Annotated in this window: 185 protein-coding genes and 5 tRNA genes (1 of these 190 running past the window's edge); 95 read left to right on the top strand and 95 right to left on the bottom strand. The window is 68.3% G+C overall.

The features are described from left to right. Positions 1–303 precede the first annotated feature (303 nt). From glgB to AC5RUP_RS07410, 3 genes are read right to left on the bottom strand one after another with little or no spacing between them, the layout of a single operon-like run. Complete coding sequence (glgB, locus tag AC5RUP_RS07420; RefSeq protein ID WP_494158413.1) at positions 304–4,239, bottom strand: 1,4-alpha-glucan branching protein GlgB; 3,936 nt, start codon at positions 4,237–4,239, stop codon at positions 304–306. Then, entirely contained in the window at positions 4,232–6,031 is a 1,800-nt protein-coding gene (gene treS, locus AC5RUP_RS07415) for a maltose alpha-D-glucosyltransferase (protein ID WP_494154804.1), read from the bottom strand. Before treS (AC5RUP_RS07415) ends, glgB begins: the two co-directional genes overlap by 8 nt. Then, complete coding sequence (locus AC5RUP_RS07410) at positions 6,031–8,079, bottom strand: alpha-1,4-glucan--maltose-1-phosphate maltosyltransferase (protein ID WP_494158417.1); 2,049 nt, start codon at positions 8,077–8,079, stop codon at positions 6,031–6,033. The genes treS (AC5RUP_RS07415) and AC5RUP_RS07410 overlap by 1 nt, the downstream gene beginning before the upstream one ends. A gap of 146 nt (positions 8,080–8,225) precedes the next feature. Between AC5RUP_RS07410 and glgP the strand changes: the two genes are divergently transcribed. The 5 genes from glgP (at position 8,226) to AC5RUP_RS07385 (ending at position 14,098) form a co-directional block, all read left to right on the top strand. Beyond that, positions 8,226–10,859 (top strand): alpha-glucan family phosphorylase, encoded by a 2,634-nt coding sequence (glgP, locus tag AC5RUP_RS07405; protein ID WP_494154332.1) that lies wholly within the window; start codon positions 8,226–8,228, stop codon positions 10,857–10,859. Positions 10,860–11,112: 253 nt separating this feature from the next. Beyond that, the gene (locus AC5RUP_RS07400; RefSeq protein ID WP_494068589.1) at positions 11,113–12,177 is read left to right on the top strand and encodes a YihY/virulence factor BrkB family protein; all 1,065 of its coding nucleotides are present in this window, start codon (positions 11,113–11,115) and stop codon (positions 12,175–12,177) included. 48 nt (positions 12,178–12,225) lie between these two features. After that, positions 12,226–13,050: a hypothetical protein gene (locus tag AC5RUP_RS07395; RefSeq protein ID WP_494068588.1), complete on the top strand. Its 825-nt coding sequence runs from the start codon at positions 12,226–12,228 to the stop codon at positions 13,048–13,050. A gap of 11 nt (positions 13,051–13,061) precedes the next feature. Beyond that, positions 13,062–13,514, top strand: coding sequence for a phage holin family protein (locus AC5RUP_RS07390; RefSeq protein ID WP_494068609.1), 453 nt, complete (start codon positions 13,062–13,064; stop codon positions 13,512–13,514). Then, positions 13,511–14,098, top strand: coding sequence for a DUF3618 domain-containing protein (locus AC5RUP_RS07385; RefSeq protein WP_494068587.1), 588 nt, complete (start codon positions 13,511–13,513; stop codon positions 14,096–14,098). The genes AC5RUP_RS07390 and AC5RUP_RS07385 overlap by 4 nt, the downstream gene beginning before the upstream one ends. Before the next feature lie 80 nt (positions 14,099–14,178). On the opposite strand, the gene glgX is transcribed toward AC5RUP_RS07385, so the two are convergent. The 6 genes from glgX to AC5RUP_RS07355 form a co-directional block, all read right to left on the bottom strand. Next, entirely contained in the window at positions 14,179–16,173 is a 1,995-nt protein-coding gene (gene glgX / locus AC5RUP_RS07380) for a glycogen debranching protein GlgX (RefSeq protein WP_494158416.1), read from the bottom strand. Between the two features lie 115 nt (positions 16,174–16,288). Next, positions 16,289–17,269: a 23S rRNA (guanosine(2251)-2'-O)-methyltransferase RlmB gene (gene rlmB, locus AC5RUP_RS07375; protein WP_494158412.1), complete on the bottom strand. Its 981-nt coding sequence runs from the start codon at positions 17,267–17,269 to the stop codon at positions 16,289–16,291. A gap of 120 nt (positions 17,270–17,389) precedes the next feature. Beyond that, the gene (gene cysS / locus AC5RUP_RS07370; protein WP_494155021.1) at positions 17,390–18,850 is read right to left on the bottom strand and encodes a cysteine--tRNA ligase; all 1,461 of its coding nucleotides are present in this window, start codon (positions 18,848–18,850) and stop codon (positions 17,390–17,392) included. 195 nt (positions 18,851–19,045) lie between these two features. Further along, positions 19,046–19,546 (bottom strand): 2-C-methyl-D-erythritol 2,4-cyclodiphosphate synthase, encoded by a 501-nt coding sequence (gene ispF / locus AC5RUP_RS07365; RefSeq protein WP_494158411.1) that lies wholly within the window; start codon positions 19,544–19,546, stop codon positions 19,046–19,048. 2 nt (positions 19,547–19,548) lie between these two features. Continuing rightward, positions 19,549–20,319 carry a 2-C-methyl-D-erythritol 4-phosphate cytidylyltransferase gene (gene ispD, locus AC5RUP_RS07360; RefSeq protein ID WP_494158410.1) on the bottom strand — a complete coding sequence of 257 codons (771 nt, stop codon included), beginning with the start codon at positions 20,317–20,319 and terminating at the stop codon, positions 19,549–19,551. Between the two features lie 89 nt (positions 20,320–20,408). Beyond that, entirely contained in the window at positions 20,409–20,891 is a 483-nt protein-coding gene (locus tag AC5RUP_RS07355; protein ID WP_127513280.1) for a CarD family transcriptional regulator, read from the bottom strand. A 256-nt stretch (positions 20,892–21,147) separates the two neighbouring features. On the opposite strand from AC5RUP_RS07355, the gene AC5RUP_RS07350 reads away from it, so the two are divergent. Beyond that, positions 21,148–21,720, top strand: coding sequence for a hypothetical protein (locus AC5RUP_RS07350; RefSeq protein ID WP_494068582.1), 573 nt, complete (start codon positions 21,148–21,150; stop codon positions 21,718–21,720). Positions 21,721–21,802: 82 nt separating this feature from the next. Here the strand turns inward: AC5RUP_RS07350 and AC5RUP_RS07345 are convergent, their stop codons facing one another. Further along, positions 21,803–22,483 (bottom strand): winged helix-turn-helix domain-containing protein, encoded by a 681-nt coding sequence (locus tag AC5RUP_RS07345; RefSeq protein WP_494150515.1) that lies wholly within the window; start codon positions 22,481–22,483, stop codon positions 21,803–21,805. Beyond that, positions 22,480–23,682, bottom strand: a complete 1,203-nt coding sequence (locus AC5RUP_RS07340; RefSeq protein ID WP_494154788.1) for a sensor histidine kinase — start codon at positions 23,680–23,682, stop codon at positions 22,480–22,482. Before AC5RUP_RS07340 ends, AC5RUP_RS07345 begins: the two co-directional genes overlap by 4 nt. Before the next feature lie 175 nt (positions 23,683–23,857). On the opposite strand from AC5RUP_RS07340, the gene phoU reads away from it, so the two are divergent. Then, positions 23,858–24,517 (top strand): phosphate signaling complex protein PhoU, encoded by a 660-nt coding sequence (phoU, locus tag AC5RUP_RS07335; protein WP_494002321.1) that lies wholly within the window; start codon positions 23,858–23,860, stop codon positions 24,515–24,517. A gap of 83 nt (positions 24,518–24,600) precedes the next feature. On the opposite strand, the gene AC5RUP_RS07330 is transcribed toward phoU, so the two are convergent. The 3 genes from AC5RUP_RS07330 to AC5RUP_RS07320 form a co-directional block, all read right to left on the bottom strand. Beyond that, positions 24,601–25,359, bottom strand: a complete 759-nt coding sequence (locus AC5RUP_RS07330; RefSeq protein ID WP_494024318.1) for a phosphoglyceromutase — start codon at positions 25,357–25,359, stop codon at positions 24,601–24,603. 201 nt (positions 25,360–25,560) lie between these two features. Then, the gene (locus AC5RUP_RS07325; protein ID WP_494068580.1) at positions 25,561–25,884 is read right to left on the bottom strand and encodes a DUF2516 family protein; all 324 of its coding nucleotides are present in this window, start codon (positions 25,882–25,884) and stop codon (positions 25,561–25,563) included. A 38-nt stretch (positions 25,885–25,922) separates the two neighbouring features. Further along, positions 25,923–27,089, bottom strand: a complete 1,167-nt coding sequence (locus tag AC5RUP_RS07320; RefSeq protein WP_494158409.1) for a trans-sulfuration enzyme family protein — start codon at positions 27,087–27,089, stop codon at positions 25,923–25,925. Positions 27,090–27,171: 82 nt separating this feature from the next. Here AC5RUP_RS07320 and tmk point away from each other — a divergent pair, with 82 nt between their 5' ends. From tmk to AC5RUP_RS07290, 6 genes are all read left to right on the top strand, one after another. Further along, on the top strand, positions 27,172–27,822 hold the full coding sequence (gene tmk, locus AC5RUP_RS07315) for a dTMP kinase (protein WP_494155161.1): 651 nt from the start codon (positions 27,172–27,174) through the stop codon (positions 27,820–27,822). Beyond that, positions 27,819–28,958: a DNA polymerase III subunit delta' gene (locus AC5RUP_RS07310; protein WP_494158408.1), complete on the top strand. Its 1,140-nt coding sequence runs from the start codon at positions 27,819–27,821 to the stop codon at positions 28,956–28,958. Before tmk ends, AC5RUP_RS07310 begins: the two co-directional genes overlap by 4 nt. Positions 28,959–29,002: 44 nt before the next feature. Continuing rightward, complete coding sequence (locus AC5RUP_RS07305; protein ID WP_494154227.1) at positions 29,003–30,559, top strand: alpha/beta hydrolase; 1,557 nt, start codon at positions 29,003–29,005, stop codon at positions 30,557–30,559. Positions 30,560–30,649: 90 nt separating this feature from the next. Beyond that, positions 30,650–30,725 (top strand) — tRNA-Thr (locus AC5RUP_RS07300). Positions 30,726–31,053: 328 nt separating this feature from the next. Beyond that, a complete protein-coding gene (locus AC5RUP_RS07295) occupies positions 31,054–31,563 on the top strand; it encodes a TetR/AcrR family transcriptional regulator (protein ID WP_494154226.1) in 510 nt (169 codons plus the stop codon). Beyond that, positions 31,560–32,222, top strand: a complete 663-nt coding sequence (locus tag AC5RUP_RS07290) for a GAP family protein (RefSeq protein WP_494154225.1) — start codon at positions 31,560–31,562, stop codon at positions 32,220–32,222. The genes AC5RUP_RS07295 and AC5RUP_RS07290 overlap by 4 nt, the downstream gene beginning before the upstream one ends. Before the next feature lie 72 nt (positions 32,223–32,294). Here the strand turns inward: AC5RUP_RS07290 and AC5RUP_RS07285 are convergent, their stop codons facing one another. The 5 genes from AC5RUP_RS07285 to AC5RUP_RS07265 form a co-directional block, all read right to left on the bottom strand. Beyond that, positions 32,295–32,750, bottom strand: coding sequence for a hypothetical protein (locus tag AC5RUP_RS07285; protein WP_494154224.1), 456 nt, complete (start codon positions 32,748–32,750; stop codon positions 32,295–32,297). 5 nt (positions 32,751–32,755) lie between these two features. Then, a complete protein-coding gene (locus AC5RUP_RS07280) occupies positions 32,756–33,394 on the bottom strand; it encodes a bacterial proteasome activator family protein (RefSeq protein ID WP_494150522.1) in 639 nt (212 codons plus the stop codon). Between the two features lie 53 nt (positions 33,395–33,447). Then, positions 33,448–33,654 carry a YbdD/YjiX family protein gene (locus AC5RUP_RS07275; protein ID WP_494154223.1) on the bottom strand — a complete coding sequence of 69 codons (207 nt, stop codon included), beginning with the start codon at positions 33,652–33,654 and terminating at the stop codon, positions 33,448–33,450. After that, positions 33,654–35,951: a carbon starvation CstA family protein gene (locus tag AC5RUP_RS07270; RefSeq protein ID WP_494154222.1), complete on the bottom strand. Its 2,298-nt coding sequence runs from the start codon at positions 35,949–35,951 to the stop codon at positions 33,654–33,656. The genes AC5RUP_RS07275 and AC5RUP_RS07270 overlap by 1 nt, the downstream gene beginning before the upstream one ends. 82 nt (positions 35,952–36,033) lie before the next feature. Next, a complete protein-coding gene (locus AC5RUP_RS07265; RefSeq protein ID WP_494091282.1) occupies positions 36,034–37,014 on the bottom strand; it encodes an NAD(P)H-quinone oxidoreductase in 981 nt (326 codons plus the stop codon). A gap of 89 nt (positions 37,015–37,103) precedes the next feature. On the opposite strand from AC5RUP_RS07265, the gene AC5RUP_RS07260 reads away from it, so the two are divergent. The 3 genes from AC5RUP_RS07260 to AC5RUP_RS07250 all read left to right on the top strand — a co-directional run bounded on the left by AC5RUP_RS07260 (position 37,104) and on the right by AC5RUP_RS07250 (position 42,627). After that, positions 37,104–37,191 (top strand) — tRNA-Ser (locus AC5RUP_RS07260). Positions 37,192–37,399: 208 nt separating this feature from the next. After that, the gene (locus tag AC5RUP_RS07255) at positions 37,400–37,900 is read left to right on the top strand and encodes a septum formation family protein (protein ID WP_494153768.1); all 501 of its coding nucleotides are present in this window, start codon (positions 37,400–37,402) and stop codon (positions 37,898–37,900) included. 293 nt (positions 37,901–38,193) lie between these two features. Then, positions 38,194–42,627 carry an ExeM/NucH family extracellular endonuclease gene (locus AC5RUP_RS07250; RefSeq protein WP_494153767.1) on the top strand — a complete coding sequence of 1,478 codons (4,434 nt, stop codon included), beginning with the start codon at positions 38,194–38,196 and terminating at the stop codon, positions 42,625–42,627. Here the strand turns inward: AC5RUP_RS07250 and AC5RUP_RS07245 are convergent. After that, the gene (locus tag AC5RUP_RS07245; protein ID WP_494153766.1) at positions 42,624–44,693 is read right to left on the bottom strand and encodes an FAD/NAD(P)-binding protein; all 2,070 of its coding nucleotides are present in this window, start codon (positions 44,691–44,693) and stop codon (positions 42,624–42,626) included. The genes AC5RUP_RS07250 and AC5RUP_RS07245 overlap by 4 nt on opposite strands. A gap of 58 nt (positions 44,694–44,751) precedes the next feature. Here AC5RUP_RS07245 and AC5RUP_RS07240 point away from each other — a divergent pair, with 58 nt between their 5' ends. Together AC5RUP_RS07240 and AC5RUP_RS07235 are read left to right on the top strand one after the other, a co-directional pair. Beyond that, positions 44,752–46,818: a prolyl oligopeptidase family serine peptidase gene (locus AC5RUP_RS07240; protein ID WP_494153765.1), complete on the top strand. Its 2,067-nt coding sequence runs from the start codon at positions 44,752–44,754 to the stop codon at positions 46,816–46,818. 65 nt (positions 46,819–46,883) lie between these two features. Continuing rightward, positions 46,884–46,972, top strand: a tRNA-Ser gene (locus AC5RUP_RS07235). Positions 46,973–47,065: 93 nt separating this feature from the next. Here the strand turns inward: AC5RUP_RS07235 and AC5RUP_RS07230 are convergent. The 4 genes from AC5RUP_RS07230 to AC5RUP_RS07215 form a co-directional block, all read right to left on the bottom strand. Further along, positions 47,066–48,523 carry an FAD-dependent monooxygenase gene (locus AC5RUP_RS07230; RefSeq protein WP_494153770.1) on the bottom strand — a complete coding sequence of 486 codons (1,458 nt, stop codon included), beginning with the start codon at positions 48,521–48,523 and terminating at the stop codon, positions 47,066–47,068. Positions 48,524–48,777: 254 nt separating this feature from the next. Further along, positions 48,778–50,121: a permease prefix domain 1-containing protein gene (locus tag AC5RUP_RS07225; protein ID WP_494153764.1), complete on the bottom strand. Its 1,344-nt coding sequence runs from the start codon at positions 50,119–50,121 to the stop codon at positions 48,778–48,780. Further along, positions 50,121–50,483 carry a PadR family transcriptional regulator gene (locus tag AC5RUP_RS07220; RefSeq protein ID WP_494153763.1) on the bottom strand — a complete coding sequence of 121 codons (363 nt, stop codon included), beginning with the start codon at positions 50,481–50,483 and terminating at the stop codon, positions 50,121–50,123. The genes AC5RUP_RS07225 and AC5RUP_RS07220 overlap by 1 nt, the downstream gene beginning before the upstream one ends. 90 nt (positions 50,484–50,573) lie before the next feature. Next, positions 50,574–52,763, bottom strand: a complete 2,190-nt coding sequence (locus AC5RUP_RS07215; RefSeq protein ID WP_494158407.1) for a RecQ family ATP-dependent DNA helicase — start codon at positions 52,761–52,763, stop codon at positions 50,574–50,576. Positions 52,764–52,833: 70 nt separating this feature from the next. On the opposite strand from AC5RUP_RS07215, the gene AC5RUP_RS07210 reads away from it, so the two are divergent. The 3 genes from AC5RUP_RS07210 to AC5RUP_RS07200 all read left to right on the top strand — a co-directional run bounded on the left by AC5RUP_RS07210 (position 52,834) and on the right by AC5RUP_RS07200 (position 55,309). Beyond that, positions 52,834–54,312 (top strand): phosphohexomutase domain-containing protein, encoded by a 1,479-nt coding sequence (locus AC5RUP_RS07210; RefSeq protein WP_494158406.1) that lies wholly within the window; start codon positions 52,834–52,836, stop codon positions 54,310–54,312. Next, on the top strand, positions 54,309–54,797 hold the full coding sequence (locus tag AC5RUP_RS07205) for a hypothetical protein (protein WP_494002292.1): 489 nt from the start codon (positions 54,309–54,311) through the stop codon (positions 54,795–54,797). The genes AC5RUP_RS07210 and AC5RUP_RS07205 overlap by 4 nt, the downstream gene beginning before the upstream one ends. A gap of 62 nt (positions 54,798–54,859) precedes the next feature. Continuing rightward, a complete protein-coding gene (locus AC5RUP_RS07200) occupies positions 54,860–55,309 on the top strand; it encodes an RrF2 family transcriptional regulator (protein WP_494154190.1) in 450 nt (149 codons plus the stop codon). Between the two features lie 25 nt (positions 55,310–55,334). Here the strand turns inward: AC5RUP_RS07200 and AC5RUP_RS07195 are convergent, their stop codons facing one another. Further along, positions 55,335–55,898, bottom strand: coding sequence for a hemerythrin domain-containing protein (locus AC5RUP_RS07195; protein WP_494154189.1), 564 nt, complete (start codon positions 55,896–55,898; stop codon positions 55,335–55,337). A gap of 251 nt (positions 55,899–56,149) precedes the next feature. Then, positions 56,150–57,988, bottom strand: a complete 1,839-nt coding sequence (locus AC5RUP_RS07190) for a phosphoenolpyruvate carboxykinase (GTP) (RefSeq protein ID WP_494068556.1) — start codon at positions 57,986–57,988, stop codon at positions 56,150–56,152. A 403-nt stretch (positions 57,989–58,391) separates the two neighbouring features. Here AC5RUP_RS07190 and AC5RUP_RS07185 point away from each other — a divergent pair. The 4 genes from AC5RUP_RS07185 to AC5RUP_RS07170 all read left to right on the top strand — a co-directional run bounded on the left by AC5RUP_RS07185 (position 58,392) and on the right by AC5RUP_RS07170 (position 61,266). Further along, positions 58,392–58,468: transfer RNA gene (locus AC5RUP_RS07185), tRNA-Arg, on the top strand. A 170-nt stretch (positions 58,469–58,638) separates the two neighbouring features. Continuing rightward, positions 58,639–59,187 (top strand): carboxymuconolactone decarboxylase family protein, encoded by a 549-nt coding sequence (locus AC5RUP_RS07180; RefSeq protein ID WP_494154188.1) that lies wholly within the window; start codon positions 58,639–58,641, stop codon positions 59,185–59,187. A gap of 1 nt (position 59,188) precedes the next feature. Then, positions 59,189–60,079 (top strand): RNA polymerase sigma factor SigJ, encoded by an 891-nt coding sequence (sigJ, locus tag AC5RUP_RS07175; protein ID WP_494154187.1) that lies wholly within the window; start codon positions 59,189–59,191, stop codon positions 60,077–60,079. Between the two features lie 98 nt (positions 60,080–60,177). Further along, positions 60,178–61,266 (top strand): NAD(P)-dependent alcohol dehydrogenase, encoded by a 1,089-nt coding sequence (locus AC5RUP_RS07170; protein ID WP_494154186.1) that lies wholly within the window; start codon positions 60,178–60,180, stop codon positions 61,264–61,266. Between the two features lie 89 nt (positions 61,267–61,355). Here AC5RUP_RS07170 and AC5RUP_RS07165 read toward each other — a convergent pair whose 3' ends face one another. Continuing rightward, on the bottom strand, positions 61,356–61,877 hold the full coding sequence (locus AC5RUP_RS07165; RefSeq protein WP_493976930.1) for a SixA phosphatase family protein: 522 nt from the start codon (positions 61,875–61,877) through the stop codon (positions 61,356–61,358). Positions 61,878–61,932: 55 nt separating this feature from the next. On the opposite strand from AC5RUP_RS07165, the gene AC5RUP_RS07160 reads away from it, so the two are divergent. Further along, a complete protein-coding gene (locus AC5RUP_RS07160; protein WP_494158405.1) occupies positions 61,933–63,387 on the top strand; it encodes a dihydrolipoyl dehydrogenase family protein in 1,455 nt (484 codons plus the stop codon). A gap of 24 nt (positions 63,388–63,411) precedes the next feature. Here AC5RUP_RS07160 and AC5RUP_RS07155 read toward each other — a convergent pair whose 3' ends face one another. Together AC5RUP_RS07155 and upp are read right to left on the bottom strand one after the other, a co-directional pair. Next, the gene (locus AC5RUP_RS07155) at positions 63,412–64,275 is read right to left on the bottom strand and encodes a winged helix-turn-helix domain-containing protein (protein ID WP_494091699.1); all 864 of its coding nucleotides are present in this window, start codon (positions 64,273–64,275) and stop codon (positions 63,412–63,414) included. 527 nt (positions 64,276–64,802) lie between these two features. After that, on the bottom strand, positions 64,803–65,438 hold the full coding sequence (gene upp, locus AC5RUP_RS07150; RefSeq protein ID WP_493976933.1) for a uracil phosphoribosyltransferase: 636 nt from the start codon (positions 65,436–65,438) through the stop codon (positions 64,803–64,805). Positions 65,439–65,499: 61 nt separating this feature from the next. On the opposite strand from upp, the gene AC5RUP_RS07145 reads away from it, so the two are divergent. Together AC5RUP_RS07145 and AC5RUP_RS07140 are read left to right on the top strand one after the other, a co-directional pair. After that, on the top strand, positions 65,500–65,982 hold the full coding sequence (locus tag AC5RUP_RS07145; protein ID WP_494153434.1) for a nucleoside deaminase: 483 nt from the start codon (positions 65,500–65,502) through the stop codon (positions 65,980–65,982). A gap of 177 nt (positions 65,983–66,159) precedes the next feature. After that, a tRNA-Ser gene (locus tag AC5RUP_RS07140) sits at positions 66,160–66,247 on the top strand. Between the two features lie 379 nt (positions 66,248–66,626). Here AC5RUP_RS07140 and AC5RUP_RS07135 read toward each other — a convergent pair. The 6 genes from AC5RUP_RS07135 to AC5RUP_RS07110 form a co-directional block, all read right to left on the bottom strand. Beyond that, positions 66,627–66,923, bottom strand: a complete 297-nt coding sequence (locus AC5RUP_RS07135; protein WP_494158404.1) for a hypothetical protein — start codon at positions 66,921–66,923, stop codon at positions 66,627–66,629. Positions 66,924–66,973: 50 nt separating this feature from the next. Continuing rightward, positions 66,974–67,249: a hypothetical protein gene (locus AC5RUP_RS07130; protein ID WP_494153432.1), complete on the bottom strand. Its 276-nt coding sequence runs from the start codon at positions 67,247–67,249 to the stop codon at positions 66,974–66,976. 425 nt (positions 67,250–67,674) lie between these two features. Further along, the gene (locus AC5RUP_RS07125) at positions 67,675–68,718 is read right to left on the bottom strand and encodes an ATP-dependent DNA ligase (RefSeq protein ID WP_494158403.1); all 1,044 of its coding nucleotides are present in this window, start codon (positions 68,716–68,718) and stop codon (positions 67,675–67,677) included. A gap of 62 nt (positions 68,719–68,780) precedes the next feature. After that, on the bottom strand, positions 68,781–68,978 hold the full coding sequence (locus AC5RUP_RS07120) for a hypothetical protein (RefSeq protein WP_494068532.1): 198 nt from the start codon (positions 68,976–68,978) through the stop codon (positions 68,781–68,783). A 175-nt stretch (positions 68,979–69,153) separates the two neighbouring features. Beyond that, complete coding sequence (locus AC5RUP_RS07115) at positions 69,154–70,461, bottom strand: Glu/Leu/Phe/Val family dehydrogenase (RefSeq protein WP_494068531.1); 1,308 nt, start codon at positions 70,459–70,461, stop codon at positions 69,154–69,156. 220 nt (positions 70,462–70,681) lie between these two features. Beyond that, positions 70,682–72,043, bottom strand: coding sequence for an alpha/beta fold hydrolase (locus tag AC5RUP_RS07110; protein ID WP_494158402.1), 1,362 nt, complete (start codon positions 72,041–72,043; stop codon positions 70,682–70,684). A gap of 102 nt (positions 72,044–72,145) precedes the next feature. Between AC5RUP_RS07110 and AC5RUP_RS07105 the strand changes: the two genes are divergently transcribed. Next, positions 72,146–73,099, top strand: coding sequence for a GlxA family transcriptional regulator (locus AC5RUP_RS07105; RefSeq protein ID WP_494158401.1), 954 nt, complete (start codon positions 72,146–72,148; stop codon positions 73,097–73,099). A 154-nt stretch (positions 73,100–73,253) separates the two neighbouring features. Here AC5RUP_RS07105 and AC5RUP_RS07100 read toward each other — a convergent pair whose 3' ends face one another. The 3 genes from AC5RUP_RS07100 to AC5RUP_RS07090 form a co-directional block, all read right to left on the bottom strand. After that, complete coding sequence (locus AC5RUP_RS07100; RefSeq protein ID WP_494068606.1) at positions 73,254–73,433, bottom strand: zinc-ribbon domain-containing protein; 180 nt, start codon at positions 73,431–73,433, stop codon at positions 73,254–73,256. Positions 73,434–73,744: 311 nt separating this feature from the next. After that, positions 73,745–73,948 (bottom strand): cold-shock protein, encoded by a 204-nt coding sequence (locus tag AC5RUP_RS07095; protein WP_494002279.1) that lies wholly within the window; start codon positions 73,946–73,948, stop codon positions 73,745–73,747. A gap of 153 nt (positions 73,949–74,101) precedes the next feature. Beyond that, complete coding sequence (locus tag AC5RUP_RS07090; protein ID WP_494068528.1) at positions 74,102–74,290, bottom strand: hypothetical protein; 189 nt, start codon at positions 74,288–74,290, stop codon at positions 74,102–74,104. Between the two features lie 188 nt (positions 74,291–74,478). Between AC5RUP_RS07090 and AC5RUP_RS07085 the strand changes: the two genes are divergently transcribed. The 11 genes from AC5RUP_RS07085 to AC5RUP_RS07035 all read left to right on the top strand — a co-directional run bounded on the left by AC5RUP_RS07085 (position 74,479) and on the right by AC5RUP_RS07035 (position 91,095). Beyond that, positions 74,479–74,688, top strand: coding sequence for a hypothetical protein (locus AC5RUP_RS07085; RefSeq protein WP_494068527.1), 210 nt, complete (start codon positions 74,479–74,481; stop codon positions 74,686–74,688). Between the two features lie 460 nt (positions 74,689–75,148). After that, positions 75,149–77,434 (top strand): transglycosylase domain-containing protein, encoded by a 2,286-nt coding sequence (locus tag AC5RUP_RS07080; protein WP_494153428.1) that lies wholly within the window; start codon positions 75,149–75,151, stop codon positions 77,432–77,434. A 9-nt stretch (positions 77,435–77,443) separates the two neighbouring features. Continuing rightward, a complete protein-coding gene (locus AC5RUP_RS07075; RefSeq protein ID WP_494153427.1) occupies positions 77,444–79,090 on the top strand; it encodes a hypothetical protein in 1,647 nt (548 codons plus the stop codon). Positions 79,091–79,213: 123 nt separating this feature from the next. Beyond that, on the top strand, positions 79,214–80,074 hold the full coding sequence (locus AC5RUP_RS07070) for a thioesterase family protein (RefSeq protein ID WP_494153426.1): 861 nt from the start codon (positions 79,214–79,216) through the stop codon (positions 80,072–80,074). Next, on the top strand, positions 80,071–80,538 hold the full coding sequence (rlmH, locus tag AC5RUP_RS07065; protein ID WP_494106708.1) for a 23S rRNA (pseudouridine(1915)-N(3))-methyltransferase RlmH: 468 nt from the start codon (positions 80,071–80,073) through the stop codon (positions 80,536–80,538). The genes AC5RUP_RS07070 and rlmH overlap by 4 nt, the downstream gene beginning before the upstream one ends. Before the next feature lie 97 nt (positions 80,539–80,635). Next, positions 80,636–81,352 carry a YcnI family copper-binding membrane protein gene (locus tag AC5RUP_RS07060; RefSeq protein WP_494153425.1) on the top strand — a complete coding sequence of 239 codons (717 nt, stop codon included), beginning with the start codon at positions 80,636–80,638 and terminating at the stop codon, positions 81,350–81,352. 85 nt (positions 81,353–81,437) lie between these two features. Continuing rightward, positions 81,438–82,085 carry a DUF4232 domain-containing protein gene (locus tag AC5RUP_RS07055; protein ID WP_494158400.1) on the top strand — a complete coding sequence of 216 codons (648 nt, stop codon included), beginning with the start codon at positions 81,438–81,440 and terminating at the stop codon, positions 82,083–82,085. Between the two features lie 76 nt (positions 82,086–82,161). Further along, on the top strand, positions 82,162–87,150 hold the full coding sequence (locus AC5RUP_RS07050) for an Lhr family helicase (protein WP_494158399.1): 4,989 nt from the start codon (positions 82,162–82,164) through the stop codon (positions 87,148–87,150). Beyond that, positions 87,143–87,931 carry an Fpg/Nei family DNA glycosylase gene (locus AC5RUP_RS07045; protein WP_494158398.1) on the top strand — a complete coding sequence of 263 codons (789 nt, stop codon included), beginning with the start codon at positions 87,143–87,145 and terminating at the stop codon, positions 87,929–87,931. Before AC5RUP_RS07050 ends, AC5RUP_RS07045 begins: the two co-directional genes overlap by 8 nt. Positions 87,932–88,114: 183 nt before the next feature. Then, on the top strand, positions 88,115–90,067 hold the full coding sequence (locus tag AC5RUP_RS07040; RefSeq protein WP_494154018.1) for a DUF6541 family protein: 1,953 nt from the start codon (positions 88,115–88,117) through the stop codon (positions 90,065–90,067). Between the two features lie 50 nt (positions 90,068–90,117). After that, on the top strand, positions 90,118–91,095 hold the full coding sequence (locus AC5RUP_RS07035) for an RluA family pseudouridine synthase (RefSeq protein WP_494154017.1): 978 nt from the start codon (positions 90,118–90,120) through the stop codon (positions 91,093–91,095). Positions 91,096–91,117: 22 nt separating this feature from the next. On the opposite strand, the gene AC5RUP_RS07030 is transcribed toward AC5RUP_RS07035, so the two are convergent. Continuing rightward, on the bottom strand, positions 91,118–91,597 hold the full coding sequence (locus tag AC5RUP_RS07030; RefSeq protein ID WP_494154016.1) for a DUF4383 domain-containing protein: 480 nt from the start codon (positions 91,595–91,597) through the stop codon (positions 91,118–91,120). 328 nt (positions 91,598–91,925) lie between these two features. Here AC5RUP_RS07030 and AC5RUP_RS07025 point away from each other — a divergent pair, with 328 nt between their 5' ends. Next, on the top strand, positions 91,926–92,969 hold the full coding sequence (locus AC5RUP_RS07025; protein WP_494154015.1) for an SDR family NAD(P)-dependent oxidoreductase: 1,044 nt from the start codon (positions 91,926–91,928) through the stop codon (positions 92,967–92,969). On the opposite strand, the gene AC5RUP_RS07020 is transcribed toward AC5RUP_RS07025, so the two are convergent. Beyond that, the gene (locus AC5RUP_RS07020; RefSeq protein ID WP_494154014.1) at positions 92,966–93,319 is read right to left on the bottom strand and encodes a hypothetical protein; all 354 of its coding nucleotides are present in this window, start codon (positions 93,317–93,319) and stop codon (positions 92,966–92,968) included. The two genes, AC5RUP_RS07025 and AC5RUP_RS07020, sit on opposite strands and share 4 nt — an antisense overlap. A 274-nt stretch (positions 93,320–93,593) precedes the next feature. Here AC5RUP_RS07020 and AC5RUP_RS07015 point away from each other — a divergent pair, with 274 nt between their 5' ends. From AC5RUP_RS07015 to AC5RUP_RS07005, 3 genes are all read left to right on the top strand, one after another. Beyond that, positions 93,594–94,475, top strand: coding sequence for a manganese catalase (locus AC5RUP_RS07015; protein ID WP_494154013.1), 882 nt, complete (start codon positions 93,594–93,596; stop codon positions 94,473–94,475). 61 nt (positions 94,476–94,536) lie between these two features. Then, positions 94,537–95,280, top strand: a complete 744-nt coding sequence (locus AC5RUP_RS07010; protein WP_494154012.1) for an MBL fold metallo-hydrolase — start codon at positions 94,537–94,539, stop codon at positions 95,278–95,280. Further along, positions 95,280–96,161: an FRG domain-containing protein gene (locus AC5RUP_RS07005; RefSeq protein WP_494154011.1), complete on the top strand. Its 882-nt coding sequence runs from the start codon at positions 95,280–95,282 to the stop codon at positions 96,159–96,161. The genes AC5RUP_RS07010 and AC5RUP_RS07005 overlap by 1 nt, the downstream gene beginning before the upstream one ends. Here AC5RUP_RS07005 and AC5RUP_RS07000 read toward each other — a convergent pair. Then, positions 96,158–96,679 carry an O-acetyl-ADP-ribose deacetylase gene (locus AC5RUP_RS07000; RefSeq protein ID WP_494154010.1) on the bottom strand — a complete coding sequence of 174 codons (522 nt, stop codon included), beginning with the start codon at positions 96,677–96,679 and terminating at the stop codon, positions 96,158–96,160. The genes AC5RUP_RS07005 and AC5RUP_RS07000 overlap by 4 nt on opposite strands. 46 nt (positions 96,680–96,725) lie before the next feature. Here AC5RUP_RS07000 and AC5RUP_RS06995 point away from each other — a divergent pair, with 46 nt between their 5' ends. Together AC5RUP_RS06995 and AC5RUP_RS06990 are read left to right on the top strand one after the other, a co-directional pair. Beyond that, complete coding sequence (locus AC5RUP_RS06995) at positions 96,726–97,385, top strand: DedA family protein (protein ID WP_494092136.1); 660 nt, start codon at positions 96,726–96,728, stop codon at positions 97,383–97,385. 26 nt (positions 97,386–97,411) lie between these two features. Beyond that, positions 97,412–98,266, top strand: coding sequence for a TspO-related membrane protein (locus AC5RUP_RS06990; RefSeq protein ID WP_494158397.1), 855 nt, complete (start codon positions 97,412–97,414; stop codon positions 98,264–98,266). Positions 98,267–98,291: 25 nt separating this feature from the next. On the opposite strand, the gene AC5RUP_RS06985 is transcribed toward AC5RUP_RS06990, so the two are convergent. The 3 genes from AC5RUP_RS06985 to AC5RUP_RS06975 form a co-directional block, all read right to left on the bottom strand. Next, a complete protein-coding gene (locus tag AC5RUP_RS06985; protein WP_494154446.1) occupies positions 98,292–98,600 on the bottom strand; it encodes a hypothetical protein in 309 nt (102 codons plus the stop codon). Positions 98,601–98,675: 75 nt separating this feature from the next. Further along, complete coding sequence (locus AC5RUP_RS06980) at positions 98,676–98,993, bottom strand: DMT family transporter (protein ID WP_494154445.1); 318 nt, start codon at positions 98,991–98,993, stop codon at positions 98,676–98,678. After that, on the bottom strand, positions 98,993–99,346 hold the full coding sequence (locus AC5RUP_RS06975; RefSeq protein ID WP_494154444.1) for a DMT family transporter: 354 nt from the start codon (positions 99,344–99,346) through the stop codon (positions 98,993–98,995). Before AC5RUP_RS06975 ends, AC5RUP_RS06980 begins: the two co-directional genes overlap by 1 nt. Positions 99,347–99,717: 371 nt before the next feature. Between AC5RUP_RS06975 and AC5RUP_RS06970 the strand changes: the two genes are divergently transcribed. After that, complete coding sequence (locus AC5RUP_RS06970; protein WP_494154447.1) at positions 99,718–101,865, top strand: amylo-alpha-1,6-glucosidase; 2,148 nt, start codon at positions 99,718–99,720, stop codon at positions 101,863–101,865. A gap of 160 nt (positions 101,866–102,025) precedes the next feature. Beyond that, complete coding sequence (locus AC5RUP_RS06965) at positions 102,026–103,045, top strand: glycosyltransferase family 4 protein (RefSeq protein ID WP_494154443.1); 1,020 nt, start codon at positions 102,026–102,028, stop codon at positions 103,043–103,045. A 36-nt stretch (positions 103,046–103,081) separates the two neighbouring features. Here the strand turns inward: AC5RUP_RS06965 and AC5RUP_RS06960 are convergent, their stop codons facing one another. From AC5RUP_RS06960 to AC5RUP_RS06905, 12 genes are all read right to left on the bottom strand, one after another. Beyond that, a complete protein-coding gene (locus AC5RUP_RS06960) occupies positions 103,082–104,626 on the bottom strand; it encodes an aldehyde dehydrogenase family protein (protein WP_494158396.1) in 1,545 nt (514 codons plus the stop codon). Continuing rightward, positions 104,623–105,393 (bottom strand): HD domain-containing protein, encoded by a 771-nt coding sequence (locus tag AC5RUP_RS06955; RefSeq protein WP_494158395.1) that lies wholly within the window; start codon positions 105,391–105,393, stop codon positions 104,623–104,625. The genes AC5RUP_RS06960 and AC5RUP_RS06955 overlap by 4 nt, the downstream gene beginning before the upstream one ends. Before the next feature lie 39 nt (positions 105,394–105,432). Then, positions 105,433–106,743 carry an NAD(P)/FAD-dependent oxidoreductase gene (locus AC5RUP_RS06950; RefSeq protein WP_494155011.1) on the bottom strand — a complete coding sequence of 437 codons (1,311 nt, stop codon included), beginning with the start codon at positions 106,741–106,743 and terminating at the stop codon, positions 105,433–105,435. A gap of 2 nt (positions 106,744–106,745) precedes the next feature. Further along, positions 106,746–107,066 (bottom strand): 2Fe-2S iron-sulfur cluster-binding protein, encoded by a 321-nt coding sequence (locus AC5RUP_RS06945; RefSeq protein ID WP_494002250.1) that lies wholly within the window; start codon positions 107,064–107,066, stop codon positions 106,746–106,748. A 23-nt stretch (positions 107,067–107,089) separates the two neighbouring features. Next, positions 107,090–107,893: an SDR family NAD(P)-dependent oxidoreductase gene (locus AC5RUP_RS06940; RefSeq protein WP_494158415.1), complete on the bottom strand. Its 804-nt coding sequence runs from the start codon at positions 107,891–107,893 to the stop codon at positions 107,090–107,092. A gap of 106 nt (positions 107,894–107,999) precedes the next feature. After that, positions 108,000–109,865 (bottom strand): PEP-utilizing enzyme, encoded by a 1,866-nt coding sequence (locus AC5RUP_RS06935; RefSeq protein ID WP_494150592.1) that lies wholly within the window; start codon positions 109,863–109,865, stop codon positions 108,000–108,002. Positions 109,866–110,036: 171 nt separating this feature from the next. Then, complete coding sequence (locus AC5RUP_RS06930; RefSeq protein WP_494154440.1) at positions 110,037–111,227, bottom strand: PEP/pyruvate-binding domain-containing protein; 1,191 nt, start codon at positions 111,225–111,227, stop codon at positions 110,037–110,039. Positions 111,228–111,231: 4 nt separating this feature from the next. After that, positions 111,232–112,506, bottom strand: a complete 1,275-nt coding sequence (locus tag AC5RUP_RS06925) for a cytochrome P450 (RefSeq protein WP_494132771.1) — start codon at positions 112,504–112,506, stop codon at positions 111,232–111,234. A 215-nt stretch (positions 112,507–112,721) separates the two neighbouring features. Beyond that, positions 112,722–113,516 (bottom strand): IclR family transcriptional regulator, encoded by a 795-nt coding sequence (locus AC5RUP_RS06920; protein WP_494068500.1) that lies wholly within the window; start codon positions 113,514–113,516, stop codon positions 112,722–112,724. Between the two features lie 185 nt (positions 113,517–113,701). After that, entirely contained in the window at positions 113,702–114,388 is a 687-nt protein-coding gene (locus AC5RUP_RS06915; protein ID WP_494154441.1) for an HD domain-containing protein, read from the bottom strand. A 453-nt stretch (positions 114,389–114,841) separates the two neighbouring features. Further along, positions 114,842–117,838: a phosphoenolpyruvate carboxylase gene (locus AC5RUP_RS06910; RefSeq protein WP_494132773.1), complete on the bottom strand. Its 2,997-nt coding sequence runs from the start codon at positions 117,836–117,838 to the stop codon at positions 114,842–114,844. A 298-nt stretch (positions 117,839–118,136) separates the two neighbouring features. Beyond that, positions 118,137–118,913, bottom strand: coding sequence for an SDR family NAD(P)-dependent oxidoreductase (locus tag AC5RUP_RS06905; RefSeq protein ID WP_494132774.1), 777 nt, complete (start codon positions 118,911–118,913; stop codon positions 118,137–118,139). Positions 118,914–119,080: 167 nt separating this feature from the next. Between AC5RUP_RS06905 and AC5RUP_RS06900 the strand changes: the two genes are divergently transcribed. Next, positions 119,081–120,316: a glycoside hydrolase family 76 protein gene (locus AC5RUP_RS06900; RefSeq protein ID WP_494158394.1), complete on the top strand. Its 1,236-nt coding sequence runs from the start codon at positions 119,081–119,083 to the stop codon at positions 120,314–120,316. Positions 120,317–120,444: 128 nt separating this feature from the next. Here the strand turns inward: AC5RUP_RS06900 and AC5RUP_RS06895 are convergent, their stop codons facing one another. Next, entirely contained in the window at positions 120,445–121,038 is a 594-nt protein-coding gene (locus AC5RUP_RS06895) for a YdeI/OmpD-associated family protein (protein WP_494155231.1), read from the bottom strand. Between the two features lie 80 nt (positions 121,039–121,118). Here AC5RUP_RS06895 and AC5RUP_RS06890 point away from each other — a divergent pair, with 80 nt between their 5' ends. Together AC5RUP_RS06890 and AC5RUP_RS06885 are read left to right on the top strand one after the other, a co-directional pair. Beyond that, the gene (locus AC5RUP_RS06890) at positions 121,119–121,874 is read left to right on the top strand and encodes a VOC family protein (protein ID WP_494158393.1); all 756 of its coding nucleotides are present in this window, start codon (positions 121,119–121,121) and stop codon (positions 121,872–121,874) included. Between the two features lie 118 nt (positions 121,875–121,992). Further along, positions 121,993–122,532 (top strand): NUDIX hydrolase family protein, encoded by a 540-nt coding sequence (locus tag AC5RUP_RS06885; protein WP_493976990.1) that lies wholly within the window; start codon positions 121,993–121,995, stop codon positions 122,530–122,532. Between the two features lie 135 nt (positions 122,533–122,667). Here AC5RUP_RS06885 and AC5RUP_RS06880 read toward each other — a convergent pair whose 3' ends face one another. After that, positions 122,668–122,919, bottom strand: a complete 252-nt coding sequence (locus AC5RUP_RS06880) for a hypothetical protein (RefSeq protein WP_494068493.1) — start codon at positions 122,917–122,919, stop codon at positions 122,668–122,670. 361 nt (positions 122,920–123,280) lie between these two features. Between AC5RUP_RS06880 and AC5RUP_RS06875 the strand changes: the two genes are divergently transcribed. Both AC5RUP_RS06875 and AC5RUP_RS06870 read left to right on the top strand, forming a co-directional pair. Beyond that, positions 123,281–124,189: a DUF6707 family protein gene (locus AC5RUP_RS06875; protein WP_494093138.1), complete on the top strand. Its 909-nt coding sequence runs from the start codon at positions 123,281–123,283 to the stop codon at positions 124,187–124,189. A gap of 56 nt (positions 124,190–124,245) precedes the next feature. Next, positions 124,246–125,022 carry an SRPBCC family protein gene (locus AC5RUP_RS06870; protein WP_494132778.1) on the top strand — a complete coding sequence of 259 codons (777 nt, stop codon included), beginning with the start codon at positions 124,246–124,248 and terminating at the stop codon, positions 125,020–125,022. Between the two features lie 40 nt (positions 125,023–125,062). Here AC5RUP_RS06870 and AC5RUP_RS06865 read toward each other — a convergent pair whose 3' ends face one another. Further along, entirely contained in the window at positions 125,063–126,121 is a 1,059-nt protein-coding gene (locus AC5RUP_RS06865; RefSeq protein ID WP_494153498.1) for an FUSC family protein, read from the bottom strand. A 175-nt stretch (positions 126,122–126,296) separates the two neighbouring features. Here AC5RUP_RS06865 and tgt point away from each other — a divergent pair, with 175 nt between their 5' ends. Beyond that, complete coding sequence (gene tgt / locus AC5RUP_RS06860; RefSeq protein WP_494132780.1) at positions 126,297–127,616, top strand: tRNA guanosine(34) transglycosylase Tgt; 1,320 nt, start codon at positions 126,297–126,299, stop codon at positions 127,614–127,616. 127 nt (positions 127,617–127,743) lie between these two features. Here the strand turns inward: tgt and AC5RUP_RS06855 are convergent, their stop codons facing one another. The 3 genes from AC5RUP_RS06855 to AC5RUP_RS06845 all read right to left on the bottom strand — a co-directional run bounded on the left by AC5RUP_RS06855 (position 127,744) and on the right by AC5RUP_RS06845 (position 129,527). Beyond that, the gene (locus AC5RUP_RS06855; RefSeq protein ID WP_494068488.1) at positions 127,744–128,061 is read right to left on the bottom strand and encodes a hypothetical protein; all 318 of its coding nucleotides are present in this window, start codon (positions 128,059–128,061) and stop codon (positions 127,744–127,746) included. Further along, positions 128,058–128,489 carry a GNAT family N-acetyltransferase gene (locus AC5RUP_RS06850; RefSeq protein ID WP_494092755.1) on the bottom strand — a complete coding sequence of 144 codons (432 nt, stop codon included), beginning with the start codon at positions 128,487–128,489 and terminating at the stop codon, positions 128,058–128,060. Before AC5RUP_RS06850 ends, AC5RUP_RS06855 begins: the two co-directional genes overlap by 4 nt. 324 nt (positions 128,490–128,813) lie before the next feature. Further along, positions 128,814–129,527 carry a TetR/AcrR family transcriptional regulator gene (locus AC5RUP_RS06845; RefSeq protein WP_494068486.1) on the bottom strand — a complete coding sequence of 238 codons (714 nt, stop codon included), beginning with the start codon at positions 129,525–129,527 and terminating at the stop codon, positions 128,814–128,816. Between the two features lie 320 nt (positions 129,528–129,847). Between AC5RUP_RS06845 and AC5RUP_RS06840 the strand changes: the two genes are divergently transcribed. Then, the gene (locus tag AC5RUP_RS06840; protein WP_494068485.1) at positions 129,848–130,084 is read left to right on the top strand and encodes a hypothetical protein; all 237 of its coding nucleotides are present in this window, start codon (positions 129,848–129,850) and stop codon (positions 130,082–130,084) included. On the opposite strand, the gene AC5RUP_RS06835 is transcribed toward AC5RUP_RS06840, so the two are convergent. After that, positions 130,051–130,758 carry a queuosine precursor transporter gene (locus tag AC5RUP_RS06835; protein ID WP_494068602.1) on the bottom strand — a complete coding sequence of 236 codons (708 nt, stop codon included), beginning with the start codon at positions 130,756–130,758 and terminating at the stop codon, positions 130,051–130,053. The genes AC5RUP_RS06840 and AC5RUP_RS06835 overlap by 34 nt on opposite strands. A gap of 199 nt (positions 130,759–130,957) precedes the next feature. Here AC5RUP_RS06835 and AC5RUP_RS06830 point away from each other — a divergent pair, with 199 nt between their 5' ends. Then, on the top strand, positions 130,958–131,410 hold the full coding sequence (locus AC5RUP_RS06830) for a hypothetical protein (RefSeq protein WP_494068484.1): 453 nt from the start codon (positions 130,958–130,960) through the stop codon (positions 131,408–131,410). A gap of 72 nt (positions 131,411–131,482) precedes the next feature. Further along, positions 131,483–132,316, top strand: coding sequence for a bifunctional hydroxymethylpyrimidine kinase/phosphomethylpyrimidine kinase (gene thiD, locus AC5RUP_RS06825; RefSeq protein WP_494153499.1), 834 nt, complete (start codon positions 131,483–131,485; stop codon positions 132,314–132,316). 177 nt (positions 132,317–132,493) lie between these two features. On the opposite strand, the gene AC5RUP_RS06820 is transcribed toward thiD, so the two are convergent. Further along, positions 132,494–133,120, bottom strand: a complete 627-nt coding sequence (locus AC5RUP_RS06820) for a malonic semialdehyde reductase (protein ID WP_493977002.1) — start codon at positions 133,118–133,120, stop codon at positions 132,494–132,496. Between the two features lie 300 nt (positions 133,121–133,420). On the opposite strand from AC5RUP_RS06820, the gene AC5RUP_RS06815 reads away from it, so the two are divergent. Both AC5RUP_RS06815 and AC5RUP_RS06810 read left to right on the top strand, forming a co-directional pair. Continuing rightward, on the top strand, positions 133,421–134,356 hold the full coding sequence (locus tag AC5RUP_RS06815) for an NADP-dependent oxidoreductase (protein ID WP_494133180.1): 936 nt from the start codon (positions 133,421–133,423) through the stop codon (positions 134,354–134,356). A 31-nt stretch (positions 134,357–134,387) separates the two neighbouring features. Beyond that, a complete protein-coding gene (locus AC5RUP_RS06810; protein ID WP_494153500.1) occupies positions 134,388–134,756 on the top strand; it encodes an iron chaperone in 369 nt (122 codons plus the stop codon). Positions 134,757–134,845: 89 nt separating this feature from the next. Here AC5RUP_RS06810 and AC5RUP_RS06805 read toward each other — a convergent pair whose 3' ends face one another. After that, positions 134,846–135,325, bottom strand: a complete 480-nt coding sequence (locus AC5RUP_RS06805) for a TetR family transcriptional regulator (protein WP_494132783.1) — start codon at positions 135,323–135,325, stop codon at positions 134,846–134,848. A 225-nt stretch (positions 135,326–135,550) separates the two neighbouring features. Between AC5RUP_RS06805 and AC5RUP_RS06800 the strand changes: the two genes are divergently transcribed. From AC5RUP_RS06800 to AC5RUP_RS06775, 6 genes are all read left to right on the top strand, one after another. Continuing rightward, positions 135,551–136,777: an MFS transporter gene (locus AC5RUP_RS06800; RefSeq protein ID WP_494153501.1), complete on the top strand. Its 1,227-nt coding sequence runs from the start codon at positions 135,551–135,553 to the stop codon at positions 136,775–136,777. Between the two features lie 332 nt (positions 136,778–137,109). Then, positions 137,110–138,759 carry a catalase gene (locus tag AC5RUP_RS06795; protein WP_494132785.1) on the top strand — a complete coding sequence of 550 codons (1,650 nt, stop codon included), beginning with the start codon at positions 137,110–137,112 and terminating at the stop codon, positions 138,757–138,759. A 141-nt stretch (positions 138,760–138,900) separates the two neighbouring features. Then, entirely contained in the window at positions 138,901–139,971 is a 1,071-nt protein-coding gene (locus tag AC5RUP_RS06790; RefSeq protein WP_494153502.1) for an NAD-dependent epimerase/dehydratase family protein, read from the top strand. An 82-nt stretch (positions 139,972–140,053) separates the two neighbouring features. Continuing rightward, a complete protein-coding gene (locus tag AC5RUP_RS06785) occupies positions 140,054–140,272 on the top strand; it encodes a hypothetical protein (protein WP_494068477.1) in 219 nt (72 codons plus the stop codon). A 66-nt stretch (positions 140,273–140,338) separates the two neighbouring features. After that, positions 140,339–140,770 carry a hypothetical protein gene (locus AC5RUP_RS06780; RefSeq protein WP_494153503.1) on the top strand — a complete coding sequence of 144 codons (432 nt, stop codon included), beginning with the start codon at positions 140,339–140,341 and terminating at the stop codon, positions 140,768–140,770. Between the two features lie 72 nt (positions 140,771–140,842). Then, entirely contained in the window at positions 140,843–141,058 is a 216-nt protein-coding gene (locus AC5RUP_RS06775; protein ID WP_494068475.1) for a hypothetical protein, read from the top strand. Between the two features lie 90 nt (positions 141,059–141,148). Here the strand turns inward: AC5RUP_RS06775 and AC5RUP_RS06770 are convergent, their stop codons facing one another. Continuing rightward, positions 141,149–142,441, bottom strand: coding sequence for a Y-family DNA polymerase (locus AC5RUP_RS06770; protein ID WP_494153504.1), 1,293 nt, complete (start codon positions 142,439–142,441; stop codon positions 141,149–141,151). Then, positions 142,434–142,844, bottom strand: coding sequence for a LexA family protein (locus tag AC5RUP_RS06765; RefSeq protein ID WP_494132789.1), 411 nt, complete (start codon positions 142,842–142,844; stop codon positions 142,434–142,436). Before AC5RUP_RS06765 ends, AC5RUP_RS06770 begins: the two co-directional genes overlap by 8 nt. A 175-nt stretch (positions 142,845–143,019) precedes the next feature. Here AC5RUP_RS06765 and AC5RUP_RS06760 point away from each other — a divergent pair, with 175 nt between their 5' ends. Beyond that, the gene (locus AC5RUP_RS06760; RefSeq protein ID WP_494158392.1) at positions 143,020–145,614 is read left to right on the top strand and encodes an ATP-dependent Clp protease ATP-binding subunit; all 2,595 of its coding nucleotides are present in this window, start codon (positions 143,020–143,022) and stop codon (positions 145,612–145,614) included. A gap of 138 nt (positions 145,615–145,752) precedes the next feature. Here AC5RUP_RS06760 and AC5RUP_RS06755 read toward each other — a convergent pair whose 3' ends face one another. After that, on the bottom strand, positions 145,753–146,544 hold the full coding sequence (locus AC5RUP_RS06755) for a ZIP family metal transporter (protein WP_494154796.1): 792 nt from the start codon (positions 146,542–146,544) through the stop codon (positions 145,753–145,755). 120 nt (positions 146,545–146,664) lie between these two features. Further along, a complete protein-coding gene (locus AC5RUP_RS06750; protein WP_494154797.1) occupies positions 146,665–147,387 on the bottom strand; it encodes a TetR/AcrR family transcriptional regulator C-terminal domain-containing protein in 723 nt (240 codons plus the stop codon). A gap of 102 nt (positions 147,388–147,489) precedes the next feature. On the opposite strand from AC5RUP_RS06750, the gene AC5RUP_RS06745 reads away from it, so the two are divergent. Both AC5RUP_RS06745 and AC5RUP_RS06740 read left to right on the top strand, forming a co-directional pair. After that, positions 147,490–148,542 (top strand): NAD(P)-dependent alcohol dehydrogenase, encoded by a 1,053-nt coding sequence (locus AC5RUP_RS06745; RefSeq protein WP_494154798.1) that lies wholly within the window; start codon positions 147,490–147,492, stop codon positions 148,540–148,542. A 99-nt stretch (positions 148,543–148,641) separates the two neighbouring features. Then, positions 148,642–149,325, top strand: coding sequence for a pullulanase X25 domain-containing protein (locus AC5RUP_RS06740; RefSeq protein WP_494154799.1), 684 nt, complete (start codon positions 148,642–148,644; stop codon positions 149,323–149,325). A gap of 92 nt (positions 149,326–149,417) precedes the next feature. On the opposite strand, the gene AC5RUP_RS06735 is transcribed toward AC5RUP_RS06740, so the two are convergent. Continuing rightward, the gene (locus AC5RUP_RS06735) at positions 149,418–149,939 is read right to left on the bottom strand and encodes a CarD family transcriptional regulator (protein WP_494153942.1); all 522 of its coding nucleotides are present in this window, start codon (positions 149,937–149,939) and stop codon (positions 149,418–149,420) included. 429 nt (positions 149,940–150,368) lie between these two features. Between AC5RUP_RS06735 and AC5RUP_RS06730 the strand changes: the two genes are divergently transcribed. Continuing rightward, positions 150,369–151,592 carry a glycine cleavage T C-terminal barrel domain-containing protein gene (locus tag AC5RUP_RS06730; RefSeq protein ID WP_494153943.1) on the top strand — a complete coding sequence of 408 codons (1,224 nt, stop codon included), beginning with the start codon at positions 150,369–150,371 and terminating at the stop codon, positions 151,590–151,592. A 102-nt stretch (positions 151,593–151,694) separates the two neighbouring features. Here the strand turns inward: AC5RUP_RS06730 and AC5RUP_RS06725 are convergent, their stop codons facing one another. The 4 genes from AC5RUP_RS06725 to AC5RUP_RS06710 form a co-directional block, all read right to left on the bottom strand. Beyond that, the gene (locus AC5RUP_RS06725) at positions 151,695–152,327 is read right to left on the bottom strand and encodes a cyclase family protein (RefSeq protein ID WP_494158391.1); all 633 of its coding nucleotides are present in this window, start codon (positions 152,325–152,327) and stop codon (positions 151,695–151,697) included. Between the two features lie 16 nt (positions 152,328–152,343). Next, complete coding sequence (locus AC5RUP_RS06720) at positions 152,344–153,753, bottom strand: purine-cytosine permease family protein (RefSeq protein WP_494153945.1); 1,410 nt, start codon at positions 153,751–153,753, stop codon at positions 152,344–152,346. A gap of 23 nt (positions 153,754–153,776) precedes the next feature. Further along, the gene (locus tag AC5RUP_RS06715) at positions 153,777–154,211 is read right to left on the bottom strand and encodes a nuclear transport factor 2 family protein (RefSeq protein WP_494132799.1); all 435 of its coding nucleotides are present in this window, start codon (positions 154,209–154,211) and stop codon (positions 153,777–153,779) included. A gap of 120 nt (positions 154,212–154,331) precedes the next feature. Then, positions 154,332–156,062: a sensor histidine kinase gene (locus AC5RUP_RS06710; protein ID WP_494153946.1), complete on the bottom strand. Its 1,731-nt coding sequence runs from the start codon at positions 156,060–156,062 to the stop codon at positions 154,332–154,334. A gap of 84 nt (positions 156,063–156,146) precedes the next feature. Here AC5RUP_RS06710 and AC5RUP_RS06705 point away from each other — a divergent pair, with 84 nt between their 5' ends. Genes AC5RUP_RS06705 through AC5RUP_RS06690 form a run of 4 tightly spaced genes read left to right on the top strand, consistent with a single transcriptional unit; the run spans position 156,147 to position 159,951 of the window. Next, complete coding sequence (locus AC5RUP_RS06705; protein ID WP_494132801.1) at positions 156,147–157,259, top strand: response regulator; 1,113 nt, start codon at positions 156,147–156,149, stop codon at positions 157,257–157,259. Beyond that, positions 157,256–159,211: a glycosyltransferase family 2 protein gene (locus tag AC5RUP_RS06700; RefSeq protein ID WP_494153949.1), complete on the top strand. Its 1,956-nt coding sequence runs from the start codon at positions 157,256–157,258 to the stop codon at positions 159,209–159,211. Before AC5RUP_RS06705 ends, AC5RUP_RS06700 begins: the two co-directional genes overlap by 4 nt. Continuing rightward, positions 159,195–159,527 (top strand): STAS domain-containing protein, encoded by a 333-nt coding sequence (locus tag AC5RUP_RS06695; RefSeq protein ID WP_493977025.1) that lies wholly within the window; start codon positions 159,195–159,197, stop codon positions 159,525–159,527. The genes AC5RUP_RS06700 and AC5RUP_RS06695 overlap by 17 nt, the downstream gene beginning before the upstream one ends. Next, entirely contained in the window at positions 159,520–159,951 is a 432-nt protein-coding gene (locus tag AC5RUP_RS06690) for an ATP-binding protein (RefSeq protein ID WP_494153947.1), read from the top strand. Before AC5RUP_RS06695 ends, AC5RUP_RS06690 begins: the two co-directional genes overlap by 8 nt. 10 nt (positions 159,952–159,961) lie before the next feature. Here the strand turns inward: AC5RUP_RS06690 and AC5RUP_RS06685 are convergent, their stop codons facing one another. Continuing rightward, on the bottom strand, positions 159,962–161,215 hold the full coding sequence (locus AC5RUP_RS06685; RefSeq protein ID WP_494158390.1) for a M20 family metallo-hydrolase: 1,254 nt from the start codon (positions 161,213–161,215) through the stop codon (positions 159,962–159,964). Beyond that, positions 161,212–162,906 carry an amidohydrolase gene (locus AC5RUP_RS06680; protein ID WP_494154170.1) on the bottom strand — a complete coding sequence of 565 codons (1,695 nt, stop codon included), beginning with the start codon at positions 162,904–162,906 and terminating at the stop codon, positions 161,212–161,214. The genes AC5RUP_RS06685 and AC5RUP_RS06680 overlap by 4 nt, the downstream gene beginning before the upstream one ends. A gap of 162 nt (positions 162,907–163,068) precedes the next feature. On the opposite strand from AC5RUP_RS06680, the gene AC5RUP_RS06675 reads away from it, so the two are divergent. From AC5RUP_RS06675 to AC5RUP_RS06665, 3 genes are all read left to right on the top strand, one after another. Continuing rightward, positions 163,069–164,265: a helix-turn-helix domain-containing protein gene (locus AC5RUP_RS06675; protein WP_494091105.1), complete on the top strand. Its 1,197-nt coding sequence runs from the start codon at positions 163,069–163,071 to the stop codon at positions 164,263–164,265. A 185-nt stretch (positions 164,266–164,450) separates the two neighbouring features. Further along, positions 164,451–165,779: an MFS transporter gene (locus AC5RUP_RS06670; RefSeq protein ID WP_494091106.1), complete on the top strand. Its 1,329-nt coding sequence runs from the start codon at positions 164,451–164,453 to the stop codon at positions 165,777–165,779. Between the two features lie 136 nt (positions 165,780–165,915). After that, positions 165,916–167,190 (top strand): ArgE/DapE family deacylase, encoded by a 1,275-nt coding sequence (locus AC5RUP_RS06665; protein WP_494154169.1) that lies wholly within the window; start codon positions 165,916–165,918, stop codon positions 167,188–167,190. Between the two features lie 45 nt (positions 167,191–167,235). Here AC5RUP_RS06665 and AC5RUP_RS06660 read toward each other — a convergent pair whose 3' ends face one another. After that, complete coding sequence (locus AC5RUP_RS06660) at positions 167,236–167,859, bottom strand: DedA family protein (RefSeq protein ID WP_494154168.1); 624 nt, start codon at positions 167,857–167,859, stop codon at positions 167,236–167,238. A gap of 84 nt (positions 167,860–167,943) precedes the next feature. On the opposite strand from AC5RUP_RS06660, the gene AC5RUP_RS06655 reads away from it, so the two are divergent. The 3 genes from AC5RUP_RS06655 (at position 167,944) to AC5RUP_RS06645 (ending at position 170,340) form a co-directional block, all read left to right on the top strand. After that, positions 167,944–168,957, top strand: coding sequence for a pirin family protein (locus AC5RUP_RS06655; protein ID WP_494154167.1), 1,014 nt, complete (start codon positions 167,944–167,946; stop codon positions 168,955–168,957). A gap of 34 nt (positions 168,958–168,991) precedes the next feature. Continuing rightward, positions 168,992–169,339: a GNAT family N-acetyltransferase gene (locus tag AC5RUP_RS06650; protein WP_494132810.1), complete on the top strand. Its 348-nt coding sequence runs from the start codon at positions 168,992–168,994 to the stop codon at positions 169,337–169,339. Between the two features lie 101 nt (positions 169,340–169,440). Beyond that, entirely contained in the window at positions 169,441–170,340 is a 900-nt protein-coding gene (locus AC5RUP_RS06645; RefSeq protein WP_494158414.1) for a hypothetical protein, read from the top strand. Between the two features lie 4 nt (positions 170,341–170,344). Here the strand turns inward: AC5RUP_RS06645 and treS (AC5RUP_RS06640) are convergent, their stop codons facing one another. The 5 genes from treS (AC5RUP_RS06640) to AC5RUP_RS06620 all read right to left on the bottom strand — a co-directional run bounded on the left by treS (AC5RUP_RS06640) (position 170,345) and on the right by AC5RUP_RS06620 (position 176,985). Continuing rightward, the gene (gene treS / locus AC5RUP_RS06640; RefSeq protein ID WP_494154926.1) at positions 170,345–172,717 is read right to left on the bottom strand and encodes a maltose alpha-D-glucosyltransferase; all 2,373 of its coding nucleotides are present in this window, start codon (positions 172,715–172,717) and stop codon (positions 170,345–170,347) included. A 99-nt stretch (positions 172,718–172,816) separates the two neighbouring features. Further along, positions 172,817–174,058, bottom strand: coding sequence for an RNA polymerase sigma factor (locus AC5RUP_RS06635; protein ID WP_494158389.1), 1,242 nt, complete (start codon positions 174,056–174,058; stop codon positions 172,817–172,819). A 3-nt stretch (positions 174,059–174,061) separates the two neighbouring features. Next, positions 174,062–174,418, bottom strand: coding sequence for a YciI family protein (locus tag AC5RUP_RS06630; protein WP_494093252.1), 357 nt, complete (start codon positions 174,416–174,418; stop codon positions 174,062–174,064). 155 nt (positions 174,419–174,573) lie between these two features. After that, positions 174,574–175,275, bottom strand: a complete 702-nt coding sequence (locus AC5RUP_RS06625; RefSeq protein ID WP_494154957.1) for an endonuclease/exonuclease/phosphatase family protein — start codon at positions 175,273–175,275, stop codon at positions 174,574–174,576. 246 nt (positions 175,276–175,521) lie between these two features. After that, on the bottom strand, positions 175,522–176,985 hold the full coding sequence (locus AC5RUP_RS06620; protein WP_494158388.1) for a protein adenylyltransferase SelO: 1,464 nt from the start codon (positions 176,983–176,985) through the stop codon (positions 175,522–175,524). A 79-nt stretch (positions 176,986–177,064) separates the two neighbouring features. Between AC5RUP_RS06620 and AC5RUP_RS06615 the strand changes: the two genes are divergently transcribed. Both AC5RUP_RS06615 and AC5RUP_RS06610 read left to right on the top strand, forming a co-directional pair. Beyond that, a complete protein-coding gene (locus AC5RUP_RS06615; RefSeq protein WP_493977043.1) occupies positions 177,065–177,247 on the top strand; it encodes a hypothetical protein in 183 nt (60 codons plus the stop codon). Between the two features lie 207 nt (positions 177,248–177,454). Continuing rightward, positions 177,455–178,960 (top strand): aldehyde dehydrogenase family protein, encoded by a 1,506-nt coding sequence (locus AC5RUP_RS06610; protein ID WP_494155029.1) that lies wholly within the window; start codon positions 177,455–177,457, stop codon positions 178,958–178,960. A gap of 116 nt (positions 178,961–179,076) precedes the next feature. On the opposite strand, the gene ligM is transcribed toward AC5RUP_RS06610, so the two are convergent. From ligM to AC5RUP_RS06580, 6 genes are all read right to left on the bottom strand, one after another. Next, positions 179,077–180,483 carry a vanillate/3-O-methylgallate O-demethylase gene (gene ligM, locus AC5RUP_RS06605; protein ID WP_494154627.1) on the bottom strand — a complete coding sequence of 469 codons (1,407 nt, stop codon included), beginning with the start codon at positions 180,481–180,483 and terminating at the stop codon, positions 179,077–179,079. A gap of 99 nt (positions 180,484–180,582) precedes the next feature. Further along, complete coding sequence (locus AC5RUP_RS06600) at positions 180,583–181,257, bottom strand: GntR family transcriptional regulator (protein ID WP_494154626.1); 675 nt, start codon at positions 181,255–181,257, stop codon at positions 180,583–180,585. 67 nt (positions 181,258–181,324) lie between these two features. After that, on the bottom strand, positions 181,325–182,287 hold the full coding sequence (locus AC5RUP_RS06595) for a VOC family protein (RefSeq protein ID WP_494154625.1): 963 nt from the start codon (positions 182,285–182,287) through the stop codon (positions 181,325–181,327). Continuing rightward, a complete protein-coding gene (locus AC5RUP_RS06590; RefSeq protein ID WP_494154624.1) occupies positions 182,284–183,453 on the bottom strand; it encodes a 4-oxalomesaconate tautomerase in 1,170 nt (389 codons plus the stop codon). The genes AC5RUP_RS06595 and AC5RUP_RS06590 overlap by 4 nt, the downstream gene beginning before the upstream one ends. After that, on the bottom strand, positions 183,443–184,138 hold the full coding sequence (locus AC5RUP_RS06585) for a 4-carboxy-4-hydroxy-2-oxoadipate aldolase/oxaloacetate decarboxylase (RefSeq protein ID WP_494158387.1): 696 nt from the start codon (positions 184,136–184,138) through the stop codon (positions 183,443–183,445). The genes AC5RUP_RS06590 and AC5RUP_RS06585 overlap by 11 nt, the downstream gene beginning before the upstream one ends. Next, a complete protein-coding gene (locus AC5RUP_RS06580) occupies positions 184,135–184,869 on the bottom strand; it encodes a PIG-L deacetylase family protein (protein ID WP_494153928.1) in 735 nt (244 codons plus the stop codon). The genes AC5RUP_RS06585 and AC5RUP_RS06580 overlap by 4 nt, the downstream gene beginning before the upstream one ends. A 189-nt stretch (positions 184,870–185,058) precedes the next feature. Here AC5RUP_RS06580 and purU point away from each other — a divergent pair, with 189 nt between their 5' ends. Continuing rightward, complete coding sequence (gene purU / locus AC5RUP_RS06575; protein ID WP_494153927.1) at positions 185,059–185,955, top strand: formyltetrahydrofolate deformylase; 897 nt, start codon at positions 185,059–185,061, stop codon at positions 185,953–185,955. An 83-nt stretch (positions 185,956–186,038) separates the two neighbouring features. Here purU and AC5RUP_RS06570 read toward each other — a convergent pair whose 3' ends face one another. Both AC5RUP_RS06570 and AC5RUP_RS06565 read right to left on the bottom strand, forming a co-directional pair. Then, positions 186,039–187,391, bottom strand: a complete 1,353-nt coding sequence (locus AC5RUP_RS06570; RefSeq protein ID WP_494153926.1) for an aminomethyl transferase family protein — start codon at positions 187,389–187,391, stop codon at positions 186,039–186,041. 78 nt (positions 187,392–187,469) lie between these two features. Further along, complete coding sequence (locus AC5RUP_RS06565) at positions 187,470–189,140, bottom strand: CocE/NonD family hydrolase (RefSeq protein WP_494153925.1); 1,671 nt, start codon at positions 189,138–189,140, stop codon at positions 187,470–187,472. A gap of 233 nt (positions 189,141–189,373) precedes the next feature. On the opposite strand from AC5RUP_RS06565, the gene AC5RUP_RS06560 reads away from it, so the two are divergent. The 7 genes from AC5RUP_RS06560 to AC5RUP_RS06530 all read left to right on the top strand — a co-directional run bounded on the left by AC5RUP_RS06560 (position 189,374) and on the right by AC5RUP_RS06530 (position 196,019). Beyond that, the gene (locus tag AC5RUP_RS06560; RefSeq protein ID WP_494153924.1) at positions 189,374–190,144 is read left to right on the top strand and encodes an ABC transporter ATP-binding protein; all 771 of its coding nucleotides are present in this window, start codon (positions 189,374–189,376) and stop codon (positions 190,142–190,144) included. Continuing rightward, positions 190,141–190,854, top strand: a complete 714-nt coding sequence (locus AC5RUP_RS06555) for an ABC transporter ATP-binding protein (protein WP_494153923.1) — start codon at positions 190,141–190,143, stop codon at positions 190,852–190,854. Before AC5RUP_RS06560 ends, AC5RUP_RS06555 begins: the two co-directional genes overlap by 4 nt. 3 nt (positions 190,855–190,857) lie before the next feature. Further along, the gene (locus tag AC5RUP_RS06550) at positions 190,858–191,742 is read left to right on the top strand and encodes a branched-chain amino acid ABC transporter permease (RefSeq protein WP_494153922.1); all 885 of its coding nucleotides are present in this window, start codon (positions 190,858–190,860) and stop codon (positions 191,740–191,742) included. Next, positions 191,739–192,770, top strand: coding sequence for a branched-chain amino acid ABC transporter permease (locus tag AC5RUP_RS06545; protein ID WP_494153921.1), 1,032 nt, complete (start codon positions 191,739–191,741; stop codon positions 192,768–192,770). The genes AC5RUP_RS06550 and AC5RUP_RS06545 overlap by 4 nt, the downstream gene beginning before the upstream one ends. 59 nt (positions 192,771–192,829) lie before the next feature. Further along, on the top strand, positions 192,830–194,104 hold the full coding sequence (locus tag AC5RUP_RS06540; protein WP_494153920.1) for an ABC transporter substrate-binding protein: 1,275 nt from the start codon (positions 192,830–192,832) through the stop codon (positions 194,102–194,104). A 738-nt stretch (positions 194,105–194,842) separates the two neighbouring features. Next, the gene (locus tag AC5RUP_RS06535) at positions 194,843–195,157 is read left to right on the top strand and encodes a hypothetical protein (RefSeq protein ID WP_494153918.1); all 315 of its coding nucleotides are present in this window, start codon (positions 194,843–194,845) and stop codon (positions 195,155–195,157) included. An 85-nt stretch (positions 195,158–195,242) separates the two neighbouring features. Then, positions 195,243–196,019, top strand: a complete 777-nt coding sequence (locus AC5RUP_RS06530) for a VOC family protein (protein WP_494158386.1) — start codon at positions 195,243–195,245, stop codon at positions 196,017–196,019. Between the two features lie 56 nt (positions 196,020–196,075). Here AC5RUP_RS06530 and AC5RUP_RS06525 read toward each other — a convergent pair whose 3' ends face one another. Both AC5RUP_RS06525 and AC5RUP_RS06520 read right to left on the bottom strand, forming a co-directional pair. Next, positions 196,076–197,794 (bottom strand): amidase, encoded by a 1,719-nt coding sequence (locus tag AC5RUP_RS06525; protein WP_494158385.1) that lies wholly within the window; start codon positions 197,792–197,794, stop codon positions 196,076–196,078. Further along, positions 197,791–198,837, bottom strand: a complete 1,047-nt coding sequence (locus AC5RUP_RS06520) for an agmatine deiminase family protein (RefSeq protein ID WP_494154920.1) — start codon at positions 198,835–198,837, stop codon at positions 197,791–197,793. The genes AC5RUP_RS06525 and AC5RUP_RS06520 overlap by 4 nt, the downstream gene beginning before the upstream one ends. Before the next feature lie 98 nt (positions 198,838–198,935). Here AC5RUP_RS06520 and AC5RUP_RS06515 point away from each other — a divergent pair, with 98 nt between their 5' ends. Then, positions 198,936–199,580 carry a TetR/AcrR family transcriptional regulator gene (locus tag AC5RUP_RS06515; protein WP_494158384.1) on the top strand — a complete coding sequence of 215 codons (645 nt, stop codon included), beginning with the start codon at positions 198,936–198,938 and terminating at the stop codon, positions 199,578–199,580. Between the two features lie 80 nt (positions 199,581–199,660). On the opposite strand, the gene AC5RUP_RS06510 is transcribed toward AC5RUP_RS06515, so the two are convergent. Further along, the gene (locus AC5RUP_RS06510; RefSeq protein ID WP_494154412.1) at positions 199,661–200,065 is read right to left on the bottom strand and encodes a VOC family protein; all 405 of its coding nucleotides are present in this window, start codon (positions 200,063–200,065) and stop codon (positions 199,661–199,663) included. Between the two features lie 9 nt (positions 200,066–200,074). After that, on the bottom strand, positions 200,075–200,515 hold the full coding sequence (locus tag AC5RUP_RS06505; RefSeq protein ID WP_494154413.1) for a helix-turn-helix transcriptional regulator: 441 nt from the start codon (positions 200,513–200,515) through the stop codon (positions 200,075–200,077). Positions 200,516–200,810: 295 nt separating this feature from the next. Here AC5RUP_RS06505 and AC5RUP_RS06500 point away from each other — a divergent pair, with 295 nt between their 5' ends. Both AC5RUP_RS06500 and AC5RUP_RS06495 read left to right on the top strand, forming a co-directional pair. Then, complete coding sequence (locus AC5RUP_RS06500) at positions 200,811–202,004, top strand: M14 family zinc carboxypeptidase (RefSeq protein ID WP_494154414.1); 1,194 nt, start codon at positions 200,811–200,813, stop codon at positions 202,002–202,004. A 157-nt stretch (positions 202,005–202,161) separates the two neighbouring features. Further along, positions 202,162–202,911: a TMEM175 family protein gene (locus tag AC5RUP_RS06495; RefSeq protein WP_494154415.1), complete on the top strand. Its 750-nt coding sequence runs from the start codon at positions 202,162–202,164 to the stop codon at positions 202,909–202,911. A gap of 148 nt (positions 202,912–203,059) precedes the next feature. Here the strand turns inward: AC5RUP_RS06495 and AC5RUP_RS06490 are convergent, their stop codons facing one another. Beyond that, on the bottom strand, positions 203,060–204,733 hold the full coding sequence (locus AC5RUP_RS06490) for a ribonuclease J (RefSeq protein WP_493969597.1): 1,674 nt from the start codon (positions 204,731–204,733) through the stop codon (positions 203,060–203,062). Positions 204,734–205,083: 350 nt separating this feature from the next. On the opposite strand from AC5RUP_RS06490, the gene AC5RUP_RS06485 reads away from it, so the two are divergent. The 3 genes from AC5RUP_RS06485 to AC5RUP_RS06475 all read left to right on the top strand — a co-directional run. Next, positions 205,084–206,307, top strand: a complete 1,224-nt coding sequence (locus AC5RUP_RS06485) for an MFS transporter (RefSeq protein WP_494158383.1) — start codon at positions 205,084–205,086, stop codon at positions 206,305–206,307. Positions 206,308–206,643: 336 nt separating this feature from the next. Further along, complete coding sequence (locus tag AC5RUP_RS06480) at positions 206,644–207,459, top strand: matrixin family metalloprotease (protein ID WP_494153845.1); 816 nt, start codon at positions 206,644–206,646, stop codon at positions 207,457–207,459. A gap of 84 nt (positions 207,460–207,543) precedes the next feature. After that, positions 207,544–207,996: the start of an MFS transporter gene (locus tag AC5RUP_RS06475; RefSeq protein WP_494153844.1), read on the top strand. Its footprint extends 765 nt past the window's final position; the window shows 453 of its 1,218 coding nt (coding positions 1–453); it begins with the start codon at positions 207,544–207,546; the stop codon falls past the right edge of the window.

Genomic DNA, 207,996 nt, shown 5'->3' with positions numbered 1-207,996 from the left:
ACACACCACAGGGGCGGCACGCCACGGCACTTTCAACCAATAAATAATTGGTATCAACAAACTTGGCACACTATTGAGTTCTCAAACAACAGGAGCACCCGGCACCAGGACGACCCTCTCAGGCCCTCCATCGCTCCGGAGCAACTTTTCTAACTTACCCGCGCCGGCAGTCCTTGTCAAACTGCCCGGTCCCGCTCCACCCGTTGGCTACTGCCTTCGGGCGGTTCCGGCGAGGCGGCCTCACCGCCCTGCGCGGCTTTAAACTCTAGCACCGGTCGGCGCGGATGTAAATTCCGCTGCCGTTCATCTTTCCTCCACCCGGGCCGGGCCACCGGCAGGCTTCAGGTACACCACGCCCAGCGGCGGCACCCGGAGCGTCGCGGAAGCGGGGCTGCCCTTCCAGCCGCCTTCCACGGCGGTGACCGCACCCGAGTTGACGACGCCGGATCCGCCGTATTCTGCGGCATCGGTATTCAGCGCCTCGTCCCATTCGCCCGCCCACGGCATCCCCAGCCGGAACCCTTCGTGCGGGGAACCCGAGAAGTTGGCCACGCAGACCAGCGGGTTTCCCTGCTGGTCCCAGCGGATGAAGGACAGCGTGTTGTGCGCGCCGTCGTGCTCGTCGATCCACTGGAAGCCGGCCGGCTCATTGTCCCGCTCGTACAGAGCCGGCGTGGAACGGTAAATCCCGTTGAGGTTGCGGACCAGGTGCTGTAGCCCCTTGTGCGGAACATTCTCGGAGAGCCACCAGTCCAGCCCGTGCTGCTCCGACCATTCCGATTCCTGGCCGAATTCGGTACCCATGAAGATCAGCTGCTTGCCCGGATGCGCCCACTGGAAGGCCAGGTAGGCGCGCAGGTTGGCCAGCTGCTGCCAACGGTCGCCGGGCATCTTGCGCAGCATCGACCCCTTGCCGTGGACCACCTCGTCATGGCTGATCGGCAGCAGGAAGTTCTCCGTGTAGGCATAGACCATCGAGAAGGTGGCCTTGCCGTGGTGGTACATCCGGTTGACCGGGTCCTCGGCGATGTATTCCAAGGTGTCGTGCATCCAGCCCATGTTCCACTTCAGGCCGAAGCCGAGGCCCCCCGCGCTGGTTGGGCGGGTCACGCCGTCGAACGCGGTGGACTCTTCCGCGATCATGACGATGCCCGGCACCCGCTTGTACGCGGTGGCGTTGACTTCCTGCAGGAAGGAGATGGCCTCGAGGTTTTCCCGGCCGCCATGGATGTTGGGGACCCACTCCCCGTCATTGCGCGAGTAGTCGAGGTACAGCATGGAGGCCACCGCATCCACCCGGAGTCCGTCGATGTGGAACTCCTCCAGCCAGTACAGCGCGTTGGCGACCAGGAAGTTGCGCACCTCGCGGCGGCCGAAGTCGAAGATCAGCGTGCCCCAGTCCGGGTGTTCGCCCAGCCGGGGGTCGCCGTGTTCATACAACGACTGGCCGTCGAACCGGGCCAGCGCCCACTCGTCCTTGGGGAAGTGCGCCGGAACCCAGTCCAGGATGACGCCGATGCCGGCCTGATGCAGCCTGTCCACGAGGTACTTGAAGTCGTCCGGGTGCCCGAAGCGCGAGGTCGGCGCGTAATAGGAGGTGACCTGATAGCCCCACGATCCGCCGAACGGGTGCTCGGCCACCGGCATGAACTCCACGTGCGTGAAGCCCTGCCAGCTGACGTATTCGGCTAGCTGGTCGGCCAGCTGCCGGTAGTCCAGCCCCAGCCGCCACGACCCCAGGTGCACCTCGTACACGCTCATCGGCCCGTTGTGCGCGTCCCGGGCGGCACGCCGCTCCATCCATTCCTGGTCGCCGAAGCGGTAGTGCGATTCGACCACGCGGGACCCGGTCAACGGCGGGACCTCGGTCCAGCGGGCCATCGGGTCGGCCTTCTCCCGCCACTGGCCGTCCTGGCCCAGCAACTCGTACTTGTAGACGGCACCCGCCTCGACGCCGGGGATGAACAGTTCCCACACGCCGGATCCGCCCATCGAGCGCATCGCGTGCCGGGCGCCGTCCCAGTGGTTGAAGTCGCCCTTGACGCGGACCGCCCGGGCATTCGGCGCCCAGACGGCGAAGCTTGCCCCGGACGTGTCGCCCAGCGCGGAGTTGTAGCGGCGCACGTGGGAACCGAGCGCGGTCCACAGGGTTTCGTGCCGGCCCTCGCCGATCAGGTGCAGGTCGATTTCGCCCAGGCTGGGCAGGTAGTGGTACGGATCGTCGCTGATGGCGGGAGCACCGCCGTCGTACGCCACCTCGAGGCGGTAATCCGCGACGCGCCCCGGATCGTCGGCCGGAAAGACCGCCACCCAGATGCCCTCGTGCTCGTGTTCCATCGGCACGCGCAGTGACGGCGTGATCACCGTGACCGAATCGGCCAGCGGGCGCCGGGTGCGGACGGTGACGTGTCCGTGGTCGTCCAGGTGGGCACCGAGCACGGCGTGCGGCTGGTGGTAGGACCCGTGCGCGACGGCGGAGAGCACCTCCGGCTCGACACGCACCGGGGTGCCGGAGCGGCTGCCCGACGGCGATCCCGGTCCGGGGGTGCCGGCCGCGCCGGAAGTATTGGCCGAGCGGGAAGTGCCGGCCGCACCGGAAGTATTGGCCGCGCCGGACGTTCCGGCCGGGCGGGAAGTGCCGGCCGCGGGCGCACCCGCGGCGGCGGGAGCTACGGGCGCCGCCGCTCCGACTGCGGCAGAAGTCCGGCCGCTACCGGGCCTGGTGCCGGTGCCCGCCAGCGGCGCCAGCGCCTCGCGTACGCCGCGGACCGGCACCTGTACCCAGCGCGGGCGGTTGCGCTGTTCGTACACCACTTCATAGAGGGCCTTGTCCAGGAGCAGCGCCCGGAAGAGCGTGGAGGAGGTGTCCACCGGCTCGCCCGTCCCCTCCCGGTAGCCGTCCAGGAAGGCGGAGCTGGCCTGAGCCGCCCAGTTGTCGGCGGCGGCACCGGCGGCGTCGTCGGGCTCCGCGAGCCGGGCAACGCCGGCGGCGTAATCGAACGAGCGGAGCATGCCCACCACATCGCGCAGCGGCACGTCGTCGGTGCCGCGATCGCCCATGGGCCGCAGCGGTTCGCCCTCGAAATCGAGCACTACCCAGCCCCGTTGTGCCGAGAACAACACCTGGCCCAGGTGGTAGTCGCCGTGGATCCGCTGCAACTCCGGAAGCTCGGTCACCTCGTCCAGCCGGTCCAGCAGCTCCTGCACCGCGTCGTCCAGGGGCCCCACGGACGCCCCGGCCTGGGCCCAGCCCCAGCGGATCCGTTCCGCCAGCGCGGCCTTGAACGCCTCGACGGCCTTGGCATCCGCCGGGGAGGCGCCGGCCGCGTCGCGCAGGCTGCGGTGGATCCGTCCGGTGACGGCGCCGAGCTCGCGGGCCTGGGAGCTGAAGTCCGTGCCGTCCAGGGCGGAGCCCGACGCGGTGCGCCACGCATCCTGGCTGTCCGGAATGAATTCCCGCAGCACGCTCAGGTGTCCGGTGTCCCAAAGGCGGTCGCCGCCGTCGCTGTCCTGTCCGGGAGCCAGCCAGCCGCCGGTCACCCAGCCGTACGTGACCGGGACTTCACGGCACCCGGCCTCCGTGAGCAGCACACCGACCTCGACGTCCGGATTGGTGCCGGCTTCCAGCACCCGGAAGAACTTCACGATCAGCGGACCCTGGTCGGACTCGACCACCACCGAGGTGTTCGACTGCTCACCCAGCAGTACGGAGGCCTGCAGCCCGGTGGCGAACTGCGGCCAGGAATCGAACCCGGCCCCGGCATGGCCGCGGGTATGCCCGTCGCCGGTCACCAGCTGCCGCCGCATCAGTTCCAGCCAGGCGGCCACGAACACCGGGTCGTGGGCGCCGTCGTAAATCCAGCGCTCTCCGGTACCGCCCGCGGCACCGGCCGCGCCCGCGGCGCCGCCCGCCCGCTCGTCCGACCCGACGGTCTCGCCCTCTTCGCGGGTTGCCGCCCACGCGTCCTCGGTGCCCTGCTGCACGCGCCCGAGCAGGGCCGCCTCCCCGCCGGCCAGGGGCTCCCGGCGGTAGCTCAGCGGCACGTTGACCACGTGGACGGCGTCGGCCGTGTGCACGGCCACGATGTGCACTTCCAGTCCCACCGCCCCGGCCGGGTCCTGCAAGCGGATGCCGCCCAGCCGGCGCAGGACCGACTCTTGGCCCTTGGCGGGGAACCAACGCTGGGCGGGGAGCCACTGGTGCAGCAGTTCGGGCAGGCTCGGCGTGAAATCAGGCATGTGTTGCCACCTCTGTTCCTTCAGTCGCGGGTCTGATGACTGGGAGTGTCTCGGTCTGTGGAGATGCGGGATTGGACGCGGCCGAACGCAGCCGCAACCAGAAAAAGTCGTGGCTGCCCAGCGTCAGGGTGAGCTGGCCGGCGTCGTCAAAGGCCGGGAACGGGACGCCGCCAAACGTGTCGCGCAGCCCCCGGCCGGCAAATTCGGGCAGGCGCAGCGGTGCCGCCACGGGGTGCTGGGACAGGTTGAATACGCACAGCAGCACCTCTTTCTCCAGGCCTTCCGGATTGTCCTCCGGCAATTCGCGCAGGAAAGCCAGCACCGATTCGGAGTCCACCGGCACGTTCCGGTAGGTGCCCAGGCCGAAGGCGGGATGGGCCTTGCGCACGGCCAGCATCTGCCGCACCCAGTGCAGCAGCGAACTGTTGTGCGCCAGCTGCGCCTCGACGTTGACGTAGTTGTAGTGATAGACCAGCGACTGCACCACCGGCAGGTACAGCTTGCCGGGGTCCGCGGTGGAGAACCCGGCGTTGCGGTCGGGGTTCCACTGCATCGGCGTGCGGGAGGCATCGCGGTCTTCGAGCCAGATGTTGTCGCCCATGCCGATCTCGTCCCCGTAATACAGGAACGGGCTGCCCGGCAGCGACAGCAGCAGCGCGTGAATCAGTTCGATCTCGGCGCGCGAGTTGTCCAGCAGCGGGGCCAGCCGGCGGCGGATCCCGATGTTGGACCGCATCCGGGAATCCGGCGCGTACCAGCCGAACATCGCCTCACGTTCTTCGCGGGTGACCATTTCCAGCGTCAGTTCGTCGTGGTTGCGCAGGAACGTTCCCCACTGGGCCCCGGCCGGGATCGCCGGCGTCTGCTCCATCGTGGCGATGATCGGGGCGGCCTTTTGGTCCCGGAGCGCGTAATACAGCCGCGGCATGATCGGGAAGTGGAAGGCCATGTGGCATTCGGGGCGCAGCCCGCCGTCGCCGTCCGGCTGGCCGAAGTATTCCACCACCTCGTGCGGCAGCTGGTTGGCCTCGGCGATGATCACGCGGCCGGGGTATTCCGTGTCCACCAGTGCGCGCAGGTCCTGCAGGAAGGCGTGCGTGGCGGGCAGGTTCTCGCAGTTGGTCCCGTCTTCCTCGAACAGGTACGGGATGGCGTCAGCACGGAAACCGTCGATCCCCTGGTCCAGCCAGAACCGCACGACGTCGAACAGTGCCTCGATCACCTTGGGGTTTTCGAAGTTCAGGTCCGGCTGGTGGCTGAAGAACCGGTGCCAGTAGAACTGCCGGCGGATCGGGTCGAACGCCCAGTTGGAATCCTCGCTGTCCACGAAGATGATCCGCGCGTCCTGGTATTTCTCGTCGGTGTCGGACCAGACATAGAAGTCTCCGTACGGCCCCTCCGGGTCCCGTCGGGACTGCTCGAACCAGTCGTGCTTGTCCGACGTGTGGTTGATCGGGAGGTCGATGATCACGCGGACGCCGCGGGCGTGTGCCTCGGCGACCAGGCGTTTGAAGTCGCCGATGGTGCCGAACTCGTCCAGCACGTCGAAGTAGTCCGCGACGTCGTACCCGCCGTCCCGCAACGGGGACTTAAAGAACGGCGGGATCCACAGGCAGTCGACGCCGAGCCACTGCAGGTAGTCGAGCTTGTCGATCAGCCCGGAGAAGTCGCCCGATCCGTCCCCGTTGGAGTCCGCGAAGCCCCGCAACAGCACCTCATAGAACACTGCCTTGCGGTACCAGTGGGGGTCATGCGTGAGCCCCGGAGCGTGCAGCTGGAAGGGGCCGGCCATCAGCGGTTCCTTCGGACGTGCAGGATGTGGGCGGGTTCCACGTGTGCGTCCAGCCGCACGTAGTTGTGTTCGCTCCAGCGCCAGCTCTGCCCGCTGAGCAGGTCGTCCACCCAGAACGTGCCGTCGTCGTTAAGGTCCTCCTCCCGCAGCCCCAGCGCCGCCAGGTCCAGCGAGACCGTCGATTCGCGCGCGCTGTGCGGGTCCACGTTGACGACGACGATGATCGTGTCCCGCCCGCCGCCGTGGCTTTCGGGCAGGTGCGCCTTGTGCTTGGAGTACACCACCGTGGCCGGGTCGGTGCTGCGGTGCACGGTGAGGTTGCCCAGGTCGCCCAGCGCCGGGTGGGCCCGCCGGATGGAATTGAGCCGGGTCAGGTACGGGGCGAGCGAGCGCCCTTCGGCCTCCGCGGCGGCGAAGTCGCGGGCCTTGTATTCGTACTTTTCGTTGTCGATGTATTCCTCGGCGCCCGGCCGGGCCACGTGCTCGTAGAGTTCGTAGCCGGCGTAGACGCCCCAGAGCGGGCTGGCCGTGGCCGCCAGCACGGCCCGCACCTTGAACGCGGCGGGGCCGCCGTACTGCAGGTACTCGGTAAGGATGTCGGGGGTGTTGACGAAGAAGTTCGGCCGGAAGAACGGCGCCGTCTCGTGGCTGATCTCGGTGAAGTACTCCTCGATCTCTTCCTTGGTGTTGCGCCAGGTGAAATAGCTGTAGGACTGCTGGAAGCCGGCGCGGCCCAGCGCGTGCATCATGGCCGGGCGGGTGAAGGCCTCGGCCAGGAACACCACCTCCGGGTGCTCGCGGTTCACCGTTCCGATCAGCCATTCCCAGAACCACAGGGGCTTGGTGTGCGGGTTGTCCACCCGGAAGATCTTCACGCCGTGGGAAATCCACAGCTTCACGATCCGCAGGACCTCTTCGGACAGGCCGCGCGGGTCGTTATCGAAGTTCAGCGGATAGATGTCCTGGTACTTCTTCGGCGGGTTCTCGGCGTAGGCAATCGTGCCGTCGGCCCGCGTGGTAAACCACTCGGGGTGCTCGGTGGCCCACGGGTGGTCCGGGGCGGCCTGCAGCGCCAGGTCCAGGGCCACCTCCATGCCGAGCGCCTCGGCGGCGGCCACGAAGGCGTCGAACTGGTCAAATCCGCCCAGGTCGGGGTGGATGGCGTCATGCCCGCCGTCCTTGGATCCGATGGCCCAGGGCGATCCGGGGTCGCCGGGCCCGGCGGTCAGCGTGTTGTTCGGCCCCTTGCGGTTGACCTCGCCGATCGGGTGGATCGGCGGCAGGTACACCACGTCGAAGCCCATGGCCGCGACGGCCGGAAGCCGCTCGGCCGCCGTGGTGAAGTCGCCGGAGGTCCAGCTCCCGTTCGCCGGGTCGTAATGCGCGCCCTCCGAGCGCGGGAAGAATTCGTACCAGGCGCCACGGCCGGCCCGTTCACGCTCCACCAGGATGGGGTACCGCTTCGAGGGGCTGACCAGGCTGCGGATCGGATGGCTGTTCACGGCGTCCAGCACGGCGTCCGAAGTTCCCGCGGCCAAACGTTCATGCACGGTGAGCGATCCGTCGGCGAGCGCGGCGGCGGCATCGCGCAGCACCTGCGCGTTGCCCTCCGGCCGCCCGCCCTGGCCCGCGGCCTGCTCCAGCAGCAGCCGGCCCTCGGCCAGCATGAGGTCCACGTCCACGCCGGCGGCAATCTTCACCTCGGCGTTGTGCCGCCAGGTGGCGTAATTGTCTCCCCAGCCTTCAACGTGGAAGGTCCAGAGGCCGGTGCCGGTGGGCCGGAGGGTGCCGTGCCAGCGGTCGGTGCCGGGCGCGCCGGGCGTCAGCCTCGCCCGCTGGACGGGCCGGCCGTCCGGGTCGAACAGCACCGCGGTCGCGCCGATCTTGTCGTGCCCCTCCCGGAAGACGGTGGCGGCTACCTCCAGGTCCTCGCCCGGAATCGCCTTGGCCGGAAACTCGCCGCCGCCGACCACGGGCCAGACGTCGACCACCGGGATCCGGCCAAACTTCAGGCGGGGGGCTGGCTGAGTCGTACTCTGCTCCTGCATCGAAGTCGTCACAAGACAGACGTTAGCGAGATTCCTTCCCGATTGCGAAGGATCCCCACGCCATGCGACCGGGTTGACGGCCAGTTCGACGCGCCTTCACCCGGCGGCCACCACCGGTACAGGGGATCTGCGCTAGCGTAGGCCGGGTGAAGGCAATCCGCAGATTTACTGTCCGAACTGTCCTCCCCGAGAGCATTGCTCCCTTGGCCCGCTTGGCCGGCAACCTCCGCTGGTCCTGGCACCGGCCCACCCAGCAACTCTTTGAACAGCTGGATCCGCAGGCCTGGTCCGAGGTGCGCCACGATCCCGTCGCCCTGCTCGGCTCGTTCACCCGCGAACGGCTGCGGACGCTGGCCGACGACCGGGACGTCGTGGCGCGGGTGCGGGAGCTGGACGCCGACCTGGAGCAGTACCTGACCGAGGACCGCTGGTACCAAACGCTGGGAGCGGACGCACCGGCGTCGATCGCTTACTTCTCCCCCGAGTACGGCATCTCCCATGTGCTCCCGCAGTACTCCGGCGGCCTGGGCATCCTGGCCGGCGACCACCTCAAGGCCGCGTCCGACCTGGGCGTGCCGCTGGTGGGCGTGGGCCTGCTCTACGCCGCCGGTTACTTCAAGCAGTCGCTGAGCCGCGATGCCTGGCAGCAGGAGACGTACCCCGTGCTGGACCCGGACGGCCTGCCGCTGACGCTGCTGCGCGAGCCGGACGGGCAGCCGGCCCAGATCACGCTGCCGCTGCCGAACGGCCGCAGGCTCGGCGCCTACATCTGGCGCGCCGACGTGGGCCGAGTGCCGCTGCTGCTGCTGGACTCCAACATCCCGGGCAACGACGAGGCCGCCCGCGGCATCACCGACCGGCTCTACGGCGGGGGCGGCGACCACCGCCTGCAGCAGGAGCTGCTGCTGGGCATGGGCGGGGTGAAGGCGCTGCGCATCCACCAGCGGCTCACGGGCGCCCCGGCGCCGGAGGTTTTCCATACGAACGAAGGGCACGCCGGCTTCCTCGGCATCGAACGCATCCAGGAGTTGGTGGCCGCCGGGTTGACGTGGGACGAGGCCTTGGCCGCCGGCCGCGCCAACACCGTGTTCACCACGCACACGCCGGTGCCGGCGGGCATCGACCGGTTCGACAAGGCCCAGATCCAGCATTTCTTCAGCGCGGGCCTCGCCCCGGACGTGCCCACCGCGAAGATCCTGGAACTCGGCGACGAGAATTACGACGGCGGAGATCCATCCAAGTTCAACATGGCCGTGATGGGCCTGCGGCTGGCGCAGCGGGCCAACGGTGTGGCCAAGCTGCACGGTGTGGTCTCCCGCGGCATGTTCTCCGGGCTCTGGCCGGGCTTCGACCAGGAGGAAGTGCCGATCACCTCGGTGACCAACGGCGTGCACGTGCCGACCTGGGTGGACCCGCGGATCGCGGAGTACGCGCGGTCGGCGTTCGGCGACGAGCCGGTGATCGCCCGCCAGTGGGACCGGGTCTACGACGTGTCCGACGAGGACATCTGGGCGCTGCGCCGGAGCCTGCGGACGGCCCTGATCGAGGATGTCCGCCGCCGGCTGCGTGCCGCCTGGAAGAAGCGGGGGGCCGCGGACGCGGAACTGGCGTGGACCGACGCCGTGCTGGACCCGGACGTGCTGACCATCGGCTTTGCCCGCCGGGTGCCGACCTACAAGCGGCTGACCCTGATGCTACGCGACCCGGCCCGGCTCAAGGCGCTGCTCCTGCACCCGGAACGGCCGGTCCAGCTGGTCATCGCCGGCAAGTCCCACCCCGCCGATGAACAGGGCAAGCGGATGATCCAGGATCTGGTCCGCTTCACCGACGACCCCGAGGTCCGGCACCGCATCGTGTTCCTGCCCAACTACGACATCGCCATGGCCCGCACGCTGTTCCCGGGCTGCGACGTGTGGCTGAACAACCCCCTGCGCCCGCTGGAAGCCTGCGGGACGTCCGGCATGAAGGCCGCCATCAACGGCGGGCTGAATCTCTCCGTGTTGGACGGCTGGTGGGACGAGATGTACGACGGCGACAACGGCTGGGCGATCCCGACGGCGAACCCGTCCACCGAGGCAGGGACGGCGGACCTGTTCAGCCCGGACGAACGGGACGACATCGAAGCCGCCGCGCTGTACGACCTGATCGAGCACCACGTGGCGCCCCGCTTCTATGCCGCCGAGGTTTCCGAGGGCGCGGGTGCGGCTGGCCCGTCCCAGCCGGTGGCCGACGATGCCGTGCCGCACCAGTGGATCGCCATGATCAAGCACACGCTGGCCAATCTGGGTCCGGCGGTTTCCGCCGAACGGATGCTCCATGACTATGTGGAGCACCTGTACCGTCCCGCCTGGGCGTCCGGCCGGACGGCCCGGGCCGACGATTATGCGGCGGCGAAGGAACTCGCGGCGTGGACCAGCAGGGTGCACGCGGCCTGGGCCGACGTCTCGGTGGAGCACGTGGACTCGCTCGGCATCACGGACGAGCCGCAGATCGGCGAATCGCTGACCGTCAACGCCTACGTCCGGCTCGGCTCGCTGGCCCCGGACAGCGTCACCGTCCAGGTGGTGCACGGCCAGGTCACCGAAAACGACGACCTCGCGCAGACCTCCAGCGACGAACTTGCCCTGGCCGAACAGCTGGGCGATGGCCGGTACCTCTTCACCGGCCCGGTCACCATCGACCGATCCGGGTCGTTCGGGTACAGCGTGCGGGTGCTGCCCAAACACCCGGCGCTGGCAAACCATGCCGAACTCGGCCTGGTTTCCAACGCCACCGGCTGAGCCACGCAACGTCGCCCCGACGCCGCTCGCGACCGCCGTGGACGCGAGCGGCGGACGGCGAGGGCCGCGGAACGGCTGAAACGTCACTATCCGGCAGTTTGTTTAATTCCTTTGCGACCGCCTGTTTCATGCCGATTTCGAGCGGAAATAAGCGCCTTCGTACGTCCTTCTGTGTGCCTCACCCCTTTATTATCAGCATGCTGACTAATAGCATGAGGGTGTTCCGTCCGAACGGACTACGAAGGAGGCGAACATGGGCACGAGCACCGACCGGGAGGCACCACCGCCGGACCACGAGGACAAGCCGCAGCAGCCGCAGCAGGTAAAAAAGGCTTCGTGGAAGTACATCCTCCGCAAGACGATGCGGGAATTTTCCGACGACAACTGCACTGATCTTGCGGCGGGACTGACGTACTACGCAGTGCTGTCCCTGTTCCCCGGCCTGCTGGCGTTGGTTTCCATCCTGGGACTGGTTGGACAGGCGGAACAGACCACCAACGCCATGATGAACATGCTCGGGCAAGTAGCACCGGGCCAGGCAGTGGAGGTCATCCGCGGGCCGATCGAACAGTTGGCCGGCTCCCAGGGGGCCGGGTTCGCGTTCGTCGTCGGCCTCGTGGGCGCCATCTGGTCCGCCTCCGGCTACGTCAACGCCTTCGGCCGGGCGATGAACCGGATTTATGAGGTCGAGGAAGGCCGGCCGTTCTGGGTACTTCGCCCGGTGATGCTGCTGATCACCGTCGTGGTGCTCCTGCTGGCCGTCCTGACGCTGCTGATGTTGGTGGTGTCCGGCCCGATTGCGGAGGCGATCGGATCCGTGATCGGACTCGGCGAGGCGGCAGTGACCGTCTGGAACATCGCCAAATGGCCGGTCGTCGTCATCTTCGCCGTGGTGATCGTGGCCGTGTTGTACTACGCGACGCCCAACGTGAAGCAGCCGAAGTTCCGCTGGATGAGCCTCGGCGCCCTCCTCGCGCTGATAGTGCTGGCCCTGGCGACCCTTGGTTTCGCCTTCTACGTAGCCAACTTCGGCAACTACAACGCGACCTACGGAGCCATTGGCGGCGTCATCGTCCTGCTGCTGTGGTTCTGGCTCGCCAACCTTGCCCTGCTGTTCGGTGCTGAGTTCGATGCCGAGACGGAGCGCGGCCGCGAACTGCAGGCCGGCATGGCCGCCGAAGAAAACATTCAGCTTCCGGTCCGCGATAGCCGCAAGATCGACAAGAAGGCTGAGAAGGAAGAGGAGGACATCACACGGGGGCGCGATCTGCGCCGCAAGTTCGGACGCTCCGAGGAGGAATCCCGTGACCGTAGTTGATCAAGATCAGGACTGACAGGAAGAACCCGACAAGGAAAAGGAATTGCCATGACCACGAATCCACATTCCGGCAGTTACGACGAGGGCGCTCCCGTTTACCCGACAGGGGGCACGGCCGTCCCGCCACCCTCGAATCCCCCGTCCACCGGCCAGTCCAAGAGCGAGACAGCCAAGACGGAGGCGAGGGAAGTAGGACGCGAAGGAGCCGAAGCCGGCCAGCAGGTTGCCCAGACGGCCAAGGGCGAGGCCAAGCAGGTGGCGCACGAGGCCAAGGAAAAGGCCCGCAACCTGATGTCCGAGCTGGGCGATGGCATCCACAGCCAGGCCAACACCCAGCAGCAGCGCGTGGCTTCGGGGCTGCGGGCGATCGGGGAGGAGCTCAACTCCATGACCCGAAACTCCGAGCAGTCCGGACCGGCGACCCAGATGGTCAGCCAAGTGGCCGGCCGAGCCGACTCCGTCGCGGGGTGGCTGGAGAACCGCGATCCGGGATCGCTGCTCGACGAGGTCAAGCGTTTTGCCCGGCGTCGTCCCGGTGCCTTCCTGGCGATCGCGGCAGGAGCCGGCGTCCTGGCCGGGCGGCTCACCAAGGGGCTGACCGCCGACAGCGGATCAGACAGCGACTCCATGACGGGCAGGCGAGTGGGCACGCACCGTGCCACCACCGGATCGGTCTATGGCACGGCAGGAGCCGGCAGCTATGAAGCCCAAAGCGCCGAAGGTTTCGCGGCGCCCGGGGCGCAGACAGGTTCCGCCCTCGGCGGCGCACCGGCACAGCCTGAAACCACCTACCCTGTGGGCGAACCGCCCGTCGGTGGCCGTGGCACAGGGATCCCGGAGCGGAACCCCTATGAGGACGGAGGGACTCGATGAGTCACCAGCAAATGCCGGGTCCGAGCAACCAACGGGTGCCCGGCCAGGATGGAGCCGAGCCAACACGGGCGGAAATCAAGGCCGAAAACGAATCCCTGGGCGACCTGCTCAGCCAGGTGAGCACGGACATCTCCGTCCTGATGCGCCAGGAACTGGAGCTGGCGAAGGCCGAACTCAAGGAGACCGGCACCAAGGCCGGCAAGGGGGCAGGCTTGTTGGGCGGCGCCGGCGTGGCCGGCCACTTCGTCCTCCTGTTCCTGTCCCTGGCCCTGTGGGCGCTCATCGCCGACGGGATCGGATGGGCCTGGTCCGGCCTGATTGTGGCAGTCATTTGGGCCATCATCGCTGCCATTCTCTATTCGCTCGGCCGCAAGCAGCTGAAGACGGTCGAAGGGATGCCCCAGACCACCGAGTCAGTAAAGCAGATTCCGGAAACATTGAAGCCAAGTGAGGAAGCGCTATGAGCCAGTCACCCGAAGAAATCCGAGCCGACATCGAACGCACCCGCGCCCGGCTGGGCACGGACGTCGACGCCGTGGCGGAGAAAGCGTCGCCGTCGAACATCGTCCACCGGCAGACGGACAAAGTGAAGGATTCCGTGGGCCGCGTCAAGGATAAGATCATGGGCGCCGCTGACGACGCCACCGGTGGCACCCGCTCCATGATGCACGACGCCGGCGAAATGGCCAGCGACGCCCCGCACCAGCTCGCCCGCAAGACCGAGGGCAACCCGGTGGCGGCCGGCCTGATCGCCTTCGGCGCCGGCTGGTTGCTGTCCTCGCTGTTCCCGGCCAGCCGCATAGAGCAGCAGGCAGCCGACAAGGTCAAGGAACAGGCCGAACCGGTGGTGCAGGAAGTCAAGGACTCCGCCCGGCAGGTGGCCCAGGACATGAAGGAGCCGGCCCGCGAGGCAGCCGAAGACCTGAAGTCCTCGGCCCAAGACTCGGCGGGCCGGGTCAAGGCCGAAGGCGCGTCCGCCGCCGAGGACGTGAAGCAGCGGGCCCAGGAGGCCCGCGGCAACGTCCAGGAGGAGCCCCGGCAGATCTAGGCCCTTCGCCCACGCTGCGTGACGGCAGCATGCCGGCGCCGGGAGAGCCTTTGAGGCACTCCCGGCGCCGGTGCGTTTGCTTAAGAGCGGTAAATGGAGATGGTGCTCGCGCCCACCACGTCCATGTCGCCGCTGCGGATCTTGGCGCCGCGCCGGTGCTCGCCGTCGTGGGACGTGGTGTAGAGCAGTTCGAAGAGGTGCTTCCCGCCACGGTGCTTGCCGAAGTCCTGCAGCGACTGCGGGGTCGGCATCACGATTTTCTGCGGCTGGCCTCCGCCGTTGATCACCACCAGCCCGTCGATCATGCCCTGGGGCGACCCCATCAGCAGCTGGACCAGGCGGCAGTCCGGGTTGTTCCAGTCGTCCGGCGTCATCGGTTCGCCGTCGGCGTTGAACCAGAGCAGGTAGGAACTCTCCGCCCGCGCGGGGTAGTTGTACGGCTGGTGCGCCAGGAAGGACCTGCGGATCCGGATGAGCCGGCGGGTGGCGTCGAACATCCGGTGTTCGCGCTCGTCCAGCTGCCAGTTGGTCCAGGCCAGCTCGTTGTCCTGGCAGTATGCGTTGTTGTTTCCCTGCTGGCTGCGGCCGATCTCGTCGCCGGCGCAGATCATCGGCACGCCGAGCGACAACAGCAGGGTGGCCATCAGGTTCCTGGCACTGCGGTCCCGGGCGTCGAGGACCTGGCCGTCCCCCGTGTGGCCTTCGATGCCGTGGTTGTAGCTGCGGTTATGGTCGTGGCCGTCGCGGTTTTCTTCGCCGTTGCCTTCGTTGTGCTTGCGGTTGTACGCCGTCAGGTCGGCCAGGGTGAAGCCGTCGTGGGCGGTGACGAAATTCAGCGAGGCCAGCGCGGTGCGGCCGGAACCGGCGAACAGCTCGGTGGAGCCGGCCAGGCAACCCGCCAGCCGCGCCACCGTCCCGGCCTGCCCGCCGCCCGCCAACGCGGCCTGGTCCGCCAACCAGAAATCACGGACGGTATCGCGGAAGCGGTCGTTCCAGTCGGCCCAGCCCGGCGGGAAGTGCCCCGTCTGCCAGCCGCCGTCGCCCACGTCCCACGGTTCCGAGATGAGCTTTGCCCCGGACAGCACCGAGTCGGCGCCCACGGCCACCAGGAACGGATGGCGGGGATTGTAATGGTTGTTTCCGTCGCGGGCCAAGGACACCGCCAGGTCGAAGCGGAACCCGTCGATGTGGAACTCTTCCACCCAGTAGCGGAGCGAATCGAGGGCCAGCTGGATGACGCGCGGCTCGTTGAAGTTCATCGTGTTGCCGCAGCCGGTGGTGTCCAGGTAATTCCCGTGGCTATCGTGCCGGTAGTACACGTGGTCCGCCAGCCCGCGGAAGGAATACGTGTCCTGGTCCTTACCGCCCTCGGCCGTGTGGTTGTAGACCACGTCCAGGACCACCTCAAGGCCGGCGGCGTGCAGTTGCTTGACCATGGTGCGGAACTCGTCCTGCACCGCCCGCGGTCCGGCGGCCTGCGCTGCCGCGGTGGCGTAGCCCGGCCAGAGGGCGAAGAAGCCGAGCGTGTTGTAGCCCCAGTAGTTGGCCAGTCCCAGGTTTTGCAGGTGCGGTTCGTCCAAGTGATAGTGCACCGGCAGCAGCTCCACCGTGGTGATTCCCAGCTCCAGCAGGTACTCGACCATCACCGGGTGCGCCAGCCCTGCGTAGGTGCCGCGCAGTTCCTCCGGGATGCCCGGGTGCAGCATGGTCTGGCCCTTGACGTGGCACTCGTACACCACGGTGTCCCGCCACGGCACATGCGGCCGGGCGTCGTTCCCCCAGTCGAAACCGCCGGTGACGTACACCGAGCGCAGCACACCGCCGTCGTCGTCGATGGCACGGCCGTAGGGGTCCAGCAGCAGCTGCCCGGACGCCGGCAGTTCCTCGCCGTGGGGCCAGAAGGCATACCGGCTGCCGGCCTCGAGCCCCTCGACCGTGCCGTGGTGGACGCCGTCGGTGAGGGCCGTGAGCTCGACGCGCCGCCAGGCGCCCGCCCCGTCCTGGAAGTGCACGTCCACCGAACCGAAGTCCGGGGCGAAGACCGCCACGTTGACCGCGCCGGGAATCGGCGGCATGCCCGGGGCGGCGTCGCTCACCCCGAGCGGGAAGGCACGCGAAAGCTGGGCCTGGCGCGTCGGACGCTCAGGGGAAAGGCTCTTGGCGTGACGGGCCACAACGGTCCACCTGCTCCTAGCGCGCGCGCTGCCGCGAAATCTCGTACAGGCTGATGCCCACGGCCATGGACGCGTTGAGCGACTCCATCGCCGAGTCGATCGGGATGGAGACGATCTGGTCGCAGTGTTCGCGGACCAGCCGGGACAGGCCCTTGCCCTCGGATCCCACCACCAGGCACACCGGTTCGGTGGCCAGCGACAGGTCCGGCAGCGAGACGTCGCCGCCGCCGTCCAGGCCGAGCACGAAGATGCCCAGCTGCTGGAAAGCCTTGAGCGTATTGGTCAGGTTGCTCGCCTTGGCCACCGGCACGCGCACCGCCGCGCCGGCGCTGGTCTTCCACGCGGAGGCCGTCATCCCGACCGAGCGGCGCTCGGGCACGATCACGCCGTGGCCACTGAAGGCCGAGGCTGAACGGATGATGGCGCCGAGGTTGCGCGGGTCGGTGATGCCGTCCAGGGCCACGAACAGCGGGGCGTTGTTGATGTAGCCCTTCTTGAACTTGGCCATGGTTTCTTCGGCCAGCTCCAGGGCGTCCTGGTAGTCATAGGGCGGGATCTGCAGCACCAGGCCCTGGTGGACGGCGTCGTCGGTCATCCGGTCCAGTTCCGGCTTGTGCGATTCGAGCACCGGAATGCCGCGTTCGGCGGCGATCTTCAGGGATTCCCTGACGCGGTCATCCATCTCGATCCGGACCCCCACGTGCAGCGCCTTGGCGGGAACACCGGCGCGCAGGGCTTCCACCACGGAGTTGCGACCGGTCACCATCTCGCCGGCGGACTTGCCGCGGCGGGGCGCCGCGCCGCGCTGGCCGGCCGGACGCTTGGCGGCCGACCGTTCGGAGAGCTGCTTGGTGCGGTACGCCTTGTGGTACGGGCGGTCTTCGGCCTTCGGGGTCGGCCCCTTGCCTTCGAGCGCCTTGCGCCCGTGTCCGCCGGTTCCGGCGGTGGGTCCTTTTTTGGACTTGCGCACCGCTCCGGGGCGAGGTTTGTTGGCCATCGAAAAACTACCTTTGTGTTGGGGAAGATACGTTCCCACGCGCGGCGCACCGGCTGTGCGCGGCAAGCCCGACGGGAATCGTCTGCTTTAAAGGGTACCGCCCAACGGTGCCGGCTGCCGTCAGCCGAGATTCCAGCTCGCGCCCTCGGCCGAATCCTCCACCACGATCCCGGCGGCCGCCAGGGTGTCACGGATGGCATCGGCGCGGGCCCAGTCCTTCGCCTCGCGGGCCAGCCGACGCTCCTCCAGTTGCGCGCTGACCAGCACGTCCAGGGCCTGCAGGGCCGCGGGGTCCGCGCCGCCGCTGCTCCAATGCGGATCCAGCGGGTTGATGTACAACACGTCGGTCATCGCCATGACCTGGTGCAGCGCGCGCGTGGCCGCCTCCTTGTCGCGGGCGTCCAGCGCGGTGTTGCCGGCCCGCACCGTTTCATGGACCACGGCCAGCGCCTGCGGCACGTTGAGGTCGTCGTCCATGGCCGCGGCGAAAGCCTCCGGGACGCGTTCGGTCACGACGAAGCCGAACTGCTCGCCGTAGAGGAACTTCAGCGCCCGCTGCATGAATCCCTCGATCCGCTCCACCGCGGCGCCCGCTTCCAGCAGCGAGCCGGGGTTGTAGTCCAGCGCGGACCGGTACTGGGCCTGGCCCAGGTAGTAGCGGACCACCAGCGGCCTGGCGTCCTGAAGCATTTCCGCGGGGGTGATGATGTTGCCGATCGACTTCGACATCTTCTCGCCCTCGAAGGTGACCATGCCGTTGTGCATCCAAAAGTTGGCGAATCCGTGCCCGGCCGCCCGGGACTGGGCCATCTCGTTCTCGTGGTGCGGGAACCGCAGGTCCAACCCGCCGCCGTGGATGTCGAACTTGGTGCCCAGGTACTTGGTGACCATGGCCGAGCACTCCAGGTGCCATCCCGGACGGCCGGCTCCCCACGGGCTGGACCAGCTGGCAGTCTCCGGCTCGCCGTCCTTGTGTCCCTTCCAGAGCGCGAAGTCGCGCGGATCCTTCTTGCCGCGCGGGCCGGCGTCGGGCGCCGCCTGCATGTCCTCGATCCGCTGATGCGTCAGCGAACCGTATTCCGGCCACGAGCGCACATCGAAGTAGACGTCGCCGGAATCGTCCAGCGCCGGGTAGGCGTGGCCGCGGTCAATCAGCTGCTGAATCAGGCGGTGCATCTCCGGGATGTGGCCGGTGGCCCGTGGTTCGTAGGTGGGCCGTTCCACGCCCAGGATGTCGTAGGCCTTGGCGAATTCCTGCTCGTAGCGGTAGGCCAGCGCCCACCACGGCTCGTTCGGCACCGGCACCGTCGGGTCTTCGGCCGCATCGGGGCGGAAGGAGTCGGCGGACTTGACCAGGATCTTGTCGTCGATGTCCGTCACGTTGCGCACCACCGTGACGTCATAACCGCTGTAGCGCAGCCACCGGGTGAGCTGGTCGAACGCGATGGCCGAACGGATATGGCCGACGTGCGGATCGCCCTGCACCGTGGCGCCGCAGTAGTAGAGCCCTACCTTGCCCGGGGCCAGCGGGACGAAGTCGCGGACTTGCGCGGTGGCGGTGTCATAGAATCTCAGGCTCACCGCTCTAGCCTAGCGGCGGCCGCCGCGCCGGTGCGAACCGCGGCGGGCCGGCTAGGGCTCCGTTGGGGGCACCCGCTCCGGTTATTTGGCGGAGCAGGCACCCGAAGTGGAGCGCGGCGCAGTAACTCTGCCTAACCAATCGGTCCACCGGCGGCACACCCGCATGCGGGCAGGACGAGCTCGGGCGCTGCCCTGCTATCGCACGGGAACGACGACGGCGGTGGCCACCGCCGCGATCCCCTCGCCGCGGCCGGTGAATCCGAGCCCGTCGCTGGTGGTCGCCGAAACGCTGACCGGCGCGCCGGCGGCCTCGCTGAGCACCGCCTCGGACTCGGACCGGCGCGGCCCGAACTTGGGCCGGTTGCAGACCAACTGGACCGCGATGTTGCCGATCTCAAACCCCGCCTCGCGGACGATCCGCGCGGCTTCCGACAGCAACCGGACCCCCGAGGCGCCGGCATACTCCGGACGGTCGGTGCCGAAGTGCGTGCCGAGGTCTCCGATCCCGGCCGCGGAGAACAGCGAATCCGCGGCGGCGTGCGCGGCGGCGTCGCCGTCGGAGTGGCCGGCCAGGCCGCGCTCCCCCTCCCACAGCAGGCCGCCCAGCCACAACGGCTGGGGGTCGGATTCCGGGGCGAAAGCGTGGACGTCCACTCCGATTCCGGTGCGCGGGAGGGGATACGGGAAGTCGGGCACGGTCAGCCTTTCATGACGGGTCGGGGCCGGTCGGCGGCCAGCAGGGCCTCCGCCACGGCCAGATCCAGCGGCGTGGTGATCTTCAGGGCCCGCGCGGAGCCGGGCACCAGCATCACGTCGATGCCGTGGCGCTCCAGCAACAGGGCTTCGTCGGTGATGGCGGCGGCCTCCTCGGGGGCCATGCCGGCCAGGCTCCGGTGCGCCTTGGCCAGGGTTGCCGCGTCGAACCCTTGCGGTGTCTGCACGGCCCGCAGCCGGGTTCGGTCCACGGTGGCCGCCACCTTCTCCGGCGAGATTTCTGCCCCCGCACCGGTGCTCGGCGCGGCCTCCTTGATGGTGTCCACCACCGGGACCGCAGGAACGACGGCGCGCGCGCCGGCCGCCAGCGCGGCGGCGACCCGTTCGAAGACCTCGGGCGGGGTGAGCGCCCGGGCCGCGTCGTGCACCAGGACCGCGGACATGCCGTCGCCCAGCCCGCGGAGCGCGGCGGCGACCGAGGCGGCCCGGGTGGCACCGCCGTCGACCGTGGAGATCGTGGTGTCGGGATACTGCGCGGCGAAGCCCGCGCAGAGCTGCCGCAGGGCGGTGTCGCCGGCCGGGACGGCCACGCAGATCCGTGACGCGATGCCGGCCGCCAGCACGCCCCGCAGGGCGTGGGAGAGGATCGGTTCGCCGGCCAGCGGGACCCGGGCCTTCGGCAGGCCGTAGCCGAGGCGGGTGCCCGAGCCGGCCGCCACGATGATCACGCCCAGGGACGCGCTTGCTGTGCTCACCCCTTTAGCCTAATGGCCCGCGGCCGGGCGGTTCGGCCACGAAAAAGCGGCCGGCTTCCAGTGCTGGATGCCGGCCGCTTGGAGCGCGATCAGGAGGCGAGAACCTCGTCGAGGACTTCTGCTGCCTTGTCTTCGTCGGTCTTCTCAGCCAGGGCGAGTTCGGAAACCAGGATCTGGCGCGCCTTGGCCAGCATCCGCTTCTCGCCCGCGGAAAGGCCGCGGTCGTGGTCCCGGCGCCACAGGTCGCGGACAACTTCCGCCACCTTGATGACATCGCCGGAGGCCAGCTTTTCCAGGTTCGCCTTGTAGCGGCGGGACCAGTTGGTCGGTTCCTCGGTGAACTCGGCACGGAGCACATCGAACACATGCTCGAGGCCTTCCTTGCCCACCACATCGCGGACGCCGACCAAATCCACGTTCTCCGCCGGTACTTCAATCGTCAGATCGCCCTGGGCAACCCGGAGCTTGAGATACATCTTCTCTTCACCCTTGATGGTGCGCATTTTGATCTCTTCGATCTTTGCGGCACCGTGGTGAGGGTAAACAACTGTCTCGCCGACCTCAAATACCATCTGTAGTATCCCCTTTCCCGACCACCAGTTTATCACGGATGGTTTGGCCACTTCCGCGAGTTTGCAGGCCTGTACGCCCGTCCGAGCGCTAGAATGCCGCGCTTTACCCCCTTGACGGATCTCGGATTTGGTGCTTCGCCCGCGGGTACCTACCGGCGTCGAATCCTACTTTTCACCGGTTTGCCGATAGGCTAGGCGAGGCAAGCTGCCTAGATCTGCAGCACCGCACCTGATTTTTGACTGAGGAGTTTCTGCCGTGAAGATTGCGCCGAAGAACCGTGTGCAGCGCACCCTTGTAGCAGGCGCCGCCGCGCTCACCCTGCTCGCATCGACCGGATGCGGCGCAATCAACGAACAGGCCACCACCAAGTCCTACTCCGCCAGCGACGGCATCGTGGCCAACGTCGGCTCGGTCGGACTGCGCAACCTGTTGGTCGTCGCGGAGTCTGCCGACGCCCCCGCCCGTGTCCTCGGCACCGCCTTCAACACCTCCGATTCTCCCGTGCAGTTGGCCCTGACCGGCCCGGGCAGCACCGCCACCGTCACCATCCCGGCAGACGGGAAGGTCATCTTCGAAGAGGATGAGAACGAGACCATCGTCGGCAGCCCGGGTGCCGCTCCCGGCGCCCTGGTGGACATCACCGTCCGCGTGAACAACGAGTCCGCCGACGTGCTGGTGCCGGTGCTCGACGGCACGCTGCCGGAGTACAGCAGCTTCGTCCCGTCGCCCAAGCCCACCGAGACCGCGGCGCCGACCGAGACCGCCGCCCCCACCGACGGCGCCACCGAAGAGCCGACGGGCGAGGCCACCGAAGAGGCCGGCGCCTGACTCGACTGCCACTGCACAAAAGGCCGGGCCGCTCCCTTTCGGGAAGCGGCCCGGCCTTTCTTTTACGCTAGTGTCTCGGGCTTTACGGTTCGAACTTGTAGCCCAGCCCGCGCACGGTGACCAGGTAGCGGGGCGCGGAAGGATCGGGTTCGATCTTGCTGCGCAGCCGCTTGACGTGCACGTCCAGGGTTTTGGTGTCGCCCACGTAGTCGGAGCCCCAGACGCGGTCGATCAGCTGCCCGCGCGTCAGCACCCGGCCGGAGTTGCGCAGCAGCATCTCCAGCAGTTCGAACTCCTTCAGCGGCAGCGACACCGGTGCGCCGTCCACGCTGACCACGTGCCGTTCCACGTCCATCCGCACCGGTCCGGCGGAAACTGCATTGGGCACCAGTTCTTCCGGTTCGGCCTGGCGGCGCAGTACCGCGCGGACCCGGGCCACCAACTCGCGCGAGGAGTAGGGCTTGGTGACGTAGTCGTCGGCACCGAGTTCGAGTCCCACCACCTTGTCGATTTCCGAGTCCTTGGCGGTGAGCATGATGACCGGAACGGCGGAGCGTTGCCGCAGCTGACGGCACACCTCGGTTCCGGACTGTCCCGGCAGCATCAGGTCCAGCAGGACCAGGTCCGCTCCGGAGCGGTCGAACGCAACGATGGCGTCCAACCCGTTATCCACCACCTCGACTTCGAAGCCCTCTTTGCCCAACAGATAGCTCAACGGATCGCTCAGCGATTCTTCATCTTCGACGACCAGAATGCGGGTCAAGCACCGACTCCTTGTTCATGCGCCACACCGGCGCCCTGCGTGCGCGGCTCCACGGATTCTGTGGCGCCGCCGTCTTCCTGCTCCATTTCCGGCAGCCGCACGGTGAAGGTGGAGCCCTGTCCGGGCTGCGACCACACCGATACTTCCCCGCCGTGCTGGGAGATGACGTGTTTGACAATGCTCAGGCCCAGACCGGTTCCCCCGGTTTGCCGCGAGCGGGCATCGTCGATCCGGTAGAACCGTTCGAAGATGCGGTCTTGCTGTTCGGGGGTGATGCCCGGGCCCTGGTCGGTCACCGAGACGGTGGCCAGACCTTCGCGCACGCGCAGCCCCACACCCACTTTGCTCCGTTCGGGCGCGTAGCGGATCGCGTTGTCGATCAGGTTCCGGAACGCGGTGGTCAACAGTTCGGCATCGCCGAAGACCGGCCCGTCGATCTCCCCGCCCACCGACAGTTCGATGTGCCGGCTTTCGGCCATCAGCTTGTTGCGGTCCACGGCCTCGGCCACCACGGCATTCAGGTTTACCTCGGTACCGTCCTGCACCACGTCCGCGCCCTGCAGCCGGCTCAACTCGATGATGTCCTGCACCAGGGCGCCCAGCCGGCGCGATTCCTTGTGCATGCGGCCGGCGAAGCGGCGCACCGCTTCCTCGTCGTCGGCGGCGTCGTCGATGGCCTCGGCCAGCAGCGAGATGGCTCCGACCGGGGTCTTCAGTTCGTGGGACACGTTGGCCACGAAGTCGTTGCGCATCGCTTCGGTGCGGGTGATCTCCGTCCGGTCATCGGCCAGCAGCAGGATGTACTCCTCGCCGATGGGCGCCACGCGCACCTGGACCACAATGGTGCCCTGGCCGAGCGGACCGCGCGGCAGCTCCAGCTGCCGCTCCTCGATCACGCCGTCGCGGCGCACCCGGGCGGTCAGGTCGAGCAATTCGGAATGCACCACGGTGTGCCCGCGGACCAAACCGAAGGCATAAGCGGCGGGGCTGGCCCGGACCACGCCGTCGATCGCGTCCACCACTACATAGGCGCGGCCGACGACGGACAGCACCTCGGCGGCACCGTCCGGCAGCGTCGGTTCGTCCACTTCCTGCAGGCGCCGCCGTTGGCGGTCGCTCAGGCCGAAGGCGAGCACACCGAAGCTGCCCAGCACGAGGCCCACGAGCCCTGCCAGCAAGCCGAATATCAGTGGATCCACGCCTCTAGCTTAGGCGCAGCCGGGCACGTCCCGAGGCCGTTCCGGTAGCAATCGCCTCCCCGTTCAACTAACGTTCACTTGAGGTGGCGTAATAGTTCACCGCGGGCTGAGAGGGTATGAAGCCAGTGGGATGCTAGGACCCCTATGCTCCACGTACACAAGCGAAAGGACGCCAGTGCGCAAGGTTTTCCAGGCCGAACTCCATCAAGTCGGAGAGCAGCTGGTAGAGATTTCCCGGTTGGTCACCGAGGCGATGCAGAAGGCAACCACGGCGCTCGACACCGCCGACATCGATCTGGCCCAGGAAGTCATTGCCGCCGACGCCCGGATCGATTTCCTCCAGACGGACCTGGACGAGCGTTCCATCGACATCCTGGCGCTGCAGGGTCCGGTCGCCTCGGACCTGCGGATGATTGTCGGCGCCCTGCGGATGAGCGCCTCGCTGGAGCGGATGGGCGACCTCGCCCGGCACATCGCGCAACTGGTCCGGTTGCGTTATCCCGACCTCGTGATCCCCGCCTCGCTGCGCGACACGTTCCGGGAGTTCGCCGAGAAGGACATTGCGATCTCCGAGAAGCTGACCGAACTGCTCGAGACCCGCGACCTGGACCTCGCCGCCCAGATCGACACGTACAACTCCCGCATCAATGAGCTGCATGCCGGCGTCTTCAAGGCGATTGCCGATCCGGCCTGGAACTCCTCCGGGCCGACCACCGTGGACGTCTCGCTGGCGAGCCGTTACTTCGAGCGTTTCGCCGACCACGGCGTCTCCGTGTCCCGCAAGGTAACCTATTTGGTCACCGGCGAGTGGCGCCCCAACGGCCAGTCCGTGTAACGCAGGAACTTAAGCAGGAAGGCCGGCTCCCCGCGGGGAGCCGGCCTTCCTGCTTAAGCGTGTGGCTGTTTCTTGGCGTGTGGCTACTTCTTGCCCTGGTTCGCCACGGCCTGGATGGCTTCCGCCGCGGCCGCGGCATCCAGGTAGGTGCCGCCGGCGGTGACGGGCTTCAGGTTCTCGTCCAGCTCGTACACCAGCGGGATGCCGGTGGGGATGTTCAGCCCGGCGATGTCTTCGTCGCTGATGCCGTCCAGGTGCTTGACCAGTGCGCGCAGCGAGTTGCCGTGCGCGGCCACCAGGACTGTCTTGCCCGCCTTGAGGTCCACGGAAATGTCCGATTCCCAGTAGGGCAGGAAGCGCTCCAGCACGTCTTTGAGGCATTCGGTCCGCGGCACGGCGTCTCCCAGGTCCGCGTAGCGGGGGTCGTTGGCCTGCGACCATTCGCTGGCGTCGTCCAGGGCGGGCGGCGGCGTGTCGTAGGACCGGCGCCAGACCATGAACTGTTCCTCGCCGAACTCGTTGCGGATCTGTGCCTTGTCCTTGCCCTGCAGGGCACCGTAGTGGCGCTCGTTCAGCCGCCAGCTGCGCTTGACGTCGATCCAGCTGCGGTCGGCGGCCTCCAGCGCAAGGTTGGCCGTGACAATGGCCCGCTTCAGCCGGGAGGTGTAGAGGACGTCGGGAAGCAGATTGTGCTCGACCAGCAGCTCGCCGCCGCGGTGCGCTTCCTTGCGTCCCAGGTCGGTCAGCGGGACGTCGACCCAACCGGTGAACAGGTTCTTTTCGTTCCAGTCGCTCTGCCCGTGGCGCAACAGGACCAGCGTGTGTTTCGAAGTGGAAGTCATGGCTGCCATCCTAGCGGAGCAGCGCGTGGCACCGGCGGCAGCGGCAGGACATTACGGAGCCGAACCCGGGGGCAGCCCCGCTGTTCCTGCGAGTGAGCCTGCCCGTATTCGGCCCGTAACGGCCGAGACCGTCGCGGTGCGGCTGGGGAAGTCACCCGTGGCGTGGCACGCCTCGCGCCCGCGGGCTGAATGAGGCAGTACCTACCAGGGGTAGGCGGACCCGCCGCCCTTGACCTCGATCAGGGCGGGCTTCACGTCCGCCAGGTACACGCCGGCAGCGGCAACGGCGGCCAACTGGAAGATCATCCACGTGCCCAGGCCGCCGGCGCCCAACGCGGCCAGGGCCCCGACCGCCGTGGAGGCTGCCAGCACGCCGACCCAGAAGCCCTTGGTCTTCTTGAACGCGGCCTGGAAGTAGTCGGCTTTGCGGCCCACGCAATCCGCCAGCGCCCATAGCTCGATGACCAGGGCAACCAGCCCCAGGACCGTGTAGAGCCAGAATTGGATGTCGTAGGCGAGTAGCACGGGTTAAGCCTAACCGGTGGGGGTGCGTTTCGGCAGCCTCACACGTCCGCGGCGGCGAGTGCCTGGTCCAGGTCCGCCCATAGGTCCGCGGGATTCTCGATTCCCACCGACAGCCGCAGCAGGTTCTCAGGGACGCTCTCGGGTTCGTTAACATGGCGGCGGCGCCGCTCGATCAGCGATTCGACGCCGCCCAGCGAGGTCGCCGGCAGCCACAGCCGGAGCGCGTCAATGACCTTGTCCGCGGCCGCCGCCCCGCCCCTGACCTGAAGCGCGATGATGGAGCCGAAGCCGTCCATCTGCGCGGCCGCGCGGGCGTGCCCCGGATCTTCGGGCAGGCCCGGGTAGCGCACGGCCTCCACGGCCCGGTGGTGCTGCAGTTTCCGGGCCAGCTCGCCGGCGGTGGCCTGCGACCGCTCCACCCGCAGCGCCAGGGTCCGCACGCCGCGCAGTGCCAGCCAGGTCTCGAACGGTCCGGCGATGGCCCCGCGCAGCGACCGGTGCGTCAGCAGCTTCGAGCGCAGGTCCTCGTCGGACGTGACGAGGGCGCCGAGCACCACGTCCGAGTGGCCGGCCAGGTACTTGGTCACCGAATGCACGACGACGTCGACCCCCGCCGCCAGCGGACGCTGGCCCAAGGGCGTGGAGAAGGTGTTGTCCGCGACCACCAGGGCGCCGGCGGCGTGGGCGGCCCGGGCGAGCACCTCCATTTCGGCGATCTCGAGCATCGGGTTGGTCGGGCTTTCCAGCCAGAGCATGTCGGCGCCGCCCAGTTGCGCCGTCACCGCGGCGGTGTCCGCGATGTCTACGGTGCGCAACTGCAGTTCGCCGCGTCCGGCCAGCTGCTCGGCAATGGCCAGGCTGCCCTGGTAGCTGTGCCTCGGCATCACCAGCACGCCGCCGGGAGGGAGCAGCGACAGCGCGGCCGCAACGGCCGCGAGCCCGGATGCGAAGACCAGTCCGGGCAGGGACGCGCCTTCCAACTCGGCTAGGGTTTGTTCGAACGGGTCCCAGGTCGGGTTGGAGTAGCGCCCGTAGGCGCGGTCCCCCTGCACCACTTCGCCCCGGCCAAAGAACGTGGAGGACAACACCACCGGCGGATTGACCGGTGCGTCGTGGTCGCGGGGCGGCCGTCCGGAGGAAACCACAACGGTGTCCGGGGCTAGTTGCCCGCCATCCTGGCGGCCGTGGGAGAAGGCGTCGGTCATGACAGCACATTAGTACCGCCGCCATCCACACGCTAACTGTGGCCGTCCCGCGTGCCCCGGCGATTCCCGCTAGGCTAATCAGGTGAGTTCCGACCGCCAGCCCGCCATCGCCCGCGGCCTCTTTATCGCATTCGAAGGCGGGGACGGGGCCGGGAAATCAACCCAGGCCGCCGCCGTCGAACAGCGTTTGCAGGAGATGGGCCGGACCGTGCTCCGCACCCGGGAACCCGGCGGCACCCCCGTGGGGGAAAAGCTGCGCGCACTGGTGCTCGAACACGGCCACGGCGAGATCGATGCCCGCACCGAGGCCCTGATCTTCTCCGCCTCCCGTGCCGCCCACGTGGAACAGGTCATTCGTCCGGCACTCGAGCGCGGCGAGGTGGTGGTCTGCGACCGGTTCATCGACTCCTCGGTGGCATACCAGGGTGCCGGCCGCGGGCTCGGCCTGGCGGCGGTGCGGGAGCTCAACCTGTGGGCCACCGACGGGTTGCTGCCCGACCTGACCGTGCTGCTGGACGTCGCCCCGCAGCAGGGCCGCGAGCGACGCACGGCCGGGGATGCTGCCGAGGACCGGCTGGAGTCCGAGGCCGACGACTTCCACTCGCGGATCCGGGACGCCTTCGTGGAACTGGCCGGCGGGGCCCCGGAGAAATACCTGGTCCTGGACGCCGCCGCCGACCGCGACGACCTGACCGGGGCCATCATGGCCCGCGTGCGGGAGCTAATGGCATGAGCGTCTGGTCCGACCTGCCCGGCCAGGCCGCGGTGATTGAACAGCTCAGCCGGGCGGCCGCCGCCGAACGCCCCGCGCACGCCTGGCTCTTCACCGGCCCGCCCGGCTCCGGCCGCAGCAACGCCGCCAAGTCCTTCGCCGCGGCGCTGTTGTGCGACCACGCGGATCCGGCCGAACGCGGCTGCGGGACCTGCCATGCCTGCCGCACGGTGCTGGCCGGATCCAACGCCGATGCCACCCTGGTGGCCACCGAAAACGTCACGTTCTCCATCCAGGAAATGCGCGAACTGGTCGGCAAGGCGCAGGACAAACCGTCCTCGGGGCGCTGGCGCGTGATCATCATCGAGGACGCGGACCGGATGACCGAGCGCACCACCAACGTGCTGCTCAAGGCCATCGAGGAACCTCCGCCGCGGACCATCTGGATCCTGTGCACGCCCAGCCCGGCGGACGTCCTGGTGACCATCCGCTCGCGCTGCCGCCCGGTCAGCCTGCGCATTCCGCCGCCCGACGACGTCGCCGCCCTCCTGGTCCGCCGGGACGGCGCGGATCCCGAGCTCGCCGGCTTCGCCGCCCGGGTCTCGCAAAGCCACATCGGCGTGGCCCGACGCCTGGCCACCGACGCCGACGCCCGCCACCGCCGCGGCACCATTGTGCGGCTGCCGCTGCGGCTGCGCGGCGTCGCCGACGCCGTCACCGCCGCCGGCGAACTCGTGGAGATCTCCAATGCCGACGCCGCGGCCGCCTCCGAACAGCGCAACGAGGCCGAGCGCGAGGCGCTGCTGGTCGCGCTCGGGGCACCCGAGAAGGGCACCATGCCGCCGGCCATCCGCAGCCAGCTCAAGCGGCTGGAGGAAGACCAGAAACGCCGCGCCAAGCGCAGTGTCAGCGACTCGCTGGACCGGGTGATGATCGACCTGAGCACGTTCTTCCGCGACGTGCTCAGCCTCCAGCTGGGTACCGGCACCGAACTGGTCAACGAATACCTGCGCCCGGACCTGACCGCCTATGCGGAACGATCCACCCCCGAACAGACGTTGGGCAGAATGGACGCCATTGCCCAGGCCAGGCAGCGCCTGGGCACCAACGTTGCCCCCGTCCTGGCCATGGAAGCCATGGCCGTCAGCCTGCTCTGAGTCCGCCCCGGACCCGCACGCAGCACTATCCAGGAGCCGCCCGCATGCCCCGCACCCGCCCCAGGCACCCCGCTTCAACAGCGCGCCGTTCCGCAGCAGCGGTGCTGGCCGCCGTCGTCCTCCTGCTGGGCACCGGCTGTTCCGTGTTCGCCCCGGAACGGGAGCGCGAGGCCGCGGACCCGGCGCAGGTCACCAACGGCGTGGCCGAAGAACTGATGCCGTACTACACGCAGGACGTCGACTGGCAGCCGTGCGAGAACGGATTGGAGTGCGCCGACGTCGACGTGCCGCTCGACTACGCGGACGCCGGCGGCGACAGCATCCAGATTGCCGCCATCCGCAGCGACGCCGGCGGTTCGGCGCAGGGCTCGGTCCTGGTCAATCCGGGCGGCCCCGGCGGCTCCGGCTACGACCTGCTGCGCGACGGCCTGCAGACGATGTTTTCCGAGCGGCTCCGGAGCGAGTACGACCTGGTCGGCTTCGATCCGCGTGGCGTGCAGCGCTCGGCGCCGGTGACCTGCCAGACCGACGCCGAACGCGACGAGTCCCGGCAGACGGAGTACGACCGCGACTCGGTCGAGGACCTCCAGCGGGCGATCGACGACGCCGCCGAGCTCGCCGCCCAGTGCGCGGAGAAGACCGGCGAGGTCCTGGGCCACGTGGACACGGTCAGCGCCGCCAAGGACATGGACATCATCCGGGCCGTCGTCGGCGACGAAAAGCTGAACTACCTGGGCTTCTCCTACGGCACGTTCCTGGGCGCCACCTACGCGGGGCTGTTCCCGGAACGGGCCGGCCGGATGGTGCTGGACGGCGCGCTGGATCCCTCGCTCAGCAACGAGCAGATCACGCTGGGCCAGGCGGCCGCCTTCGAGGACACCATCCACGCCTACGCGGAGTTCTGCCTGGAGAACGCGGGCTGCCCGATGAGCGGCAGCGTGGACGACGCCGTGGCGCAGCTGCGCGACCTGATCCGCTCGGTCGAGGAGAGCCCGCTCACCGCATCGGACGGCCGCCTGGTCCCGGTCGGCACGTTTGTCTCCGGCCTGCTGGTTCCCCTGTACGACGACGCCAGCTGGCCGATCCTCACCCAGGCGCTGACCAGCGCGTTCCAGGGTGACCCCAGCACCGTGTTGCTGCTGGCGGACAGCAGCGCCGGCCGCGATTCCGACGGCCGCTACATCAGCAACAGCACGTTCGCCTTCATGGCGGTCAACTGCCTGGACTATCCGATGGAGACCGATCTGGCCGCCATGCGCGAGGACGCCAAGGAACTGGAGCAGGCCTCCCCCACCCTCGGCCGCTACCTGGCCTACGGCGGGGCGAACTGCAAGAACTGGCCGTACGAGCCGACGGGTGAACGCGCCCCGATCCACGCCGAGGGGGCCGCGCCGATGCTGGTGATCGGCACCACCGGCGACCCGGCCACCCCCTACGAGTGGGCCGAAGCCATGGCCGGGGACCTGGCGTCGGCCACGCTGCTGACCTACGAGGGCGAAGGCCACACGGCGTACGGGCGCGGCAACACCTGCATCCGCGACGCGGTGGACAACTACTTCGCCGACGGCACCATGCCGGCCGAGGGCACCGTCTGCTCCTGACCCGGCGCGGGCCGGTCGTTTTGACCGGCCCGGCACGGCTCCCATATAGTTGTTCTTCGTGGATTCGGCCCGGAAACGGTCATAATCCCCGCCTCCTTAGCTCAGTCGGTAGAGCGTTTCACTCGTAATGAAAAGGTCGCCAGTTCGATTCTGGCAGGGGGCTCCATCTCCCGGGACTCCCCGGTTCCACCAAAGCCCCGGCGCATGCTTATGGCGCCTGCCGCGCGAAACTCATTGCTTTCAGCGACTTTCACACGATGATCCGCGTCTGCTTCATCGAGCCCCTACCGCCGACTTTCCGCGTGGTGGCACCTCCGACGAAACTTACTGCCAAATGGCCTTCCCTCTGGCCGAAACCCGTCGACACGGCCGAGTTCCCGAGCCGGTCTGACGTTCCAAACCGGCCACCACTCCGCTGAGCCCACACTTGGAACTGTCACCCCCGTCCTGAGACAGACCGACCAGTCGGTCTGCTGTGCTGGTATGGTTTCCGTATGTCGAATAGGGATCACATTCTGCGCACTGCCCGGCAGCTCGCCATCAACTCCAAGTCCATACCCTCCATGGATGCAATAGCGGCAGCTGCCGGAGTGTCCAAGGGCGGCTTTACGCACCACTTCAAGACGAGGGCAGCCCTGATCGAAGGTCTTGCAGCACAGGCTATTGAGTCGATGGATGAAGCCCTTGGTGCTGCTGCCGAGAGGGGTGACGTCGTGGCCACCTGGCTGCGCGTCTCCATGTCACGGGATGACGCTGACCTGTACAGGGCGCTCCTGATGTCATTCGCCGACCTCGGGGAAAACGCCCAGGCGTTGCTGAATCAGTCTGCGGAGGCATCGGAACGATGGGAGCACCTGCTTGGGGGCGAGCTCGGCGACCCAGTGGCGGCCTCGGTCGTCCGCCTCCTTGGAGACGGCATGGTCATGAACTCGCTGACCCGTGACAACCTTCCGTCGCTCGAGGATATCCTTGCGTGGCTGGAGCTGAGGAAGACCGCGCCGTGAGCACCGGCCTCCTGTGGTCGATCCTGGGGCTGGCTCTGGCAGACAGCCTGAACCCGGCGACCATCGTGACCATCACGCTCATCCTTCTCACCGTCCGCACTCATCCGGTGGCTTCAGCGGTGTCGTTCGTCTTTGGTGCCTTGAGCACCGTCTTCATACTCGGCCTGATCATCTTCCTGGGAGCGGGAGCAGCAGCCGACGCCGTGAGTGACGGGCTTGTCTGGCTACGTCGAATCGTCTTCCTGATAGCTGCGATCACGCTGTTCGTCGCGAGCTTCCGGCGCCTCAAGGATCGCGAGCGGAAGAGCATAGGTCTGCCGTCTTGGTTTGGGCTGGGGACAGCGCTCCCCTTCGGCGTACTGGTCACCGGGGCCGATCTCCCCAATGCATTCCCGTATTTCATCGCGATCGAGCGCATGGTGGATGCGGATACCTCCACCGGCGCGGGCCTGCTTGTCCTCGCAGGATACGCAGTCGTCTACTGCGTACCGTGCCTCATTCTGCTCGCCCTCGGCATCGCTCACGGAGAAAAAGTTCGCATCCGATTGCAGAAGGTCTACGAGCGGTTTGCAACAGGCACGGTGAAAAAATCGATTCCTTCGGCGCTTGCATTATTCCTGCTCGGCATAGGCGTCCTGGCCATCGCGCTCTGGCCCTAACCGCCTCGATAAGCTGCGCATACAGTGCAGGCAATTCACAAGCCGGGGCTCGGATATCGGGCAGGGTGCGGGTCAGTGCTTCAGGCCGGCCAGCAGGCGCTCGGCATCGGTTAGGTCCGCGAGCACGACGGCGGCGCGGCGGCGCACGTTCTCGACGCCGGCTTCGTAGCCTTGGCTGCCGCCAAGCCTGACCATCGCCGCGGCCTGGGCGGCCGCCGCCAGGGAGTTGCCGGCCCTGGAAAGGCTGCGGTGGACATCTGCCAGCACGCCGCCGGGAATATCCAAGCCGTCGGTGGGATGCAGCGACTGGGCGGTGGTGCAGCAGCTGCGCACGCGCGGCAGGAGGCCGGCGAGCTGGTCGGCTATCGGCAGCAGCTCGCCGTAGAGGCCGTCGTCCTCCACGCCCTCGAGGACCTGGTGGTAGCGCTCCAAGGCACGCCGGAAACGGTCGTGTGCGCGGCGCCAAATCCCCTTGCCGAGTTCCTTATCCTCCCGGCGGGCCTGCCGGGCGGCACCGAAGAGCGCCACCGGCCCTACAGGTACTGTCCGGGTCCGGTGTGCCGTTCGCCGCCCTGCACCGAGCCGGCGTTTTCCCCCTCGGCTCCGGTGGCCCGGCGCGGTTCACCGTCGTCGCCAATTACGACGCCGGGCGCGATCATGGTGCCGGGCGGCAGCTGGCGCATTTGCATGCGGGCCGCCATCTGCTGGTTGAGGGCCTGCTGCGCCGCGATTGCGGTCTGGATGCCGTGGAAGAGGCCCTCCAGCCAGCCGACCAGCTGCGCCTGGGCGATGCGCAGCTCGGCGTCCGACGGCGTGGAGTCGTCGGTGAACGGCAGGTTGATCCGGTGCAGTTCCTCGATCAGCTCCGGTGCCAACCCGTCCTCAAGCTCCTTGACGGACCGCTCATGGATTTCGGCCAGCCGCACTCGGGCTGCGTCGTCCAGCGGGGCGCTGCGCACTTCCTCGAGCAGTTGGCGGACCATCGTGCCGATCCGCATGACCTTCGCCGGTTCATCGACCAGATCAGCCAGCGCCGAATTGCCGCGGCCGGACCGCCGCGCGGCGGGACCTGGCCCCGGGTTCAGGGGCTCTCCGCCGGCCGGGCTGTGGCCGCTGGGCAGCGCGGGGAGGATGACCGGTTCTGCCGGCTGCGGCGTCTGCTCTTCGCTCATGTTTTCATCTTGCCAGAGACGGACAGTGGGCGCAGAGCATATCCGGCCCCCGGTCAGCAGCAGCGTCCCTGCGGGTTGTTCTCCTGCCGGTCCGTCTTGTCCCGCCAGAACTCGCGCTCGCTCATCGGCTCCGTGCCGGGATGTGTCCGCCGGTGGTGCCGAAGATAGTCCTGATAGGCGTGCTCGCCCATCACCCCTTGGAAGAACCAGGCGAACCTCTGCCAGCCGCTCCGGGCCCGGGGCCAGATGACTCCGGACATCAGTGGCCCGCCTTGGCACGCCCGGTGTCGGCCGGCAGTTCGTTCCATTGCCTTTCCAGTTCCTTCTCCGGCCGGGTGGCCAAAGGGCCGGACGGCGCGTAGATGGCCGAGACCACCGCGGGGTCCTCGTGCGAGGGTTCCCCGCCGAGCCGCCAGGACTTATAGGTGGCGATGAGTGCGGTGGCGATGACGATGATGGTCAGCACCACGAACACGATGGACAGCGTGCCCTGCACCGCGGTGTTGCGGACGACCGCCTCCATTTCCGCCACCGAGGCGGCGTTCCCCAGGCTCGTCTCGCCGGCCGCCAGTGCCTCGCGGTGGGCGATGTGATTGGCCCAATAGCCCACCTTCACATCGGGGCTGAAGATCTTCAGGATCGAGGCCCAAATGGTGATGACGGCGGCGAAGGCCAGCGGCAGCCCGATGATCCACAGGTATTTAAACGCCCCGCGCTTGGCCGCGATGGCGAGGCAGACCGCGAGCGCGATGGCCGCCAGCAGCTGGTTGGCGATGCCGAAGAGCGGGAAGAACGTGTTGATGCCGCCCAGTGGATCCGTGACGCCCAGGATGAGAATGTAGCCCCAGCCCGCCACCATGATGGCCGTGCAGATCCAGACGCCGGGACGCCAGGACATGTTCTTGAATTTCGGCAGGACGTTGCCGACGGTGTCCTGCAGCATGAAGCGGGCCACGCGGGTGCCGGCGTCGACCGCGGTGAGGATGAACAGCGCCTCGAACATGATGGCGAAGTGGTACCAAAAGCCCATCATCCCGATGCCGCCGATCAGCCCCTGCATGATGTGAGCCAGGCCGACGGCGAGGGTGGGCGCGCCGCCGGTGCGCGACACCACCGATTCCTCGCCGACGTTGCTGGCCAGGTCGGTGAGCATGTCCGGTGTCAGGTTGACGCCGGCCAGGCCCAGGCCGTTGACGAAGGCGACCGCGCCCTCCACCGTGCCGCCGGTGGCCGCCGCCGAAGCGTTCATCGCAAAGTAGATGCCGCGGTCGATCGAGATGGCCGCGACCAGCGCCATGATGGCCACGAAGGACTCCATCAGCATTCCGCCGTAGCCAATGAAGCGGGTCTGCCTCTCCTTCTGCACCATCTTCGGCGTGGTTCCCGAGGAGATCAGCGCGTGGAATCCCGAGAGTGCGCCGCAGGCGATGGTCACGAACAGGAAGGGAAACAGCGAACCTGCCACCACGGGTGCGTCTTCACGGCCGGCGAACTCGCTGAACGCCGGCACGTTGATCTCCGGGCGCACCAGCACGATGGCCAGCGCCAGCATCAGGATGGTGCCGATCTTCATGAACGTGGAGAGGTAGTCGCGCGGGGCCAGCAGCAGCCACACCGGCAGTACCGCCGCGATGAAGCCGTAGATGATGATGCCCCAGGCGATGGTGGTCCTGTCCAGCGTGAAGACCGCCGCGCCCCACTCGGTGTCCGCGATCATGCCGCCGCCGATGATGGCGGCGATCAGCAGCACGAAGCCGATGAGGGAGACCTCGCTGACCTTGCCCGGCCGGAGGAAACGCAGGTAGATGCCCATGAAGATGGCGATGGGGATGGTCATCGCCACCGAGAAGACGCCCCATGGCGATTCGCCCAGGGCGTTTACCACTACCAGGGCCAGGATCGCCACGATGATGATCATGATGGTCAGCGTGGCGATCAGGGCAGCCGTGCCGCCGATGACGCCGAGTTCCTCGCGGGCCATCTGGCCCAGCGAACGGCCGCCGCGGCGCATGGAGAAGAACAGCACCAGGTAGTCCTGGACCGCCCCGGCCAGGACCACGCCGACGATGATCCACAGGGTGCCCGGCAGGTAGCCCATCTGCGCCGCGAGGATGGGACCGACCAGCGGACCGGCGCCTGCGATGGCGGCGAAGTGGTGGCCGTAGAGCACGCGGCGGTCGGTTGCGACGAAGTCCTTGCCGTCCGCGTTGTACTCAGCCGGCGTCGCCCTCAGGTCGTTGGGGCGGGTGAGCTTGTTCTCGATGAACTTGGAGTAGAACCGGTAGGCGATGAAATACGTGCAGACGGCCGCGAAGACGAACCAGATGGCGTTAATCGTTTCGCCCCGCGAAAACGCGAGGATGCTCCAACTCACGGCGCCCAGCAGGGCGATGGCCACCCAGATCACGATCTTGGTTGGGGTCCACCTGTGGGCATCGGCCTCCGCGGCCGGATCCAGCGCTACCGGCGGGAGGCTGGGATCCTGCACCAGCACGTCGGATGTGGGACCGCTCTCCCCGGGTTGCCCGGGCCTGGGTCCGCTGAATTTCTCGCTCATGATGCTCCCCTCATGGAACGCCGTCCGCTTTTACGGAGCACCGTAGCAGCGACGCCGCTTGGAGGGAACGGGAAGGCCGATTTCAGGAGGTAGTGAGCAGGATCTTGCCGGTGTGTTCGCCGGAATCGAAGTACTCGTGGGCCGCCGCCGCGTCCGACAGGGCGAACGTGCGGTGCATCTGGGGCTTGACGTCGCCGGAGACGACCAGCGGCCAGACATGCTCGGCTACCGCCCGCATGATGGCGGCTTTCTCCTCTGCGGGCCTGGCCCGGAGGGTCGTGCCGATGACCGCCCCGCGTTTGGCCATCAACTGGCCGAGGTTCAGTTCGGCCTTGGCCCCGCCCTGCAGCCCGATCACCACCAGCCGTCCGGAGGTGGCGAGCGCGTCCACGTTGCGCTGCAGGTATTTGGCGCCCACCACGTCCAGGATGACGTCGGCGCCCCGGCCTCCGGTGGCGTCCTTGATCCGCTCGACGAAGTCTTCCTCGCGGTAGTTGATCAGCACCTCGGCGCCCAGCCCACGCGCGACGTCGAGCTTTTCCCGGCTGCCGGCCGTCACCGCAGGGATCGCACCGAACGCGGCAACCAGCTGGACGGCCATCGTGCCGATGCCGCCGGCACCGCCGTGGATCAGCACCGTTTCCCCGGCCTGCACACCCGCGGCCATGAAGAGATTGGAAAAGACGGTGGCCGCCACCTCCGGCAGGGCCGCGGCCGTCACCACATCGATTCCCCGCGGGACCGGCAGCACCTGGCCCGCCGGAACCGCCACCTGCTCGGCGTAGCCGCCGCCGGCCAGGAGGGCGCACACTTCGTCGCCCACCCGAAGCCCGCCGACGCCCGGGCCGACCGCGGCTACCCGGCCCGATACTTCCAGGCCGGGGATCTCGGAAGCGCCGGGCGGCGGCGGGTAGACGCCCAGGCGCTGCTGGACGTCGGCGCGGTTGACGCCCGCGGCGGCGACGTCGATCACCACCTCGCCCTCGGCCGGTTGCGGGGCTTCGGTGTCCCGCATGCTCAGGACCTCGGGTCCGCCTGCTCCGTCGTAGAAAACCGCCTTCATACCAGCCTTTCGCCTTGTCCTGGGCATCAAAACCCCGGTGCCTGCGCGCTTTGCCCGGGTAGTCCCCTCCGTGTCAGACTACAAGGTGAGGAAGGTTGTCCGAGCGGCCGAAGGAGCTGGTCTTGAAAACCAGTAGGCGGTAACCCCGTCTCATGGGTTCAAATCCCATACCTTCCGCTTCGCAGCAGGTGTCCGGGCCGTTCAGCCCGGGCACCTGCTGCATTTGTGCTCCCAGACCATGCCGCGGTCCCGGGCCCGCCGCGCCGGATGGGCCGGACGCCGGCCATCCGAACGCCGGCCATCCGGCGTCAAGTATTCTGGCCCGGTGCTCCCCCGGTATACCCTCGGCTAGGAGTCGTTCGCACCAAAGCTTGAGGAGTCCCCCGTGCCCTGCCTGCCAGCACCTGTCCGCCGCCCGCTCAAGGCGGCCGCCGCCGTCGTCCTTCTGGCGATGCTCAGCGGATGCGGGGGTGAAACGGAGGAACCGCCGCGGGATGAATCCGGTGCCGTGACGGAGGCCGCCTCTGCCGGCGCCTACGCGATCAAGGTGGGCGACTGCCTGAACAATCCGGACACCGACCGCCTGACCGAGGTGGAGTTCGTGCCGTGCGACCAGGCCCACGAGCTGGAGGCGTTCGCCGCCAGCAACCTGCCCGAGGGCGACTTTCCCGGCGACGAGGAAGTGGCGGCCAAGGCCGAGGAGTTCTGCGTGGCCGAGTTCGAGGCCTTCGCCGGCATCCCCTACGACGATTCGGCCCTGGAGCTGACCTACCTGAACCCGACCGAGGCCAGCTGGACCGGCGAGGAAGACCGGGAGCTGCTGTGCCTGCTCGGCGAGGAAGGCTCGAAGCCCGTCACCGGCACGCTCAAGGGCGCCCGGCGATAGCTTCCGGCCGTCGCCCCGGAGCTGGCTTCCCGGTGATAGCTCCGGATGGCTTCCCGAAGCTGGCTTCCCGGACGTCGCCCCGGCCTTCCTGTCAAGAGCGGGAGCCGTTCTCCTGCCGGATTTAAACGTTCTTTCACAGAAGTCTTCCCCTGCTTCTGGCCCTCGGGTAACCTCCCGTTCATCCGTGCCCGCTGGACTGGGGGCGGTGCGCCCTGTGCACCGTGCAACCAGCTGTGCCGCAGCCCTTTCCTGCGGTGCGAGGAGCATTACTTCCACCTGAGAGATAGGGCCACATGGCTACTTCATCACTGAGGACCGCGCTGGCTGCGGTCCTGACGGCAGGCTTGGTGGCGGCGCCTTTCGCCGCGTTGCCTGCGCACGCGGCCGATCCGCTCGAGCTGAACCTGCTGAGCATCAACGATTTCCACGGGCGGATCGACGCGAACACGGTCAAGTTTGCTGGCACGGTGGAGCAGCTCCGCGCGCAGAACCCCGAGGGGACGCTGTTCACCTCCGCCGGCGACAACATCGGCGCCTCCGTCTTCGCGTCCTCCACGCAGCAGGACCGGCCGACCATCGATGTGCTCAACGCCCTGGAATTAGCGACGACGGCGGTGGGCAACCACGAGTTCGACGGCGGCTTCGCCGACCTGGCCGACCGCGTGGCCGCCGCGTCCGACTACCCGCAACTGGGGGCCAACGTGTACCGGGCCGGCACCACGGAGCCGGCCCTGCCCGAGTATGAGCTGGCCACGGTCAACGGCGTGAGCATCGGCGTGGTCGGAGTGGTCACCGAGGAGACCTCCTCGCTGGTGTCCCCGGGCGGAATCGCGGAGCTGGAGTTCGGCGATCCGGTGGACGCCGTCAACCGGGTCGCGGCCCAGCTGACCGACGGCGAAGGCGACGAAGCCGACGTCATCATCGCGTCCTTCCACGAGGGAGCGAACAGCAACACCGATCTGGGCGGCGCGGCAGGCGCCAGCGCCGTGTTCAACCGGATCGTTAACGAGACCAGCCCGGACGTGGACGTCATCTTCAACGGCCACACCCACCAAGCCTACAGCTTCGACGCCCCGGTCCCGGGCGCGGAGGGCAAGACCCGGCCCGTGGTGCAGGCCGGCTCTTACGGCGAGAACATTGGCCAGGTGCAGCTGAGCTATGACGCCGGGACGGACGAGGTCGTGGCGCACACCGGGGCCGTGGTGCCGCGCACCAAGACCGCGGACGGTGACCTGGTGGCGGCGTACCCGCGGGTGGCCGAGGTGTCAACGATCGTCCAGGCCGCACTCGAGCACGCCGCGGAGATCGGCGCCCAGCCCGTCGGCTCCGTCACCGCCGACATCACCACCGCGTTCCTGCCCGACGGGCCGGATGCCGGCACGGAGCCGGACCGGGACGACCGCGCCTCCGAATCGACGCTGGGCAACCTGGTCGCCGACTCGCTGCTGGCATCGCTGTCTTCCGCCGAACGCGGCGGCGCGGAAATCGGCGTGGTGAACCCCGGCGGCCTGCGCAACGAGCTCTATTACGCACCCGACGGCACGGTCACCTACGCCGAGGCCAACGCGGTGCTGCCCTTCCTGAACAACCTGTGGACCACCACCCTGACCGGCGCGCAGGTCGAGGCCATGCTGGAGCAGCAGTGGCAGCGCACCGCCGCCGGCGACGTGCCGAGCCGCGCCTACCTGCAGCTTGGCCTGAGCAAGAACGTCAACTACACCTACGACCCGGCCCTGCCCGAGGGCGAGCGCATCACCGGCGTCTGGGTCAACGGCGAACCGCTGGACCGGGAACGCGGCTACCGCGTGGGCACCTTCAGCTTCCTGGCCCAGGGCGGCGACAACTTCCACATTTTCAACGACGGGACGGACACCCTCGACTCGGGCCTGGTGGACCGCGACGCGTGGATCGCCTACCTCCGGGGCAACAGCCCGCTCTCCCCGGGCTTCGCACGCCGCAGCGTGCAGCTCACGGGCGCGCCGGAATCCGTCAGTCCCGGCCAAAAGGTCAGCGTGCAGGCAGCCAAGCTGGACCTCACGTCGCTGGGCGCCCCGGCGACTACTTCGGTGTCGCTCGCGTACGTCGACGCCGCGGGCACCAGCACCGCGCTGGGCACCTTCCCGGCGGCCGACGGCGCTGCCTCCATTGAGTTCACCGCACCGTCCGCGCTGGACGGCGGCTACTTCCAACTGACCGCAGACGCGTCCGGAACCACCTTCCGGCTACCCACTGCCCCGATCAGCGGGGGCACCGGCGGCGATCATGTGGTCATCAACGAGGCCTACCTGTCCGGCGGCAGCGCCGGCGCGGCCTACCGGAACAAGTTCGTTGAGCTGTACAACCCCACGGACGCCGACATCAGCCTCGACGGCTGGTCGCTGCAGTACCGCTCGGCCACCGGCAGCGGAAACCCCAGTGCCGTGGCAGAGCTGTCCGGCAGCATCAAGGCCGGCGGACACTACCTGGTGCAGGCTAACTCCAACGGCAGCAACGGCGAAGAACTGCCGGAACCGGACCTCGTGACCGGCATGGCCCCGTCCGGCACGAGAGGAACCCTCGTGCTGTCGAACCAGGCCGGTTCGGTGGCGGACCTGGGCACCGGCTCGGTCGTCGACCGCGCCAACGTGGTGGACCTGCTGGGCTACGGCACCTCGAACACCTTTGAAACCGAGGCGGCCCGGGCGCCGGACAACAACCAGGACGTCCGGTCGCTGAACCGCGCCGACGGAACGGACACCGACAACAATTCCGCGGACTTCAGCCTCAGCGAAGACCTCACCCCGCAGGGCACCGGCGGGGGTGACGGCGGCGGCGATCCCGATCCGCAGCCGCGGTCCGTGGCCATCGCCGAGATCCAAGGCACCGGCATGCAGTCCCCGCTGGCCGGCCAGACCGTGGCCACCCGGGGCGTGGTCACCGCCGCCTACGCCACGGGCGGCTTTGACGGCTACTACCTCCAGACGGAAGGCACCGGCGGCGACACCGACGTGGCAGCCCGGACGGCGTCCGATGCCGTCTTCGTCTACTCCCCGGCCACCGTCGGCCAGGTGGAGGCCGGCGACTTCGTGGAGGTCACGGGCAAGGTCAGCGAGTTCCATGGGCTGACCGAGCTCACGGTGGCCGCCGACGGACTGAAACTGCTCACCGAGGCGGCCGCGGCCCCGAAGGCGGCCGCCATCGGTTGGCCCGCCACCGACGAGGAGCGCGAGAAGTTCGAGGGCATGCTGCTGGCCCCCCAGGGCGGCTTCACCGTCACCGACAACTACGCCCTGAACCAGTACGGCGAAATCGGCCTGGCCGCCGGGAACTCCCCGCTGGTGCAGCCCACCGCCGTCGGGACCTACGGTTCGGACGCGTTCTGGGCCGAAACCGAGAAGAACGCCGCCCTGGCCGTCACCCTGGACGACGGCTCAAGCGTCAACTACCTTGGCGCCGACGCCAACAAGGACATCCCGCTGCCCTACCTCTCCGCCGACGATCCGGTCCGGGTGGGGTCCCCCGCCGCGTTCACCACGGACGTGGTGCTGGACTACCGCTTCAACCTGTGGCGGTTCCAGCCGCTGGGCCACCTGACGGTGGAGAACGCTGGAACCGTCCAGCCGGCGTCGTTCCAGAACACCCGCACCGATACTCCGGACCAGGTCGGCGGGGTGAAGCTGGCCTCGTTCAACGTGCTGAATTACTTCAGCACCACCGGCGATCAGGTGGCGGGATGCGGTGCCTTCACGGACCGCGACGGCAACCCGATCACGGCCCGCAACTGCGATGCCCGCGGTGCCTGGGACGCGGAGAACCTGGAACGCCAGCAGGCCAAGATCGTGGCGGCCATTAATGCGCTGGACGCGGACATCGTGGCGCTGGAGGAGATCGAGAACTCCGCCCAGTTCGGCAAGGACCGCGACGCCGCCCTTGCCACGCTGACTAAGGCACTGAATGCGGATCTGGGCGACACCCGCCACGAAGGCAAGCATTCGGGCAAGGGGCCGCAGCACGGCGGCTGGGACTACGTCCGGTCCCCGGAGGAGCTGCCGGCGCTGGCGGATGAGGACTTCATCCGCACGGCCTTCATCTACAAGAAGGACGCGGTGAAGACGGTCCAGGAGTCGGTGATCCACAACGACAGCGAGGCCTTCGCCAACGCCCGCAAGCCGTTGGCCCAGGCCTTCAAGGCGAAGAACGGCGCCTCGGATACCTTCATCGTGATCGCCAACCACTTCAAGTCCAAGGGTTCGGGCCCCAACTCGGGCGAGAACGCCGACCACGGCCAAGGCGCCTGGAACGCCGCCCGCACCGCGCAGGCGCATTCCCTGGTGAACTTCGCGGATCGGCTGCAGGAGCAGTTCCGGACCGACAAGGTGCTGCTGACCGGCGATTTCAACTCCTACGCGAAGGAGGACCCGATCAGGGTCCTGACCGACGCCGGGTACGTCGACCAGGGCGCCAAGACAGGCGAGCACAGCTACAGCTTCGGCGGCATGGTCGGCTCGCTGGACTACATCTTCGCCTCGCCCGCCGCGGACGCGAAGGTCATGGGCGCCGACATCTGGAACATCAACTCGGTGGAGTCGATCGCGTTGGAGTACAGCCGGTACAACTACAACGCCACCGACTTCTATGCGCCGGACCCCTACCGGGCCAGCGACCACGATCCGATCATCGTGGGCCTGGACGTGGGCAAGGACCGCGGCAACAGCGGCGGCGGCAACAGCGGCGGCGGCAAGCGCTAGTACCTGGAAGGACGAACAGGCCCTCCCACCCGGGAGGGCCTGTTTTGTTCCCCGGCGATGACGGAGCGTCGCTGGCCCCCGCTGGCGACGACGTCGGTGTCCGCCTGCTCGGAGCCGGCCAGGCTCCTGTTGTCGGCCGCCGCCAGGATGGCGCGCGCTATCCGGTCCGCATCCTGCAGCGTGCGCCCGCCGGTGTCGCCCGGTGCTCCGGCCTCGGCGGCGATCGATGTGCCCCACTGCACCGAGGACAGCTGCAGTCCGATCACGTACAGGCTCCGGGCCGGATGGCCGTTTCGGTCCAACGGACGGTACGGCGGCAGCGTTACGTCCAGGCCCGACCCGGTCACCGGCTGCCCGTTGGGGCCGACCATCAGCCTCGGCCGGACCAGGCCGTCCTCGAGCATCCGCCGGAGCAGCGGAGACCGGTTGTGCGCCACCCGGTTGGCCGGCATCATCGCCTCCACCAGGTACGCCCCGGTGTATTCGGCTCCGTCGACCCACGGCGACGTTACCCGGAACCGGCCGCTGTCCGGGTCAACCTCGTAGACCGGTTCCGGCCCGGCGAACCGGACGATGCCGGCCCGCGCCAGGGCGGCCAGCTGCTCGATGCGCTGGGCCGGCGGTCCGCTCGCCAGCCCTTCGACCAGCGGTTCAAACCAGCCGCGCAGTTCGGCCAGCCAGGATTCCTCCGTGATGCCGCCGTCGGCCACAATCTTCTTTAACAGCGAGCGCCCGGCGTTGAGTGCCCCGATGGCCATCTTGAGCGGGTCGTCGGTGCCGCGGGCGGAACCTTGGGCATCGTCATCCAGATAGTCCAGCACCGCCTGCTGGTAGTCCGCCCCGGCGGGGAACTTGCGCCCGCTAAACGGCTTGGCCAGTGCCTCCACGTCCAGCAGCCGGTGCCCGGCGACCCGTTCCGACAGGTAGGCTCCTGCCCGCACGAGCAGGGTGCGGCTGCCCGGCTCCGTTTTCTCCGCCAGCAGTTGCTCCAGTCCGGCCAGCAGCTCATCCGGCGGCACGCTCAGACACTCAGGTTCCACCCGCGCGAGCGTGGAGTAGTAGGCCCAGTAGACGTCGCGGTGCAGCATCGGCCACAGGTCGTGGTCGAAGCCGGGCTGCACGCCGGCTTCGGCGAACAGGCGGGCCGCGTGCGTGGTGAAATGCCGCAGCTCCACGCCGGCCGGGATGTAGCTGTCGATCCGGGCCTTCGCCCGGTACGGCGTGCCCCGGCGGGAGCCGGCCACCAGCCGCGGTTCCTTCCCCGAGGGGACGTAGCGCAGCGGCTCGGTGTCCGTCGCCGGGAGGAATCGTCCGCCGCGGCCCTCGGTGACCTGCACCATCAGGTCGAAAAAGTTCAGCCCCATGCCGCGCACCAGCACCGTGCGGCCGGGCGGGAGCCGGTCCCAGTCCACGTCGGCCGGCACATTGGGCGGCAGGTAGTTCAGGCCGTGCCGGGCCGCTGCATCCTGAAGCTGCTGCTGCTCCGGATTCAGCGCCGCGGGGACGTGCCCCAGGGCAAGCACCACGGCGTCCGCCGCCACGGTGGCACCGTCGGCCAGCTCAAGCTGCCATTCGCCGTCGTGCTCCGAGAGACCGGTGGCCTCCGCGGGATGAACGGTGAGGGAGACGTCGGCCCCGGTCCGGGCGGCCAGTTGCGCGAAGGTCCAGGTCAGGTAGCGCCCGTAGAGTGCCCGGCTGGGGAAATCGGCCGGCCCCAGCGCAGCGGCTTCCTCGCGGTCGTCCTGCGGCACCTCGGGAAAGCTGCCGCCCGCCACGGCGGAGCGCCAGGCCTCGAAGGTCATGCCCGCCACCGGATCGGGGCCCACCTGCTCCGTCCCCGGGGCCGGCACCACCGTGGGGAACAGGCAGGGGGTGTTCATCAGGAACAACCGGGACTGGCCCGGCTGCCAGACATGCCCCGCGCCGGGCGGGTAGGGATCGATCAGGTGGATCCGCAGCCGCGCCCCGCCGTGGGCCCGGTGGTTGGACAGCAGCCGCTCCAGCACGGAGGTGCCCCGCGGGCCGGCGCCCACGATCGCCACACGGTAACTGCCCGGATTGTCCATCCGTCTAGCCTACGGGTTGGAAACCGGCTCCCCGTGGCGGCATGCCTAGGATGGGTCCATGGCCAAGGACACCGCGCATCTGCCCCAGGACGACTTCATCTGGCTTGAGGACATTTACGCCGCCTTGCCCCTGGAGTGGGTGAAGGCACAAAACCAGCGCACCGAGGCCAAGCTCGTGGACGACTCGTTCACGGCGCTGGAGGCCGGCATTCTGGAAGTCCTGGACGCGGAGGACCGGATCCCGGCCGTCATCAAGCGCGGCCCGCACTACTACAACTTCTGGCGGGACAAGGCCAACCCCCGCGGCCTGCTGCGCCGCACCAGCTGGGAGAGCTACCTGACCGATTCCCCGAACTGGGAGGTGCTGCTGGACGTTGACGCGCTGGCCGCTGCCGAGGGCGTCGACTGGGTCTATGCCGGCTCGTCGTTCCTGCGCCCGGCCGACGGCACCAGCTACCGGCGTGCCATGTTGCGGCTCTCCCCCGACGGCGGCGACGCGGTGCGGCTGCGCGAGTTCGACGTCGAGGACCGCGCCTTCGTGCCCGGCGGCTTCGACATCCCGGTGGCCAAGAGCTATGTCTCCTGGCTGGACGAGGACCGCCTCCTGCTGGGCACCGACTTCGGCCCCGGCACGCTGACCACTTCCTCCTACCCGCGGACCAGCCGCATCCTGCGCCGCGGCCAGGCTTTGGAGGCGGCCACGGATTACTTCGATGTCCCCGGGGACCACATGCTGGCCCAGGTGGGCCACGACTCCACCCCCGGCTTTGAACGGGACGTGGCGGTGGACGTCATCGATTTCTTCAACTACCGCACCTACCTGCGGCGCGACGGCGGGTGGCTGCCCATCGACGTTCCCACCGACGTGAACGTGGATCTCCACCGCCAGTGGCTGCTGCTGCGGCCGCGGGGCGACTGGGAACTGGACGGCACCGTCCACCCGGCCGGCTCCTTGCTCGCCGCCGACCTGGAGGTTTTCTTGGCCGGCGACCGTTCCCTGCAGGTCCTCTTCGCCCCCGACGCGGCAACCTCGTTGCAGTCCTGGAGCTGGACCCGGAACTACCTGCTGCTCAACCTGCTGCAGGACGTCTCGTCCCGGATCCTGGTGCTGGATCCCGCCGCGCAGTGGGCCGCCTCCGAACTCCGGGACTGCCCGCCGCTGCACGCCGTGGATGCGTCCGGAGTGGACGACGACGAATCCGACGACTACTGGCTGGTGGCCACCGGCTACCTCACGCCGTCGACCCTCTCGCGCGGCACCATCGGCGGGCCGGCGCTGGAGGTCAAGGCATCGCCGTCGTACTTTGACGCCTCCGCCTACGAGGTCCAGCAGCACTTCGCCACCTCCAAGGACGGCACGCAGGTCCCCTACTTCCAGGTTGGCCCCAAGGATCTTGAGCACGACGGCGGCAACCCGGTGCTGCTCTCGGGTTACGGCGGGTTCGAAGTGGCCAGGACCCCCGGCTACAGCGGCACGGTGGGACGGGCGTGGCTGGAACAGCGCACCCCGGATGGGCGCGGCGGCGTGTACGTGGTGGCCAACATCCGCGGCGGCGGCGAGTACGGCCCGGGCTGGCACCGGGCGGCGCTGCAGGCCAACCGGCATCGCGCCTATGAGGACTTCGCCGCGGTGGCGCAGGACCTGACGGACCGCGGGGTCACCCGCCGGGAGCGGCTGGGCTGCGCCGGTGGGTCGAACGGCGGCCTGCTGGTGGGCAACATGCTGACGAGCTACCCGCATCTCTTCGGCGCCGTGTCGTGCGGGGTGCCGCTGCTGGACATGGCCCGCTACACCAAGCTCTCCGCCGGTTACTCCTGGATCGCGGAGTACGGGGACCCCGAGGACCCGGCGCAGTGGGAGTTCATCCGCACGTTCTCGCCCTACCACCTGCTCCAGCCGGGCACCGAGTACCCCGACACACTCATCTGGACCGCCACCTCGGACGACCGCGTGGGCCCGGTGCAGGCCCGGAAGATGGCCGCGCGGATGCAGGAGCTCGGGGTCGGGAACGTCTGGTTCCACGAAGCCCTCGAGGGCGGCCACGCCGGTGCCAGCGACAACAAGCAGACGGCCCGGTTGCAGGCGCTCTCGCACGCGTTCCTGTGGCGCGCGCTGACCGGCTGAGGCGTTCCCGGTTTTGCTCTTGGCCCCGGATTCTGGGTAGTCTTGTGTGGCTAGCAATAGCGTATGGAGACGTGCCAGAGCGGCCGAATGGACTTCACTGCTAATGAAGGGTCGGGGTTAAACTCGACCGGGGGTTCAAATCCCCCCGTCTCCGCGTCAACTCCCCCGGGAAACCGGGGGAGTTTTTGCGTCTGGTCCGCGCGTGCCGGCGGCTTGTGAAGGCCCGCCTCATCCACCCGGCGCAGCGCTAAGGCCGCGCAGGGCCGAACCAGCGGGCCAGAGCGTCCTCCAGCCCCCGACCGGTCCCGTCCCCCGTCCACGCCACATGCCCGTCGGGCCGGATCAACACCGCGGCCGGAGCGCTGACCGAACCGATCACGGGAAGCTCCCACCCGCCGTCGTATCCGGCGTCCACCAGTTGCACCCGGTCCGCCCACGGCCCCGGCCCGATGCTGCCCGGCGTGCCGAGGTTCAGCAGCACCGCGCGGGCTCCATGCAGGAGGGTGAACACCCGCAGAGGGCCGTTGGCGGTGGCCACGTCGAGATCGGGCATGCGCCGCCCGAGCAGCGGGTGCCCCTCGCCGAGGTCGTAGCGGATGTCCAGTCCGGAGATGAGCGCAGCCATCCGCTTCCGGGCCTCATCGATCGTGAGCAGTTCGGCCACCGTGTCGGCCAAGGCGCCGATGCGCGCGTCGGCCCGTTGCATCAGCGACTGCGCCATCGTGTGCTTGAGCGCGCGGGCGTCGGCGGGGTGCCGTTCGGCGTGGTAGGTGTCCAGCAGGCTGTCCGGGGCAGTGCCCTTGGCCACCAGGGCGAGCTTCCAGCCGAGGTTCACTGCGTCCTGGATGCCGAGCCCGATCCCCTGCCCGCCCGAAGGAGCATGGATATGGGCGGCGTCCCCGGCCAGCAGCACGCGGCCGTTGCGGTAGGCCGCGGCCTGCCGCGTGGCGTCGGTGAAGCGCGAGATCCAGGTCGGCGCGTGGACCCCGAAGTCGGTGCCGTAGACGTCGGCAAGCGCCTTGCCGAGGTCCGCCAGGGTGGGCTCGGTCGCCGGCCCCAGTTGCTTCTCGGTCACGACCACCCGCACCGTCCGCCCGTCCTCCATCAGGTGCAGCCCGTGGACCCCCACCTCGTCGATGCGCATGCCCGCCGGCGTCTCCTCGGTCACCTCCACCTCGGCGATCAGGCTGCTTTTCGTCGCATCCCAGCCGGGGAACCCGATGCCGGCCGCCTTGCGGACAACGCTGCGTCCGCCGTCGGCGCCGACCAGGTACCGCGCGCGCATCGGCCCGCAGGCGGCGAGATGCACGTCCACACCGGCGGCGTCCTGAACCAAGCCGGTTACCTCGAGCCCCCGATGGACCGGCACGCCCAGTTCCTCGATCCAGCCGGCCAGGATTTGCTCGATATGGTTCTGCCACAGGCCGAGCGTGTAGGGGTGGCGGGTGGGAAAGTCGCTGACGTCCAGCGCCGTGTTCCCGAAGAACGCCGCCTGGACGGGCTGGCCCTCGGCCAGGAACCGGTCGGCGATCCCGCGCTGATCCAGGATCTCGACCGTGCGCGAGTGGAAGCCGCCCGCGCGCGAGCCCACCAGCTCCGGCGTCGGGCGCCGCTCCACTATCGCAGCCTCCACTCCCGCCAGCGCCAGTTCCCCGGCCAGCATCATCCCGGTCGGACCGCCCCCGGCAACGATGACCTCGACCATCACGACCCCGCCTCTCCGAGCCTTTTCGTGCGCCGTTTACGGGCACGTCGGGGCCAGTTTGGGGCTTCAGGGGGGCCTTGCAGCAAGCCCCCGGGTGCGCGCTACATTGGAAGTGGCGGGAGACCTACGGTTTCGGCAGGCGTGCGGGGCCGGTCTCGGCAGTCATTTCGACGCACGAACTTTGTCCCGGCCGGCCCTGCCGCCCAGGGAACGTCCCCCGGGCCGGCCCCGCCGCCCGCCGGCGGCCCCGCAGGTCAGACGAAGCCGAAGACCGGCGGGAAGGCCACGACGACGACGGCGGCCCAGGCACCGTAGACCGGCAGGTACCCTGTCTGCCAGCGCTCAAGCGCTGCGAAGGGCCGCCGCCCGCGCAGGAACCCGACGGTGAGCCACGCTGCCCGCACCAGGTGCACCAGCAGCAGCAGGTTCAGGCCGAGCGCGGCGACCTTGTTGGGGCTGGTACCGAATTCGGCGATCCGGGTCAGCATCGCCGTCAGCATGACCGCGTCGACCGCGACCGCGGCGGCGACGAGGACCAATTGCAGGCCGTCGAACAGGCCCGGCGGCGCCAGCGCGTCGCGGGCAGAAATCGCGTACAGCAGCAGGGCCAGGACGAGCACAAGGATCGCGTTCATCAGGATGAGCAGCCCCCGGTCGACGTCCACCAGGCCGCCGGCCGCCGTGAGCACTGCCAGCAGCGCCAGCAGCATCACGATGGTCAGGGGCGTGAAGACGCGGGTGAGGACCGGGGCGATGTTCTCGACGACGTTCTGCTTGGCCTCGACCAGCCAGGCGGCTACGACCAGCGCACCCGGGACGGCGAACGGCAGGATCCAGGCCTCCATCGCCGGCTCGAAGTCGACGCCAACAGCCTGCAGCGCGCCGAAAGTGAGCCCGATCAGCACAGCCCCGCCGAGGGCCAGCAGCGTGAAGTAGATCGCGAGCTCACCGGTGAACCGGACAAAGTCCATGCGCCGGCTGTGCTCCCGCCACCTGCCGCCAACGTACGCCACACCCGCCAGCAGCCACAGGACGACCGGGGCGTGCAGCACGGCGAGCACCTCGGTGGAACCGGCGGCCGCGAACGGATAGGCATTGAGCAGCACGGCCAGCGCGGCGAACGGGACGAGCAGCGCCGCCGCCTTGGCCACCGTCAACCGGCGTTTCCACGCGAAGTACGCGGCAAGGAACGGGAAGACGAGGAGGCCGAGGTTGCGCGCCAGGACCGTGCCGTCGAGCCACACGGTGCCTGCCTTGACGGCCAGCCCTGCTCCGACGGCGAGCGCGAGGACGACAGCGAGCTCCCGCCAGGGCGGTGCTGCTGAGTCAGCGTCCTGCGGGACGAGCACCAGTTGCTTCCACAGCCGGTCGGAGTGCTCGCGGGCGAACTCGCGCGAGACCGCGTCCAGGTTGCCCAGGCGCTTGATCGCGACGAGGAAGGCCTCCTCGTCGTCCAGCCCTGACGCCTGCCGGTCGGCGATTTGTCCGCGCAGGTGGTCCTCGAGTTCATCGAGGTCCGCGGGTGAAATCGCCTGGCGCCGCCGGACGTACCCCCGCCACCGGTCTATCTGTGCTTCCAACTCGGCATGCGCTTCCATCAGGCCCACCCTTCGACCGGGGCCGCGGGGGGCGGCACCGCCTGCCACGCCCGCCGCAGTGTCTCGGCGACCACCGTCCACTGATGCTGCCGCTCGGCGAGCACCTCGCGGCCTTGGGCGGTGATGGCGTAGTGTTTGCGCCGCCGCCCGGCCTCCGAGAGGCCCCACGAGGACGACACATACCCGAACCGCTCGAGCCGGTGCAGCAGCGGGTAGAGCATGCCGTCCGTCCACTCCAGCCCCCCGTCGGACAATTCGCTCACGCGCTTGCTGATGGCGTAGCCGTACAGTTCGCCCTCCGACAATATCCCCAGCACGAGCGGGGTGGCCGAAGCGGCGACCAGGTCCTTGTCAATGCGCAAAGGGTCCTCCTGATACCTAGATCTGCAAGGTACTACCCTAGCAGCTCTAGGTATCCGGCAGGACGGCCTTCCGGCGAGGGCGGCCGGGGCTCAGGCCTTGAGGGCCAGGACGAAGGGCAGGACCGCTTCGGCCCCGGCCAGGCGCAGCGCGCGTCCCGCCACGGTCAGGGTCCAGCGGCTGTCGGCGACGTCGTCGACCAGCAGCACGGGGCCGCGGTTCTGCGCCAGCCAGGCTTCACCGCCCTCGGGGACCTGGAACTGGTCCCACACGTCGGCCAACCGGAAGGCGCTGTTGCCGCCGGGGCCGCTGCGGGGTCCGCCGTGCGGGACCGTGAGTTCGCCCAGGTACGGCAGCCGGCCGATCTCGGACAGGCCGCGGGCCAGCGACTGCACCAGCAGCGGCCTGCTGCGCGAGGGGACGCTGACGATGCCGACCGGGCGTTGCGCCCAACCCCATTGCGCCAGGACCTGGACGCAGGCGTTCAGCATGGCCGGGTCGACTTCGCGGTCCGGCGCCCCGTCCGCGAAGACCTCGCGCAGCTTTCCGCCCCAGCCCAGGTCCGTCAGCCGGGCCAGGGCGCGGCCGCCGCCGTTGGCCTCCGCCGGCGGGATCTTGCCCTTGACCGGCACGCCCAGCTTGTTCATGCCGCTGGGCCACATGGCGCGCGGCTCCAGTTCGACGCCGGCACGCTGCAGAGCGGCGCCGGCGCTTTCGGTGGCCTCGGCCGCGATGGTGTCCGAGTACCAGGGTCCGGCGCAGTTGTCGCAGCGCCCGCAGGGCGCGGCGGCGGGATCGTCCAGGGCCTTGGCGAGGAATTCCATCCGGCAGCCGGAGGTGTTCTCGTAGTCCAGCATGGCGTTCTGCTCGGCCACCCGGGCCTGCGAAATGCGTCCGTAGCGCTCCGCGTCGTAGGTCCAGGGCTGGCCGGTTCCCTCCCAGCCGCCGCTGACCTTGCGCACCGCGCCGTCCACGGAGAGGACCTTCAGCAAGAGTTCCAGCGGGGACCGTTTCAGGTTTACCAGCGTCTCCAGCGCCGCGGTGGACAACACGGTCCCGGGGACGGAGAGCTCGCGCAGCACGGCCGTGGCCGTGCCCTCGTTCGGCATCGACGCCGTGGCAAAGTACTCCCAGATGTCCCGGTCTTCGGTACCCGGCAGGAGCAGCACGTCGGCGTTCGGAGTTCCGCGGCCTGCGCGCCCAACCTGCTGGTAGTAGGCCACCGGGGAACTCGGCGCACCCAGGTGCACCACAAAGCCCAGGTCGGGTTTGTCGAAGCCCATGCCGAGGGCGCTGGTGGCCACGAGCGCCTTGACCCGGTTCTCCTTCAGCGCCGCCTCGGCCTGTTCCCGCTCGGCCGGGTCGGTCCGGCCGGTGTAGGCGGCCACTTCGTGGCCGGCCTCGCGGAGCAGCCGGGCCGTGTCCTCGGCGGCGGAAACCGTGAGGGAGTAGATGATTCCGCTGCCGGGCAGGTCGTCCAGGTGCGTGAGCAGCCACCCCAGCCGGGCGCGCGGGCTGGCCAGGCGGAGCACTCCCAGGCGCAGGGAGGCGCGGGCGAGCGGGCCCCGGATGGTGAGCACTCCGCCGTCGTGCCCGGGGGCGGCATGCACGCCGAGTTGCTCTTCGATGTCGTGGACCACGCGGGAATTGGCGGTGGCCGTGGTGGCCAGTACCGGGATCCGCTCGGGCAGCCGGGCGATCAGGTCCCGGATCCGCCGGTAGTCCGGGCGGAAATCGTGGCCCCAGTCAGAAATGCAGTGCGCCTCGTCGACCACCAGCAGGCCGGAGCTTTGCACCAGCTGCGGCAGCTGTTCGTCCCGGAACCGCGGATTATTCAGCCGCTCGGGCGAGACCAGCAGCACGTCCACCGTGTTGGCGGCCAACTGCTCCTGGACCTGGCCCCATTCCAGCTGGTTCGCCGAGTTGATCGCCGCGGCCCGCACACCCGCGCGTTCGGCCGCCGCCACCTGGTCGCGCATGAGCGCGAGCAGGGGCGAGACGATCAGGGTGGGGCCGGCGCCGCGGCGGCGCAGCAGCAGGCTCGCCACGAAGTAGACCGCCGACTTTCCCCAGCCGGTACGCTGCACCACCAGGGCCCGGCGCCCGCCGGAAACCAGCGCCTCGACAGCCTCGAACTGGCCCTCGTGAAACTCGGCCGTGTCATTGCCCACCAGGGCACGAAGCAGCGCGGTGGCCTCCACGCGGAGCCCGCCGTCGTCCTGCCCGGGCCCCGCCGTTCCCGTCGTCGCCGCGTCCATTGTCCCGTCGATCAGCTCAGCCATGCTGCCCAGTATCGCAGCCGCCGAGGACAACCTGGCCCTTTTCCACAGCAGCCCCTTATAAGCTGGTGAAGTGAGCAGCATAGATCTTGGCCTGTCCTTCAAGGCGTACGACGTCCGCGGGATCGTGGGCGAAACCATTACGGCGGCGACCGTCGAGGCGACCGGCGCCGCGTTCGTGGACGTGTTGTCCCTGGCCGGGCAGACCGTGCTGGTGGGCGGCGACATGCGCCCGTCCTCGCCGGAATTCGCCGCCGCGTTCGCCCACGGCGCGGCCGGCCGCGGGGCCAACATCCAGATGCTGGGGCTGATCTCCACCGATGAGCTCTACTACGCCTGCGGGTCCCTGGACGCCGCCGGTGTGGTGTTCACCGCCAGCCACAACCCCGCGCAGTACAACGGCCTGAAGATGGCCAAGCCCGGGGCGGTGCCGGTCTCCTCCGACACCGGCATGTTCGACATCCGCGACCTGGCGCAGAAGTACCTCGAGACCGGGATCCCCGACGGCACCGAACCCGGGACCATCAGCGAAACCAACGTGCTGGCCGGTTACGCCTCCTACCTGCGCTCCCTGGTGGACCTGGCCGGCATCCGGCCGCTGAAGGTAGTGGTGGACGCCGGCAACGGCATGGCCGGGATGACCACCCCCGCCGTGCTCGGCGACACCCTGCTGCCGGCGCTGCCGCTTCAGGTCGTGCCACTGTATTTCGAGCTGGACGGGACGTTCCCCAACCATCCGGCCAACCCCTTGGAACCGGAAAACCTGGTGGACCTGCAGGCCGCCGTCATCGAGCACGGGGCGGACCTCGGCCTGGCCTTCGACGGCGACGCCGACCGGTGCTTCGTGATCGATGAGACCGGGGCGGTGGTCTCCCCCTCGGCGATCACCGCGCTGGTCGCCCGGCGCGAAATCGCCCGCGCCCGCGCCGCCGGCGAAGAAAGCCCGGCGGTGATCCACAACCTGATCACCTCCCGCGCCGTGCCCGAAACCATCACCGCCGCCGGCGGACGCCCGGTCCGCACCCGGGTGGGACACTCGTTCATCAAGGCGCACATGGCCGAGGAGAAGGCCGTGTTCGGCGGCGAACACTCCGCGCACTACTACTTCCGCGACTTCTACAACGCCGACACCGGCATGCTCGCCGCCATGCACGTGCTCGCCGCCCTCGGCGAGCAGGACGCGCCGCTGTCCAAGCTGGCCGCCGAATACGACCCCTACCACGCCACCGGCGAACTGAACTCCCAGGTCGACGACAAGGACGCCGCGATCGCCCGCGTGCTGGCCGACTTCGCCCCCGCCCTCGCGCCCGACCCCGCCGCGGCCGGAACCGACACCACCGCCGCCGGCTGCCCGGCCGCCTACGCGGGCACCGGCGTGAGCGTGGACCGACTCGACGGCACCACCGTGATCGCCGACGACGGCACCTGGTGGTTCAATCTCCGCCCCTCCAACACCGAACCCTTCCTGCGGCTGAACGCCGAAGCGACCAGCCCCGGCCTGCTCGACACCCTCCGCGGGCACGTCCTGGCCCGCGTCCGGGAAACAGCATGAGTGCCTCATGGCGGGAGGGCATCCCCGCGGAGATCCTGGCCGATATCGACACACTCTTCGGAACCGGGCTCGGGGTGGCGCAGGAACAGTTGACCGAGCACGGAGCGTTCCTGCCCGCGGCCCTGGTCACCACGCACGACGGCGGCCTGCGGCTCGTCGTCGTCTCCCCCGATGACCTGGACGCCGAGGCAGCCGAGGTCAACGTGGACGGCATGATCGAGGACCTGTACGCCACCCTGCGCCATGACCGCGCCGATTTCCGCGCCATCGCCGTGATCAGCGACATCTTCCTGCCCGAAGAGGACGCCGACGCGATCCAGATTGCCGTGGAGCACTCGGCCGGCATCGCAGTCTCGGCCATCCAGCCCTACCACCACGACGACGACGGCGCCTGGAGCTACCCGGACCCGTTCGTGGACCCGCAGGAGCGCCTCGTCTGGCCCGACGAGGAACCCGACGCAGAAGCCGGGCCACCCCGGGGCTGATCCGCCGGCGCCGCGCGGAACCGCGGCAATTCCGGCCGCGCCAGGCCGCTAAAATTGGCAGCATGCGCATCAATGCCTTCTCCGACGTGTGCCTGCGTGCACTGATGCTGCTGTCCGCGGCGCCGGAGGGCGAATTGATGACCACGCAGGCGGTCGCCGACGGCGTCGGCACCCCGTACAACCACGTCAGCAAGGCCGTGCTGAAGCTGCGCTCGCTCGGACTGGTCGAGGCCGTGCGCGGCCGCTCCGGCGGCATCCGGATCAGCGCCGCCGGACGGCTGGCGACGGTGGGCGGCCTGCTGCGGACCCTCGACGCGCGGGAGGACGTGGTGGATTGCGAGTCCGCCGCCGGCGACTGCCCGATGAATAACAATTGCGGGCTGCGTGGAGCGCTGCGCCGGGCCCGCGAGGCCTTTTACCGCGAACTGGATCCCCTCGTCGTGTCCTCGTTGCCGCACCGGTCGCAGATGGAGCCCGTCTTCATGACGTTGCTCACACGCGCCCCGGGGTGATCCGCAGCGGGCCACCACCACGGCCTCAGCCGGTTTGGCGGCCCGAGAGCTTGTCGCGCAGCCGGTCCACCATGCCGACGCCGGGTCCCACCGTCTTGTGGAACAGCTCGGAGTGCGGGGCGCTGGGATGAGGCCTGGTCGGCGCGACCTTCTTGGCGCTCTGGACCTTTTCACCCAGCTCGACAAGCTTGTCCTGGGGAATGTGGGCGCGCAGCTTCGGGAACTGATCCGTCTCCTCGTCGTTGGCGTGGTGGCGCAGCTGTCCTGCCAGTTCCCTGACCAGCTCCATGAAGGTCGGATCGGAAGAGTCGACGTCCTCCATCCGCTTCATGAGCCGAACGATCTCGTCATGCTCCTTCTTGTCGTGCTCAACCTCTTCCTTGCCGTTCGGCACGTGCTCTTCAATCACGGGGTAGACAAGCATCTCTTCGGCGACGGCGTGGCGCATCACCTCGGCAATGAGGGTATCGGCCAGGTCCCGGCGCTGGCCCGGGTCGGCGGTCTGCTCTATCTGGCTGAGCAGTTCGAGCATTTCGCGGTGATCGGTCGTGAGGATATCGATGACATCCCCGCCCTGAGTATCGGCCATGGAACGCCCCTCCTTGGGTCGTTGCTCCTGAGCGTGTGTAGGAGGGCTCAACATACCAATGAGCGGCACCCGAAGCCACGGCCCGACGAGTTTTACGGGGCGCGGGAGCACGAAATCGCGGCAACCGGTCTAGACCGGAGGGACAGAGGCCATCCCGTCCGAAAGATCCGCAGTTAAAAGGATGAGGCCCCCGCGCAGTGGCGCGGGGGCCTCATGTCGGGAGCCTGTGGTGGCGTCCCGCCTTCAGTCACTCAGGCGAAGCGGGCCTGGAGCTGCTTGAGTTCGGCGTCCAGCTCATCGGGCAGGGAATCGCCGAACTGCGCGTACCATTCCTCGATGCCCTTGAGCTCTTCCTTCCACTCCGCCGGATCCACCTTGACGGCTTCCTCCACCTGCGCCTGGGTCATGTCCAGCCCGGTCAGGTCGATGGAGTCGCCGGTCGGGATGTAGCCGATCGGCGTTTCCGTGGCGTCCGCGGTGCCCTCGATGCGTTCGATGGCCCACTTGAGCACGCGGGAGTTCTCCCCGAAGCCCGGCCACGCGAAGCCGCCGTCGGCATTGCGGCGGAACCAGTTGACCAGGAATACCTTGGGCAGGCGGTCCGGGTTGGCCTTGCCCTCGATGGTGCCCCAGTGCTTGAGGTAGTCGCCGGCGTTGTAGCCGATGAACGGAAGCATGGCCATCGGGTCGCGGCGGACCACGCCGACGGCGCCGGCGGCTGCCGCGGTGGTCTCCGACGACAGGGTGGAGCCCATGAAGATGCCGTTGGTCCACGAGCGGGCCTGGGTAACCAGCGGGATGGTGGTCTTGCGGCGACCGCCGAAGAGGATCGCGTGGATCTCCACGCCGTCGGGGCTGTAGTACTCCTGGGCCAGCATGTCGATCTGCGAGATCGGCGTGCAGAAGCGCGAGTTCGGGTGCGCCGCCGGCCGGCCGGAGTCGGGCGTCCAGTCGTTGCCCTGCCAGTCGATGAGGTGATCGGGCACGTCGTCGGTCATGCCCTCCCACCAGACGCCGCCGTCGTCGGTCAGCGCCACGTTGGTGAAGATGGAGTTGCCCTTGGCGATGGCGCGCATGGCGTTGGGGTTGGTGCTCCAGCCGGTGCCCGGTGCGACGCCGAACAGGCCGTACTCGGGGTTCACGCCGCGCAGTTCGCCCTCCTTGCCGATGCGCATCCAGTTGATGTCGTCGCCGAGGGTCTCGGCCTTCCAGCCGTCAATGGTCGGATCCAGCAGCGCGAGGTTGGTCTTGCCGCAGGCCGAGGGGAAGGCGGCCGCAATGTTGTACGCCTTGCCCTGCGGGCTGGTGAGCTTGAGGATCAGCATGTGCTCGGCCAGCCAGCCTTCGTCGCGGGCAATGACCGAGGCGATGCGCAGGGCGTAGCACTTCTTGCCCAGCAGCGCGTTGCCGCCGTAGCCCGAGCCGTAGGACCAGATGGACCGCTCCTCGGGGAAGTGCACGATCCACTTCTCCTCATTGCACGGCCAGACGACGTCGGCTTCCCCCGGTTCCAGCGGGGCGCCGACGGAGTGCAGCGCGGGGACGAAGAAGGCGTCCTCAGCCTCCATCTTGCGCAGCACGTCGGTGCCGATCCGCGCCATGATGCGCATGGAGGCGACCACGTAGGCGGAGTCGGTGATTTCGACGCCGTACTGCGGCTGTTCCGCATCCAGCGGCCCCATGACAAAGGGGATCACGTACATGGTGCGTCCGCGCATGCTGCCGGCGAAGCGTTCCGTGAGGATCGACTTCATCTCCGCGGGGTCCATCCAGTTGTTGGTGAACCCTGCGTCTGCCTCCTTCTCGGAGCAGATGAAGGTCCGCTCTTCGACCCGGGCGACGTCCTTCGGGTCGGAGAAGCCGACGAAAGAGTTCGGGAACAGCTGCGGGTTCAGCCGCTTCAGCGTCCCGGCCTCGACCAGCTGATCGGTCAGGAGTGCGTACTCCTCTTCGGAGCCGTCCACCCAATAGACTGAGTCGGGCTGCGTCAGCTCTGAAACTTCGGCAACCCAGGCCAGAAGCTTTGCGTGTGTAGTTGGGGCATCCATAAGTGTTTCCTCAAGAACCGGCTGACGCGTGATATCGCCCATGACTCATCCCTTTCCTGGGCCAGTGGTGTTTCTAGATGCTATGGGTCGATGGCTAGACCAGCGGGCTGCAGAAAAAGGGGATTGGCCCGCGTTGGATAGGACGAGCCCGGAATTCCGGGGTTTTTCGACGTGTCAAGGCCCACAGGTGTGATTAAGGTCATATAGACCGGTCTAGTTAACGTGTCCTTCCGAGGGCAGGCTCGACCCGGTTTGCCAAGATCAGCAGCCCGGCCCCGCAGCTCCGCGGCGCTGGCACCCCCAAGCTAGACAGGTGGGCTGGGGGGTGAGGCGCGGCGTCCACAAGCCGCGATGCGCGCAATTCCGGGGCGGAGGCGGGCGGGGCTCCCTCGATTTGGCGACTGTCCGGCAAACACGCTACAGTTGTATCCGGCCGCGAGGCCAAGCGCCCATAGCTCAGCTGGATAGAGCGTCTGTCTACGGAACAGAAGGCCGGGGGTTCGAATCCCTCTGGGCGCACCAAACACATGCAGCCCGGTCATCGACCGGGCTGCATTTTTGTTGCCGGCAACGTGCCGCGGCTCCAGCGGTTTACCGGCCGCACGCCCCCTCCAGGCTCCATGTCACACTCGCTGCTTCCGCAGTGTCTTCCTTGTATCCCCGCTCGCCGGGGCAACGACGAGGAGGACGGCATGGCACGGATACCCCTGGAGCACTCCCCCAGCCTGTTCCTGAAAATCATGGCGGGCTACAGCAAGCGGAAGTACGGCAAGGTGCTGGATCCCGGCCTGGCCATGCTGCACAACCGGCGGGTGCTGTTTGCCTGGTTGCGGCACGAACGATCCGTTGCCAGGTTCAACACCTTGCCGCCCGTGCTCAAGGCTTTGGCCGTCATGGGAGCGGCCTCCTCTATCGGCTGCAGTTGGTGCCTCGACTTCGGCTACTGGGAATTTCATCACCAGGGCGTGGAGCCGGCGAAACTGCGGGAGGTTCCGCGCTGGCACACGGCTTCGGTTTACACTCAGCTGGAGCGCGATGTGCTCGGTTATGCAGAGGCCATGACGGCGACCCCACCCACAGTCACCGACGACTTGGTGGAAAGGCTGAAGCAGCATCTTGACCCGGCCCAGCTGGCGGAGCTGACCTACCTGGTTGCGGTGGAGAACCAGCGGTCGAGGGTGAACGCCGCGTTGGGCCTGGCCAACCAGGGCTTCAAGGAAACCTGCAGTGTAGGAGGCTGACATGTCGACGACCCAGGAGAACCTGGCCGTGTTCCAGCAGCACCGCGGGCTGCTCTTTGGGGCGGCCTACCGCCTCCTGGGCAGCGCCGCAGACGCCGAGGACGTCCTGCAGGAGGCATGGCTGCGGTTCTCCGACGTGCCGCAGGACCATGTCCGGGAGCCGCGGGCCTTCCTGCTGCGAACGGTAACCAATCTGGCGCTGAACCAGATCCGCGCCCAGCAACGCCGCCGCGAAAATTACGTCGGGCCCTGGCTGCCCGAGCCGGTCAGCTCCCTGCCGGATGCCCCGAGCCCTCCCGCACCGGACGAAGCTGCCGTGCTGGCCGACGACGTTTCGCTGGCCATGCTGGTGGTTTTGGAACAGCTCTCCCCCTTGGAACGTGCGGCCTACATCCTGGGCGAGGTCTTCGGCTACCCGGCACCGGAGATTGCCCGGACGCTGGGCCGCTCGCCCGCGGCGGTGCGGCAACTCATCTCGCGTGCCCACGGCCACGTCGCGAGCCGGCAAGCCAGGAACCAAGTTGATCCTGCCCTGCACCGGAGGATCACCGAGCAGTTCCTGCAGGCAGCCAACACCGGGGCCATCGAGCCGCTGCTGGGCCTGCTGGCTCCGGACGTTGTGCTGACCAGCGACGGCGGCGGCCAGAAGACCGCGGCGCTGCGGCCCATCTTCGGGGTGGAGAAGGTGCTGCGCTTCCTGCTCGGCATCACCGGCAACCCGGACACCCCCTTCCACCTGCACGTCGCCGACGTCAACGGGCTGCCCGGGTTGGTGGCGGTCGATGCGGACGGCGCGGTGGACACGGTCGCCGGCTTCCGGATCGATGAGGGGTTGGTCCGGGAAATCTTCCTCATCCGGAACCCGGACAAGCTTGGCCGCATCCGCATCTAACTGCACCGACCCGACGGGCATGAGACGGTTGAAACAGGAGTCCGCGCCATCGTGTGCGGTCCTGTTATGTGTTGGTCTCGGATATAGGAGGAATACCCATGAAGGTCACCGCCGCCGTCGTGCGCGAGACGGGCGCACCGCTTTCAGTTGAAGAACTGGAGCTCGCCGATCTCCGGCCCGACGAGGTGAGGGTCCGCATGGTCGCAACCGGCATCTGTCACACGGATTCGACCGCCCGCGACGGCGCGTATCCCCTCCAGTGGCCGGCGGTGCTCGGTCACGAGGGCGCCGGCGTTGTGGAGGATGTGGGAATAGCGGTGACGAGCGTCGAGCCCGGTGACCACGTGGTGCTGGCGCCGGCATCGTGCGGCACGTGCAAGCAGTGCCGCCGCGGGGAGATGGCCTACTGCGAGCACTACATCGCCATCAATCTCAGTGGTCGCCGAACCTCGCTCTCGGCCGACGGCGAATCCGTGGCCTCGCACTTCTTCGGCCAGTCGTCCTTCTCGTCGTACGCGAACGTGCTGGAGCGCTGCGTAGTCAAAGTGGACCCCGAGGTTCCGCTGGAGATGCTCGCCCCGCTGGGCTGCGGGCTGCAGACCGGGGCCGGGGCTGTGCTCAACGAGCTGCGGCCGGAGGCGGCGACATCGCTGGCTGTGATCGGTGCGGGGGCGGTCGGCTCGGCGGCGATCATGGCGGCCAAGATCGCCGGCTGCACGACGGTGATCGCGGTGGATCTGCATGACAACCGCCTGGAGACGGCGCTTGAGCTCGGCGCGACCCACACCATCAACTCCGCCAAGACGGACATGGGCGAGGAGCTGAACCGCATCACCGGCGGGGAGGGCGTGGACTACATCGTCGACACCACCTCCGTGCCCGCGGTGCTCAATCAGGCTGCGCGGGCGCTGGCCTTCCGCGGCGCGCTCGTGGCCGTGGGCAACACGACCTTCGGCACCGAGGCACCGTTCGAGATCGGCGAGTCCCAGGTCAAGGGATGGACGTTCACAATGAATGTCCAGGGCAGCTCGGTGTACCAGGTCTTCATCCCGCGCCTGATCGAGCTTTGGAAGCAGGGACGGTTCCCGTACGACAAGCTGGTCAAGACCTACCCCTTTGCCGACATCAACCAGGGGTTCGAGGACTCGGCCAACGGATCCACGATCAAGCCGATCCTCCTCTTCTGACCGGCGGAGTCCGGGCAGGGTGAGGCGCCGGCCCTGCCCGGTCAGCGCAGCGTGAGGCGCCGGCCGTCAGCGCAGCACCGCGAAACGCGTCAGCGCAGCACCACGAAGTCGGTCACCGCGGCGTCACGCCCGTCCAGCTCCGCCCAGCTCTTCCCGTGCTGCAGCACCGTCAGGCCGGAGGTCGGATAGTGGGTGGCCATGTCCACCACGGCCTCCTCATCGGAATCCACCGACGCGAGCCGCATCGCCAGGTCCTGCACCGCCGGCATGTGGGCCACCACCAGCAGGGACGTGATGGTGTCGGGCAGTTGATTGATTTCGGACAGGACCCGCACGGCCGGCGCATCGTATAGTTCGTCGGACAGCATGGGAGTCGGCGCCTTCTCCCCCAGCTCGCTGCACACCCAGGTGCAGGTCTGGCGGGTCCGCAGTGCCGACGAGCACAGGATGAAGTCCGGGATGCAGTTGTGCTCCACCATCCACCGGCCGATCTGCGGCGCCTCGTCGTGGCCGCGCTGGGCCAGCGGCCGCTCGTGGTCCTCGACGCCCAGCGGCCACGCGGCCTTGGCGTGGCGCATGATCATCAGCTTCTTCAGGTGGTGGTCGTTCACACCACGAGTGTATGCGGCCCTTGTCAGCGCCTCCGCGCGATGCGAGGCTCGGGATATGGAAGAGCGGACGCTGGAAGCGGATGTCGTGGTACTCGGGGCCGGGGCGGTCGGGGAGAATGTGGCGGACCGGACCACCCGCGGCGGACTCAAGACCGTCCTGGTGGAATCCTCGCTGGTTGGCGGCGAGTGTTCCTATTGGGCCTGCATGCCCTCCAAGGCCCTACTGCGCCCGGGGACGGCCCTTCAAGCCGCGCGCAGCGTCAAGGGCGCGGCCGAAGCCGTGACCGGCGGCCTGGCGGCGGAGTCCGTGCTGGCCCGCCGGGATTCGTTCACCTCCGGCTGGGACGATGCCTCGCAGGTGGAGTGGGTGAAGGGTGCCGGCATCGAACTGGTCCGCGGCACCGCCCGGCTCAACGGTCCGCGCGAAGTGACGGCAACGGACGACGACGGGACCCGGACCCGCATCACCGCACGGCACGCCGTCGTGCTGGCCACCGGTTCCACGCCGAACGTGCCGCCGCTGCCGGGGCTGGACGGCGTCGATTTCTGGGGAACCCGCGAAGCCACCGCCGCCCCGGAGGTTCCGGAGAGCCTGCTGGTGCTGGGCGGCGGCGTCTCCGGCTGCGAGCTCGCGCAGGCGTATGCCCGGCTGGGCACCGACGTCGTCACCCTGGTGGCACGCGGGGACCTGCTGGCGAGCGTCCCCGAACCCGCGCGGCGGCTGGTGGAAGCCGGGCTGCGCCGCGACGGGGTGCGGATCCGGCTCCACACGGCGGCGTCACGGGTGGCTGCGCACGACGGCGGCGTCAGCCTCACCCTGACGGCTGCGGGTGCGGACGGGGAGACCGGGGCGGCGGACACCGTCACGGCCGCAAAGCTCTTGGTTTCCACCGGACGACGGCCGGCCCTCTCCGGACTTGGCCTGGAGGAGCTGGGGCAGGATCCGAAGCGGCTGGAGGTCGACGCCAGCGGACGCGTGGAAGGCGTCGACGGGGGCTGGCTGTATGCGGTGGGCGACGCCGCCGGCAAGGCCCAGCTGACGCACCAGGGCAAGTACCAGGCGCGGGCCACCGGGGACGCTATCGCCGCCCGGGCGGCCGGCGAGCTGGACGGCGAGCCGGAACCGTGGAGCCGCTTTGCCAGCACTGCCGACGACGCGGCGGTTCCCTCGGTGATGTTCACCGATCCGGAGGTCGCCGTCGTCGGCCTCACCGAAGAGCAGGCCCGGGAGCGCGGGCTCGCCGTGTCCGCCACCGAGCTGCCGATCGCCGTCGCCGGCTCCTCGCTGTATGCCGACGGCTACCAGGGCTGGGCCCAGATGGTCGTGGACGAAGACCGCAGGGTCGTCGTGGGCATGACCTTCGCCGGCCCCGGCGTCAGCGAGCTGCTGCACTCGGCGACCATCGCCGTCGTCGGCCAGGTCCCGCTGGACCGGCTCTGGCACGCGGTGCCCTCCTACCCCACCATCAGTGAGGTGTGGCTCCGCCTGCTCGAGGAATACGGGCTGTAGCGCGGCGGCGGAGCCGGGCAGGACCTAGATGGAGTACTCCGGCGCGGCCCAGACCACTACTTCCGGGTGCTCGTAGAAGCGGTAGCCCTGGCCGCGGACGGTGCGCACGGTGTTGGCCAGGCGGCCCAGCTTGGACCGGAGCCGGCGGATGTGCACGTCGATGGTCCGTTCGTTCGGGACTTCCTCGGCGTTCTTCCACAGCCCGGAGAGCAGCTCTTCGCGGCCGACGGTGCGGGTGGCGTTCTCCACGAGGTAGTTGAGCAGCTCGAATTCCTTGAACGTCAGGTTCAGGGTCTCCCCGTCCAGGTGCACCTCGCGCCGGGACAGGTCGATCAGGACGCCGCTGGGACGGCTGGCGTGCGAGGCCGGCTGCGGCTGCCGCTGGATTTCCACGGCCGCGGTCCGCGGTCGGCGGCTGACGGTCGGATCGCCCAGGGCCTGGCGCACCACGTCAATGTTCTCGCCCGGGGCGTCGGCCGGCGCCAGGGCCACGGCCCCGTGGGTCTGGGCGTCCGCAGCCAGCGACTGCACGTAGGCGCGCACCTGGGAGGCCAGCTTGCTCAGCGTGGTCCCCTGGGCGGCGGCAGCTTCCTCGTCCAGTCCCACATAGAGAACGAACCCGCGGGCAACAGTGTCGTTCGACACCGGCTGCGGGCCGGGAATTCCGTTGGGGGTGACCACGGGGGTGGGGGCGGTGGTCGGATGGGGGGCAGCGGCGTCGAACTGGCCGGGAACCGCGCGCAGCACGCGGTAGGCCTGCTGCTCCCCCGGGTAAGACGGCTGCCCGGCGAACTGCGGGTTCTGCCCGGCTGCCTGTCGCTGCGCGGCTGCCGCACGGTTCTGGGCGTTGCGGACGGAGATGTGGACGTATCCGGATGAAACTGACATTAGAACCTCATGTGTGAAAATGGCCGTCATCGCGGCGCGAATGCATGGGTATGCCCGCACGGGATGTGTTTCTGGTGCCCGCCATTGGACAGATGAATTGCCTGGAATAACTCGAGGGGTGGTGAGTTAGGCCTGCATTCGGCAACAGTCCGCCAGTGCGCCGGGATACGTCCCGTAACTGAAGGCTGCGGCTGCAGATGCTGTTGCGTTGTTGTTCACAACCATGAGTTTGGCTCGTAACAATGCTTACGTGCAAGTAATATAAGCCTGCTTGTCTCACATAGTGAGAAGAAGCAGCGCTTTTGTGCCACACATCACACCACGATGGTGCATAAATATCAACGGAGAGCGGCCCTTGCGGGGCGCTGATGAATAAGTATGCAGTGATCGATTTGCCGAGGCGTCAAGCGCATTAGGTGCAAAGCATCGGCGTTTGCAAACCGTCCAAAATGTGGACACCACTGGAACGCGTGGGCCCCGGTGTTGCAGCCCGCCAGTCCCCGTGAAAGGTGCCCCCGGTCGGCTGGTCAGCCCGCTACGCCGTAGAGCCGGTCGCCGGCATCGCCCAGGCCGGGCACGATGTAGGCCTTTTCATCCAGCCGCTCGTCGATGGAGGCCACCACGATGGAGACGTTCTTGTCTTCGAGTTCCTCGCGCAGGGCCTGCAGGCCCTCCGGTGCCGCCAGCAGGCAGATGCAGGTGACGTCGGCGGCGCCGCGGGCGAAGAGGAACTTGATGGATTCGCGCAGCGTGCCGCCGGTGGCCAGCATGGGGTCGAGCACGAACACCTGGCGGCCGGTGAGGTCGGCCGGCAGCCGCTCGGCGTAAGTAATGATGTCCAGCGTTTCCTCGTTGCGCGCCATGCCCAGGAAGCCGACTTCGGCGGTCGGCACCAGCTTGGTCATGCCCTCGAGCATGCCGAGGCCGGCGCGCAGGATGGGCACCACCAGCGGGGTGGGCTTGGTGAAGGCGGTTCCGGTGGTCCGGGTCACCGGGGTCTCGATTTCCACCGGCTCGGTATGGACGTCGCGGGTGGCCTCGTAGGCCAGCAGGGTCACCAGTTCTTCAGTGAGCTGGCGGAAGACGGGCGACGGAGTGGTCTTGTCGCGGAGAACGGTGAGTTTGTGGGCAACAAGGGGATGGTCCACTTCGAGTACGCGCATTCCACAAAACTACCGGCAGCCGCATAGCAGGGACAAACATCGGGCCTGCCAGAATGGTGGCATGGGCCCGATTGATCCGCAGCACCGCCAGTGGATGGGTCTTGCCTTGGACCAGGCCCGCTTGGCCCTGGAGACCTCCGACGTGCCGATCGGCGCCGTGGTGATGGGGCCCGACGGCGCGGTGCTGGGTTCCGGACGCAACGAACGGGAGGCGCTGCACGACCCGACCGGCCATGCCGAGATGGTGGCCATCCGGGAGGCGGCACGCAAGCTTGGCTCCTGGCGCCTTGACGGCTGCACGCTGGTGGTCACGCTGGAGCCCTGCGCCATGTGCGCCGGCGCCATCGTGCTCGCCCGCATCCCGAAAGTAGTCTTCGGCGCGTGGGATGAGAAGGCCGGGGCGGCGGGCAGTGTTTTCGACATCCTGCGCGAGCGCCGGCTGAACCACTGGGTGGAGGTCTACCCGGAGGTGCGGACGGAGGAGTCGGCCGCCATGCTGCGCGAGTTCTTTGCGCGGCACCGCGGCGAACTGCCGGCGGGCTAACCCTCTCCGTTCCGGTGCTGCACGTGCTTTCCGGTGCTGCTGCTGCACGTTCACGGCCATTCCCGCTCGCTTCGGCGCCGCTCCCGGCCCCAGGTCTGGGACGAAGGCCGGCCGGTGCGGCCGTCCCGCGGGGCCGTTTTGGGACTCAGGGCCAACAGCGGGTAAAGTTGACGCGTTGGTGACGTGTCCGAGCGGCCGAAGGTGCAACACTCGAAATGTTGTTTGGTGAAAGCCAACGTGGGTTCAAATCCCACCGTCACCGCCAAAGAAAACCCCCGGAGATCCGGGGGTTTTCTGCATTCTCAGTGCGGCGTGGTGCAGATGTAATCGCCATGGCAAAGGCGTTCGCGTACGTCGAATGACGTCGCAGCAGACTCCTCGACCCGCTCCAGCTCATACTCCCTAACGGGTGGTCTCGCGACCAGCGTCGCACCCTGTACGTCGGGGGGCGATGTTCTGCTTGGCCGTGGAGACGCAGATGTATCCCACGACTTGGATTGCCTGGTCGGCGTGGATCACTTCGGAAACCAATGAGGTGGTGGTTACGACCCAACTGCACACAACTGGAACCCTCTACGTACAGTGGCCGTAGAGGGTTGGGTAGTAACTGGAGGTGACGGAGAACAAAGATGGAACATTCGGACCTATTCGCCCGTGCGATCCAACCTTGAGCCGCCCCAGTTCTTCCTTGACTGGCGCAGCATCGCGAAGTTGGCCACGCTCAATGTGAGCGAAGTCAGAACCAGGACTACGTACAAAACCTGAATTTCACCCTGCGTTTGCATGACCATCGCGAACCAGACCAGAGCCGCCACGAACCATAGGACGACTGAGAACAGCAGGGCGCGAGGGCTGGGCCTCGCCGGCTTGACCCCAGGTTCGGTCAGGCCCATCCGGTCTGTCATCCGCAACCAAGCGTTGCGTGGTCCGCTGCCTGTCATGGCCTAACCATAGCTACACGCCACGGGCGCCGGAACAGCCCCGCGGATCGTCACGGCGACGGTTCCTCTCCGGCCAAGCGAGCCACACCGATGCTTTGACCGTCGTGGAACCGGGCATAAAGCACAAACCTTCGTCCATCCGCATTGTTGTTGGCCCAGTCGAGGGCTTCATGAACGTCACGTGCACCGGTGAGCAGCCATTCGTCGCTTCCGTCAGCCACCACCCGGCCGCCTCCATCCTTAATGGGCCCCCAAAAATCAACCCGGTAATCAGGGTTCGCTTCAAGGGATGACTCAACCCGCGGATCGACTGGATTTGCTTCCATTGCTGGGGTCCTGTTCTCGAGGGTGCTCACGGAAGCGTACTGGTACTGCACCGAATGGCAAGAAAGACGTAGCTCTTGGCGTGCACACACCATAGAGCCAGCGCCCCGCCCAGCAGGACTTCCGGTGCTTCCCCGCCTGTACCTATACCTATGGGGTGCTTTCTTCGTTCCGCGGTCCATACAACCCCAATGCCCAAGAGTGTCCAAGAGCACGGATGCATTAGCGAGGCGGATCAGCCTCGCCGGCAACTCAGGCCCGTCTCACTTCAAGGGTCTGGTTTTTACCCTCGGCAATCGTATTTATCCGTGCTATCGGCTCGCAGAGGTGTATATCGGGATAGAAGAGGAGCGAAGGGTTTGAGCGCTGGATCTACTTGTTCAGCCCTTGGGCATACGATCGGTTGTTGATCAGGGCCTCCCGATCGTCAGCGCCTCGGGGGCGACGGTTCACCAACGCTTGCAACCCCCCTGCCAGGAAGTACAACGTCTGCAGGGTCTAACTCCGGTCTGGCCCGGAGGAAGCGTATGGCGTGCCGGAAGGATGTACCGGTCATCGCGGTGTCGGCTGACACTTCAACGACCATCGGTTCTACGAGTGTCAGTTCGGTTTCGCCGTCGTCGGCGTTGAACCGGTCCATGAGCGTGGATTTCACCCGATGCGGCCAAGGGTGATCCGGGCCTGCGGCCTGGAGTTGGGATCCCAGCAGTTTCGCGGCCGAGGTTTTGAGCGGGGCGGAGCGCCCGACGATGCGGAGTTCCCCGTCGATCCGCAGCCCGGCGACGATGGCCTCGGGGCGTGGGAGGGGACCGATGACTGCTCCGCAGATCACGTCAACGGTGTCGCGATGTTTGATCTTTTGCCACTGCCGCTGCCCTCCCTCGTACGGTTGGCCGGCGCCCTTGATGACGAGGCCTTCGATGCCTGTGGCGGGCAGTTCTTCGAACCAGGTCGCGGCGGTGTCCGGGTCGGCGGTGCCAGGGGACAGTTCCAGGGCGTCATCCCAGTCCTTGGAGAGTTCTTCGAGCAGTTCACGCCGGACCCGGAACGGTTCACCGCGGATGTCGTGCCCGGCCACGGCGAGCAGATCGAAGGCGACGAAGTGGGCCGGCACCCGGCGAACCAACCCGGGCAGCGACTTCACCGAGGCGCTCAAGCGCTCCTGGAGGGAGGAGAAGTCCAGCCGCTCCTTGGACCAGATCACCGCCTCGCCATCGAGCAGGCAGCCGGGCGGCAACTGCTGCCCGGCTGCCTCGACCAGATCCGGGAAGTAACGGGAAAGGCTCTTGCCCTGCCTGGACCAGAGGGAAGTCTCGTCCCCGTCGCGGCTGATGACTACGCGGTACCCATCCCATTTAGGTTCGTACCAAGCTCCTCCGGGCAGGGCGCCGGGACGCGGCATCTTTTCCACTGCGCGGGCCAGCGCCACCTTGACCGGTAGGCTCAGCCCCGAAGGCAGGCCTGCATCCATAAACCTACGATACAAGGCACATCCTGACCTCAGTTTCCCCGAAGCGCCTTGAACACCGCGGTCTAAGGGCTTGGAACGAGCTCCACCGAGTAACCTTCCGCTTTTTCATAAAGCTGTCTCAGGTATCCGCTATGCCATTCCAGCCACAATGCATCGGCTGCCCGCGTCACCTCATCGACGCGGCCTTTCCGGACGGGCTTCCCGTCCTTGCGGATCTGAACGTGCTGGCCCGTCAGATCTTTCCAATTGTCTACCGTCATGGGAGACCCTTCCTCAATCTTGTGCAGTTTTCTTGACCCATAGGTGGTCACAGGAGAGGCAAAGCAAAGGACTACTGCCGCTTGGGGGATGTCGCACTCGTTCGGGCAACATCCCCCAAGCGGCCCCGTCTGATCGAGGCTTGCGGGCCCGGCAGACAAGGGCACACAGTCAGGATCAGGGGTAAAGCCCGCGGGTCAGGTGCGCCTGGGCCACACGCTCGACGGCCGTCACCGTAGCGGCCTCGCGCAGGTTCAGGCCGCGCTTCGACGCAATGGACAGGACGTTCTCCCACGCCGCCAACATTCGGTGTTCCAGTTTTTCTTCAACTTCGGCAGCAGTCCACCAGTAGGCTTGATTGCCCTGCACCCACTCGAAGTAGGAGACAATGACGCCGCCCGCGTTGGCGAGAATGTCCGGAACAACGAGCACTCCCTTGTCCTGCAGAATGACGTCCGCCACCGCCGTGGTGGGGCCGTTGGCGCCTTCCACGATGACCTTGGCGCGCACGTTGTTGGCGTTGCCGCCGTGCAGCACGCCTCCTACTGCTGCGGGGACCAGCAGGTCCACCTCAAGCTCCAGCAGCTCATCCGAAGCGATGGCGCCTGCGCCGGCGAAGCCGACGACGCTGCCAGTCTCCTTAACGTGGTCTTGCAGGGCACGGATGTTCAGACCGTCAGCATTGTGGATGGCCCCATACTGGTCGCCCACAGCCACTACGCTGACTCCGGCGTCGGCAAGGAACTCTGCGGCTCCGGCTCCCACCTTGCCGAAGCCCTGAACAGCCGCCGTGCTCTGCCGTGGATCAAGCCCTGCATGGGCAAGCGATGCCAGCGCGACGTGCACGACGCCCTTGGACGTGGCGCTCGAACGGCCGAGGGAACCGCCAACGCTGACAGGCTTGCCCGTTACGACGCCTGGGACCGTGTAGCCGACGTTGACCGAATAGGTGTCCATCATCCATGCCATGGTCTGTTCGTCGGTGCCGATGTCGGGCGCCGGCACGTCCTTCTCAGGGCCAATAATCGGCAGGATTTCACTGGTGTAGCGGCGCGTTACGCGCTCCAGTTCCTGCTGCGAGTAATTGCGCGGATCGATAGTGATCCCGCCCTTGGCGCCGCCGTAAGGGACGTCCAGCAGAGCGCACTTCCACGTCATCCACATCGCCAGTGCACGCACTTCGTCCAAGGAAACGTGCGGGCTGTAACGCAGTCCGCCCTTGGCGGGTCCGCGGGAGAAGTTATGTTGCACGCGGTAACCGGTGAGAACCTCAACGCTGCCGTTGTCCCGGCGCAACGGGATGCTCACGGAAAGTTCCCTGCGCGGCTGGGCCAGCAGCTGGTGCAGCCCTTCGCTGTATCCCAGCGTACGGATTGCAGAAGCAAGCTGCCTGTGGGCGTTCTCCAGAGGCCCCGCGTCCTGGGCGGGAGCCGGCGTGCCGTGCCCGGATTGTGCGGTTGACAGAGATAAGACAGGTGTCGTCATCGACGGAGATTCCTTCTTGGCTTAGGTCTTTCGGAGGGTGTGTATGTGACGCTACAAGGGCGCGAGGGGGACGTCAGTGTGCGACTGCACAAAGCGGCGTGACGCAACTAGCAGCTTCAACAGCGCCCCCGGCCTGACAACCCCGGCCGCGCGGACGCCGGGCATCTCCCACTGCTCGTCGCCGAACTGCTGGTGTACCCTCTCCGCCGGTTCCTCCGTCCTACGGGACGAGCGGGCTTGCCGTCCGCACGGCGGAGACGACGTCGAGGATCGCCCGGGTGGTCGCGGCAGCATCTTCTGGATCGGCGACGAGTGACGCATGGGTGGCCCCTTCGATGACGCGGTGGAGGCTGTTGGTCGACAGTGCGGCCAGGGCTTGCTGCGACGCGGCCCACCCGGGCTCGCTCCCACTGCCTGCTGTCAGGACGGCCAGCGGTTTGCTGGTGAAGTCCCTCAATTGGGCAGCCTGCTGCACCGACGAACCCGCTTGAAGGTACTCGTCGACCGTGCTCCGCAGGTGGCTGGGTGTGTCCACTCCGAGCACCGTGCCGAGGCCGAGTCGGGCTGTGGCGGCGGCCAGTGCGGAGACACGGTTCATCAAGTCGTTCGAATCGGCACGAGCAGGCTGCGCTGCATCTGGGGCTGGTTCCGCAGCCGGTGCGGTCGAGTCCACCAGCACCAGTCCGGCTACGTCCCCGGGGTCGCGGGCGGCGTAGGTGAGCGCGTAGAGGCCCCCGAATGAATGTCCGGCCAGCACGTATGGTCCAGGCTCCTTGCCGCGTTGCAGCAACGTGTGGAGATCGGTCGCGATCCGGGCGGCGTCCTGCGCGGTCCTTGCCGAATCGCTCCATCCCCGTCCTGCCCGGTCGTACACGCACACCCGGGTGTCACGGGCAACAACCGGCGCGATCAAAGCGAGGTCGGACGACATATTGCCTGCGCCGGGTTCGATCACCACGGTAGGACTGCCCGTTCCGGTGCAGGTCAGGTACAGGCGGTGTCCGCCGACGTCGATCAATTGGCCCCGTGCCGGATGAGCACCCGTGTCCACCGCTTCGCGCACCGTTTCGTAACCACTACCGAGTGATGCCAGAACCAGCATCGTGATCACCGGGTAGAGCAGCACGCGGCCGCTCCGGCTATGAAGCTGTCCACGAACCCTGAAGGCCATCCAAACCACTAACACCAGCAGGGTTGGCGGCCAGATCCATGCGAGCGCCTCCTGCATAGGGGAACCGAACGCGACCAACAGGACACCGCCCAGGCCCATGAAAAGCGCTGGAGCGGCGGCCCATTTCTGGGGTTGATCGGTGAACCGCACCGTCAGCACAGCCAGCGTCGCCCATCCCGCGGAAAGCCCCAACAGGATGGCGCCGGTCACGCCGCTTTCAGTGGCCGGAATGACCGGGGTCCCGGCCAGGAGTAATGCAAGCAGGGCACCGGCTAGCAAGGAGCCGGCCACGATCCAACCGATGTGTCGGTACAGCCAAGGGTCACGGCCGGGCGGACGGGTCTGACCCTTCGAGGTGGTGCTGGTGGGAGTGGCAGCCGTAGTGTTCTGCGCCGCCGGAAAGATTGTCATGTGCACATGCTGTCATTCACCGGCAGCGGAAATGGGCGGCAAAAATGCCCCGTATGGAAAGGATTCTGCCCGCCCGGTTCCTGCGTGAGTACAGTGGCCCTTATGCACCGTGTCGTCGCGCTGGCACTACCGGATGTGGTCGCGTTCGACCTTGCCATTCCGGCGCAGGTTTTCGGCCACGAGGATGAACGCGGACGGTACTCCTTCCGCGTCTGCGCAGCACAGCCGGGCCTGGTGCCGACCACCTCCGGGTATTCCATCCAGGCCCTTGATGGCCTGGACGCCCTTCTGTCCGCGGATACAGTCGTGGTGCCCGGCTACGCCCCGCTCGACGAACCGCCAGCCCATATAGGCGAGGCCCTGCGTCAGGCAGCGGCCAACGGGGCCCGCATGGTGTCGGTGTGCACCGGCGCCTTCGCTCTCGCTGCTGCAGGTCTCCTGGACGGCAAGCGGGCAACCACGCACTGGAGAAACGCCGACCGCCTGCAAACCCTGTACCCGGGCGTTGCCGTCGATGCAGACGTCCTGTACATAGACCAAGGCAGCGTCAGCACCAGCGCGGGGGTCGCGGCAGGCATAGACCTCTGTCTGCATCTGGTCCGCAAGGACTACGGAACCGAGGCGGCAAACGGCATTGCACGACGGATGGTAGTGGCCCCGCATCGGGAAGGGGGCCAGGTCCAGTTCATGGAACGTACCGTCGCCGCACCCTTGGCCCTCTTCGCCGATACCTGCGCCTGGGTCAGGCAGAATCTGGCCCAACCGCTGACAGTCGAGGACATCGCCGCCCACGCCGGCTGGGCGCCCAGGAGCTTCACACGGAAATTTACGGCCGAAGCAGGAATGACACCCCTGAAGTGGCTGAACGATCAACGCATAGCCGAAGCCTGCATGCTCCTGGAAACCACTGACCTGACGGTGCAGGCAATAGCCTCCCGGACCGGTCTGGGAACGACAGCAAATTTCCGGCTTCACTTCGCCCGGAAACTCAACACCACACCCTCTAGCTACCGCCGCCTCTACCAAGGCAGGAACCGGCGGGCCGCACCGGCCTGAATGCCTTGAGATGGCGGACCTGTAGCTGCCGATCCATGACCGCGCCCAAGTCCTCGGGAAAATGTTCCTTTAAGGCGCGACGCAGTTTGTCAGCCATGGTGTCTCCCGCCCGGGAGCCACCGCAGCGCGGCCCTTGCACGCTGCTGTTCCGCTGCTACCTGAGGAGGGCGTTCTTCTGCCGGGACTTCGTTCTTGAGCTCCGCCCGCAGTTTGCGCAGGTGACGACCAAGTCCTTGGATGTTGTGAAGACGGGAATGAAGAACACCGTGAATTTGGTGGCGCGTTCCTGCAGGTGATGGTGAACGAATCGGCCGCAGTGCCGGCACGTCCCCATCTGTCCGGGCAGATCGCGAAGGACGGTCTTGAGACCGAAAAGAAGAAACATGGTGCGCCTTTCAACGTTGTTCCCGGCCAAGCCCCGGTTCGGGCACCGCGGGGCGTTTCTCCGTTCTCCTTGTAGAGATCAAGCCGCCCTTCCCAAGATAGTAAGCATACTTGCTGATTGCCAGCTTTGCGCAGAGCACGCAGGCGGCCGCAGCACCAGGATGGCAGCGAAGTCATGAGACGCCTGGACTAGGCGGTTCGCGGCGGCACAACACAAACGCCCCGCACTTTCGGAGAGCGGGGCGTCGGTTTTGGCGTGTGTTAGAGCGGGCGAATGTTCTCGGCCTGCAGTCCCTTTTGGCCCTGAACGACGTCGAACTCAACTTTTTGGTTTTCTTCCAACGAGCGGTAACCGCTGGCGGCGATGGCCGAGAAGTGTGCGAACACGTCCGGTCCGCCGTCGTCCTGACTGATGAAGCCAAATCCCTTTTCGGCGTTGAACCATTTGACGGTGCCTGTTGCCATGCTGATCTTTTCCTTCTGGAACGGCAGCGCCGACTCCCCCAACGGGAGCCTGTCCGCGACCGTCCACCTTCAACCTAGGTGAGCGCCGGACGTGCAGCAAGAGCAACGGACGGACGGGGCCGGAAGAAGCTGCGGGAGAGTCCTCCACACAGGTCAGGCAGAGTCGCCGGCTCCTTCGTCCTGCACATGGTTGCGGGATTCGTCGTCCCGGTCGGCGTCCTCGGCGACGGTGTTGGCAATGAAGTCCATGCGATCGGCCGGGGTAAGCCGGTCATCCTGCTGATACTCTTCGATGTTTTCGCTGACGGCGTCTTCGTCGGCGGGCTGAATGTTTTCCGTCATTACTGCTCCTGCGTAGTACGGCTCCTTATCACTGTCGCCGATCCGGCACATGTCCACAACCCCTTCGGGCGCGGCCCAACCAACCCGAACCTCGCCGGGCCTTGGTCTCGCTGGACACCACCCTGCCGCTGCGCCACCTCGGGCGTAGCCTTGGTCCATGCAGTTCTGTGGCTTCAGGAGGTAAGAGAATGACCACCCCCGCCAAGGCTTTGAAGCCCACCGCCATCGGCAGGGTCGTTTCAGTGACCACAACCAACGGGGACGAGCATGTCGGCGTCCTGACCGCATTCCACCGGAGGCAGCACAGCGAGGATTTCCTGGTCTACCTGCAGGGAGTTCCGCAACCGGTGCCGGTACCCGCCGAAGGGTCGGCCTTGGTTCACCAGCGCGTGCTCTAGCAGCACGTTTCCGCCGCGAATGGTGCCCGAACGGGGCGCCATCTCTAGTGCCACGCAGCGGTCCTGTCAATGCTTGGAGGCGCAATCCTGCCTTTCACATCCATCACAAAAAGCCGTCCATGTCACATTTCGACTGCTATCGAAAAGCGCCGGAAAAAGAGCTTGAGTCGTGGACTTTTAGCCGTACGCTAAGACCACCTCACAGGTCGCGACGGCTGGCGAAAGCCGCCTCCTTGAGGTAATTCGTCTGCAGGTTTTCCAGGGGTGGCGTCGGGGGACGTCCAGGGCCTGCTGAGGGGGACGGGGGCTACGGGTGAACCAAGAGGATCGTGATCCGGCGGGCAGCGCAACCGGCGGCGCCCGGGCAACGACTGCCGGTCAGACACCGGCTCCGGCTGGCCGGGGTGCCGCCCACCTGCGGAGAAAAACGCGGCGGTGGTGGCCCCGGCGAAGGGAAACCGTGGGACTGGATGAGCTGCTGCGGCCTGCGGCCCAGCCGGAGAACGGGCAGGGCACCCTGATCCGCGTGGCCGGATGGGCCGGCGCGGTCGCCGTCGTCGCGATCAGCGCCGGATCTCTGGTAGCGCCGGGAGCCATCGCCTTCTCGGCGGCCACCGATTCCGTGCTGGACCTGTGGGAAGGCCTGCCCGCCGAGCTTCCGCTGGACACCGCCTTGCCGCAACATACGGTCCTGCTGGATAAGGACGGCAAGGAATTCGCCCGCTTCTACAGCGAAAACCGGATCGACGTGGACCTGGATCAGGTCTCGCCGACGTTTTTGGACACGCTGCTGTCCACCGAGGACTCCCGGTTTTACGAACATCACGGCGTGGACCCCATGGGCGTCACCCGCGCGATGGTGAGCAACTCGGTGGGCGGCGAGCGCCAGGGCGGCTCCACCATCACCCAGCAATTGGTACAGAACATCCTGGTCAACAATGCCCGGGATGAAACCGAGAAGTCGGTGGCGGTGGGCGAAACCTACAACGCCAAGATCCGCGAGGCCAAGTACGCCGTCCAGCTGGAGAAACGCCTGGACAAGGACCAGATCCTGAACATGTATGTCAACGCCGTCTACTTCGGCAACCGCGCGTACGGAATTCAGGCGGCGGCGCGCATCTATTTCAATACGACGGCGGCCAAGCTCACCCTGCCCCAGTCGGCCCTGCTCGTCGGACTGCTCAAGGGACCGGTCTACTACGATCCGGTGAAATACCCGGATCGAGCGCTCAGCCGCCGCAACACCGTGCTCAATGTGCTCGAGCGGCACGTCGCGATCACGGCGGACGAAGCCGCGGCGGCGCGCGACAGCGGGCTCGGCCTGGACCCGGGATCGGTGCCCTCGGGCTGCGGCGGCTCCGAGTACCCGTTCTACTGCGATCTGGTCCGGGATGAAATCCTTACCGATCCTGCCTTCGGCAAGACCCAGGAAGAACGCGGGGACCGGCTCTCGCGCGGCGGTATGACGCTGACCACGGCCTTGGACCGCAAGGCCATCGACGCGGCGGAAAAGGCCGTGCGCAAAGCGATGGGCAACAAGAACCGCGCGGCGCTGGGCACCGCCGTCGTCGAACCCGGCACCGGGCATGTCACGGCAGTGGCACAGAACCGTTCCTGGGGCGAAGGCAAGGGCAAGACCGAGGTGGTCTTCGCCGACAGTGCCTTCCAGGTGGGGTCGGCGATGAAGCCGATCGTGCTCGCCACGGCGCTGTCCCAGGGGATTTCCCCGCGCCAGAAGCTGCTGGCCAACGGCCCCTATTACTCCTCGCTGGATAATCCGCCCGGCGGTTTCCACAACTACGGCTACGAGAATTACGGCTCTATCGACGCCTACCAGGCGGTGCGCGCTTCGGTGAACATCTACTTTGTGCGGTTGATCGAGCGCACGGGCGTGAAGGAAGTCGCCGAGTTCGCGGAAACCCTGGGCATCACCTCGATTCCCGTCGACAAGCTGCACGGCCGGGAGGCATCGCTGGCGCTCGGCTCCTACGAGATTTCCCCGCTTGAGATGGCCAACGCCTACTCCACCTTCGTCAGCGGCGGGGTGCTGTGCCGGCCGGTCACCGTCACCGCCGCCATCCGCAGCGATACCGGGGAGAAGCTCCCGGTTCCCGCCTCAAACTGCCGCCAGGCCATCGACCCTTCGGTGGCGGCCACGGTAGCCGACGCGCTGACCGAACCGTTCCACCCGGCCGGCACGCTGGGCGCCCTGGGCATGCCGAAGGGCCGCCAGGCCGGAGCGAAGACGGGTACCACGAATGACTTCGCCGCGAATTGGATTGTGGGCGTCACCCCGCAGTATGCGACGGCGGTGTGGCTCGGTGACCCCCGCGGCGGGGCCCAGCACCCGTTAAAGACGGTGCATGCCTACGGCAAAACCTTCTACGACCTCACCGGCTCCGAACTGGCCGGTCCGGTGTGGAAGGACACCATGGAAGGCCTGCACAAGGGCCTGCCCGCCGAGCCGATGCCCGAGGCCGACCCGCTGACCACCACCGTTGAAACGTCCCGGTCCATGCCCGACCTCCGCGGACTTGGCGTGAATGAGGCCATCACGGTACTGCTGCGCAACAGCCTGGTGCCGGTGATCGGGCAGGAAACGGCCAAGCCGGACCCGCGGGTGGATCAGAACGTGGTCACCGCGCAGTCGGCACCGCCGGGCAGCAGGCTGACCTTCCGGCAGGAAGTGACCATCACGCTCAGTGCCGGCAGCAACACTGCCATCACGGTTCCCGACGGGTTGTAAGGAGTCCCGATGTCCATCTTCGAGAAACATCCGGCTCTTGCCCTCGCCACCGGTGCGCTGTGCCTGGCGTCCCTCACCGCGTCGGGGCTGGTGGCCCTGCAGGCATCAGGGCTGCCGATGTTCTTTGCGCAGGAACAGGCCCCGGCGGTGGCCGAGCCGGCCTCGCCGGTGGCAATCAGCGCGGTGCTCACGGACAGCCCGGCCTCCATCTCCTTGATCGGGCTGCTGGCCGAACCGCCCGGAAAATGGAAGCCGGAGGGCCCGGTGGAGCGCGGAGCGGCGCTGCCGGTGCCCTACGCGTGCGACATCGGCGCGGCTCCCTCGGTGGCTTTGTCCCGTTCATTCAGGGTGCGCGGCGAGAGGGTGCAGGTGCTCGCCGCCGCCTACACCGCCGGCCTTGGCGCCGAAGCGATGGGCAAGCTGGCGGACAACGCGGCCGACTGTGCCGGGGCGGCGATCACGGTCCGGAGCGAGGACCTGGACGGCCCCGGCGTCCAGGCCCACCGGGCCTACACCGCCAAGACCGGCCACGACACCATGCAGGTGCTCACCTTCCGGCGCGGGGACGTGCTGGCCTTCGTGACGGGAAAGGCAGCCGCACCGCTGGCAAAACTGGCCAAACAACTGGACAAGAAGCTGGCGGCCGCGCTCGCCGACGTCTGCGCAGACCAAGATTCCAAAGCCGGCGACGCTGCCCGCTCCCCTTGGTCGGCCGCCGGCTACAAGCCCTTCACCGTCACCCGAACGGTATCCATTCCCGACGTGCCGCTGCCGAAGGCCCCGGCCGACGCCGACTACGAAACCGTGTCCTTCCCGGCACCGGACCTGAAGGTCAAGCCGGCCAATCCGGCGGCCCTGCCGGACTACCCGGTCTGGCCGCCGATGCCGGACGCCCGCAAGTTCCCCCGGCCGCCCAAGAGCCCCGCCAGCGAGCCGGCGAGGTCGGCCAAGGTCCATCTGCTGACCGAGGACGCCGCCGGGCCGGGCTGCGGCTGGGAGTTCACCGGCATGTCACCGGTGCCTTTCGACGCCAGGGACGCAGCCGCCGCCAACCGGGAACGTGTCCAGGCCGCAGAGTCGAGACTCGCCGCCGGCGCCAGGAAATGGCAACAGGCCGTGCTGGACTACTGGGCCGCCTACGACCACTACCGGACGGATGTGAAGCAGTACAAGGGCTACACCGCCGCCGTTGCCAAGGTGAACAAGGAGTGGGACAAGATCGCGGCGCAGTGGAACGACTACTGGGCCGAATACGCCGTCTACCAGCAGGCCCTGGCGGAGCGCTCGGCATTCTTCACCCAGCGGGACAATGCACGGGCCGGCTACCGGAACGCCCTGGCGCAGTGCGAGGCGGACAACCGGAACGCGGAGCAGGAGTACAAAAACGCGCAGCAGGAGTACAAAAACGCGCAGCAGGAGTACAAGAAGGCGATGGAAGATTACCGAAAGGCGGTGGAAGCAGCCGAAGAGAACCGGGGCGACGAAGACGAGGAGGAGGAGCAGCCGGAGCCGCCTACACCGCCCCGGGAGCCCTCACGGCCCGAGCCTGCGGATTGTGACGCGATAGGCGCGCCCGGCATCCTGGATTGGGCCCCGCCGGCCAAGCCTGTTGCCCCGGCGCCCCCGCCCGATCCCCGCCCTGTCGGAGAACGTTAAGCCCGGCACCCGCCCGGTTTACCGGCGTGGAGCCCGGTGTGTCGGCGTGGAGCCCGGTGTGTCGGCGTGGAGCCCGTGGCGCCGGGAGGCAAGGCTGCGGCGGGCTTTGGCTAGAGTGGTGGCATGGTTGATTCCACCGCTACCGCGGCCACCGCCGGCATTGCCGCCACCGAGCACCTCGGCGCCGATGGAGGTACAGTTCCGGACGCTTACTACGTGCGCACGGACGGCGGACGCTTCCATTCCACGCTGCATTCGCAAGGAGCCTGGAACGACCACGAACAGCACATGGCACCGGCTTCCGGCCTGATCGTGCACGAGTTGCTGCGCAACCATCCCCGCCCCGAGATGGTGATGAGCCGGATCAATTTCGAGATCCTGGGCATCATCCACGGCGGCGAGTTCGAGATCCAGACCCGGGTCCTGCGGCCGGGCAAGACGATTGAGCTCTTGGAGGCCACGTTCACCGCGCAAGGCCGCACGGCCATCCGCGCGCAGGCCTGGCGCCTGCTCACCGGTGACACCGCCGCCGTCGCCGGCACCTTCAGCCGGCCCCTTCCCGGACCCGGCGGCTGCCCCCCGGCGCCCATGACCAGCGTCTGGGACGGCGGCTTCATCCGGTCCACGGAGTTCCGCACCGCGGCGGACCTCGGTCCGGGCAACCGGAGCGTCTGGGCGCGGACCCTGCACCCGTTGGTTCAGGGCGAGGACAGCCACCCGCTGGCCCGCTTCGTCAGCATCGTGGACACCGCCAACGGCATCGCGGTGCGGCAGGACCCGCGCGAGTACATGTTCCCCAACCTTGACCTGACCATCCACCTGTTCCGCCAGCCGCAGGGCGAGTGGACGGGCCTGGACACCCGCGTGACCTTCGGCGACGACGGCGTCGGCCTGACGGACACCGAACTGTTCGACGAACAGGGCCCGGTGGGCCGCGCCGCCCAGATCCTGACCGTCCGCAAATTCCCCGGATCAGCCGGATGACCCTGCGCATCCTGACCATCGGCCGCAAACACGAGTCGTGGGTGGCGGAAGGAATCGACCGCTACGAGAAGCGGATGAAGAAGCCCTTCGACGTCACCTGGCAGCCGATCCCCCATTCCTCCCGCGAGCATGACGCGGCGCGCAAGGAAGAATCCGAAACCCTGCTGGCCAAGCTCAGCGGCAAGCACGCCAACGACTTCGTGGTGCTGCTGGACGAACGCGGCAAGAACATCGATTCGCCCACCCTCGCGCGTACGCTCCAGCAACCGCTGGACAGCTCCCGGAACGTCACCCTGATCATCGGCGGGGCGTACGGGGTGGACGACTCGATCCACCAGCGGGCCGACTTTGTCTGGTCCCTTTCCAAATTGGTCTTCCCGCACCAGCTGGTCCGGCTGATCCTCATGGAGCAGCTCTACCGCGCCCAGGAAATCGCCGGCGGGCGCCCGTACCACCATGAATGACCGCCAAGCGCAGTGCCCTTCGGCCGGTGGGCGGCAGTCGCCGCGACCCTACCCTGCGAATCCCGCCGCGGCCCGGCGCCTCCCGAAAGGCACTCCAGTGGCTACCATTCCCCGCACTGCCCTTCGCTCCGTACTGGCCGTCGGCGCCACGGCGGGCCTGCTGGTTGTTGGCGCCGGCGCGGCCTCCGCGCACGTCGGCGTCACGCCCGAGGACAACGCCGCCGGCAGCAGCTCGGTGCTGACGTTCTCCTTCGCGCATGGGTGTGAGGGTTCGCCGACCACGAAGGTTGCGATCACGCTGCCCGAGCAGTTGGTGGACGCCACGCCGACCGCACACCCCAACTGGGAGGTTGAAAAGGTGACCGAAACCTTGGATGCCCCCAAGACCTTGGACAGCGGAGCCACCGTCACCGAGCGGGTCAGCCATATTGTTTACACGGCCAAGGAACCGGTGGCGGACGGGCTGCGCGACGCGCTGCAGCTCCAGGTGCTGCTGCCCAATGCCCCCGGCGAGAGCCTGGCCTTCCCCACCCTGCAGACCTGCGAGAAGGGGGAGACCGACTGGGCCGAGCTGCCCGCGGAGGGCCAGGATCCCCATGAGCTGGACTCCCCGGCTCCGTCGTTCGTGATCGGCGAAGCATCCGTCAACAGCCACGGAGGGCACGACGACGGCGGTGCGGCTCCCGACGCCGGCGCGACCTCGGCATCGGGCAACGGCGCGGCAGCGGTGGCCGGTTGGGCCGGGCTCGGCGCCGGGGTGCTGGGTCTGGCTGCCGGCGTGACCGCGCTGGCCCGAACCCGCAAGAAGGCCTGAGCTTACAGCCCGGTATCGACGGTCAGCCGGCCGGCAGGAGTCCCACGCCGGAACCGGCCGGCTGGCGGTGTTTAATATGACCATGATGAATCGTTTCCGAATCCGCCCCGCCAGCGCGGCCCTGTTCGTTGGATCCGCCCTGCTGCTGGCCGGATGCGGCCAAGCGGCTCAGGAACCCGGCACCCAACCTGCGTCTTCCGCCCCCGCGCCCAGCGCGCCGACGTCGTCCGCTGCACCCGCCCCGGAAACCGGAAGCGCCACCGAAACCGGAAGCGCCACTCCGTCCCCGGAGGCCGGCGGCAGCGCCGCCGACGGTTCCTGCCGGGCCGGCCAGCTGGAGGCGGCCATCGAAACCAAGGTTGGCGCCGGGGCCGCCGGCAGTGTCTACCGCACGCTGGTACTGACGAACACCGGCGGCGAGTCCTGCACGCTCCAGGGGTACCCGGGCGTCTCCTATCTCGACGCCGACGGTGGGCAGGTGGGGGCACCGGCCGACCGGGCCCCGGAGGCAGAGGCGGTGGCGGTCACGCTGCAACCGGGCGGAACCGCCGAGGCGCAGCTCCAGCAAACCAACGCGCAGAACTACGGCGAGGAATGCGGACTGACGGACGTGGCGGGAGTCAGGGTCTACCCGCCGAACCAGAAGGAATCGGTCGTCGCCAAGCAGGAGACGGTCGGCTGCTCGGACGACTCCGTGGTGCTGATGACCGTGGGCACCTTCCAGGCCCCGTAGCCGCCTCTCCGCTCCGCGAACTGCACACCGGGAACTGCACAGCGTCCGTGCCGGCCGCTAGGCTCAAGACATCGGTATGACGACGTCTGTGCTCGAACGCTTCAGCCCGGCCACCCGCGAGTGGTTCGCCGGCGCCTTCGCCGCGCCCACCAACGCACAGGCCGGGGCGTGGAACGCCATTTCCGCCGGCTCCCATGCCCTGGTGGTGGCGCCTACGGGTTCCGGCAAAACCCTGGCGGCCTTCCTCTGGGCGCTGGACACGTTCATCTCCCGGGCGCAGACGCCGCCCGAACTTCCCGCCGCTGTTCCGGAAGCGGCGCCCAAGCGGGGACGCGCCGCCCGCGAGGAGTCCCGCGGCACCCGGGTGCTGTACATCTCGCCGCTGAAGGCGCTGGGTGTGGACGTGGAGCGGAACCTGCGCGCGCCGCTGATCGGCATCACCCAGACCGCCAAACGGCTCGACCTGCCCGCCCCGTCCATCACCGTCGGCGTCCGTTCCGGAGACACCCCGGCCAATGAACGGCGCCGGCTGCTCACCCACCCACCGGACATCCTGATCACGACGCCGGAATCGCTGTTCCTGATGCTGACCTCCAGGGCGCGGGAAACCCTGACGTCGGTGGACACCGTGATCATCGATGAAGTGCACGCGGTGGCCGGGACCAAACGCGGTGCCCACCTGGCGGTCACCCTGGAACGGCTGGACGCCCTGCTGGAGCGGCCCGCCCAGCGGATCGGCCTCTCCGCGACCGTCGAGCCGCTGGATACCGTGGCTCGGTTCCTGGGCGGCAACGCCCCGGTGGAGATCGTCGCGCCTCCCGCCCGCAAGTCATGGGACCTGACGGTCACGGTGCCGGTGGAGGACATGACGGCGCTGGCCTCGCCCAGCCAGGAGGAACTGGGCGCCGGCGCGCAACCGGCCTCCATCTGGCCGCACGTCGAAGAGAAGATCGTGGACCTGATCGCCGAAAACCGGTCCACCATCGTCTTCGCCAACTCGCGCCGGCTGGCCGAGAGGCTCACCGCCCGGTTCAACGAAATCTGGACCGAACGCGAATCCCTCCCGCTCTCCGATGAGGACGTCTGGGGCACCGCCGCCCCTGACGACGCTGCGGAGAACGGTCCCGGTGCGGGGTCCGGCCCGGGGCCCGGCCCGGGGCCCGGCTCAGGTTCCGGTTCGGGTTCCGGTTCCCGAACGCAGACCAAGCCGCCGGCCCAAATCATGGCCCAGGCAGGTTCCGTCTCCGGCGCGGATGCCGTCCTCGCCCGCGCCCACCACGGCTCGGTCAGCAAGGAGGCGCGCGCGCAGATCGAGGACGACCTGAAGTCCGGACGCCTGCGCTGCGTGGTCGCGACCTCGAGCCTGGAGCTGGGCATCGACATGGGTGCCGTGGACCTGGTGGTGCAGGTGGAGTCCCCGCAATCCGTGGCCAGCGGCCTGCAACGGGTAGGCCGGGCCGGGCACCAGGTGGGCGAGGTGTCCCAAGGCGTGCTGTTTCCCAAGCACCGGCAGGACCTGGTCAACACCACGGTGACGGTCGAGCGGATGCTCGCCGGCCGGATCGAGCCCTTGTATATCCCCGCCAATCCCCTGGACATCCTCGCCCAGCAGACCGTGGCCGCCACCGCCCTCGGCGCAGTCGACGTGGAGGAATGGTTCGACGTCGTGCGCAAATCCGCGCCCTTCGCCACGCTGCCCCGCTCCGCCTACGAGGCCACCCTGGACCTGCTGGCCGGGCGCTACCCGAGCGACGAATTCGCCGAACTGCGCCCGCGCATCATCTGGGACCGGGTCGCCGGGACCATCACCGGCCGGCCCGGCGCGCAGCGGCTGGCCGTGACCTCCGGCGGGACCATCCCGGACCGCGGGCTGTTCGGCGTGTACCTGGTGGGTTCCGAGGACGCGAAGAACAGCGGCGGCCGCCGGGTGGGCGAGCTGGACGAAGAAATGGTCTACGAGTCCCGGGTGGGCGACGTCTTCGCGCTGGGCGCCACCAGCTGGCGGATCGAAGACATCACCTACGACCGCGTGCTGGTCTCCCCCGCTTTCGGGCAGCCGGGCAAGCTGCCGTTCTGGAAGGGCGATTCGCTGGGCCGGCCGGTGGAGCTCGGGCGGGCGCTGGGCCGCTTCGTCCGGGAAGTGTCCGGCACGGCCGAGGAGCCGGCACGCGAGCGGCTGGCCGCCGCCGGGCTGGACGATTGGGCCGCGGGGAACCTGCTGGCCTACCTGGCCGAGCAGCAGCAGGCCACCAACGATGTTCCCAGCGACCGCACCCTGGTGGTGGAGCGCTTCCACGACGAGCTCGGCGACTGGCGCGTGGTGCTGCACAGCCCGTTCGGCATGCCCGTCCACGCGCCCTGGGCGCTGGCCGTCGGCGCCCGGCTGCATCAGCGGTACGGCCTGGACGGTTCCGCCATGGCCGCCGACGACGGAATCGTGCTGCGGGTGCCGATGATGGAAGACGAGCCGCCCGGCGCCGAGTTGTTCCTCTTCGATCCGGAGGAACTGGACCAGATCGTCACCGCGGAGGTGGGCGGTTCCGCGCTCTTCGCCTCCCGCTTCCGCGAATGCGCCGCCCGCGCCCTGCTTTTGCCGCGCAAGAATCCGGGCAAGCGCAGCCCGCTCTGGCAGCAGCGCCAGCGCTCCGCCCAGCTGCTCGATGTGGCACGCAAGTACCCGACGTTCCCGATCATCCTCGAGACGGTGCGCGAATGCCTCCAGGATGTTTACGACCTGCCCGCGCTCAAGGAGATTGCCGCCGGGATCGACCGTCGGGAGCTGCGCCTGGTGGAGACCACCACCCAGCAGCCGTCGCCGTTCGCCCGCTCGCTGCTCTTCGGCTACGTGGCCAGCTTCCTGTACGAAGGCGACTCCCCGCTGGCCGAGCGCCGCGCCGCGGCCCTGTCGCTGGACCCGGGCCTGCTCAACGACCTGCTCGGCCGGGCCGAACTGCGTGAACTGCTGGACGAAGGGATCATCGCCCGGACCGAGCAGGAGCTGCAGCGGCTGACCGAGGACCGCAAGGTGCGGGGCGCGGAGGGCATCGCCGACTTGCTGCGGCTGCTGGGACCGCTGACGACGGCGGAGATCGCCGCCCGCGTCCGGCCCGCCGAACCGGTGACCGGACCTGTGAACGCGCCGGTGACCGGACCAGTGAACGCGCCGGCGGATGGTTCGGCGGGCGGGTCGGTCGAGGGACCGGTTCCCGCCGGCGGCGCGCCCGTCGGGATTGCCGACGTCGAGCCCTTGGTCGCCGAACTGGCGAGGGCCAACCGCGCCCTGAAAGTGGGCGTCGCCGGCACCGAGCGCTGGGCGGCGGTGGAAGACGCGGCCCGGCTGCGCGATGCCCTTGGCGTGCCGCTGCCCGTGGGCGTGCCGCTGGCGTTCATTGAGCCGGTGGCCGACCCGCTCGGCGATCTGGTCAGCCGCTACGCCCGCACCCATGGGCCGTTCACCGCGGCCGAATGTGCCAGGCGGCTGGGCCTGGGCACCGCCGTGGTGCATACCGCGCTGCAGCGGTTGCTCAAGGACGGCCGCGTGGTCGAAGGCGAGTTCCGTCCCGGCGGCGCCCCGCCCGCTGAAGAGGGCGGGGCCCACGGCACGGCCGGCGTGGCTGCTCCGGCCCCGCCGGATCAGCGCCAGGCCGAGTGGTGCGACGTCGAGGTGCTGCGCAAGATCCGCCGCCGGTCGTTGGCCGCCCTGCGCAAGGAAGTCGAGCCGGTTGATCCTGCCACCTATGGCCGGTTCCTGCCGACCTGGCAGAACGTCGGAGCGAAGCTGCGCGGCCTGGACGGCGTGGTCACGGTGGTGGACCAGCTGTCCGGGGTGCCCATCCCGGCGTCGGCGTGGGAACCGCTCATCCTGGCGTCCCGCGTGAGCGACTACGCCCCCGCCATGCTGGACGAGCTGACCGCCACCGGGGAAATCCTGATCGCCGGCGCCGGGTCGATGCCCGGCAACGACGGCTGGATCAGCCTGCATCTGGCCGACGCCGCGCACTTGACGCTGAATCCCCAGCCCGATTTCGAACCCAGCGTGCTGCAATACGAACTGCTGAACGCGCTCTCCGGAACCGGGGGCTACGGCGGCGCCTACTTCTTCCGGCAGCTCACCGACCTGCTCGCGGCCAACGGCACCCAACCCGGGGACAACGCCGTCGGCAGCGCGCTGTGGGACCTGCTGTGGGCCGGGCGGATCAGCAACGACACGTTCGCCCCGGTGCGTTCGCTGCTGGCCGGCGGGACCACCTCGCACCGGCAGCGCAACGCACCGCCGCGGGCACGCTCGGCGCGGCTGGGCCGGCTCGGACGCCTGCCCGGACTGCACGGGACCGGCCTGCAACCCGGCGGCGCCGGCGCGGGTACCGGCAAGCGTCCCGGCCAGCCGGGCACCGCGCCACCGACCGTCGCGGGCCGCTGGTCGCTGCTGCCGGCGCCGGAGACCGATCCCACCGTGCGCGCACATGCCACCGCCGAACTGCTGCTGGACCGCTACGGCGTGGTCACCCGCGGCTCGGTGGCTGCCGAGTCGATCCCGGGCGGGTTCGGGCTGATGTACAAGGTGCTGGGCAAACTGGAGGAAACCGGCCGCTGCCGCCGCGGTTACTTCATCGAACACCTCGGCGCGGCCCAGTTCGCGGTCTCCCCCACCGTTGACCGGCTGCGGTCCTTCAGCCGCGATGCGCAGCTGGGCGAGCAGACGCCGTCGGCCGTCGCCTTGGCGGCGACCGACCCGGCCAACCCCTATGGGGCCGCCCTGCCGTGGCCACCGCAGGATTCCGGCCACCGGCCCGGCCGCAAGGCGGGCGCGCTGGTGGTCCTGGTGGACGGAGAGCTTGCCCTGTACGCGGAACGCGGCGGCAAGACGCTGCTGGCCTTCACCGAGGACGAGGAGGCGCTGGCGTTGTGTGCCCGGGCCCTGGTCCAGGTGATCCGCCGCGGTGCCGCGGACAAGATGGCCGTGGAAAAGGTCAATGGCTCCGGCATTCTGGACACGCCGCTGGCCCATGCGCTGATGGATGCCGGCTTCTATTCCACCCCGCGGGGACTGAGGTTCCGTGCCTGAAGGGGACACCATCTGGCGTGCCGCCCGGCGCCTTCATGCGGCGCTGGCCGGGCAAGAGCTCACCGGCAGCGACTTTCGGGTGCCGCGCTACGCCACGCTGGACCTGGTTGGGCAGACCGTGGACGAAGTCCGCTCCCGCGGCAAGCACCTGCTGATGCGGATCGGCGCGCTGACGGTGCACTCGCATCTGGGCATGGACGGCAGCTGGCAGATTTACCAGCCCGGCGAGCGCTGGCGCAAACCCGCCTTCCAGGCCCGCCTCATCCTGTCCACCGGCACGACGACGGCGGTCGGCTTCGCGCTGGCCGCGCTGGACGTGGTGCCGCGCGCCGACGAGGACACGCTGGTGGGGCATCTGGGCCCGGACCTGCTCGGGCCGGACTGGGACGCCGACGAAGCCCTGCGGCGGCTGCGCCAGGAGCCCGACCGTCCGATCGGGCTGGCCCTGCTGGACCAGCGCAACCTCGCCGGGATCGGCAACGTCTACCGGTGCGAGGTCTGTTTCATTGCCCGGGTGCACCCGTCCACCCCGGTGGGCCAGGTGCCGGATCTCCCGGCCATGGTGTTGAAGTCCAAGCAACTGCTGGAGGTCAACAAGGATCGCGGCAGCCGCAGCACCACCGCGTCGCCCGCCCGCCGCGAATCGTTCTGGGTCTACGGGCGGGCCGGCCGGCCGTGCGGCCGCTGCGGCACCCCGATTGTTCACGACCTGCAAGGCAATACCGACGCCGACCAGCGCGACGTCTACTTCTGCCCGCACTGCCAGCCGCCGGCTCCCTGATTCGCGGGGCGCGGGCCCTTGCCGCCGCATGCCCCCGTCCTCGAGGACTTCGCCCGACATGACCCCTTGGCCCCAGTTCTAGGGGCCGCCCTCCGCCTGCCACAGGGCCCCTTCCGGCCCGCCACGACGGCGGCCGGGCGGCACAAACCGTAATATGGAGACGATGACCGACGAAGGGGGCCCATGAGCTGGCTGCAGACGATTCCGGCCGCGCTGTTGGCCATCGTCCTCGTCTTCGGACCCGGCCTGCTCTGGGGTGCAGTGCTCGGCCTGCGCCGGTTGTCCCTGGTCGCCCTGGCCGGCCCGTTCGGTGTCACCGCCATCGTGGTCGCCGCCGAGCTTGGCCGCCTGCTCGGGCTGGATTGGGCCTGGCCGCAGCTGCTGGCCGTGACCGTGCTCGTGGCCGTCCTGCTCTGGCTGCTCCGCCGCGGCGTTGGCCACCGCCTGCACCGCGATCCCGAAACCCCCGACCGGCCGGCGCCCTGGCGGTCGGTCGTGCTGGCCTGGGCCGTGTCGGCGGTGCCGCTGGCGGCCGCCATGATCTGGATCTTCGGCGCGCCGGACAACATCGCGCAGTCGCACGACAACATCTTCCACCTCAACGCGCTGCGCTACATCTCCGACTCGGGCAACGCCTCCTCGCTGACGCTGGGCTACCTGGGCACCACGGACCGGGGCACCTTCTACCCGGCGGGCTGGCACGACGTGGTCTCCCTGGTGATGATCAGCGCCGGGCTGCAGCCCGCGGCCGCCATCAACATCACCAACCTGGTGCTGATCACCGGCATCTGGAGCAGCGGCTGCCTGTTCCTGGTCAGCCGGATCACCGGTGAACGCACCATGCCGCTGCTGGTCGCCGCGGTGCTCTCGCTCGCCTACAGCAGCTTCCCCTACCTGCTGCTGGAGTTCGGCGTCGTCTATCCCTTCATGCTTTCCATCGCCATGCTTCCGGCCGCCCTGGGAGTGGTGCTTCAACTGCTCCGGGTGGGCGTGCACACGCGCGTGTCAACGGAAGGCAACGTGCTGCTGCTGGTCGGGCTGTTGCCGGGCATGGCGTTGTCCCACCCCGCCACCATCATGGGACTGCTGGCGCTCTCGGTGCCGCCGGTTTTCGCGGCCGCCCACCCGGCGCTGCGCTCCGGAGAACAACGACGGCGGCGGCGAGCCTTGGCGGGCACCGCCACCTATCTGGTGGTGCTGGCCGCGCTCTGGGTGACGCTCCGACCCGCCCGCAGCAGCAGCACCAACTGGGACAACCTGGGCAGTGCCGCCGCGGCCCTGGGCGACGTGGTGCTGCATTCGCCGCTCGAGCGCCCCATCTCCATCCTGGCGACGGTCCTGACGATTGTGGGCGCCTCGGTCGTCTTCAACCTGCGCAAAAACCGCTTTGCGCTGGCAATGTACGCTATCGCGGCTGCCCTCTACGTGATCGGCAACTGGCACCAGATGCCGGGCCTGCGCTGGTGGGTGACCGGTATCTGGTACAACGACTTCTTCCGCATCAGCGCCATGCTTCCGGTGGCCGGACTGCTGATCGCAGCCATCGGCGGCGTCGCGCTGGCCGGGACTGCGCGCTCCTTCTTCCGGGCCACGCTGGTTCGCCGCGAGAAGAAGCAGCCATCGTGGTTCCGGCCGGCCGCCACCGGCCTGCTGGTGGTCGCCAGTTTGGCAGTGGTACCGCTGTTTGCCGTGCAGCGGGGTATTTCCGAGGCCGCCGCCAAGTACCGGTTCACGGACAGCTCCCACCTGCTCACCGCGGACGAACTCGCGCTGATCAAGCGGATCCCCGCCCACGTTCCGGAAGACGCGGTCATCGCCGGCAACCCGCTGACCGGAGCCTCGCTGTCCTACGCCTACGCCGGGCGGCCCGCGCTGGTCCCGTCGGGAATCACGTCGCCGCGGGTGGACGGCAAGCTCATCATGGACAAGCTGGATCAGATGAAGACGGATCCGGCGGTGTGCGCCGCCGTCGAGGCACAGAACGTGCAGTTCGTGCTCGACTTTGGAGACCACTCGGTGCACCCCGGCGAGAGAACCTCGGTGCCGGGCCTGCAGGAGCTGACCGAGGCCAACGGCTTCGAGCTGGTGGACTCCGAAGGCGAAGCCAAGCTCTACCGGGTCACCGGCTGTCCCTGACCGTTGCCGTTGCGGTTGCGGGTGGTGCCACCCGGTACCCTTGATGGGTGATGGAATCCCCGCTACCGGTGCGCGACGGTGTCAATGCCACCCGCCTGCGCCTCCCCGGGCAGGGGCCGTGGCAAACGGCGCTGGATTACATGCTGCATCGGTGGGGCCATGTGGATCCCGACGGCATCAGGGACCGCTTCGACCGCGGAGAGATCGTCGGCGAAGGCGGAGCCGTGCTGGACCGGACCACCCCGCTGGATGCCCACACTTTCATTTGGTACTACCGGACCTTGCCGCGGGAGAAGCGGCTGCCGGTGGAGATCAACATTCTCCACCAGGACGCGAACATCCTGGTGGTGGACAAGCCCCATTTCCTTCCGACCACCCCCGGTGGCACCTACATCCAGGAGTCGGCGCTGGTCCGGCTCCGACGCCAACTGGACATCCCGGATCTGATTCCCATGCACCGGCTGGACCGGCTCACTGCCGGTGTCCTGCTGTTCTCCACCAACCCGGCGACCCGCGGCAAATACCAGGTGCTCTTCGAGAAGCGCCAAGTGCAAAAAGAGTACGAGGCCGTAGCACCGCTGGATCCGCGGCTGCAGTTCCCGCACACGGTGCGAAACCGCATGGTCAAGTCCCGCACCTACCTGCTGGCCGAGGTCGTCCAGGGAGAACCCAACGCGGAGACCCGGATCGAGTTGCTGGAACAGCGCGGACGGCTGGGCCGCTACAAACTGGAACCGCACACCGGGAAGACGCACCAACTGCGCGTGCACCTGGCGTCGCTGGGTATCGGCATCCTGCACGACCCGTTCTACCCGGTGCTGCTGGACCAGGCTCCTGACGACTTCGAGCGTCCCCTGCAATTACTGGCCCGCGGCATCTCCTTCACCGACCCGATCAGCGGGCGACCGGTGGAATACCGCAGCCAACTGGAACTGTCCGAGTGGGCAGCGCCATCCGAAGGGGCAGCAGAAAGCGCCGCCGGAGCAATTGCTGCCGGCGGCGCCTTGGCCTCAGCCCTGCGGGCCTAGCTAGCCTCGGGCTGCGGCCGCATCAGGCGCGGCCGGCAGCGGTTCCGCGCGCGCTGGTGTCCCGCCGGCGGTCCAGCAGCAGGCCCAGGGCGATCATGACCACGCCCAGGACGAAGTGCAGCCAGTTGTCTGCGGTGTTGAGCGGCACGAAGTTGGCTGCGCTCTGCTGATCGATGAACAGGCCGTACAGCCAGAGGACCAGGTAGACCGCGCCACCCCAGATGAAGAAGTTCCGGGCACCGGAAACAGTCCTCGCGAGCGCGAACGCCGCCACGCCGTACAGGAGGTGGACGATGTTGTGCAGAATCGATACTTGGAACACGCCCAGCAACATGGCTTCGGACTCGTGTCCCGCAAATGACATCTGGTCATAGTTCGAGGTGATTCCCGGGATGAAGCCCAGGAGCCCGATCAACAGAAAAACGGCACCGAAGACCATTGCTGCCGTTTGGAGCGGGGTCCGCCCGGTGCTTCGGGCCTGGACGTTGCCTTCTCTTGCCATGGCGATCTTCCCCTCTGACGCCTTGGCAGGTGCGTGCCCCGGCGCCGTTCGATATGGACCCTGATCAAGCCACTCTACAATAAGCTTGCTTACTAGTTAACCCCCGCAGCCAGCCCCGACCGAATTTCGCTGCCTTTCCTGCGGATAATCCGCTGCCTATGCTGCGGATATAGCCCGGTGCGGCAACCCCTGCCGGCCGGCGGCCCCGGCCCGGCAGAGTGCTGGAAAAGCCCGGCGGCTGTGGTTGCCCCCTCCGCCGCCTAGCCCCGCCCGGTGCCGCGGTCTACGCTGATGCCACGTCCGCCGGAGGGTTAGCCGAGGAGGAGCAGTGGCAAAGCAACCGTCCCGCGGCCGGGCCAGCGATCGGGCCAGCGATCGGGCCACGGCCCCGGTCACCGTGATCACCGGAGCCTCCAGCGGAATCGGCAGGGCGACGGCCCGGATCCTGGCCAAGCGCGGAGCTGCCCTGGTGCTGGCGGCGCGCAGCGCCTCCAGCCTCGACGAGGTGGCGGCCGAGTGCTCAAGGCTGGGGGCACAGGCCATCGCGGTGCCCACCGACATCACGGAGGAGGGCGGCTCCGAGAGGCTGGTCCAAGCCGCGCTGGACCGGTTCGGACGGATCGACGTGTGGATCGGAGCTGCGTCCGTTTATGGCTACGGGACGTTCGAACAAACACCGGCCGACGTGTTCCGGAAGGTGGTCGAGACGAACCTGCTGGGCCAGGCCGACAGCATCCGCGCCGTGCTGCCGCAGTTCCGACGGCAGCGGCGGGGAGTTCTGATCCTCGTCGGCTCGGTCTACTCGAAGATCAGCACGCCCTACGTGTCCGCGTACGTGGCCGGCAAGTCGGGGCTGCTGGGGCTGGCCAACGCCCTCCGGCAGGAGCTGCTGGACGAGAAGGACATCCACGTGTGCACCGTCCTGCCCGCCACCGTCGACACGCCGATCTTCCAGCATGCGGCCAATTACACCGGTCGCGGTGTCCATCCCCTCCCCCCGGTCGTCAGCCCGTACCGGGTGGCCAGGGCCATCGCCCGGATGGCGTCGAAGCCCCGCCGCCAGGTGGTGGTGGGCCGGCTCCAGCACGTCTTCATTCCGTTCCAGCACTGGTTCCCTGGCTTGCACGACCGTGTATCGGGACCGCTCATGGACACGCTGGCGCTTCGGGGAAAGGGCGTCGCGCCGTCGGCTGGGACGGTTTTCGCCCCGGATCCGCCGTCGAACGAGGTCAGCGGGAACTGGCGTTCGGGACGTGCCCGGGTGATGGCCGGAGGACTGGCAGGCCTGGCGGTGGCCGCTTACCGAAGTGCCCGGAACCGGCGGCACCCGCACGCCGGGCTCTTGGGAACCCGCAAGCGGCGACGCTCCTAGCCGAAGCGTCCGGAACGCGCCCAAGCGGCCAGCCAACAGACTTCGACCACGGCGTCGAGAAGATAGATCCTGCTGATGCGCCCGGGCACCGCGGTGAAAACGTCGACGGCCGCAAAGGTGGCAGCCGCCCCCATGCCGATCCGCCGGGCGGCGGCCAGGCCGTCGGAAGTCCCGGCACCCCTGATCTGAGCATGCCCCGCCGCCATCATCAGGCCGCCGACAGTCTTGACCAGCCAACGCTCGGCCTTCGGCCCGGTAACCGCTTCGAAGCTGCGGTAGTGCAGGAGCGGCCATACCCCGAAGGCCACATTGAACACGCCGTGGGCGACGGCCAAACCTGCCGGGTGCATACGGAACACCTCTCGCCGTCGGAGTGTATCTGGGCGGTGGGCCTGCGGCAATTGTGCCGCAGGGGACTATGAAAATCCACGCTTCGCCGCCACGACCCGCCTGCTGCCGAAGGACTGGTCCCAATCGAAGTCCGGGCACTCCGCCGCCGGCCACTAAGGTTGCTTATTAAATCCGGCGTGCTTAGCGTGGAAATGCAACCGGCCCGCACGTGGCCAACCCGGACCGATGAGTTGGCAGTCACGACGGCGGGCCTTCTAGCGGAGGTCGCCGCACATGTTTTTCCACAAACAAGAGCTTCAGTACAAGGCCGAACCGGACAAGCCGGACGCCGTCTACGCCAGGAAACTCCAGGAGGTCCTGGGCGGACAGTATGGCGAGATCACGGTCGCCATGCAGTACAGCTTCCAGGCGTGGAACATTCACATCCCCGGCAAGTACAAGGACCTGCTCTTCGGCATTGCCGCGGAGGAGTTCGGCCACGTGGAGATGCTGGCCAAGATGATTGCGCAGCTGCTCGAGAAAGCCCCGCTCGGCATCACCGACGAAGCGGTCCAGTCTGATCCGACGATCGCCGCGGTGGTGGGCGGAACCGATGTCCAGCAGGCCATCGTCGCAGGCGCGGGCGCCCGCCCGGTGGACAGCAACGGAAACCCCTGGTCCGGCAGCTACATCACCGCCAGCGGCAACTTGCTCGCGGACTTCACCTCCAACGCGAACGCCGAGATGCAGGGCCGCCTGCAGGTAGCCCGGCTCTACCACATGACGGACGACCACGGCGTGCGCGATATGCTCTCCTTCCTGCTCGCCCGGGACACCATGCACCAGAACCAGTGGATCGCCGCGGCACGGGAACTTCAGGAAGAGGGGTCCGAGACCCTGCCGGTGCCGAGCAACTTCTCGCTGTCCAAAGAGAACCGGGACGTGGCCTACCAGTACCAGAACTTCTCCGACGGGGCCGCCGCGGCACAAGGTTCCTGGGCCAGCGGGGCTTCCCCCGACGGCAAGGGCGAGTTCACCTACCATGACGGCCCCACCACCACCGCCCCGATGCCGAAGCCGACCCACCCGGACGCACGCTTCTACGGGACCACGGAACTTCCCAACCTGGTGGAGAAGACCGCCGGGGCAGTCCAGGACAAGCTGCGCAAGGAATAGCACGCCACTCATCCCCGCGACCGGCAGCGCCGCGGGGATGCTCTGACTCCGAAAGGCAGATATGTTTCAACGCAACGTCGCCGAAAACATCCATCGCGTCGCCCATGCCGATGTGAACCTCTACATCGTGGAGGACGGCGACAGGATCATGCTGGTCGACGCCGGGCTGCCGGCGATGTGGAAAATGACCGTGGCAGCCATCCGGGAGCTGGGCCGATCGCCCCGCGACATCAGTGCACTGGTGCTGACGCACGCCCATTTCGATCATGTGGGGTTCGCCGCCCGGTTGCAGCACGACCTCGACGTCCCGGTGTACTGCCATCCCGGCGACTATTACATCGCCGCCCACCCGTACCGGTACAAGCATGAGAAGAACCGCCTGCTCTATCCCGTCAAGTACCCCCGGAGCATTCCCATCCTGAGCCGGATGACGGCAGCCGGCGCGCTCATGGTCAAGGGTGTCACGGACCTGCGGACGCTCGACGACGGTGCCGCCGCAACGCTGCCCGGCGCACCTACGGTTGTGCCCACTCCAGGACACACGGCCGGGCACTGCGCCTTGCACTTCCCCGAGCGCGGGGCCTTGATCACCGGCGACGCGCTGGTCACCCTCGACCCGTATACCGGCGCCCGCGGCCCGCACATAGTAGCTGCCGCTGCCACCGCGGACACCCGGCAAGCACTCCAGTCGCTCCAGGCCTTGGCGCAGACCGAGGCACGAATCGCCCTCCCGGGCCACGGGGAGCCGTTCGGCGGCGGCATCGCTTCGGCGGTGCAGCAGGCCATCGAGCGCGGACCGTCCTGATGGCCGGAAACGGCTCTGCCCCCGCGGGAGGCGAGGCCGGAAACGGCCCTGCCCCCGCGGGAGGCGGGCAGGAGTCCGTCGTCCGTCCGGACGGCGACGACCTGTTTGGCCTGATCGCCAGCCTGACCGAGAGCCGCTGGCAATCCTCGCGGGGGAAGTTCAGGCCGACGGTTGCCTACCGCGGCCACACCTCCGCCGCCCGGGATCTTTCCACCGGGCTGGTCCGGCTGCGCGGGCAGCAGGAGACGGATGTGGAACGGCACATCCTGCGCAACTTCCGCAAGTACGCCCACCGGGACACCTCGCCCGGGGACTCGGACTGGAATTGGCTGAGCGTCGCCCAGCACCATGGCCTGCCGACCCGGCTGTTGGACTGGTCGCACTCGCCCTACGTGGCGCTGCACTTCGCCACCCGGGACACCGGCAGGTACGACGAGGACGGTGCCGTCTGGTGCGTCGACTATGCGGCTGCCCACCGCACGCTGCCCGAGGAACTGCGCGCGGCCGTCGAGTCACTGGGCGGCGGCCTGTTCACCACCGACGTTCTCTCCCGTGCCGCCTTCACCCTGGACGAGTTCGACCGTTTCACGGACGGGGACGGGCGAAGCGTGCCCTTGTTCTTCGAACCGCCGTCGCTGGACGAGCGGATCGTGAACCAGGCGGCAATCTTCTCCACCATGTCGGACTCATCGGCGGGCCTGGACGAATGGCTGGGGCGCCATCCCGGGATCTACCGCAAGATCATCATCCCGGCGACGCTCAAGTGGCGCATCCGGGACCACCTCGACCAGGCCAATGTCACCGAACGGGTGCTCTTCCCGGGCCTGGACGGTCTTTCGCTGTGGCTGCGCCGCTACTACGGCCTTCGGGACAAGGGCTAACCGCCCAGTTCCGCGTGGACGCGGCGGAAGGTCTCGGCCAGCCCCGCCGAAAACAGGACAAATTCGACCACCCGGAGCCCGCCGCCGTCGTACTTGAGGACCTCGCCGATGCCGCGGCGGGCGACCGTCTCCGCGTCCCAGCCGTAGACGCCGGCACCGATCGCCGGGAACGCCAGCGTCTCGGCCCGCAGCCCGTCGGCCACGCGGAGGGATTCCCGGAAGCAACTGGCCAGCAGCTCCTGGTCGGTCTGGCCGGCACGGCGGTTGGGTCCCACGGTATGGATCACCCATTTCGCGGGCAGGAAGTAGCCTTCGGTGGCCGCCGCGTGGCCCGGCGGCAGCCCGTCCGGCAGTTCGGTGGCGCGCAGCCGGCGGCAGGCTTCCAGCAGTTGCGGTCCCGCGGCGGCGTGGATGGCCCCGTCCACTCCCCCGCCGCCGAGCAGGCTGGAATTGGCGGCGTTTACTATGGCGTCCACCTGACGCTGGGTGATGTCGCCTTCAAGGATGCGGATTTCCATCTTTTCCAGTCTGCCACCGGGCCTGTATTCCCGATAGATTGGGCCAATGGAGATTCCCGAGGGGCCGCTGCAGTGGGTCTATTACCCCATGACGCTGCTGCTGGTCATTCTCGACGCCGCGATGCCCGCATCTCCGTCGGAAGTGATGGTGATCGGCGGCGGCACCCTGCTGGCCAACGGTGAACTGATCCTGCCGCTGGTGATCCTGGCCGCGGTGCTGGGCAGTTGGCTCGGCGACCTCCTGCTTTTCCTGCTGTTCCAGCGCGGCATCAACGCCTGGCTTAACCGTTACAGCTGGGGCCGGATGATCGACCGGGGGGTGACGCTGGCACTGACCAAAGCGGGCGAATCCTCCACCTACGCCGCGGTGGTGGCGGCCCGCTTCATCCCGGGCGGCCGGACGGCCTCGGTTGCGGCCTCCGGGCTGGCGGATGTGCCGTTCAAGCCGTTCCTGCTCGCGTCCGCCGCCGGTTCGGTGCTGTGGGCAGCGTGGATGATCGGATTGGGCTACGTCGCGGGCACCGTTTCCACCTTCCCGTTTTGGGTCAACATCCTGATCGGGACGGTGGTGGGCGTCTTGGTGGCTTCGGTGATCACGGCGGTGATTGGCTTCCGCCGGCGGGCCTACCTGCGTGCCGCGGGCGCTGCCGACGCCGTCGTCCCGCGTCCCGCCGCATCCCCTTCCGCCGATCTGGGAGCAGAGTGAAAACTGCGCCTTCCTTGGAACCCTCGATGGATACCGCCCTGCCCCCGGCCCGCCGGCTTCGATCCATGCTGGCCACCGACCTGGCACGCCAGTGCGCGGTGACCGTCGCCTTGGTCGCGTGCCTGCTGGCAGGAGCCAGCAGCGTGGGCCTGCTCGGCGGCACTCCGGTCCATGATGCCGGCGGCGGGCCTCCCTCCCCCGACGGGACCCTGCTCTCGCTGGACGCCCGGGCAGCCGACATCTGGTCGCTGATTTACCTGGGCCTCTTCGGCTACACGATCTTCCAGTGGTGGCCGGCCGTGCGCGAGTCGGCACGGCAGCGCTCCACCGGATGGCCGGTTGCGGCGGCGATGCTGCTGACCGCGGGCAGCGTCCTGGCAGCGCAGGCCGGACAGGCGGGGCTGACGCTGGCCCTTACCCTGTTGGTCCTGGCATCCCTTGGCTGGGCGGTCTACGGACTGACCCGCCACCCCGGCCATGAACCGGCGGAGGCCCTCTTGGCGGACGCTCCGATCGGCCTCTTCACCGGGTGGACCCTGCTGGGAGCGGCCATCCAGGCCGCGGACTGGCTGACCGGTCGCGGCGCCGACTTGTTTGGCTGGGGCGCCGCGGCCTGGGCCGTGCTGGCGGTGGCGGCCGTGTCCTTTGCTGCCGCCGTGGCAGCCATGAGCGGCCGCGGCCGGATGGCGGTAGTGCTGGCAGTCTGCTGGGGCCTGGGCTGGCTGCTCTACGACCGTTTCCTGGGCGATTCGCCGTCCGCGCCGGTGGCCATGGCGGCCGGCTTCGGCCTGTTCTTCGTGCTCGTGTGCGGCATGTCCCGCCGATTCCAGGTGGGGCATGCCGAGCGCCTCGCCATCCGCCGGGGCGAGCCGTTGGATTGACCTCGGGGGCCGGCGCACTCCCCCGTTAGCGGACCGGAGCCCACTTGCCGCGTGAGCGGCGCAGTACGGCCAGTCCGGCGGTGCCGGCGACTTCTTCAACCGCGTGGCGCATGTTGGCTCCGGCCTGCAACGCCTGGCGGTTCTCCACGGCATAGGCGTTGGTATCGACGGTGAAGCGGACGGTGATCCGTGGGACGCCGGCCACCACGTCCAGCTGGTGTGCTTCCACCACGTGGGCGGAACCCACCGCTGCCGTTGCGGCGTCCATCACCGCTTCCGGCCGGTTACCGGGCCGCAGCCCGGTGATCTCCAACTGGGCGCGGAAGGATGGCATCCCTCAACTTTAGCCGCGTCCGTGCCACCGGCCCGGCGGTCGATCGGGCACGTCCGCCCTGCACCGGGCGGGGCGTCAGGGCGTGCCCAGTTCGATCAGCAGCACGCCTGCGGCGATGCAGACGATTCCGGCCGCCATCAGCTTGGTGAGCGGTTCGTCGAAGAGGAACTTACCGGCCAGCGCCGTCAGGGCAACGCCGCAGGCAGTCCAGATGCCGTAGGCAATCCCGATTCCCAGCCCGTGACGCAGGGCGAAGGACAGGCAGGTAAAGGCGACGAGGTAGCCGGACACGACGGCCACCAGCCAGGCCTTGTGCCCGTCGATGCTGGCCCGCAGCGAGAGCGTGGCGGCTACCTCCAGGACGATCGCGGCAGCGAGGAAGGCCCAGGCCATCAGGTACGCGCCCGTTCTGTCCGGCGCGACGCGGCCCGGTGCCCTCCCCATTGCACGAGCACCACTCCCGCGACGGCGAGCGCCATGCCGGCAACCATCAAGGCCGTCAACGGTTCCTGGTACAGGACCGCCGCCAGGACGGCCGTGAGGGCAACGCCGAGCGCACCCCAGATCCCGTAGGCGACCCCGACGGGCACTCCCGCACGCAGAACGGCGGCGAGGAGCGCAAACGACGTGACATAGCCGGCGACCACCACCGCGTACATCCCCGGCGAATCCAAGGCAGCCTTCAACGACAGGGACGCCGCCACCTCGCAAACAATCGCCCCCGCGAGGAACAACCAATTCTTCATCTATCAACCTCCCCCACCAGCACAACAGGTTACGGGGTTCATTGCACGCCCGGAGCACGGACCGCCGGGGCGGTATGACGGCGCCGTGCCCGGGGTGCCCGGCAAAAGGCAGGTTGAACGGGAATTCCGGGGCCGCCATCTTGACGTACTGATCAGCCAGAACATCAAATAAAGAGAAACCGCTGAAGAGGGCCGCCGGAGCAGCCTCTTCGGCATCCGGTTTCAGCATCAGGGTTCCGCTGCGCAGTTCAAGAGAGTCAACTGTGGAAAAGCAATCGATCACCCCTGCATCCTCCCCCCAACAAGACGGCGCCCCGCCGGGGCAGGCGCAGTCCGGCGGCGGCTGGAACGCCGATACCGCGGCCGGGCCGATGAGCGCCGGCGGCGCGGTGACCGTGGTGGAAGGCTCATCCTTCTGCATCTCCTCGGCCGGAGGCGACATGTATCCCGGTCTGACGCAGGGCGCCTTCTACCAGGACACCCGGATCTTGTCCGGCTGGTGCCTGACCGTCAACAAGCTTCCCCTCGAACCCCTGCTTTCCCGCGTGCTGGAGCCGTACCGTGCCCTCTTCGTCGGGCGGGCCCGCCGAGCGGACGGGCTGGCCGACTCCCAGTTGGTGGTCGAACGCGAACGGCTCGTCGGGGCCGGCCTGCGCGAGGACCTGGTGGTGACCAACCACTCGGCCCTGCCGGCGGAGTGCGTCCTGGAGCTGCGGGTGGAAGCCGACTTTGCCGACCTCTTTGACGTGAAAGGCGGGCGGGCGGCGCCTGCGATCCAGCTGGTCCGGCAGGCCCGCGGTGATGAGCTCCAGCTCGAAGTAGTTCGCCGCGGCCGCCGGCGCGGCATCCTCGTGCACGGGCGCGGCGCAGCAGTGAACGAGGACGTGCTCCACTTCGCGGCAACCATCCCGGCGCGCGGGAAGTGGTCCACGAGCGTCATCGTCACTCCATTGGTGGAACAGGACCGTCCCGCCGAGCCGTTCGCCGCCACCGGCTCCGTCGCCGACTTGGAAGCGGCACGCCGTCACCGGGCCTGGGGGGAATCGACGCCGCAGCTGGACATTGCCAATACCGACATCGAGGCGGTGCTGCGGCGAAGCCACGAGGACCTCGGTGCGTTGCGGATCTTCGACCCCGCCCATCCGGGACGCGCCGTGGTCGCCGCCGGGGCCCCCTGGTTCATGGCGCTCTTCGGCCGGGACTCGCTCCTGTCCGCCTACATGGCGCTGCCCGTCGACCCCTCGCTGGCACGCGGGACGCTGCAGACGCTCGCCGCCCGGCAGGGCAAGAAAATCAATCCCGATACTGAAGAGGAGCCCGGGCGGATTCTGCACGAGGTGCGCCTGGGCGTGGCTGCCGGAGTAGTTCTCGGCGACCACGCGGCGTACTACGGGACCGCGGACGCGACTCCCCTCTTCGTCGTCCTGATGTCGGAGTTGAACCGCTGGGGCATGGAGCAGGACATCCTGCAGTCGCTGCTGCCGCACGCTGACCGGGCGCTGGACTGGATCCGGAACTTCGGGGACCGGGACGGTGACGGTTTTGTGGAATACAACCGTGCCGTTCCCCACGGCCTGCTCAACCAGGGCTGGAAAGATTCCTGGGACGGCATCAACTTCGCCGACGGGCGGATGGCCGAGCCGCCGATCGCCCTGTGCGAGGTTCAGGGGTATGTCTACAGCGCCTACATTGGCCGCGGACTGCTCGCCGCCGCGGCCGGTGATCAGGACCTGGCCGCGGAGTGGGGGCGCCGCGCGGCAAGGCTGAAGGAGGAGTTCAACGAGCGCTTTTGGCTTCCCGACCTGGGCTACTACGCCGTGGCCTTGGACGGGAAAAAGCGGCCTGTGGACGCCTGCACTTCCAACATGGGGCATTGTCTGTGGTCGGGCATCGTCGACGACGACAAGGCACCGCAAGTGGCCGCCCGGCTCATGTCCCCCGAGATGTTCACGGGCTGGGGGATCCGGACGCTGGCATCGGACATGGGCGCCTACAACCCGGTCAGCTACCACAACGGTTCCGTGTGGCCCCATGACAGCACCCTGGTCGCCAGCGGGTTGATGCGCTACGGGTTTGTCGAGGAGGCCCGGAGAGTGGCCGGCGGGCTCTTTGATGCAGCCGTTCACTTCGACGGACGGTTGCCCGAACTGTTCTGCGGTTTCGACCGGAGTGAATACGACGTGCCGGTACCGTACCCCACGTCCTGCTCGCCGCAGGCCTGGGCCGCCGCCGCGCCGGTCCAGCTGATGCGCATGCTCCTGCGTTTGGATCCTTATCTCCCGGCGGATGAGCTGTGGCTCGATCCCGAGATTCCGGCAGATTTCGGCTCGTTCCGCGCGGACAACCTGCTGCTCGGGAAATCCCGCGTGTCCCTGGCCGCCACCGGAAAAACTTTTACCGTGGAGGGTCTGGCTCCCGAGGTGAGGGTGCGCCACGGTTCACGGTCGCCGCTGGCGGAGCTGCTGGTGCTCAGCGGCCGGGACACGGATGGGTCCGAAAGCTTCGCCGGGGACAGCTGAGCCGCTTCCGTGCGCGCCTTGGCCGACCCTTGCGGGCTGCGCCGCCCGCCGCTGGTGACCGGCCGCCGCTCCGCCGGACCACGGGCGTCTAACCTGCGCGCCTCGCCAACCCCGGCTGCGCTGTCGTACGCTGGAGCTGCTCCGGGAGGAAAGGCCGACGATGCGTATCGGGCTGATCGCGCCACCGTGGTTTCCGGTTCCGCCGGTTGGCTACGGCGGCATCGAACAGGTCGTTGACATCCTCGCCCGCGGTTACGTGGACGCCGGGCACGAGGTGGTGCTGGCCGCGGCTGCCGACAGCATATGCCCCGTTCCCCTGGTGCCGGGCACGGAGCCGTCCGACCCAGATGCCCTGGGAACCAATTCGTCGGAGCTCCACCACGTCATCCGGGCCTATGAGGGGCTCCACGGCGTCGACCTCATCCACGACCACACCCTGACCGGGCCGTTCTACCGGGACCGGCCGGGTTCGGTGCCGGGGGTCATGACGATACACACCGGGCTGACCGCGCAGCTGACCGGCATCTACCGCGCCGCGGAACGGCATGTCGCCCTCGTTGCGATCTCCCACCAGCAGGTGGCCGGCAGCGGCCTCGACGTCTCCGCCGTCATCCACCACGGGATCGATACCGCCGCCGTGCCCGTGGGCACGGGCCGGGGCGGGTACGCCTGTTTCCTGGGCCGGATGTGCCCGGACAAGGGAGTAGCCGAAGCCATCAGGATCTCCCGCCTGGCAGGGATGCCGCTGAAAATCGGCGCCAAGATGCGCGAACCCGAGGAACTGCGGTACTTCCACGACGTCATCGAACCCATGCTTGGGCCGAATGAGGAGTTCCTCGGCGAAGTCTCCGGCGGCGACAAATACCGGCTGCTGGGCGAGGCGGTCGCCCTGTTAAACCCGCTCCAGTGGGCCGAGCCTTTCGGCCTCGTCATGATCGAGGCCCTGGCCGCCGGGACCCCCGTGGTCGCCACGCCGCGGGGCGCCGCCCCCGAAATCGTCGAGCCCGGCGCCACCGGGCATCTGGCAGCGGACCATCGGGAGTTGGCCAGGCTCCTGCCCCAGGCCGCCGCGCTGGACCGCCGCGCCTGCCGGGCAGCCGCCGAGGACCGCTTCAGCGCGGCACGCATGACGGCGGACCACCTGAACCTTTACGCCCGGCTGCTGGCCCGACAAGGCTAGCGCCGGTGGGACAGGCCTAGCGGCGGCCGGACACACCTAGCGACGGTGGATGGACTTGTAGCTGACGTAGGCGTTGAGTCCCTCAATCCCGTACTCGGTGCCGAGGCCCGAGTCGTGCCTGCCGCCGAACGGGGCGGAGTGGTTGGAGGCGAAGAAATTGATGCCCACCGAGCCGGTGTCCATCCGATCGGCCACGGCGAGCGCCGCGTCCTGGTCCTGGCCGAACACGAGTCCGCCCAGCCCGAACCCGGTGTCGTTCGCCAGCGCCACGGCTTCGTCCAGGTCCGTGTACTTCATCACGGCCAGGACCGGGCCGAAAACCTCCTCACGGGCAATGCGCATATCCGGTGTCACGTCCGCGAACACCGTGGGCTCCACGAAGTAACCGCCCTCGAGCCCGCCGCCGAGCCGCGCGGCCCGCCCGCCGGTGGTGGCCCGGGCTCCCTCGCCCCTGGCCGCCTCCACGTGGTCGAGCACCGTCCGGTACTGCAACTCGGTGGCCGACGGGCCGAAATCGGTGGCCGGGTCCAGCGGGTCGCCCTGGACGCCGGCAGCGATGGTCGCCGTCACCATGTCCACCACCTGGTCATAGCGCGAGGCGGGGGCGAGGATGCGGCTGGAGATGTAGCAGGTCTGGCCCGTGTTGCGCATACTGGAGCGGATCAGCACCTTCGACATCTCGTCCAGGTCGGCGTCCTCGAGCACCACCGCGCTGGACTTGCCGCCGAGTTCCAGCGTGACGGGACGCAGCAGCTCGCCGCAGGCGGCGGCGATCTTGCGCCCCACCGGGGTGGAACCGGTGAAGGCGACCTTGTCCACGCCGGGATGCTTGACCAGGATGTCGCCGAGCCTGCCCGATCCGGTGATCAGGTTGACCACGCCGGCCGGCACTCCGGCGGCGGCCACGGCGTCCACGATGAGGCGGAAGGACAGCGGCGTGGGCGAGGCCGGTTTCATCACCACGGTGCAGCCGGCCAGCAGCGCCGGCGCCAGCTTGATCACCATGAGGTTGATCGGGAAGTTCCACGGCGCGATCAGCCCGCACACCCCTACCGGGTCCCGACGCACCACGGATTCGCCGCCACCGTGCGGGAACGGGCGCACGTCTTCGTGTTCCAGATAGCCAGCCAGGGTGGCGAAGTATCGGAAGATTCCCGCGGCGTTGCCGGCGGCCCGGGACGACTCGGAGACCGGCGAACCGTTTTCGCGGGTGTTGGTCAGCGAGAGCTCGTCGGACCGCTTCTCGACTTCGTCGGCAATCCGCAGCAGGTACGCCGCGCGTTCGGACGGCGCCAGCGTCGGCCACGGGCCGGAGTCGAAGGCCCGCCGCGCCGCGGCCACGGCGGCGTCCACGTCTTCGGGAGTACCGTCCGGCACAGACCCCCAGACGTCGCCGGTGGCCGGGTCGGTCACGGGATTGCGCCCGGTGCCGCGCGCGGGGACCCAGGCGCCGTCGATGAAGACGTCGTCGACGTGGGTGTAGGGCAGGTGCAACGCTGCGCGCGCGGCGAGCGCGGGCGGGGCGGACGACGCCGGTGCTCCCCCCGGTGCGGGGGTGGTGGTGCCGGGGGTGGTAGTCATCGGATGACTCCTGTCTTCAGCAGGGCCCTGGAACGCTCCAGGTCGGCCGTTCCCATGGCGAGGGCCGCCTCGGTGATCAGTTCCGGAATGATCTCGGCGCCGAGCCGGTCGGTGTAGACGGCCGGCGTCATGCCGAACCAGGTCGCGGCCACCGCGATGCCGGCGTGGTCGAACCGCCACAGCCGGTCCGAGTCCCGGACCAGGGCGTCCTCCAGCGAGTACGGCACGTGGCGGGTGTCATGGCCGTCGATGATCTCGCAGACGCGGTCGACGAACTCCTCCGAATACCCGAGGCCGGGCAGCACCGTGCGTGCCACCTTGCAGCCCTCGGCCTCGTGCTCGAAGCGGATGGCCGCCTTGCGCCAGTCGCCGGTGAATCCCTCGGAAAGGATCCGTTCCTCGTCCACGTGCGCCCAGCCGGTGTCGTGCAGCAGGACGGCCACCCGGACCAGTTCCGCGTCGGCTTGCGGGTATGCCCGGCACAGCCGCTCGGCGAAGGCCAGCGAAATCGGCAGGTGGATGTCGTTGGCGCGGGTGCGTGTCTCCGGCACCACGGCCTGCCAGATCGGGTCCAGGTCGGCGGCGGCCGCCGGGGTGGTGGCGATGGGCGAGGTGTCGATGGCGCCGGTGGCCGGCAGCGGCCGCACGGGGTGGGCGGCCGCGAAGGCGGCGGCGCGCGGATCCTCGGCGGGGTCGGGTTGGCCGCCGGCGGCCCACGTTGGGGTTTGGCCCGCGGCCTCCGGGGTCTGTGTCTCGGGGGTGCTCATGGGGTGGGTCTCCTTGTCGTGCGGCCGCACGGCGGGCAGTCAGTCGTCCGTCGCGATGGTCTTGAGGACGACGGCGGGGTCGGCCGCCGCGTCCGCGGGGATGTTCTGGCCCTTGGCCAGGGCGTTTTTGACCGCCATGAAGTCCAGCGGGGCGTTCACGCAGTCGGCGGCGATGATCCGGCCGTCGCGGTAGTAGAGGACGGAGAACTTGCCGCGCTCGTCGTCACGGCGGACAACGGTCCGGTCGTAGCCCAGCGTCAGGCCGGCGATCTGCAGCTTCAGGTCCGCCTGGTTCGACCAGAACCACGGGATCCCGGCGTAGTCCTCCCGCCGGCCCATCAGGGAGTAGGCGGCGACCTTGGCGTGTTCGATCGCGTTGTTCACGCTTTCCAGCCGGATCCGCTCGCCCTCCGGCGAGCCGGGCAGCGGGTTGGGCATGTTGGCCACGTCGCCCACCGCCACCGTGGTTCCGTCGGAGGCCAGCGCGTGCCGGTCGACCACAATGCCGTTGTCCACCTCCAGGCCCAGCTGCTCGGCGAGCTCGGTGTTGGGCACGACGCCGATGCCGACCAGCACCAGCTGGGCGGCGACCACGGTGCCGTCTTCGAGGCCAACGCCGCCCACCGTGCCCCCGCCGTCCGCGGGCACCAGTTCCCGGATGCGGGAATTCAGCCGGATGTCGAGGCCGCGTTCACGGTGCGCCGTGAGGAAGTAGTCGCTGGTTTCTTCGCCCACGGCCCGGCCGATCAGCCGCGGCCCGTACTCGAGCACGGTGACGTTCTTGCCCATCTTGTGCAGGCTGGACGCAGCCTCCAGCCCGATGAAGCCGCCGCCGATCACCACCGCGTCACGCACGCCCTCCAGCTGGGCCTTCAGCGCCAGGGCGTCGTCGGCGTTGCGCAGGTAGACCACCCCGTCCAGGTCGGCGCCGGGGACCTGTAGTTTGCGCGCACGGGCGCCCACGGTCAGCGCCAGCCGGCGGAACGGGAACTGTGCCCCGGAGGCAGCGTGGGCCACCCCGGAACCGTCCGCTTCCTTCTCGATCCGCTCGATCCGCTCGCCCTTGACCAGGGCCACGTTGTGGTCCTCCCAGTACTGGTTCGACCGGAAGATCAGCGATTCGCTCTCCACCGTGCCCTGCAGGAACTCCTTGGACAGGGCCGGGCGCTGGTAGGGCCGGTGGTTCTCCTCGCCCAGCAGCGTGATGTGCTCCGTGAAGCCGAGCGCCCGCAGCGAAACGGCCAACTGGACTCCCGACTGGCTCGCGCCGATGATCAGCAGCCCGGTTTGCACGGCACCGTCCGCCGCCGGGGCGGGGGCCGCCGTCGTCGTTGTGGTGGTGGTTTCCATGATCAGATCTGCGTTTCCGGGGTAGTGACGTACACGTCCTGGCCCTCGGCCAGCTTGAGCTGGCAGGACAGGCGGGAATTTTCCTGGCGGTCCACCGCCGTTCCGTAGAGCATTTCGTCCTCCATGTCTTCCATCTCCGGAAGCTGGTCCATGGTGTCCTCGCGGACGAACACGTGGCAGGTGGCGCAGGACAGCGAGCCGCCGCATTCGGCGACGATGCCCGGCACGCCGTTGCGCACCGCGGTTTCCATGACCGAGTCGCCGGGGTTGCCTTCGACGTCGCGGACGGCGCCTTCAGCGTCGGTGAAATGTACCGTAGGCATGGTTCTCCTTGGGTTGCAGTGGTTCAGATGAACTGGCGGCCGCCGTCGACCACCATGGTTTGTCCGGTGATGTAGGAACTGTCCGGGCCGGCCAGGAAGAGCGCCGCGCCCACGATGTCCTCGGGCTGGCTGGCGCGTTTGAGTGCGCCGCGGTCCACGCCGTAGTTCTCGGCGTTCTCCATCAGCCCGTAGCTGGCCTCGGTGAGCGTGAAGCCCGGCGCGATCGCGTTGACGGTGATGTTGCGCCGGCCCAGTTCCTTGGCCAGCACCCGGGTCATCGACACCACGCCGCCCTTCGAGGCGACGTAGTGCAGCCACTGCTCCGAGCCGGAGTAGATGGTGGCGGAGGAGAGGTTGATGACGCGGGCGCCATCGGGCAGGAACGGGCTGGCGGCGCGGGTCACGAGCCAGGGCCCTTTGAGGTTCACGTTCATGACCAGGTCCCATTCGGCCGGGTCGATCTCCTCGAACGGGGTGCGGGTCACCGTGGCATAGATGGCGGCGTTGTTAAGGACGACGTCGATGCTCCCCTGCCCGAAGTCGGCGCACCGCCGGGCGAGGGCCTCGGTGGAGGCGACGTCGGTGACGTCGGCTTCGAAGGCCTCGGCCTCCGCGCCGGTTTCGCGGACCAGCGCCGCAGTCTTTTCGGCGCCGGCCAGGTTGGTGTCGGCCGCTGCCACCCGGTAGCCGCGGGCCGCGAAGCCCAGGGCGAAGGCGCGGCCCAGCCCGCCGGCGGCTCCGGTGATCAGCACGGTCCGGGCGTCGGACCCCTGGACGGGGTCCGGGAAGCCGTGGCCGGCCGTGGCGTCGGGGGGAGGCTGTGTCATCGTCACGCTTTCATGTTCGGAGTGCCGGGCCGGGACCCGCTGGGGGTGCCGGCTTTGCCCGGCCCGGCACTTGGTGTGCCTGAGTTGCTGCGGCGGTACCGGAAACTCAGGTGTGGCTGTGTGCTCCCGGCCCGGCGACGGCCGGTTCGGCTTCCTCAACGTCCAGGATCTGCACGGTGCCCTTGGTCCCGTCCACCCGCAGCCGCTGGCCGGTCTTGATGGTGGTGGAGGCCGAGCCGGTGCCGGTCACCGCCGGCAGCCCGTACTCCCGGCAGACAATCGCGGCGTGGCTCATCATGCCGCCGATGTCCGTGACGGTGGCCTTGATCTTGCCGAAGATCGGCCCCCAGCTCGGCGCGGTCACGGTGGCCACCAGGATCTCGTCCTGCTGGACCTCGGAGAGCTGGTCGGAATCGTGGACCACCCGTGCGTACCCCTCGACGATGCCCGGGGACGCGGCCATGCCGCGCAGTCCGCCGCCTTCGACCTCTTCGCCCTCGCCCAGCCACTGCTGGACCTGTTCGGTGGTGATCCCCCAGAGCATCCGGGTGAAGGGTTCGGTGATCGAGGCCGGCGGGGTGTTCAGCGCCGGTGCCGGCCGCGCGGTCTTCAGCGCGTCCACGATCTTGCGGCGGCGCTCGATTTCCTCCGGCCAGTAGGTGGGGCCGATCGGCTCGGCACCCACGCCCCAGCCGGTGACCAGGTCGAAGAGCGCGTCGCGGACCTCGTTCCGGTTCAGGTAGAGCAGGTCGTCCGGCTCGGTCCAGAATCCCTCGGCGTGCATCATCCGCGACAGCTCGCGGATCTTGCGCCAGAAGACGCCCATGGTCCAGTGCTCGATGTAGAAGTTGTGGTTTTCCACGTACGGGTAGGCGGTGGCGGCCAGCTGGCGCTTGGCGTCGAAGGCGGCCAGGGTCTCGCCGTCGAGCAGTTCGCGGTATTCCTCCACGATCCGTTCCTTCTCCGCCACCAGCTCCTCGACCGGGCGCATGATGTCCTGGCCTTCGTCCAGCCGGCGGATGTAGTCGGCGATGTAGCCCAGCGGGATTTCCTGGTGTTCGTTCCAGTACTTGTCGTGCCCGTAGAAGCCGTTGCCCACGGTGAAGTTGAACCACGGGTCCTTGGCTTCCTCGTAGCGCGCGATCCAGCGGTCGCCGCCCTCGGAGGCGCCGACCGCGGCCAAGGTGGCATCGACGTCGTCCGTGTTGCCGAAGGCGGACTGCAGGCCCAGCTCCACGGCCAGCTTGGCGAGGTGCTTGAGCTCGTCGTCCGGGCGGAAGAGTTCCATGTCCACGCCCTGCACCATGGTGGCGATCGACTGGTCGGGGATGTTCGGGAAGACTTCCTTGCAGAAGTTGAAGAAGTCCAGGTAGGCGATGTAGCCCAGGTTCAGGAACTCAAAGTGGTACTGCCAGTTCTGGTAGGCCAGCTGGATCAGCCGGTCGTAGTTCTCCAGCAACACCTCGGAGCCGTCCATGGCCTTGCCGGTGGTGATGTCTTCCATCGGGACCATGTCCGGCAGCTTTTTGAACGAGATGGTTTCCATTTCGTCGATGGTGCCGCGGACTTTCACGTGCCATTGCTTGAGCAGTTCCTCCCAGTTCTGGAAGTAGTGGCCCACGCGCTGCTCGAAATGCGGGACCCGGGCGGCGATCTGGTCCTCCGGGACCGGGATCGGCGACATGTACAGGTAGCCCAGGTGCACCCGGAACTCGATGCCGTTGGCGTTGGGGATCATCAGGTGCCGGGCGTTGTACTGGCCCAGGCACTTGACCGCGAACTCGCCGCCGATGGTCTCGAACGGCTTGTAGACGGTGGGCCAGTGCTGGCTGTCGCAGAACCAGAACTTGGCGTCTTCCTGTTCCTTGAGCTTGTCCTGGAACACGAGATAGTACGGGTAGATCTTCTCCCAGCCCTCGGCGCCGGCGGGGACCGGCAGTTCGGAGGGCTTCGGGAAGGACTTCATAGACATGGCGGTCCTTTCGGTGGCGGCTCTGCGTTGAGCCTTCGGTGGGCGGTTCGGTGGAGCTGTTGGAGCCTTGCTGCCTTGCGGTGGAGCTGTTGGAGCCTTGCTGCCGTGCGGTGGAGCTGTTGGAACCTTGCTGCCGTGCGGTGGAACAGGCGGAACAGTTCGGGGCAATGGTCAGGCGGAGGGCTTCAGCAGCGAGGCGGTGATGCTGCCCAGGCTGAAGCCGCCGGCGGCGGTGCCTGCGTTCCCGGCTCCTGCGCTCCCGGCTCCTGCATTCCCGGTTGAGGAGGCGGCCGCCGTCGCGGGAGCAGCACCGAGGGCCGCGGCGTATCCGCCGGCTCCCGGCACTGCGGACGACGACGCGACCGGCTTCTTGGAGGAGTGCACGGTTTCCGGCCGGGACTGCAGCAGCAGCAGGTTTTCGCCGTCGGGCAGGTCCCTGTCCAGCGCCCACTCGATGTCCTGCGGGCACTTGTAGTGTTTCTCGGCCCGCTTGGCCATCCGTGCCACGGCGAGCAGTTCGTCGTCGTTCAGGCTGCGCCGGGCCCGCCGCTCGGCGTCGACCTCCCGCTCCACGAGGGTGCGCGCGGCGGCATCGGGTATCAGTTCGGCATGCTTGTCGCCCAGGTGTTCGGCGACCGGGGCCAGCGTGACCTTGTCCAGCACGATGTTGTCCGGCGTAACCTGCCCCGAGACCACCATTTCGCCGACGCCGTAGGACGCGTCGATGGTGATCTTGGAGCGGTCGCCGTTGGCCGGGTCCAGGGTCATGGCGACGCCGGAGACCCTGGCGTTGACCATCTTCTGCACGACGACGGCCATCGACAGGCCCTGGTCCGGGATGTTGTTCTTCAGCCGGTAGATGATGGCGCGCGAGGTGTAGAGCGATGCCCAGCAGCTGCGGATGTGTTCGCCGACGGCGGCGAAGCCTTCCAGCCAGAGGTAGGTGTCCTGCTGTCCGGCGAAGGAGGCATCCGGCAGGTCCTCGGCGGTGGCGGAGGAACGCACCGCCACCGGGACCGGCGCGTCAAAGCGGGACATCAGGGCGTCGTAGGCCTCGACGGTCTGGGCGCGCATGTCGGCCGGTACCGGGCGGGAGCAGATGTCTTCGCGGATGGAGGCGGATACCGCGTCCACCTGGGCGATGTCTTCCGGGTCCAGGCCGGCCAGCAGTTGGTTGATGTGCTCGGTGATCCCGGCTTCCTGCATGAAGCGGTCGAACTGGGCGGTCGTGACGACGAATCCCGGGGGCACCGGCATGCCCGCAGAGGTCATGGTGACCAGCGAGGCGCCCTTGCCGCCGAGGTTCTCGAGCGTGGGCTCGATCCCGCCGTCGAAAAACTGGATAAATTCGTTGCTGCGCATGGGTTCAGGCCTCCCAGCTGACGGGGACGGTTTCGGGGACGCGGAAGGAGATGTTTTCGCGGAACTCGATGTTTCCGGGGTTCTCCAGCTTCAGGTTCGGTGCCAGCCGCGCCACCTCTTCCAGGGCGATCTTGGCCTGCAGCTTGGCGAGCATGTTGCCCAGGCAGTAGTGGATGCCGAAGCCGAAGGACAGGTGTTCGCGGGCGTTGCCACGGGAGATGTCGAACTCCTCGCCGTCTTCGAAGCGGGCGGCATCGCGGTTGGCGGAGCCCATCAGCAGCAGCAATTCACCGCCCTCCGGGATCTTGACCCCGCCGACTTCGGTGTCCTTGAGCGCCTTCCGGCGCCAGCCGACGATCGAGCCGGCGAAGCGCAGCACCTCGTCGATGGCTGCCGGGATTTTCTTGGGCTCCTCCACCAGCTGCTGCCATTGGTCCGGACGAGCCAGCAGCACGCGCAGGGAGTTGGCGATCAGGGTGGTGGTGGTCTCGTGTCCGGCGAACAGCAGGGAGTAGAGGATGGAGGCGATCTCGTGGTCGCTGATCTCCGCCCCGTCCTGCTGGGCCTTGACCAGGTCGCCGGTCAGGTTGTCGCCGCCTTCCTCGTGGGCGACGCGGACCAGGCGCAGGCATTCCTGCCAGTACTCCACCAGGTTGTGGGCGTGCGGGATCTGCTCCTCATCGCTGAGGTCGCCCCAGGTCATCGCCGCGCGGGAATCGGACCAGCGCTTGAACGTGTCCACCTGGGAGACGTCGGCGCCGATCAGCGTCAGGATCGTGACCGTCGGGACGGTGTAGGCCAGGTCCTTTACGAGTTCGCCGCGGCGATCGGGGCGGGCCAGCATGGCTTCCAGCTGGTCCACGACGTTCTGCCGGATGAACGGTTCCAGCGCCTTGTAGCGGCGCGGAGTGAAAGCTTTTTGGGCGACGGCGCGAATCCGGGTGTGCTCCGGCGGGCGGCGGGCCGACAGCCCCGAGTAGGCGGTGAAGCCGCCCTCTTCCATGATCTTGGTGGCCTGCGGGCCGCGCCGGCGGACCGGTGCCTGGGCGTTTTCGCTGGAGAAGGTCTCCCAGTCCTCGAAAACGGCCTTGATGTCGTCATAGCGGGAAACCACGTAGTAGCCGACGCGCTCGTCAAACATGACGGGCTGCTCGTTCCGCAGCTCGGTGTAGGCCGGGAACGGATCCTTCATTTGGAACGGCTCATAGCCGTGGTGCCCTGCGGGGGCCTCGGCACCGTGGCCGAACGGGCAAGCTGCCGTTTCGGTCGAAGATGACATCTGGAACTCCTTGGGGTCTGCTTCCGCCGTCGCCGTTGTCGGTTTCAGCGGGCTGATTAGACTCCAGTGTTGCCCACGTCACTCTCAGGGCCTAAGGGGCTCTTCCACTCAGTGGAAACGAATAGTGCTTAGCATCTCGTGGCGTGCGGCGGCTTGGTCAGGCGTTGCTTGTCGGAGCTGGCCGGCAGTGGCTCAGCGCGATTTGGGCCGGGCGCTCAGGCCTTCCGGGTGATGTGGCTTCCCAGCAAAGACTCCAGCGGGATGTGCGCGGTGGCGCGTTCGATCTGTGCCGAGACACCGCGCAGCGCCGGAAGGTGCCGCGTCATCGTGGGGGCCTGCGACGTCAGCAACACCAATCCCAGCCCGGCCCCGATCCGACCGGTATGGAAAACGGGCACGGCGATGGAGCAGGAGCCGAGCCGGACTTCCTCCAGCGTGGTGGCGTAGCCCTGCTCGCGAATCTGGACCAGTTCCTCCGCCAGGCGCCCGGGAACAATGTGGGTGTGGGCGGTGGGACGTTCCAACTGCCGGTTCAAGTAGGCGGTGCGCACCCACTCCTCCTCGTACGCGAGGATGACCTTCCCGACGGCGGTGGCGTGCATCGGCAGCCGGCCACCGACCCGCGAGGCACGGGGCACGCGCTTGGTGCCGTAGATACGCTCGATGTACAGCACCTCGTGGCCTTCCCGGACCGCCAGCTGTGACGTCTCGCCGGTCAGGGAGAACAGGTCCTGCACGAAGGGGCGCGCGGCGTCGCGCAGTTGCCGGCCGGCATTCTGCGCCAACTCCCAAAGGCGGATACCCAGTTGGTAGCGGCCGTTGGCGCCGCGGGAGAGGAAGCCCCATTCCGTCAATTCCGCGACCAGACGGTGCGTGGTGCTCAACGGCAGTCCGGAACCCTCGGAAATCTGGGTCAGGCTCAGCGCGCTTCTGGATTGCTCGAAGGCTTCAAGGATGGCCAGCACTCGGGACGTGACCGTGCGTCCCGGATCTCGGCTACCGCCGGCCATAGCTGCCTCCCATATTCCGCCGCCGGTCCGACAAAGCCGGGCACCACCGCCGTCCGGGCAAAACCCGGCACCGCCGCCCGGCCAAGTGGGGCGCCGCCGTCGTCCGGGCAAAGCCGGACAGCGCCGTCGCCCGTGCCGCTGAGCTTCACAGCCGGTGCCCTTGCGGCACCCGGCCGAAACCGAGTCTAGCCGTCGGCCAGCAGCGCCCCGCGCTGCGGCCACAACGTTACCGATTCCAGCGCGGACAGCGCGCGCGCCATGGCCTTTGCCTCCTCGGTGAAGAGATGGCCCAGGACGCGCTGGCTGCAGAGCCGGAGCGCCTGGCCGCGGTCCAGCCCGAACCACTCCATCACGGTGTCGACGCCGTGCGGGCTGAGCCGCCACGTTTTGTCTGCATCCTTGACGATGGCGTCCTCGATCGAGAGGGCCTCCTTGCGCGAGTCGTGCCCGTCGATGATCTCCAGGATGCGCGGAATGAGCGCCGGGTCATGGCCGGCATCTTCGAGGATCCCGGCCGCCAGTCGGGCGCCCTCCTTCTCGTGCAGCAAGACGAGGTCGAGCCGGCCGCCGCCGGGGGCGATCGCGGCGAGGACCTGGTCCGGCGGCACCTGCGACCAGCCGATGTCGTGCAGCATGATGGCCGGAAGGACGACGTCGGCATCGGCCTCCGGGTGGGCGGCCAGCAGGGCCTGGGCCAGGCCATAGGCGTAGAGGGTGTGGGCATCGTTGTCGCGGACGGCAAGCAACGGAGCCGCTTGCTGCCAGATCCGGTCCAAGTGCGCATCCAGGTGCACCACGCCGTCCGGCTGGGCCTCGATGGCGGCGGCGACGTCGTGGCCGTACAGGTTGGCGGCGGGCAGCAGCTTCGTCATGCCCACAGCATGACGAGCAATCGCCGGGCGGGCAACCGGCTGGTTCCGCTGGACGGAAGGTGTGCTGAGGGCGGGCAGGGGCGTAGTGGGCGGGTCGCTTGGCGGGCGGGGTGTGGTGGGCGCGCTGGGCGTGGTGGGCGGGTGGCTTGGCGGGCGGCTTGGGCGGGTCGCAGACGGGCGGGCTTGGGCGTGGTGGGCGGGTCGCTTGCGCGGGCGGCTTGGGCGGGTTGCAGACGGGCAGCTTGCGCCGTAACTTCCCACGTTTCGGCGCATGCTTAAGCATCTTGCCTAGTCAGAAAGGTGTCAGGCTACCAATACATGGGAAGTTATGGCTAAACATGGACAGATGTGCGCTGCCAAGCCGCCGCGGATAGGCATCCTGCCCACCCTGACACCGCTCGGCCGCCAGCGCGACCGCCAGCTCATCGCCGCCAGCCCGACGCAGCGGCCGCGCTAGCCCGTATTCCGCAAGCCCGCGGCAATGCCGTTCACGGTGATCAGCATGGCCCGCTGTAGTGCTTCGTCCGGCTCCGACGTCCGGATGCGGCGCAGCAATTCCACCTGCATGTACGAGATTGGGTCCAGGTACTGGTCGCGGATGTGCAGCGAGCGCTGGAGCACCGGCTGGTTATCGAGCAGTTCGTTCTCGCCGGTCAGCTTCCGGATTTCGGCCACGGTCAGCTCGAACTCGGCCCGGATGTCGTCGAACAGGTGCCGCAGTTGCTCAGGCACCAGCGTCGAGACGTAATGCGCCGCGATCTCCAAGTCGGTCTTGGCCAGCGTCATCTCCACGTTCGAGATGAAGGACTGGAAGTAGTGCCAGTTGCTGATCATCTCGCGCAGCTGCGGCTGCAGTCCGGCGGCCCGGGCGGCCCGCAGCCCGCTGCCGACGCCGTACCAGCCGGGGACGATCTGCCGCGACTGGGTCCAGCCGAACACCCAGGTGATGGCCCGCAGCTTGCCCAACCCCTGGCCGGCGGCCGGACCCGCCTCGGGGTGGTCGGCCGGACGCGAACCGAACTTCACCGCGCTCAGCTGCTCCACCGGCGTCGACGTCCGGAAATACTCCGGCAGGTCCGGGTGCTCCACCAGCAGCCGGTAGCGCTCATAGGCCGCGCCGGAAATCACCTCCATGGCAGCGTGGTACCGGCCGCGTTCGGCCTCCGAGGTCCGCGGCTCCTGGTGCAGCGCGGACGCCTGCAGCACCGCCGCGAGCGCCAGTTCCAGGTTTTCCCGGGCCAGCTCCGGCAGGGTGTACTTGTCGGAAATGACTTCGCCCTGCTCGGTGAACTTGATCTCGCCGGCGAGCGCGCCGTTGGGTTGGGCGAGGATCGCGTCGTAGGTCGGCCCACCGCCGCGGCCGACCGATCCGCCGCGGCCATGGAAGAAGCGCAGCCGCACCCCGTGCCGGGCGGCCACGTCGCGCAGCACCAGCTGGGCCTTGTGGATTTCCCACTGACTGGTGGCCACGCCGGCTTCCATGTTGGAGTCCGAGTAGCCGAACATGACCTCCTGCAGGTCGCCGCGCAGCCGCACGATCCGGCGGTACTGCGGATCCGACAGCAGGTCGTCCAGGATCTTCCCGCCGCTGCGCAGCGCCTCCACGCTTTCCAGCAGCGGCGCGAACCCGATCAGCGCCTTGGGCTCGGAGCCGTCCAGCGCCAGCAGTCCCGCCTCGCGGGCCAACACCGCGGCGGCGAGCACGTCGTCGGCGCCGCGTGCCCGGGACACGATGTACGTCTCCACCGCGTCCGGGCCGTACTGGCGCAGCGCCTCGGCGATCGCGCCGAACACCTCCAGCGTGCGTGCCCGCTTCCTTTTCAATAACGACGGCGGTGCCAGCGGTCCGGGCTCGAGCAGCAGCGAGGAAAGCAGCTGCTGCCGCGGGCCGCGGGCCAGCTCGAGGTAGCCCGCCGGGGCAGCGGCGTCGGCCGCAGGGTCGGTGCCGCCCACAGCTGTCGCCACACCCGCCGGAACAGCCGCGCCGCCAACCGTCACACCCACCGGCGCAGAAGCGTCGACCGCAGGTTCGGTGCCGCCCACCGCCGCAGCCGTCCCACCCGTACCCGCCACTCCACGCGCCCCAGCACCCGAGGCCGCGGTCACGCCGGCCGGGGTCCGCGCGGCATCGCGGGCGGCCAGCAGTGCCGCGACCGCCTTGTGGTGCTTCCCCGCGTTGTCCCGGAAGTCCAGGGTGGCCAGGTGCAGCCCGATGGTCGAGACAGCCCGGCGCACGGCGGCCAGCGAGCCGTCCGCCACCAGCGACGCGGTGTGGGCGCGCAGGGATTGCTCGATCGGCGCCAGGTCGGCCAGCACCTCCGCCGTCGAGCTGTAGTCCCGCCCGGGCTCGTGTGGGAGCCGGCGCTGGATCCGGGCGCTGGTGTTGAGCAGCTTCGCCTTGATGCAGGTCAGTTTCAGCCGGTAGGGCTCATTCGCGTTCAGCTCGCGCACCCTGGCGTCCAGGCCCGGCAGGTTTTCCAGGTCCCTGGCCACGGAGTCCAGCAGCTCGTCGCTGGCGGCCACGATCGTCGTCGAGTTGGACAGGACGGCGATCAGGCTGTCCACGAAGCCGATGTTGATCCGCACCGCGTGCTGGTTCTGCAGCTGGAAGACCTCATGGGTCACGTCCACGGTGACCAGCGGGTTGCCGTCACGGTCGCCGCCGATCCACGAGCCGAAGCGCAGCGGCGCCCCGTCGGCGGGCAGCGTCACGCCATGTTCGGAGAGCAGTTCGGCCAGGTCCCCCATCAGTTCCGGCAGGGTGTTGTTGAGGATGTTGCCCAGGTAGTAGACGGCGTTGCGCGCCTCATCGACCGGGCTCGGCCGCACGTGCCGCAGCTCGTCCGTCTGCCACATCTGGTCGATGATCTCGGCCAGCCGCCGGTCCTGCCGCCGCCGCGCCGTGCTGCCCTCCGCCGTCGTGGTGGACAGCAGGTCGGAGATGGCGCGCAGCTTGTCCAGCACCGTGCGGCGCGAGGCCTCGGTGGGATGCGCGGTGAAGACGGGGCGGACGTCGAGCTGGTTGACCGCGCGCTGCAGCGCCTCGGGTCCGGCTTCCTCGGCAATCTGCGCCACGGTGCGCAGCAACTGCCCGTCTTCCTCCGGCCGGGCACGCAATTGGCGCACCCGATGCACCTGTTCGGCGGCGTTGGCCAGGTGGAAGTAGAAGGCAAAAGCCCGCACCAGGTCGGTGGCCTCGTCCACGTCCAGCCCCGCGAGCAGTTCGCGGACCTGGTCGATCACCTCGCGGGCGGTCCAGGGCCCCGTGGCCTCGCCCTCGCCGCGGGCCGCTTCCTTGGACTCCTTGGTCAGCAGCCGCACCTGCTCCACCAGGTGAAGCAGCTCCGGCCCGTGCTGCCGGGCCAGCGATGCCCCCAGCAGCGTGCTCACCCGGCGCACATCGGCGCGCAGGCTCGAGTCGACATCCCGGTCGCGGGCGGCGTGCGGCATGGGTGCGTCCTTTCGCGTCCTGCGGGCGGCTGCGGCGGGCGTGCCGTTCCCGGGGACTCCAAGCGTCGGCACGGTCCACCTCAAGCGTACGACGGCGGCGCCTCGCCTTTCGCCGACGGGTCCCGGGAGGCGCCGGTTGCCTAGGTGCCGTCCGGGCGGTGCCGGTTGCCTAGGTGCCGTCCGGGAGGTGCCGGTTACCTGGGCGCGGCCCGGGAGCGCAGCCCGGGAGGCGCCGGGTGTCTGGGGTGCCGTCCGGGACCTGCCGGGTCGCGTCCTGCCCGCCCACCGGACCCTTCTCTTATCTGGGGGCCATCCGGATCGCGCCGTCCAGCCGGATGGTTTCGCCGTTGAGCATCGAGTTGGCCACGATGTGCGCGGCCAGCTCCGCATACTCGGCCGGCCGGCCCAGCCGGGACGGGTGCGGCACCTGCTGGCCCAGCGATTCCTGCGCCTGTTGCGGCAGCCCGGCCATCATCGGCGTCTCGAAGATGCCCGGCGCGATGGTGACCACCCGGATCAGCGAGCGCGCCAGTTCGCGCGCCAGCGGAAGCGTCATGGCAGCCACTCCGCCCTTGGAGGCGGCGTAGGCGGGCTGGCCGATCTGGCCGTCGAAGGCCGCCACGGAGGCGGTGTTGATGATGACGCCGCGCTCGGGCCCGCCCAGTTCGGTTTCCACCGGTTCGGTGGCGGCCATGGCGGCTGCGGCCAGGCGGATCACGTTGAAGGTTCCGACCAGGTTGACCTGTACCACCTTGGCAAACGCTTCAAGCGGCAGGACCCCATCGCGGCCCAGCACCTTGCCCGGCGTCGCGACGCCGGCGCAGTTGACCACGATCCTCAGCGGCCCCAGCGCCGCGGCTGCCTCCACCGCTGCCTGCACCTGTTCTTCATTGGTCACGTCGGCGGGCGCGAACACGGCCCGCTCCCCGAGTTCGGCGGCGAGCTCGTTCCCCTTCGAGCCGGGCAGGTCCATCAGCACCACCGACGCACCGGCGGCGTGCAACCGACGGGCCGTCGCCGCCCCCAGCCCCGATGCTCCGCCCGTAATCAACGCTACGGTTCCGGCTACCTCCACTGGATCCTCCTCAGGGTCCTCAACACTCATCTCTCCGGCCGCCTGCCTGCCGGCGGCACTGCACCCCTCAGCCTAGTGTGGCCCGGCGCACACCCCGCGCACCGGCGGGGGGCGCGCGGGCAGATTCCGGCCTGCACCGCCCCCGATCCGCCGTTAGGCTGATCCACATGCCCACCCTGCCCGGCGGCAGAGCCTTCCGCCCGCCCAACCCCGCCCTGGCGGCAGGACGCGCGGACGAGGCCGCCATCGCCGTCGTCCGCCATTTCGGCCAGCGCCTGCTGGGCCTTCCGTTCACCGTGCTGGGCGCGGTCCGCCAGCCCTCCCCAGGGCGCGGCGGGCCGTGGCACTACTGGTGGCAGGCCCACTTCCTGGACTGCCTGGTGGATGCCGGGTGGCGGGAGCTGCGCCGGGGCCAGCATTACGACGGCGGCGACGGGCCGAGCGCCGGCCGTCTCGCCGCGCGACTGCTGCGCACGCTCCGCTGGCGCAACGGATTCCGCTTCGACAACTCCTACTACGACGACATGGCCTGGTTGGCCTTGGCCGCGCAGCGGCTGGACGCGCTGGCCGCCGAGGCGCACAAGCCCCGCTTCCGGAACAGGGCCGCGGCACGCCGCCTGCTGCTCCAACTCGAATCGGCGCACACCCCGGACCTGGGCGGCGGCTTGTTCTGGAACACCGCCAGGGACTTCAAGAACACCCCCGCCACGGCACCGGCGGCCCTGTATCTGGTGCGCGCGGGCGACCGGGCGCAGGCCGCCCGGCTCCTGGACTGGCTGGATGCCACCTTGTACGCGCCCCGGCAGCGGCTGTATCTCGACGGCGTCCGGGTCTCCGGCGGCCAGCCGGCTTTGGTGGACGACGTCTACACCTACAACCAGGGGCCGGTGCTCGGGGCACTGCTGGAAACGGGCCGCGACGCTGACCTGGGGCGGGCCGCCGAACTGGTGCAGGGCATCGCGGCCGGTTTGGTCCAGGGACGTTCGGGAACTCCGCATGCAGCCACCGGCGAACGCACCGCCACCGCAGGACCGGCCGAGGACGAGAGCCCGGCCGCCGCGGCCTCGGCGGCCGCCGGCGACGGCGGCCCACTCGTTCTGCGCACGCACGGTGCGGGCGACGGCGGACTGTTCACCGGGATCCTGGCCCGCTACCTGGCCTTGGCCGCCCGCTCCGACCGGCTGCCGGACTCGGCGCGGGAACTGGCCGCGCGGATGGTCTTGGACACCGCGCAAGGCTTCTGGGACGGGCGGACGATCGGAAACCACCGCACCGGGGAGGTGCTGGTCTTCTCCCCCGACCCCGCGGTTCCGGCCGCCGCGGCGGGCGGGCCCGGCGTCGAGCTGTCCACCCAGCTGCAGGCCTGGATGACCCTGGAGGCCGCCGCCACGCTGCCCGTCTGAGCGGGCATGTGCACGCGGGCGTCGGAGCGGGCGTGGGGACAGGCGCGCTGCCGGGCCTGTACTCGGGCGTCCGAGCGGGCGTGTGAACAGGCGCGCGGCCGGGGCAGTGCACGGGCAGCGGCCAGCCGTCAGGACGGCTTCTTCTGCTGCGGATACGGTGTTTCCTGCCGGGCCAGCATCTCCACGAAGCCGGCGATCTTGCGCTGCCGGGCGGCATCGGTCTTCAGTTGGGCCAGCCGGTGGATCAGCGCGAAGCGGTTCTGCGAGGTGAGCACCTCGAACATCGCCTGCGCTTCCGGGACGGCGGCGATCGCCGCGGCCAGGTCCTCGGGCACCTCGGCCGTGGCGGGCCCGGCGTAGGCCTTCTCCCAGCGACCGTCGGCCTGCGCCGCGGCCACGGCAGCCCGGCCGGCCTCGTGCATCTTGCCGGCCTGCTCCAGCCGCTCGATGTGCCCGACGTTCCGCAGCGACCAGATGCTGCGCTTCGTCCGCGGGGTGAAGCGTTGGAAGGTGCTTTCCGCGTCGCGCCGCCTGCCCTGCCCGTCGATCCAGCCGAAACACAACGCCTCGTCCAGGGCGGCGGCATAATCCAGGGCCGTAACCGTGCCGCCCTTCTTACCCAGGATCAGCCACACACCGGCCGAGGAGGCGTGGTTTTCTTCCAGCCAGGCCCGCCACGCGGCGGCGTCTGGCACCAACAACTCCGGAAGCTCAACAGCCATGCCCTCATGGCAGCACGGCAGGGCCGCGTCGTCTAGTGTTTTTGGGTATCGTCCCGTGCCGGCCCAAGGAGAGAACCCAGATGCTGCGCGTCCGTCCCGTGTTGTCCACCTCCCGCATCGGGCCGTGGCGGGACTTATTGACCGCGGCGGGGCTGGCCTGCGTGGCCGACGACGGCGCCCGGCTGGAATTCGCCGCCGGCTCGGGGCGGCTGGACCTGCGCCCGGCCGATGCCGGCGACGCCGCCGACGGCCGCGTGGAACTGAGCTTCGAGGTCCGTGACCTCGACGAGTTTGTCCGCCGCACCGTGTCCGACGGCACGCGGGCGGAGATCGAGGAGGCCGGCGACGGCCGGTCCGCGCGGATCACCGCACCCTCGGGCCTCAGCTTCCTGGCACGCGCCGCCGCGCCGTCGTTCGGGCACGATTCCGGGCACAACCCGCCCGATCCGGCGCTGGCCGTCATGGCGGTCTGGGTGACGCCGGACGTATCCGGTGCTGCGGCCACCCTCCGCGGAATCGGCGCGCGTCCCCGGGTCAGCGGCGAGGGCGACGGGGCGGACTTCGCGGCGAAGAACGGCGGGCTGGTCGCGGTACAGCACGGCGATACGGAGCAGGTTGGGCTGGCGTTTGAGTACGACGGCTACCTGTCGGCCGTACGGGAGCGCCTCGCCACGGCCGGTTACCGCTGCTCGCGTGCGGACGAGACCGGCCGGCAGGTCCTGCTGGTGGAGCATCCGGACGGCGCGAACCCGGCCGCAGGAGGGTACCTGCGGTTCAGCGGCCCGCGAAACGGTTCGGCTGGAAACCGCCCGCTGCCGCCGACGCTTTGGTCCTGATGGGACCGGCGGTTCCGCGGTTCCGGCGGGTTCGGCCGTGGCTCGTGTGCACTGGAGCGGACGCGCCGGCGGGGCGGCCGGCGTGACTGGCGTCGCAGGGGTGCGGTAGAACAAGTACATGAGCGTACGTACTCCCGACCCGTATCCCGGCTGGCTGTCCCACGAGGATCTGCACGAGGCGCGGCAACGCCTGCCGATGCTTTACGTAGAGGCGGTGCCCGTGCGGCTGGACTCGCTGGGGTATGTCACGGAGATCGGCCTGCTGCTGCAGGCATCGGACGAAGGCGAGATGGTTCGCACGTTCGTCTCCGGGCGGGTGATGTACCGCGAGACGGTCCGCGCCGCCCTGTTGCGCCACCTGGAGAAGGACCTCGGCCCGCTGGCCCTGCCGCAGTTGCCGGCCAGCCCGGTGCCGTTTACGGTGGCGGAATACTTCCCCTCGCCGTCCGAGACCGGTTTGACCGATGACCGGCAGCATGCCGTGGCCCTGGCCTACGTCATTCCGGTCACCGGGGAATGCAACCCGCGCCAGGATGCCTTGGAATTGAGCTGGATGACGCCGGAAGATGCGCTGAGCCAGGCGGTCCAGTCCGAATTCGTCGGCGGCCGCGGCAACCTGCTGCGCCAGGCCTTGGCTCACGCGGGCTGGTGCCGCTGACCGCCGGCCGGGTGCCGGCGGGCTGACCGCCCGGTGGGTCGGCGCGCTGACCGCCGGCCGGGTGCCGGCGGGCTGACCGCCAGCCAAGTGTCGGCGCATGACCGCAGGCCGGGTGCCGGCGGACTGACCGCCCGGCTACTTCGGCAGCATCCAGACGTACATCTGGGCGGCGAGGTCCCGGGACTCCTCCCGGTGCTGGTCCTGGTAGCTCAGCCGCTTCAGCGGGACCGGCCGCTGGCTGCGGCGGTTGGCCAGATCCGTCAGGACCGTGCCCGCGGCGCGCAGCAGCACGGTCAAACGACTCCTGCTGCGGAACTGCTCGGGGTACAAGGGGGCGTGCGTCGGCGCTTCGCCAAGGCGGGCCTCCGGGGCAAAAATGATGCTCATGGCTGGATTCAGCTTTCACAAGAATGTAGGGCTAGCTGTGCGTGAGGTGCTTCGTCGTAAGAACCGACGAGGCACGGTTCCGGCGGGAACTTCGATATCTTGACGCTATCGGCGATCGCGGTCATCTTTGGTCCTCGATCCCGAGCCGGACACCGATTTTTTTGGGCCCGCGGCATCCGGTGCCGAGATCAACGCCCGGGCGCACCGTCCCTATTCCCATGACGTGGACCGCGTGAGAGTCCCCTCACAATCCATCGTTTCATCAGGTCGGCGCGCTGGACACCGGTCCGCACCTCCCCCCGGAAAGATAACGAATTCATATACTGATCAGACGATCGCGAGCGTGACTAAGGATTTACCCATGACGGAACAGCAGGCCGAGACATACATCCACCATGTCAAGGCCGAGGCCGTTGGCGCCGGTGCCCGGTTCCTGACCCGTTCCGGAGAGCACTCGGCGCCGGTGGCAAGCACCGCCGTCGTACTCGACGATTTCGGCACGCCGGCGCTGGTGGTGGCCACGCTGGAAGACGGCAGCAAGGTGCGCATTGCCCACGGCTCGCGCATCCGCGTGGCTTCCTCGCGCAGGCCCGCGCCGCTGCCCGGCGCGCTGGCACTGGCTGAGCTGGAACTGATCCCGGCCGAGGAAGGCACTCCCGAGGCGGTGGTGGTCGAGGTGGCGCGGGCACACGGGCGCAATGCCCGGGTGCAGCGGCTGGCCGCACGCTTGAGCCGAGGCCTCAACACCAAAGCCGGCAGCCACCTGCAGGACGTGCGGGACCTGGCCCATATCCTGTTCGTGGAGCTGGACGACCGCGAACGCGCGCTCACGGTCTGCCGGCTGATCATCGACCAGCCGTTTGACGGGAACTTCGGCCGGTGGAAATGGATTCAGTCGACGATGGCCATGGCCGCCTACATGCTGCGGGAGTCCGGCGACGAGGAGGACCAGCAGGAAGCCCAGAGGCTGGCCGAGGCGCTGCGCACCCCCGACGACGCCGACGAGGACCCCTTCCGCGCGAAGGTCAACGCCGAGGTCCGCCAGCGCCAGCTGAACGAGCCGAACCTCTACGACAAGGAAATCCACCGCGCCATGGCCGCCGCCGACCGTGACGTGGAGCGTGAGTGGCGCGAACTGCGCTTGAGCTCGTTGTTGTACCTGCGCACGCACGGCGGCTCGGAGACCCTAGAGCCGGTCGAGCTGGACCGCCGGATCAGCAACGAACTGGTGGCGATCCGCGCACTCGACGCCCAGCAGCGGAACTCCTAGGGCCCGTTCCGCCCGACTCTGGCCACCCCTGCGGCCCCGCGGGTAGAGTCGGCCGCATGACGGATAGCGGCGTTGCACCGGCGAGCGATCCCCTGAGCGTCCACATCAATGCGGACGCCCGCCAGGTCTGGGTCATGCTGCGCGAGCCCAGGTCGATTGCGCAATGGCACGGCTGGGACATGAAGGGCCTGGACGAGGAGATCCGCGAGATCTACTTCACCGGTGCCACCGAATCCGAAGACCACAAACAGCTCACGCTGAGCAACGGCGATGCCTTTATCCTGAATCCGGTGGGCGACGGCGTGCAGCTGAGCCTCAAGCGCGGCCGGGAGTCCGGCGAGAAGTCCGACGAGTGGTGGGAGGACGTCACCGAAGGCTGGCTGACCTTCCTGCAGCAGCTGCGGTTCGCCCTGGAGCGGCACCCCAACGACCCACGCCAGACCACATACCTCGGCGCGGACTCGCTGCCGCCCGACGGCCTGCTCGCCAGCCTGGGACTCGACAACCTGCCGGAACCGGACCAGCCGTACTCCACCACGCTGTCCACCGGCGAGGCCGTGTCCGGCAAGGTGTGGTTCCGGTCGGAGCGTCAGCTCGGGCTGACGGTTGATTCGTACGCCGACCATGGCGGCGGCCTGCTGATTGTTGCGACGACGCCGCCGCATCCGGAGGGCCGGCCGGAGGGCGGCTGCCAGGTGCTGATCAGCTGCTACGGCCTCGGTGCCCGACGGCTCGCGGAAATCCGGGAGGCCTGGGATGGCTGGCGCAGCAGCGCGCTGCCCGGCGCCGACCCACTGGTGCTCGGCAGCACCGCGGGGCCGGTCGCCGAATAAACCACACCGCACCCGGCCGGACGGCGGCCGGGCGAGCCGCTCATCCCTCGCCGCGGTGCTTGCGCTGGAAGCGGCGCCGGTTCTTCATGCGCACGGTGCGCTGGTGCATCAGGTACACCAGGCTCAGCCCGACCAGCGCACCGATCGCGGTCTGCAAAGCCCGGTCAACCATCAGCTCCTGCGGATCCGTGGGGGCAGCGAGCTCGGTCATGATCAGGGCCAGCGGCGTGATGAAGATCAGCGCAAGGGCATAGTGGCGCAGCACGAACATCTCGGCCGCGAACTGGAGCACCACCACCATCAGCACCAGCACCCACGGCGCCGGGTGCGGGGCCAGCAGCACCCCGGCTACCGCCACGCCCGCAAAGGTGCCCAGGATGCGGTGCACGCCCTTGTTCACCCGCTGGGCCAGGCTGGGGCCGGCGATCGGGGCCACCGCGGCCACCATCGCCCAGTAGTTGTGCCCCAGGCCCACCAAGGTGGCGAGGGTCCCGGCCGCCAGCGCCGCCACGGCATTCGCGCCGGCCTCCACCCCGAATTCCCGCCAGTGTTCGGTGGTCAGTTCCTGTTTCGGCGGCGGCGCCATGGACGTCCGCCAGGACGGCACCAACCGGCTGCTGATCCCGATCAGCATGGCCAGCACCACGCTCACCAGTCCGGTCAGCATGGCCTGCCACAACGGCGCCGTCAGCGGAATCGAGCCGATGGCGGCATAACCGAAGGTGAAGAAGATGACCCCGGCCGGCCTCAGCCGGAAGTAATTGACTGCCAGGGACCACAGCCCGGCCACCACGGTGGTGCCGAACACGATCCCCCAGGGCCCGGGGCCGGCCCGGGCAGTGAGCGCGCCGAGGAACATGACCAACAGGATCAGGACGCCAAACTGGCCTTGATGCCGCAGCCTGGAGCCGTGCGCTTCGCCGCGGCCGTAGATCCCTGTGAAGGCGCCGAAGGCGGCGAAAACCATCAGGTCAAACCGGCCGAACGCCAGCAGGGCAAGCAGCGGCAGGCCCACGCTGAGACCGCAACGCGTGGCCACAATATGGTCCTGGCGTGCCGGGCCCACCCGGAAGAACTCGCGCACGTGCTGCTTCAGCATTCTGTCGCCCTTCGGTTACCCACTGTATTTACGCTGCAGCATGGCCTCTTCTCAAGCCTAAGATGATTGCCCGAAGCAACCGTCATCCTGTGGGAGACCCGACATACCTGTGTTCACCCGGCCACGCGGTCGGCCGGGGATCCCGGCGCGGACGGCGGCGGACGCTCGGGCAGCCATGCCACCGCCGCCGCAGGCCCCGGAGTCCGGCCGTCGCCCGGTAAGGCAAAATGGTGGGGTGCCCCAGTCTGATTTTTCCTTCCGCGTCGGCAGCCGCCTGTCCGACACCGCCAGCCCCTCCCCCGCCCAAGTGGAGGACAACGGGGGAGGATTCCAGGGCCGCACCGGAACCATCACCACCCCGCACGGGGAGATACAGACCCCGGCCTTCATCGCCGTCGGCACCAAAGCCACGGTCAAGGCCGTGCTCCCCGAGTCGATGAAGGAGCTCGGCGCCCAGGCGCTGCTGGCCAACGCGTACCACCTGTACCTGCAGCCCGGGGCGGCGGTGCTCGATGCGGCCGGCGGGCTGGGCAGGTTCATGAATTGGGACGGGCCCACCTTCACGGATTCCGGCGGCTTCCAGGTGATGAGCCTGGGCTCCGGCTTCAAGAAAGTCATCAGCATGGACGCGGCCGCGGCCGGCAGCGGCTCCGACGACCGGGTGGCACCCGGCAAGGAACGCCTGGCCCACGTGGATGACGACGGCGTCTGGTTCAAGTCGCATCTCAACGGCGACAGGCACCGCTTCACGCCGGAGATCTCCATGCAGGTGCAGCACCAGCTCGGGGCCGACATCATGTTCGCCTTCGACGAGCTGACCACGCTGATGAATTCGCGCGGTTACCAGGAGGAGTCGCTGGAACGCACGCGGCGGTGGGCCGAGCGGTGCGTGACCGAGCACGAGCGGCTCACCGAGGAGCGCTCCCACCGGCCGTACCAGGCACTCTTCGGGGTGATTCAGGGCGCCCAGTACGAAGACCTGCGCCGCAAGGCCTGCCGCGACCTCGGAGCGATGAACTTCGACGGCTTCGGCATTGGCGGCGCGTTGGAGAAGGAGAACCTGGGCACGATCGTGCGCTGGTGCACCGAGGAGCTGCCCGAGGACAAGCCCCGCCATCTGCTGGGCATCTCCGAACCCGACGACATCTTCACCGCGATCGAGAACGGCGCCGACACCTTCGACTGTGTCTCCCCCACCCGGGTGGCGCGCAACTCCGCGTTCTACACGCCCGACGGCCGCAAGAACCTGTCCAACCGCCGGTTTAAAACGGACTTCACCCCCTTGGTGGACGGCTGCGACTGCTACACCTGCGCAAACTACACGCGCGCCTACATCCACCACCTGTACAAGGCAAACGAGATGGTCAGCCACACGCTGATCTCCATCCACAACGAGCGCTTCACCGTGAAACTGGTCGACGATGCGCGGCTGGCCATCGACGACGGTTCCTTCTTCGACTTCAAGGCCGAGGTGCTGGGCCGCTACTACGCCTGATCTGCCCGGGCGCGGCCCGGGACCGTGGATCGGCGGGCCGGAGGCGGGGCAGTTCCGGGCACGCGGAAGGCCGCCGTCGTTTCCGTGAGAACGACGGCGGCCTTCCGTGTCTTGGTGCGGGCCTGGCTCAGGCAGCCAGCGCCACGTCGGACAGCTCCGTGGTCGGAGCCAGAATCCTCAGCCAGCAATCGGACTGCCCGGGGTCGGCATGTGCGGGCAGCGCTCCGGCCTCCGCGCATCCTTGCAGTTCTGCCAGGACTGCCCCGTCCACGGAGCCATTCTGCAGGTCAATGGTTATCTGAAGTCCCGCGGCCAGCGAGTTGGCCCGCCTGGCCAAAGAGTAAACGGCCAAGACGTTCCGCTCGTCGACCCGCCCGCGTACGTCAATGTGCGCGGCTGAACACTCCAAGTCGACGCGGACCGTGACCTTGAGTTTGCCACTCATCGCGCCGCTGCCTTCGGCGCGGTGGAATTTCGGGCCGTTGCCTTCGGCGCGGTGGAGGTCCGGGCCACACCGGAGGACACCCGGCGCCGGCGGCGACCCGCTCCGGCCTTGCTCTCCAAGGCCCATGACTTATGGAAGCGGCTGCGCTGTTCCTGCGGTACCAGCCGGAGGAACACAGGATGGTTAAAGACCTGCTGCCGGGCTTCCTGGCAGAAGGGCAGCACGCGCAGGCGGCGACGGTGTGCTTCAACCAGTGCACGGCGCACCAATTCGTCAGCCAGGCCAAGCCCGCGGTGCAAACGGTCTTCGTCAATCTGGAGGAGCCACATCTCACCGTCTTGGATCTTGTACTGCAACGACGCCGCTACTTCCCCGTCAACATAGGCGTCGAAGCGTGATGCGTCGTAGTTGTTGCGTATTACCTGCATGCCTCTCCTCACTTAGCCTCTCCAACCGGAGGTGCGGGCGTGACCCGACCGGACCCCTGGCTGGGAACCTCGGACCCGGCGGTGCCGGACCGAACGGTAATCATGCTTACGATGTAAGCAAAGCATGCTTATTATCAATCTGCAAAATGGCGCAGCTAAATTGCCTCGCTACGGACGCAAATGAAGGCACGACGGCGGAGGGGCCACGGCGCGATGCCGAAGGCACCGTGGCACGACGTCGGACATTGCCGCGGCACGTGGGCGAAAGCGATGAAGCACGGCAGCGGAAGCGCCGCGGCGCGAAGGCGCGGATGGTATCCGTGATCAGGAAAGCTGGCTGTCCAGACGCTCGAGCAGCCAATCCAGCGAGGCTTCGAATTCCTGCTTGGCGCGGTCCTGGGACAGCAGGCCCTGCAGTTTCTGCAGCAGCGGATAGTCGGTCAGGTCGGTTTGGCCGGGCGGGGGTGGCGTGCCCTCCTCGACCGGCCCTATGTCTGCACCGAGTGCAGCGACCTCCAGCAGCAAGTGGCCGATGAGGAAACTGCTGAAGGCCCGGTAAGCCTCCACCGCCTGTTCGTTGCTGAACCCCGAGCCGGTCATGGCCTTGAGGAACGATTCCACCCACTTCAGGCTGCGCAAGGGCGGCTGCACCCAGGGGGCCTCAGTGGGGCGCGTGGCAATCAGCGGGAACACCTGCGGATGCTGGACGGCAAGCCGGCGCAGTCCGTGGGCCAGCCGCAGCAGGTAGTCCTGCCACCCGTGGCGGGGTTCCACATACACTTCCGGGTCGCTGTACAGCTCATCGACAACTATCTCCACGATGCCGTCAAGCAGATGCTCCCGGGACGGCACATAACGGTAGAGCGACATGGCCTCGACATCCAGCTCCGCACCGAGGCGCCGCATGCTCAATTGGCGGACTCCGTGCTGCTCGATGAACGCTGCGCCTGCCTCCAGGATCCGCTGTCGATCCAATCGCTGCCTGTCGGGACCGCCGTGCCCCGCATCAGCCGCCGAAGATGTTTCGGGTTCGACCATTGACCGCTCCCTCCTGCATTCGCGCACCAGCCTACGCGCCGGTCCTCGCCCTGTCCTCCCGGCCGCCGTCCGTGCAGGCTCACCGCGCCGGTAATTCGGTACCGGAAGTACGTGATTTTCCTTGGTAACCCGCGGTTTTGCCGCCGTTGGCCGAAGTATGAAAAGTTTTGGACAGGAGACGCCGGAAAATCGTCGTCGGGGCTCGATTCCCAAGGGCTTACATTGTAAGCTGGGGCTTCCGGGGCCCCGGACTCCGCATCACCGATGCTGACATGCCCTGCGGGCGGGATTCGTCCCTCGGCAAGATAGGAAGTAGAGCAATGGATGAGCACTTGAAACAGGTCTGGACCGCCTCGGCAGCGGTGGAAACGCTGCAGGGCGAAATGGATCAGGCGGAGACGATCCTGGACTCCGCCATCGACGAAGCGCTCAAGGCCGGGGCCGCCCCTGAGGAGATCAGCGGAGCAGCGAACTTGTCTCCGACGGAGCTCAGCGAACGCGTCCCGGCTCTCGCCGCCGAGGATCAGCCTGCGGAAGAAGAAGGCGCCGCACTGTAGGACGGTTCGCGCTTCTTCACCCGCCCGATGACGGCGGTCGTGACGGGAACGAAGAGGAATTCCACCGCCGTCTTGTAGATGAAGCCGACGGCCACGTAGTTAATGAACGTGGGAACATCGCCAATCCCGATGACCGAGGCCGCGATGGAACAGAAAATAAGCGTGTCCGCGAACTCGCCCACACCGGTCGAACCCATCAGGCGTGCCCACAACCGACGTTCACCCCAGCGCTCCTTCATGCGCACCAGCACCCAGGAATTCAGCGTCTGGCCTACGAGAAAGCCCAAGAGGCTGGCCAGCACGATCAGCGGCACTGGTCCGAGCGCACCCTCAAGGGCCTCTTGTTTCATCTGCCCGAACTCGTCGTCAAAGCCCGGCAGTGCGATGATTACCCAGTAGCACAGCGAGGCGAAGACCGACAGCGCGAAGGTGGTAAGGATGGCTTTCCGCGCCACCTTGAAGCCGTAGACCTCGCTGATCACGTCGCCCAGAATGTACGCCAGCGGGAACAGGAAAAATCCGCCGTCGGTGATGATCGGGCCCAGGGCCACGCCCTTGGAGGCGCCGATGTTGGACAGGATCAGCACGACGGCCATGATGGCAAGCATGATGCCAAAGTAGGGGCTGCCGATCGAGGCAAAGCGGGCAGGCGTGTGGGATTGCAGTTGTGTCATCTTGGTGTTCACCCTCGTAGTAGTGGTTCGCGCAACGTTTCGCACCGCCCGGTGACCTGAAGAAACGTCCGCTGTATTAGCACTAGGGGTCCGTCTGCCACCCGGACCGCCTACCATTCTCCCATGCGCGCGGGGCGCCGCGCTCCCGCGCCTGAGATGCCCGGCTGCCCCAGAACCGCCGCCGACCTATTCTGGCTGTATGACACAGGAGCCCGAACCCGACGTCTTCGAGGACAACAACCCGCGCCACCGGGTGACGTTCGGGTTCGGGGCCTTCGTGGTCGGATTCCTCGTGGCCGTCTCCGTGTTCGCGCTGGGCGCCCTGCTGCTCACCCTGGCCGGCGGCCCGCTCAGCTGGCACCAATTCGCCTCGGCCGCGCTCCTGGCGTTGGTCGTCGGGTTGTACGCCGGCGGCGTTGGACTGGTCATCGGTGCGCCCATCGCCTTTGTGCTGGGCATGTTGCTCCGGCCGGTGGCCAACCAGTGGCTGCACGTGCTGGCGTTCTTCGCGGTCATGACGGCGGCTTCGTTCCTGATCCTGGTCTCGCTCTCCAGCGGCGACCCCCTCGGCACGCTGGAACTGGCGGCGCTGATCGGGCTGGCCGCGGCAATCGGCCGGTTCAGCGTATGGCGCATGGTGGACATCCGCTGAGCACGTCCGCCCGGCGGTGGGCGCCGCCGACGTCATTAGGATCCGGAGGGTGTGTCAGTGGAAAATAGCCGCATGTCTGTTTCCATCACCGAAACCAACCGGCCCGCCATCACGCTGACCATCGCCGGCTCCGAAGCCACCGGAGGCGCGGGAGCCCAGGCCGACCTGAAGACCTTCCAGGCTTTGGGCACCTACGGCATCACCGCCCTGACCTGCATCGTGTCCTTCAATCCCAAGGACAACTGGAACCACCGCTTCGTCCCGGTGGAAGCCGGCGTCATCGCCGATCAGCTGGAGGCGATCCAAACCTGCTATGAGGGTTCGCTGAAGTCGGTCAAGCTGGGCATGCTCGGCTCGCCCGCAACCATCGACACGGTCGCGGCGGCGCTGCAGAACCAGGAATGGGACAACATCGTGCTGGACCCGGTACTGATCTGCAAGGGGCAGGAACCCGGTCACGCGCTGGACACGGACCAGGCACTCAAGGCCCAAGTGTTGCCGCTGGCCACCTTCGTCACCCCGAACCACTTCGAGGCCGAGTCCCTCTCCGGGATCACGATCAACGACGTCGAGGACCTGAAACGGGCCGCCAAGATCATCCACGAGGCCTCCGGCGCCACGGTGCTGGCCAAGGGCGGCGTGCGCCTGGCCGGCCCGGACGCGGTGGACGTCTTCTACGACGGCGAAACCCTCGAGGTGCTCTCCGCGCCGAAGGTCGGCGAAGTGGCCGTCTCCGGCGCCGGCTGCTCGCTGGCCGCCGCGGTGACCGCCGAACTGGCCAAGGGCGCCACCCCGCTGCAGGCGGCCAAGACCGCCAAGCACTTCGTCACCGAGGGGATCAAGGCGCGGGTTTCCTCCCACGCCCCGTTCGACGCTCTCTGGCAGGGCGGCGCCGCGCTCTCCTGACCGGCCTTCCGGGGCAGGCACGCTGTCCTGGCCATCCTGGCGACGCCGCTCTCCTGACCATCCGCCCGCGGCGGCCCTCACCCGCCATCTTCAAAACGACGACGGCGGCGCCCTCCCCCCGGGAAGCTCGCAAGCCCCCGGTGGGTGGGCACCGCCGTCGTCAGCGGTTTAACGGAATCAGACCGTCTGCACGGCGATCTCCGCGTCCAAACGGGGCAGCCGCGGGAACCAGGGGTTCTCGCCCGGGGTGCCGATGTTGACCACCATGAACGTGCGGTGGGAGGTTCCGGCGTTGAAGTCCTCGTCGATGCCGGCCGCGTCGAACGCGCCCATCGGGCCGGCGTGCAGGCCCACGGCGCGGACGGCCATGATGAAGTAACCGGCCTGCAGCCACGCATTGTTCTTGGCGACCTCGGCGCGCATTTCGGCGTTGTCGTCGAACATCGCCTTGCGCTCGGGAGCGTGCGGGAAGAAGGTCTCGAAGTGCTCGTGCCAGTCGGCGTCGTAGCTGAGCACGGCGACCATCGGAGCGGTCAGCGTCTTGGCGCGGTTGCCTTCCGCCATGCGGGCGCCCAGCTTTTCGCGGGCCTCGGCGGAGCGGACCCAGGTGATGCGCAGCGGCTGGTTGTTCATCATGGTCGGGCCCATCTTGGCCAGCTCATAGATGGCCGCGAGCTGCTCGTCCGAGACCGGCTCGGTGGAAAAGGTGTTCGCGGTGCGGGCTTCCAGGAACAGCTGGTTCGCGGCCTCGCGGTCCACGGACAGTTCGTTCTCCAGGCTGACGTCAACGGTTTCGACGCTCATGTGACTCCTTAGTTGCGGGATGGTTCTACAGGTTGAACACCGCCCCTCCACGCCGGAATTTCCTGCGGGCCTGTGAGGTTCGTTACGCCGCGCGTCCGCTCCCGCGGGCCGCTGAGGTTCCTAACGCCTCGCACCCTCGCCCTTGGGCCGCGGCACCGCGCCGTGCGAAACGGCTGCCGGCGTGGGGCCGCCGGCCGGAGCACGGGTCCCCGTTCCATACGGGCCGTGCGGCATAGGCAAGGCCGCGGCCCGCCACTAGGGTGGAGCGAAACAGGAAGGCGGCATCCGTTGGTTAAGACCATGCAGGCCATGACCTACTCCCGTTACGGCGGGGCGGAGGTGCTGGAGCAGTCAGAGGTTCGGCGACCGAAGGTGGCACCGGGTTCGGTGCTCATCCGGGTCAAGGCAGCCAGCGTGAACCCGGTGGACTGGAAGGTGATGTCCGGCGGACTTGACTCGATGTTGGACGTCCACTTCCCGGCGATTCCCGGCTGGGACGTGGCCGGAGTCGTCGAGGAGGTGGGACCGGATACCCCCGAATACACTCCCGGCGACGAAGTCTATGCCTACGGCCGCCGGGACACCGTGAGCGGCGGAACGTACGCGGAGCTCGTGGCGCTGCCGGTATCCATGGTGGCGCGCAAGCCGGAATCGCTGGGCTGGGAGCAGGCCGCCGGGCTGCCGCTCACCGGCATGGTGGCCCAACGGACCTTGGACGCCTTGGCCCCGTCAACCGGCGAGACGCTCCTGATCCACAACGGCTCGGGCGGAGTCGGTCGCATCGCCATCCAGCTCGCCGTCGAGCGCGGCCTCCGGGTCATCGCCACCGCTTCGAAGCAACACCACCAACGGCTGCGGGACTTCGGCGCCGAGCCGGTGGAATACGGCGACGGGCTGGTGCACCGCGTGCGCGGGCTCGCTCCGCAGGGCGCGGACGCCGTGGCGGACTTCGCGGGACGGGTTATGGAGCAAACCTTGGCCGTGCTGCGCAATGGCGGGCGGCACGCCTCGATCGCCGATCCGACCGCAGCCAAACACGGCGGCCACTACATCTGGGTGCGCCCGGACGCTGCCGAACTCGCGCGATTGAGCGCGCTGGCCGATGCCGGCAAGATCACCGTGGACATCGACCGCACGTTTGGGATGCACCAGGCCGCAGAGGCGATCCGCTACAGCCAGGAAGGCCACGCCGCCGGCAAGATCGTGCTGACACCTTTCCCGGGACACGCCAGATAAGGCAAGGCCGGAAAGCGGCAGGTGGAGCAGGATGGCGGAGCAGTTTGCAACGGTCGACGATTACATCGCGTCGTTCCCGGAGGACGTCAGGATCATCCTGCAGGAGATCCGGCAAACCATCCACAGCGCCATCCCGGGGGCTGACGAGAAGATCAGCTACGCCATGCCGACCATCATGTTCGAGGGACACTACCTGGTCTACTTCGCCGGCTGGAAACACCACGTCTCGCTCTACCCCGTGCCGGAAGCCGATGCGGCGCTGCAGCACGACATGGAACCGTACCTGGCGGCCAAGGGAACCCTGAAGTTCCCGCTGCGGAGACCCGTTCCGTATGACCTGATCACCCGGGTCGTCAAGGCTTTGGCCCGGCAGCGCGGCCACGACGCAACCGACGCCTAACCCCCTCGGACCGCCTGGACCCCTCACCACGACGGGCCCGCCCCTCAGCCGTTAAGCTGCGGGCGGGCCCGTTGGCGCAGTCGGCGCTGTCAGTCCTTCCGGGACGCCTGCCGCTTCGGCGCCAGCTCGGCCAGCAGTTCCTTGAGCCGCGCGTCGGTCAGGTACGTCATGCCGGTGAGGACGTCGGTGATCCGGCGTCGGTCCTCGGGCCTGAACCGCGTGCTGTCCAGCATGTCGGAGACCCACAGCCCGTCCATCGCCAGCCTGACGATGATCCCGATGATGCCAACGGGCTCGCGCGGGTCGAGATCCTGCCGGTCCAGCCGCTGGTTAAGGTAGACCAACGATTCGGCCAGGTTCGGTTGCCGTATCGCCGTGGACAGCAACGCCGTCTGGTTGCGGTCGTTGTTGGCCCGGGCGTCGGAAAACGCCGCGATGTAGGCGCGCTCCTCGGCGCCCATCGGCTCCGGATCGGCGTCGGCCCGCTCGCCCAACTCGTGCACCAATTCCATGATGATCGCTTCGACGTCACGCTCGACCTCGTCGATCGGCGCCCCAGGTTCGAACATGTTGCCCTCCCGTAGTTCCCCGGCGGGTTTGCCGCCTTGGCCAGTCTATCCACGGCGGCCCGGTGCTGCCGCCCCTCGGAATTGTGCGCCGAGCCCGCCCGGCTCCGCCGATATCGTAGTCAACTATTACGACGCCGGCGCCCGTCTTACGTGCCGAACGTCACCCTTCTCCGGCCGCGGATAGTCTGTACGGGCAACTAATCGAAGCCGCCGGAAAGGAGCAGCGTGGCCACCACCAGCGCCACCCGGCCGCGGGCAGACGCGGCATGGATCGTCGTCGTCCTGGCCGGGGTAACGGCCGCGATGCACATCTGGAAGCTGCCGTCGGCCATTCCCGTGATCCGGGACGAGCTCGGCATGTCCCTGGTGGAGGCCGGGGTGCTGCTGGGAGTGGTGCAGGTGGCCGGCATGGTCGGCGGCCTGGCAGTTTCCCTGTTGGCGGAACTGATCGGCGCGCGGCGTTGCCTGCTCGCCGGCCTCTGGCTGCTCATCGTCGGATCGGTCATCGGGGGCTTCGCCGACTCGGCCGCCGTGCTGATGGCCTGCCGCGCACTCGAAGGAGCGGGCTTCCTGCTGACCACGGTGGTGGCGCCAGGGCTGATCCGGGCGAACACCCCCGGGGTCCGCGTCAACCTGGCGGTCGGCTTCTGGAGCGCGTACCAGGGCTTCGCGACCTTCGCCGGATTGGTGGCCAGCGCGCTCATCCTGCAGGCCACCAGCTGGCACACGTGGTGGTGGATCATGGCCGCCCTGACGCTCATCCCGATACCGCTGGTGCTGAAGTTCGTGCCGCAGGACCCGCGGCGCGACGGTTCCGGCCTGCCCGCCGCCACCCGACGCATCGGCCGCACGGTCCGGTCGCCCAAGCCGTGGATCGCCGGCGTGGTGTTCGCCTGCTACACCGTCCAGTGGATGGCCGTGGTCGGCTTCCTGCCCACCATCTACGAGCAGAACGGGGTCACCGGGATCTGGCCGGGCATCCTGTCCGCGGTGGTGGGCGGGCTCAACGCGTTGGGTGCCATCGGCGCCGCTCCCCTCCTGCAGCGCGGCGTCCCTCCGCGGCTGCTGATCATCCCCACCTTCATCCTGATGGGCACGACGACGGTGCTCACCTTCGGGATCGACTGGACCGTGGCGGCGGGCGGCATGGCCATCCAGTTCGCCTGCGTGGCGCTGTTTAGCATGGTGGGCTCGGTGATCCCGTCCACGCTCACCCGCATGGCCGTGGACCTGGCGCCGGCGGACGGGTCCCCGCCGGCCGCCATGGGGTTGATGCAGCAGATCTTTAACGTCGGCAACTTCACCGGCCCCGCCATGATCGCCTGGCTGGCCACGGTCACCGGCGGCTGGCAGTCCACCTGGTGGATGACCTGCGCGTTCGCGGCCCTTGGCATTGGCCTGAGCGTGTACTTGAGCGAGAAACGCCTGGGGCTTAGCTTCGCCCACCGGTAGGGTCCGCGGGCGGGCCGGGGTCTTCGCTCCCATGTATCGGACTATCTGCCCATCTTTGGCGACAGGTAAAGCGCGCTGACTAGGCGAAACGCCGGGAGCCGCCGCCGAGACGTGGGAGCGAAAAGCACCGCCCCGGCCCCTCCCCGCGAGGCTGCCGCCGCACCGCCCCTGGCCACTCCCGCGAGCCTCCCCGCGAACCTCCCGCCGCACCGCCCCGGGCACTCCCCGCGCAGCTCGGCCGCGTCGCATCGGACTCTTGCCCTCGCCCCGGCCAAGGAGGAAGCTGGAATCACGGCAAGCGGCCACCCCCTTTCCCCAAGGAGTGATCAGTCATGACCGATGCGGCCCAGTCCCCGGACCAGACCCTGACCAACCGCCAGGGCCACAAGGTCTACGACAACCAAAACACGCGAACGATCGGCGCCCGCGGACCGGCGACCCTGGAGAACTACCAGTTCCTGGAGAAGATGAGCCACTTCGACCGCGAGCGCGTGCCCGAGCGCGTGGTGCATGCGCGCGGCACCACGGCCTTCGGCTACTTCGAGGCCTACGGCAAGTGGGGGGACGAGCCGATCACCAGGTTCACCCGCGCCAAGCTGTTCCAGGAAGCGGGCAAGCGCACCGATCTCGCCATCCGCTTCTCCACCGTGGCCGGCGGCCGTGATTCCTCCGAGGTGGCCCGCGACCCGCGCGGATTTGCCGTGAAGTTCTACACCGAGGACGGCAACTGGGACATGGTGGGCAACAACCTGGGCGTGTTCTTCATCCGCGACGCGCTCAAGTTCCCCGACTTCATCCACTCCCAGAAGCCGGACCCGGTAACCTTCGAGGCGTCGGTGCCGAACCGGGCGATGGACTTCTTCAGCCAGTCCCCCGAATCCATGCACATGGTCATGCTGGTCTTTAGCCCGCGCGGCATCCCTGCCGACTACCGGCACATGCAAGGCTTCGGGGTGAACACCTACAAGTGGGTCAACGCTGCCGGCGAGACGGTGCTGGTCAAGTACCACTGGATGCCCAAGCAGGGTGTGAAGTCGCTGACCGCCGAGGACGCCGCGAACGTGCAGGCGCAGACCCTCGGCTCACACACCAAGGACCTCTACGACGCCATCGAAGCCGGCAACTACCCCGAGTGGGAGCTGGTGGTGCAGATGATGTCCGACGACGAGCATCCCGAGCTCGACTTCGACCCGCTGGACGACACCAAGGTCTGGCCCGAGGAACAGTTCCCTCCCCAGCCGGTCGGCCGAATGGTGCTGGACCGCACAGCCAAGAATTTCTTCGCCGAGAGCGAGCAGATCGCGTTCGGCACCGGCGTGCTGGTGGACGGCCTGGACTTCTCCGACGACAAGATGCTGGTGGGCCGCACGTTCTCCTACAGCGACACCCAGCGTCACCGGGTGGGCCCGAACTACCTGCAGCTGCCGGTCAACAGCCCGAAGGTGCCGGTGGCCACCAACCAGCGGGACGGCCAGCTGGCGCACTTTGTGGACACGGCGCCGGGCCAGAACCCGCACGTGAACTACGAGCCGACCATCACCGGCGGGCTGCAGGAGGCGGAGAAGGATTCCGGCTACCACCACGCCATTGGGCCGGAGGTCAGCGGCCGGCTGACCCGGGAACGGATCGAGCGGACCAACGACTACCTGCAGGCCGGCCAGCGGTTCTATCTGCAAGAGGGCTGGGAGCGTGAGGACCTGATCACTAACCTGACCAACGCCTTGTCCCAGTGCGACAGGCCCGTTCAGGAGCGCATGCTCTGGCACCTCTACATGATCGCGGACGAGCTCGGCGAGGGTGTGGGCGGCGGCATCGGCATCTCGCTGGACGAGGTGAAGGATCTTGGGCCGTTGGCCAGCCAGAATCTCTCCGAAGCGGAGCAGCAGTGGATGGCCAACCTCGGGAAGAACGGGCCGCGGGACGTATCCGGGCTGACCATGACGCACTGCGTGCCCAACGAGCGCGTCAAAGTGGAGCGCTAGCCTTCACCCCGCGACCTGGACGTTTAAGCGGCGGCTGACCTGCGGAGACCCCCGGACCGCAGCCGTATCCTGCCCGGATTCCGGCGGCCAGCCGCCGCACCGGCCCTCGCCAAGGCGTGGCATCCGCGGTAGCGTCTGTCCATGCGAGTCGCGGTGGTCGGAGCCAGCGGGAATGTCGGTACAGCAGTGTTGCGCCGGCTGCAGAAGGCGCGTGGCGAACGCGCGGACGACGTGGAGATCGTCGGCATTGCGCGGCGCCTGCCCGATGCCACGACGGAACCGTACGACGGCGTCACGTGGGTTTCGCTTGACATCGCCTCCCGTGATGCCCGGGAAAGGCTCACGCAGGCCTTCAAGGGATGCGACGCCGTCGTCCATCTCGCGTGGCTGCTGCAGCCGAACCACGATGAATGGCAGTTGCGCCGGGTGAACGTGGACGGCACCGCGAACGTGCTCGCCGCTGCCACCAACGCCGGCGTCGGGCAAGTGGTCTGCGCCTCGTCGGTCGGCGCGTACAGCCCGGGTCCGAAGCACTCCCGGGTCCGCGAGGATTGGCCGGCCAGAGGCATCGCCAGCTCGCACTACAGCCGGTTCAAGGGCCAGCAGGAAGCGCTGTTGGACCAGTTCGCCGACGACCACCCGGAAATCAAGGTGGCACGGCTGCGGCCCGGTTTGATATTCCAGGCCGAGGCCGGCAGCCAGATCGGCCGCTATTTTGTGGGCCAGTGGATCCCCAAGTTCTTCATCAACCGGCTGCGGCTGCCGCTGTTCCCGTTCCCCGAGGAGTTCATCTTCCAGGCGTTGCATGCCAATGACGTGGCGGACGCCTACTGGCGGGTGCTGGACCAGGGCGCGAGGGGCGCTTTTAACGTGGCGGCCGAGCCGGTGGTAACGCCCGGACTCGTCGCCTCCCTGTTCGGTGCCCGGCGCTGGCTGCCCGTTCCAGTGCCGCTGGTGCGGCAGTTGGTGGGCGTGGCGTGGTCCCTCCGGCTGCTGGCCAGTGACCCCGGCTGGGTGGACATGGCCCGCTACGCTCCGGTCATGGACACCAGCCGGGCCAGGGACGAACTCGGCTGGATACCGCAGGTGGATTCGTTGTCGGCGATCCGTGAAGTGCTGGCGGGGATGGCCGGGGCCGGAGGGGTCACGGAATCCCCTGCGATGCGCCCGCGCAGCCGCTGGACCCGTGCGAAGCCGGGGACCGGCGCGTAGTGTGGCCCCATGGGAAGCCGCGCGAAGAGCGCAGCTGCCCGGTCTGATCCCACAGGACGACCCGCTCGAGAAGGAGGACCTGATGAATCCGAACGAGGAGCGCCGCCCGGAACACCCGGACGACGCGCATGACGACACTTTGACTCCCGCCGACGCAGGCGGCATCGACAAGGAAGTCAACGAGGCCAGCATCCCGGTCCACGGGGACGAAAAACTCGCCGACGACCTGGTCAAGAAAGCCTATGGCGATAAGGATAAGGACGGCCGCGGGGACGCGCCCAACGCGCCGTTCCCCGGCTGACCTGGCACCGCCCGCCAACAGTCCACCCAGCACCGCCCATCAACCGTCTACAGACAGGAGCACGCTGTGAAAGGGAAACTTACATTCGGCGCCGGCATCGCCCTCGGATTCGTCCTGGGTTCGAAATCCGGAAGGTCCGCCTACGATTCTTTGAAGGCCAAGAGCCAGGAGTTCTGGCAGAATCCAGCGGTCCAGGAAAAAGTGCACGAAGCCACGGACATGGTGAAGGAAAAGGCACCGGGCGTGGCCGACCGTGTCACCGAAGCGGCCAAAAAGGCAGGATCCGCGGCGACCTCCAAGCTGCCCGGCAACCACGGTTCGGGTAAGGACGACGGCGGCACCACTGGCACCACCGGCCAGACGACCACCCTCGGCGACACCGTCTCGGATCCGGCGCACAGCGACGAACTCGGGCAGAGCTGGACGGGCGAGGGAGGCGCCATGCCGGGCGGACCCGCCACCAGTAACAGGGACGACCTGCGCCCGCCTGGAGTTTAACCTGCCCGGGATTTCCGCAGGTGGCGCCCACGCCGCGGTCCGCTTGCATCAACGGCAGAAGGAAGGACTGGCATGACCGAGAACGACACCGGCCAGGTCAAAGGTCCGCGGGACCAGCCGGCCACCGCGGCAGATCCGCCGGATGCTCAGGAGCAACAGACGGCTGATTCCGCCCCCGAGCCCGAGGGCAAGGAGGGCATGAACATCGCGCCCGGGCCGGCCGAAGAGAAGGACCGGGAAAGCGCGGACGACCGCGGGCTCACCACCGACACGAGCCCGAGCGACTGATCCACCGCGGGCAAGGCAGCGTCCGTCGAGATAAACGGCCGCTGCCTTGCCCCGTTTTGCTGCTGCCGTGCCCCGTTGCACAGCTAATTGCTACGCCTTGACCACCGGCAGGTCGCTCCATTCGGTGGTGTAGCGCGGCGAGGAAAATTCGCGTTTCATTGACCACGCCGCGGGGGCGGCCAGCCCGCCCTGGCCGAGGCCGATCGAGGCTTCGCCGAACTTGGTACGCACCGCGCCCAGCAGGTCGCCGATGTGCCGCTGTTCCACATCGCTGACGAAGGGGTCGAAGGTCTGCTGACCGGCCGCGGGCTCCAGCCCCGACAACAGGACCCCTGCCCGGACATAGTGGGCGCCCGGAACCAGGCAGCCGCGCATGGCAACCACGGCGGCCTTGGTCAGCTGGATCGGGTCCTGGGTGGGCGTCGCTAAGTTGACGCTGGCTGCAGGAAACGATGCCTCGCCGCCGGCGAACTTGCTGGTCCCCGCCGTCACCGTCAGCACCGAGGCGCGCAGTCCCTCGGCTGCCATCCGGGCCGCACCGCGTTGGGCATAGACCGCCATCACCTGATCCATCTCCTCCAGGGTGGTTACCGGCGTGGAGAAACTGCGCGAGAACATGATCTGCTGCTTGTCGGCCCGCTCCTCCGAGTGCGGGATGCACGGCGTCCCGTTCAGTTCCAACACGGTTCGCTGCAGCACCACCGAGAACTTCTTGCGGATTGCCTGCGGGTCGGCGGCCTTGAGGTCTGCGATCGACTCGATTCCGAGGGCGTTCAGCCGTTTCCCGGTCCGTCCGCCCACGCCCCACAGCCCGGTGACCGGGACGCGCGATTGGATCCAGGCGATGTCGGAAGCGGGCATCGAGCCCAGCGAGCAGACTCCGGCCATCTGGGGATTCCGTTTGGCCACGTGGTTGGCGAACTTCGCCAGCGTCTTGGTCTGCGCCACGCCGACGCTGACCGGCACGCCCACCTGACGGACCACTGCGGCACGGATCCGGCCCGCAGTCCCCAGCAACTGGGCCTCGTCGCCGGGCAGGCCCAGGAACGACTCGTCGATCGAATAAACCTCCTGCCAGGCCCCGAACCGGCCGAGCACTTCCATCACCCGGGCGCTCAGGTCCCCGTACAGCTCGTAGTTGCTGGAGCGCGCGACCAGCCCCCAGGCCTTGGCCCGTGGCGCCACCTGGAACCACGGCGTCCCGGTCTTCAGCCCCAGCTGTTTGGCTTCCTCGGAGCGCGCCACCACGCAGCCGTCATTGTTGGAGAGCACGACGACGGGGCGTCCCTCGAGTGACGGATCGAAAACCCGCTCGCAGGAGACGTAGAAATTGTTGACGTCCACCAGCGCGATCCGTTCCCCGGGCACGGGAGCGCTAGACATGGTGCAGGCAACGGGTGGCGACGCCCCAGATGCTCAGGTCGGCGAGTTCACCCACCTCGGTGGGAACGCCGCCGTCGTCCGCCTGCAAGCGCACGCCGTCCGCGCTCAGATGAAGGCGCCGCACCACCAGTTCCCCGTCCAGCACCGCGATCACTACCGAACCGTCGCGCGGGGTCAGCGAGCGGTCCACGATCAGCTCATCGCCGTCGCTGATCCCGGCCGCGGCCATCGAGTTTCCGGCCACCCGCATCACGAAGGTGCTGGTGCGGTCGCGGATCAGGTGCCGGTTCAGATCGATGCCGCCGTGGAAGTAGTCCCTGGCCGGTGACGGGAAGCCGCGGGCCTCCTCGGGCGTGCCGCTGCCCATCTCCGGGCCGGCCGACGCATTAGACGGCTGCTCCATACCGAACATCCCGACCCCCGTCTTCGAACAAAGCTTCGAACACCACACTAGCACCGGCCTTCCCCCGGTCACATATGAGTCAGTCCCACTCAAGTTCGAGAAGCTTCTGGAATAATCTTCACCCGGAGGCGTTAACATGAGTCGAAGGCACTCACGTTCCACAGGAGGATTATCCATGCCACTGTTCTTCGGACCAGCTTCCGGCAACGGTTCATTCGACGAGTTCCTGGCCCGCTACCTGCAGGGCCAGCGGGCGGCCCAATCCCGCACGGTCGACCTCACCCGGCTGCTCAGCCGCCGCACCCATGAGGTGCTGGCGCAGGCAGCCCGGTTTGCCGCAGGCCTCGGCCACATCGAGGTGGACGCCCTGCACATCCTGCACGTCATGGTCGGCCAGGAGCCGGCCGCCAGCCAGATAAGGCTGACCGGCGCGGACCCGCAGGCCATCGCGCGTTCCGCGGAGCAGGGCCTGCCGGAAAAGACCGGCCCGACCCGGGAGACGCCGTCGCTCACGCCGTCGGCGCAGCGTGCCCTGCTGGACGCGCACCAGGTGGCCCGCGCGTTCGGCTCCACCTACATCGACCCCGAGCACCTCTTCGCCGCCTTCGTGCTGAACCAGGAGACCCCCGCCGGCCAGATCCTGGCCGGCTCGGGCGTCACCCCGCAGGCACTGCAGCAGGCGGCGGAGAAAGCCGCGGAGCAGCCCAACGGCCCCGCCCCTGCAACCGGCCCGCAACAGAGCACCGGCACCCAGGCGGAAACCCCCATGCTTGACCGGTTCGGCAGCGACCTGACGGCCCAGGCCCGGGAGAACAGGCTGGACCCGGTGATCGGCCGCGCGGACGAAATCGCCCAGACCATCGAAATCCTCGCGCGCCGGACCAAGAACAACCCGGTGCTGATCGGCGAGGCCGGCGTGGGCAAGACCGCCATCGCCGAGGGGCTGGCGCAGGCCATCGTGGCCGGCGACGTCCCGGAACAGCTGCGCGGCAAGCGCGTGGTGTCGCTGGATCTGCCGGGCATGCTGGCCGGCACCCGCTACCGCGGCGACTTCGAGGAACGCCTGACCAAGACCCTGGACGAGATCAGCGCCGCCAGCAGCGAGCTGATCGTGTTCATCGACGAACTGCATACCGTGATCGGCGCCGGCGGCGGCGGCGAGGGCGGCATGGACGCCGGCAACATCCTCAAGCCCCGGCTGGCCCGTGGCGAACTGCACCTGCTCGGCGCCACCACACTGGGCGAGTACCGCAAGGTGGAGAAGGACCCGGCCCTGGAGCGGCGCTTCCAGCCCGTCATGGTCGGCGAGCCCTCGATCGAGGACGCCGTCCGGATCCTGTCCGGCCTCAAGGACCGCTACGAAGAACACCACCAGGTGGCGTACACCGACGCAGCGATCCGCGCCGCCGTCGAGATGTCCTCCCGCTACCTCACCGACCGGTTCCTGCCGGACAAGGCGATCGACCTGATTGACCAGGCCGGCGCACGGCTGAGCCTGCGACGCGGCCCGCGCGTTGACGTGGAGGCCTTGCGCGGCCGGCTGGCCGAGATGGAGTCGGCCAAGAACGCCGCCGTCGCCGAGGAGCGCTACGAGGACGCCTCAAAGCTGCGCGACGAGATCGAAGAGCTGAAGGCCCGGCTGGACGCTGCATCCGCCCAGCAGCCGGCCCCCGGTGCCACAGAAGATCACGACGGCGGGGCCCGCCCCGGCGTCGCGCCTTCCGATGTGGTGGGCGAGTCCGAGATCGCCGAGATTATCTCCCGCGCCACCGGCATTCCGGCGGCCCGGCTGACCCAGGGCGACCGGCAGCGGCTGGCCCGGTTGGAGGAAGACCTGCACGCCCGGGTGATCGGCCAGGACGATGCGGTGACCGCCATCGCCAGGTCCGTGCGGCGCAACCGCACCGGCATGGGGGATGAGGGCCGGCCCGTGGGCAGCTTCCTGTTCCTGGGCCCCACGGGCGTGGGCAAAACCGAGCTGGCCAAGGCACTGGCGGAGTCGCTGTTCGGCGACGAGGACGCCATGGTCCGCTTCGACATGAGCGAATACGGCGAGCGCCACACCGTCTCACGGCTGGTCGGCGCCCCTCCGGGCTACGTCGGCTACGACGAGGCCGGCCAGCTGACCGAGCGGGTCCGCCGGCGCCCGTACTCGGTGGTGCTGCTGGACGAGGTGGAGAAGGCCCACCCGGACGTGTTCAACCTCCTGCTGCAGGTCCTCGACGACGGACGCCTCACCGACGGGCAGGGCCGCACCGTGGATTTCCGCAACACCGTGGTGATCATGACCTCCAACCTCGGCTCGGAGTTCCTGGCCAGCAAGGGCGGAGCGCTGGGCTTCACCGCCAACAACGGGGTGGACGGCTTCGGAAGCGAGCAGGATCTGCGCGCCCGGGTGATGGGCCGGTTGCGCGAGACCATGCGGCCGGAGTTCCTGAACCGGATCGACGAGATCGTGCTGTTCCGGAAGCTGGAGCAGGAACAGCTGCGTTCCATCGTGCGGCTGCAGTTGCGCAAGACCGAAGCCCGGCTGGCGGCCCAAGGCATCGCGCTGGAGATTGGCGAGGACGCCGTGGCCTGGATCGCCGAGGCCGGCTACGAGCCCGAATATGGCGCCCGGCCCCTGCGTCGCGTGATCCAGCGCGAGCTGGATGACCGGATCGCGGACCTGCTGGTGGCCGAGGTTGTTGCCGAAGGCGGACGGATCCGCGTGGTGGCCGGCGACGACGGGCTGCGGGTGGCGGCGGACAGCATGGCCGCGGCGGCCTAGCGCAGCGACTGACACCGGGGCGCCCGGCGGGCGCTGCAGCCGTCCCCATCGGAGCGGCGACCGCACGTCAGCGCGGCAACCGCACCACGGGAGCGATGGCGGGGCACTCTACAGGACGGGATGTCCCGCCATTCCGGCTCAGGCCAGCGACAGCGCGTAGGACAAAACGAACCCGGCCGCCGTACTCAGGGCGACCGCCGGGCCACCGTGTTCGTAGGCCTCGGGCATGAGGGTGTCCGCCAACGAGGCAATCACCGCCCCGGCCGCGAAGGCCAGCGGCAGGGAGATGGATTCCGGATCGGCGCCGGACAACGGGCCTGCACCAATCAAGACGGCGATGACCAGCAGGGTTCCGCAGGCGCTCCAGAGCCCGATGACCGCGAGCGCCGACTTGCCCTGGCTGCGCATGGAGGCAGCTCCCACCAGCGCCTCGGGCAGGTTGGAGACGAAGATCGCAGCGAGCAGGGCCAACCCGCCGGTTCCCTCACCCAGGGCAACACCCATCGCAAGGTTCTCGGGCACGCCGTCGAGCGTGACCGCCGCGAGCAGAGCGAGTCCGGCAGTGCCCCGCATCGTCTCAGCCGTCGGGGCATGCTCAGTGGCGGCCGCATCGGTATCCAGCTTGGCGCTGCCCTGATACTCGGCTGCCGGCGTGGAACGGGACGATGGCTGTGCCCAGCGGTCCAGCAGCGCGCTCAGCGCCGTGAACACCGCAGCGCCAGCGCCCAGGCCTATCACCGCCCGCCAGATGCCGCCGCGCTCGTAGGAGTCTTCAAACAGTTCAAATGCCAGCGCCGTGATCAGCGCACCGGCCGCGAAAGACAGAAGGATCGCCAGCAGACGTTTGGGCAGCTCGAACTTCACACCGATCAACGCGCCCAGCACCAACGCGCTGGAAGCCACGACGCCGAATAGCACCGGCATACCCATCTCGCCAGTATAGGAAAACGGTAGCAGCGGCGGAATAAAGGCGGGGCCTCACCGGCCCTCCGGCCTCCACTCCGCGTTCCACCGTTCCAGCCACCACGGCCTCGCCCGCGACCCCGTGGCTCAGGGCGAGGGTGCTTCGGCCCGTTCCGTTGGCTCTTCGCCAGTCCCGGATCGGCCCTGCAGCGACGCCGCCAGCCCGCCGATAATGAGGTCGAGGCCGAACTCGAACTCGTGGCTGAAGTCGTATCCGGGCTGCAGCACATGCTCCACGGCAAGCTCCCGCAGGTGCGGATAGTCCTGGACGGTGAACATCTCCACCATCGGCCCGCCGACCTCCGCCAAGCTGTCCGGCCCATCGAAAGGCAACGACGCCTCCTGGAGAGCCGTCCCGTAGACGTACGCATCGAGCACCGCATAGGCGTGGGCCGCCAGCGGCAGCGAGAACCCGGCAGCACGAAGGGTGCCCAGGATCGCATCGTGGTGGCGCAGGTTCGCCGGCCCCGGAGTGGTGCGCGACTCCATCAAGGCTGTGGCCCACGGGTGGCGGCGCAACACGTCGCGGGCCGAGGCGGCACGCCGCTTCAGCTCCGCCTTCCACTCCCGGCCCGGCACCGGCAGCTCTATCTCTTCGAAGACGGCGTCGACGATGCCGTCCAGGATCTCATCCTTGTTCCGAACGTGGTGGTAGAGCGACATCGGCTTGGCGTCCAGAGCCTGAGCCAGCGAACGAATGGTCAGGCTCGCCAGCCCGCCGCCGTCGGCGATGTCCATGGCGGCGCGGAGCACCCGTTCCCTGCTGAGCGGTTCGCGTTGCGCGGGGGCACTGCCCGGTTTCTTGATCATTGTTCCCGCGACTATAGCATTCTCGTACTTTGTACGGTAGCTTCGTACTTTGTACGAAGTACTTGGGCTCCACGTCATCCACATCCTCAAGAAGGAAGTCCCTTGGAACCAACAGAATCCTCCCCTTCGGCCGCGAGCACGGAGTCGCTTCAGGGCAGCGCCTCCCCCGGCCCGGCAAAACCCACCATGCGCGCAATAGTGCAGGCCCGGTACGGAATCACCGATGCCTTGCACCCCGCCAATATCGCGGTGCCGGAGGTCGGCGAAAGCCAAGTCCTCATCAAGGTCCGCGCCGCAGGCCTGGACCGCGGGACATGGCACATGGCCACCGGCCTGCCGTATCCGGTCCGCATTGTCTCCGGGTGGAAGTCACCCAAGAATCCGGTCCCCGGGCTTGACGTCGCGGGAACGGTAGCGGCGGTAGGCAGTGCCGTCACGAAATTTTCAATCGGGGACGAAGTCTTCGGTTTCGGCAAGGGCTCCTTCGCGGAATTTGCGGTGGCAGCGGAGTCATTGCTGGCCCCCAAGCCGGCAGAACTGACCTTTGAGCAGGCAGCGGCCCTTCCGGTCTCCGGTGTGACAGCGCTGCAGGCGCTGCGGGACATCGGCCGCGTCCAAGCCGGGCACCGCGTACTCATCACCGGGGCCTCCGGCGGCGTCGGCACCTACGCCGTGCAGATAGCCACGGCCCTGGGCGCGACGGTCACCGGCGTGTGCAGTGCCGCCAAGGCGGAACTGGTGCGGAGCCTCGGCGCCGAGACCGTCATCGACTACGCCCGCGAAGACTTTGCGGCAGCAGGACACCGGTATGACGTGATCGTGGACATAGCCGGGAATCCGTCCCTGTTGCGCGTGCGCCGGGCCCTTGCCCCGAACGGCACCGCGGTTATTGTCGGCGGCGAACACGGCGACCGCTGGACGGGCGGCCTGCTCAGGCCGCTGGGCGGAATGTTCCTGTCCCTCTTCAACCGGCAGCGTGTTGTCATGTTCATGGCTCGCCAGGCGGCCTCGGACCTGGAACGGCTGAGTGAGCTGATCGCCTCGGGGCAGCTGAAACCAGTGCTCGACCACACCTATCCGCTGGAGCAGATGCCGGAAGCACTCCGCCGCCTGGAGGCCGGCGAGGTGCGGGGCAAGGTGGTCATCACGGTCTAGGGGAGCCGACACACAACGCCAAATAGTGGTGCTCGGCACGGCCGGGTAACAGACTGGGAGCGTCACCAGTTCCGGCAGCCCCGCGAAGGAGCCACGGCCATGCTCAAGACCCATCTGCGTCTCAAACCTGTCCTCGAAATCCTGGCGGCGGTAGCCGCAACCGGCACCCGGCCGGACGCCCGGGCGGTCATCAGCGAGGCCTTGCGGCGCGTACCGCCGACCGCGCACGAGAAGGAGCTGCTCAGCGGCGGCGTGCCCCGCGGCTTCAAAAACCTGACGACGGCGACCGCCCGGCTGGTGAAAGCCGGCTGGATGTCCAAGGGCCGCGGCGGGTGGGCCATCACCGAGGACGGGCTGCGGGCCGTCACCGCCTTTCCCGATGCGGCCGAACTGGCCGCGGCCCTCGCGGCGGGAACCCCGCTGCCGGAACCGTCGCCGCCGGCAGCGGAGCCCGTTGTGCCCGCCGACCAACCTGCGGGAGTCGCCGTGGGTGGCGACTTCGGCGTGCTGCTCGGCGCCGACCAAGACTGGGACCCGGCCGACGGGGCGGTGCAGATGCGCTTCGACGCCACCGACGGCCTGTGGAAGCTGGACGCCGAGCTGCCCGCCGGACGGTATGCCTTCAAGTTCGCGCTGAACGGCTCGTGGGAGGAAAACTACGGGGCGTATGGCGTCCTCGACGGCGCCAACCACGAGTTCCAGCACGACGGCGGCGCGCTCACCATCGCGTACGACCACGCCATCCACGATCTGGCCGCGACGTCCCGACTGGTCCGCGCCTGACCCTTCGGGGCTTGGCGCGTCATGCGCGCCGCCCGTCCAGCCTGCCGCGCGCCGCCCGCCAAGCCCGCCGGCGCCCTGCGCGCCGTCGTCGTTCAGGCGCTGGCCAGGGGCTCCACCTCCGGCACCGAACCGGTCGCCACGGCGTCGAGGATCTCTTCGGCTTCCTGCAGGTCGATGCCCCTGGACAGCGCAATCTCCGTGACGAGCGGCTTCTTGGCGTACTGCAGCATGTCCTTCTCGGCGTGGGACATGCTGCCGTTCGCGTGAAGCCGCCGGGAAAGGTCGCGGACCAATCCGGCGATCACGAAGATGTCGCCGGTGCGGAGCCGTTCCTGGTTGTCCTTGAAGCGCCGGGACCACTGCGGATCCTCCTCCCGCGAGGCGGCGCGCAGCACGTCGAACAGTGCCTCCAGCTGTCCCTCGTCGAAGACCGGCCGCAGGCCGACTTGCTCGGCACGCTCCAGCGGGACACCGACCGTCAGGTTCGAGTTCTTGACCTCCAGCATGACGTAGCGGCATTCCGCGTCCTGCCGCAGGGGCCGGGTCCTGATGCCGCGGACAACGGCCGGACCGTGGTGTGGGTGAACAAGGGTTTGACCTTCAGCAAATAGCATTCAAGAGTCCTCTGATTCGCACGAGCGCCACACTCGACATCAGTGGACGGAGCGCCCGGGGGCCCTCGCGCCAGACGGTCGTCCCACGCATCGAAACTGCGGTCCGCAAACCGGAGCTTCGATAAGGTGAGCACGCGGATCGGCTCGGATCCATGCGGATGGACCCGCCCCTGACCCGCGAGCTTGGCTGCCTCGATTATCTCACGCGTGCGGCCGATGTCCCCGGGAATGCCGGCCGGTGGCACCCCTCGCGGCCCCTGACCGGCGCCGCAGATGGGACGCCGCGGCCCCGCTTAACCGGATGGCACTGCCCCTTGACTCTCCGGCACAGCGGCTGCCACCATGGCAGTCTCACATGGCGCAAAGTTGCGCATCATGCGCAACTCCTCAGGTCCGGCTGGCGCCAGAACCTCGAAGGAGGAAGCCCCTATGTCGGAGATTCTCGATTCTGGCTCCGCCCAGTTCAACGGCACCGATTCGTCCCGCGTCAACCCCAACCCGGCCGTCACCCTTTACACCCGGCTGCGCAAGTCCCCGTACTTCTGGAAGTCGCGGGAGCACGGCGTCGCGGCCTACAGCGTGTACAACCACACGTACCATCCGCGCCACTACGGGGACCCGGTCAGCGAGTACTGGTCGCTGCTGAACGACGTCACCCTGTGGGACGTCGGCGTGGAGCGGCAGCTGCAGATCAGCGGCCCGCAGGCCTTCGACTTCACCAACATGCTCACCCCGCGGGACCTGACCAAGTGCGAGGTCGGCCAGTGCAAGTACGCCTTCATCACCGCAGCCGACGGGGGCATCATCAACGACCCCATCTTGCTGCGCGTGGAGGAGAACAAGTTCTGGCTCTCGCTGGCGGACAGCGACGTGCACCTGTGGGCCATGGGCCTGGCGCACGCCGGCGGCTGGGACGTCACCGTGGAAGAGGTGGACGTGGCGCCCGTCCAGGTCCAAGGCCCGAAGGCCAAGGGGCTCATGTCCGACCTGTTCGGCCCGCAGATCCTGGACATGCCGTACTACTACATGCAGCACCACAGCCTGAACGGCATGGACGTGGTGGTCAGCCGGACCGGCTATACCGGCGAGGTCGGCTACGAGATCTACCTCTACAACGCCACCGAAAACGCCGGGCGCCTCTGGGACACCGTCTGGGAAGCCGGCCAGGCGCACGACCTGCGGGTCATCGGCCCCTGCCACATCCGCCGGATCGAGGCGGGCATGCTGGCCTACGGGTGCGACATCACCCTTGGCACCAACCCGTTGGAGGTCGGCTACGACTACAACTGGATGGTCGATCTGGACCAGGAAGCGGACTTCGTGGGCAAGGAAGCGCTCGGCCGCATCCGGGAGAAGGGCATCGACCGGCTGATGGTCGGCGTGGAGATCGGCGGCGAGCCGCTGGGCAGCTACAACGACGGTTCCATGATCGAGCCGTTCCCGGTCTCGGTCGGCGACGGCTCCCCCATCGGGGAGGTCACCAGCGCCTGCCACTCCCCGCGGCTGGAACGGAACATCGGCCTGGCCATGGTGCCGATCGATCTCAGCGGCGAAGGCACCGCGCTGTCCATCCACACGCCCGAGGGAGTCCGCGAAGGACAGGTCGTCCGAAAGCCCTTCGTCGACCCGGCCAAGTCCACGCCCAAGGACTGACCCGTCAAAACCACAACGACGGCGGAGCCCACCTCCCGAAGGCGGGCCCCGCCGTCGCTCGGGGCTACGTCTCGCCGAGGCGGGCCCCGTGGTCGTTCAAGGCTACGTCCAGGCGACGGCCCGGACCGGGGCGCCGTCCGCTCCGGTGAGCTTGAGCGGGAAGAAGCCGACCCGGCAGCTGGCGGGCAGCGAGGTGGCGTGCCTGATGTTTTCCACGATCAGGCCGTCGGAACCCAGCACCAGCTCATGCACCGGGAGGCTGAACGTCTCGGCAGGCTGCAGGGTGCGGTCGGGATTCAGCGTGTCCACGGCCAGCACGCGCATGCCCCGGTGCACCAGTTCATCCGCTGCCGCCCGGGACAGCACCGGGTGGTCCAGGTACGCCTCGGTGCCGAAGTGCCGGGCCCACCCGGTGGCCACCACCACGATCGCGGGCACGTTCCCCGGCACCTGGCCGGCCAGCCGGTGCCAGCGGATCTCCTCCCCCGCGGCGAGGTCCGGAACCTGCAGCACCAGGGCGTCGCCGACAAGTTCGTCGAGGGGCACCTCGGAGGTGGTACGGCCGCCGTCGATGCTGTGGCACGGCGCATCGAAGTGGGTGCCGGTATGGCTGCCCAGCTGCAGTTCGGAGACCTCAACCCCGTCCTGCGTGATGGTCAGCGCACGGCTGATCTTCACCTGCGGGTCCCCGGGGTAGACCTGCATTCCCGAGGAGACGGGGTGGGTCAGGTCCACGCACCCCACGGCGGGCTCAGTCTCCCCCGGCGCTGGGCAGCTCGGCGCCGGGCTCTGCCCCCGGTTGCTCCGCCAGGTGCCCGGCCCGTCCGCCGGCGAATCGTTCCCGGCTCTTGATGGACAGGGCCAGGTACAGCAGGAAACTGAGCACGAAGGCCGGGATGGTTGCGCCGACGGGGCTCGGCCACAGGTAGGTCAGCACGTAGGAGGCCGCAGCTCCGATGACCCATACTCCGATGGCCGCCCAGTTCACCCCGCCGGTGTACCAGTACCTTCCGCCTCCTTCGCTCAGGATGTCGCGGCTGTAGCTCCGGCGCTTGATGATGTAGTAATCCACGATCATGATCGCGAACACCGGCACGAAGAACGCGCTGATCGTGACCAGGAAGTCGGTGAACTGGTTCAACAGGGCCAGCCAGGTGGACCCGGCTATCGAGATGACGCCGACCACCAGGGCTGTGGGCAGGAACCGGAGCTTCCACCGGGACTGCGCATTCACGATCGTGGTGACCATTCCGTAGACCACCATCGTGTTGGTGGCCATGACGGACATGAAGATCACGATGGCCAGCGGCGTGCCGAAGGCGGCCACGATGACGGTCGGATCGAATTCGGCAGCCGGCCCGCCCGAGAGGATCACGTAGCCGATGGCGGTGGCGCCCAGCGACATGGCCAGAACCGTGGAGATGGTGTAGCCGATGCCGGAGCCGAGGATGCCGGCGCGGCTGGACTTTGCCAGGCGGTTGAAGTCGGCGGACAGAACGGTCCAGGAGATGGCCGTCGCGATCACGATGTCCAGCACCACGAAGCTGGTGTAGCCCAGCGTCGCGTCCACGCCGATGCCGCCGAACTCCGCCGGGCCGAACGTGGTGAAGGCGGTGGTAAAGACGTAGACCATGATCGCGAGAATGACGACGGCGAGCCACGGCTCTACCTTCGCGATGCCTTCGTGTCCGAGGATGGCAAGGCAGACGACCAGTGTCTGGCACAGCACGGCGAACAGGATCGGGTTGGAGAAGCCGGTCAGCTGCGCCACTACGTAATTGACGGTGACGCCGGCGAGCATGGCCTGCACCCAGCTCCAGCCCATCAGGATGATCACATTGGCGGCCACCGGCAGCAGGCTGCCGCGGGTGCCGAAGGCCCCGCGGGTGATGGCCATGGTGGGCAGGCCGGTCAGGGTGCCGATGTTGCCGATCAGCGTCAGCACGACGGCGCCGGCCAAGGTGCCGATGACGATGAGCCAGATGGCGGAGCCGAAGTCGATGCCGGGGATGAAAAGCGTGCCGGTCAGCAGGGTGGTGACCACGAAGTTTGCGGCCAACCAGATCATTCCGATCCGCGGGGTGGACAACGTGCCGCGGATGGGACCGAAGCCGTCCGCGTTCTGCTGCAGGTGGGTATCGAGGCGCTGGTAGAGGTTCATGGTGGTCCTCGGGACGTAAGGATTTAGGTAGGCGGGGCCTGGACCTGCCCCGTGGGCGGCATCGGCGAGAGATGCTCGTGAACCGCGATAAGACCGCCGTCCTCGTAGCGGAAGACGATCGTTTCGCGCTCAAGGTATGAGTCTTCGCCGTCCGGCAGGGCAACGGTCGTTGCCACATCGTGCACGAAGACCGCGCCGCCGGGGAAGGCCGTCACGTGCTGGTTGGTGGATCCGCAGGCGACCACCCGCCACCCCTCGGCAAGCCACCGCGCCCACAGCACCTCGTACCCGTCGCGGCTGTCCAGGCGCGCCGGTTCCGTGTGGAAAACGAAGCTGGCGTCCGGGGCGAACGCCGCGAAGTAGCGTTCGGTGTCGGTAGCTGCGAAAGCCCCGACAATGCCTGCCGCGGCCTCCAGGACTTGATCATGCGAGGGAGTATGCGGAGCGGCGGCGCCCATGGCGGCCTCCTTGTTGCAGCATGGCCGACTGCGACGGGGAGTTTCCCCCGTGAAACAAGTGTTGCCAAGAGCGATCTCCGCCGCAAGGGGCGGCCGTTGCGGCGGCGCGGGGCGGCGGGGTTACGGCTCTTGCCGGGCGCCGACGACGGCGCCGTGGCCGCTGCCGTTATCGGCGTCGGATTCATCGTCACGGGGCGGCCCCCCGACGGGCAGGGTAAACGTGAAGACGCTACCCCTGCCGGGCTCGCTTTCACAGCTAATGCTGCCGCCGTGCCGTTCCACGATGTCCTTGGACAGGGCAAGTCCGAGGCCCAGCCCCGGGATGGAACTCCGGCGGGCTGCGGGACTGCGGAAAAACCGTGTGAAGACGTTGCGGCTCTCCTCGGCACCCATCCCCATGCCCCGGTCCGCCACCTCGCACCGAACCATTTCGTCGTCGCCGGCGCAGCTGACCGTGACGTCACCGCCCTGCGGGGAGTACTTGATGGCGTTGGACAGCAGGTTATCCAACACTTGCCGGACGCGCGCCGGGTCGCAGACCACCCGCAGGGCGAGCGGTGCCTCTACGGCGAGCGTGATGCCGCCGGCGGCGGCCCGGGGTTCTGCTGCTGCTACGGCCTGCGCGACAATATCCCCCAGATCCGCAGGAACCGGCTGCAGGTCAGAGAAGCCGGCGGCCGTGCCCAGCAGATCCTTGACCAGTGCGAGCAGCTGGTCCGAATTCCGGAGGATGGTGTCCAGGCCTGCGGCCATGTTCTCCGGCAGGTCCGGTGTCAGGGCCAGCAACTCGGCATACCCCTGGATGGAGGTCAGCGGGGTTCGCAGTTCGTGGGACACGCTGGACAGGAAATCACTTTTCGCTTCCAGCGCGGACACCAGTTCCGTGACGTCGTTGAAGGCGAGTACCGAACCTTCGCGCCGGCCGCCGCCGTCGACCATCGCCTGGGCCGACGCGGAGAGTACCCGTTGCCGCGGGGGCCGGCCGAACCAGACCAGGTATTCGGAAAACGACTCGCCCCGCACTGCGCGGCAGATGGGCCGATCCTGGATTGGCATGAGCGATTTGCCTCCGTCGGCATAGAGCTCGAGCCTGGACTCCGGCGCGTCCTCGTCGCCCGGGGGCAGCACGAGGCGGCGCAGCTCTTCCTGCCGACGGTTGCGCAGGATCGTATTGCCGTCCTCATCGACGGCCAGGACCCCCACGTTCACCGCACTGACGACGGTCGACAGGAGCCGTTCGCGCTTGTCGCTGGCTTCCAGCAGCGCGCGGAGCTTGGCGTCCTTGGCCTCGACCACACGCTGCTGTTCCATCATGCTCGCGGTCATGACCCGGACCGTAATGCCGATGGCCAGCATCATAAACGGGATGAGCAGCGGGTGGATTAACGCTTCGAATGTGACGGCAGGCTGCTTGAGGAACACCGGAATCCACACCATCGCCAGGGCGGCCAGCGCACCCCCGATCACGGACAGCCGCGGCAGCTGACCGGAGGCCGCCAGCCAGATCACCGGGAACGCGGCCAGCAGCCCTACCCCTGTCAGGAGCGACCCGGCGCCTTCGCGCAGCAGTGCGATGGGAATGAAATCCAGCAGCGGAATGATCAGGAAGGACGGGTAGGGCAGCTTCTCCCACGGAACGAAGAAACAGGCTGCCAGCAGCACGGCGTTCAGCACCATGCTGAGTTCAAAGAGCGGATTCGCCAGGAGCGGGGGAGAGAAAAGCCACGTGCCTACGCCCAGGAACAGCATGGTGATGGACAGCGGCAATTGACTCATCACAACCCGCCCGCGCAGGGAGAGGGTATGGAACTTCACGCGGTTCAAAATCAGCAGATCGAGGATTTTTTCCATGGCGGCGACTCCAATATCGTCGTCACGGGCGGATTCTGCAGTGACGGATGTGACAAACGGGAAGATAACCGCCTTAATGAAAGCATGCCAGCTGCCCCCAGCAACCGCCGTGCCGTCATAGTCGAGGACAACGCGGACATCCGCCGGTTGCTGGCCCAAATCGTCACCGACCAAGGCTTCACGGTTGTGGAAGCAGAAAACGGGCGGGACGGTATCGAGCTGGTCCGCAACGGCGGCGCCGACCTCATTACGTTGGACTTGAACCTGCCCGATCTGGACGGCATCGAAGTCTGCCGGCAGGTCAGGACTTTTTCGGACGCCTACATACTGATGATCACCGCGCGCGCCGAGGAAATGGACCGGCTCAGCGGGTTGAACACGGGCGCCGACGATTACATCAGCAAGCCGTTCAGCCCTCGGGAACTCCAGGCAAGAATCGGAGCGCTTTTCCGCCGCCCACGGTCCCAACCCGTAGAGGCGAAGCCAAGCGAAGATCAGGAACGCGCCGCCGAGGTTCAGCGCAGCCTGCTGCCCGCCGAACCCCTGAGACTCCAAGGCTACGAGATCGGCGGCCGTTGCCGGCCCAGCCGTAGCGTGGGCGGGGACTTTTTCGACTGGTGCGCCACGGAGAACGGACTGCAACTGACGGTCGCCGATGCCATGGGCAAGGGCATGGGCGCCGCCCTGATCGCCGCGACGGTCCGTGCGGTGCTGCGTGCCTCCAACGGGCACCCGGACATAGCCCCGGCCTTCCACGCGGCAAGCCAGGCGCTCGAGAGCGACCTGACCCAGTCCGACTCCTTCGTGACGATCTTCCATGCCAGGCTGGACGCGGGGAACTCAACGGTTGACTACGTGGACGCGGGGCACGGGCTTGGGCTGCACCTCTACGACGGCGGCCTGCGCCGCCTGCCCTCGGGTGGCCCGCCCGTCGGTGCCGTCCCGGGCAGCACGTGGGCCGCAAGCCGCCTACTGCTGGAGCCCGGCGAATCGCTCCTTATACTCAGCGACGGGCTGCTCGACGCCTTCGACTCGGTGGATGCGGCCATGGACGCGGTGGCCGCCGTAGCCAGCTCCGGTAACGATGTCCGGGACGTCTGCGACGCCGTGTTGGACCTGGCCGGCGCCGCGGTAGCGGACGACATTACCGCCGTGATGCTCCGCCGATGCCCGGCGGACAGCCCGACCCGCTCGTGAAACGTTTCGCTATCCGACTGCTGGTGGTTCTGACGGTCATCCTCGGAACCAATTACCTCACCTGGCGATGGCTCGACTCACTCAACTGGGCGGCGTGGTGGATAGCTGTCCCCTTGGTGCTGGCCGAGACCTACAGCCTGATCGACGTCGGTCTCTTTGGCCTAACGGTCTGGCGGTTCCGGGAGCGCAAAGCGCCGCCGCCCCCGCCTGCCGACGCCACCGTCGACGTTTTCATCACCACCTACGACGAGCCGCTGGACCTGGTCATGGCCACCGCGTTGGCGGCGCGGGACATCCGCTACCCCCACAGCACCTGGATTTTGGACGACGGCGCCAGGCCGGAGCTGGGCGCACTGGCCGCCCGCCACGGGCTGGGCTACCTAACCCGCACCGGTGACTGGGCGGACAAGCCGCGGCATGCCAAAGCGGGCAACCTGAACAACGCGTTGATGATGACCCACGGGGAATTCCTCTTGATCCTCGACGCCGACCAGGTCCCCAGGCCCGATATTTTGGACAAGACGCTGGGGTATTTCAACCAGCGCCGGGTCGCCCTCGTCCAGACCCCTCAGTACTTCAGCAACGTTCCGGCCGACGATCCGCTGGGCAGCCAGGCCCCGCTGTTCTACGGGCCCATTCAGCAAGGCAAGGACGGCTGGAACGCGGCGTTTTTCTGCGGTTCCAATGCCCTGCTCCGGCGCGAAGCATTGATGCAGCTGGGCCTGGCCGGCTATGTCACCGAAGTCGACCGCGGGGTTCACCGCGCGCTGGCAGGGGCGCGAGGTGCCATCCGCAAGGCCCGCAGGTCCCCGGAGGCGGCAGATCCACTCGTGGCAATGCTACTCGACGACGTGGAGGCCGCCACCGACACGGCCCGCGCCAGCCTCCGAAGCGGCGGGTCGCTCAGCGAAATCACTTATGACCTCCGGAAGAAGGTCGACGACGCCGTGCGGTCTCTGGTTGCCGAGAACTTCGCGGCCGTGGAAGCGGACCTGGCCGAAATCGCCGCCATGGAACTGGGGGGCACGGCCGGTGTGGCCGAGCCCGACGAATTGGACGGCGCGGTCGAGCGGATGTCCCGGCGGGATTGGTCCCCGCTGGGGGCGCTGGAATCAGTGCAGGCGGTGCTGGACGCCGTCTCAATAGAGCGCCCCGACGAGGCCCAGCCGGTGATGCCGTTGGCCACTATCTCCGTGACAGAGGACATGGCGACCTCGATGCGGTTGCATTCGATGGGGTGGCACAGCGTCTACCACCACGAGGTTCTCGCCCACGGCCTGGCCCCGGAGGACCTCAAAACCATGCTGACCCAGCGGCTGCGCTGGGCCCAGGGCACCGTCCAGGTCATGCTGCGCGAGAACCCGTTGGCGCAACGCGGGCTGAGGCTCGGCCAACGGTTGATGTACTTCTCCACAATGTGGAGTTACCTCAGCGGCTTTGCCGCGGTGGTCTACTTCGCCGCGCCAATCGTCTACCTCACCCTGGGCATCCTCCCCGTCAACAGCCTGAGCACGGACTTCTTCATCCGGTTCATCCCGTTCATGGTGGTCAACCAACTGCTGTTCGCCGTGGTGGGCAAGGGCGTCAGCACCTGGCGCGGGCAGCAGTACAGCCTCGCCCTCTTCCCTACCTGGATCAAGGCCTGCACCACGGCGGCCCGCAACGTGTGGCTGGGACGGCCCCTTGGCTTTGCCGTCACTCCGAAAGCCCGCCAATCCGGGGGGAGCAGTTGGCACCTAATCACCCCCCAGCTGGCCACCATGGCTTTGCTGGTTGTTGCCCTCCTGACGGGCGCGGCAAGACTGGCCGCCGGACTGAATGAACCCGTGGGCACGCTGGTGAACGTGGCCTGGGTTATCTTTGATTTGCTGATTCTGGGCGTGCTGGTCAAGGCCGTCAGGTACAAAGGGTTCAAGCCCGACGAAAGGAACGTGGATGCAGTTCACCGTTGAAACCACGCCAGCCTATGCCGAGGTCAACGGGAGCGGCCGGCTCAACATGGTCGCAGCACCCCGCCTCCGGGAAGTTGTCGCGGCCGTCGTAGCTGAAGGAAACCACCATGTGGTGGTGAATATGGCGGGTACCGAGTTCATGGACTCCTCCGGCCTCGGGGCGCTCATCGGCTGCCTGAAGATCGCCCGACAAGCCGGCGGCGACCTCCGCATCGCCAACGTGCAGCCGCAGGTGCGGATGGTGCTTGAGCTGACCAGCATGCACCGCGTGTTGACTCCCTACCAGAGCGTCGACGCGGCGTTTTCCGATGACTGAGGTCCTCGCCCGAACCTCACGCCAGGGGCTGGCCACGGCAGAAACCGTGGAGGCCCTGCACGAGGACTTCGAGGCGCTGTGGACGAAAGCCGACTTCGTTCCGGACCTGGACCGCATGGCCTTCTCGACCGCCGTGATCGAGGCCGCCACGAACGTGGTCCAGCACGCCGTCCCCGCTTCCGACACTCCCCTCCAGCTCGGCGTTGAGATCACCATCTGGTCCCGACGGTTGGAAGCCCGCATTTCCGAAATCGGCGCAGCACCTTCCAGCCCCGGCATCACGAACCCCCAAGGGCACGACGTCGACCCGGAGGCGGAGTCGGGTCGCGGACTCGACCTGATCCACGCCCTGGTCAGCACCGTCACCTTCGAACGCCACGGGGAGGACAACGTCTGGGTTCTCTGCCGCAATTCTGCCGACTAGCGCCCCTGGCTTATTCGGCCGCGAGCTCCCCGGCGACCAGCCGCCGCGCGACCTCGGTCAGCAGTTCCACACCGCGCACGGCGTCCTCGTCCCGGGTGAATTCGGCCTCGTTGTGGGAGATCCCTTCGACGCTGGGAACGAAGAGCATGACCGTCGGCACAACATCCTTCAGGTTGGTCGAGTCGTGGCCGGCCACGGTCATGATGTCCGTGTGGCTGAACCCGAGCCGCTCCGCGCTCGCGATCCCGAGCGCCACGCCCGCGGGCTGGTAGGACACCAGCCCCCACCGGTGGGTCAGCTCGAGGCCGACCGTCGTCCGGGACATCGTCTCCGCCTCGGCGATCCTTTTGTCCAGCAAGTCCATGGCGCGGGCCAGTACGTCCTCGTCCGGAGACCGCAGATCCAGGTTCATCACGGCCTGGCGGGCAATGGTCACCGGCGAGTTGGGCAACACGTACATCTCGGAGACCGAGGTGTGCAGCTGCCCGGGGGCGAACTCTCCGGCGAGGTCGCGGGCTGCGGAGATGACCAGGGCGGCGCCGTAGAGGGCGTCCCTGCGGTCCTCCATCCGGGTGGAGCCGGTGTGCGACTGGTCGCCGTCGACCGTGACGCGGTACTTGCTGGCCGCCCACGTCCGGTCCACGATCCCGACCTGGGTCCCGGTTTCCTCGAGGCTGCGGCCCTGCTCGATATGGATCTCGGCGTAACGGGCCACGTCGGCGAGCCGGGGGGCGTCGCCGTCGGCGGTGCGGTGCCCGGCGGCGAGGGCGGTGGCAACGGTCGTCCCGGTGGGATCCGCGGTGGCGAGCGCCTGTTCCAGGGGCAGCTTCCCGGTGAAGACGGAGCTGCCCATCATGCTGGGCGTGAAGCGGCTGCCTTCCTCGTTGAACCAGTTGACCACGGCCAGGTTGTAGACCGGGTCGATCCTGCCGGCGGCAGCTTCGGCGGCGACGCGGGCGGCGGCGTGGGCCCCGGCCAGCACGCCGTACGCGCCGTCGTACCGCCCCGCCAGCGGCTGGGAGTCCAGGTGCGAGCCGAGCAGGACATAGGGAGCACCGGGAACGAATTCGAGGGTTCCAAACTGGTTTCCGGCGGCGTCTACCTTTTCGGTGAAGCCGTGTCGGGCCAGCCACTCGCCGAACCACCGGCGGGTGGCGTGATCCTCCGGCGTACCGGCCTGCCGGTCCACGCCGCCGCCGGCGGTCGCACCGAACCCGGACATGGCTGCGAAGTCGTCAAGAAATTCCCGGCCGGTCGTGCTCATCGGGTTTCCTCCCCCGTGGACGCCATGGCCGCGTCCGCGGATTCCCGTGCCGGGAAGTGGTCCGCGCCGAAGCGGATGTCGCCGCCCACCATCGTGGCCAGCACCTGCGTGGCGCTGATCCGCGACGGCTCGACGGCGGTGGGATCCTGATCCAGGAAGACCAAGTCGGCCAGCATGCCCGGCGCCAGCCGGCCCTTGGTGTCGCCGGCTCCCGTGGCCGCCGCGGAACCGACGGTGTAGGCGGCCAGCGCCTCGGCCGCGGTGATCCGCTCGGCGGGGCCGTAGACCTCGCCGGACGGGGTCAGCCGCTGCACGAACGATTGGATCACGTCGAGCGGGCGGCCGTTGGACACCGGCCGGTCCGAGCTGCCCGGCAGGGTAGCGCCGCGCTGCAGCAGGCTGTTGGCCGGGTAGGACGTGGCCGTCCGCTCCGGACCGAGCAGCCGGGCCATGCCGTCGCCGAACTCGGTGATGAAATGCGGCTGCGGGACCAGGACGATGCCGGCCGCGGCGATGCGGTCCAGCTGCTCCGGCCGGATCACGCCGCCGTGCTCAATCCTGTTGGGCGTCGCCCTGCGGCCGTAGGTTTCCTGGGCTTCGGTAATGATGTCGATCGCGTGGTCGATGGCGTGGTCGCCGATCGCGTGCATCGCGATGGACCAACCGGCCCGGTACGCCTCGAGCGACGATGCGCGCAGCACCTCGGCGTCCATTTGCAGGTAGCCGTGGTTGTGGGGGCAGCCGACATACTCCTCGGTGACGTAGGCGGTGCTGCCCAGCAGCGATCCGTCGCTGAAGATTTTCACCGGTCCCAGACGGAGCCAGTCGTCCCCCAACCCGGTGCGGATACCCGCGTCAAGGCCACGGGCGACCGGGTCTGCCGCGTGACCGGGAGCCGGGTGCAAGACATCCAGGACCAGCATGGGTTGCATCCGGACGCTCAGCAGCCCCTTGTCCCGCGCACTCTGGTAGGCACCGAACTCGCGCGGCGAGTAGCCGATCCAGCCGCCGGCGATGCCTGCGTCGGTGACGCTGGTGATGCCCTCGGTCAGATAGTGGGTGGTCGCGAGGTCCAGCGCACGTTCGATGGTCGCCAGCGGGTAGGGCAGCATAATGTCCTGCACCAGCCGCATGGCGTTCTCTTCCAGCAGCCCGGTGGGCCGGCCCTCCGCATCCGTGACGACGACACCGCCATCGATCGGCGCGGCAAGGTCCGCGCCGCGTTCGGCGATGAGATCGAGTGCGGCCCCGTTGACATTGCAGGCGTGGCCGGAGGAGTGCTTGATCCATACCGGGCGGCCGCCGGCGGCAGCATCGAGCCGGTCGCGGTCAGGCTGCGCTCCGCCGTGCAGCAGCGGACTGTACCCGCAGGCCACCACCCATTCGTCCTCCGCCAGCGTGGACGCGGCGTCTGCTATCACCGCATAGGCCTCTTCGAGGCTGGCGACCGTCCCCAGGTTCGCTTCCATCAGGCCGAGCCCGAACCAGACGCTGTGGGCATGCACGTCATTAAAGCCGGGGACGATGACCGCGCCGGCGGCGTCGACGACCCTCCGGGCCCTGGGCGCGGCCTGCGGATCGACGTCGAGTGCCAGCACCTTCCCGTCGTGGATCAGCAGGTTTTCTGCCACCGGATGTCCGGGGTCCTGGGTCAGTATGCGGGCGTTGCGGATCAGGAGATCGACGAGCATGAGTCCTCTTCGTGCTTTCGCTGCGGCGTGCCCGGAGCGGTAGATGGCGCGGCCGGCCGTGCAGGGCGCCGCCTCCATTTCAACACTGGAGCAATGTCACGCTCAATGTACAAAAGACGCCATCTCCAGTGGAAGGATTAGGCGATTGCATAAGATGGGTAAATGAGCGAGCCGCGCGTAGAGCCCTTCCCCCACAGCGCCAGCCAGCACCGGGACTTCAATCCCGACCCGTCTGCCGAACCTGCGTGGACCGAACTTATCCGGCGCCTGTGGCAGGAACGCGATTTACTGGTCAGCGACTTCCTGGAGCGCTTTGCCGCCATCTCCTACGAGGGGGCATTGGTTCCGGACGAGGATGTCCGCCGGACGGCGGTGGACACGATGGAGATGTTCCTGTTCCAGATGGCCGGCCTTGAGTTGCCCCCCGATCTTCGGTCCCTGCCGAGGGACGTGGCTTCCCGCCGGGCACGCCAGGGGGTCCCGTTGGAGGCCTTCCTCAGCGCGGTACGCAACGACTTCAGGGTCTTATGGAAAGGCCTTGAACGCGTTGCGCGGGGGCACGGCACCGACGTGCTCGTTGCCAACATGGACCGGGTCTTGGACACTGTGGAGAGATACGTCAGCAGCATTCAGCAGGCGTTTTCGGAAGAGGAAGCCCTGCTTGCCCGCGACAAGCAGCTGCACCGGCAACGGCTGCTTTCGCGGCTCTTTAACACCGATACTCAAAACACCGGCGAGGTCTCCGACATCGCCGCCGGCTTGGAAGTAGAGAGCTCGGACGTGTTTGAACTGATTGCGGTCACCAAGGAGTCCGTGGCGAAGCTGCCGGATCAGCCTGCGGCCGACCGTCACACCTTCTCTTACGAACGCGCCGGCGCCCTCTACCTTTTCCGGGTAAGCCGTGCCGGGCGAACTTGGCAGGACGATCCGCCCGAATTTCCGGCCGGTTACATGCCCGGCGTGGAGGGCCTGGCCGCGATTCCGCAGGCGGCAGCGGCGGCTTTGGTTTTGGCCGCCAAGCACGGTGCCGATACGGGGCTGGCCACCATCGCGGGCACCTGGATGTCCATTGCCCGGGACCTCCTGGAGAAAGCGCTCCCCGGATTCTCGCTCCCCGTCACCACGGCACTGGACCATTGCACGCCGCATGAGCGCCAGCGGTTGCTGCAGGTGGCGCAAAGTTACGGCCGCACCGGTTCGATTAAGGAAACCGCGGAGGAACTGTACTGCCACCGGAACACGGTGGTCAACCGGTTGCATTCGCTGGAGGAAGTCATCGGGCTGGACATGACGGTTCCGGCGCAGGCAGCGCTCGCACTGGTGGCGCTGGCGGACTACAAAAATGGGCACAAGTTGTGAAAAGGCACAAGTGAGCGTTGTCAAGCCGGTGTGTATTGTCATTGTTCAGGGGAATGGCACTACCTTACAGTCGAGAGGTACTTCACAGCTCTACCTCGGGATGTCCTCCGTTCAGGGCATAGGAATTACGGGCTGCCGCTGCCACCTCCAACGGTGCCGGCCCCGCACAGCTTGAAAGGCAATACGTGACGACGCCGCAATCTCTCAACACCCCCGGCGCTCCGCCGAAAGTCTCCGGCAAGGACGCAGGCAAGATCGCCCGGGCCGCCTTCGTCGGAACGGCTCTCGAGTGGTACGACTACTACCTCTTCGGCACGGCCGCGGCTTTGGTGTTCAACCGCCTGTTCTTCACGGAACTGGATCCCACGGCCGCGTTGCTGGCTTCGTTCGCCACCTTCGGTGTCGGCTTCGCAGCCCGTCCGATCGGCGCCATGCTCTTCGGCTACATCGGCGACAAGTACGGCCGCCGGCCCGCCCTGCTGACCACCATCGTCATGATCGGTATCGCCACCGGATTGATCGGTCTGCTGCCCGATTTCGGCAGCATCGGCCTGGCTGCGCCGATCCTGCTCGCCGTCCTGCGGCTCGTCCAGGGGCTGGCCGTGGGCGGCGAATGGGGCGGCGCGGTCACGATGGCCGTCGAGCACGCCCCGGCCGAGAAGCGCGGCCGGTATGCCGCCCTGGTCCAGGTCGGCTCGCCGGTGGCGACCCTGATGGCCTCCACGGCGTTCACGCTCGTGCTGCTCTTCCCCTCCGACTTCTTTGACGCCTGGGGCTGGCGCATCCCCTTCCTGCTGGCCTTCCCGATGCTCCTGATCGCCCTGTGGATCCGACTCAAGGTGGAAGAATCACCGATCTTCAAGGATCTCCTGGCCCAGGAAGAGACCTCCAAGGTTCCGGCCTTCGACGTCTTCCGCAATGCCGGCGGCCGCCTGGTGGTTGCCGTGCTCGCCGCCCTGCTGGGCGTGGGCGGCTTCTACATGATCACCACCTTCGTGGTCAGCTACGGCGTCAACACCCTGGGTGTGGACCGCAACGTGATGGTCAACGCCACCCTGATCGCCGCCGTCGCGCAGATCATCGTCACCCTCCTGATGGGCCGGCTCGCGGAGAAGATCGGCCCGGGCAAGGTCACCATGTGGGGCGGCATCCTCACCGCCGTCCTGGCCTTCCCGTTATTCGCCATGATCGACACCAAGTCCCCGCTGCTGATCACCCTGGCCATCACGTTCGGCATCATGCTGATCGCCGTGGCGTACGCGGTCAACGGCGCGCTGCTGACCGAACTGTTCCCGGCGAAACTGCGCTACTCCGGCGTGGCCCTGGGCTACAACATCGCCGGCGCGACCAGTGGCTTCATGCCGATGATCGCCACCGCCATGCTCGGCGTCTCCGGCAACCAGTCCTGGGGCGCTGCCATGATCCTTGCCATCATCGCGCTGCTCACGGCCGTTGGCGGATTCCTCGGCGAGCGGCTGCGCGTCAAGGACAAGCAGATCGTAGCCGACAGCTAAATCCCCACGCCCGCCCCACCCCGGGGCGGGCTCCGGTCTCCGGCGGACACCGCCGTCGGAAGCCAGACTCTCCACCACCTCGCGGGGGAGCCGTCCAGCCGGGCGGCTCCCCCGCGCCATATCAAGGAGCATTCGGATGATCAATGACGAACAGTCCCGACGTATTCTCGATGCCGTCGACGCCGCGTTCGACGCGCAGCTGGCCTTTACCCAGGAGCTGGTGAAGCACCCGTCGCTGCGGACCGCGGAAGGCAGCGCCCAGGACCTGCTGCACACGGCGATGGCCGCCCGCGGCCTGGAAATGGACCGCTGGCAGCTGGACCCCGACGAGCTCGCCACGCATCCGGGCTTCGGCCCGGTCACCGTCTCCTACGACGACGTCGACAATGTTGTCGGCACCTACCGGCCGGCCGCCGAGACCGGCCGCTCGCTCATCCTGAACGGGCACGTCGACGTGGTTCCGGAAGGGCCGGAAGAGGCGTGGTCGCGCTCCCCCTGGGATGCCCCCATCATCGACGGCTGGTTGTACGGCCGCGGCGCCGGCGACATGAAGGCAGGATTGGCCGCCAACCTCTTCGCGTTCGACGCCGTCCGGGCGGCCGGTCTCGAACCTGCCGGCCGCATCCACTTCCAGTCCGTCGTCGAAGAGGAATGCACCGGCAACGGTTCCCTGTCCGCGCTCATGCGCGGCTACCGGGCGGACGCGGTCATCATCCCCGAGCCCGAAGAGGACATGCTGGTCCGGGCGAACGTCGGGGTGCTCTGGTTCAAGGTGCGTGTCACCGGCAACCCGACCCATCCGCGCGAGATGGGCACCGGGTTCAACGCCATCGACGCCGCCTATACGGCCATCACCGCCCTGCGCGAGGTCGAGGAGAAGTGGAACGCGGAGCGGGGCCGGCACCGCTACTTCGAGGACCTGGATCACCCCATTAACTTCAACTTCGGGCAGATCATCGGCGGCGACTGGCCCTCCAGCGTGCCCGCCTGGTGCGAAGTTGACGTGCGGGCGGCCATCTACCCCGGGATTCCGGCGGAGCAAGCCTGGCAGGAACTGCAGGAGTGCCTCGCCCGACTGGGGACGGGGCCCGAGCCGATCAAGGCCGTTGCCACCAAGACCGGATTCTTCTCCGAAGGCTACGTGCTGGAGCCCGGCAGCGAAGCCGAGTCCCTGCTGGAGAGCACGCACGAGCAGGTCTTCGGCAAGGAGCTGGGCAGTTTCACCACTCCGGGCTACCTGGACGGCCGCGTCTTCGCGCTCTATGCCGACACGCCCGCGCTTGTTTACGGCCCGGTCTCCGAAGCGATCCATGGCTTCGACGAGCGCGTGTCCATCGAATCGGTCCGTCGAATCACCAAGAGCATCGCGCTGTTCATCGCCAACTGGTGCGGCGTGGAAGAGCGGGCCTGACGCCGGTCGCCGGCACCTGCGCTTCCTGCCGGTGCCGGCGGCCGCCTAGCGGCCCCGCTTCCGGACGGACTCCATCCGTTGCCGGTTTTCCCACCACTTTAACGTGTGGTTGATCAGCGACCCGAGCACCAAGGACGCGGCGATTGCGAGCAGCACCGCGAACTCGGTGGACAGCTGCGGCCACACGCCCGACGCGGTGCCGATGCCCACCGAGTAGGCGGACCAGAGCACACCGGCCAGGGCGGAGTGCGCCAGGAACCGGCGGCCGGGCTGGGGAATCATCGCGGCGGCCACATTGAGCGTCACCCGCCCCATGGGAACAAACCTGGACGTCAGCACCAGCGGCAGCCCCTTGCGCCCCAGCCCCGAGCGGGCCTTGCGGAAGCCTGACTGCCAGTGTCGCCCGGAGAACAGCTTCCGCTCGGCGAGGTTGAAGCGGCGCACCAGGAAGAACGTGCCGGCGTCACCCGCTACCGCCCCGGCCAGCATGGCTGCCGCCAACACGTAGGGATCGAGGTGGTCCGAGTGCACCGAGAGCGATCCCAGCGCGACGAACAGCGTGGTGCTCGGCACCGGAGGAACCAGCGCGGAGACGGTCACGAAGAGCGCACCCGCAGGGTAGATCCACCAGTAATCCAGGCTGCGCAACAGTTCGCCGAGTTCGTCCATCCCCCCATCCTCCCCGATGCACCGTGGTGCAGGTGCAACGGTGCATCGGGCGGCACGCCATGGGCCCCCGTCTAAACTGGGGTCATGAGCAACTTGGAGGCCGCACCCCGGGAAGTTGTCTGCTCACTGGAAGCAGACTCCGCCGATGCGGAGGTCCTGGCGCCGCGGGACGTGCCGCTGGGCGGCGTCCGCGCCATGAACGTCCGCCGCACCCTGCCGCAGAAGCGGCGCAGCCTGATTGGTTCCTGGTGCTTCCTGGACCATTACGGGCCCGATCTGGTGTCCGGCACCGGCGGCATGCAGGTTCCCCGCCACCCGCACACGGGCCTGGCAACGGTCAGCTGGCTGTTCTCCGGGAGGATCTCGCACCGGGATTCGGCCGGGTTTGAAGCCATCGTGCGCCCGGGGGAAGTGAACCTGATGATCGCCGGCCGCGGCATCTCCCATCAGGAGTTTTCGACGCCGGACACCACCGTCCTGCACGGCGCGCAGCTTTGGTTCGCGCTTCCGGAGTCAACCCGGAACATGCCGCCGACGTTCGAACATTACGCCCCGGAACCCGTCGTCGGCGACGGGACGGAGTTGCGGGTCTTCCTCGGTTCGCTGGCCGGCTCCACGTCGCCGGTCAACACCTACACTCCTCCGCTGCTCGGCGCCGAGGCCACGCTGCGTGCGGGGTCCCGGCTGGAACTCGACCTGGACGCCGGGTTCGAACACGGAATCCTGCTGGATACCGGCGACCTCCGGCTGGACGGGAACGAGGTCCCGGTGGACCACTTGGTTTACCTCGCCCCCGGGCGAAAGCACCTCGTCCTCGAGGCCGGGGATGCCCCGGCCCGGCTGATTCTCATCGGCGGCCAGCCGCTGGGCGAGCAGATCATCATGTGGTGGAACTTCGTGGGCCGGAGCCATGAGGAGATCGTGGCGTACCGCGCCGCCTGGCAGGCCGAGATCGACGTCGACCCGGCGCCGGAACCCGAAAACGGCACCTATGCGGACGGCGCCCCGTATCCCCGGTTCGGCCCCTTCCCCGACGGGATGCCCGCACCGCTGCCCGCCCCGACGTTGCCGACCGTCCAGCTGCGACCCCGCGGCTGAGCACTGCCGGGACGACCCATCATCAAGAGGAACCGTGGAAGCCGACGCACCCATCGCCGTCCGCAGCAATGCCGGACGGCGCCGCTACGAACTGGTGGACGGCGGCAAGGTGATCGGCAAGGCCCACTGGTTGCCGTTCGAGGGGCCGTCGGGCCCCGAGCGGGTCTTCTTCCACACCACGGTTGACGAGAAGTATGCCGGGCAGGGACTGGCCGGACGCCTGGCCCGCTACTCGCTGGATGACACCGCCGCAGCCGGGGTGTCCGTGGTGACCGTCTGCCCCTACTTCAAGGCCTACGTCGAAAAGCACCCGGAGTACCTGGCCAAGACCACCCCGGTGCGGCCCGAACACGTGCAAGCGGTCGAACGCGTCGCCGGTTAGGGAAACCGACGGAACTCTCTGCGGTCGCCAGCAGTTCTTAACGGGGAGAGATCACCCGTGCACCGGCTTCCACCGGGCAGGCAAGGAGCGGAACCGTGGGAATGTTCGACAAGCTGGTCCAAAAGGGCAAGCAAAAGGCCGTCCAGTACGCCAAGGAGCAATTGGCCCAACGAACCGGGCAACAGCGCCCGCCTCGGCCCCAGGATTCCGGTCGGGAACCGGGCTACGGCCAGGATGCAGGCTACGGCCGCGGGCAAAACCGCGAGTACGGCCAGGACCGTGGTGACGACCGCGGCTACGGCCAGAACCGTGGTTACGGGCAAGACCGCAGCTACGGCGAGGACCGGGGTTACGGGCAAGACCGTGGTGACGACGGCGGGTACAACCGAGACGGCGGCGACGGCGGCCAGCGGTATCCGTCCCGGCCGCAGCCGCGCAACGGCCGGCCCGGGCAACCCGGCGGCCGCGACGCCGACCAGGCGGCCATCGCGAAATACAAGTACATGCTGCAGACGGCGCCGCCCCAGGACATGGAGCGGGCCCACGCCGAAGCCTTCAACCGGTTGACCCCGCAGCAGCGCGCGATGCTCCGGGACGAGCTCAACAGCCAGCTCCCCGCCGCCGAGCGGGCCGCCTCCGACCGGCCCGAGACGCTGGCCAGGACCGCCACCCGCGCCGAACTGGCGCAGCCGGGCTTCATGGAACGGATCCTCGGCCGGACCGGATCGGGCCGGGGCGGCGGCCGCCTTGCCGCCGGAGCCGCCGGCGCCGCGGGAGGCCTGGGCGCCGGCCTGCTGGCCGGTGTGGCCGCCGGCTTCGTCGGCTCGGCCATCGCCGGTCCCCTGCTGGAAGGATTCTCCGGCATCGGGGAGGGATTGGCCGGCGCCGCCGAAGGATTCGGCGATACCGTCGCCTCCGCCGGTGAGGGCTTTGCGGACAATGCAGGCTTCGGCGGTTTCTTTGGCGACGGCGTCGAGGGGCTCGGCGACTGGGAGATCTAGCCCGTCAGGCACCCGTTTGGGGAACGTCGCCGTCGTCATCGGCCTCCGGGGCCGGCGGCGTGATCAACAGGGCGGTGCCCGCGTAGGGTCCCAGGTGGAGATAGAAGCTGTGCAGGTCGTCCACCGTGCCGATGGTTTCGCCGCTGAACGCGTCGGTCACTTCCGAGCCCAGCTCCAGGGCTTCGGAGCGGACGGTACCGGCGATCTCCTGGCCGGAGAAGTTCAGGACCGTGACCTCTTGCCCGCCCGAGACCAGCTGGTGGACCATCACCAGCATGCCGCGATGGGAGACGTCGGGAACGTCGATCAGGGCGCTCTTGGCGATGCCGTGCTCTTCCCGGACGGCCAGGATGCGTGCCAGCTGCCGGGCGAACGAGGCTTCGTCCTCGAGCTGCTCGGGCAACGTGCCGTACAAAGCCTTGCCCATGGGCATTCCGGAGGTTGACGTCTCGGCCGTCGGGTCGAAACCCATCAGGTCATGGGCGCTGCGGTTGATCCAGCGGGTGTCCCCCCGGGACATCAGCCGGGCCACCCGGCTGCGCTCCAGCGGCAACATCCCGCACAGATCCCAGCCGGAGAGCGCGAAGACCCCCGGCTGCAGCGCGTTGTACATGGCCAGCAGCAGGTGCACCCGGCGGATCTCCGCCGACTGCTCTTCGGTGATCGAATCCAGGTCGGTGATGCCCAGCACCGCGGTGATCACGCTGGCCGTGGTGCAGGCGATCCCGTTGGCCGTGAAGACCAGGTTGTAGGGGGCTGCTTCGCCGGTGATCCCGTCCCGCAGGGTCTGCTGCACCTTGTGGGCCAGCTCCGCGCCGGTGAGCTCCTCGCCGTCGAGCTCGTAGACGTCGTCCTTGTGCTTGGTGGTGAAGTGCACCAATTCGTAGGTCAGCTCGTCGTGGTTCTGCAGCGCGTGCACCAGCGACGCCTGGTCCACGCCGATGTCCATGGCCAGGCGCAGCGTCAGCCGGAGGAACTCGGTGTCCGCGGTGACCAGGGCGTGGTGGTACGCCGGACGCGTCACGAAGTCGTAGGACAGGTCCGGGCCGGTTTCGGAGGTGGCCTTGATGTCGTCGATGGACAGGTTCAGCTCCTGGAAGGTGAAGCCACCGACCTTGCGGACCATGCTGCCGATGATCTGGTTGGCGGCCGCCGAGAGCGGATGCCCCTCGGACCAGCCCGGCGTTTCCTCGGCGCTCTTCTCCACGCCCAGGAAGCCGTTGGCGTCCAGCCGGAGCGCCCCGGTCCCCAGGTCCACCAGCGAATGCAGGGCATCGCCCATCACCAGGCGCATGCCGGAGAAGGTGGGGTCCAGCCAGTTGATCGACGGCTGGCCGGCCTTGAAGTAGTGCAGATAGACCCAGCGGTGGGCCTTGCCCTCTGCGTCCAGGACCGGCGGGGTGGCGCTCCAGTTCGTTTCCTTCACGCCGGGTTCGTAGAAAATGACCCGCTGCAGTTCGCCGATGATGTAGCCGGCCTGCTGGAGCCGGCGCTCGGTCGCGACGTCGATATTGACCGAGTCCTCGCCCTCGGGGACATCGGGCAGCAGGTCCCAGTCGGACTCCGGGATGTCGATCATGTGGTAGATGCCCGGATAGTCGCGGAAGTTCATCTCCGCCAGCCGGAAGTCTGCGCCCTTGCCCGTGTGGCCGGGCACGATGTCGTCCACGATCGTGCCGCCGTGTTCGGCGGCCACCCCGCACATGCTCCGGAACTCGTCCTCGGTGCCGAACAGCGGGTCGATGGCCATGCTGATGCGGTCGAAGTGCCCGTCCACGCTGGGGGTATGGTTCCAGCCGGTCAGGCCGCCGGCCAGCTTCACCGGCCCGATGTGGATGGCCTTGATGCCGATCTGCTGGAAGGCCTCCCAGAGCGCGGCATCGCCCAGCGCCGCCAGGAACGTCTGCCCGGGCCTGGTGATCAGCGACAGCGGGTAGGCGGTGAACCAGACCGAGGCCCGCTCCACCGCCGCCCGCGGGTTCGGATACGCGAACGGGTTCTGCCACATGCTCGCCTGCCCCGAGAGCTGGCGCCCCAGAACCTTCGCGTCGCCCAGCATGGACTGGTTGCGCAGCCACTCCACATAGACCTTGTTGCGGGCGTCCGGCTCGAACGGCGGTTGGCCGGGCACAAAATGGCGGCGGCGGGCCCTGGGCCGCAGCGACCGGGGACGGGCCGGGTAGAACTGCTCGTCAAAAGTGATGTCCGGCGCCTGGGGTTCGGCGAGGGGCTCGACGGCGGTGTTCCCGCCGTCTGCCGCGGCGGCACCCCCGTCTGCGCCCGCGGCGGCAGCCCCGTCTGTGCCCGCGGCAGCACCGCCGTCGACATGGTTGGTGCGGTCAAGGACGGGATCGTGCCCCAGAACCGAATCCTTCATGGCGTCATCTCCTTTGTGCTCGACTCCTGGAATTCTCCAGACGGGCTCTACCCCCAACATTGCCAGACGGCCGGGGCCACCACTACCCCGGGGCACCGGTCAGCCGGGCAGTTCCAGCTCTTCCACCCGGCGCTGCAGGTGGCGGCGTTCCACCTGGTTCCGGCAGAGCGCCAAGGCCAGCCGGTAGTGCTCGGCGGCTTCGGTGACGCGTCCGCTGCGGCGCAGCAGTTCGGCGCGGACTCCGGGCAGCCGGTGGTTTCCGCGCAGTTGGGCCTCCAGCCCGCCCAGCAGCTTGAGGCCGGCCGCCGGCCCGTCCGCTTCGGCGGCGGCCACCGCCCGGTTGAGCCGGACCACGGGCGAACCGGTGAGGGCGTCAAGTCTGGCGTAGAGGCCGGCGATGCTCGTCCAGTCCGTCTCTGCGGCGGTGGCGGCCGAACAATGGGCGCCGGCGATCAGCGCCTGCAGCCGCAGTTCCTCGGCGTACCCGCTGTCCGGCGGCTGGTCGATCAGCAGTCCGAGCGCCTCGGAAATCTCCCGGTGGTGCCACCGGCTGCGGTCCTGGTCCGGCAGCAGCACCAGTTCCCCGTCCCGGATGCGCGCGTCGCGCCGGGCATGCTGGAGCATCAACAGCGCCTTGAGGGAGCGCAGCAGCGGCGTGTGCGGCATCAAGTCGTTCAGCAGTCCCGCCAGCCGCACCGCTTCTCCGGCTTCTTCGGCGCGCAGCAGGTCGGCGCCGTCGCCCGGAAGGTAGGCACTGGTGAAGGCCAGGTAGACCGTCCGTGCCGCGTTCTCCACCCGGTCCGGAAGGTCACCGGCGTCCGGCAGGGCGAACGGAATGCCGGAGCCGGCGATCTTCTTCTTCCCGCGGGTTATCCGGGCCGCCATGGTGGCGTCGCTGACCAGGAACAGCCGCGCAATCCGCGCCGTCGGCAGGCCCATGACGAAGCGCAGTGCCAGCCCGGCCTGCACCTCGGGAAGCAGCGAAGGATGCGTGGCCATGAAGATCATCGGCAACCGCTCGTCCGCGTACTCCACGTCGCCGGCACCGCCGGCGGTACCTGCGTCAGGCACCGCCCCCCGGAGCCGGTCGGCGACCAGCAGCGGGAGTTTCCGGCCGGCCACCTGCTCATGCCGCAGCGCATCCAACACGGTGCGCTCCGCGCTGCGGTAGAGCCAGGCGGGCGGGTTGCCGGGAGTGCCCTCGGCCGGCCAGCGGGCGGCGGCCCGGGCGAACGCCTCGGCGAGCGCATCCTCCACCAGGTCCAGCCGCCGGAAGCGTGAGAAAAGCAGCGCCAGCAGCCGGCCCCACTCTTCCCTGTGAATCTGCTCCAGCCGCTCCATGGGTCAGGCCGAATCCGGTGCCACCATCGCACGGACCTCCACCGGGGCGTCGCCGGCCAGCAGCGCGCAGATCGACACGAGATCGTCCAGGTTGTCCGTCTTCACGGTATAAAACCCGCTCAACTGTTCCACGGACTCGGCATAGGGCCCGTCCGTGACCACCACTCCGTCCGGGGTGGACCGCACGGTCTTCGCCGTCCGGGAATGCTGCAGCTCCGCCCCGCCGGTGATCGCGTGCCCGCGTTCCTTCAGCCGGGCGGCGAATTCCTCGTGCCGCGCATACGTCGCCTCGCGCTGCTCCGGCGTGCTCTGCTCCCAGCTGTCCTCGTTGTCCGGCAACAGCACCATGTACTCGGTCATCTCAGCGTTTCCCTTCGCCAGCCGCGCGTCCTCCCCGCGGCGCCCAGTGTCGACGTGATCCGTTCGACACCATGATGACGCGCGAACTGCAACAGAATCGACAACCCCGCGGCATCACTTCCCGGGCAGTGCTACGGCGTCCCCGCGCCAACCCGTCAGCTGGCGCGGGCCTCGCGGTTCTCGTCCACGTATTCCGCCGTCACCAGGATCGGCAGGTGGTCGGACTGGCCGCGCGGCAGGGTTTCCACGCTTTGAATGTCCAGGCCCAGGGAGGTGGCGAAATCGAAGTGGCCGCGGAACAGCTTGTAGCGCGTGTAGGTCCGGCGGTTGCTCAGGGTCAGTTCGTAGCCCGTTTCCTTCAGGTGCTCAATCAGGTTCTTCGTGAAGAAGGGGTAGTTGAAGTCCCCCACCATCAGCGTCATCTGCTCGCCGTTGCCGCCCATGCCCAGCAGCGCTTCGTGGCCGGCCTTGATCTGGTGCCGGCGCAGGGAGTTGGTAGCGGTCAGCGGCGCCGCGTGAAAGTCGCCGACGACGATCTCGTGTTTGCTCTCGTTGTCCACCATCTTGACTCCGAGCAGCCGCTCGTGGGCCGGCGCCAGCACGTAATCGTGCAGCGACTTCTTGAGTTCGAAGGTGTTCGTATCGAGGGCGGAGAACCGGTCCTCGTCGTAATAGACGGCCAGTCCCAGCCTGTTTCCCTTGGTCGAATGGGCCAACCGCAGGTGTCCCAGCGTGTGCGGAAGTTTCTCCGTGTCCGCTTCCTGCAGGCACATAACGTCGACGTCGTAGCGGTCGGTCAGGTCCTCGAGTTCCTCGCTTGCACTGTGTTTCCGCAGGTTGTAGCTGATAGCCCTCAACAAAGAATCACCCTTCCGTCGCGGTCGCTGTAGCCTGCGCCCATACTACAGAGCCGGCCTCGCGGTTACATTCGGCGGCCGCCCGCCAAACCGGGCAAAAGAGCGGATTCGCCCCGCAAGGACGCCGAAAACCGGAGGCCGATGTCCTGCGACGCTCAGCTGTGGGCCGCGGCCATCGGGCGCTGGGCTGATGGGCACCGGCACACGTCCCGCCGCCGCCTCGCCGCCGCCTCGCCGGCGGGGCGCTCACGTTCCGCAGAAGGTCCGGTACGCGCCGAAGTCTTCCGGCGCAGCGGCTGCGTAGCGCTCCAAACCGGGACGCTCCTCGTAAGGGCGGGTCACCGCGTCCAGGAGGCGGTCCACCGGGTCCAAGTCTCCGTGCGTGGCGGCGTCGAGGGCCTCCTCGACCAGGTGGTTGCGGGGAATGTAGACGGGGTTGACCCGGTCCATCAAACCCGCGTCCGGCCCGAGCGGACGCCATCGTCCCAGCCAGTCATCGAACCCTGCGGGGTCCGGAAACAGGCGCCGGGCCGCTTCTGTTTGGCCCCGGGCGGCCGCGCCAAGGCTGCGGAAGAAAGCTGTGTGGTCTACCTTGCCCGCCTGGAGCAGAGCCAGGAGGTCATTCACGAGCGGAGAGGCCACGGCCTCATCGACCTCGTCGCCCAGGCCGATCTTGCTCCTCGCGCCGGCCAGCCAGGCGGCGCTGTACTCGCTCCTGAAGGCGCCCAGGGCTTCTGACGCGAGCGCGGCCGCCTGCTCTTGATCGTCGTGCAAGAGCGGCAGGAGAGCCTCCGCGAGCCGGGCGAGGTTCCATTCGGCGGCAAGCGGCTGGTTGGCATACGCGTAACGCCCGCCCTCGTCGATGGAACTGAAGACGGAGGCCGGATCGAAGGCGTCCATAAAGGCGCAGGGCCCGTAGTCGATGGTTTCACCTGAGATCGTCATGTTGTCGGTGTTCATGACCCCGTGCACGAATCCCACGAGCATCCACTGCGCCACCAGCGCGGCCTGGGCGCCGAGCACTGCCTGAAACAGCGCCAGATACGGGTGCTCGGCCTCGGCGGCCGCCCGATGGTGGCGGGCGATGGCATGGTCGGCGAGCCGGCGCAGGAGGCCGGCGTCACCCGTGGCCCGGGCATACTGGAAACTTCCCACGCGCAGATGGCTGCCGGCCACCCGCACCAGAACGGCTCCCGGCAACTCGGTGTCACGGTATACCGGCAGCCCCGTGGCCACGACGGCGAGGGAGCGCGTGGTGGGAATGCCCAGGGCATGCATGGCCTCGCTGACCACATATTCGCGCAGCATCGGGCCCACCGCGGCCTGGCCGTCACCGCCCCGCGCGAACGGCGTGGGCCCCGAACCCTTGAGGTGGACGTCGCGCAGCCGGCCGCCCGCATCGGTCAGCTCTCCCAGCAGGAGCGCCCGCCCGTCGCCGAGCCGGGGCGAGTACCAGCCGAACTGGTGGCCGGCGTACGCCTGCGCCACCGGAGTGGCGCCGCCGGGGATCCGGTTGCCCGTCAACAGCCGCAGCCCGTCGGGGCTGCGCAGGGCCGCCGGGTCGGTTCCCAATTCGGCAGCCAGCGGCTCGTTGAGAACCAGCAGGCGCGGGTCGGGGGCCTCCTGCGCCCGCCAGGGGACGGCCAACTCCGCAAGCTCGCGGGCGAAGCGGCCATCAAACGCGAGGGTTGATTGTGCTGAAGCACTCATCCCCCAAGAATAACTAGGACACCACGGGCGGCGTCACCCCATCCGGCAGATGCCCGGGAACTGCAAAGGAAAGACCACGATGAGCACGCACATCCACAGCATCCTGAACCGGGCCGGAGAAGAGATGGTGTACATCGGACCGGACCACCCTTCCTACGAACTGCTCGCCGGGCTGGTGGCTTCCGTGCACCAAGCCTGGCAGGAAGGCTACGACCAGGGCCGCAGCGGCGGCACGGACGAAAACCCGTACCGCGGCTACTAAAGCGGGCCGCGCCAGCCGGAAAATAGGGCGCACCTACCCCTAGCACTCCCCACGCGGATAGGCAAAGCTGAAGGCAGGGGAAACTGGCGCCACCACACTCTTCTGGTTGTCGCCTTCAGCCGGCCGGGGGCGCCGACGCTGAAGAACGTCGCTCCTGCAGTTCCGGCATGGGGCCGGAACGGTCAAAACACAGAGAGGTGTTTCGAGATGACTGACGTAGCAAGCACTACCGGCGAAACCGGCCAGGTCACCACCGGGCTCTACATCGGCGGCGAGGTCCGGGACTCCGGCGAAAAATACGCGGTAGCGGACCCCGGCAAGCCGGGTTCCGTGGTGGGCTACGCGGCAGCCGCCACGCGGCAGGATGTGGCCGACGCCGTCGCCGCCGCGAAGTCCGCCTTCCCCGCGTGGGCTGCGCTCGGCGCCAAGGAACGCGCCGCCCAGCTCGGCGCTGCCATCGAAGGCATCGCCGATCTCCGCGACGAGGACGCGGCGATCCTGTCGCAGGAAAACGGCAAGATCCGGATGGAGGCCTGGGTGGACGCCCTGGTCTTCGAGATCCGCTTCCAGCTCGCCCTCGCCCTCGCGGACGAGGTGGACCAGGGCAAGGTCTTGGAACCGGCGCCGGGCATCCCGGTAACCACCTCCGTGGCGTACCAGCCGCTGGGCGTGGTCACGGTGATTGTTCCGTTCAACTGGCCCATTGCCATCCTCGGCGCCTCGCTGCCGCACGCCCTGCTGGCGGGCAACACCGCGATCGTGAAGCCGCCGCCCACCACCCCGCTGGCGATCACCCGGGTAGTGCAGCGCGTGGCGGAAAAGCTGCCGCCGGGTGTGTTGAACATTGTCACCGGCCAGGACAGCGAGATGGGCGGCCTGATCCAGAACGACGACGTGGCGAAGGTCTGCTTCACCGGCAGCGTGGGCGGCGGCAAGAAGATGATGGAGATGGCGTCCAAGAGCCTGACCCGGGTCACCTTGGAGCTCGGCGGCAACGACCCGGCGGTGGTCCTCGAAGACGCCGTCCTGGACGACACGCACCTGGACCGGCTGTATGCCGCGGTCTTCGACACGACCGGGCAGATCTGCATGGCCGCCAAGCGCATCTATGTGCACCGCTCCCGGCTGGAGGAACTGGTCGCCGGGCTGTCCGAGCGGCTGGAGAAGGCCGTCGTCGGCTACGGCCTGGACGAGGGCACCACCATGGGCCCGCTGCACCAGCCCGCGCAGAAGACCTTCGTCGAAGAACTCATTGCCGAGGCGAAGGCCGCCGGGGCCGACGTTCGGGAATTCGGGGAACTGCCGGCGGACCCGGAGCTGCAGGGCGGCAACTTCCTGCGGCCGGCGTTGGTGGTCGATCCGGACCCCCAGCTGCGCGTGGTCACGCAGGAACAGTTCGGTCCGGTCATCCCGATCCTCCCCTTCGACACCGAAGAGGAAGCACTTGCCCTGGCCAACGACACCTGGGCCGGCCTCTGCGGCTCGGTGTGGACCGCGGACACGGACAAGGCCAACGCCGTCGGCTCGCAACTGGTCTGCGGCTACGTCTGGGTCAACGACCACGGCGCCACCCGCCTGGACCTCCGGGCGCCGTTCGGCGGCATGAAGCACTCGGGCTTCGGCCGGGAACAGGGCATCGAAGGCATCCGCGCGTTCCAGGACACCCGCGCCATCGCCCACCTGGATGAGGCGGCGGCCGCAGCAGGCCACTAACTACGACGACGGCGGGCGGGCTGACCGCGGCTTCGGGCGGCCCTTCCTCCGCCCGACGCCGAGGCACCCGAGGAACGGGCCGGACCCACCGGGCGGCCGGGTCCGGGTCCCCCGGTTCAGACGGCCTGGGCGGTCCGCCAGCCGCCGCGGTATTCCTTGCGCGCGGTGACGGAGTAGGGCGCGGGGCTGACCACGGCCCGGACTTCCAGCTGCCGGTGCGGTTCCACGGTGGTCTTGCGGGTGCCGCCGTCGGGCTCGCCCCAGACCACGTTCACCTCGGTGCCGATCTCGACGTCGGGGTTGACCGTGGCCAGCGACAGCGCCCGCCGCTCGTTGGCGCTGTAACCGGTGAACAGGGACAGGCCCACGTTCGTGCCGCCGGCGTCGACAATGGAATCGTAGTTCGAGGAGCCGTAGTTGGCGTTGGGCAGGTCGAAGTACTTGTAGGGCGTCCCCTCCCTGTCGAACAGCGAGGCGAAGATCTTGGTCATGTCCTCGGCGTTCCAGGCCAGCGTGACCTTCTTCCGCTGCGCCTCGCCGTCGATCTTCTCCAGCGCGTCGCGGCCGATGAAGTCGTGGTCGAACTTGACGAAGGATCCGTAGCCCAGCTCCCACGGGTTCAGGTAGTAGTCCTCGATGTTGTCGGAGACGAAGCTGCCGGCCACAGCGTTGACGGCTTCGTAGCTGTCCGCGCCCAGCCATTCCCGGTACGGGCGAAGCTCTTCCCCGGAGTAGATGGCCGGCAGCGGGGACGGAATCCAGCCCGATTCCAGGGTGTTGGACGAGTAGGCCCGGGCGCCGACGGCCAGCAGGCCGAACTCCCGGCCGGCGTCCAGGATGAATTCGCGGACGCGCTCGTAGGACTCGTAGGGCCCCCAGAGCTCCAGCCCGGGGGCGCCGGCCATGCCGTGGCGGAGCGTGCGCACCTGTGCCCCGGCCACCTGCATGTGGTCCATGCTGAAGAATTTCAGCTGCTCCACGGTGCCGCCGTTAAGCTTTTCGATGACCTGCCACGCGTTGGGACCCTGGATCTGGAACCGCCAGTACCTGCGCTGCACGGGCTTGCCCATCGGCCGCGACGGCGACCGCCGGTCCACCTCAAGCTCCACGTCGTACCCGCCGGTCTGTCCGTGGAAGAGCAGCCAGTTGGCCGCGGGGGAACGCCCCACGTAGACGAACTGGTCCTCGGCCTCGTGGAAGAGGATGCCGTCGCCGATCACGTGCCCGGACGGCGTCGTCGGGACATATTGCTTGGCCCTGTTCACCGGGAAGGTGGCCACCGAGTTGATTGCGGTGTCGGAGATCAGTCTCAGCGCGTCGGGGCCCTTGATGAACAGGTTGTCCATGTGGTGGGACTGGTCGTACAGCACGGCGGTCTCCCGCCAGGCCCGGACCTCGCTGCGCCAGTTCGTGAATTCAGGTGCCACCACCGGATAGACATAGGCGCCGATCTGCGAATTGCGCAGCAAATCCACCGTATTGCCGGCCTGGTCCAGGACGTCCTGCAGGTTCTGTGCACTCATGATTCCCCTATCCCCGCCGGCCGGGGCCGGCGTCTCTTCCATGCTTCCGTTGGCCGAAGGCATGCTGTTCGATTGCGGGCGGCAGGGGAACCGGCTTCTTTAGCGGCCGGGCTCCTCGGCCGCCCGCGTGATGGCATTGGCGACGCTCTTGAGGTGCTTATCCATGGCTGCGGCGGCCCGTTCCGGATCCTTGGCGCAGACCGCGTCCAGAATCTCCAGGTGTTCGGGCAGAGATACGGCCGGCCGGCCCGGCTGCATGGCCAGCCGGAACTGGAAGCGGACGCTCTGGCCGCGCAGGCGCGCGATCAGGGCAGCAGCCGTTTCGTGCCGGCTCAATTCCACGACCCGGCGGTGCAGGGTCTTGTTCAGGTCCGAATACTTCAGCAGGTCGCCGGCGGCCACGGCCCGGCTCATGGACTCGCCCAGGGCCTGGAGTTCCTGCACGTCCTCGTCGGTGACCTGTTCGGCGGCCTTGGCCGCGCAGATGGCTTCCAGGGCGGCGCGGACCTCGGTGATTTCCACCGCTTCCTCTACCGCGACCGAGCGCACCCGGGCGCCCCGGTTCTGGATGCGCTCCACCAGCCCCTCCAGCGTCAGCTCCGCCAGCGCCGCCCGGACGGTGGCCCGGCTGGCATGGAACTCGGCGCAGATGTCCGCCTCCACCAGTCGCTGGTTGGGCACGAGTTCGCCCCGGTCGATCGCCCTTTTCAGCCCGGCGACGACGGCGGCCGAGTCGGTTGATCGGGGTGCGGCAGTTTGGCTGGCGGTGCTCACGGGAGGGTGCTCCATGCTTGGATAGTGTGCTGACAAAGTTGTTGCCAATAACCTAGCCCATCGGTTCTCAGTGCGTGTCCGGCACCTCGACGGGCGGTGTGCCGTGGGTATGGAAGGTCGGGATGGTCTGCATCCCCCAGGCCTGGCCCTTCTTCCGTTCCGTCTCGGTCCAGACCACCGGTTCCCAGTCCGGTGCCAGCAGGAGCCGCGCGCCGGCGTTGGCGAACTCGATGCGGTTTCCGCCCGGCTCGTAGACGTAGAGGAAGAACGTCTGGTTGATGGTGTGCTTGTGCGGGCCGGACTCGATGTGGATGCCGTTCTCCAGGAAGATGTCGGCGGCCTTGAGGATGTCTTCGCGGGTGTCCGGGGCGAAGGCGATGTGGTGCAGGCGGCCGGAGGCGCCCAGATGGTCGGCCGAGTAGACCAGGTCATAGGACTTCTGGCCGAACCGGAACCAGTGGGCCGCGATGCGCCCGTTGTCCAGCCGGATCAGTTCGCTGTCCTTCAGGCCCAGGACGTCGGCCGAGAACTTCGCGTTCTCCTCCACGTTGGCCGCCAGGTAGTTGATGTGGTCCAGCCGGCGGGCGTTGACCCCGTGGCCGGGGAAGCGGGATGCCTGGTTTTTCAGGGCCGGCTTGTCGTCCGTGGCCCGGTACCACTCGGTCTCGTAGTAGACGGACATCGGGTGGCCGTCCGGGTCCGCGAAGTGGAAGGACGGCCCGACGCCGAATTCCCCGTCCCGCCACTGTCCGCCCTGCCCGGATTCCTGGATCGAAGCCACCAGCCGGTCCAGCGCCTCGGGTGAGGCCGCCCGGTGCGCGACCAGTCCGACGCCGGAGGCCTGGCGCGGGGTGAGCTTGATGCTCCAGTTTTCGTAGTCGTCCCAGGTGCGCAGGAAGACCGAGTCTCCGGCGCGGGCGACCTCCCGCATGGCCAGCAGGTCGTTAAAGAACCAGTAGCTCTCGTCGAACTTGTCGGTGAACAGTTCGATGTTGCCCAGGTGGGCGATGTCGCGGTGCTGGGGTGTCATGGTCTTCCTTCACGTGGTTGCGGGGCGGCCCGGTCTCGGGGAAAGACGGTGCCGTCGAACAGCTTCCGCGCCGTCCGCAGCACCGTGGAGGAAGTGGTGGTGATGCCGGCGGGGCCGGCGGCCAGTTCCGCGCCGACGTCCAGGTAGCCGGTGGGGTGCTCGAGCCGCAGCGGCCTCCCGCCCGCGGGGAGCCGGGCCAGTTCGTGTCCGACGGCGTTCGGCAGCTGGATGCCGGCCGCGACGGTTGTGGCGCCGAGCACGCCGAGGGACGTGTGGCAGCGCACCGGCAGGAAGCTGCGGGTGTTGACCGTGCCCCCGTTCCGCGGCGCGGAGAGCAGCACGAGCTTCGGCACGGTCTTGCCGGACACGTCGCCCATGCCCATCAGCTTGGCCGCCTCCCGTCGGATCCGGGCCAGCCGGTCCGCCAGGGCGGTGTCGGCTTCCAGTTCGGCCGGATCCTCGTAGCCGGTGACCCCGAGGTCGGCGGCCCGCAGCAGGACCGAGGGCATGCCGTTGTCCACGCAGGTCACGTCGACGCCGTCCGCCACGTCCGTCTCCCGCCCGGTGGGCAGCAGCGCCCCGGTGGAGGATCCGGCCGTGTCGGCGAAGTCCAGGGTGACCGGGGCGGCGGTACCGGGCACGCCGTCGATGGCCGCGTCCCCGCGGTAGTCCACCCTGCCGCCGGGCGTCGGGAAGGTGGCCGTGGCCCTGCTGTCCGAATTCACCATCCGGATGCGCACCGCCGTCGTGCTTCCCTGCGCCGGAAGCAGGCCGCGTTCGACGGCGAAGGGTCCGACGCCGGCGAGGATGTTGCCGCAGTTCTGGCTGTCCGTGACCGTCGCCTCGTCCACGGCGACCTGCAGGAACAGGTAGTCCACGTCGGTCTCGTCGCCGGCCGACGGGGAGATGACCGCCACCTTGCTGGTCAGCGGGTGCGCCCCGCCGATGCCGTCGATCTGGCGGGCGTCCGGGCTGCCCATGATCCGCAGCAGCAGTTCGTCGCGGTCGGCGCTGTCCGCCGGCAGGTCCCGGGCCAGGAAGTAGGCGCCCTTGGACGTGCCGCCGCGCATCAGCATGCAGCGGACGCCGTGGTCGTAGTCCCCGCCGGCTCCGGAAGGTGCGGCCGCGCCCGGGGGCCGGGCATCGCCGTCGTGCTCAGCCGTCATAGTCCTCGGCCGCCACGTACTGAACGCCGAGCTTCTCCAGCACCGGCCGCAAACCGTAGTAGTCCAGGCCCAGCGTCCCCTCCTGGAACCGGGACCGGGTCTTCTCCTCCTTGTCCAGGCGCGCCTGCGAAGCCTCGACCGCTGCCGGTGCTTCCAGCCGCGGCACGCAGACCACGCCGTCGTCGTCGGCCACGATCACGTCGCCCGGCCGGACCGTGACCCGGCCCAGGGTGATGGGAACGTTGACCGCCCCGGCGCTCGCCTTCACCGTGCCCTGGGCGTGGACGGCGGCGGACCAGGCGGGGAAGCCCATCGCCCGCAGTTCGGCCACGTCGCGCACCCCGGTGCTGGTGACCACGCCGCGGACGCCGCGGTACTGCAGGGCGGTGGCGAAGAGTTCGCCGAACAGGCCGTCGGTGCATTCGGACGTCGTGGTGACCACCAGGATGTCCCCGGGGCGGCACTGCTCAATGGCCGCGTGGATCATCAGGTTGTCGCCGGGCCAGCACAGCACCGTGACGGCGGTGCCGGCCACCCGGACGCCGGACTGGATCGGCCGGAACTGCGGGCCGGCCAGGCCGGTGCGGCCCATCGCCTCGTGGACCGTGGCGACGCCGAGGCCGGCGAGCGCGTCGGCGTCGGCCAGCTCGGCGCGGGGCGGGTTGGTGACGATGACGTTTCTCATGCCAGCGTGCCGGTCACTTGGGGGTAGTAGCGCATGTACGCCTCGCCCTTGGTGTCCGTGGGGAAGCCGAGGTTGGGGCCGGCGTTGCGTTTGACCTGCACGCCGCGGCGCGTGGCCAGGTCCGTGTAGTAGTCCCACATGTGCTGCTGCGCCGGCAGGCATTCCATCGCCGTGCGCTTGGCCGGGAAGGCCGCCGTGATGTCGAGCAGCACGTTGGGCTTGAAGTCGCTTTGCTCCGGCTGGTGCGGTTCGAAGAAGAACACCGGCGGGGCGCCCAGCGGGTCGCCCGGGGCGTCGTAGCCAATGGCCTGCGCCAGCACCCGCGCGTCCAGCGCCATCCGGGCCGCGACCGGGTGGTCCCCGTTGTAGGGGTCGGCCAGCGGATGGGTCAGCACCACCGTGGGCTTAACCTCGCGGTAGATCCTGACCAGCTCGTCCACCAGTTCCCGCGTGGGCACCAGCGGATAGTCGCCGGCGTCCAGGAACCGGACCTCGGCGCCGAGCGCCGCGGCGGCGTTCTCCGCCTCCTGCCGGCGGATCCCCTTGATCTCTTCGAGTTCCTTGCCCTCCCGCCAGGCCTTGGCGGACTCGCCGCGTTCGCCGTAGGACAGGCACACGACGACGGCGCGTTCCCCGCGCTGTGCCGCGGCGGCAATGGCGCCGCCGGCCCGCCAGACAAAATCGCCCGCGTGCGCGCTGACCACCAACAGGGCCGGCTGGGTGTCGCTCAAAGGTCCTCCCGGGGTCGAGTGTCCTAGGGGAAGTCAACCACCGGGAACCAGAATCGTCAACAATTCTGGTTCCACTTCCCGCGGGCTCTCCCAGACCGGCAAAATCCGCCCTTCCGACCAGGAGCCTCCGGGCCGCGGGCCTGCTAAATTGTTGGCAACAAACTGCGAGCCCTCGGAAGGCAGGGCGCCATGACTACCTACCCGCAGAAGCCCCCGGCAGGAGCGCCGTCGGTAGAAGACCAGGGGCGGTTGATCGTTCAGGGCACCGACCGGCCGGGCATCGTCGCCAGCGTTTCCACCCTGCTGGCCGAGGCCGGAGCCAATATCGTCTCGCTGGATCAGCACTCGACCAATCCCGAAGGCGGCCGGTTTTTCCAACGGACGGTTTTCCATCTGCCCCATCTCACGGCCCGGGTGGAGCAGTTGGCGCACAGCCTGGAGCAGCAGCTGTCCGGGGACCCGGACCTGTCGTGGCGGCTGGTGGAAGTCAGCCGGCAGAAGCGCGTGGCGATCTTCGTGTCCAAGTCCGACCACTGCGTGCTGGACTTGCTCTGGCGGCAGCGGCGGGGCGAGCTGCCGGTGAGCATCGCCATGGTTGTCTCCAACCATCCCGACCTCAGCTCCGATGTCCGCCAGTTCGGGATCCCCTACTTCCACGTGCCGGTGGACAAGGACGACAAGGCCGCGGCGGAAAGGCGCCACCTGGAGCTGCTGAAGGGCAACGTGGACCTGGTGGTCCTGGCCCGGTACATGCAAATCATCTCGCCCGGCTTCCTGGAGGAGGTGGGCGTCCCGGTGATCAACATCCACCACTCGTTCCTCCCCGCCTTTATCGGCGCGGCGCCGTACCGCAAGGCCAAGGAACGCGGCGTCAAACTCATCGGGGCCACCGCCCACTACGTCACGGAAGACCTGGACGAGGGGCCCATCATCGACCAGGACGTCATCAGGGTCTCGCACGGCGACTCCGCCGAAGACCTCGCCCGGCTGGGCGCCGACGTGGAACGCAGCGTCCTGTCCCGCGCGGTGATGGCCCACTGCGAGGACCGGGTGCTGCGCGACGGCAACAGCACCATCGTGTTCTAGCAGGCTCACGGCGCCTCCGGACCACGTTGCTGCCGCCGCCGCCGGCCCGTAGATCGTCGACGGCGTGGCCGCGCGTCCGGGGGTCAGGAGCGGTAGGTCTTCCGCGCGAAGTCGGCGTACGGCACCGGGGCGACCGTCGCCCGGATCTCCACCTGGCGGTGCGGCTCGACCTGGGGCTTGCGGGTATTGGGCTCCTCGCCCCAGAGCACGGTGACTTCCGTGCCCGGTGCGCTGTGCCGCTTCTCCACGGTGGCCAGCGAGAGGAAGGCCTGCTCGTTGGCCGCATAGCCGCAGTCGAAGGACAGCCCGGCGGGTTCCCCGCCTGCCAGCACCTGGTCCACCTGGTAGAACGCGTAGCGGGCCTTGGGCATGTCGAAGTACTTGGCCGGCAGCCCGTCCTCGCCGAGCGACCTGAACACGCCGGCCACGTCGTTGCTGTCCCAGACCAGGGTGACCTTTTCGCGGACCGGGTCCTCCCGCATCCGCTCCAAGGCGCTCCGGCCCAGGAAGTCATGGTCGAAGGAGACCACGCGGCCGTAGTTCAGGTCCCACGGCGTCAGGTAGTAATCCTCGATGTTTGGAGAGGCGAAGCTGCCGCCGAGCGACCCGGCGGCCGCGAGCGGCAGCCACTTCCGGTAGTCGGCGAGCCGGTCCCCGCTGAAGATGGCGGGCACCGGCGTCGGCACCCATCCGGAGCCGAGCGGGGAGGTGGAATAGGCCTTGGCGCCCACTTGGCGCAGGTCAAGCTCTTCGCCCGCCTCGAGGATGGCCTGGCGGACGCGTTCGCCCTCCTCCCACGGGCCGAAAATCTCGAACCCGGCCTGGCCGGCGATGCCGTGCCGGATAGCCCGGACCCGGCAGCCGGCGATCGTGAAGCCGGTCATGTGGAAGAACTTCACGTCGGGGACCGGCCCGCCGGTGAGCTTCTCCACCAGCGGCAGCGCCTGTGGCCCCTGCAGTTCGTACCGGTAGATCTTCGGGTCGCCCTCCCGGACCAGGGAGTTGCCGTCGCGCTCGGCGGTGGCGTCGTAGCCGCCCTTCTCCAGATGGAACTGCACCCAGTCCACGACCATGTGGTGGCCCACCAGGTTGAAGCTGCCCTCGGCCAGGCAGGCCAGGATGGCGTCACCGATCAGGTGGCCGTCCTCGTTGACCGCGACGAACTGCTTCGCGGTGTCCGGCCGGAAGTTGGCGAACTTGTTCACGCCCAGGTCGCTGAGCAGCTTCAGGGCGTCGGGCCCATCGAGGAACAGGTCGGTCATGTGGTGGGACTGGTCCAGCAAGGCGACGGACCGGTCCCAGGCCCGTTGCTCCGACCTCCAGTTGGTGAACTCCGGCTGGATCGGAAAAACGATGGGCAGCGCGGGCAGGTTCCGCAGCAGCTCCACCGGATTGCCGGTGCGTTGGATGGCAGCTTCGAGGTTTTCGGCAGTCATGTTCTTCTCCGTTCGGTGATCTGGTTCCGCGGCCGGGCGCTGGCCGCCGCTTGGCGGCCCGCGCGGCGGCCGTTTCGTTTATCCGGGACTTTCGGCGAACACCGGGATCACCAGGTGCGAGGCGGACTGCCCGCCGGTGTGGATACGGTGCTCCCCGTGGTTGACGGAGTCCTCGTGCCGGGCGTAGAGGTCGGGCTTGGGGTAGCGCATGACGTCGGAGCCCTGCACCACCAGGACCAGGGTGTCCCCGGCCTCGAAGCGGGTACCGGAGGGCAGGATCTCGATCTCCAGCCGGACCGGGCCGTCCTGGGGCAGCGGCAGGGCCCGCCGGTGGGCCAGCACCGGCAGGTAGTCGGTGGAGCGGTCCGGGTCGAGTTCGCGGTGGGAGGCGCGCTGCCAGCCAACGGCGACGGGGCCGTCGTCGAAAATGGCGTAGTAGGGGAAGCCGACCACCGTGCCGTCCCGGTCCTTCTTGAACAGTGCCACGAAGACGTCCAGGTCCCCGGCGTCCGGGGCGGACAGGAAGAGCACGGCCTTGGCGTGGCCCACGAGCATGGTCTCCTCGCGGAAGGCCAGGCTGAATTCCACCCGGTGCGGCCGCAGCCCGCTGCCCAGCGAGTCGTAGCCGGCGGCGCCTTCTGCGGCGGGCGGCTCCTCCGCGAGGGAGCCGGCCGCGGCATCCAGATAAAGGGTGCGGTACCGAGTCTGCGGAGCCGGCCAATCCGCGGCAGCATAGGTGCTCCCCTCGTAGAAGCGGTCCCGAACCTCGAGCCGCACCCGCGGCCAGTCCGCCAGGCCGCCGTCCCGCCCGTGGAGGAAGCGGTCGAAGAAGGCCCGCTGCTGCTCCACCAAGCCGGGGCGATAGTACTCGGCCCACTTCTTCCGGCCGTGCACGTACAGCCATTTTTCCTCGGAGGCGATCCGGCGGAAGCCCTCCAGGGTGCCCCGCGTGTGCAGCCCCTGGTCCGACCAGCTGGCGACGACGAACGCCGGCACGGTGACCTTCTCCAAGTCGGCGCTCTTGGACTCCCAGAACGCGTCGTAGAACGGATGCGCGGCCGTTTCGGCTTCCAGGTCTTCGATGGGGCCGGTGGCGTAGCCCCAGCGTTCCCAGATGTAGGGCCAGAACCACGTTTCCGGGATGCCGCCGTGCCGCGCCACTTCCCGGTAGGTGTCGGTCCAGCCTTCCCAGGGGTTGATCGCGGCCAGGTGCGGCGGGTTCAGCTCCGCCACGCGCCACTGGGACACGGTCAGGTAGGAGACGCCGGATAGTCCGACCTTGCCGTTGCTCCATTCCTGCCCGCCGGCCCACTCGATCAGGTCGTAGAAGTCCCTGGCTTCCTCCGGAGAGCAGTAGGTGGCCGCGCCCTCGGAGTACCAGGTGCCCGGAATGTCGGCCACGACGACGGCGTAGCCGTTCGGCACCCAGTAGGCGGGGTCCGGCGCCTCGAAGGTCGTCAGTTCGCTGGTGTAGCCGGCCCGCACCCCGCTGGTGGGGCGGACCACGCCCAACTGCTCGGTGATGTGCTTTCCGTACGGCGACCAGCTGACCAGCGGGGCGGCGGGCTCCCCGCCGTCGGGCCGGTAGACATCCACGCGGATCACCGCGCCGGACGAGGCGGCCACGGCGACGTCCCGCTCGATGACCATGCCGGGCAGCTGTTCGGTCCGCGGCTGTGGCGGACGGCCGCCGCGCTCTTCCGGAGCGTGACGGTGTCCCCTGAAGAGATACGGGATGGAGCCAGACATCGTGTCCGCCTTTCCGCGGTGCAGCCTCGGCCGCCGCCGAACGCGTGCTGTTTCGCCTGCCCCGCGCCGGGCCATAACGTTCGCATCACGACCTTGACATGAGATAGATCACATCGTTAGCTTCAATGTCAACATTCTTGTTAGCACCACCGGCCAGCGGCGCCGGAATCGAGCAGTCTCCCGCCTCCAGGAAGCGTTGAATCCATGTGGCGAATGGCAGAGAGTGTGCGGCCATGACGGCCAGGCTGACCGTTGAGGATGTTTCTCTGCACTTTGGCGGCATCAAGGTGTTGGATTCCGTTTCCTTCGAGGTGGCCCCGTCGACGGTTTTCGGGCTCATCGGCCCCAATGGCGCCGGCAAGACCTCCCTGTTCAACTGCGTCAGCGGGCACTACAAGCCGTCGTCGGGATCCATCGGCATCGACGGCGCGGACGTCCTCTCCCGTGCACCGTCCGCCCTGGCGCGGATGGGACTGGCCCGCACGTTCCAGCATCCCGCGCTGCAGCTGGACCAAACGGTGCTGGACAACGTGCTCCTCGGCGGCCACTCACGGTTGTCCGGCGGCGCGCTGTCCTGGGCACTGCGGCTCCCGCACGCCGTCCGCGGCGAGCGCGCGCTCCGCCGGCAGGCCCATGACGTTCTGGCGCGGTTGGACCTGGACTGGGCCACCCGCCTGCCGGCGGGCGAGCTCGCCCACGGTTTCCGCAAGCGGGTGGAGTTGTGCCGGGCGCTGCTCAGCCAGCCCAAGCTGCTGCTGCTCGATGAGCCGGCCGCCGGGCTTTCCCACGCGGAAGTCGAGGACCTGATCGGCTGGATCAGGAACCTGCGCGCGGAATTCGAGCTGACCATCGTCGTCGTCGAACATCACATGGGTTTGATTGCCGCGGTGACGGACCGGCTGGCCGTGCTCAATCAGGGGCGGAAGCTGGCGGAGGGCACGGCGGCCGAGGTCCGGCAGGATCCGCGTGTGGTCGAGGCGTACCTCGGGCAGGGGGCGGCGTGACGGGCCTCCTCGAACTCTCCAACGTGCGCGCCTGGTACGGCCGGGCCGTGGCGCTGCACGGCATCAGCCTGAGCGTGGCCGACGGCGGTGCGACCGGCATCCTGGGGGCCAATGGCGCCGGCAAGACCACGACCTTGCGCACCATCAGCGGCTTGGTCAAGACCAGCGGGGACATCACCTTCGACGGCCGCAGGATCACCGGGATGCGGCCCGACCAGGTGGCCCGGCTGGGCATTGCCCACGTGCCGCAGGACCGCGGCACCCTGGCCAACCTCAGCGTGCAGGACAACCTGCTGGTCGGCGCCTACCGGCGCAAGGACCAGCGCGGCGTCGCCGCCGACCGGGACCACTACTTCGATCTCTTCCCGCAGCTCGCGGCGCGGAGCAAGACTCCCGCCGCCGCGCTGTCCGGCGGCGAGCAGCAGATGCTCGCGATCGGCCGCGCCTTCATGTCCGGGCCCAAACTGGTGCTGCTGGACGAGCCGTCCCTGGGGCTGGCGCCCAGCACCGCCAGCCAGGTCTACGAGGCGATCGCCAAACTGCGCACCGAGACGGGGCTGTCGATGGTGGTGGTGGAACAGAATGCCGCTCTGGCCTTCTCCATCGTGGACGAGGCCACGGTGTTGGAAACCGGGCACACCGTGCTGTCCGGGCCGCGCGAAGAGCTCATGGGCATGGACGCCATCCGCAAAGCGTACCTGGGAGGGTGAGCCGTGGATTCACTGTTCCTGCAGCTCATCATCGACGGCCTGGGCAACGGGGCCATCTACGCCGCCCTGGCGCTGGCCCTCGTGCTGGTGAACCGGGCCACCGGGCTGATCAACTTTGCGCAGGGGGCCATGGCGGTCTTCTCCACCTTCCTGGCCTGGACCCTGTGGCAGGCAGGCATTCCGCCGGCGCTCGCCATTCCCCTGGCCATCCTGGTCTCCGCGCCGCTGGGCGCCGGGGTGGAGCGCCTGATCATGCGGCGCTTCGAGCGCGGGCTGCCCGACACCGCCATCATCGTCACGGTGGCCCTGCTGGTGCTGTTCACCGGGCTGGCCGGCCTGTTCTGGGGCTACAACTCCCAGCAGTTCCCCTCCCTCTTCCCGCTGGGCACCTTCCAGGTCGCAGGGGCCTTCATCAGCTATCAGTCGCTGGGCAACATCGTGGTGCTGCTGCTGGTGGTGCTGGCGCTGCAGCTGCTGTTCAAGAAAACCAAGCTCGGCCTGGCCCTGCGGGCGGTGGCGGACAACCCGGAGTCCAGCGCGCTCTCGGGCATCCCGGTGGGCCGGCTGCTCATGGTGGGCTGGGCCCTGGCCGCGGTGCTGGGCGCGATCGCGGGCGTGTTGATCGCCCCGAAGGTCTTCTTGTCCCCGCACATGCTGGACCAGGTGCTGGTCTACGCCCTGGCCGCCGCCATCCTCGGCGGCCTCAACAGCCCGCTGGGCGCGGTGGTCGCCGCCGGCCTGATCGGCGTGGTGGAAAACCTCGCCGGGGCCTACATCGGCTTCATCGGCGACGACCTCAAGATCGCCGTGCCGCTGATCGCCATGTTCATCGTGCTGCTGGTCAGACCCCAGGGCCTCTTCGGGCAGAAGGAGGTGGTGCGGGTATGAGGCGCAAGGTGTTCGCCTCGCGCTGGTTCCGGATCGCCGCCGCCGTCGTCGTCGTGGTGCTGGCGGTCCTGGCACCGCTGCAGCTGATCCCCTACGTGAACTACCAGCTGACCGTGGTCGCCGCCTTCGCCGTCGCGATCCTGGGGCTCAACCTCGTGACCGGTTACGCGGGGCAGATCTCGCTGGGCCAGAGCGCGTTCGTGGGGCTGGGCGCCTACGTCACCGCGTACGGCGTCACCGAGGGCTGGCCGGTCCTGCTGACCTTCGTGCTCGCCGCCCTGATCCCCGCCGTCGTCGGATTCCTGGTCGCCCTGCCCGCGGTCCGGCTGCGCGGGGTTTCGCTGGCCATGGTCACCATCTCGCTGCCGATCATCGCGGACCGGCTGGCCAAGCGGCTGGACGATTTCACCGGCGGCTCCGTCGGCATCACGGTGCAGTGGATGAACGCCCCGGACTGGAGCGGCCTGGCCGACGACCAGTGGCGGTACTACGTGGTGCTCGGCATCGCCGCCGTGCTCTTCGTGCTGGCGGCCAACCTGACCCGTGGCCGGATCGGACGGGCCTTCGCCATCGTGCGCGGGAACGAGGCCGTGGCCACCGCGATGGGCGTCTCCAACTACCGGTACAAGGTCCTCGCGTTCACGGTCGCGTCCCTGTACGGCGGGCTCGCGGGCTTCCTCTACCTGGCCGCCGTGCAGTACATGTCCCCCGCCACCCTCAGCTTCGTGGTCTCCATCAACATGCTGGCGGCGATGATCATCGGCGGGTCGGCCAGCATCGTCGGCTCCCTGCTCGGCGGAGTCTTCTTCGTTTTCATTCCGGTCCTGGCCGGGCAAATCGACGCCTCGCACACGCCGATCATCTACGGCGCCGCCCTGCTGGTCATCCTGTTCCTGGCCCCGGGCGGGCTGGTGACCCTGCCGTCGCTGCTGCGGCGGATGCGCCGCAGACGCGCGGAGCCCGAGGCCGCCGTCAAGGCTCCCGATACCGGCCCGGAAGTCCAGACCCCGACCACCACCGCGATGTGAGCCGGCAGGGGGCCGGCTTTCCGATCCAGCACAAGGCCCACAAGGCTAAGGAGAGAACAATGCGAACACGGCATATCGGACGCGGCGCCACGGGTGCCGTGGCCGCCGCGGCAGCCCTCACGCTCGCGCTCAGCGGTTGCGGCCGGGGCGACGGCGGCAACTCGCCCGAGGGCAGCCCGGGCGCTACGGAGGGCGGCGGCGGAGCCGAGCAGGGCATCACAGACACCAGCATCCTGCTCGGCAGCACCACCTCGCTCAGCGGTGTGGCCGGCGCGCCGGGCAGCTGCCTGGTCGCGGGCATGGAGGCCTACTTCGGCGCGGCCAATGCCGACGGCGGCGTGGAATTCGGCGACGGCAAGACGCGCACCGTGGAACTCAAGGCGTACGACGACGCCTACGATCCCGGCCGCGCCGTGGCGAACTTCCGGCAGATGATTGCCGAGGGCGTCTTCGCCAACGTCAACGGCCTGGGCACCCGCACCAACCTGGCCGTCATGCCGGTGGCCACCGAGGAAGAGTTCCCGCAGGTGTTCGTGGCCTCCGGAGACTCGGTGTTCAGCGAAGACCCCGAGGCCAACCCGTGGACCATCGGCTGGATGCCCACCTACTACGCCGAAGGCAACTCGTTCGGGAAGTTCCTGGTGGACTCCGGCACGGCCGTCACCGTCGCCGTGCTGGAACAGAACGACGACGCCGGCAACGAGTTCGTCGCCGGGCTCGAGGACGCCATCGAAGGCTCGGAGGTGGAGATCGTCCAGCGGGCCACGTTCGAACCGGGCGACCCGACCGTGGACGCGCAGATGGCGCAGTTGGCGGACAGCGAGGCCGACGTCTTCTTCTCGGCCAACACGGTGCCGGCGTTGACGGCGTCGTCGATGGTCCGGGCGCAGGACCTCGGCTGGACCCCGTCCATCTTCCTGGCGGCCGTGGCAGCCAACGAGCGGGACGTGCTGGAGCCGGGCAATGCCAGCGCCTTCCCGAACGTGTACAGCACCGGCTTCACCAAACAACCCACGCAGACCGACGACGAGGAAGTGAAGGAGTTCCTGGCCGACATCGAGGAGTACGCCCCGGACACCGCCGACCAGATCATCCCGCACTGCCTCTGGGGCTACGCCACCGCGGCAACCCTCGAGGAGGCGTTCAAGAACATGGCCGAGCCGACCCACGAGGCGCTGATGGAAGCGGTCCGCAACGTCAAGGACTTTGAGCCGCCGCTGCTGCTCGACGGCCTGAGCGTGGACACCACCACCACCATGGCCCCGATCTCCGAGGTCCAGGTCCAGGAACACACGGGCGAGGGGTACGTGCCGGCGGAGTCCTACGCGCCGTAACACACATCTGGTGCGCCGGGACAGCGCCGGCCGTCTCCGGCGGTCGGCGCTATCCGCTGAACAGGACACGCCACGGACAGGGCGTTTCCCGTTCAACGGTGGCGCGGCGTACATGCGATATGCATAAATTCGGTTTGCCTAACCAAACTAGTTTGGGTAGGCTTGTGGTGTCCCGCCCGGCGTGGAAGAACCGGGAGCTGAACGAATTTTGGTATGCATCCAACACGTTCTTGGACGAACGCTTGAATTTGTCGAAAAGGAGTATTGATTGGCGGTTAGCTTCTCTCAGAATCAGTTTGGACCCCTTGATGAAGCGCTGATGCGGACACGGTCGGAGAAGCGGTTCAGAACGCCCTTCGAAGCCGCGTTCCTGGCGCAACTGTCGCCGGGCGATGCACCAGGCACAGTCTTTGGGCAGCACAAGGGGCCAATCGGCGAGGAAGTTGGTCCAGAATTCAACGGTGTCGGGCTGGCGCATCCCGGGCGTTTCTTGCGGCAGCCTCGGGCAAGGACTGCGTCGCATTAAGCAGTGCTTGTGCCGACGGATGGATCACCCGGGCAGCCAAGCCCGCTGGGAGTACGACCGCTTGGCCCTGCCTGCCTGAGCGCCACCGGCAAACGCAGCGATGTGCCCGGTACCCCCAAGTGTGACCCGTCCACGCCGAGCAGTCGACAGGGCACCGCGGGTACGGAGCGTGACTCCCTTCTGTGGCCAGACCGAGTCAGGAGAGGATGCTTATGAACGGAACGGATGCGGTGGCTACTTCCATCCCCGAGGACCCCGTGGGGCAACTGAACTACGCGATGCAACTGGTCGGCCAAACGCTCGTGGGAACCCTCATCGCGGTCGGTACAGTCCACCTCTTGAGTGCACTTCTCGTGCTGACAGTCGCCGGAAGGGGGCGACCCTTCATCCGGATAGGCCTCACAGCCGCGGCGCTACTGATCCCTGTACTGGGCCCGGTGGCGGCAGTGATGGTCCTGTGGGACAGGATGGGCGGCAGCCCCCACCGGCGCCGACCGCAATATATCCGAAACGCTAAGAGCGCCTAGGCCGCTAAATTCGTTGCCGCCGCAGTCGGCCCCCGAGTAGGCTCGCGCTTGTCTCCACCACCCACCCTTTGAACAGGAGCCAGCCATGCCCAAGCCCACCCTCGCACCCGGTGCACCCTGCTGGGTGGACCTGATGACCTCCGATCCGGAGCGAGCCAAGCAGTTCTATACGGAGCTTTTCAGCTGGACCTATGAGACCGGCGACCAGGAGAAGTACGGCGGCTACATCATGGCCTTCAAGGACGGCCATGCCGTTGCGGGCATCATGCAGAGCCAGCAGGCCGGCACCCCTGACACGTGGACCACCTACCTGCGCGTGGACGACATCGACACCACCACCAGCATTGCCGCGGCCCACGGCGGCCAGGTCTACGTTGAGCCGATGGAAATTCCCGAACAGGGCAAGATGGGCATGCTCGCCGACCCCGGAGGGGCCGCCGTCGGCCTCTGGGAGTTCGCCGGGCATACCGGCTACGAGCTGGCCGCCGAGCCTGGCTCCCCCGCCTGGCACGAACTCTTCACCCGCGACTACCCCGCCACCGTGAAGTTTTACCAGGACGTATTCGGCTGGGATACCGACGTCATGAGCGACACCGACGAGTTCCGCTACACCACGCTCGGCTCCGGCGACACCGCGGCGGCCGGCATCATGGACGCCGGGGCGTGGCTGCCCGAGGGCGTCCCGGCGCACTGGCGCATCTACTTCGCCGTCGAGAACGCCGACGCGGCCGTCGAAAAGGCCGCGGCCCTGGGCGGGAGCGTGGTCCAGCCCGCCGAAGACACGTCCTTCGGCCGCGTCGCCACCCTGACCGACCCGACCGGCGCCATGTTCCTCGTGGTTCAGGAACTGCCGCACGCATAGCCTCGGGATGGCGGCCCGCCCATCACGTGGAGGCCCCCTCGGGAGCGGTCCCGCCGTCAGCCCAGCCGCGGGGTCCGAGGCGGCTCCGTGCGGCGGGCGCCGGTCGCCTCGAAGGCGGCCGCCACGGCCAACAGGGCGTTGTCGTCGTAGGCCCGCCCCGCGAAGGTAAGTCCCACGGGCATGCCGATGTCCGCCGTCGTGCCCATGGGCACGGTGACGGTGGGAATGCCCAGGTGGCGCGGGACGAGGTTCCCGTTGGCCACCCAGACGCCGTTGCGCCAGCCGAGGTCTGCCGAGGCCTGGTTGACGTCCATGTCCGCGGGGCCGATGTCCGCCACCGCCGGGAAGACGACGGCGTCCAGCGCGTGGCGGTCCAGCCAGGCCTCCAGGTCCACCCGGCGGGTTTCCTCGAGCCCCCGCAGCCCCTCCTCCAGATGGGGGATCTCGGTGAACGAGGCCACGCCGTGTTCCCGCACGTGCGCCGGATAGGCGGCGATGTCGTCGAAATCGTCGAAGGGGTCCGGCAGGGCTCCGGGCGGGTGCGGGAAAATCTTTGCCCCGTCCACGTCGGCCAGGGTCCGAAGCGCCGGATCCCCGTTGGCGGCGAGGAAGTCATCCCACGCCCACGCCGAGAGATCCACGATCTCCCGCCGCAGGTACTCCGGGCTGACCAGGCCGCGGGTGCCGATTTTCGGGGCACCGTGCCGGTCGCCCTCGTAGTTGGAGACGACCGGGAAATCCACGGGAACCACCTCCGCACCCGCGGCCTCGAGGTCGCGGCGGGCAGCTTCCCACAGCTCGATGACGGAGGCCCGGGTCTCGATCCGCTGCCCGGTGGGACCGCCGATGCCGGGGTCTTCGCCGGTGCCGGCCTCGGGATCGGCGTTAATGTACATGCGGGGCACGCCGAACCGTTTTCCCTGCAGCGCGTCGCGTGCCTGCTGCAGTCCGCGGGGCGCCAGCGCCGGGTAGGAGGCGGGCCGGACCGACGAGGCGGCTGGGAGGGGCACCCAGGGCTGCAGGCGCCAGAAGTCGCCGCGGGTTTCGGGGTCGTCCGCCACGACCACGTTCAGCACTTCCAGCAGGTCGGCCATGGTCCGGGTGTGCGGCACCACCACGTCCATGGTGGGAACCAGCGGCCAGTTGCCCCGCACCGAGATGATGCCGCGCGACGGGGTGTAGGCACACAACGCGTTGTTCGACGCGGGCGCCCTGCCGCTGGACCAGGTTTCCTCGCCGAGCCCGAACGCGCCGAAGCTTGCCGCCGTCGCGGTTCCGGAGCCGTTGGACGAGCCGGAACCGAAGGCGGCCGTCAGGAAGTCGGCGTTGTAGGGGCTTTCGGCGCGCCCGTAGAGACCGCGCTGCATGCCCCCGTTGGCCATCGGCGGCATGTTGGTGAGGCCCAGGAGCACCGCCCCTGCCGCGCGCAGCCGTTCAATGGCGAACGCGTCGCGCCGGGCCACCAGCTGCTCGAACGCGGGCGAGCCCGCCGCGGCGGTCAGGCCTTCGGCCAGGTAGCTGTCCTTCGCCGTATAGGGGATGCCGTCCAGCGGTCCCAGGGTCTCTCCGCGCGAACGCCGCCGGTCGGATGCGCGGGCGTCCGCGAGCGCCTCGGGATTCATGACGACGACGGCGTTCAGCCGGATGCCGCCGTGGTCGTAGGCGGCGATGCGTTCCAGATAGGCGTGCGTGAGTTCCTCGCTGGTCGCCTGTCCCGTGTGCAGCGCCTCGCGCAGCTGGGCAATCGAGGCCTCCACGACGTCGAACCGGCTCATGCTGCCGCCTTCGCGCCGAGCCTGGGTTGCTGCTGGGTGATGCAGTGGATCCCGCCGCCGCGGGCCAGTATCGGCCGCGCGTCCACCGTGACCACGCGGCGGCCGGGGTAGGCCTCGGCGAGGATGTCGGCTGCCAGAGTGTCGGCGCGTTCCTCGCCGTAGCCGCAGGCGATCACGCCGCCGTTGACCACCAGGTGGTTGACGTAGCTCCAGTCGACGAACCCCTCGCCGTCCTCGAGGGTGTCCGGGGCGGGCAGCTCGACGATGTCGAACGGCTTGCCCGCCGCGTCGATCTGGGTCTCGAGGAAGGACCGCAGGGACCGGCTGACCTCGAAGTCGGGGTGTGCCGGGTTGTTTTGCATATGCAGCAGGATCCGTCCGGGCGAGGGCAGGGCGGCCACCATGTCTATGTGCCCCCGCGTGCCCAGGTCCTCATAGTCACGGGTCAGCCCCCGGGGCACCCACACCGCATGGGTGGCGCCCAGCGTGCGGGCCAGCTCCGCCTCCACCCGCCCCTTGTCCGCATACGGATTCCGATCGGGGTCGAGCTGCACTGTTTCGGTCAGCAGCACGGTGCCCTCGCCGTCGACGTGGATGGCGCCGCCTTCGTTCACCAGCAGGGAGGGGACGAGTTCGGCGCCGGCCTGCGCGGCGACAAAGCTTCCGATGCCGCGGCTCTTCTCCCACTCGGCCCAGGCCGGCGCGCCCCAGCCGTTGAAGGTCCAGTCCACCGCTCCGAGGACGTCCGGCCGTTCGTCGTCGACCACGAAGGTCGGGCCGATGTCCCGCATCCAGAACTCATCCAGCGGCGCCTCGTGCCGGTCGATTCCGCTGTCCAGCATGCGGCCGGCGCGCTCCCGCTCCGTCGGGTCCACCACCATGGCGACCGGTTCGAACTCCGCGACGGCGTGTGCCACCGCGACCCAGGCGCCGTACGCCTCCTCGGCCGACGCCGCGTCCGCGCCCAGCGTCAGGCCGGCCCGCGGGAACGCCATCCAGGTGCGCTCGTGCAAATCGGTTTCCGCCGGCATTCTCCAAGCCACAGAGGCCTCCGTCTCGTGAGGAACAGGAAGGGCCGCCCGCCCCGCCTTGTTGATCGCTTGATCAATAATGCAGCGAAATTACTCTAGACTGTTCTGTGATGTCAAGCACACCCAAACGCACCGCCCGCAAGGCGCCCGCCGAGCGTGCCGCGGAAATCGCCGAAGCGGCCCGGGCCGTCGGGCTCGAGCAGGGCCTTGCCGCGATCACCCTGCGCAACGTGGCGGCCAGGGCCGGGGTGGCCCCTGGCCTGGTGGCGCACTACCACCCCGCCATCGACGCCCTGGTGGCCGGCGCCTTCTCGTCCATCGTGGCCGCTGAAATCGATGAGGTGTCGGCCATGGTGGCGGCCAGGCCCACCCCGCAGCAGGGCCTTGGCCTGCTGCTCGACACGCTCCTGGACGACCGCCGGCTGGATGTGACGGCGGTGTGGGTGGAAGCGTGGTCCCTGGGCCGCCGGAACGAGGCGCTGGCAGTCAGCGTGCGCGCCCAGATGGATGCGTGGCAGGCGGTAATCCGGGAGCTGCTCGAGGCGGGCGTCGCCGCCGGCGAGTTCACCACGCCGGACGCGGAAACAGTGGCCTGGCAGGTTCTGGGCATGATCGACGGGCTGAATGCCCAGGGGCTGGTGCGCTGGAACGGGGTCAGCGACCGGCACACCCACCTCGCCCGCGCCGTGGAAGTGATGGTCGGAGCGGCGCCGTCGTCGCTGTTGCCCCACCCGGCGCCCGCCGCGGACAAGTGACGCGCGGACGCATGCCAAGGTGCGGGACGACGGCGGCGGCTCGCCATGGCAGGTGAGCGGCCGCCGTCGTTCTGGTGGGATTACTTGTCCTGGCTGATGCGGATCATGTTGCCCGAGGGGTCCCGGACGGCGCAGTCGCGCGGTCCCCACGGCTGGTCCATAGGCTCCTGCAAAACCTCCGCCCCGATCGACACCAGCCGTTCGAAGGCGGCGTCCAGGTCATCCGTGCGGAACACGAGCATGGGCAGTACGCCCTTGACCAGCAGCTCCTGCAGCTGGTCGCCGTCGGCCTGCGAGCGACCGGCGTGGGGTGCGGACAACACCAGATCCAGTTCGGGCTGGTCGGGGCTGCCCATGGTGATCCAGTGGAAGCCGTCGTTGGCCACGTCGTTGCGGACCTCGAGCCCCAGGCCGTCCCGGTAGAACGGGATCGATTCCGCGGGATCGTTCACGGTGATGTTGCAGTACTGAAGTGAAATAGTCATGCGGCCAAGCTACGCCCGGGCCGGCGCGGCCGCTTCTTCGATCCTGCTCGATCTCGGGTCCACCGGCCGGGTGAGCAGCTTCGCGATGCACGGCGGCATGGCCTCCGCCGCCGGATGCTCCCGGGCCCGATAGGCGCTGGGGGTTTCGCCCACCAGCTGGGTGAACCGCGTGCTGAACGATCCCAGCGACGTACAGCCCACCTCCATGCACGCGTCCGTGACGCTCGCGCCGGAGCGCAGCAGCGCCATCGCGCGCTCAATCCGGCGGGTCATCAGGTAGTTGTAGGGCGTCTCCCCGTAGGCGGCCTTGAACCGGCGCGAAAAATGCGCCGGCGACATCAGCGCCTTCGCCGCCATCGTCGGCACATCCAGCGGCCGGGCAAAGTCCCGGTCGATCAGGTCCCGCGCCCGGCGCAAATGCGCCAGGTTGGCCAGCTCCTCAGGAGTCACACGTTGAGGTTATCCCCTGCCCGCATCGGCGGGTAGCCGTGACGGCGGCGGCCGGCGGCCGCCGCCAGCTTTCGCGGCCCGAAAGGCAGCTATTGCGGGCCGTTGGCCGTTTGACGTCGCGGCCGGCAATTACCGGGTGACAGTTCGCGATCCGCCCCTCCACTCTGGCGCAATCCCGGGACCCCCGGCTAGCGTCTCGTTACCGGCAGTTCCCTCGAGCTGCCGATTCCGCCAGCGCAGCCGCAGTAACCGGCTGCGCTGGCGCATGAATCGCTCAACCTGTGGAGGACATGCAGTGAAGCACCAGCCCAAGAGCAGCATCAACGTCTCGCCCAAGCCCCGGCGCTACCGCAGCCTGGCCGCTGCGGCGGCCCTCGCCGTCGTCATTCCGCTCGGCGCCGCAACCCCTGTTCTTGCGGATGCCAACTTCCCCTCTCCCGAGGGCAACACCAGTACCGCCAGCATCCTGACCTACGACGACCTGGTGAAGGAGCTGCAGAAGCTGGAAAAGAACAGCCGCTTCGGCGTGGACGCCTTCACGCTCGAGGAGGCCGGCACGCAGGTCAACAAATCCGAGCAGGGCCGCGACCTCTGGGTGGCCACCGTCGGCACCGGCGCCGAGCACGTGTGGATCCAGGGCCGCATCCACGGCAACGAACCTTACGGCACCGAGTCGATCCTGGCGCTGCTGAAGGACCTGGGCACCAACGGTTCGGCGGACTATCAGCTGCTGCGCGAGAAGTTCACCTTCCACTTCATCCCGATGTACAACCCGGACGGGTCAGAGGCCAACATCCGCCACACCGTGCTCTGGGACCAGGCCGCCGATCTGCCGGAGTTCGGCGCCAACGGGCGGGAACAGCGGATAGACCTGAACCGGGACTGGACGCCCAACGGATTCGTGGCCGACGAGTCGCTAGCCTTCTACGAGTACTGGACCGACGTGAAGCCGGCCTATGCCGTGGACATCCACCACCAGGGCCTGAAGAAGGAATGGGGCACCGGCGACGATGTCACGCTGTCGCTGGGCATCTCGCTCGCCCCGGGCGGCCCGACCCTGCCCGGAATCGAAGGCGGGGCCTACGACGAAGTCACCCGCCAGATGCTCGTCCATGTCTACGACGAACTCTCCAAGTACGGTTCCATCAACATGGACCGCTACCAGGTGGGCAACGGCCTGGAGATCGACATCAAGGGCGGCGTGTCCTCGGCGATGATGCTGGGCCTGGACTATCAGGGCCTGAACCCGGAGGGCCACTCCAACCCCGTGGTCTTCTTCGAGACGTCCGGCAACACGTCGGACGGCAGCCTCGGCCAGAAGGCCCGGGGCAAGAGCGTCAGGCAGAACCTGCTCGCCATGAAGGAACTGCTCCTGGGCCTGGCCACCGGCGAAGTCCAGCAGGAGGACGCCGACCGCTGGGAGGAGATCCCGCACCAGCCGGTCACCGGCTACAACACCGACTACGCCGGGACCATCCCCGTCCCGTAGCCGGCCTCGCCAGCAGTGGCGTAGCGTTTCCGGCGCTGCGCCACTGCGCCACCAACGACGGCGGTGCGCACGCCAGCGGGCCGCGTTCCCGACCCAGGGGTGCGCCGCCGTCGCAACGCCCATTGCCATGCGTCCACGGTTGCGCCACGCTGATCCCGTGGCACAACCCCGGGACGGCGAACCGCCCGCACACGGTGCGCGTCCCAAAGATTCCGCGGAACGTTCCGAGCAGCCGGAGCGAAACTCCGCCATGTTGGCCCGGGAGTCCAGCGAATTTGACCGAGGCATCGGCTTTTACGACGTCATTTACGGATTCGCCATCACGCTGCTGATCACCAACCTGGATGCTCCGTCGGCGGAGGCGTGGCAGGACCTCCGGTCGCTGGCACGCTCCGGCCTGGTGCATCAGCTTGCCGGTTTCGCCCTGAGCTTCGTGGTGATCGCCGTGTTCTGGCGGATGAACCTCCGCCTGATTAAACGGCTCGCGGCTCTTGATTCCGCAACGACGACGGCGAACCTGGTGGCTGCCTCATTCGTCATCCTGATTCCGTTCACCACGCAGGGCATCAGCGACCCCGAGACATCGTGCTTGGCACTCTCGACCGTGCTGTACGCTGCCAACCTTGCCCTGGCTGCCCTGGCGCAGCTGGCCATGTTCGAGATTGCCCGCAGGAACCGTCTCGAGATCGAGCCGATGAACCGCAGGCAGCATCGGGCGTTCGTGCTCGATTCCCTCGTCCCGCCGCTGGTTTTCGCCTTGTCGATTCCGGTGGCCTTCGCCGCGGGCGGGACGGCGGGAAAGCTCACCTGGGCCTCGCTCATAGTGCTGGGGCCGCTTTCGGGCAGGCTCGCCGCGCGGGGAAGCCGGCGGCCGACGGCTGGTTCACGGCTGAGGGTGCGCCGGTGACCATGAATTCCTACACGGTGCAGCGAAACCCGCCGCCCCTCGGCCAGTGAGCGGGAGGCAGGAGCGCTCCTTAAAAGGTGGAGGGACGGACGGGCTTGCGCCCGTGTCCGTCCCTCCCGGCTTCTTCGCTGTGGCTAAAAAGCGAGCCTTATGCCTCCACGATGATGACCGTGACCACGGGCTTGCGCCGCAGCGCGCGGTCGGACCAGCGAATCAAGGCCTGGGCGATCGCCTTCTCGGCGTCCGGGCCGGTCTTGTCGCCGCGCAGTTGCATCAGCGTCTTCTCGACGATGCCGGTGGCCTTCTCCAGCTGCTCGACCGCCGGGGCGAAGCCGACCGGGAAGAACTCCGGCTCTTCCTCCAGCCGCCCGGTGTCCGGGTTGACGATCAGCAGCGCGGTGACGGCGCCATCTTCGGCCAGCCGCAGCCGGTCCTGCAGGGAGGCTTCGGTGGCCGCGCCTGCCACCATGTTCTCCACATAGACGTAGTCGGCGGCGATCTGGCCGGAAACCCGTGCCACGCCGTCCTTCAGGTCCACCACTATGCCGTCTTCGCCGATCAGCGCGCGCTTCGGGTCCACGCCGGTGCGGACGGCCAGTTCGGCATTGGCCTTCAGGTGGCGGTGCTCGCCGTGGACGGGCAGCACGTTCTTCGGGCGGACCAGGTTGTAGCAGTAGACCAGCTCGCCGGCGGAGGCGTGGCCGGAGACGTGGACCTTCGCGTTGCCCTTGTGCACCACGTTGGCACCGCGCTTGGTCAGGTCGTTGATTAGTCGGTAGATGGAGGATTCGTTGCCCGGCACCAGCGAGGACGCCAGCAGCACGGTGTCGCCTTCGGTCAGGTCAATCATGTGGTCGCCGCCGGCCATGCGGGCCAGCGCCGCCATCGGCTCGCCCTGGGAGCCGGTGCAGATCAGCACGGCCTTGGTGGGCGGCAGCTTCTCTAGTTCCTTGAAGTCCACCAGCACCCCGCGCGGGATGTTCAGGTAGCCGAGCTCGCGCGCCGTCGTCATGTTGCGCACCATGGACCGGCCCACGAAGGCGACCTTGCGGCCATACTTGTGTGCCACGTCGATGACCTGCTGGATGCGGTGCACGTGACTGGCGAAACTGGAGACGATCACGCGGCGCGGGGCGGTGCGCATGACCGTATCGATGGCCGGCACCAGATCGGCCTCGGCCGCGAGGAAACCGGGAACTTCGGCGTTGGTGGAATCCGGCAGGAACAGGTCCACGCCCTCGTCGCCCAGCCGCGCGAACCCGGCCAGGTCGGTGATCCGGCGGTCCAGCGGGAACTGGTCCATCTTGAAGTCGCCGGTTGCCAGCACCAGCCCGGCCCCGGTCCGGATGGCCACGGCCAGTCCGTCCGGAATGGAGTGGTTGACGGCCAGGAATTCCAGGTCGAACGGACCGAACTTCTTCCGGTCGCCCTCCTTGACCTGCACCATCTTGGCGTTCAGGCGGTGTTCCTGCAGCTTGGTCTTCACGAAGGCCAGCGTCAGCTTCGCGGAGATCACGGGGATGTCGGCGCGTTCCTTCAGCAGGTACGGCACGCCGCCAATGTGATCCTCGTGCCCGTGGGTGAGGACAATGCCGACGACGTCGTTGAGGCGTTCGCGGATGTAGGAGAAGTCGGGCAGGATCAGGTCCACGCCCGGGTGCTGCTCCTCGGGGAACAAGACGCCGCAGTCCACGATCAGCAGCTTGCCGCCGAACTCGAACACCGTCATGTTCCGGCCGATTTCGCCCAGTCCGCCCAAGGGGACTATGCGCAAGGCGTCCTTGGCGAGTTTCGGAGGAGTTTGCAACGGCTTGGTGTTCATGGATTCCGATCTATAGTGCGGTGTGTTGCCGGGCATCAACGCCCGAAGCCGGAGTTGCCGGCACTGAAGTCTTAGGTGGCCGATGCGCCCGAGGCGCTTCGACGGCGTTCCGCGCAGCGGGTGCGGACGGAAAGCATACTTCTCCCGACTTTACCACCGGGCAGAAGGAATCCCGCCCCGGTCCAGGCCTGCCGTGAATAATGACGGCGCCGGCGTACTCCGAGTAAGTCATCAACGGAGGCGAGGATCGCTTCGGCTAGGGTGGCTGGGAGGATTTCACCCTGCCCCCACACGACCCGAAGGAGCCAGCCACGGTCCGCGCATTCGCCTCCCGGCCGGCGTTGCCGTGGGTGATTCTGGGCATCGCCATCCTGGCTTTAAGCCTGCGTGCACCGATCATCGCGCCGACCGCCGTTGTCGGGGACATCCGCGCCGACACCGGCTTGTCTGCCGCGGGGGCGGGCCTGCTCACGGGCCTGCCGGTGCTGCTCTTCGCGCTGGCCACTCCCCTGGCGACGCATACGATCCGGCGCTGGGGCCCGGAAGCCACCGTGGTGCTGTGCCTGACCGGCGTCCTGGCCGGAACCGTCATCCGCTCCTTGGGCCCGGTATCGGCGGTGCTTGCAGGCACGGCAATCATCGGCGCGGCACTTACGCTTGGCAACATCGTGGCTCCGGTGCTGATCCGCCGCGACGTGCCCTGGAACCGCGTTTCCGCTGTCACCGGCGTCTACTCGGCCACGATGAACGTCGGGTCCATGGCGACCCTGCTGGGCACCGCACCGCTCGCCGCGCTCGTCGGATGGCGGTGGGCGCTGGCGGCCTGGGGTGTGTTGGCCGTCCTCGGCCTCGTCTATTGGCTGCCGACGGCGCGGCGACGGCGCGCGGCGTTGGCACCCGGGCCGGGCGGCGCGTCCGGTGAACCGCCCGCCAACACCGCCGCATCCAGACCCGCTGGCACCGATGGATCCGGGACGGCTGCGGTGCCGCGCCCGAAGACCGGCGGCGGGCGCCGCAACAGGTGGATCATCGGGTTGCTGACCTTGGCCTTCTGCGGCCAGTCGGCCGCCTACTACGGAACCACCACCTGGCTGCCCCTGCTGCTGTCCGAAGTCCGGGGCATGTCCATTACTGCCTCCGGAGCCACGGCCTCTCTCTTCCAGGTGGCCGCCATTGTCGGCGCTTTCGGGGTGCCGCTCGTGGCAGCACGAGCCCGGCTCTGGGTGCCGACGGCAGGCATCGCCATCTTGTGGATGACACTCCCCCTCGGCCTGCTCCTGGCACCCGACGCCTATATCTTCTGGTCCATCATGGGCGGGATAGCCCAGGGCGGCGGGTTCACGGCCATCTTTTCGATCATCCCGCGCGTGGCCCGCAACGACAACGAGGCCGCCTCCGCCTCCGCCCGGATCCAGACGGGCGGATACCTTGCCGCGACCTGCGCTCCGCCGGTGGCCGGATGGCTGAACACGGTAACCGGCGGCTGGACCGCTCCGCTGCTTCTTGTCCTCGCGTGCACGGTGGCGTTCGCCGCCGGCGGGCTGCTGGCCGTGCGGGCGTCCGAGCGGCAGTAGGCCGCGGAATCATTTCTGGCCTGCCCCGCCAACAGGTGTCAAGACGCTGGTGAACCCCTCTGATGAATCGTACAATTCTGCTGCTGTCGTCGTTCGGCGAGGCCGAATTGGGGTAGTTGGGGGAAGCAGATGCAGCACCGGGCAGAGGGACTGACGAGGGACCCATCCCCCGGCGCGAAAACCCCGTTGAAGCAGCCGGATGTTAAGCGGTCACCCAGCGGGCGAATCCCTCAGTGGGCGATGGACGAGGCACTGGGAATTCCTTCCCCACCCCGGCCCGCCGAGGGGCGCGCTGCCGGCAGGCGGTCGATTGCGGCAAAGTCCCGCCCGCGTTCCGTGCAGCGGGGTACCTCCCCGCGCGGCGCCAGCCGCCTGTCGACCGGGCTGGCCCTCGCCTTCGTCATCGCCCTGTGCTTCGCCCCGGGCGTGTTCAGCCGGCACGTCATGCCGGCGGTTGCCCCCTACCTTCCCGGTGCAGACATCCCGCCCCGCGGCGTCGAGGCCGCCGACAGTCCCCTGGGCCAGCCGCCCGCCGTCGCTGAGTCGGACGCCTACGAGTTGTACACGGCACCGCCGGACTCCTCGCAGCCCTTCCTTGCCTATGACCCCTGCCGCCCCATCCACTACGTGGTCCGCCCGGACAATGCGCCGCCGGGGTCCGAAACGCTCATCCAAGAAGCCATCGCCGAGGTCTCCGCGGCCAGCGGACTGCAGTTTATTTACGACGGCGCCACTGACGAGGCGTTCGCCGAGGAAGGCCGCGAACGCTTCCAACCGGAGCGGTACGGCAAGCGGTGGGCGCCGGTGCTGATCACGTGGTCGGATCCCGAGGAAGTGTCCCGACTGGACGGAGATATAGCCGGCCTTGGCGGCAGCTCCTCGGTGGCCGCTCGGGGAACCCCCCACGTCCTCGTGGCCGGCCAGGTCACCTTGGATGCGCCGGCGCTCCGGAACGTCCTCACGTATCCCGACGGGCGGGAGCTTGTGCGCGCCGTCATCATCCACGAGCTCGGCCATGTGCTGGGGCTGGCGCACGTGGATGATCCGGAGCAACTGATGTATGCCGGGGCGAACGACGTGACGTCATTGGCCGACGGCGACCGGGCGGGCCTGGCGCTGCTGGGCACCGGGCCGTGCGTGCCGGAAGTATAGGCCGGCGGCATAATCAGGACTGCTGGTCTATCCGGAACGCTGGGACAACGAGGACCGGCCCAGGCAGGCTAGGAGGCCGTCCGCATGCAGGAGAAGCTGTGGAGCAGGAACTTCGTGCTGGCCATCGGCGCGAATCTGTTCATCTACATCGTGTTCTACCTGCTGATGACGTCCATGGCGCTCTACGCGGCCCAGCGGTTCCTGGCATCCGACGCCGGGGCCGGCTTTGCGTCCAGCGCCTTCATTCTGGGGGCGCTCGTCTCGCGGTTCTTTGCCGGGCCGCTGATCGACAACGGAGGCCGCCGGCGGATGCTGCTGATCAGCCTGGCCGCCTTCGTCGCGGCTTCCCTCTTGTACATTCCGGCGGACTCCCTGGCCTCGTTGGTGGTCCTGCGGCTGGCCCACGGTGTGGCTTTCGGCCTCGCCAACACCGCTGTCACGGCCGGTGCGCAGGCGCTGATTCCGCCCGCCCGCCGCAGTGAAGGCACCGGCTACTTCGCCGTTTCCACCACGCTGGCAACCGCCCTCGGGCCGCTG

It is taken from the genome of Arthrobacter sp. Y3223151 (assembly GCF_059091125.1).
The sequence above is the reverse complement of the archived record's forward strand: the minus strand, read 5'-3'. Positions and strand labels throughout refer to the sequence as shown.

What these genes read in the sequence shown, in the direction of transcription:
- AC5RUP_RS06985 (WP_494154446.1), bottom strand. Translation starts at nt 98,600, where the DNA reads ATGCCATCCTTCCGCGCCCAGTTGGAGATCACCGGGCTGCGGCCCGGT.
- AC5RUP_RS06615 (WP_493977043.1), top strand. Translation starts at nt 177,065, where the DNA reads ATGAGCACGCACATCCACAGCATCCTGAACCGGGCCGGAGAAGAGATG.
- AC5RUP_RS07125 (WP_494158403.1), bottom strand. Translation starts at nt 68,718, where the DNA reads ATGGATGCAGGCCTGCCTTCGGGGCTGAGCCTACCGGTCAAGGTGGCG.
- AC5RUP_RS07250 (WP_494153767.1), top strand. Translation starts at nt 38,194, where the DNA reads ATGGCTACTTCATCACTGAGGACCGCGCTGGCTGCGGTCCTGACGGCA.
- AC5RUP_RS06655 (WP_494154167.1), top strand. Translation starts at nt 167,944, where the DNA reads ATGAGCAACTTGGAGGCCGCACCCCGGGAAGTTGTCTGCTCACTGGAA.
- glgB (WP_494158413.1), bottom strand. Translation starts at nt 4,239, where the DNA reads ATGCCTGATTTCACGCCGAGCCTGCCCGAACTGCTGCACCAGTGGCTC.
- AC5RUP_RS06730 (WP_494153943.1), top strand. Translation starts at nt 150,369, where the DNA reads ATGTCGGAGATTCTCGATTCTGGCTCCGCCCAGTTCAACGGCACCGAT.
- AC5RUP_RS07070 (WP_494153426.1), top strand. Translation starts at nt 79,214, where the DNA reads ATGGTTGATTCCACCGCTACCGCGGCCACCGCCGGCATTGCCGCCACC.
- AC5RUP_RS07180 (WP_494154188.1), top strand. Translation starts at nt 58,639, where the DNA reads ATGGCACGGATACCCCTGGAGCACTCCCCCAGCCTGTTCCTGAAAATC.
- AC5RUP_RS06830 (WP_494068484.1), top strand. Translation starts at nt 130,958, where the DNA reads ATGACACAGGAGCCCGAACCCGACGTCTTCGAGGACAACAACCCGCGC.
- AC5RUP_RS06750 (WP_494154797.1), bottom strand. Translation starts at nt 147,387, where the DNA reads ATGATCAAGAAACCGGGCAGTGCCCCCGCGCAACGCGAACCGCTCAGC.
- AC5RUP_RS06790 (WP_494153502.1), top strand. Translation starts at nt 138,901, where the DNA reads ATGCGAGTCGCGGTGGTCGGAGCCAGCGGGAATGTCGGTACAGCAGTG.
- AC5RUP_RS06515 (WP_494158384.1), top strand. Translation starts at nt 198,936, where the DNA reads ATGTCAAGCACACCCAAACGCACCGCCCGCAAGGCGCCCGCCGAGCGT.
- AC5RUP_RS06565 (WP_494153925.1), bottom strand. Translation starts at nt 189,140, where the DNA reads ATGTCTGGCTCCATCCCGTATCTCTTCAGGGGACACCGTCACGCTCCG.
- AC5RUP_RS06720 (WP_494153945.1), bottom strand. Translation starts at nt 153,753, where the DNA reads ATGAACCTCTACCAGCGCCTCGATACCCACCTGCAGCAGAACGCGGAC.
- AC5RUP_RS06805 (WP_494132783.1), bottom strand. Translation starts at nt 135,325, where the DNA reads ATGTTCGAACCTGGGGCGCCGATCGACGAGGTCGAGCGTGACGTCGAA.
- AC5RUP_RS06735 (WP_494153942.1), bottom strand. Translation starts at nt 149,939, where the DNA reads ATGCTATTTGCTGAAGGTCAAACCCTTGTTCACCCACACCACGGTCCG.
- AC5RUP_RS06490 (WP_493969597.1), bottom strand. Translation starts at nt 204,733, where the DNA reads ATGAACACCAAGCCGTTGCAAACTCCTCCGAAACTCGCCAAGGACGCC.
- AC5RUP_RS07215 (WP_494158407.1), bottom strand. Translation starts at nt 52,763, where the DNA reads ATGGCTGAGCTGATCGACGGGACAATGGACGCGGCGACGACGGGAACG.
- AC5RUP_RS06645 (WP_494158414.1), top strand. Translation starts at nt 169,441, where the DNA reads ATGTTCGACAAGCTGGTCCAAAAGGGCAAGCAAAAGGCCGTCCAGTAC.
- AC5RUP_RS06940 (WP_494158415.1), bottom strand. Translation starts at nt 107,893, where the DNA reads ATGACACAGCCTCCCCCCGACGCCACGGCCGGCCACGGCTTCCCGGAC.
- upp (WP_493976933.1), bottom strand. Translation starts at nt 65,438, where the DNA reads ATGCGCGTACTCGAAGTGGACCATCCCCTTGTTGCCCACAAACTCACC.
- AC5RUP_RS07020 (WP_494154014.1), bottom strand. Translation starts at nt 93,319, where the DNA reads ATGCACCCGGCAGGTTTGGCCGTCGCCCACGGCGTGTTCAATGTGGCC.
- AC5RUP_RS07055 (WP_494158400.1), top strand. Translation starts at nt 81,438, where the DNA reads ATGAATCGTTTCCGAATCCGCCCCGCCAGCGCGGCCCTGTTCGTTGGA.
- AC5RUP_RS06950 (WP_494155011.1), bottom strand. Translation starts at nt 106,743, where the DNA reads ATGGAAACCACCACCACAACGACGACGGCGGCCCCCGCCCCGGCGGCG.
- AC5RUP_RS06760 (WP_494158392.1), top strand. Translation starts at nt 143,020, where the DNA reads ATGCCACTGTTCTTCGGACCAGCTTCCGGCAACGGTTCATTCGACGAG.
- AC5RUP_RS07245 (WP_494153766.1), bottom strand. Translation starts at nt 44,693, where the DNA reads ATGGACAATCCGGGCAGTTACCGTGTGGCGATCGTGGGCGCCGGCCCG.
- AC5RUP_RS07100 (WP_494068606.1), bottom strand. Translation starts at nt 73,433, where the DNA reads ATGGGGACGTGCCGGCACTGCGGCCGATTCGTTCACCATCACCTGCAG.
- AC5RUP_RS07395 (WP_494068588.1), top strand. Translation starts at nt 12,226, where the DNA reads ATGACCACGAATCCACATTCCGGCAGTTACGACGAGGGCGCTCCCGTT.
- AC5RUP_RS06510 (WP_494154412.1), bottom strand. Translation starts at nt 200,065, where the DNA reads ATGACTATTTCACTTCAGTACTGCAACATCACCGTGAACGATCCCGCG.
- AC5RUP_RS06820 (WP_493977002.1), bottom strand. Translation starts at nt 133,120, where the DNA reads ATGAGCGTCGAAACCGTTGACGTCAGCCTGGAGAACGAACTGTCCGTG.
- AC5RUP_RS06695 (WP_493977025.1), top strand. Translation starts at nt 159,195, where the DNA reads ATGCAGTTCACCGTTGAAACCACGCCAGCCTATGCCGAGGTCAACGGG.
- AC5RUP_RS06630 (WP_494093252.1), bottom strand. Translation starts at nt 174,418, where the DNA reads ATGACCGAGTACATGGTGCTGTTGCCGGACAACGAGGACAGCTGGGAG.
- AC5RUP_RS06680 (WP_494154170.1), bottom strand. Translation starts at nt 162,906, where the DNA reads ATGCTCGTCGATCTCCTGATCCGCAACGCCCGCATACTGACCCAGGAC.
- AC5RUP_RS06710 (WP_494153946.1), bottom strand. Translation starts at nt 156,062, where the DNA reads ATGGAAAAAATCCTCGATCTGCTGATTTTGAACCGCGTGAAGTTCCAT.
- AC5RUP_RS06875 (WP_494093138.1), top strand. Translation starts at nt 123,281, where the DNA reads ATGACGGAACAGCAGGCCGAGACATACATCCACCATGTCAAGGCCGAG.
- AC5RUP_RS07170 (WP_494154186.1), top strand. Translation starts at nt 60,178, where the DNA reads ATGAAGGTCACCGCCGCCGTCGTGCGCGAGACGGGCGCACCGCTTTCA.
- AC5RUP_RS06980 (WP_494154445.1), bottom strand. Translation starts at nt 98,993, where the DNA reads ATGGCCTGGGCCTTCCTCGCTGCCGCGATCGTCCTGGAGGTAGCCGCC.
- AC5RUP_RS06785 (WP_494068477.1), top strand. Translation starts at nt 140,054, where the DNA reads ATGAATCCGAACGAGGAGCGCCGCCCGGAACACCCGGACGACGCGCAT.
- AC5RUP_RS07265 (WP_494091282.1), bottom strand. Translation starts at nt 37,014, where the DNA reads ATGAAGGCGGTTTTCTACGACGGAGCAGGCGGACCCGAGGTCCTGAGC.
- AC5RUP_RS07410 (WP_494158417.1), bottom strand. Translation starts at nt 8,079, where the DNA reads ATGCAGGAGCAGAGTACGACTCAGCCAGCCCCCCGCCTGAAGTTTGGC.
- AC5RUP_RS06705 (WP_494132801.1), top strand. Translation starts at nt 156,147, where the DNA reads ATGCCAGCTGCCCCCAGCAACCGCCGTGCCGTCATAGTCGAGGACAAC.
- treS (WP_494154804.1), bottom strand. Translation starts at nt 6,031, where the DNA reads ATGGCCGGCCCCTTCCAGCTGCACGCTCCGGGGCTCACGCATGACCCC.
- sigJ (WP_494154187.1), top strand. Translation starts at nt 59,189, where the DNA reads ATGTCGACGACCCAGGAGAACCTGGCCGTGTTCCAGCAGCACCGCGGG.
- AC5RUP_RS07310 (WP_494158408.1), top strand. Translation starts at nt 27,819, where the DNA reads ATGAGCGTCTGGTCCGACCTGCCCGGCCAGGCCGCGGTGATTGAACAG.
- AC5RUP_RS06675 (WP_494091105.1), top strand. Translation starts at nt 163,069, where the DNA reads ATGAGCGAGCCGCGCGTAGAGCCCTTCCCCCACAGCGCCAGCCAGCAC.
- AC5RUP_RS07205 (WP_494002292.1), top strand. Translation starts at nt 54,309, where the DNA reads ATGAGTGCCTCATGGCGGGAGGGCATCCCCGCGGAGATCCTGGCCGAT.
- AC5RUP_RS06685 (WP_494158390.1), bottom strand. Translation starts at nt 161,215, where the DNA reads ATGAGCACGACCGGCCGGGAATTTCTTGACGACTTCGCAGCCATGTCC.
- AC5RUP_RS07355 (WP_127513280.1), bottom strand. Translation starts at nt 20,891, where the DNA reads ATGGTATTTGAGGTCGGCGAGACAGTTGTTTACCCTCACCACGGTGCC.
- AC5RUP_RS07030 (WP_494154016.1), bottom strand. Translation starts at nt 91,597, where the DNA reads ATGGCAAGAGAAGGCAACGTCCAGGCCCGAAGCACCGGGCGGACCCCG.
- AC5RUP_RS07190 (WP_494068556.1), bottom strand. Translation starts at nt 57,988, where the DNA reads ATGGGCGATATCACGCGTCAGCCGGTTCTTGAGGAAACACTTATGGAT.
- AC5RUP_RS07200 (WP_494154190.1), top strand. Translation starts at nt 54,860, where the DNA reads ATGCGCATCAATGCCTTCTCCGACGTGTGCCTGCGTGCACTGATGCTG.
- AC5RUP_RS06965 (WP_494154443.1), top strand. Translation starts at nt 102,026, where the DNA reads ATGCGTATCGGGCTGATCGCGCCACCGTGGTTTCCGGTTCCGCCGGTT.
- AC5RUP_RS07145 (WP_494153434.1), top strand. Translation starts at nt 65,500, where the DNA reads ATGGGCCCGATTGATCCGCAGCACCGCCAGTGGATGGGTCTTGCCTTG.
- AC5RUP_RS07295 (WP_494154226.1), top strand. Translation starts at nt 31,054, where the DNA reads ATGTCGAATAGGGATCACATTCTGCGCACTGCCCGGCAGCTCGCCATC.
- AC5RUP_RS06755 (WP_494154796.1), bottom strand. Translation starts at nt 146,544, where the DNA reads ATGGGTATGCCGGTGCTATTCGGCGTCGTGGCTTCCAGCGCGTTGGTG.
- AC5RUP_RS07090 (WP_494068528.1), bottom strand. Translation starts at nt 74,290, where the DNA reads ATGACGGAAAACATTCAGCCCGCCGACGAAGACGCCGTCAGCGAAAAC.
- AC5RUP_RS07000 (WP_494154010.1), bottom strand. Translation starts at nt 96,679, where the DNA reads ATGGAAATCCGCATCCTTGAAGGCGACATCACCCAGCGTCAGGTGGAC.
- AC5RUP_RS07115 (WP_494068531.1), bottom strand. Translation starts at nt 70,461, where the DNA reads ATGACGACACCTGTCTTATCTCTGTCAACCGCACAATCCGGGCACGGC.
- AC5RUP_RS07105 (WP_494158401.1), top strand. Translation starts at nt 72,146, where the DNA reads ATGCACCGTGTCGTCGCGCTGGCACTACCGGATGTGGTCGCGTTCGAC.
- AC5RUP_RS06620 (WP_494158388.1), bottom strand. Translation starts at nt 176,985, where the DNA reads ATGAGTGCTTCAGCACAATCAACCCTCGCGTTTGATGGCCGCTTCGCC.
- AC5RUP_RS06845 (WP_494068486.1), bottom strand. Translation starts at nt 129,527, where the DNA reads ATGGTCGAACCCGAAACATCTTCGGCGGCTGATGCGGGGCACGGCGGT.
- AC5RUP_RS07240 (WP_494153765.1), top strand. Translation starts at nt 44,752, where the DNA reads ATGGCCAAGGACACCGCGCATCTGCCCCAGGACGACTTCATCTGGCTT.
- AC5RUP_RS06960 (WP_494158396.1), bottom strand. Translation starts at nt 104,626, where the DNA reads ATGACTACCACCCCCGGCACCACCACCCCCGCACCGGGGGGAGCACCG.
- AC5RUP_RS07005 (WP_494154011.1), top strand. Translation starts at nt 95,280, where the DNA reads ATGGCCGGAAACGGCTCTGCCCCCGCGGGAGGCGAGGCCGGAAACGGC.
- tgt (WP_494132780.1), top strand. Translation starts at nt 126,297, where the DNA reads ATGCCACCGCCGCCGCAGGCCCCGGAGTCCGGCCGTCGCCCGGTAAGG.
- treS (WP_494154926.1), bottom strand. Translation starts at nt 172,717, where the DNA reads ATGAAGGATTCGGTTCTGGGGCACGATCCCGTCCTTGACCGCACCAAC.
- AC5RUP_RS06910 (WP_494132773.1), bottom strand. Translation starts at nt 117,838, where the DNA reads ATGCCGCACGCCGCCCGCGACCGGGATGTCGACTCGAGCCTGCGCGCC.
- AC5RUP_RS06660 (WP_494154168.1), bottom strand. Translation starts at nt 167,859, where the DNA reads ATGGACGAACTCGGCGAACTGTTGCGCAGCCTGGATTACTGGTGGATC.
- AC5RUP_RS06535 (WP_494153918.1), top strand. Translation starts at nt 194,843, where the DNA reads ATGAACGGAACGGATGCGGTGGCTACTTCCATCCCCGAGGACCCCGTG.
- AC5RUP_RS06795 (WP_494132785.1), top strand. Translation starts at nt 137,110, where the DNA reads ATGACCGATGCGGCCCAGTCCCCGGACCAGACCCTGACCAACCGCCAG.
- AC5RUP_RS06775 (WP_494068475.1), top strand. Translation starts at nt 140,843, where the DNA reads ATGACCGAGAACGACACCGGCCAGGTCAAAGGTCCGCGGGACCAGCCG.
- AC5RUP_RS06970 (WP_494154447.1), top strand. Translation starts at nt 99,718, where the DNA reads ATGAGCGCCGGCGGCGCGGTGACCGTGGTGGAAGGCTCATCCTTCTGC.
- rlmB (WP_494158412.1), bottom strand. Translation starts at nt 17,269, where the DNA reads ATGGCCAACAAACCTCGCCCCGGAGCGGTGCGCAAGTCCAAAAAAGGA.
- AC5RUP_RS06895 (WP_494155231.1), bottom strand. Translation starts at nt 121,038, where the DNA reads ATGGCTGTTGAGCTTCCGGAGTTGTTGGTGCCAGACGCCGCCGCGTGG.
- AC5RUP_RS06610 (WP_494155029.1), top strand. Translation starts at nt 177,455, where the DNA reads ATGACTGACGTAGCAAGCACTACCGGCGAAACCGGCCAGGTCACCACC.
- ligM (WP_494154627.1), bottom strand. Translation starts at nt 180,483, where the DNA reads ATGAGTGCACAGAACCTGCAGGACGTCCTGGACCAGGCCGGCAATACG.
- AC5RUP_RS07050 (WP_494158399.1), top strand. Translation starts at nt 82,162, where the DNA reads ATGACGACGTCTGTGCTCGAACGCTTCAGCCCGGCCACCCGCGAGTGG.
- AC5RUP_RS06840 (WP_494068485.1), top strand. Translation starts at nt 129,848, where the DNA reads ATGGATGAGCACTTGAAACAGGTCTGGACCGCCTCGGCAGCGGTGGAA.
- AC5RUP_RS06855 (WP_494068488.1), bottom strand. Translation starts at nt 128,061, where the DNA reads ATGAGTGGCAAACTCAAGGTCACGGTCCGCGTCGACTTGGAGTGTTCA.
- AC5RUP_RS07015 (WP_494154013.1), top strand. Translation starts at nt 93,594, where the DNA reads ATGTTTTTCCACAAACAAGAGCTTCAGTACAAGGCCGAACCGGACAAG.
- AC5RUP_RS06635 (WP_494158389.1), bottom strand. Translation starts at nt 174,058, where the DNA reads ATGGAGCGGCTGGAGCAGATTCACAGGGAAGAGTGGGGCCGGCTGCTG.
- AC5RUP_RS07035 (WP_494154017.1), top strand. Translation starts at nt 90,118, where the DNA reads ATGGAATCCCCGCTACCGGTGCGCGACGGTGTCAATGCCACCCGCCTG.
- AC5RUP_RS07195 (WP_494154189.1), bottom strand. Translation starts at nt 55,898, where the DNA reads ATGGCCGATACTCAGGGCGGGGATGTCATCGATATCCTCACGACCGAT.
- AC5RUP_RS06920 (WP_494068500.1), bottom strand. Translation starts at nt 113,516, where the DNA reads ATGGCCGGCGGTAGCCGAGATCCGGGACGCACGGTCACGTCCCGAGTG.
- AC5RUP_RS06890 (WP_494158393.1), top strand. Translation starts at nt 121,119, where the DNA reads ATGCTGCGCGTCCGTCCCGTGTTGTCCACCTCCCGCATCGGGCCGTGG.
- AC5RUP_RS07280 (WP_494150522.1), bottom strand. Translation starts at nt 33,394, where the DNA reads ATGAGCGAAGAGCAGACGCCGCAGCCGGCAGAACCGGTCATCCTCCCC.
- AC5RUP_RS06885 (WP_493976990.1), top strand. Translation starts at nt 121,993, where the DNA reads ATGAGCGTACGTACTCCCGACCCGTATCCCGGCTGGCTGTCCCACGAG.
- AC5RUP_RS06925 (WP_494132771.1), bottom strand. Translation starts at nt 112,506, where the DNA reads ATGTCATCTTCGACCGAAACGGCAGCTTGCCCGTTCGGCCACGGTGCC.
- AC5RUP_RS07270 (WP_494154222.1), bottom strand. Translation starts at nt 35,951, where the DNA reads ATGAGCGAGAAATTCAGCGGACCCAGGCCCGGGCAACCCGGGGAGAGC.
- glgX (WP_494158416.1), bottom strand. Translation starts at nt 16,173, where the DNA reads ATGCCGCCGATTCCCGGCGCGGTCAACGTGGCGGTCTTCGCCCCGGAC.
- AC5RUP_RS06665 (WP_494154169.1), top strand. Translation starts at nt 165,916, where the DNA reads ATGATCAATGACGAACAGTCCCGACGTATTCTCGATGCCGTCGACGCC.
- purU (WP_494153927.1), top strand. Translation starts at nt 185,059, where the DNA reads ATGACTACCTACCCGCAGAAGCCCCCGGCAGGAGCGCCGTCGGTAGAA.
- AC5RUP_RS06935 (WP_494150592.1), bottom strand. Translation starts at nt 109,865, where the DNA reads ATGTCTATGAAGTCCTTCCCGAAGCCCTCCGAACTGCCGGTCCCCGCC.
- AC5RUP_RS06975 (WP_494154444.1), bottom strand. Translation starts at nt 99,346, where the DNA reads ATGAAGAATTGGTTGTTCCTCGCGGGGGCGATTGTTTGCGAGGTGGCG.
- rlmH (WP_494106708.1), top strand. Translation starts at nt 80,071, where the DNA reads ATGACCCTGCGCATCCTGACCATCGGCCGCAAACACGAGTCGTGGGTG.
- thiD (WP_494153499.1), top strand. Translation starts at nt 131,483, where the DNA reads ATGTCTGTTTCCATCACCGAAACCAACCGGCCCGCCATCACGCTGACC.
- AC5RUP_RS07385 (WP_494068587.1), top strand. Translation starts at nt 13,511, where the DNA reads ATGAGCCAGTCACCCGAAGAAATCCGAGCCGACATCGAACGCACCCGC.
- AC5RUP_RS07135 (WP_494158404.1), bottom strand. Translation starts at nt 66,923, where the DNA reads ATGACAGGCAGCGGACCACGCAACGCTTGGTTGCGGATGACAGACCGG.
- AC5RUP_RS07320 (WP_494158409.1), bottom strand. Translation starts at nt 27,089, where the DNA reads ATGACCGACGCCTTCTCCCACGGCCGCCAGGATGGCGGGCAACTAGCC.
- AC5RUP_RS07010 (WP_494154012.1), top strand. Translation starts at nt 94,537, where the DNA reads ATGTTTCAACGCAACGTCGCCGAAAACATCCATCGCGTCGCCCATGCC.
- AC5RUP_RS06740 (WP_494154799.1), top strand. Translation starts at nt 148,642, where the DNA reads ATGCTCAAGACCCATCTGCGTCTCAAACCTGTCCTCGAAATCCTGGCG.
- AC5RUP_RS06945 (WP_494002250.1), bottom strand. Translation starts at nt 107,066, where the DNA reads ATGCCTACGGTACATTTCACCGACGCTGAAGGCGCCGTCCGCGACGTC.
- AC5RUP_RS06850 (WP_494092755.1), bottom strand. Translation starts at nt 128,489, where the DNA reads ATGCAGGTAATACGCAACAACTACGACGCATCACGCTTCGACGCCTAT.
- AC5RUP_RS07160 (WP_494158405.1), top strand. Translation starts at nt 61,933, where the DNA reads ATGGAAGAGCGGACGCTGGAAGCGGATGTCGTGGTACTCGGGGCCGGG.
- AC5RUP_RS06835 (WP_494068602.1), bottom strand. Translation starts at nt 130,758, where the DNA reads ATGACACAACTGCAATCCCACACGCCTGCCCGCTTTGCCTCGATCGGC.
- AC5RUP_RS06810 (WP_494153500.1), top strand. Translation starts at nt 134,388, where the DNA reads ATGGCGGAGCAGTTTGCAACGGTCGACGATTACATCGCGTCGTTCCCG.
- AC5RUP_RS07230 (WP_494153770.1), bottom strand. Translation starts at nt 48,523, where the DNA reads ATGGTCGAGGTCATCGTTGCCGGGGGCGGTCCGACCGGGATGATGCTG.
- AC5RUP_RS06915 (WP_494154441.1), bottom strand. Translation starts at nt 114,388, where the DNA reads ATGACGAAGCTGCTGCCCGCCGCCAACCTGTACGGCCACGACGTCGCC.
- AC5RUP_RS07130 (WP_494153432.1), bottom strand. Translation starts at nt 67,249, where the DNA reads ATGGAAGCAAATCCAGTCGATCCGCGGGTTGAGTCATCCCTTGAAGCG.
- AC5RUP_RS06595 (WP_494154625.1), bottom strand. Translation starts at nt 182,287, where the DNA reads ATGACACCCCAGCACCGCGACATCGCCCACCTGGGCAACATCGAACTG.
- AC5RUP_RS06530 (WP_494158386.1), top strand. Translation starts at nt 195,243, where the DNA reads ATGCCCAAGCCCACCCTCGCACCCGGTGCACCCTGCTGGGTGGACCTG.
- AC5RUP_RS07225 (WP_494153764.1), bottom strand. Translation starts at nt 50,121, where the DNA reads ATGGAAGCGCATGCCGAGTTGGAAGCACAGATAGACCGGTGGCGGGGG.
- AC5RUP_RS06545 (WP_494153921.1), top strand. Translation starts at nt 191,739, where the DNA reads ATGAGGCGCAAGGTGTTCGCCTCGCGCTGGTTCCGGATCGCCGCCGCC.
- AC5RUP_RS06815 (WP_494133180.1), top strand. Translation starts at nt 133,421, where the DNA reads ATGCAGGCCATGACCTACTCCCGTTACGGCGGGGCGGAGGTGCTGGAG.
- AC5RUP_RS06930 (WP_494154440.1), bottom strand. Translation starts at nt 111,227, where the DNA reads ATGCGCAGCAACGAATTTATCCAGTTTTTCGACGGCGGGATCGAGCCC.
- AC5RUP_RS06690 (WP_494153947.1), top strand. Translation starts at nt 159,520, where the DNA reads ATGACTGAGGTCCTCGCCCGAACCTCACGCCAGGGGCTGGCCACGGCA.
- AC5RUP_RS06770 (WP_494153504.1), bottom strand. Translation starts at nt 142,441, where the DNA reads ATGTCTAGCGCTCCCGTGCCCGGGGAACGGATCGCGCTGGTGGACGTC.
- AC5RUP_RS06990 (WP_494158397.1), top strand. Translation starts at nt 97,412, where the DNA reads ATGGATACCGCCCTGCCCCCGGCCCGCCGGCTTCGATCCATGCTGGCC.
- AC5RUP_RS06955 (WP_494158395.1), bottom strand. Translation starts at nt 105,393, where the DNA reads ATGAGCACCCCCGAGACACAGACCCCGGAGGCCGCGGGCCAAACCCCA.
- AC5RUP_RS07110 (WP_494158402.1), bottom strand. Translation starts at nt 72,043, where the DNA reads ATGACAATCTTTCCGGCGGCGCAGAACACTACGGCTGCCACTCCCACC.
- AC5RUP_RS06900 (WP_494158394.1), top strand. Translation starts at nt 119,081, where the DNA reads ATGCCCACCCTGCCCGGCGGCAGAGCCTTCCGCCCGCCCAACCCCGCC.
- AC5RUP_RS06865 (WP_494153498.1), bottom strand. Translation starts at nt 126,121, where the DNA reads ATGCTGAAGCAGCACGTGCGCGAGTTCTTCCGGGTGGGCCCGGCACGC.
- AC5RUP_RS06585 (WP_494158387.1), bottom strand. Translation starts at nt 184,138, where the DNA reads ATGAGAAACGTCATCGTCACCAACCCGCCCCGCGCCGAGCTGGCCGAC.
- AC5RUP_RS06560 (WP_494153924.1), top strand. Translation starts at nt 189,374, where the DNA reads ATGACGGCCAGGCTGACCGTTGAGGATGTTTCTCTGCACTTTGGCGGC.
- AC5RUP_RS06525 (WP_494158385.1), bottom strand. Translation starts at nt 197,794, where the DNA reads ATGAGCCGGTTCGACGTCGTGGAGGCCTCGATTGCCCAGCTGCGCGAG.
- AC5RUP_RS07085 (WP_494068527.1), top strand. Translation starts at nt 74,479, where the DNA reads ATGACCACCCCCGCCAAGGCTTTGAAGCCCACCGCCATCGGCAGGGTC.
- AC5RUP_RS06590 (WP_494154624.1), bottom strand. Translation starts at nt 183,453, where the DNA reads ATGACGGCTGAGCACGACGGCGATGCCCGGCCCCCGGGCGCGGCCGCA.
- AC5RUP_RS06870 (WP_494132778.1), top strand. Translation starts at nt 124,246, where the DNA reads ATGACGGATAGCGGCGTTGCACCGGCGAGCGATCCCCTGAGCGTCCAC.
- AC5RUP_RS07120 (WP_494068532.1), bottom strand. Translation starts at nt 68,978, where the DNA reads ATGACGGTAGACAATTGGAAAGATCTGACGGGCCAGCACGTTCAGATC.
- AC5RUP_RS06880 (WP_494068493.1), bottom strand. Translation starts at nt 122,919, where the DNA reads ATGAGCATCATTTTTGCCCCGGAGGCCCGCCTTGGCGAAGCGCCGACG.
- AC5RUP_RS07155 (WP_494091699.1), bottom strand. Translation starts at nt 64,275, where the DNA reads ATGTCAGTTTCATCCGGATACGTCCACATCTCCGTCCGCAACGCCCAG.
- AC5RUP_RS07095 (WP_494002279.1), bottom strand. Translation starts at nt 73,948, where the DNA reads ATGGCAACAGGCACCGTCAAATGGTTCAACGCCGAAAAGGGATTTGGC.
- AC5RUP_RS06715 (WP_494132799.1), bottom strand. Translation starts at nt 154,211, where the DNA reads ATGGGCGCCGCCGCTCCGCATACTCCCTCGCATGATCAAGTCCTGGAG.
- AC5RUP_RS07305 (WP_494154227.1), top strand. Translation starts at nt 29,003, where the DNA reads ATGCCCCGCACCCGCCCCAGGCACCCCGCTTCAACAGCGCGCCGTTCC.
- AC5RUP_RS07400 (WP_494068589.1), top strand. Translation starts at nt 11,113, where the DNA reads ATGGGCACGAGCACCGACCGGGAGGCACCACCGCCGGACCACGAGGAC.
- AC5RUP_RS06765 (WP_494132789.1), bottom strand. Translation starts at nt 142,844, where the DNA reads ATGGAGCAGCCGTCTAATGCGTCGGCCGGCCCGGAGATGGGCAGCGGC.
- AC5RUP_RS07075 (WP_494153427.1), top strand. Translation starts at nt 77,444, where the DNA reads ATGTCCATCTTCGAGAAACATCCGGCTCTTGCCCTCGCCACCGGTGCG.
- AC5RUP_RS07390 (WP_494068609.1), top strand. Translation starts at nt 13,062, where the DNA reads ATGCCGGGTCCGAGCAACCAACGGGTGCCCGGCCAGGATGGAGCCGAG.
- AC5RUP_RS06540 (WP_494153920.1), top strand. Translation starts at nt 192,830, where the DNA reads ATGCGAACACGGCATATCGGACGCGGCGCCACGGGTGCCGTGGCCGCC.
- AC5RUP_RS07275 (WP_494154223.1), bottom strand. Translation starts at nt 33,654, where the DNA reads ATGTCCGGAGTCATCTGGCCCCGGGCCCGGAGCGGCTGGCAGAGGTTC.
- AC5RUP_RS07040 (WP_494154018.1), top strand. Translation starts at nt 88,115, where the DNA reads ATGAGCTGGCTGCAGACGATTCCGGCCGCGCTGTTGGCCATCGTCCTC.
- AC5RUP_RS06570 (WP_494153926.1), bottom strand. Translation starts at nt 187,391, where the DNA reads ATGACTGCCGAAAACCTCGAAGCTGCCATCCAACGCACCGGCAATCCG.
- AC5RUP_RS07330 (WP_494024318.1), bottom strand. Translation starts at nt 25,359, where the DNA reads ATGACTTCCACTTCGAAACACACGCTGGTCCTGTTGCGCCACGGGCAG.
- AC5RUP_RS06995 (WP_494092136.1), top strand. Translation starts at nt 96,726, where the DNA reads ATGGAGATTCCCGAGGGGCCGCTGCAGTGGGTCTATTACCCCATGACG.